This is a genomic window from Dactylosporangium sp. McL0621 (assembly GCF_049995355.1).
Lineage (GTDB): Bacteria > Actinomycetota > Actinomycetes > Mycobacteriales > Micromonosporaceae > Dactylosporangium.
In genome coordinates this window covers 9,765,388-9,994,616 of sequence record NZ_CP188259.1, presented here as the reverse complement: position 1 = coordinate 9,994,616, position 229,229 = coordinate 9,765,388, and the positions used below count along the sequence as shown (strand labels likewise).

The 229,229-nt window shown below is 71.9% G+C and carries 202 protein-coding genes, 1 tRNA gene, 1 pseudogene and 2 riboswitches (2 of these 206 only partly in view); of the genes and pseudogenes, 120 read left to right on the top strand and 84 right to left on the bottom strand.

Going from position 1 to position 229,229, the window contains the following annotated elements:
- The 4 genes from ACPPVO_RS47330 to ACPPVO_RS47315 all read right to left on the bottom strand — a co-directional run.
- On the bottom strand, nt 1-1,917 hold the 5' portion of the coding sequence (locus ACPPVO_RS47330) for a GPP34 family phosphoprotein (protein WP_426505457.1). Its footprint begins 114 nt before the window's first position; only the first 1,917 of its 2,031 coding nucleotides appear in the window; it begins with the start codon at nt 1,915-1,917; its stop codon lies beyond the left edge, outside the window.
- 342 nt (nt 1,918-2,259) lie between these two features.
- A complete protein-coding gene (locus ACPPVO_RS47325; protein WP_426505455.1) occupies nt 2,260-3,117 on the bottom strand; it encodes a haloalkane dehalogenase in 858 nt (285 codons plus the stop codon).
- 11 nt (nt 3,118-3,128) lie between these two features.
- Nucleotides 3,129-3,536, bottom strand: a complete 408-nt coding sequence (locus tag ACPPVO_RS47320; RefSeq protein WP_426505453.1) for a pyridoxamine 5'-phosphate oxidase family protein — start codon at nt 3,534-3,536, stop codon at nt 3,129-3,131.
- Nucleotides 3,533-4,228 carry an NAD(P)-dependent oxidoreductase gene (locus ACPPVO_RS47315; RefSeq protein ID WP_426505451.1) on the bottom strand — a complete coding sequence of 232 codons (696 nt, stop codon included), beginning with the start codon at nt 4,226-4,228 and terminating at the stop codon, nt 3,533-3,535. Before ACPPVO_RS47315 ends, ACPPVO_RS47320 begins: the two co-directional genes overlap by 4 nt.
- On the opposite strand from ACPPVO_RS47315, the gene ACPPVO_RS47310 reads away from it, so the two are divergent.
- Entirely contained in the window at nt 4,154-4,879 is a 726-nt protein-coding gene (locus ACPPVO_RS47310; protein WP_426505450.1) for a TetR family transcriptional regulator, read from the top strand. The two genes, ACPPVO_RS47315 and ACPPVO_RS47310, sit on opposite strands and share 75 nt — an antisense overlap.
- Nucleotides 4,880-5,395: 516 nt before the next feature.
- On the opposite strand, the gene ACPPVO_RS47305 is transcribed toward ACPPVO_RS47310, so the two are convergent.
- Both ACPPVO_RS47305 and ACPPVO_RS47300 read right to left on the bottom strand, forming a co-directional pair.
- Nucleotides 5,396-6,079 carry a class I SAM-dependent methyltransferase gene (locus ACPPVO_RS47305; RefSeq protein ID WP_426505449.1) on the bottom strand — a complete coding sequence of 228 codons (684 nt, stop codon included), beginning with the start codon at nt 6,077-6,079 and terminating at the stop codon, nt 5,396-5,398.
- 61 nt (nt 6,080-6,140) lie between these two features.
- Nucleotides 6,141-6,641: a hypothetical protein gene (locus tag ACPPVO_RS47300; RefSeq protein WP_426505448.1), complete on the bottom strand. Its 501-nt coding sequence runs from the start codon at nt 6,639-6,641 to the stop codon at nt 6,141-6,143.
- A gap of 186 nt (nt 6,642-6,827) precedes the next feature.
- Between ACPPVO_RS47300 and ACPPVO_RS47295 the strand changes: the two genes are divergently transcribed.
- The 5 genes from ACPPVO_RS47295 (at nt 6,828) to ACPPVO_RS47275 (ending at nt 9,949) form a co-directional block, all read left to right on the top strand.
- Complete coding sequence (locus ACPPVO_RS47295; protein ID WP_426505447.1) at nt 6,828-8,111, top strand: histidine kinase; 1,284 nt, start codon at nt 6,828-6,830, stop codon at nt 8,109-8,111.
- On the top strand, nt 8,099-8,755 hold the full coding sequence (locus tag ACPPVO_RS47290) for a response regulator (RefSeq protein ID WP_426505446.1): 657 nt from the start codon (nt 8,099-8,101) through the stop codon (nt 8,753-8,755). Before ACPPVO_RS47295 ends, ACPPVO_RS47290 begins: the two co-directional genes overlap by 13 nt.
- 401 nt (nt 8,756-9,156) lie before the next feature.
- Nucleotides 9,157-9,294: a hypothetical protein gene (locus ACPPVO_RS47285; protein WP_426505445.1), complete on the top strand. Its 138-nt coding sequence runs from the start codon at nt 9,157-9,159 to the stop codon at nt 9,292-9,294.
- A gap of 36 nt (nt 9,295-9,330) precedes the next feature.
- Entirely contained in the window at nt 9,331-9,576 is a 246-nt protein-coding gene (locus tag ACPPVO_RS47280) for a hypothetical protein (protein ID WP_426505444.1), read from the top strand.
- Nucleotides 9,569-9,949, top strand: a complete 381-nt coding sequence (locus ACPPVO_RS47275) for a DUF2267 domain-containing protein (protein WP_426505442.1) — start codon at nt 9,569-9,571, stop codon at nt 9,947-9,949. The genes ACPPVO_RS47280 and ACPPVO_RS47275 overlap by 8 nt, the downstream gene beginning before the upstream one ends.
- Before the next feature lie 521 nt (nt 9,950-10,470).
- On the opposite strand, the gene ACPPVO_RS47270 is transcribed toward ACPPVO_RS47275, so the two are convergent.
- The 3 genes from ACPPVO_RS47270 to ACPPVO_RS47260 form a co-directional block, all read right to left on the bottom strand.
- The gene (locus ACPPVO_RS47270) at nt 10,471-10,653 is read right to left on the bottom strand and encodes a universal stress protein (RefSeq protein WP_426505440.1); all 183 of its coding nucleotides are present in this window, start codon (nt 10,651-10,653) and stop codon (nt 10,471-10,473) included.
- 180 nt (nt 10,654-10,833) lie between these two features.
- Complete coding sequence (locus ACPPVO_RS47265; protein WP_426505438.1) at nt 10,834-11,232, bottom strand: hypothetical protein; 399 nt, start codon at nt 11,230-11,232, stop codon at nt 10,834-10,836.
- Nucleotides 11,225-15,529 carry a fibronectin type III domain-containing protein gene (locus ACPPVO_RS47260; protein WP_426505436.1) on the bottom strand — a complete coding sequence of 1,435 codons (4,305 nt, stop codon included), beginning with the start codon at nt 15,527-15,529 and terminating at the stop codon, nt 11,225-11,227. The genes ACPPVO_RS47265 and ACPPVO_RS47260 overlap by 8 nt, the downstream gene beginning before the upstream one ends.
- Nucleotides 15,530-16,534: 1,005 nt before the next feature.
- On the opposite strand from ACPPVO_RS47260, the gene ACPPVO_RS47255 reads away from it, so the two are divergent.
- Both ACPPVO_RS47255 and ACPPVO_RS47250 read left to right on the top strand, forming a co-directional pair.
- A complete protein-coding gene (locus tag ACPPVO_RS47255) occupies nt 16,535-17,872 on the top strand; it encodes a hypothetical protein (protein WP_426505435.1) in 1,338 nt (445 codons plus the stop codon).
- A 113-nt stretch (nt 17,873-17,985) separates the two neighbouring features.
- Complete coding sequence (locus ACPPVO_RS47250; protein ID WP_426505433.1) at nt 17,986-18,996, top strand: NAD-dependent epimerase/dehydratase family protein; 1,011 nt, start codon at nt 17,986-17,988, stop codon at nt 18,994-18,996.
- A 19-nt stretch (nt 18,997-19,015) separates the two neighbouring features.
- Here ACPPVO_RS47250 and ACPPVO_RS47245 read toward each other — a convergent pair whose 3' ends face one another.
- Nucleotides 19,016-20,275, bottom strand: coding sequence for a hypothetical protein (locus tag ACPPVO_RS47245; protein WP_426505432.1), 1,260 nt, complete (start codon nt 20,273-20,275; stop codon nt 19,016-19,018).
- Nucleotides 20,276-20,396: 121 nt separating this feature from the next.
- Nucleotides 20,397-20,630: a hypothetical protein gene (locus tag ACPPVO_RS47240; RefSeq protein WP_426505430.1), complete on the bottom strand. Its 234-nt coding sequence runs from the start codon at nt 20,628-20,630 to the stop codon at nt 20,397-20,399.
- A gap of 306 nt (nt 20,631-20,936) precedes the next feature.
- On the opposite strand from ACPPVO_RS47240, the gene ACPPVO_RS47235 reads away from it, so the two are divergent.
- From ACPPVO_RS47235 to ACPPVO_RS47185, 11 genes are all read left to right on the top strand, one after another.
- The gene (locus tag ACPPVO_RS47235) at nt 20,937-21,179 is read left to right on the top strand and encodes a DUF6284 family protein (RefSeq protein WP_426505429.1); all 243 of its coding nucleotides are present in this window, start codon (nt 20,937-20,939) and stop codon (nt 21,177-21,179) included.
- A 10-nt stretch (nt 21,180-21,189) separates the two neighbouring features.
- On the top strand, nt 21,190-21,558 hold the full coding sequence (locus tag ACPPVO_RS47230; protein ID WP_426505427.1) for an RRQRL motif-containing zinc-binding protein: 369 nt from the start codon (nt 21,190-21,192) through the stop codon (nt 21,556-21,558).
- On the top strand, nt 21,558-22,244 hold the full coding sequence (locus ACPPVO_RS47225; protein ID WP_426505426.1) for a DUF4097 family beta strand repeat-containing protein: 687 nt from the start codon (nt 21,558-21,560) through the stop codon (nt 22,242-22,244). The genes ACPPVO_RS47230 and ACPPVO_RS47225 overlap by 1 nt, the downstream gene beginning before the upstream one ends.
- A 15-nt stretch (nt 22,245-22,259) precedes the next feature.
- Nucleotides 22,260-23,090, top strand: coding sequence for an ABC transporter permease (locus ACPPVO_RS47220; protein WP_426505424.1), 831 nt, complete (start codon nt 22,260-22,262; stop codon nt 23,088-23,090).
- 90 nt (nt 23,091-23,180) lie between these two features.
- A complete protein-coding gene (locus ACPPVO_RS47215) occupies nt 23,181-25,340 on the top strand; it encodes a cell division protein FtsK (RefSeq protein WP_426505423.1) in 2,160 nt (719 codons plus the stop codon).
- Nucleotides 25,341-25,476: 136 nt separating this feature from the next.
- Nucleotides 25,477-25,773 carry a hypothetical protein gene (locus ACPPVO_RS47210; RefSeq protein WP_426505421.1) on the top strand — a complete coding sequence of 99 codons (297 nt, stop codon included), beginning with the start codon at nt 25,477-25,479 and terminating at the stop codon, nt 25,771-25,773.
- On the top strand, nt 25,770-26,075 hold the full coding sequence (locus ACPPVO_RS47205; RefSeq protein ID WP_426505419.1) for a hypothetical protein: 306 nt from the start codon (nt 25,770-25,772) through the stop codon (nt 26,073-26,075). Before ACPPVO_RS47210 ends, ACPPVO_RS47205 begins: the two co-directional genes overlap by 4 nt.
- A 167-nt stretch (nt 26,076-26,242) precedes the next feature.
- Nucleotides 26,243-27,130, top strand: a complete 888-nt coding sequence (locus tag ACPPVO_RS47200) for a bifunctional DNA primase/polymerase (RefSeq protein ID WP_426514821.1) — start codon at nt 26,243-26,245, stop codon at nt 27,128-27,130.
- On the top strand, nt 27,127-28,431 hold the full coding sequence (locus tag ACPPVO_RS47195; protein ID WP_426505418.1) for a DUF3631 domain-containing protein: 1,305 nt from the start codon (nt 27,127-27,129) through the stop codon (nt 28,429-28,431). Before ACPPVO_RS47200 ends, ACPPVO_RS47195 begins: the two co-directional genes overlap by 4 nt.
- 80 nt (nt 28,432-28,511) lie before the next feature.
- Nucleotides 28,512-28,757: a helix-turn-helix domain-containing protein gene (locus ACPPVO_RS47190; protein ID WP_426505416.1), complete on the top strand. Its 246-nt coding sequence runs from the start codon at nt 28,512-28,514 to the stop codon at nt 28,755-28,757.
- Nucleotides 28,757-29,923: a site-specific integrase gene (locus tag ACPPVO_RS47185; protein WP_426505414.1), complete on the top strand. Its 1,167-nt coding sequence runs from the start codon at nt 28,757-28,759 to the stop codon at nt 29,921-29,923. The genes ACPPVO_RS47190 and ACPPVO_RS47185 overlap by 1 nt, the downstream gene beginning before the upstream one ends.
- Before the next feature lie 48 nt (nt 29,924-29,971).
- On the opposite strand, the gene ACPPVO_RS47180 is transcribed toward ACPPVO_RS47185, so the two are convergent.
- A complete protein-coding gene (locus ACPPVO_RS47180) occupies nt 29,972-30,634 on the bottom strand; it encodes a DUF4145 domain-containing protein (RefSeq protein WP_426505412.1) in 663 nt (220 codons plus the stop codon).
- Between the two features lie 312 nt (nt 30,635-30,946).
- Nucleotides 30,947-31,597, bottom strand: coding sequence for an HNH endonuclease signature motif containing protein (locus tag ACPPVO_RS47175; protein ID WP_426505410.1), 651 nt, complete (start codon nt 31,595-31,597; stop codon nt 30,947-30,949).
- Nucleotides 31,598-32,314: 717 nt separating this feature from the next.
- Between ACPPVO_RS47175 and ACPPVO_RS47170 the strand changes: the two genes are divergently transcribed.
- The 4 genes from ACPPVO_RS47170 to ACPPVO_RS47155 all read left to right on the top strand — a co-directional run bounded on the left by ACPPVO_RS47170 (nt 32,315) and on the right by ACPPVO_RS47155 (nt 40,457).
- Nucleotides 32,315-33,955 carry a pentapeptide repeat-containing protein gene (locus ACPPVO_RS47170; RefSeq protein WP_426505409.1) on the top strand — a complete coding sequence of 547 codons (1,641 nt, stop codon included), beginning with the start codon at nt 32,315-32,317 and terminating at the stop codon, nt 33,953-33,955.
- A 306-nt stretch (nt 33,956-34,261) separates the two neighbouring features.
- Nucleotides 34,262-36,112: an N-6 DNA methylase gene (locus ACPPVO_RS47165; protein ID WP_426505407.1), complete on the top strand. Its 1,851-nt coding sequence runs from the start codon at nt 34,262-34,264 to the stop codon at nt 36,110-36,112.
- Entirely contained in the window at nt 36,109-37,320 is a 1,212-nt protein-coding gene (locus ACPPVO_RS47160; RefSeq protein ID WP_426505406.1) for a restriction endonuclease subunit S, read from the top strand. Before ACPPVO_RS47165 ends, ACPPVO_RS47160 begins: the two co-directional genes overlap by 4 nt.
- A complete protein-coding gene (locus ACPPVO_RS47155; RefSeq protein ID WP_426505404.1) occupies nt 37,317-40,457 on the top strand; it encodes a type I restriction endonuclease subunit R in 3,141 nt (1,046 codons plus the stop codon). Before ACPPVO_RS47160 ends, ACPPVO_RS47155 begins: the two co-directional genes overlap by 4 nt.
- Before the next feature lie 386 nt (nt 40,458-40,843).
- On the opposite strand, the gene ACPPVO_RS47150 is transcribed toward ACPPVO_RS47155, so the two are convergent.
- Complete coding sequence (locus tag ACPPVO_RS47150; RefSeq protein WP_426505403.1) at nt 40,844-42,088, bottom strand: XRE family transcriptional regulator; 1,245 nt, start codon at nt 42,086-42,088, stop codon at nt 40,844-40,846.
- Nucleotides 42,089-42,320: 232 nt separating this feature from the next.
- Here ACPPVO_RS47150 and ACPPVO_RS47145 point away from each other — a divergent pair, with 232 nt between their 5' ends.
- The 13 genes from ACPPVO_RS47145 (at nt 42,321) to ACPPVO_RS47085 (ending at nt 54,376) form a co-directional block, all read left to right on the top strand.
- Nucleotides 42,321-43,178, top strand: coding sequence for a hypothetical protein (locus tag ACPPVO_RS47145; RefSeq protein ID WP_426505401.1), 858 nt, complete (start codon nt 42,321-42,323; stop codon nt 43,176-43,178).
- A gap of 100 nt (nt 43,179-43,278) precedes the next feature.
- Complete coding sequence (gene ssb, locus ACPPVO_RS47140) at nt 43,279-43,731, top strand: single-stranded DNA-binding protein (RefSeq protein WP_426505400.1); 453 nt, start codon at nt 43,279-43,281, stop codon at nt 43,729-43,731.
- A gap of 11 nt (nt 43,732-43,742) precedes the next feature.
- On the top strand, nt 43,743-44,615 hold the full coding sequence (locus ACPPVO_RS47135) for an FtsK/SpoIIIE domain-containing protein (protein WP_426505398.1): 873 nt from the start codon (nt 43,743-43,745) through the stop codon (nt 44,613-44,615).
- 29 nt (nt 44,616-44,644) lie between these two features.
- A complete protein-coding gene (locus ACPPVO_RS47130; protein ID WP_426505397.1) occupies nt 44,645-45,109 on the top strand; it encodes a hypothetical protein in 465 nt (154 codons plus the stop codon).
- A gap of 160 nt (nt 45,110-45,269) precedes the next feature.
- On the top strand, nt 45,270-46,151 hold the full coding sequence (locus ACPPVO_RS47125) for a DUF6197 family protein (protein ID WP_426505396.1): 882 nt from the start codon (nt 45,270-45,272) through the stop codon (nt 46,149-46,151).
- Nucleotides 46,148-46,831, top strand: coding sequence for a hypothetical protein (locus ACPPVO_RS47120; protein WP_426505394.1), 684 nt, complete (start codon nt 46,148-46,150; stop codon nt 46,829-46,831). Before ACPPVO_RS47125 ends, ACPPVO_RS47120 begins: the two co-directional genes overlap by 4 nt.
- The gene (locus ACPPVO_RS47115; RefSeq protein WP_426505393.1) at nt 46,828-47,205 is read left to right on the top strand and encodes a hypothetical protein; all 378 of its coding nucleotides are present in this window, start codon (nt 46,828-46,830) and stop codon (nt 47,203-47,205) included. The genes ACPPVO_RS47120 and ACPPVO_RS47115 overlap by 4 nt, the downstream gene beginning before the upstream one ends.
- Before the next feature lie 352 nt (nt 47,206-47,557).
- Nucleotides 47,558-48,595, top strand: a complete 1,038-nt coding sequence (locus tag ACPPVO_RS47110; RefSeq protein WP_426505391.1) for a hypothetical protein — start codon at nt 47,558-47,560, stop codon at nt 48,593-48,595.
- A 103-nt stretch (nt 48,596-48,698) separates the two neighbouring features.
- Complete coding sequence (locus ACPPVO_RS47105) at nt 48,699-49,049, top strand: hypothetical protein (RefSeq protein WP_426505390.1); 351 nt, start codon at nt 48,699-48,701, stop codon at nt 49,047-49,049.
- On the top strand, nt 49,043-50,746 hold the full coding sequence (locus ACPPVO_RS47100) for a DNA cytosine methyltransferase (protein ID WP_426505388.1): 1,704 nt from the start codon (nt 49,043-49,045) through the stop codon (nt 50,744-50,746). The genes ACPPVO_RS47105 and ACPPVO_RS47100 overlap by 7 nt, the downstream gene beginning before the upstream one ends.
- A gap of 8 nt (nt 50,747-50,754) precedes the next feature.
- On the top strand, nt 50,755-52,416 hold the full coding sequence (locus tag ACPPVO_RS47095; protein ID WP_426505386.1) for a replication initiator: 1,662 nt from the start codon (nt 50,755-50,757) through the stop codon (nt 52,414-52,416).
- Nucleotides 52,417-52,520: 104 nt separating this feature from the next.
- On the top strand, nt 52,521-52,832 hold the full coding sequence (locus ACPPVO_RS47090) for a helix-turn-helix domain-containing protein (protein ID WP_426505385.1): 312 nt from the start codon (nt 52,521-52,523) through the stop codon (nt 52,830-52,832).
- Nucleotides 52,833-52,843: 11 nt separating this feature from the next.
- On the top strand, nt 52,844-54,376 hold the full coding sequence (locus tag ACPPVO_RS47085) for a LacI family DNA-binding transcriptional regulator (protein WP_426505383.1): 1,533 nt from the start codon (nt 52,844-52,846) through the stop codon (nt 54,374-54,376).
- A gap of 110 nt (nt 54,377-54,486) precedes the next feature.
- On the opposite strand, the gene ACPPVO_RS47080 is transcribed toward ACPPVO_RS47085, so the two are convergent.
- Nucleotides 54,487-54,560, bottom strand: a tRNA-Pro gene (locus tag ACPPVO_RS47080).
- 102 nt (nt 54,561-54,662) lie between these two features.
- Here ACPPVO_RS47080 and ACPPVO_RS47075 point away from each other — a divergent pair.
- The 4 genes from ACPPVO_RS47075 (at nt 54,663) to ACPPVO_RS47060 (ending at nt 56,603) form a co-directional block, all read left to right on the top strand.
- Nucleotides 54,663-55,058 (top strand): VOC family protein, encoded by a 396-nt coding sequence (locus ACPPVO_RS47075; protein WP_426505381.1) that lies wholly within the window; start codon nt 54,663-54,665, stop codon nt 55,056-55,058.
- Between the two features lie 65 nt (nt 55,059-55,123).
- Complete coding sequence (locus tag ACPPVO_RS47070; protein WP_426505379.1) at nt 55,124-55,414, top strand: hypothetical protein; 291 nt, start codon at nt 55,124-55,126, stop codon at nt 55,412-55,414.
- Entirely contained in the window at nt 55,411-56,199 is a 789-nt protein-coding gene (locus ACPPVO_RS47065) for a hypothetical protein (protein WP_426505377.1), read from the top strand. The genes ACPPVO_RS47070 and ACPPVO_RS47065 overlap by 4 nt, the downstream gene beginning before the upstream one ends.
- A 44-nt stretch (nt 56,200-56,243) precedes the next feature.
- On the top strand, nt 56,244-56,603 hold the full coding sequence (locus ACPPVO_RS47060; protein WP_426505375.1) for a hypothetical protein: 360 nt from the start codon (nt 56,244-56,246) through the stop codon (nt 56,601-56,603).
- On the opposite strand, the gene ACPPVO_RS47055 is transcribed toward ACPPVO_RS47060, so the two are convergent.
- A complete protein-coding gene (locus tag ACPPVO_RS47055; RefSeq protein ID WP_426505373.1) occupies nt 56,524-56,928 on the bottom strand; it encodes a diguanylate cyclase in 405 nt (134 codons plus the stop codon). The genes ACPPVO_RS47060 and ACPPVO_RS47055 overlap by 80 nt on opposite strands.
- A gap of 268 nt (nt 56,929-57,196) precedes the next feature.
- On the opposite strand from ACPPVO_RS47055, the gene ACPPVO_RS47050 reads away from it, so the two are divergent.
- Both ACPPVO_RS47050 and ACPPVO_RS47045 read left to right on the top strand, forming a co-directional pair.
- Nucleotides 57,197-59,104: a diguanylate cyclase domain-containing protein gene (locus ACPPVO_RS47050; protein ID WP_426505371.1), complete on the top strand. Its 1,908-nt coding sequence runs from the start codon at nt 57,197-57,199 to the stop codon at nt 59,102-59,104.
- 213 nt (nt 59,105-59,317) lie between these two features.
- Complete coding sequence (locus ACPPVO_RS47045) at nt 59,318-61,969, top strand: discoidin domain-containing protein (RefSeq protein ID WP_426505369.1); 2,652 nt, start codon at nt 59,318-59,320, stop codon at nt 61,967-61,969.
- 55 nt (nt 61,970-62,024) lie between these two features.
- Here ACPPVO_RS47045 and ACPPVO_RS47040 read toward each other — a convergent pair whose 3' ends face one another.
- The 4 genes from ACPPVO_RS47040 to ACPPVO_RS47025 all read right to left on the bottom strand — a co-directional run bounded on the left by ACPPVO_RS47040 (nt 62,025) and on the right by ACPPVO_RS47025 (nt 65,196).
- On the bottom strand, nt 62,025-62,660 hold the full coding sequence (locus ACPPVO_RS47040) for an acVLRF1 family peptidyl-tRNA hydrolase (protein ID WP_426505367.1): 636 nt from the start codon (nt 62,658-62,660) through the stop codon (nt 62,025-62,027).
- A gap of 10 nt (nt 62,661-62,670) precedes the next feature.
- Nucleotides 62,671-63,402, bottom strand: a complete 732-nt coding sequence (locus ACPPVO_RS47035; protein ID WP_426505365.1) for a hypothetical protein — start codon at nt 63,400-63,402, stop codon at nt 62,671-62,673.
- A 7-nt stretch (nt 63,403-63,409) separates the two neighbouring features.
- Nucleotides 63,410-63,844, bottom strand: coding sequence for a hypothetical protein (locus ACPPVO_RS47030; RefSeq protein ID WP_426505363.1), 435 nt, complete (start codon nt 63,842-63,844; stop codon nt 63,410-63,412).
- Nucleotides 63,845-64,014: 170 nt separating this feature from the next.
- Complete coding sequence (locus tag ACPPVO_RS47025; protein ID WP_426514947.1) at nt 64,015-65,196, bottom strand: hypothetical protein; 1,182 nt, start codon at nt 65,194-65,196, stop codon at nt 64,015-64,017.
- On the opposite strand from ACPPVO_RS47025, the gene ACPPVO_RS47020 reads away from it, so the two are divergent.
- On the top strand, nt 65,077-66,444 hold the full coding sequence (locus ACPPVO_RS47020; RefSeq protein ID WP_426514820.1) for a diguanylate cyclase domain-containing protein: 1,368 nt from the start codon (nt 65,077-65,079) through the stop codon (nt 66,442-66,444). The two genes, ACPPVO_RS47025 and ACPPVO_RS47020, sit on opposite strands and share 120 nt — an antisense overlap.
- Here the strand turns inward: ACPPVO_RS47020 and ACPPVO_RS47015 are convergent.
- From ACPPVO_RS47015 to ACPPVO_RS47005, 3 genes are all read right to left on the bottom strand, one after another.
- Complete coding sequence (locus tag ACPPVO_RS47015; protein WP_426514819.1) at nt 66,327-66,650, bottom strand: PadR family transcriptional regulator; 324 nt, start codon at nt 66,648-66,650, stop codon at nt 66,327-66,329. The genes ACPPVO_RS47020 and ACPPVO_RS47015 overlap by 118 nt on opposite strands.
- A 94-nt stretch (nt 66,651-66,744) precedes the next feature.
- A complete protein-coding gene (locus ACPPVO_RS47010) occupies nt 66,745-67,218 on the bottom strand; it encodes a Rieske (2Fe-2S) protein (RefSeq protein WP_426505361.1) in 474 nt (157 codons plus the stop codon).
- A gap of 101 nt (nt 67,219-67,319) precedes the next feature.
- Nucleotides 67,320-68,327 (bottom strand): LacI family DNA-binding transcriptional regulator, encoded by a 1,008-nt coding sequence (locus ACPPVO_RS47005; RefSeq protein WP_426505359.1) that lies wholly within the window; start codon nt 68,325-68,327, stop codon nt 67,320-67,322.
- 107 nt (nt 68,328-68,434) lie between these two features.
- Between ACPPVO_RS47005 and ACPPVO_RS47000 the strand changes: the two genes are divergently transcribed.
- The 6 genes from ACPPVO_RS47000 to ACPPVO_RS46975 all read left to right on the top strand — a co-directional run bounded on the left by ACPPVO_RS47000 (nt 68,435) and on the right by ACPPVO_RS46975 (nt 76,671).
- Complete coding sequence (locus ACPPVO_RS47000) at nt 68,435-69,787, top strand: extracellular solute-binding protein (protein ID WP_426505358.1); 1,353 nt, start codon at nt 68,435-68,437, stop codon at nt 69,785-69,787.
- Complete coding sequence (locus ACPPVO_RS46995) at nt 69,784-70,644, top strand: carbohydrate ABC transporter permease (protein WP_426505356.1); 861 nt, start codon at nt 69,784-69,786, stop codon at nt 70,642-70,644. Before ACPPVO_RS47000 ends, ACPPVO_RS46995 begins: the two co-directional genes overlap by 4 nt.
- On the top strand, nt 70,641-71,447 hold the full coding sequence (locus tag ACPPVO_RS46990) for a carbohydrate ABC transporter permease (protein WP_426505354.1): 807 nt from the start codon (nt 70,641-70,643) through the stop codon (nt 71,445-71,447). Before ACPPVO_RS46995 ends, ACPPVO_RS46990 begins: the two co-directional genes overlap by 4 nt.
- 7 nt (nt 71,448-71,454) lie before the next feature.
- On the top strand, nt 71,455-75,270 hold the full coding sequence (locus tag ACPPVO_RS46985) for a glycoside hydrolase family 38 C-terminal domain-containing protein (protein WP_426505353.1): 3,816 nt from the start codon (nt 71,455-71,457) through the stop codon (nt 75,268-75,270).
- Complete coding sequence (locus tag ACPPVO_RS46980) at nt 75,267-75,809, top strand: DUF7158 domain-containing protein (protein ID WP_426505351.1); 543 nt, start codon at nt 75,267-75,269, stop codon at nt 75,807-75,809. The genes ACPPVO_RS46985 and ACPPVO_RS46980 overlap by 4 nt, the downstream gene beginning before the upstream one ends.
- 73 nt (nt 75,810-75,882) lie before the next feature.
- Nucleotides 75,883-76,671, top strand: a complete 789-nt coding sequence (locus ACPPVO_RS46975) for a polysaccharide deacetylase family protein (RefSeq protein ID WP_426505349.1) — start codon at nt 75,883-75,885, stop codon at nt 76,669-76,671.
- On the opposite strand, the gene ACPPVO_RS46970 is transcribed toward ACPPVO_RS46975, so the two are convergent.
- The 8 genes from ACPPVO_RS46970 to mmsA form a co-directional block, all read right to left on the bottom strand.
- On the bottom strand, nt 76,659-77,858 hold the full coding sequence (locus ACPPVO_RS46970) for a sensor histidine kinase (protein ID WP_426505347.1): 1,200 nt from the start codon (nt 77,856-77,858) through the stop codon (nt 76,659-76,661). The genes ACPPVO_RS46975 and ACPPVO_RS46970 overlap by 13 nt on opposite strands.
- Nucleotides 77,855-78,478, bottom strand: coding sequence for a LuxR C-terminal-related transcriptional regulator (locus ACPPVO_RS46965; RefSeq protein ID WP_426505345.1), 624 nt, complete (start codon nt 78,476-78,478; stop codon nt 77,855-77,857). Before ACPPVO_RS46965 ends, ACPPVO_RS46970 begins: the two co-directional genes overlap by 4 nt.
- Nucleotides 78,479-78,549: 71 nt before the next feature.
- Nucleotides 78,550-79,929: a hypothetical protein gene (locus tag ACPPVO_RS46960; protein ID WP_426505343.1), complete on the bottom strand. Its 1,380-nt coding sequence runs from the start codon at nt 79,927-79,929 to the stop codon at nt 78,550-78,552.
- Nucleotides 79,926-80,411, bottom strand: coding sequence for a SigE family RNA polymerase sigma factor (locus ACPPVO_RS46955; RefSeq protein ID WP_426505342.1), 486 nt, complete (start codon nt 80,409-80,411; stop codon nt 79,926-79,928). Before ACPPVO_RS46955 ends, ACPPVO_RS46960 begins: the two co-directional genes overlap by 4 nt.
- A 67-nt stretch (nt 80,412-80,478) precedes the next feature.
- Nucleotides 80,479-81,654 (bottom strand): ROK family transcriptional regulator, encoded by a 1,176-nt coding sequence (locus ACPPVO_RS46950; protein WP_426505340.1) that lies wholly within the window; start codon nt 81,652-81,654, stop codon nt 80,479-80,481.
- Nucleotides 81,655-81,726: 72 nt separating this feature from the next.
- Nucleotides 81,727-82,839, bottom strand: coding sequence for a substrate-binding domain-containing protein (locus tag ACPPVO_RS46945; protein WP_426505339.1), 1,113 nt, complete (start codon nt 82,837-82,839; stop codon nt 81,727-81,729).
- A 72-nt stretch (nt 82,840-82,911) separates the two neighbouring features.
- Complete coding sequence (mmsB, locus tag ACPPVO_RS46940) at nt 82,912-84,210, bottom strand: multiple monosaccharide ABC transporter permease (protein WP_426505337.1); 1,299 nt, start codon at nt 84,208-84,210, stop codon at nt 82,912-82,914.
- The gene (mmsA, locus tag ACPPVO_RS46935; RefSeq protein ID WP_426505335.1) at nt 84,207-85,754 is read right to left on the bottom strand and encodes a multiple monosaccharide ABC transporter ATP-binding protein; all 1,548 of its coding nucleotides are present in this window, start codon (nt 85,752-85,754) and stop codon (nt 84,207-84,209) included. The genes mmsB and mmsA overlap by 4 nt, the downstream gene beginning before the upstream one ends.
- A gap of 294 nt (nt 85,755-86,048) precedes the next feature.
- On the opposite strand from mmsA, the gene ACPPVO_RS46930 reads away from it, so the two are divergent.
- The gene (locus ACPPVO_RS46930) at nt 86,049-87,284 is read left to right on the top strand and encodes an ROK family transcriptional regulator (RefSeq protein ID WP_426505333.1); all 1,236 of its coding nucleotides are present in this window, start codon (nt 86,049-86,051) and stop codon (nt 87,282-87,284) included.
- A gap of 52 nt (nt 87,285-87,336) precedes the next feature.
- On the opposite strand, the gene ACPPVO_RS46925 is transcribed toward ACPPVO_RS46930, so the two are convergent.
- A complete protein-coding gene (locus ACPPVO_RS46925; protein ID WP_426505331.1) occupies nt 87,337-88,080 on the bottom strand; it encodes an IclR family transcriptional regulator in 744 nt (247 codons plus the stop codon).
- Between the two features lie 29 nt (nt 88,081-88,109).
- Between ACPPVO_RS46925 and eda the strand changes: the two genes are divergently transcribed.
- Both eda and ACPPVO_RS46915 read left to right on the top strand, forming a co-directional pair.
- Nucleotides 88,110-88,757 carry a bifunctional 4-hydroxy-2-oxoglutarate aldolase/2-dehydro-3-deoxy-phosphogluconate aldolase gene (gene eda / locus ACPPVO_RS46920; protein WP_426505330.1) on the top strand — a complete coding sequence of 216 codons (648 nt, stop codon included), beginning with the start codon at nt 88,110-88,112 and terminating at the stop codon, nt 88,755-88,757.
- Entirely contained in the window at nt 88,754-89,848 is a 1,095-nt protein-coding gene (locus ACPPVO_RS46915; protein WP_426505328.1) for a sugar kinase, read from the top strand. Before eda ends, ACPPVO_RS46915 begins: the two co-directional genes overlap by 4 nt.
- On the opposite strand, the gene ACPPVO_RS46910 is transcribed toward ACPPVO_RS46915, so the two are convergent.
- Nucleotides 89,845-90,681 (bottom strand): LLM class flavin-dependent oxidoreductase, encoded by an 837-nt coding sequence (locus tag ACPPVO_RS46910; protein ID WP_426505326.1) that lies wholly within the window; start codon nt 90,679-90,681, stop codon nt 89,845-89,847. The two genes, ACPPVO_RS46915 and ACPPVO_RS46910, sit on opposite strands and share 4 nt — an antisense overlap.
- Nucleotides 90,682-90,871: 190 nt before the next feature.
- Between ACPPVO_RS46910 and ACPPVO_RS46905 the strand changes: the two genes are divergently transcribed.
- The 3 genes from ACPPVO_RS46905 (at nt 90,872) to ACPPVO_RS46895 (ending at nt 95,818) form a co-directional block, all read left to right on the top strand.
- A complete protein-coding gene (locus ACPPVO_RS46905) occupies nt 90,872-92,041 on the top strand; it encodes an AbfB domain-containing protein (protein WP_426505325.1) in 1,170 nt (389 codons plus the stop codon).
- Nucleotides 92,042-92,074: 33 nt separating this feature from the next.
- Nucleotides 92,075-92,169: riboswitch (glycine riboswitch) on the top strand.
- A riboswitch (glycine riboswitch) is annotated at nt 92,170-92,264 on the top strand.
- 22 nt (nt 92,265-92,286) lie between these two features.
- The gene (locus tag ACPPVO_RS46900) at nt 92,287-93,627 is read left to right on the top strand and encodes an L-serine ammonia-lyase (RefSeq protein WP_426505323.1); all 1,341 of its coding nucleotides are present in this window, start codon (nt 92,287-92,289) and stop codon (nt 93,625-93,627) included.
- Nucleotides 93,628-93,643: 16 nt separating this feature from the next.
- On the top strand, nt 93,644-95,818 hold the full coding sequence (locus ACPPVO_RS46895) for an MMPL family transporter (protein ID WP_426505321.1): 2,175 nt from the start codon (nt 93,644-93,646) through the stop codon (nt 95,816-95,818).
- 104 nt (nt 95,819-95,922) lie between these two features.
- Here the strand turns inward: ACPPVO_RS46895 and ACPPVO_RS46890 are convergent, their stop codons facing one another.
- Both ACPPVO_RS46890 and ACPPVO_RS46885 read right to left on the bottom strand, forming a co-directional pair.
- Nucleotides 95,923-96,792 (bottom strand): type 1 glutamine amidotransferase, encoded by an 870-nt coding sequence (locus tag ACPPVO_RS46890; protein ID WP_426505320.1) that lies wholly within the window; start codon nt 96,790-96,792, stop codon nt 95,923-95,925.
- A gap of 101 nt (nt 96,793-96,893) precedes the next feature.
- Nucleotides 96,894-97,550, bottom strand: coding sequence for a TetR/AcrR family transcriptional regulator (locus ACPPVO_RS46885; RefSeq protein ID WP_426505318.1), 657 nt, complete (start codon nt 97,548-97,550; stop codon nt 96,894-96,896).
- Nucleotides 97,551-97,656: 106 nt separating this feature from the next.
- On the opposite strand from ACPPVO_RS46885, the gene ACPPVO_RS46880 reads away from it, so the two are divergent.
- Both ACPPVO_RS46880 and ACPPVO_RS46875 read left to right on the top strand, forming a co-directional pair.
- The gene (locus tag ACPPVO_RS46880) at nt 97,657-98,241 is read left to right on the top strand and encodes a class I SAM-dependent methyltransferase (RefSeq protein ID WP_426505316.1); all 585 of its coding nucleotides are present in this window, start codon (nt 97,657-97,659) and stop codon (nt 98,239-98,241) included.
- On the top strand, nt 98,225-98,722 hold the full coding sequence (locus ACPPVO_RS46875) for a DinB family protein (protein ID WP_426505314.1): 498 nt from the start codon (nt 98,225-98,227) through the stop codon (nt 98,720-98,722). Before ACPPVO_RS46880 ends, ACPPVO_RS46875 begins: the two co-directional genes overlap by 17 nt.
- A gap of 160 nt (nt 98,723-98,882) precedes the next feature.
- Here ACPPVO_RS46875 and ACPPVO_RS46870 read toward each other — a convergent pair whose 3' ends face one another.
- The 4 genes from ACPPVO_RS46870 to ACPPVO_RS46855 form a co-directional block, all read right to left on the bottom strand.
- Nucleotides 98,883-99,635: an SDR family NAD(P)-dependent oxidoreductase gene (locus tag ACPPVO_RS46870; RefSeq protein WP_426505312.1), complete on the bottom strand. Its 753-nt coding sequence runs from the start codon at nt 99,633-99,635 to the stop codon at nt 98,883-98,885.
- 29 nt (nt 99,636-99,664) lie between these two features.
- Nucleotides 99,665-101,014: a condensation domain-containing protein gene (locus ACPPVO_RS46865; RefSeq protein WP_426505310.1), complete on the bottom strand. Its 1,350-nt coding sequence runs from the start codon at nt 101,012-101,014 to the stop codon at nt 99,665-99,667.
- A 326-nt stretch (nt 101,015-101,340) separates the two neighbouring features.
- On the bottom strand, nt 101,341-101,547 hold the full coding sequence (locus tag ACPPVO_RS46860; protein WP_426514818.1) for a DUF397 domain-containing protein: 207 nt from the start codon (nt 101,545-101,547) through the stop codon (nt 101,341-101,343).
- Between the two features lie 44 nt (nt 101,548-101,591).
- On the bottom strand, nt 101,592-102,482 hold the full coding sequence (locus ACPPVO_RS46855) for a helix-turn-helix domain-containing protein (RefSeq protein ID WP_360373773.1): 891 nt from the start codon (nt 102,480-102,482) through the stop codon (nt 101,592-101,594).
- 157 nt (nt 102,483-102,639) lie between these two features.
- Here ACPPVO_RS46855 and ACPPVO_RS46850 point away from each other — a divergent pair, with 157 nt between their 5' ends.
- The 3 genes from ACPPVO_RS46850 to ACPPVO_RS46840 are packed head-to-tail and all read left to right on the top strand — an operon-like array spanning nt 102,640 to nt 105,492.
- Entirely contained in the window at nt 102,640-103,278 is a 639-nt protein-coding gene (locus ACPPVO_RS46850) for a GOLPH3/VPS74 family protein (protein WP_360373776.1), read from the top strand.
- A 34-nt stretch (nt 103,279-103,312) separates the two neighbouring features.
- Nucleotides 103,313-104,839 (top strand): APC family permease, encoded by a 1,527-nt coding sequence (locus ACPPVO_RS46845; protein ID WP_426505308.1) that lies wholly within the window; start codon nt 103,313-103,315, stop codon nt 104,837-104,839.
- A gap of 38 nt (nt 104,840-104,877) precedes the next feature.
- Nucleotides 104,878-105,492, top strand: a complete 615-nt coding sequence (locus tag ACPPVO_RS46840) for a GNAT family N-acetyltransferase (protein WP_426505306.1) — start codon at nt 104,878-104,880, stop codon at nt 105,490-105,492.
- Between the two features lies 1 nt (nt 105,493).
- Here ACPPVO_RS46840 and ACPPVO_RS46835 read toward each other — a convergent pair whose 3' ends face one another.
- Entirely contained in the window at nt 105,494-106,042 is a 549-nt protein-coding gene (locus tag ACPPVO_RS46835) for a hypothetical protein (RefSeq protein ID WP_360373785.1), read from the bottom strand.
- A gap of 161 nt (nt 106,043-106,203) precedes the next feature.
- Here ACPPVO_RS46835 and ACPPVO_RS46830 point away from each other — a divergent pair, with 161 nt between their 5' ends.
- From ACPPVO_RS46830 to ACPPVO_RS46820, 3 genes are all read left to right on the top strand, one after another.
- Nucleotides 106,204-107,343 (top strand): type III PLP-dependent enzyme, encoded by a 1,140-nt coding sequence (locus ACPPVO_RS46830; RefSeq protein ID WP_426505304.1) that lies wholly within the window; start codon nt 106,204-106,206, stop codon nt 107,341-107,343.
- A 48-nt stretch (nt 107,344-107,391) separates the two neighbouring features.
- On the top strand, nt 107,392-109,797 hold the full coding sequence (locus ACPPVO_RS46825) for a penicillin acylase family protein (RefSeq protein WP_426505302.1): 2,406 nt from the start codon (nt 107,392-107,394) through the stop codon (nt 109,795-109,797).
- Nucleotides 109,798-110,070: 273 nt separating this feature from the next.
- Nucleotides 110,071-111,513: an EAL domain-containing protein gene (locus ACPPVO_RS46820; RefSeq protein ID WP_426505300.1), complete on the top strand. Its 1,443-nt coding sequence runs from the start codon at nt 110,071-110,073 to the stop codon at nt 111,511-111,513.
- 36 nt (nt 111,514-111,549) lie between these two features.
- Here the strand turns inward: ACPPVO_RS46820 and otsB are convergent, their stop codons facing one another.
- Nucleotides 111,550-112,377, bottom strand: a complete 828-nt coding sequence (gene otsB / locus ACPPVO_RS46815; RefSeq protein WP_426505298.1) for a trehalose-phosphatase — start codon at nt 112,375-112,377, stop codon at nt 111,550-111,552.
- Nucleotides 112,378-112,431: 54 nt separating this feature from the next.
- Between otsB and ACPPVO_RS46810 the strand changes: the two genes are divergently transcribed.
- Entirely contained in the window at nt 112,432-113,064 is a 633-nt protein-coding gene (locus tag ACPPVO_RS46810; RefSeq protein WP_426505296.1) for an SAM-dependent methyltransferase, read from the top strand.
- Here ACPPVO_RS46810 and ACPPVO_RS46805 read toward each other — a convergent pair.
- On the bottom strand, nt 113,036-113,914 hold the full coding sequence (locus ACPPVO_RS46805) for a diacylglycerol/lipid kinase family protein (protein WP_426505295.1): 879 nt from the start codon (nt 113,912-113,914) through the stop codon (nt 113,036-113,038). The two genes, ACPPVO_RS46810 and ACPPVO_RS46805, sit on opposite strands and share 29 nt — an antisense overlap.
- Nucleotides 113,915-113,979: 65 nt before the next feature.
- Here ACPPVO_RS46805 and ACPPVO_RS46800 point away from each other — a divergent pair, with 65 nt between their 5' ends.
- Both ACPPVO_RS46800 and ACPPVO_RS46795 read left to right on the top strand, forming a co-directional pair.
- Nucleotides 113,980-114,789, top strand: coding sequence for an SAM-dependent methyltransferase (locus tag ACPPVO_RS46800; protein WP_426505293.1), 810 nt, complete (start codon nt 113,980-113,982; stop codon nt 114,787-114,789).
- A 121-nt stretch (nt 114,790-114,910) separates the two neighbouring features.
- Nucleotides 114,911-116,896 (top strand): GmrSD restriction endonuclease domain-containing protein, encoded by a 1,986-nt coding sequence (locus tag ACPPVO_RS46795; protein WP_426505291.1) that lies wholly within the window; start codon nt 114,911-114,913, stop codon nt 116,894-116,896.
- Between the two features lie 74 nt (nt 116,897-116,970).
- Here the strand turns inward: ACPPVO_RS46795 and ACPPVO_RS46790 are convergent, their stop codons facing one another.
- Together ACPPVO_RS46790 and ACPPVO_RS46785 are read right to left on the bottom strand one after the other, a co-directional pair.
- Complete coding sequence (locus tag ACPPVO_RS46790; RefSeq protein ID WP_426505289.1) at nt 116,971-117,429, bottom strand: hypothetical protein; 459 nt, start codon at nt 117,427-117,429, stop codon at nt 116,971-116,973.
- Nucleotide 117,430: 1 nt separating this feature from the next.
- Nucleotides 117,431-118,345 carry a ParA family protein gene (locus ACPPVO_RS46785; protein WP_360373815.1) on the bottom strand — a complete coding sequence of 305 codons (915 nt, stop codon included), beginning with the start codon at nt 118,343-118,345 and terminating at the stop codon, nt 117,431-117,433.
- A gap of 449 nt (nt 118,346-118,794) precedes the next feature.
- On the opposite strand from ACPPVO_RS46785, the gene ACPPVO_RS46780 reads away from it, so the two are divergent.
- The gene (locus ACPPVO_RS46780; RefSeq protein ID WP_426505287.1) at nt 118,795-119,634 is read left to right on the top strand and encodes a siderophore-interacting protein; all 840 of its coding nucleotides are present in this window, start codon (nt 118,795-118,797) and stop codon (nt 119,632-119,634) included.
- On the opposite strand, the gene ACPPVO_RS46775 is transcribed toward ACPPVO_RS46780, so the two are convergent.
- Together ACPPVO_RS46775 and ACPPVO_RS46770 are read right to left on the bottom strand one after the other, a co-directional pair.
- Entirely contained in the window at nt 119,629-120,285 is a 657-nt protein-coding gene (locus ACPPVO_RS46775) for an SIMPL domain-containing protein (RefSeq protein WP_426505286.1), read from the bottom strand. The genes ACPPVO_RS46780 and ACPPVO_RS46775 overlap by 6 nt on opposite strands.
- Nucleotides 120,286-120,310: 25 nt before the next feature.
- Complete coding sequence (locus ACPPVO_RS46770) at nt 120,311-120,946, bottom strand: DUF1707 domain-containing protein (protein WP_426505284.1); 636 nt, start codon at nt 120,944-120,946, stop codon at nt 120,311-120,313.
- 307 nt (nt 120,947-121,253) lie between these two features.
- Here ACPPVO_RS46770 and ACPPVO_RS46765 point away from each other — a divergent pair, with 307 nt between their 5' ends.
- The gene (locus ACPPVO_RS46765) at nt 121,254-122,528 is read left to right on the top strand and encodes a hypothetical protein (protein ID WP_426505283.1); all 1,275 of its coding nucleotides are present in this window, start codon (nt 121,254-121,256) and stop codon (nt 122,526-122,528) included.
- Between the two features lie 406 nt (nt 122,529-122,934).
- Here the strand turns inward: ACPPVO_RS46765 and trxA are convergent, their stop codons facing one another.
- From trxA to ACPPVO_RS46720, 9 genes are all read right to left on the bottom strand, one after another.
- Nucleotides 122,935-123,255: a thioredoxin gene (trxA, locus tag ACPPVO_RS46760; protein ID WP_426505281.1), complete on the bottom strand. Its 321-nt coding sequence runs from the start codon at nt 123,253-123,255 to the stop codon at nt 122,935-122,937.
- Nucleotides 123,252-123,617 (bottom strand): MerR family transcriptional regulator, encoded by a 366-nt coding sequence (locus tag ACPPVO_RS46755; RefSeq protein ID WP_360373835.1) that lies wholly within the window; start codon nt 123,615-123,617, stop codon nt 123,252-123,254. Before ACPPVO_RS46755 ends, trxA begins: the two co-directional genes overlap by 4 nt.
- Nucleotides 123,618-123,764: 147 nt before the next feature.
- Nucleotides 123,765-124,178, bottom strand: coding sequence for an XRE family transcriptional regulator (locus ACPPVO_RS46750; protein ID WP_426505280.1), 414 nt, complete (start codon nt 124,176-124,178; stop codon nt 123,765-123,767).
- A gap of 90 nt (nt 124,179-124,268) precedes the next feature.
- Nucleotides 124,269-125,336, bottom strand: a complete 1,068-nt coding sequence (locus tag ACPPVO_RS46745; protein ID WP_426505278.1) for an MAB_1171c family putative transporter — start codon at nt 125,334-125,336, stop codon at nt 124,269-124,271.
- Nucleotides 125,323-125,817 (bottom strand): hypothetical protein, encoded by a 495-nt coding sequence (locus ACPPVO_RS46740; protein WP_360373843.1) that lies wholly within the window; start codon nt 125,815-125,817, stop codon nt 125,323-125,325. The genes ACPPVO_RS46745 and ACPPVO_RS46740 overlap by 14 nt, the downstream gene beginning before the upstream one ends.
- A 34-nt stretch (nt 125,818-125,851) precedes the next feature.
- Complete coding sequence (locus tag ACPPVO_RS46735) at nt 125,852-126,493, bottom strand: hypothetical protein (RefSeq protein WP_426505276.1); 642 nt, start codon at nt 126,491-126,493, stop codon at nt 125,852-125,854.
- A 79-nt stretch (nt 126,494-126,572) separates the two neighbouring features.
- Complete coding sequence (locus ACPPVO_RS46730) at nt 126,573-128,108, bottom strand: FAD-dependent monooxygenase (RefSeq protein ID WP_426505274.1); 1,536 nt, start codon at nt 128,106-128,108, stop codon at nt 126,573-126,575.
- 80 nt (nt 128,109-128,188) lie between these two features.
- On the bottom strand, nt 128,189-130,975 hold the full coding sequence (locus ACPPVO_RS46725; RefSeq protein ID WP_426505273.1) for a helix-turn-helix transcriptional regulator: 2,787 nt from the start codon (nt 130,973-130,975) through the stop codon (nt 128,189-128,191).
- The gene (locus ACPPVO_RS46720; protein WP_426505272.1) at nt 130,972-132,966 is read right to left on the bottom strand and encodes an anthranilate synthase family protein; all 1,995 of its coding nucleotides are present in this window, start codon (nt 132,964-132,966) and stop codon (nt 130,972-130,974) included. Before ACPPVO_RS46720 ends, ACPPVO_RS46725 begins: the two co-directional genes overlap by 4 nt.
- 89 nt (nt 132,967-133,055) lie before the next feature.
- Here ACPPVO_RS46720 and ACPPVO_RS46715 point away from each other — a divergent pair, with 89 nt between their 5' ends.
- The 6 genes from ACPPVO_RS46715 to ACPPVO_RS46690 all read left to right on the top strand — a co-directional run bounded on the left by ACPPVO_RS46715 (nt 133,056) and on the right by ACPPVO_RS46690 (nt 138,815).
- Nucleotides 133,056-133,850 carry a 2-amino-3,7-dideoxy-D-threo-hept-6-ulosonate synthase gene (locus ACPPVO_RS46715; protein ID WP_426505270.1) on the top strand — a complete coding sequence of 265 codons (795 nt, stop codon included), beginning with the start codon at nt 133,056-133,058 and terminating at the stop codon, nt 133,848-133,850.
- Nucleotides 133,847-134,947, top strand: a complete 1,101-nt coding sequence (locus ACPPVO_RS46710; RefSeq protein WP_426505268.1) for a 3-dehydroquinate synthase II family protein — start codon at nt 133,847-133,849, stop codon at nt 134,945-134,947. Before ACPPVO_RS46715 ends, ACPPVO_RS46710 begins: the two co-directional genes overlap by 4 nt.
- A gap of 5 nt (nt 134,948-134,952) precedes the next feature.
- Nucleotides 134,953-135,693: an amidohydrolase family protein gene (locus ACPPVO_RS46705; protein ID WP_426514817.1), complete on the top strand. Its 741-nt coding sequence runs from the start codon at nt 134,953-134,955 to the stop codon at nt 135,691-135,693.
- On the top strand, nt 135,690-136,943 hold the full coding sequence (locus ACPPVO_RS46700) for a phenylacetate--CoA ligase family protein (protein ID WP_426505266.1): 1,254 nt from the start codon (nt 135,690-135,692) through the stop codon (nt 136,941-136,943). The genes ACPPVO_RS46705 and ACPPVO_RS46700 overlap by 4 nt, the downstream gene beginning before the upstream one ends.
- Nucleotides 136,944-137,142: 199 nt before the next feature.
- Nucleotides 137,143-138,201: an FAD-dependent oxidoreductase gene (locus tag ACPPVO_RS46695; RefSeq protein ID WP_426505264.1), complete on the top strand. Its 1,059-nt coding sequence runs from the start codon at nt 137,143-137,145 to the stop codon at nt 138,199-138,201.
- The gene (locus ACPPVO_RS46690) at nt 138,198-138,815 is read left to right on the top strand and encodes an isochorismatase family protein (RefSeq protein WP_426505263.1); all 618 of its coding nucleotides are present in this window, start codon (nt 138,198-138,200) and stop codon (nt 138,813-138,815) included. The genes ACPPVO_RS46695 and ACPPVO_RS46690 overlap by 4 nt, the downstream gene beginning before the upstream one ends.
- A 396-nt stretch (nt 138,816-139,211) precedes the next feature.
- Here the strand turns inward: ACPPVO_RS46690 and ACPPVO_RS46685 are convergent, their stop codons facing one another.
- Genes ACPPVO_RS46685 through ACPPVO_RS46670 form a run of 4 tightly spaced genes read right to left on the bottom strand, consistent with a single transcriptional unit; the run spans nt 139,212 to nt 141,915 of the window.
- Nucleotides 139,212-139,985, bottom strand: a complete 774-nt coding sequence (locus ACPPVO_RS46685) for a LuxR C-terminal-related transcriptional regulator (protein ID WP_426505261.1) — start codon at nt 139,983-139,985, stop codon at nt 139,212-139,214.
- Between the two features lie 43 nt (nt 139,986-140,028).
- Nucleotides 140,029-140,724, bottom strand: a complete 696-nt coding sequence (locus ACPPVO_RS46680) for a Crp/Fnr family transcriptional regulator (RefSeq protein ID WP_426505259.1) — start codon at nt 140,722-140,724, stop codon at nt 140,029-140,031.
- Nucleotides 140,725-140,728: 4 nt separating this feature from the next.
- Nucleotides 140,729-141,388 (bottom strand): class F sortase, encoded by a 660-nt coding sequence (locus tag ACPPVO_RS46675; protein ID WP_426505257.1) that lies wholly within the window; start codon nt 141,386-141,388, stop codon nt 140,729-140,731.
- A gap of 2 nt (nt 141,389-141,390) precedes the next feature.
- Entirely contained in the window at nt 141,391-141,915 is a 525-nt protein-coding gene (locus ACPPVO_RS46670) for a hypothetical protein (RefSeq protein WP_426505256.1), read from the bottom strand.
- Between the two features lie 238 nt (nt 141,916-142,153).
- Here ACPPVO_RS46670 and ACPPVO_RS46665 point away from each other — a divergent pair, with 238 nt between their 5' ends.
- Together ACPPVO_RS46665 and ACPPVO_RS46660 are read left to right on the top strand one after the other, a co-directional pair.
- Nucleotides 142,154-145,798: a choice-of-anchor D domain-containing protein gene (locus ACPPVO_RS46665; protein ID WP_426505254.1), complete on the top strand. Its 3,645-nt coding sequence runs from the start codon at nt 142,154-142,156 to the stop codon at nt 145,796-145,798.
- A 41-nt stretch (nt 145,799-145,839) separates the two neighbouring features.
- Entirely contained in the window at nt 145,840-147,009 is a 1,170-nt protein-coding gene (locus ACPPVO_RS46660; RefSeq protein WP_426505252.1) for a PQQ-dependent sugar dehydrogenase, read from the top strand.
- 130 nt (nt 147,010-147,139) lie between these two features.
- On the opposite strand, the gene ACPPVO_RS46655 is transcribed toward ACPPVO_RS46660, so the two are convergent.
- Complete coding sequence (locus tag ACPPVO_RS46655) at nt 147,140-147,964, bottom strand: MBL fold metallo-hydrolase (protein WP_426505251.1); 825 nt, start codon at nt 147,962-147,964, stop codon at nt 147,140-147,142.
- An 83-nt stretch (nt 147,965-148,047) separates the two neighbouring features.
- Between ACPPVO_RS46655 and ACPPVO_RS46650 the strand changes: the two genes are divergently transcribed.
- Both ACPPVO_RS46650 and ACPPVO_RS46645 read left to right on the top strand, forming a co-directional pair.
- The gene (locus ACPPVO_RS46650; RefSeq protein WP_426505249.1) at nt 148,048-148,983 is read left to right on the top strand and encodes a cation diffusion facilitator family transporter; all 936 of its coding nucleotides are present in this window, start codon (nt 148,048-148,050) and stop codon (nt 148,981-148,983) included.
- Between the two features lie 24 nt (nt 148,984-149,007).
- Complete coding sequence (locus tag ACPPVO_RS46645; protein WP_426505247.1) at nt 149,008-150,189, top strand: hypothetical protein; 1,182 nt, start codon at nt 149,008-149,010, stop codon at nt 150,187-150,189.
- A gap of 7 nt (nt 150,190-150,196) precedes the next feature.
- Here ACPPVO_RS46645 and ACPPVO_RS46640 read toward each other — a convergent pair whose 3' ends face one another.
- The 3 genes from ACPPVO_RS46640 to ACPPVO_RS46630 are packed head-to-tail and all read right to left on the bottom strand — an operon-like array spanning nt 150,197 to nt 153,436.
- On the bottom strand, nt 150,197-151,165 hold the full coding sequence (locus ACPPVO_RS46640; RefSeq protein WP_426505245.1) for a carbohydrate ABC transporter permease: 969 nt from the start codon (nt 151,163-151,165) through the stop codon (nt 150,197-150,199).
- Nucleotides 151,166-151,172: 7 nt separating this feature from the next.
- Nucleotides 151,173-152,177, bottom strand: coding sequence for a carbohydrate ABC transporter permease (locus ACPPVO_RS46635; protein WP_426505243.1), 1,005 nt, complete (start codon nt 152,175-152,177; stop codon nt 151,173-151,175).
- Complete coding sequence (locus tag ACPPVO_RS46630; RefSeq protein ID WP_426505242.1) at nt 152,174-153,436, bottom strand: ABC transporter substrate-binding protein; 1,263 nt, start codon at nt 153,434-153,436, stop codon at nt 152,174-152,176. Before ACPPVO_RS46630 ends, ACPPVO_RS46635 begins: the two co-directional genes overlap by 4 nt.
- A gap of 185 nt (nt 153,437-153,621) precedes the next feature.
- Between ACPPVO_RS46630 and ACPPVO_RS46625 the strand changes: the two genes are divergently transcribed.
- Entirely contained in the window at nt 153,622-154,086 is a 465-nt protein-coding gene (locus ACPPVO_RS46625; RefSeq protein ID WP_426505240.1) for an STAS domain-containing protein, read from the top strand.
- 49 nt (nt 154,087-154,135) lie between these two features.
- On the opposite strand, the gene ACPPVO_RS46620 is transcribed toward ACPPVO_RS46625, so the two are convergent.
- A complete protein-coding gene (locus tag ACPPVO_RS46620) occupies nt 154,136-154,564 on the bottom strand; it encodes a DUF2716 domain-containing protein (protein ID WP_426505238.1) in 429 nt (142 codons plus the stop codon).
- Between the two features lie 31 nt (nt 154,565-154,595).
- Between ACPPVO_RS46620 and ACPPVO_RS46615 the strand changes: the two genes are divergently transcribed.
- The 4 genes from ACPPVO_RS46615 to ACPPVO_RS46600 all read left to right on the top strand — a co-directional run bounded on the left by ACPPVO_RS46615 (nt 154,596) and on the right by ACPPVO_RS46600 (nt 158,715).
- Nucleotides 154,596-155,021: a hypothetical protein gene (locus ACPPVO_RS46615; protein WP_426505236.1), complete on the top strand. Its 426-nt coding sequence runs from the start codon at nt 154,596-154,598 to the stop codon at nt 155,019-155,021.
- Nucleotides 155,022-155,092: 71 nt separating this feature from the next.
- The gene (locus ACPPVO_RS46610) at nt 155,093-155,824 is read left to right on the top strand and encodes an ABC transporter ATP-binding protein (RefSeq protein WP_360373918.1); all 732 of its coding nucleotides are present in this window, start codon (nt 155,093-155,095) and stop codon (nt 155,822-155,824) included.
- 2 nt (nt 155,825-155,826) lie between these two features.
- Nucleotides 155,827-158,106: an FtsX-like permease family protein gene (locus ACPPVO_RS46605; RefSeq protein WP_426505234.1), complete on the top strand. Its 2,280-nt coding sequence runs from the start codon at nt 155,827-155,829 to the stop codon at nt 158,104-158,106.
- A 219-nt stretch (nt 158,107-158,325) separates the two neighbouring features.
- A complete protein-coding gene (locus ACPPVO_RS46600; protein WP_426514816.1) occupies nt 158,326-158,715 on the top strand; it encodes an EAL domain-containing protein in 390 nt (129 codons plus the stop codon).
- On the opposite strand, the gene ACPPVO_RS46595 is transcribed toward ACPPVO_RS46600, so the two are convergent.
- The gene (locus tag ACPPVO_RS46595; protein WP_426505232.1) at nt 158,712-159,797 is read right to left on the bottom strand and encodes a cellulose binding domain-containing protein; all 1,086 of its coding nucleotides are present in this window, start codon (nt 159,795-159,797) and stop codon (nt 158,712-158,714) included. The genes ACPPVO_RS46600 and ACPPVO_RS46595 overlap by 4 nt on opposite strands.
- Before the next feature lie 167 nt (nt 159,798-159,964).
- On the opposite strand from ACPPVO_RS46595, the gene ACPPVO_RS46590 reads away from it, so the two are divergent.
- Nucleotides 159,965-160,771, top strand: a complete 807-nt coding sequence (locus ACPPVO_RS46590; protein WP_426505230.1) for a hypothetical protein — start codon at nt 159,965-159,967, stop codon at nt 160,769-160,771.
- Here ACPPVO_RS46590 and ACPPVO_RS46585 read toward each other — a convergent pair whose 3' ends face one another.
- Nucleotides 160,772-161,452, bottom strand: coding sequence for an esterase/lipase family protein (locus ACPPVO_RS46585; RefSeq protein WP_426505228.1), 681 nt, complete (start codon nt 161,450-161,452; stop codon nt 160,772-160,774).
- Nucleotides 161,453-161,519: 67 nt separating this feature from the next.
- On the opposite strand from ACPPVO_RS46585, the gene ACPPVO_RS46580 reads away from it, so the two are divergent.
- Both ACPPVO_RS46580 and ACPPVO_RS46575 read left to right on the top strand, forming a co-directional pair.
- Nucleotides 161,520-162,482, top strand: coding sequence for a helix-turn-helix transcriptional regulator (locus ACPPVO_RS46580; protein ID WP_426505226.1), 963 nt, complete (start codon nt 161,520-161,522; stop codon nt 162,480-162,482).
- The gene (locus ACPPVO_RS46575) at nt 162,479-162,658 is read left to right on the top strand and encodes a VOC family protein (RefSeq protein WP_426505224.1); all 180 of its coding nucleotides are present in this window, start codon (nt 162,479-162,481) and stop codon (nt 162,656-162,658) included. The genes ACPPVO_RS46580 and ACPPVO_RS46575 overlap by 4 nt, the downstream gene beginning before the upstream one ends.
- Here the strand turns inward: ACPPVO_RS46575 and ACPPVO_RS46570 are convergent.
- The 4 genes from ACPPVO_RS46570 to ACPPVO_RS46555 all read right to left on the bottom strand — a co-directional run bounded on the left by ACPPVO_RS46570 (nt 162,631) and on the right by ACPPVO_RS46555 (nt 165,845).
- On the bottom strand, nt 162,631-163,320 hold the full coding sequence (locus tag ACPPVO_RS46570) for a phosphotransferase (RefSeq protein ID WP_426505222.1): 690 nt from the start codon (nt 163,318-163,320) through the stop codon (nt 162,631-162,633). The two genes, ACPPVO_RS46575 and ACPPVO_RS46570, sit on opposite strands and share 28 nt — an antisense overlap.
- A gap of 202 nt (nt 163,321-163,522) precedes the next feature.
- Nucleotides 163,523-164,401, bottom strand: a complete 879-nt coding sequence (locus ACPPVO_RS46565) for an SCO6745 family protein (protein WP_426505221.1) — start codon at nt 164,399-164,401, stop codon at nt 163,523-163,525.
- Nucleotides 164,402-164,454: 53 nt separating this feature from the next.
- Nucleotides 164,455-165,039 carry a hypothetical protein gene (locus ACPPVO_RS46560; RefSeq protein WP_426505219.1) on the bottom strand — a complete coding sequence of 195 codons (585 nt, stop codon included), beginning with the start codon at nt 165,037-165,039 and terminating at the stop codon, nt 164,455-164,457.
- A gap of 53 nt (nt 165,040-165,092) precedes the next feature.
- A complete protein-coding gene (locus ACPPVO_RS46555) occupies nt 165,093-165,845 on the bottom strand; it encodes an ROK family protein (RefSeq protein WP_426505217.1) in 753 nt (250 codons plus the stop codon).
- 239 nt (nt 165,846-166,084) lie between these two features.
- On the opposite strand from ACPPVO_RS46555, the gene ACPPVO_RS46550 reads away from it, so the two are divergent.
- Nucleotides 166,085-167,182 carry an RICIN domain-containing protein gene (locus ACPPVO_RS46550; RefSeq protein ID WP_426505215.1) on the top strand — a complete coding sequence of 366 codons (1,098 nt, stop codon included), beginning with the start codon at nt 166,085-166,087 and terminating at the stop codon, nt 167,180-167,182.
- 3 nt (nt 167,183-167,185) lie between these two features.
- On the opposite strand, the gene ACPPVO_RS46545 is transcribed toward ACPPVO_RS46550, so the two are convergent.
- The gene (locus ACPPVO_RS46545) at nt 167,186-167,839 is read right to left on the bottom strand and encodes a TetR/AcrR family transcriptional regulator (protein ID WP_426505214.1); all 654 of its coding nucleotides are present in this window, start codon (nt 167,837-167,839) and stop codon (nt 167,186-167,188) included.
- Between the two features lie 46 nt (nt 167,840-167,885).
- Between ACPPVO_RS46545 and ACPPVO_RS46540 the strand changes: the two genes are divergently transcribed.
- A complete protein-coding gene (locus ACPPVO_RS46540; RefSeq protein ID WP_426505212.1) occupies nt 167,886-168,644 on the top strand; it encodes an alpha/beta fold hydrolase in 759 nt (252 codons plus the stop codon).
- Nucleotides 168,645-168,648: 4 nt separating this feature from the next.
- Here the strand turns inward: ACPPVO_RS46540 and ACPPVO_RS46535 are convergent, their stop codons facing one another.
- Nucleotides 168,649-171,009, bottom strand: a complete 2,361-nt coding sequence (locus tag ACPPVO_RS46535; RefSeq protein WP_426505211.1) for an RICIN domain-containing protein — start codon at nt 171,007-171,009, stop codon at nt 168,649-168,651.
- A 74-nt stretch (nt 171,010-171,083) separates the two neighbouring features.
- Here ACPPVO_RS46535 and ACPPVO_RS46530 point away from each other — a divergent pair, with 74 nt between their 5' ends.
- Nucleotides 171,084-171,911: an ROK family protein gene (locus tag ACPPVO_RS46530; RefSeq protein WP_426505210.1), complete on the top strand. Its 828-nt coding sequence runs from the start codon at nt 171,084-171,086 to the stop codon at nt 171,909-171,911.
- Between the two features lie 11 nt (nt 171,912-171,922).
- On the opposite strand, the gene ACPPVO_RS46525 is transcribed toward ACPPVO_RS46530, so the two are convergent.
- The gene (locus ACPPVO_RS46525) at nt 171,923-172,237 is read right to left on the bottom strand and encodes a helix-turn-helix domain-containing protein (RefSeq protein ID WP_426505208.1); all 315 of its coding nucleotides are present in this window, start codon (nt 172,235-172,237) and stop codon (nt 171,923-171,925) included.
- Entirely contained in the window at nt 172,234-172,629 is a 396-nt protein-coding gene (locus ACPPVO_RS46520; RefSeq protein WP_426505206.1) for a type II toxin-antitoxin system RelE/ParE family toxin, read from the bottom strand. Before ACPPVO_RS46520 ends, ACPPVO_RS46525 begins: the two co-directional genes overlap by 4 nt.
- 138 nt (nt 172,630-172,767) lie before the next feature.
- On the opposite strand from ACPPVO_RS46520, the gene ACPPVO_RS46515 reads away from it, so the two are divergent.
- From ACPPVO_RS46515 to ACPPVO_RS46505, 3 genes and pseudogenes are all read left to right on the top strand, one after another.
- Nucleotides 172,768-174,795, top strand: coding sequence for a cytochrome P450 (locus ACPPVO_RS46515; RefSeq protein WP_426505204.1), 2,028 nt, complete (start codon nt 172,768-172,770; stop codon nt 174,793-174,795).
- A 4-nt stretch (nt 174,796-174,799) separates the two neighbouring features.
- Nucleotides 174,800-175,365: pseudogene (locus ACPPVO_RS46510) on the top strand (hypothetical protein); the annotation flags it as partial.
- Nucleotides 175,366-175,419: 54 nt separating this feature from the next.
- Nucleotides 175,420-175,713, top strand: a complete 294-nt coding sequence (locus tag ACPPVO_RS46505; RefSeq protein WP_426514815.1) for a glycosyltransferase — start codon at nt 175,420-175,422, stop codon at nt 175,711-175,713.
- Here the strand turns inward: ACPPVO_RS46505 and ACPPVO_RS46500 are convergent.
- The gene (locus ACPPVO_RS46500; protein ID WP_426505202.1) at nt 175,685-176,848 is read right to left on the bottom strand and encodes an IS110 family transposase; all 1,164 of its coding nucleotides are present in this window, start codon (nt 176,846-176,848) and stop codon (nt 175,685-175,687) included. The genes ACPPVO_RS46505 and ACPPVO_RS46500 overlap by 29 nt on opposite strands.
- A gap of 315 nt (nt 176,849-177,163) precedes the next feature.
- On the opposite strand from ACPPVO_RS46500, the gene ACPPVO_RS46495 reads away from it, so the two are divergent.
- From ACPPVO_RS46495 to fxsT (ACPPVO_RS46460), 8 genes are all read left to right on the top strand, one after another.
- Nucleotides 177,164-177,292: a hypothetical protein gene (locus ACPPVO_RS46495; protein ID WP_426505201.1), complete on the top strand. Its 129-nt coding sequence runs from the start codon at nt 177,164-177,166 to the stop codon at nt 177,290-177,292.
- Nucleotides 177,293-177,348: 56 nt separating this feature from the next.
- Nucleotides 177,349-178,089, top strand: a complete 741-nt coding sequence (locus ACPPVO_RS46490) for an ABC transporter ATP-binding protein (protein WP_426505199.1) — start codon at nt 177,349-177,351, stop codon at nt 178,087-178,089.
- A gap of 1 nt (nt 178,090) precedes the next feature.
- Nucleotides 178,091-180,505, top strand: a complete 2,415-nt coding sequence (locus tag ACPPVO_RS46485; RefSeq protein ID WP_426505197.1) for an FtsX-like permease family protein — start codon at nt 178,091-178,093, stop codon at nt 180,503-180,505.
- A gap of 10 nt (nt 180,506-180,515) precedes the next feature.
- On the top strand, nt 180,516-181,610 hold the full coding sequence (locus ACPPVO_RS46480) for a sensor histidine kinase (protein WP_426505196.1): 1,095 nt from the start codon (nt 180,516-180,518) through the stop codon (nt 181,608-181,610).
- Nucleotides 181,607-182,272: a response regulator gene (locus tag ACPPVO_RS46475; protein WP_426505195.1), complete on the top strand. Its 666-nt coding sequence runs from the start codon at nt 181,607-181,609 to the stop codon at nt 182,270-182,272. Before ACPPVO_RS46480 ends, ACPPVO_RS46475 begins: the two co-directional genes overlap by 4 nt.
- A 175-nt stretch (nt 182,273-182,447) precedes the next feature.
- On the top strand, nt 182,448-186,008 hold the full coding sequence (locus ACPPVO_RS46470) for a choice-of-anchor D domain-containing protein (protein ID WP_426505193.1): 3,561 nt from the start codon (nt 182,448-182,450) through the stop codon (nt 186,006-186,008).
- Nucleotides 186,009-186,464: 456 nt separating this feature from the next.
- Nucleotides 186,465-187,667: an ROK family protein gene (locus ACPPVO_RS46465; RefSeq protein ID WP_426505192.1), complete on the top strand. Its 1,203-nt coding sequence runs from the start codon at nt 186,465-186,467 to the stop codon at nt 187,665-187,667.
- 577 nt (nt 187,668-188,244) lie between these two features.
- The gene (gene fxsT / locus ACPPVO_RS46460) at nt 188,245-192,192 is read left to right on the top strand and encodes an FxSxx-COOH system tetratricopeptide repeat protein (RefSeq protein WP_426505190.1); all 3,948 of its coding nucleotides are present in this window, start codon (nt 188,245-188,247) and stop codon (nt 192,190-192,192) included.
- 29 nt (nt 192,193-192,221) lie between these two features.
- Here the strand turns inward: fxsT (ACPPVO_RS46460) and ACPPVO_RS46455 are convergent, their stop codons facing one another.
- From ACPPVO_RS46455 to ACPPVO_RS46445, 3 genes are all read right to left on the bottom strand, one after another.
- Nucleotides 192,222-192,419: a hypothetical protein gene (locus ACPPVO_RS46455; protein WP_426505189.1), complete on the bottom strand. Its 198-nt coding sequence runs from the start codon at nt 192,417-192,419 to the stop codon at nt 192,222-192,224.
- Between the two features lie 96 nt (nt 192,420-192,515).
- A complete protein-coding gene (locus ACPPVO_RS46450; protein WP_426505188.1) occupies nt 192,516-194,267 on the bottom strand; it encodes an HEXXH motif domain-containing protein in 1,752 nt (583 codons plus the stop codon).
- Nucleotides 194,264-195,379, bottom strand: a complete 1,116-nt coding sequence (locus tag ACPPVO_RS46445) for an FxsB family cyclophane-forming radical SAM/SPASM peptide maturase (protein ID WP_426505186.1) — start codon at nt 195,377-195,379, stop codon at nt 194,264-194,266. Before ACPPVO_RS46445 ends, ACPPVO_RS46450 begins: the two co-directional genes overlap by 4 nt.
- Nucleotides 195,380-195,539: 160 nt before the next feature.
- Between ACPPVO_RS46445 and ACPPVO_RS46440 the strand changes: the two genes are divergently transcribed.
- The 7 genes from ACPPVO_RS46440 (at nt 195,540) to fxsT (ACPPVO_RS46410) (ending at nt 205,981) form a co-directional block, all read left to right on the top strand.
- Nucleotides 195,540-197,207 (top strand): RyR domain-containing protein, encoded by a 1,668-nt coding sequence (locus tag ACPPVO_RS46440; RefSeq protein WP_426505185.1) that lies wholly within the window; start codon nt 195,540-195,542, stop codon nt 197,205-197,207.
- 22 nt (nt 197,208-197,229) lie between these two features.
- Nucleotides 197,230-197,721: a hypothetical protein gene (locus tag ACPPVO_RS46435; protein ID WP_426505184.1), complete on the top strand. Its 492-nt coding sequence runs from the start codon at nt 197,230-197,232 to the stop codon at nt 197,719-197,721.
- Nucleotides 197,722-197,848: 127 nt separating this feature from the next.
- Nucleotides 197,849-198,022, top strand: a complete 174-nt coding sequence (locus tag ACPPVO_RS46430; RefSeq protein ID WP_426505182.1) for a hypothetical protein — start codon at nt 197,849-197,851, stop codon at nt 198,020-198,022.
- Nucleotides 198,023-198,056: 34 nt separating this feature from the next.
- Nucleotides 198,057-200,219: an FxsB family cyclophane-forming radical SAM/SPASM peptide maturase gene (locus ACPPVO_RS46425; RefSeq protein ID WP_426505180.1), complete on the top strand. Its 2,163-nt coding sequence runs from the start codon at nt 198,057-198,059 to the stop codon at nt 200,217-200,219.
- Nucleotides 200,220-200,436: 217 nt separating this feature from the next.
- Complete coding sequence (locus tag ACPPVO_RS46420; protein WP_426505179.1) at nt 200,437-200,994, top strand: TIR-like protein FxsC; 558 nt, start codon at nt 200,437-200,439, stop codon at nt 200,992-200,994.
- Nucleotides 200,991-202,124, top strand: a complete 1,134-nt coding sequence (locus tag ACPPVO_RS46415; protein WP_426505178.1) for a TIR-like protein FxsC — start codon at nt 200,991-200,993, stop codon at nt 202,122-202,124. The genes ACPPVO_RS46420 and ACPPVO_RS46415 overlap by 4 nt, the downstream gene beginning before the upstream one ends.
- Nucleotides 202,121-205,981, top strand: a complete 3,861-nt coding sequence (gene fxsT, locus ACPPVO_RS46410) for an FxSxx-COOH system tetratricopeptide repeat protein (RefSeq protein ID WP_426505177.1) — start codon at nt 202,121-202,123, stop codon at nt 205,979-205,981. Before ACPPVO_RS46415 ends, fxsT (ACPPVO_RS46410) begins: the two co-directional genes overlap by 4 nt.
- Before the next feature lie 11 nt (nt 205,982-205,992).
- On the opposite strand, the gene ACPPVO_RS46405 is transcribed toward fxsT (ACPPVO_RS46410), so the two are convergent.
- The 6 genes from ACPPVO_RS46405 to ACPPVO_RS46380 all read right to left on the bottom strand — a co-directional run bounded on the left by ACPPVO_RS46405 (nt 205,993) and on the right by ACPPVO_RS46380 (nt 211,845).
- A complete protein-coding gene (locus ACPPVO_RS46405; protein ID WP_426505176.1) occupies nt 205,993-206,961 on the bottom strand; it encodes an alpha/beta fold hydrolase in 969 nt (322 codons plus the stop codon).
- A gap of 138 nt (nt 206,962-207,099) precedes the next feature.
- Complete coding sequence (locus tag ACPPVO_RS46400) at nt 207,100-207,702, bottom strand: hypothetical protein (RefSeq protein ID WP_426505175.1); 603 nt, start codon at nt 207,700-207,702, stop codon at nt 207,100-207,102.
- A 2-nt stretch (nt 207,703-207,704) separates the two neighbouring features.
- Complete coding sequence (locus ACPPVO_RS46395) at nt 207,705-208,475, bottom strand: carbohydrate ABC transporter permease (protein WP_360374337.1); 771 nt, start codon at nt 208,473-208,475, stop codon at nt 207,705-207,707.
- A 74-nt stretch (nt 208,476-208,549) separates the two neighbouring features.
- Complete coding sequence (locus ACPPVO_RS46390) at nt 208,550-209,518, bottom strand: carbohydrate ABC transporter permease (protein ID WP_426505173.1); 969 nt, start codon at nt 209,516-209,518, stop codon at nt 208,550-208,552.
- Nucleotides 209,519-209,531: 13 nt separating this feature from the next.
- A complete protein-coding gene (locus ACPPVO_RS46385; RefSeq protein ID WP_426505171.1) occupies nt 209,532-210,827 on the bottom strand; it encodes an ABC transporter substrate-binding protein in 1,296 nt (431 codons plus the stop codon).
- 37 nt (nt 210,828-210,864) lie between these two features.
- Nucleotides 210,865-211,845: a LacI family DNA-binding transcriptional regulator gene (locus tag ACPPVO_RS46380; protein ID WP_426505170.1), complete on the bottom strand. Its 981-nt coding sequence runs from the start codon at nt 211,843-211,845 to the stop codon at nt 210,865-210,867.
- A gap of 253 nt (nt 211,846-212,098) precedes the next feature.
- Here ACPPVO_RS46380 and ACPPVO_RS46375 point away from each other — a divergent pair, with 253 nt between their 5' ends.
- From ACPPVO_RS46375 to ACPPVO_RS46315, 13 genes are all read left to right on the top strand, one after another.
- Complete coding sequence (locus tag ACPPVO_RS46375; protein WP_426505168.1) at nt 212,099-213,361, top strand: Gfo/Idh/MocA family protein; 1,263 nt, start codon at nt 212,099-212,101, stop codon at nt 213,359-213,361.
- Nucleotides 213,354-214,766 (top strand): glucuronate isomerase, encoded by a 1,413-nt coding sequence (uxaC, locus tag ACPPVO_RS46370; protein WP_426505166.1) that lies wholly within the window; start codon nt 213,354-213,356, stop codon nt 214,764-214,766. The genes ACPPVO_RS46375 and uxaC overlap by 8 nt, the downstream gene beginning before the upstream one ends.
- Nucleotides 214,763-216,061, top strand: a complete 1,299-nt coding sequence (locus ACPPVO_RS46365; RefSeq protein WP_426505164.1) for an enolase C-terminal domain-like protein — start codon at nt 214,763-214,765, stop codon at nt 216,059-216,061. The genes uxaC and ACPPVO_RS46365 overlap by 4 nt, the downstream gene beginning before the upstream one ends.
- Nucleotides 216,049-217,356 (top strand): mannitol dehydrogenase family protein, encoded by a 1,308-nt coding sequence (locus ACPPVO_RS46360; protein WP_426505162.1) that lies wholly within the window; start codon nt 216,049-216,051, stop codon nt 217,354-217,356. Before ACPPVO_RS46365 ends, ACPPVO_RS46360 begins: the two co-directional genes overlap by 13 nt.
- 85 nt (nt 217,357-217,441) lie before the next feature.
- A complete protein-coding gene (locus ACPPVO_RS46355; RefSeq protein WP_426505161.1) occupies nt 217,442-218,443 on the top strand; it encodes a Gfo/Idh/MocA family protein in 1,002 nt (333 codons plus the stop codon).
- Nucleotides 218,440-218,796 carry a cupin domain-containing protein gene (locus ACPPVO_RS46350; protein ID WP_360374025.1) on the top strand — a complete coding sequence of 119 codons (357 nt, stop codon included), beginning with the start codon at nt 218,440-218,442 and terminating at the stop codon, nt 218,794-218,796. Before ACPPVO_RS46355 ends, ACPPVO_RS46350 begins: the two co-directional genes overlap by 4 nt.
- A 154-nt stretch (nt 218,797-218,950) precedes the next feature.
- Nucleotides 218,951-220,333, top strand: coding sequence for a pectate lyase (locus tag ACPPVO_RS46345; protein WP_426505159.1), 1,383 nt, complete (start codon nt 218,951-218,953; stop codon nt 220,331-220,333).
- A 54-nt stretch (nt 220,334-220,387) separates the two neighbouring features.
- Complete coding sequence (locus tag ACPPVO_RS46340) at nt 220,388-220,561, top strand: hypothetical protein (RefSeq protein WP_426505157.1); 174 nt, start codon at nt 220,388-220,390, stop codon at nt 220,559-220,561.
- A 40-nt stretch (nt 220,562-220,601) separates the two neighbouring features.
- Nucleotides 220,602-223,109, top strand: a complete 2,508-nt coding sequence (locus ACPPVO_RS46335; RefSeq protein WP_426505156.1) for an RNA repair domain-containing protein — start codon at nt 220,602-220,604, stop codon at nt 223,107-223,109.
- A gap of 309 nt (nt 223,110-223,418) precedes the next feature.
- A complete protein-coding gene (locus ACPPVO_RS46330) occupies nt 223,419-223,988 on the top strand; it encodes a PadR family transcriptional regulator (RefSeq protein ID WP_426505155.1) in 570 nt (189 codons plus the stop codon).
- Complete coding sequence (locus ACPPVO_RS46325) at nt 223,975-224,694, top strand: ABC transporter ATP-binding protein (RefSeq protein ID WP_426505154.1); 720 nt, start codon at nt 223,975-223,977, stop codon at nt 224,692-224,694. Before ACPPVO_RS46330 ends, ACPPVO_RS46325 begins: the two co-directional genes overlap by 14 nt.
- Nucleotides 224,691-227,354, top strand: a complete 2,664-nt coding sequence (locus tag ACPPVO_RS46320) for an FtsX-like permease family protein (RefSeq protein WP_426505152.1) — start codon at nt 224,691-224,693, stop codon at nt 227,352-227,354. The genes ACPPVO_RS46325 and ACPPVO_RS46320 overlap by 4 nt, the downstream gene beginning before the upstream one ends.
- Before the next feature lie 261 nt (nt 227,355-227,615).
- A protein-coding gene (locus tag ACPPVO_RS46315) for a polysaccharide deacetylase family protein (protein WP_426505150.1) crosses the window boundary here: on the top strand, nt 227,616-229,229 show its 5' portion. 372 nt of this gene lie beyond the right edge of the window; only the first 1,614 of its 1,986 coding nucleotides appear in the window; its start codon is at nt 227,616-227,618; its stop codon lies beyond the right edge, outside the window.

Genomic DNA, 229,229 nt, shown 5'->3' with positions numbered 1-229,229 from the left:
GGCCGGGCCGGCGAGCTCGGTCGCCCACAGCAGGTTGGCCAGCGCGGCGGCCCGGCTATCGAGATCGCGGTCCATCGCGCGCCGGATCTCGGCCCGACTCTGCCGTGCGGTGTCCGGTGTGTCGAGCAGGCGCGAGGCTTCGAGTCGGCGCTTGACCGTGTCCAGCACGTCGGGCCCCAGTGACTGCAACCACTGGTACGCGGGGCGCTGTGGCGACGCGGTGAGCCGGCTGAGGACGCTGTCAAGGAAACGGTCGCCGGTCGGCGCCGGGTCAAGGACGACCACGTCTCCGTCGTCCTCGACTCGGAGCTGGCCACGCAATCGCAGTTCGGCCAGCGCGGCGGCGGCCAGTCCGGCGCCCACCGCGTCGGACGGCACCCGGTAGCCACCCGATCGATCGACGGCGAAGATGTGAAGCTCGTCCGGGAGCAGCAGCGACTTCGTCGACGGCTCGTAGCCGGGCAACACGCGGAACACCACTCCGGCGTCGAGCGCGTACAGCCCAGGGCGCGACCAGGCGGCTACATGCGTCTCGGGAACGCCGCGGGCCAGCAGGAGTTTCCGCAGCGAGCCGACCCGGCCGGCATCGCGGACCGCCGCCTCGACGGCCTCCCACAGCTCGACGACCTCGTCGTCGTGCAAGAGTCGCAGCGGCTCACCCCAGCGATGCTGCCACCGGGCCCCGACGTGGACGAGCTCCGTGGCCGCGGCGACGAAGACGAACTCGGTCAGGTGGTTGTCGCCCAGTGCGGTCTGCAGCTCGCCGGCCCGGCCCTCGCCGAGCAGGTCGAGCACGCTGCCGAGCCCGTGTCGCAGCACGCACGGTAGGCGGCGGGCGGCGGCGTAGAGCGCCGCCGCATCCATCGCGGCCACCGAACGGGCCACCCGCTCGGCCTGCTCGTCGAAGTCGCTCGACCGCAGTGGTTCGGCCGGCCAGGGCACGAGCGCGGCGGCGGGGCGGCGATCGACGGCTGGGCCGCGGTCGGCGTGGCCCAGCAGGGCAATCGCGGCGAGGCGCTCCTGAAGCGGCGGATGCAAGTCGAACTTGGCGAGCCAGCCGGGCAGGTCCGGCTCGCCCGGCGGAGGCGCGGACCGCTCGTCGAGGAGGGCGGCGAAGTAGTCCAGTACCCCGCGCGGGGTGGCGCCGTCGGTGCGCGCCAGCCGCGCGTAGCCGGCGAGGGCGCGTTCCCACGCGGCCGAGGCGCGGATCGTGTCGCGCAGGGCGTCGCCGACGGCCGCCCGCCCCGCGGCACGGACCGCGACGGCGTCGGCCTCGAGCTCCATCTGGCGCCGCACGGCGAGGGAGGCAACGAGGTAGAGGCGGGCGTAGCCGGAGAACAGGACGCCGGGCAACGTCGACTTCCCAACGGCGCCGATGGTGCGCAGGACGACCTGCATCCCACGGTAGGAGCCGGCACCGAAATGGGTGTGCTCGTTGGCGTAGTGGCCGAGCTCGTGGGCGAGCACGGCGCGCAGCCCGTCGACGGTGAGCGCCCACAGCAGCGGCACGCCGAGGTACAACTGCCGCCGCCCGGGCCGTAGTCCGAGAAGCCGACCCTCCTCCCATACATAGGCGTTCGCCACGGCGACGAGCCGGATCTCCTCCGGCGGTCGAGTGCCAGCCAGCTCCGCCAGTTCCCGCACCTGCGCCCACAACTGCGGCGCCTCGTGCTCGTCAACGGCGCGGCCGCCCAGGGGCGGCTCCGGCCGAGCCCGCAGGATCCGCCACCCCGGTACGACGAGGCCGAGGGCGGTCGCCACCGCCAGGGTCCCCAGCTCGTGCGCCGGGCCGTGGCCGGAGAAGGCGAGCCACAGCCACCCGCCAAGCCAGGCGAGGACGGCGACCAGGCCGAACCCGAGAACGTAGAACCCAGCGAGTAACAACACCGGCAGCATCGACCGTCCCATGCGCCCCATGTCGTGAGGGTGACACCAACGCGCCAGCCCGCGGCCGGGCGTGTGTCCGGCGGCTCCGTGGCGGGATTACTGACAACGATCAGATGCACTGATCTGCCGCTGGACTCGCGCGGCGCCGGCACCGTGGTCGTCACAGCGAGCGACGCTCCGGGCGACGCCGACGCTTCCTGTCTTGCCGACGTAAGTGGCTGAGGTTGGCCATCTATTCTTCTGGCGGTTCAAACGGTCACGGCGACTCACGCGGAGGGCCACCGGCGCGGGTGCGCTACCTGGCGGAAGATTTGCCGTCTTGCCCATCGCCACGGCGGTGATGCGGTCCTCTGTTCCGCGGCCTTGCGGCGGCTACAGGAGGCTGTGGCGATCTGCCCAGCCGCGTACCGCCGCCGCGATCGCCTCCGGATGGTCTTCGGGCGCGTGGTGCCCGGCGAAGCCGAGGTGTTCGGTCTCGAGTCCGGCGATGTTCTTCGCGCACCAGTCGACCAGCTGCGGTCCCATCATCGCTCCCGGGCCTTGCTGGAAGGCGAGCAGCAGCTTCGGCACGTCCGGGCTGGTGGCCAGCCAGGTGTCGTACCGCTCGATGCGGGCGACAATGTCGGCGGGTTCGCCGCCGAGGGGCATGGATCGCGCCCATTGCAGCAGCGGCCGGCGGCTGTCCGGCGTCGGGTACGGCTCCAGGTACACCTTGAGATCCTCGGTGGGGAGGCCGCGCACGACGCTGGAGGGCAGCATTTGGGTGAGGAATGCGTTGTCGTCGAGGATCAGGGCCTCACCGACGCCGGATGTCTTGATCGACCGGAACAGGGCGCGGCCGCCCTCGGGGAATTCCTCCCAGGCCATGGGTTTCACGATGGTCTCCAGGAATGCGAGGCCGCGCACCCGTCCGGGGTGCCGCGCCGCCCAGTCGAACGCGAGCGCACCACCCCAGTCGTGGCCCACAAGCACGATGTCGTCCAGGTTGAGCGCGTCGAACCAGGCGTCCAGGTATCGGGCGTGGTCGTCGAAGGTGTACGCGAGGTCGGGTTTGCCGGATTCCCCCATGCCGATGAGGTCCGGCGCGAGCCGCCGGCCGGAGCCGACAGCCGGCAGGATATCCCGCCACAGGTACGAGGAGGTCGGGTTGCCGTGCAGGAACACCATTGGGAGGCCGGTGCCGAGTTCGCGGTGGAACATCCTGGAATTGAGAACGGCGGTGGTTGGCATGGCGCGACCTTTCAGAGGTTGAGGCTGAGGATGCGGTCGACCGCGATCTCGATCACGACGCGGTCGGGTGGGGCCGGCGGCGGCGATTGGTACCGGCCGAGGTAGGCGCGCACGCCGTCGCCGACCCGTGCCGGGTCGTCCGAGACGGTGGCGGTGCCTTCGAGCGTGATCCAGCGCAGGCCCGCGACCTGGCACAGCGCTACGCGGCCAGCGCCGGAGTGTGCCACGTTGCGGACCTTGCGGCTGGACGCGACCGTCAGCACGCGGGCCAGGCCGGCGTCCGGATCCCAGGTGAACCGAACGGCCGTGACGTGCGGCGAGCCGTCCGGTCGCAGCGTCGTCAGCGTGCCCAGATGCGAGCCGGCGAGGAACGCCGCGGCCCGCGCCGACGGCGCGGCCGCCGTCCGATCCGGCGTCACTTCTTCTTCGCCACGGCTTCGCGCCAGATCAGACCCACGATGCTCGGCCTGACCTCGGTGGTGATGACGGCCATCGCCCGCTGAACGAACCGGTCGTCGCTCAGCTGCGCCACCATGCTCGCGGCCAGATCGATCCGGGCCGTGAACAACCCGTCCGCGACATCTTTCCGCAGCTGATACCCGGTGACTGCCGGGTGGTCGAAGAGTCCGGACGGCCGGGCGATCGTCCAGTCCAGGTCGCTGTCGCGCACCAGTGCTTCCATGCGGCGCATGTCATCGTGCGCGGTACGGCCCATCCGGCGGTTGACCAGCGGATCCATGACATTGTTGAAGAAGAACTCGCCGCTCGGCCGCCAGGTTGGGTCCATCACGCTGGAACTGACGGTGATCAGCCGCTTCACCCCGTGCCGATGCATCGCCGCCAGGATGTTCGCGTTGCCCTGGGAGTACACCGTGATCGGCTTGCGGGAAGGCGTGGTGCCCAGACTGGACAGCACCGCGTCGTTGCCGGCGACCGCCCGGGCGACGGAGTCGGGATCGGTCACGTCGGCGGTCACCACGGTCAGACCGGCCCGCGGTGCGATCGCGCCGGGACGGCGGGTGACCGCGGTGACCTCATGTCCAGCGGCCAGGGCCTGCTCGGTGAGTTGGTGACCGGTCGGGCCGGTAGCGCCGAAGATGACGGTACGCATGTCGTGCTCCCTTGCTGTGGGGTTGTCGGCGTTGACCATGCCGCCACAGCCGGGCAGTATTCAACCGTGCTGAATAAAACCCGGGGTCGCCCGCGCGGCCACCCCGACACCAAAGCCCAGATCGCCGAGGCCGCTCGCGTGCTGTTCACCCAGCACGGCTACAAAGCCACCACCGTCCGCGCGGTAGCCGCCGCGGCCGGCGTCGACCAAGCGCTGATCAGTTACCACTTCGGGTCCAAACAGGGCCTGTTCGGCCAATCGCTGAACCTGCTCTGCCTCGAACCCAACGCCCTCGACCGAGCCCTGCACGGCGACCACGCCGGCCTCGCCGACCGGCTCCTGACCGCCGTAACGACCCTGTGGGACGCCACCACACCCGCCGAGAACCGCCTCGCCCTGCAAGACGACGACACCATGCGAGCCCTGCGCGACTACCTGCAGAGTGAGCTGGTCGTCCGCATTGCTGAATTTCTCGGCGGTCCCGGCGCCACCGAACGCGCCACCGCCGCCGTCGGCGTCATCGGCGGCCTCATCTTCACCCGCTACCTCAATCCGATCCGCCCGATCGCCACGCTGCCCGCAACCGAGATACAACGCATCTTCGGACCGGCACTACGCGCTGCCCTACACACCCGCGCGAGGCACCGCTGACGTCCCCGGCCGGGTTACTCCCGGGCTCGAGTTCGACAAGGTGAGGCATGCCGCTGTAGTTACCTCCTCGCCGGTCCGCACACGCTCCCAGTTCAGGTCAAGCTCTGGACGGCAGGCCGTTCTTCGTTGTGGGCTTCACATCTGGCTGCGCTCCCTACAGCACGTTCGCCGCCGAGATGCCACCGTACGATGATCCGCTTTGAGGGCACCTCGAGACCGAACATGGGATGTGTGCCGCGATCGGCGCGTCTTGATCTGCCCAATCCGAATCGGTCCACAGCGGATGGACAATCCATGCGATTACGAAGTAGTCGGGCCGTCGGGTCGATGCTGATCAAGGCGCTTCCCCAACGAGCAGGCCGCACTCAAGTGCGTCTACCTGGCCTTGATGAGTCTCGACCCGACCGGCACCGCTGGACGCCTTTCAGATCACCTTCGAGGGCCTGCTCATCCCAGCCACCAACTAACCGTTCAACAACCAAGATCAGCCGTTGACTGGACAGACCCCTCCGAGGCTCAGACCGCCGCGGCCGCCGCGCCGCAGGGCCGGAACCGGGCCAGGTACGCCAGGCTCGGCCCGCGCCGCTCGGCGAGGTGCAGCGCCTGCCCGTCGGCCAGCCGGTGCAGCCGCCCGAACGGGATCCAATGCCGGTCGAAGAATTCGCCGACCACCAGCCGCCCGCCCGGCTTCAGCACCCGCGCCGCCGCGCTGAGCACCCGGGCTGGCTCCGGTATCTCCCCGAGCGCGGTCACCAGGTAGACGGCGTCAAAAACGCCGTCGTCGAAGGGCAGCTCCCGCGCGTCCGAGCAGTGCGGCACGATCGCTGCCGCCGCGTTCCCTCCCGCCGCGGTCCTACCCGCTTGCACCTCCTCCTTCGCCCGGCGCATCACGTGGTCGAGCATCTCCTGCTGCACGTCCACGATGTGCAGGCGCCCGTCCGGACCGAGTTGCGGCGCGACGTGCAGCGCCTGCAGACCGGTGCCCGGACCGAGTTCCAGCATCCGTTCACCCGTCCGCGGACGGAGCACCGCGTCCAGATCGGACAGGCCCAGGAAGGGCAGCTCCAGATCCAACAGGCGACGCTGTGAATACGGATACGGTGCGCGGTCGCTGAACCACCATGCACCCGCAACGACGGCGGCGGCTCCGGTGGTGGCGGCGAGGACGGTCTTGCGCGAGGGACGGCTGATGAGCGGCATCGGTCTTCTCTGCTCGGTGACGCGCGACAGGGCGCGGACGGAACGGATACGCGGCGGCCGGTCAGCCGCGCGGGAACGGGGTGCGCAGGACGCGCGCGGTGAGCACGGCGCAGACCAGCGCGATCGGGATCTCGGCGAAGACCGCCATGACGATCGCAAAGGCCAGGTCCGGGCCGGGCGCCGCCGAGGTGACGTCGAACCAGCCGTCCACGAGCAGCAGCACCGCGGTGCCGACCGCCGTCAGCACGCACCGGTTGTCCCGCCGCAGCAGGAACCGGCCGGTGGCGAACAGCGCCAGCGCCTCGCAGCCGTCCAGGCCGACCCAGGCGAGCGACCAGTGCGCGTCCCGCGCGCTGGCCGGCAGGGTGACCGAGAGGTAGTACACCCACGGGATCATCGCGAGCCCGGCCAGCACGAAGGCGGCACCCAGCGCGCTCGGCCGGCGTCCGCCGGGGCGGTCGGCGCGGGCGTCCGGACGCCCGCGCCCCGGCCGGGGCCCGGGCTCGGACCCGATCCGGCCGAGGACGGGGTCGCGGTCGAGGCGGTCCGTGACGGCGAGCATGGCGGTCGTCCCCTCTCCGCCCGGCGTCGGCGTCTGGTGGTGCGCCGGGCACGATCACCAGCCTGGCCGCCGCGGCCCGGCGAATCAGTAGTGTGGCTTTCCGTTCCGGGCGTGGTGCCAGGTACAGGCCGAAGCGGGCGCCAACGCCATGGAACGCCGGTCACGTGGTCGAATACCGTGGAGACCATGGACACCGTCCTGGCGCCGATCGGCCGCTTCCTGCTGGCGCCCTGGCGCGGGCGGGCGTGGCGCGACCTGTGGTTCGTGATCCTCTCCTCGGCGCTGAGCCTGCTGCCGCTGGGTCTGATCGGGCTGCCGTGGGCCTTCTTTGCCCCCATCCACCTGCCGTCGATCCTCGCCTGCGCCTTCCTCCCGCTGCTGGCGGCGGTGCTGCTGGGCCCGCAGCTCACGACGCTGCGCCGGGCCGCGTACTACAAGATCCGGGGCGCCCAGATCCCCCGGGCCCCGCACACGGCCCGGGACGCGGCGTCCGCGGACGCGCCGTTCCTCCCGCGGATGCGTGCGCGGCTGCGCCACCCGCGCACCTGGCGGCAGGCCTGCTACCACCTGATCGCGGGACCGGCGGCCAACCTGGTCGGCGTGATCGCGGGCACCATGTGGGTCGGCGGGCTCATCTGCTTCGGCTGGCTGAGCGCGGCGATCGCCTTCGGCCCGAACTGGAAGTGGCTGTCCATGGCGACGTCCCTGGCGCTTTGGACGGCGCTCGTGTGCCTGGTAGTGGTCTACCTCACGCCCTGGCTGGTCATGGCCTCGGTGCGCTGGGATCTGAAGTTCGCCACCGACCTGCTCGGCCCCAGCCGGGCGGAGCGGCTGGCCCGCCGGGTGACCGACCTGACCGAGAGCCGGGCCGCGGTGGTGGACGCCGCCGACGCCGAGCGCCGCCGGATCGAGCGCGACCTGCACGACGGCGCCCAGCAGCGGCTGGTGTCCCTGGCGATGAACCTGGGCCTGGCCCGGGCGACCCTGAAGGACCTGCCCGAGGACGCCCGGACCGCACTGGCCGAGGCGCACGAGGAGGCCAAGGAGGCCCTGGGCGAGCTGCGCAACCTCGTCCGCGGCCTGCACCCGGTGGTCCTCGAGGACCGCGGCCTGGACGCGGCGCTCTCCGGCATCGCGGCCCGCTCACCGGTGCCAGTGCGGTTGGCGGTGGACGTGCCCCGGCGGGTCCCGCCGACGGTCGAGGCGGTGGCGTACTTCATGGTCTCGGAGGCCCTGGCCAACGTGGCCAAGCACGCCCAGGCGTCCGCGGCCCGGGTGGACGTGTGGCTGGACGGCGCCCTGCTGCGGCTGTCCGTCGCGGACGACGGGATCGGCGGCGCCGACGCCGCCCGCGGCTCCGGGCTGACCGGCCTGGCGCAGCGCGCGGCCTCGGTGGACGGCAGGTTCGAGATAGTCAGCCCGGTCGGCGGGCCGACCACGATAAGGGTGGAGCTTCCGTGCGAACTGTGATCGCCGAGGACTCGGTGCTGCTGCGCGCCGGGCTGACCAAGCTGCTGGAGACGACCGGCTTCGAGGTGGCCGCCGCGGTGGACGACGCCGCCGGGCTGCTGGCCGCGGTGGAGCGGCACCGCCCGGAACTGGTGATCGCGGACGTGCGGATGCCGCCGACCTTCACCGACGAGGGGATCCGCGCCGCCCTGGTGGTGCGGCGGCAGTGGCCCGAGGTGGCGATCATGGTGCTGTCCCAGTACGTCGAGGAGCGCTACGCCGCCGACCTGCTCTCCACGAGCACCACCGGCGTCGGCTACCTGCTCAAGGACCGGATCGCGGACGTGGACATCTTCCTGGAGTCGCTGCGCCGGGTGGCCGCGGGCGGCACCGCGCTGGACCCCGAGGTGGTGGCGCAGCTGCTGGTGCGGCGGCAGAACACCCCGCTGGACCGGCTCACCGGGCGGGAGCGGGAGGTGCTCGGGCTGATGGCCGAGGGGCGGTCCAACGCAGGGATCGCGGAGAAGCTCGTGGTCAGCGAGAGCGCCGTGGCCAAGCACATCAACAGCATCTTCACCAAGCTCGACCTGCCCGCCTCGGAGGGCGATCACCGGCGGGTCCTGGCCGTGCTGCGATTCCTGGAGAGCGCGTCGCCGACCGTGTGAAGCGTGAGGCGCCCGGCCCCCGCGCCGCGGCGCGGGGCCAGAACCGCAGGTGGATCCCCCGCCTGCGGTTTTCTCGTTTCTCCGGCGCGCTGTGGGGATTCGCATGCCTCGCGGCGCCTCGTGGTGCGGTGGTGGAACCACGGATGAGGCCAGGTCGATGACAGTGGCCAGATATAGCCAGTCCTTGCAGCCTCCCCTGCCCGAGCCGGCATGCCCAGGGTCGAAGGTCACCGGTCGAGGCATCCGGCGCGCGACCGTACGGTCCGCGGCTCCGACGTGAGCGACCGGTTCGCGGCTCTCACCCGTACCGGACGAAGCACCTGCCTGTTCGCCGATTCACCGAACAGGTCCGGTGGCCCTTGTTACGTTCGAGCTGCCGGTCCGGAGAAGGGTGTGCAACCGTGTCCCATCATCTCGATACTCCGCTCGCGCGACAGAACGGCCGGCTCTACATCGACGACCTCTACGTCTTCCACGGTGACGGCGGCACCGTCTTCGTCATGGACGTCAATTCGACGATCATCGGCGCCGACGTATAACCGGGCCGGCACCCTGAGGCGCGATACGAGTTCAAGGTGCACGTCGACGACGCCGACGTCGAGGCGCTGACCATCCGCGTCGGGGCCGTGGACGAGCCGGACTCCAGCGGCGGGCAGACCGTCACCGTCCACGCCCTGACCGGCGACGAGGCCCGCGACGACGCCGCGACCGGCACGCTGCTGGCCCGCGGCCGCTCCGGCGAGGAGGTCGGCGGCGGCAGCGTCCGCCTCTGGACCGGCCATCAGCATTGCAGCGAGAGCGAGAGGGACGATAATGGATGAGCGGGCACTCGCCGCGGTCGTGGCGGACCAGGCCGGTCTGGCCAAGGAAGAGGCCGCGGACCTGATCCGCGGCACGCTGGAGGAATTGGGCAAACAGCTCAGCGGCGGCGACGTCCGCGAGCTCGCGATCAACCTTCCGGAGGATCTGGCCGGCAACCTCCCCCGGCGGCACGACGGCGGGGCGCATCCGGTGCCGCTGGACGACTTCGTCCGCGAGCTGGGCCGGCGCACGGGCCTCAAGGAAGAGGAGGTCACACGCGGTGTCCGAGCGGTGCTGACCACGCTCAGCCAGACGACCGACGGCGCGCACCTGCGGCACGCGCTGTCCCAGCTGCCCGCCGAGTACCGTGAGCTGACCACGACGGCGGCCTAAACAGCGTCACGTCCAGGTCACCCCGCCGCCGCTCAGGTCCACACGAGCCGCTGCACGGCGACGTCGATGAAGTCCCCGACGATCCGTCTGTCGTCCTCGGCCCTGGTCGCGAGCGCGACGGGGCGGGGCTCGATCCCTTTGTGCCGTGGTGACGGGTGGTCCGTCGGGGCCGGGAGGCCCCGACATCGGGCGTCTACCGTTTCGTCGAGTCTTCCGACACGACGTGCGAACCTACTCCGGCGGGCATATAGATCCCCCTGGCCAAGGGCGAACGCTTCCCCCGCACCGCCGCTGCAACGGCTCGGTGGTCTGGGAACTGGTGAGGTTCGCCTGACCGGGGCGGTTCGGGGTCCGCGCGACGGTCGGGTCGGTCGCGGCGGCCGGCCTCTGTCTCGGTCGGCTGGTGCCCCGCAAGTCGGCTCCTGTCCCGGCGCCGACTAGCCCCGGCGCCGCGAACCGTCCTCGACGAGCTGATCCTGTCGCCGTGGCATACCGATGCGGACTGGCGCTCTTCTCAATTTTCATAGTCGTTGCGCGCGGACCACGACCACCGGACAGTCGGCCTTGTGGACCAGGCTGCTGGGAGTACTGCCGAGCAACAATTCGCTGATTCTGCGATGGCCGTGCGTGCCGACCACGATGCCCAGACCGTGCCGCTCCCAGGCGAGCCGGATCAGGCCGACCAGTGCCGCGGAGTCCTGCAATGCCCGCTCGGCGGCAACGAACCGTCGAACCCGATGATGACCGGCGCGGCATTCGTCACGTTTCCTACGAAGCGGGCGTGGGGGCGGCCCACACCCACCAGGCCTCTCTACCCAGCCGGTCGGCACTGCGACCCCCTTTATCGGCGCAAGAAGTGAGGCGGGGGCCGGAAGGCGGCGGGGCTACGAGCCGTGGCCGGCGTGGCCGTCGTGGGCGGTCGCGCTCACCGTGCACGCGGCGTCCGGGGGGTTGGCGCGCACGACGATCAGGGCGCGGCCCGTCGCCGTGGCGCCGGGTGCGACCCGGTTGACCAGGCCGACGCCGGAGCCGAGCGGGCTGCCGGCCGCGGCCACCGTGAGCTCCACCTTGTAGGCGTGCTCCACGCGGTCGCCGTTGACGACCGTGTAGGTGACGTTGGCCGAGCCCGCGTTCTGCAGGTCGCAGGAGGCGACGCGGGCGGTCACGCGCTGCGGGCCGACCGGAGTGCTGGCCGGCGTCAGTACCACCGCGAGCACCCCGACCGCCACGAGGACCGGGATCTCGGCCAACAGCGGGGTCAGACGGGCCGGAAGCCTAGGCATGCTTGAACACCACCGTCGCCATCAGCCAGACCGTCGACGCGCCCGTGGTCGCGCTGGCCGCCGGGGTGCCGCCGGTGCCGACCACGGTGTCCTCGACGAGCATGTCCATGTTGCCGTTCGGGGACAGGTTCACCCGCGTCGTGTAGCCCGGGTCCCCGGTCAGCGTACGGCCGAAGCCCGAGTCGGCGTAGAACCCGATCGCCAGCTCGCCGTCGCCGGTGACGGCCGGGGTGGCGGCCGACTTCACCACCTGCTGGCTGGTGGTGGTTCCGGTGGCGGTCGCCTGCTGGTCGACGGCGCCGGCGCCGGCGGCGGTCGACAGGCCGGAGTACTCGGCCACCGCGATCCCGACGTCGGCCGACGCGCTGACCTTCGCCGTGATGGTGGGCTTGGTGCCACCGGTCGCCACCACGGCGGTCCACACGCTGACCTGCGTGTGATCGGACGCGGTGAACGAGGTGACCTTCGTGAAGACGTCACCGGCGCTGTCGGTGACCGTGCTGACCGTCGCCGACCCGGAACTCCACACGCCGACCTGGACGACCAGTCGGTTGTTGGTCGTCGCGTTGGCCGGCAGGGTGGCGGCCAGGCTGGTCTTGCCGGCGCCCTGGGCCGACACCTGCTGGACGAAGGCCGGCGCGGTCACGTTCGTCGGGGTCACCGGGGTGGAGGCGGCGGAGTCGGGTGAGGTACCGACCGCGTTCGTCGCCGACACCTTGAAGGTGTACGCGGTGCCGTTGGTCAGCCCGGTCACGGCCGCCGTCGGGGCCGTCACCGTCACCGGGGTCTGCGCGGTGCTGCCGATGTAGGGCGTCACCGTGTAGGACGTGATGGCGCTGCCCCCGTTGGCCGGTGCCGACCAGCTCACGGTCGCCGAAGCGTTGCCGGCGGTTGCGGTCACCCCGCTCGGCGCGGCCGGGGCGGTCGGCGGTCCGGCCGTGCCCGGCTTGAACACGACCGTGCCGAGCAGCCAGGTCGTGCTCGCCCCGGCGCCGACCGCCGCGTTGGGCTTGGCGCCGGCCGCGACGACCTGGTCCTCGGTGAGCAGGTCCATGTTGCCGTTGGGGGAGACGTTGCCGCGCACGGTCCAGCCGCTGCCGGCGGTGAGCGGATGGTTGAAGCCCGAGTCCCCGTAGAAGCCGATCGCCAGCTCGTTGCCGGTCGCGGTGGCCGCGGTCGCGCCTGACTGTACCGTCGCGGCACCCGACGTGGTGCCCGAGTTGGTCGCCGCGACATCGACCACGCTGGCATCGGCCACAGTGGACAGTCCGCTGTACTCCATCGCGACGACGCCGACATCGGCGGTGCCGGACGCGCGGGCGGTGATGGCCGGCGCCTGCCCACCCCCGTCGGTGATCGGCGCGGTCCAGACGCTCAGCTCGGTGTTGTCGGCGGCCTTCCAGTGCGCCACTTCGGTGAAGGGGTCTCCGGCCGAGTCGGTCACCCCGCTGGTCGTCGCGCCGGTGCTGCTCCACGTGCCGACCTGGACGACGAGCCGGTTGCCCGGGCCGAGGTTCGACGGCAGGGTGACCGACTGCGTGCCCGCCGTGCCCTGGGCGCCGGTCTGCTGCACGAACGTCGGGGAGCTCACCGTGCCCGGCGTCACCGCGTTGGACGCGGCCGAGGCGGGCGACGTCCCGATCGCGTTCGTCGCCGTCACCTTGAAGGTGTACGCGGTGCCGTTGGTCAGCCCGGTCACGGTCGCGCTCGTGGCCGGCGGGTTGCCGGTCACCGTCATCGGGCTCTGCGCGGTGGTGCCGACGTATGGCGTGACGGTGTATCCGGTGACCGGACTGCCGCTGTTCGGGGGCGCGGTCCACCGTACCGTCGCGAAGCCGTCGCCGGCCGTGGCGCTCACCCCGGTCGGCGCCGCGGGCGCGGTCGCCGCCTGGGACACCTGCACCATCGAGGCGACCGACGGCACGCCCTTGTCGTTGACGATGAACAGCATGTAGTAGCCGGGCGGCGCGAGCGCCGAACTGGCCGGCGCCTGCACCGACAGCGTGGAGCCGTTGGCGGTGAAGCTCAGCGGCACGAAGTGCTGGTTCATGTCCATCTGGTGGGTGTCGGCGCCCAGCGAGACGAGGTTCACCGAGCGGATGCTGGCCGCGTCGGGGGTCGACACCGTGATGTTGCCGCCGTAGGACGCGCCCGCCGACGCCGAGGTGATCGTCGGCCGCGTTCCGCTGGACAGGTACGGCGGGGAGTAGTACTGCGCCGAGTACTGTGCCGCGCCACTCTGCCCGAACGGGTGACCGCCGCCCGCGACGAGCACCCGGCCGTCCGGCATGAGCAGGGCCGTCGAGTGGTAGTTGCGGGCCGCCGACATCGAGGCGCCGGTCGTCCACGCCTGCGTGGCCGGGTCCCAGATCTCGGTCGAGAGCACGCCCGTCGTGGTGATGCCCTGGTTGGTGTCGGTGTTGCCGCCGACGGCGAGCACCTTGCCGTCGGCCAGCATCGTCAGCGTGTGGTACACGCGGGCCGAGCTCATCGGCGCCGCCGCCGTCCAGGCCGGGCCGGCCGAGGTGAGGTCGATGGTGGCGGCCGTGTTGAACGCCGGTCCCGCCGCGTTGACGTCGGCGCCGCCGCCGGTGTAGAGCACCTTGCCCGGCCGGTACATCACCGAGGATCCATTGTGGACGCCGCTGGCCCCGCCGGTCTGGGTCCAGGTCTGCGCGTTGACGTCGAGCAGGAACGAGTTGTCCTCGTCCGGCCCGATCGCGAAGATCTTCCCGCTGGGCAGCAGGTAGGAGAACGGGTACTCGGTCTCGTGGATCTGCGGGGTGGACACGTTGGACAGCAGGGTCCAGGTGTTGGTCGACGGGTCGTACACCTCGGGCGTGTCGGCCCAGTGGGCCGACGTGGTGTCGTTGCCGCTGAGCGCCACGTACCGGCCGTCGGCCAGCTCGGTCACCGTCGGGTACCAGCGCGGGAAATGCATGTCGGCGACGCGCGACCAGGTGTTGGTGGCCGGGTCGAAGATGTTCGTGTCGGCCAGGCCGAGCTGGCCGGTGGTCAGGCCGCCGTAGCCGCCGACGACGAGCAGCCGGCCGTCGGGCAGGGAGGCCCCGCCGTCGCAGAAGACGCTCGTCGGCGCGTTGACGGTGGTGAACGAGGTCGGCGTCGACGGGTTCCAGATGACCGACGGCTGCGGCTGCTGCCAGCCGTCCCAGGCGACCACGTTGCCGTTGTAGAGCAGCGTGTTGGACAGCGCGACGATCGGCCAGGACTGCAGGCTCGACCAGGAGCCGCCGGGGGAGGAGCCGGGGGTGACCGCGTTGGAGGCCGCCGAGGCGGGCCCGGTGCCGACCGCGTTGGTGGCGGTGACCGTGAACGTGTAGGCGGTGCCGTTGGTGAGGCCGGACACCGTCGCCGTCGTCGCCGGCGGGTTGCCGGTGACGGTCGCGGTGGCCTGCGCCGTCGTTCCCACGTACGGCGTGACGGCGTAGCCGGTGATCGGGCTGCCGCCGTTGGCGGGCGCGTTCCAGGTGACCGTGGCAACGCCGTCGCCCGCCGTGGCGGTCACCCCGCCGGGCGCCGCCGGCGCGGTGGGCGCGCTGCCGGAGCGCAGCACGAGCGCCGCCATCAGCCAGGTGGTGTTGGCGCCGGTGCCGACCGTCGCCGAGACGGTCGAGCCGACCGACACCACCTTGTCCTCGGCCAGCAGCTCCATGTCGCTGGTCGGTGACAGGTTGGCCCGCGGGGAGAACCCGCTGCCGGCGGTCAGGGAGGCGCCGAAGCCCGAGTCGGCGTAGAACCCGAGCGCCAGCTCACCGTCGGCGCCCGCGGCGCCCGTGGTCCCCGAGCTGACGCTGCCCGCACTCGAGGTGGTACCGGCGGCGTGGGCCTGCTGGTCCAGCACCGTCGCATCGGTGACGGTGGACAGTCCCGAGTACTCCAACGCCAGTACCCCCACGTCGGCCGACGACGTGGGCTTGGCCGTGATGGTGGGCCTCGTGCCGCCGGTCGCCACGACGGCGGTCCACACGCTCATCTCCGTGTGGTCGGCCCCGGTGTAGCTGAGCAGCTTGATGAACGTGTCGCCGGCGTCGTCGGTGACCGTGCTGGTCGTGGCGCTCTTCGAGTTCCACACCCCGACCTCGACGATGAGGCGGTTGCCGGCGACCGTGTTGGACGGCAGCGTGACGGCGCGGGTGCTACCGAGCCCGTGCGCCGTCGCCTGCTGGACGAAGCTGGGCGTGGCGGCGGCGTAGCTGGACGTGCCGGCCGTCACGCCGGCGACGGTCACCCCCACGCATACCGCGCCAATCGCCAGCTTCCGGGACAACGACCGCATGCCTGCTCCTCATCCGACGAGGGCGAGCCCCCACACGCTGTGAGGACGGTGCAGTGTCCCCACACTGTGATTCACGCCGGACCGGTGAGCAATATTCACGACAGTGCCAGGTCCCGGTTTTACACGTTCGGCTGACCGACGCTCCTCCTCGCGTCGGGTCAGATGCCCGCGGCGGCCGGGCGGCCGGTGCCTCGGCCCGTCGGCGAGTGGCTGAGCTGCCAGGTCGCTTCCGGCAGGAGTGGCCGAAGACCGCGGCCGGGTATCGGACCGTCGTGCCTCCCCGCTTCGCGGTCGCCATGCTGCTCGCACTCAAGATCACCACCGTGGAAAGCTCGCTCCCGGGCAGGCAAACACGATCCCGGGAAGCCGTAGGCAGCCTGACGACCCGTCGGCGCGACGCGTCGAATCCGATCGTATCTGGGCGTTTGCGGGTGATTTTCGGGGGAGGATTCAAACACCCATAGATGACTATGAGGCACGGACCGGCGTTGCGGCTGGTCAGGGCCTCATCTACGTAGCGGGGACAGGATTTGAACCCGCGACCTGTGGATTGCGGGTTGGATGGTGTTGATCAAGGCGCTCGTCCAGGACCGTGGTTCGTGGTGGAGGCGTCAAAACGTGGGGTTTATGGGGGGCGTCCGTGAAGGTCATCCACAAACACTAATGGCTTGAGCCCATTTCTGCAGCTCAAGCCATTTTCCGTGTCGGGACAGCGGGATTCGAACCCACGACCCCTTGACCCCCAGGCATCGATCATGGGCAAATGATTAGGCTGGCTTGCTGTCCCGCCACGCAAGCACAGTCCCTCGTCGTCCGTGGACGTCCGCCACGAGGCGCCACGATTGTCACTCAGTTCGACTCTCAGTCTGAGTGCAGCAGATGGACGGCTCGGGCAGCTACGTGTTGCTGCTAACCCTGCAGACAACCAGGAGATCGCATCTTGTAGCCAGCTGCTCCACTCGATTGCCCGTACGTCTATTGTGCTATCGGCGCTTGGTCGAAAAAATGTCGAGCGACATCGGTCTCAGAGATTGGGTGATTGTGGCCATAAGCGCGGAAACTGATCACATTTCGCTCCCGGAGCTACTGGACGCTATCGTGGAGCGCGCAAAGAACGCAGGCTTAGACCCGAAGGTCGAGCCGGACAATTTTGGAACTAAATACCCAGTTCTTAGGCTTAGCTTGAAGTTTGGCAAAGATAGACGTGACGCGTACTTTGTCGAGGAGGCGTTAGGGGATCTTGCGTCCTACAAGTTTGAGAATTGGTCAGTGCTTCCGAGTATGCGTTCGCTCCTTAACGTCAATGAGCGAAGCATCGTGGTCTTCGTTCGCGGCCCCGGACCGGACTTCTTCCTTTGGCCCAAATCCTTCCCGCCAAGCGAATTCGTTCCCGCAGGCATGAGGTTTTCGACGCCTGCTGGTAGCACCGTTACGCTCCATACTGGCCACGCAACCGCCGCGTTATCGTGTCTCTTCTTTCACGTCGGCTTCAAAAATAGAGTGTTTCCGGCGATCCCCAAGGCTGCGGTCATAATGGTCTCCAGCATCCCCGAAGCGGTGGATCTGACGGGCTCAGGTGCTGTCGAGTTGGTTGAATCAATCACTCGTTCAATCTTTTTCGAAGTCGACCTGCGTTCGAAAGTAATGCTTAGTCTCGAACCGTGGCCAGCCCCTCAATCCGAGCACAAGCAGAACGAGTTGCTGGCGGTCGTGGTTGGATATCCGGCAGTCACGTATCCAAAGGAACCGATGGAACTCTATCGCTATGCGCGATCGGCGCAGCGGATGCCACTGCTGCAGTTTCTCGCCTTCTATCAAGTGATCGAATTCTTCTTTCCGTCCTACGTTAATGCCGAGCGAATTAGGCGGGCCAGGATTGCGCTGCTTGACCCGCGCTTCGACGTGCACAACAATGTATCACTTGGTCGAATTCTGGAGGGCCTGAGGACGGATTTTAAGTCGACCGGGACTGAAAGGGAGCAGATCAGGCTCGCAATCCGGCATTGCATGGACGACGGCAAGATTAAGGAGTTTCTTGATAGTAATCCTGAAACTGCGGCCTTCCTGGCCCTCGACGGCAAACGGGCTAAAGCTGAGGGGGTGTCCGCGTCGCCAGTTAAGACTGAGAATCGGAATTACCCATTAACTGATCAGGTGGCCGATCGAATCTATGACATCCGGTGCCGGGTGGTTCACAGTAAAGAGGACGGTGGTGCTGCGGGTTTCAAGGACTTGTTGCTCCCATACAGTCCGGAAGCGTATCGATTGGATAATGACATAAAGCTGATAATGGTTGTAGCTCAGGCTGCACTCATAGCAAGCGCAAATCGCGCTTCTTGGTAGGGCAGACCGTTACCCCCAGGTATCGATCATGGGTAAACGACCAGGCGACCGGACTGTCCGGCGGTGAAGGTACGGTTTCTAGTCCGTGGACGTCCGTCAGGCAAGATGGGCTTATGCGACTCCTGATCCTCGGTGGCTCAAGGTTCGTCGGCCGGGCTGCTGCTGCGGCTGCGCTTGCGGCCCGATGGGACGTGACGACATTCAACCGTGGACGCTCGGGGCCGGATCTTCCTGGCGTGCATGCGATCCGGGGCGACCGGGGTGTGCGGGCCGAACTGGCCCGGCTTGCGGAATCGGGACCGTGGGACGCCGTTGTTGACACCTCGGGCTACGTACCGCGGGACACGCTTGCGGTTGCGCGCGCTCTGGAGCCGGTCGTTGGCCGGTATGTCTTCGTCTCAACGACGAGCGTGTACCAGGATTGGCCCGTCAAGCCGCTCACCGAAGAGTCGCCGTTGCTCGTGTGCCCCCCGGACGCAGGCCCCGATTTCGGCGTGGACGTCGAGGATGGCCCTACGCGGTACGGCTACCAGAAGTCCGGGTGCGAGTCTGCTGTCCGTGAAGCCTTTGGCGATGCGCGGGCGACCATCCTGCGGCCCGGCGTAATCCTCGGACCGGGCGAATACGTGGGTCGTCTGCCGTGGTGGCTGCGTCGGGTTGCGGCCGGCGGCACCGTCGTCGCGCCGGGGACTCCTGACCGGGCTATCCAAGTGATCGACGTCCGCGACGTTGCGGCCTTCATGGTGCATGTGGTCCAGGGCGGCGTGAGCGGTGCCTACAACGTCACGGCCCCGGTTGGAACTGAGACGTTCGGCGAGCTGCTCGCGGCGTGCGCCAACGTAACCGGTTCGTCGGCCGCTTTCTCGTGGGTTCCTGACGAGTTCCTGCTCCGCCATGGTGTGCGTCAGTGGTCGGAGCTGCCGCTCTGGCGGACGTACGAGGGGACCTGGCGCGTCGACACGACACGCGCGCAGGGGGCGGCCCTGAAGTGCCGACCGCTGCTCCGGACGGTCGCTGACACGTGGGATTGGATGACCCTTGCGGAAGGGGCCCCGATCGACGAGCGGGCGACCGAAATCGGGCTCCCTGCAGACAAGGAGCGCGAGATCCTGGCGTCTGTCTGAGTGTCAGCGTCGCCGACGTCTACTGCAGCGGTTGCGCCGAGTTGCTGGTCTGCCACTCCGCGACTTCGCTAGCCAATCGCTGCGCTTCTGGATCGCGTGACGCCCGGAGGAGCTTGTGTGCTTTGGCCATGCGGCCCGACAGCGAGACGTTGCGCTTTTCGGCCGGCAGTCCGAAGACGTCGGCGAGCGCGGACCGTGCGCCGTCCAGGTCGTTCATGTGCAGGCGGGCGGTCGCAACGTCGATGGCCGTGCCGTTGATCTGCGAGTACGGGCGTCGTGCCGCTGGCAGCCGGTGGTAGTGCTCGAGTGCCTGAAGCGCGTACCGCTCGGCCTCTTCGCCCCGGGCGAGGTCGAGCCAGGACGCGGCAGCGCATGCGGCGGCGCGCGCGTCGCCGAACGCGAACTCCCCGCCGATCTCTTCGCTGAGCTCGTCAGAGTGTGACTCCGACGCCGCCCGGTCGTCCTCGGCGGCGGCAAGCACCTCCCGAACGGAGTGGGCGTCCTCGGTCAGCGCGAACGAGCGCGATGCGATGTACCGCAGCCTCAGGCGCGGCTGTCCGGCCGGGGCGATCCGCAGCCCCTGCTCGAAGTACGCGAGAGCCATGTCCGGCTCGCTCGCCCAGTTCGCCAACGTTGCGTTGAGTCCGAGCGCCCATGCCTGCAACGACGCGTGTCCGGCCAACTCGGCGTACTTGTGGGCGGCACGGGCGAGCGCCGCCGATGTGTCCCAGTGACCCAGGTCGAACGCCGTTGAGGCCATCAGTGCACCCGTCTGACCCACGACGAGGTACAGATCAGCGAGGTCGCTGACGCGGCGCGTCTGCCGGGCAAGGTTCCGCGCGTCCTCGCGGATCCTCCGTGCGGCAGTGAACACGTCGAGCGCCTTGGTATTGCCGGCACGTGCGATGGCGGTTGCCTCGGCACGCAACGAGTCGACCGACTCGCGGTCAGAGCGCGGCCCGTTGAGGAGCGGGTCATCAGCGGCGTCGGCAACCGCGGCGCTCATGACCTCCTCGACGCTCCCGCTTCCGCCACCCCCTCGACCCGCCTCAATGCGGTTCTTCGCTTCGGTGAAGCGCTGGCGTGTGGCGTCGTTGGCGCGGTCCAGCATCGTTGTCAGCAGGTCCTGCGCCATCGGCACAGGCGAGCACGTCGGTCGACTATGCCAGTAGGACACCGTACGGACGGCGACGCCGAGACGCTCGGCGAACTGCTCGTTGGTCAGGCCGGTCGCAGCTTGAAGCGCGCAGGCCAGTTCGCCAGTCCAGCGACGTTCCACGGCCAACCACCCTTCGGAGTTCGGCGGCGTTGCACTGCGTTGCATGCTGTTGCACCGTCATTGCATTTTACGGACTCCATCGAGCGTTGATGCTCAATGCATGACCAAGTACGCACCGGTTCTAGCCAGCCCGTTTGGGGCCGGGAGGCGCCGGGGGAATGCCGTTCTCGCGGGCAACCTTCCGGATGTACGCACCCGTGAACGGGGACAGCCGTTCGACTTCCGTCGGTCCGACCCCGGCCCGTAGCGCTGCCAGGACGGCGCTGATCGCCTCTTGTCTCGCCTCTTCGTGGGCGTGCTCGGTGCGTTCATAGCGCTTGGTCGCAGCCACCAGGTCATCTCGCACATCGCTCATGAAAACAGAGTAGCGCAACCCGCTTGCGCATTAGAAGCGAGTAGCGCTACTGTGTTGCGCAACAGAGAATCGCTTCTCTGGATAGGCCGGAAGAGCCCGGGAACGGCGGCACGCACAGTTGCCGAACGCTCGGATCTCCGTGTCCGCGAGTCCTTTGACAACTCCACAGCGACAGGAAAACCAGCGCGTGCCGCCGTGAGCGGAAATCCTGCGACGACCCCGGTAGGTCCCGGTGAGCGGGCGAGCAAGACCAGTGGGCCGCGCTGCATTCGTTTCCCCGTAAGCACTTCAACTTCAGGAGCAACCGTGATCAACGAACACGGTCCGATGTGCGAGCCGAGTTCCGAGGACCTGGCCGCGATTGAGGACGAGATGCCGCTGATCGAGGCGGAGATCGACTTGGTGGACGTGCAGATCAGGATCATGCAGGCACACGGGCCGGTGGACGACGTGATGGTGGCGCGCCTGCGGCGCTCGCGTGACGCGGTGGTCGCCGAGACGCTGCGCTGGTACGCCCGCCGCTTCAACCTGACGCACCGCGCGGCGTGAGGTGCGGACCGTGAGCCGCATTCGCGCTCGGTACCACGACCCGGACGGTGTCCGGTACGGCATCCCCACCTTTTGGTGGCGAGGCGCCCCGGACGGCTACGCCACCGTTCGCCAGCTCCGCGCATGCGGGTTGCGGCCGGGCGGTCAGCCGGTCGCCGCGCAGATCCTGTGGCGTGGTGTGGGCGGGGAGCGGGTGGCGTATCTGTACCGCCTCGACTTGGCGAAGCCCAAGCGCACCGCGAGCCCCGCGCAGCGCCGCGCGGTCGGGTGTGCGTTGCTGGCTCGCCGTACCTGCTCGACGTGCCGCGAAGTGCGGCCGTACTTCATTCCGCGCTCGCTCGGTGAGTGCCTGGATTGCGCCCAAGGAGGCCACCCCTGATGAAGTCCCGTACCTACACCGCGACCGCCCTCGGCGGTCTGATGCTCGACCTTCGAGTGTCGTTCGGAGCGGTCCGGGTGGTCGTGGAGGACTGCGACCACGCCGAGGTCACGCTCACCGGCCCCGACGCCGACGTCATCGACCACACCCGGTTCGCCGAGGCGTACTCGCGGCTCACGGTGCACGTGCCAGACCCCCCAGCGCTCCACCTTGGCGGCACCGTCCACATGAGTGGCGGCAACGTCGGGATGGTCGCTGGCGTGGTCTACGGCGGCATGGTGATGTACGGCAACGGCGGCCAGGCCGCGGGCATGGTCGTCGGTGGCGTCGGTTCGGCCGGCATCACGGTCGATGTCCGGTTGCCGCTGCACAGTTCGCTGTCGGCCAAGACGGTGGCCGCCTCGGTGGTCGTCTCGGGCGCACTGGTGACCGCCTCGGTGGACACGACTTCGGGCGCGATCGCGCTGGACACGGTCGGCGGCCCGGAGCTGGAGAGCGTCTCGGGCGACATCTCGGTGGCGAACCTGGCCGGTATCGGCTTCATCGAAACCGTCTCCGGCGACATCGACGCGCACGCCGAGCGGCCCTGCGACCTCAACGCCCGATCCGTCTCCGGCGACATCCGCACGACCGGCCCGATCCGCCTCGCCGCGCACACCGTCTCCGGCCGCGTCCGCACCTACTGACAAGGAGCCCACCTGATGCCCACCGCGACCGCCCCGAGCGCGTACCCGCCGCCGATCGAGGCCCTGATGCCGCAGGCCCGCGCACTCGCCGAGCGCCTCGGCGAGACCCCCTCCCGCAACACCCTCATGAAGGAGTTCCGTATCGGCGCCCCCAAGGCCCGCACGGTCCTGGATGCCCTGGCCGCCGAGGCGACCACCGTTCCGCCGGCCGAGCCGGAGCCGCCCGCCCCGCGCCCGCTGCACCTCGTGCCGGACCTGGAGCCCGATGCCGAGCCCACCGAGCCCACCGCCCCGGTCGAGCCGCCCGCGCCCGCCGAGGCGCCTGAGGCGGAGCCGCTGGCCACGGGTGACGGACACCCGGGCGTAAACATCACCGCTGAGCCGGAGCGCATCCCGCACGTCCCGGCGCCGCGCACGGCACGCAAGCCGCGTTCGTGGCCGGTCGCGCTGCTGGCCCTGCCCGCGTTCGTGGCCATCTGGTCCGGGTGGGTCGGCCTCGGTGAACTGACCGGGTTCGGCGTGGTCCACCCGCTGCCGGGCATCCTCGACGCGTTCAGCCTGAACACCGCGATCACGCTGCCGATCGGCGTGGAGACCTACGCCGCGTACGCCCTGGCGGTGTGGCTGACCGGCACGGCACCGGTCGCGGCCCGGTCGTTCGCCCGCTGGTCCGCGATCGGGTCGCTCATCTTCGGTGGCCTCGGCCAGGTCGCGTATCACCTGCTGACCGCCGCCGGGATCACGCACGCCCCTTGGTGGATCACCACCGCGGTTGCCTGCCTGCCCGTCGCCGTGCTCGGCATGGGCGCCGCCCTGGCCCACCTCATCCACGCCAACCACGAGTAGCGCCGCCCGGTGCGCGGCCCACACAGGCCTAGGAACCTCGGCCGCGCACCGGTCCCCATCCCTCCAGCAGGAAGTCAGGAGACCTCCAGCATGACGACCAACGAGCCGGACCGGGACCACCCGAACGGATTCGACTGGAACACGTACGAGAACGAGGTAGCCGACGTCGCCGACGTGGTCGACCTCGGCGCGGCACGCGCTCGCCGCGACGGCGGCGCGGCGGGGCACTTCGATGTGCCGCTCGATGACGAGCCGCAGCCGGGCGGGGTACTGGTCGACGCGCCGCCGGCCGATCGCAGGGGCCGCCGCCCGATCATCCCCACCCGCCTGGTGGGCTGGCAGAACTTCAAAGCCACCCTGCGGGACATCGCCGAGGACGTGTTGCACCGCACCGGATACCACGCCGTCCGTGCCCCCTGGTACGGCGCGCAGGCCGCGTTCTGGGCCAGCGTGGGCGTGTTCAAGCTGCTCGGGCGTCAGCTGCGCTGGTGGTGGGTGTCGGAGCAGTACGGGCTACGGCAGCGGGCGGCCGACGAGAACGACCCGCAGACCTGGTACAAGCTGCACCGCGAGGTCAAGGCCACCCGCACGTGGCGCGGCATCGTCCTCGGCGCCGAGCTGCTCGCGGCGGGCGTCGGCGGGCCGATCGCCTACGCCATGGCCCCGTGGTGGGTCGTCGGCCTGGCCGCCGCTGGCGCGGTGTGTGGCCTGGCCCGCTTCGGCCGCCCGGAGGACAAGCCGATCCTGCGGCCTGCGGTGGTCGCCGGGCGGTACCGGCGGGTCAACCCCGACATCATCCTGCGCGCGTATTACGCCGCTGGCCTCGGCCACCCGGACAAGCCCAACCAGCAGGTGACGTTCGGGTCCACGATGTCGCGCGACGCCACTGGGTCCGGCTCGCAGGTGCTCATCGACCTGCCGTATGGCAAGACGTGGGAGGACGTGCTCAAGGCCAAGGGCGCCATCGCCTCGGGTCTGGACGTGTCCGTGAATCAGGTGTTCCTTACCCGTGACCCGTCCTCGCACCGGCGGCACGTGCTGTTCGTCGCTGACCGCGATCCGCTTGCCATCCCGGCCGGCAAGACGCCGCTGCTGGACGGCAAGGTCCGTGACATCTGGACCGATGCACCGTTCGGGCTGGATGAGCGGGGCCGGAAGGTCACCGTGCAGATGATGTGGAACAGCGTCCTGGTCGGTGCGCAGCCGCGGAAGGGCAAGACGTTCGCCACGCGGCTGCTCGCGCTCTACGCGGCGCTGGACCCGTACGTGCGGATCATCGTCGTGGACGGCAAGATGTCGCCGGACTGGGACAAGTTCCGGCTGGTCGCGCACCGGATGGTGTTCGGGCCGGTGCCCAACAGCCGCGACGATGACCCGGTGGAGCACCTGCTGGAGGTGCTGCGCGAGGTCAAGGCGCACATCTTGGAGGTCAACGACTTCCTGTCCACGCTGTCCACTGTGGAGTGCCCCGAGGGGAAGATCACCCGGGAGTTGTCGCGGAAGTACCCGCAGCTGGCCGTGTGGCTGCTGGTGATGGAGGAGTTCCAGGTCTACTACGAGCTGGACAGCCAGGAGCAGAACAAGGAGATCGCGGCCCTGCTGTCCTACATCATGGCCGTGGGTCCCTCGGCCGGTGTCGTGCTGCTGTCCAGCTCGCAGAAGCCCTCCGGGATCGGCGCCGGGGACGTCGGGCGGCTGTTCAACCGCTACCGCGACAACCACGCCGTGCGCTTCGCCCTCAAGTGCGGCAACCGCCTCGTCTCCGAGGCGATCCTCGGCGGGGAGGCGTACAGCGAAGGGTTCGACGCGTCGGCGTTGCCCAACGGCCCGCAGTACCGAGGCGTCGGCTACCTCTACGGCGCCGCCGACGACACCCCGACCGTGCGCACGTACCTCGCCGACCACGGCGACGCCGAGAAGATCCTGACCGCCGCACGGAAGCACCGCGAGACGGCGGGAACGCTGTCCGGCGCGGCGATCGGCGAGACCATCACCCGGGACATGCGCGACACCCTTGCCGACGTCCGAGGCGTGTTCCTGGGCGGGGAGAAGGGGCTGCACTGGCCGGTGATCGCGGCCCGGCTCGCCGAGCAGTTGCCGGAGCACTACGCCGACATCACCGCCGACGCGATCTCGGCGCAGCTCCGCGATCGTGTACCGAGCGTGAACGTCAAGGTCCGTGGTGAGGTCCTGCGCGGCGCGCGGCTCGCCGACATCGACGGTGCGATCGACCGCCGCAAGAGCGCCTGAACGGTAGCGGCGGCCCTGCTACCGGTAGCGCCGCCGCTACCCCAACCGCTACCGCCCTGGCCAGCCGCTACCCACGCAGGTAGCGGGTAGCGCCAGCGGCCCCTCACGTCCAAAAACAGCCCGTGGAGGCACTTCCATGCCCACGTACGCCGCTACCGCTACCGGTCACCCGGCCGCCGCTGGACTCCTCTTCCTGCTCGTGGTCGGCGTTACGGTCGGTTACGCGCTGGCCTGCTGGCTCTGGCCGTTCGTCCCGTGCCGCCGCTGCAAGGGCGACGGCAAGCGCCGCGCCCTCTTCGGCGGCCGAGCGTTCGGCATCTGCCGCCGCTGCGACGGCACCGGCCGCCAACTCCGCCCCGGCCGCCGCGCCCTCAACTACCTGCGCACCATCAAGGCCAACGACCGCAGCAACCGCACCGGCGGCACCCGATGAGCGCCCTCAACCACCGCCGCATCGGCACCATCCGCCGCCGCGCCGAGCACCCCGAGTGGTGCGCGCAGGGCCACCGCTGCGGCCTCGGCGAGCACCGCGCCGACCCGCTCACCATCGCGGTTCCCGGCCTCGGCCGCGCCACCCTCACCCGCGTCCAGGTCGACGGACGGGAGCACGCCGAAGTGCGCCTGACCGTCGCCCTGGCCGACGACGACCTGACCGCCCGCGTGCAACTGGCCGGCGTCGTGCGAGACCTGCAGACCGTCATCGGCCGCGCGGCCAACGTGCACCGGGCGGCGTGATGACGCCCGCGTGCGACTTCTACCTCGCCGCCCTGCAACGGCACTGCGGCGTCACCGACGGCGTGCGCCACTTCCTGCCCGGCCTGCGCTGCCCGGTCCACACCCCGGCCGCGCTGGCCGGGCGGCCGGAAGCCCCTGGAACGTCGATCCGTTCGGGAGTATCCACAATGGAACATCGTCCTGACTCTCAAGCGTTGCTGCGCAACGCGATCCGATACGCCGAGCACGGTTGGCCCGTGTTCCTGCTCGGCCGTACCAAGCGCCCCCTGGCCAACTGCGACGCCTGCAAGGACGCGGGCGCCGAGCACGACCCGGCCGCCTGCGGCTGCCTGACCTGTCACGGGTTCTACGCTGCGACCACCGACGCCGAGCGGCTCACCGCGATGTGCGCGGCCAATCCGCGCGGCATGCTCGCCATCCGCACCGGTGCGCCGTCCGGCGTCGTCGTGGTCGACATCGACCCGGCGCACGGCGGCCGGATCGATTCCGCCCTGATGCCACAGACGGCCTGTGTGGCCACGGGGAGCGGCGGCTGGCACCTGTACTACCTCCACCCCGGAACGGCTGTCCTGTGCAGTCAGGGCCGCCTCGGTGCGGGCGTGGACGTGCGTGCCGATGGCGGGTATGTCGTGGCGCCGCCGTCCGTGCACCCGCGCACCGGCCGCCCGTACCGGTGGGTCGGTGGCCGGGCGCTGGTTGAGATGCCCCCCGCACTGGTGGAGGCATGCCGGCCGAACGAGGCGCCCGCCGCGACCCCGCCGACCGGCCCGACACTGCTGCGCAGCGCGGGGGGCATCTCATCGCCTCAGGCGCTGCTCAAATCGCACCTTGACGCGGTGGCCAACGCCCCGGAAGGCAAGCGCCGCACGACGCTGTACGGCGCCGCGCGGGGCGTGGCACGCATGGTCGCCGCCGGTGCCATCGACCAGGCCGACGCGCTCGCCGCGCTCGCCGACGCCGGGCGCACGGCCGGACAGACACCCCGGGAGATCCGCAACGCCATCACTGGCGGGTTCAGAGCGGAATCCGTTGCTACGGAAGGGATCGCAGCATGAACGCGACCACCGAAACGCCGGACGGCGCCGCAATCCTCGACCGGCTGCACGCCACCATCACCCGCTACGTCGTGCTCCCCTCGGCCGAAGCCGTTGACGCCGTAGTGCTGTGGATCGCCGCCACGCACGCCATGGCCGCCTGGGCGCACGCGCCCCGGCTGGTCATCCGCGCCCCGGAAAAGCGCTGCGGCAAGTCCCGGCTCCTCGACGTGGTCGAGGGGATGTGCTGCAACCCGCTCATCACCGTGAACGCCTCACCGGCCGCCGTCTACCGGGCGATCGGCACCGACGAGCCGCCAACCCTGCTCGTCGACGAGGCCGACACCATCTTCGGCGGCAAGAACGCCGAAGCGAACGAGGACCTGCGCGGGCTGCTCAACGCCGGACACCAGCGCAACCGGCCCGCCATCCGCTGGGACAACAACACCCACCGGCTGGAAAAGATCCCCACGTTCGCCATGGCCGCGCTCGCCGGGATCGGCGCCATGCCCGACACCATCGAGGACCGCGCCGTTGTCGTGCGCATGCGGCGCCGAATGGCGGGGGAGACGGTCGCACCGTACCGACACCGCCGCGACGGCCCGGTGCTGCGCAAGGTCGCCGTCGAGCTGTCGACGTGGCTGCGCGGTCACCTCGCCGAGCTCGAGCTCGCCGAGCCGGTCATGCCCCTCGAAGACCGGGCCGCCGACACGTGGGAGCCGCTCATCGCGGTAGCCGACCTCGCCGGTGGCGTTTGGCCGGCACGAGGCCGCACCGCCGCGACCGTCCTCACCGCCGAGGCCGAAGACAGCGGACAGGTCTCGACCCGCATCCGGCTCCTGACCGACATCCGCGCGGCGTTCGTCACCCTCGGCTCTCCCGCCGCCGCGACCACATCCGACCTGCTCACCGCCCTCAACGACGACCCCGAAGGGCCATGGCAGGGGTTCGGGCCGACCGGCCTGACCGGCAAGCGCCTCGGCGACCTGCTCCGCGAATTCGGCATCAGCTCCGAGACGATCCGCTTCCCGGTCGGACAGGCCAAGGGCTACGTCCGGGACGCGTTCACCGACGCCTGGCAGCGCTACTGCCCCGCACCTTCCCGGGGGTCATCCGTACCATCCGTACCAACGTCGTTTTCCCAGGTCAACCCTGGTACGGATTACCTCCCTGGTACGGATCAATCCGTACCACCGCATGTCCCTGGTACGGATCAATCCGTACCAGCACACCAATCCGTACCAACCCTGAGCAGCCAAAACGAGCTTGGTACGGATGGTACGGATACCCCGGGGCGACGTCGACGCGGCGGTGTCGCATGAGCGCCTCTCGACGTCGCGCGACCGGCGCGGCAACCCCCTCAGAGCCCCTCACCGCGATCGGCGCTAAGGAACACATCGACATGGATAAGATCTTGCCTCTCCGTGCCGTACAGCGGGCCGCAAGCGGCGTATTGCCGCCCAAGGCTCTGTATCGAATCGCTGAGGCGATGGAACTGCTCAGCCTGAGCCGCACGGTCATCTATGAGCAGATCCGCGCCGGGCGGCTTCGCACCGTTACGCAAGGGCGTACGCGTCTTGTGCCGAGCGGCGCGATCGCCGACTACGTGGCGCTGCTGGAGCGCGAGAGCCTCGGGAGGGCGGCCTGATGACGAAGCGGCGAAGCCGTGGCGACGGTTCCCTGTACTGGGACGAGACCCGACAGCGGTACATCGCGGCGGTGACCATCGGCTACACCCCGGCCGGGAAGCGCATCGTGCGTAAGGGCAGCGGCAAGACCAAGACCGAGGCGCGGCAGAAGCTCAAGGAGGTGATGCGGGACCACGAAGACGGCCTGGCGGTGGCGCCCCACGGCTTCACGGTCGCCGAGGCGATGCGAGACTTCCTGGCCTTCGGCCTGGCCGCCGTCGATCCCAGCACCAAGGCCAACTACACCATCCTCGCTGAGCGGCACATCATCAGCGCACTGGGAGCGCGGAAGCTGCGCGAGCTGAGCGCGCAGGACGTCGACCACTGGCTTGCCGACAAGGCGACAATGCTCAGCACGCGGACGCTGCGCCTGCTGCACTCGCTGCTGAACCGCGCGGTCAACCGCGCCATGGCCCGCGACAAGGTCAAGCGGAACGTCGTCGCGTTGTGCGGCATCCCGAAGGGCCAGGCTGAGGGACGTCCGTCGAAGTCCCTTACCCTGGACCAGGCCAAGGCGGTCCTGTCGGCCGCCGAGGACACCGCGCTCTATGCGTACGTCGTGGTGTCGCTGCTGACCGGCGCTCGCACCGAGGAACTTCGCGAGATCACCTGGAGCCACGTCGACCTCGACGGCCAGGCCGACGCGAAGCCGCCCGTACCGCCGTCCATCCGGGTGTGGCACTCGGTGCGGGCCGGAGGCGACACGAAGACGAAGAAGTCGCGCCGCACGCTGGCGCTGCCCGAGCGCTGTGTCGACGCCCTACGGCGCCACAAGGTCCGGCAGGGTCAGCAGCGGGAAAAGGCCGGCAAAGACTGGCACGCGACCGGCCTGGTCTTCACCTCGGCGGTCGGCACCGCGCTCGACGCGGCGAACGTCCGCCGAGCGTTCCGGGCGGTCGTTGATCTCGCCGGTCTGGCCGCGAAGGAGTGGACACCGCGCGAGCTGCGGCACAGCTTCGTGTCGCTGCTGTCGGACAGCGGGGTCGCCATCGAGGACATCGCCGACCTGTGCGGCCACTCCGGCACCACCGTCACGGAGACGGTCTACCGCCACCAACTTCGGCCGGTGCTACTCAACGGAGCGGTTGCAATGGACCGGATCTTCGCCGAGATCGAACAGTCGTAGCGTAGGGAGTGCGTCCTCGGGGCTGTCGCTGACAGCCCCGGGGACGTGCTACGGAGTAGTCGAGGTCGCCTGCTGCTTTGCAGCTCGGACCGCGCGCACCCGCGCGACGCGAGCCGGTGACTGGTAGACCTCCGAGAGAACCTCACCCATCAGGACCAAAGCCATTTCCGATTCCTCGGCCGATACCGGATCAACGAAATCGCCGTGCGCCATGTCGTTGCCGAGGTGCCTGATCTCGTGGGCAACCTCTTTGATGTGAGTCCGGATGATCCCGGCACTGTGCATCTGGTCAATCTTGCTGACGAGATTACCGCTGGTGTACCCCTGGTCCTTGGCTGTTGCTTCAAGGACCGACCTGGTCAAAGCAATGGCAGCCCGATACGCGCCGATGCTGTTGCACTCGTGGGCCTCGGACGCGGCGGACGCGAGATGTTGCGGAACGTCGTCGAACGAACGGGGGGTGCCCGCTGTCGGTAGCCAGGAAACTGACGCTGCTTCGTGTCCCTCGATGAACTGGTGGGCACCGACTCGATGCGGGCTATGAGGGCTGACGACTAGCGCGAGCGAGATCTGCTGGCAGTTGTCGCATCGGTAGACCGCGAGAACCGTGAACTCGTCGCTGCGACCGCGCTTGGTATAAGTGGTCGAGCTGTCCTTCTCCGGCGTCATGTGCGCTCGGGTCCGACACCACCCACACAGCGCGATCGCCATCCCGGTCCACCCCTTCGGCGGCCATAGTCACTCAGATAGTCACTCGAGATGCAATAAAGGGCACATCCGTCAATGGAATGTGCCCTTTGACCTGCGTCGGGACAGCGGGATTCGAACCCACGACCCCTTGACCCCCAGGACCGTCAGACGGTTTCCATGGTCTGCAGCCGACAAGATATGGCCTGTTCAGGGCATTGGTGTGCGTTGGCTCGCGCTGGGGCGGCAGGGTCCGCGTTGCAAGATCGTCTCCCGGGATTCTCCCGGCGCCGGGCCGTCGTTGGTGCAGTGCGGGTGTCATGCCTCGCGCGAGGGCTAGGCATCAAGCGGTTCGGCGGCGATCAATTGCTCGACCAGAGTGACGCCGGGTTCAGTCAGCACGTAGACTTCGACCAGCGGAAAGCCGCCCGGGAGAACGACTCCTATTTCAGTCGCAGGAAGTTTGATAATACATCCGTCAAGGACCAGTCTCGACATCAGGAATTCAAGCCCTGCGGGCAGGGTGACGTAAAGAGGAATTCCGGTCTCGGCAAACCATCGCCACACGTATCGAGTCTCGTCCGCCTCAGCTTCTGGACCCTGCTGGGCGATCTTCTCCGCCCAGGCTGCGGCTCCGCCGTTCTGCTCGGCAAGTCGGAACGCCTTAAGGCTGACGCGATGCCTAGTAGCGAAGAACTCCAAGAGCCTGCGCTCGTATTCGCCATAACGCGCGTTGACGATTCCGAGATTGGCCTTGTACTGCTTCATCATTTTTCGGTCGATTTCACCTCTATCGAAACGTGTGTGGCAGTTTGCACACAAAGCTATGAGATTTTCGTACCTGTGCTCGCGTACCTCGGCCCAAGGAACGATGTGCGCGATCTCGATCGGATGCTGGCGGCAGAACGGGATCGCGCAGCGCAAACCCGTCTCCATCTTCACTTCCCGCTCAAGTTCGGCTGGGATACGCGGGCGACCATCCGGCATCTTGAGACTGTATCCGGGGGGCACGGTGCCCTATTTGAACCGGCGGTCTCTTTGTCCCGAATTAAGTCCAAGGTCGTCGCGGACCTGCGGACTCGTCTGTACGCCCTGGTCGTAGCTATGGTGACCGTTGGTCTGCAGTGGTGTATGGCGGCCGGCCGCCGAGCGTCTGCCCCCGAGCTGCCCCCAAGCGAACTCCGGGTCCAGGGCCGGAGGTCCTGGCCGCCGAAGGCGGAACCCTGGCCTTATGTACAGGTGTTGCTGAGAGGTCGTTCTTCCCGTCGCGCGGGCTTTGCCCTACCGTGCCGCGCCTGCCCGGTCACGGTGGAGCGCCCCGCTGGACGAACGACCGTGACCGGGCAGGCGCGGTGTGGTTGCCTTCGGCGCGTGACGGGAAGGGCGGCCGTAGGTCGGGTCGACCTCTTCCCAGAGCGTCGGGTCCAGGTGCCGGAGGCCCTGGCCGCCGGAGGCTGTCGCCCGGGTGCAGGGCCGGAGGCCTTGCCCGCCGGAGGCAGGCAGCGCAACAGGGCGTGGAGGTGGCAGGGAGCGGAGCGACCGGTGGCTGACGGGAGCAGCGGTCGCGCGCCCGGCGGACCAGAGTCTGGATCGGTGAGGTCTGTTCGGTTCCGGCGAGAACACGTCGAGGGTGAACGATCGGCTGACCTCGATCGGCGTAACGGGTGGCCGATTCCGTGGACACGGTTGGTCACAATGACGGTCGTGCGTTCCCCGAAGCGTTGGTGGATTGAGCGGCGCGCCGCGGCGTCTGCGGAGAAGCCGGTGGTGGCGGACGATGTGCCGTTGCGGCCGATGCCGTTCTGGCCGGTGATGACCGTTGTGGTGCTGGTCGTGCTCGCGGGCGGCGGTTTGGCGATGTGGCTGCTCGGGGTCTGGGCGCCGCTACCGAAGTCCGTGGCGAATCCGGAGTCGTTGCGGCTCGATCGCATCAAGACCGGCTTGACGGTGGCGGCTGGCTTGGCTGCGGGGGCGACGTTGCTGATGACGTTGCGTCGGCAGACGTTGAGCGAGCGGGCGCAGCGGGAGGCGGAGAAGGCGCAGCGGTTCGCGGAGGCGGCGCAGCGGTTCGCTGAGGCCGACGCGTTGGAGCAGCGGACGACCGCGTTGTACGTGGCAGCGGCGGACCAGCTGGCCAGCGACAAGGCCGCGGTCCGGCTTGCCGGCTTGTATGCGCTGGAACGGCTTGGCCAGGACGATCCGAAGCTGCGGCAGACGGTAGTGGATGTGTGGTGCGCCTACCTGCGGATGCCGTTCGAGCCCCCGGCCGATGTGCTGCGCCGCAACGTGGAAGGTTCTCCGGCGTATCGCGCGGCGGACGTCGAGGTTGCGGACCGTGCTGAGGATGCGCAGCGTCGCCAGGAATTGGAGGTTCGTCGTACCGCGCAACGGTTGCTGACCACGCACCTCGCGATTGGCGTGGATCCTCAAGCGTTGAATGGCCGGTACTGGTTGGGCGGTGACGATGCCCGCCTGGATGTCGATCTGACTGGCGCTGTCCTCGTCAACTTGTTCTTGGATGGCTGCGCTCTCAACAACGTGAACCTCGCCGAAGCGCAGTTCCACGGCTTCGCCGACCTGGGAGGGGCGCAGTTCCACGGCGTCGCCGACCTGGGCAGGGCGCAGTTCCACGGCTTCGCCAACCTGAACGAGGCTCAGTTCCACGGCGACGCCAATCTGGACGGGGCGCAGTTCCACGGCGTCGCCAGCCTGGACGGGGCGCAGTTCCACGGCATCTCCTACCTCAGCGGGGCGCAGTTCCACGACGTCGCCAGCCTGGACGAGGCGCAGTTCCACGGCATCTCCTACCTCAGCGGGGCGCAGTTCCACGACGGCGTCCACCTGCACGGGGCGCAGTTCCACGGCGGCGTCCACCTGCGCAGGGCGCAGTTCCACGGCGTCGCCAATCTGGACGGGGCTCAGTTCCACGGCGTCGCCAATCTGGACGGGGCGCAGTTCCACGGCGACGCCAATCTGGGCGGGGCGCAGTTCCACCGCGGCGCCAATCTGGTCGGGGCGCAGTTCCACCGCGGCGCCAATCTGGGCGGGGCGCAGTTCCACGGCGACGTCGACCTGGTCGGGGCGCAGTTCCACGACGGCGTCGACCTGGACGGGGCGGAGTTCCACGGCGTCGCCAACCTGGCCGGGGCGAAGTTCCACCGCGTCGCTCACCTGGGCGGGGCATGGGCGACGCCCAAGGTGAGGCTGCCTGTGGGTTGGGAGCTTGCGAACCGTCCGGCATCAGCTGAAGGGCTGTATCTCGTGGTGGAAGCGTCCGGGCCGGCGGAGCCTGCCGGCGACCAGAACGAGCCGGATACGGGCCCGCCGGAAGAAAACGAAACGTAGTTCCATCTCGAATGCCCGACGCTCACCGGATTGGCGAGCGTCGGGCATCGTCGTGTGCGGCCGGGGTGCGCGCGTCCGCCCGGGGCCGTCGCGCCGTGAGCGAAGCGGCAAGGCGCGGCGAGTCCCGGGCGGACGCGCAGCGGCCGTAGGCCGCCTTGAAGACGTATGGAAAGTTTGCGCCCGGTCCGGGTGAGGCGCGGTTCGTACAGGTGTTCGATACGTTGCGCTGGTGGTGGAACGCTGGTGGAACGGCCGGTACGGTCGGCTGGCGGGCCGCGACGTCCGGTTGAGGGTGGCGGCCGACCGGTGGATGGCGGACATCGCCGAGGGCGGCGGGAGGGCCGGACGGCACGCACGGGCTTACGCTGGGCGTCCCGCATATGTCGTCGAGTGATCCTCGTAAGGAGCGTTGTGAGCGCCCTCGGTAGTTTCATCTGGTCGATCGCTGACCAGCTTCGGGGCCCTTACCGCCCCAACCAGTACGGCAATGTGATCCTCCCGCTCACAATCCTGCGACGCCTCGACTGCATCCTTGAGCCCGACCGGGAGACGGTGCGCGCGCTGGCGGCGAAGTACGACACCCCCAGCCGGCTCAAGATCGAGGTCAAGAAGGCGACCGGTAGGCCGTTCTACAACACCTCGAACTACTCCTTCGCCAACCTGCTGGCTGACGCCGATGGGCTGGCGGACAACCTGGCCGACTACATCGACCGGTTCTCGCCCGATGTCGACGTGTTCCAGTACTTCGACTTCAAGAAGGAGATCCTCGCCCTGGAGAAGGCGGAGCTGCTGCGCGAGGTCATCACGTCCTTCAAAACCGTCGACCTGCATCCGGACGTTGTCTCCAACTCCGACATGGGCGATGCGTTCGAGTACATCATCCGTAAGTTCAACGAGGCCGCGAACGAGACGTCTGGTGACCACTACACCCCGCGGGACGCGATCCGGCTGCTGGTCGACCTTCTCTTCGCCGAGAAGGACGCCGACCTGACCGAGGCCGGCATCGTCCGCACGCTGTACGACCCCACCGCGGGCACTGGCGGCATGCTCGCCCTGGCCGAGGAGCACCTGCTCGCGCAGAACCCCGACGCGAAGCTGAGCCTGTACGGGCAGGAGTACAACCCGCAGTCGTACGCGATCTGCAAGTCCGACCTGCTGGCCAAGGGCCACGACGCGACCAACATCGCCTTCGGCAACACGCTCACCGACGACGCGTTCAAGGGCCGCCAGTTCGACTTCTGCATGTCCAACCCGCCTTACGGTGTCGACTGGAAGCAGTACGCCAAGGCCGTCACCGCCGAACGCGACTCCGCTGGCCCCTACGGCCGGTTCGCCCCCGGCCTCCCGTCGACCTCGGACGGGCAGATGCTCTTCCTGCTCCACCTGGCCCACAAGATGCGCGCCCCCGAGGACGGCGGCGGCCGGGTCGGCATCGTCATGAACGGCTCGCCGCTCTTCAACGGCGCCGCCGAGTCCGGCCCCTCCAACATCCGCAAATGGCTGCTGGAGAACGACCTGGTCGATGCCATCGTTGCGCTACCGACCAACATGTTCTTCAACACCAGCATTGCCACCTACATCTGGATCCTCGACAACACCAAGCACCCCGAACGCAAGGGCCTAGTCCAGCTCATCGACGGCACGTTGTTCTGGACCAAGATGCGCAAGAACCTCGGCGCCAAGGGCCGCGAGATCAGCGACGCTGATCGCGCCAAGGTGGTGAAGTTGTACTCCGACTTCACCGATGCCGACCCGGACTACTCCAAAGTTCTGCGAAACGACGAGTTTGGCTACTGGACCATCACCGTCGAGCGCCCCCTCCTTGGCGAGTCCGGCAACCCTGTAGTCGACCGCAAGGGCAAACCCAAACCGGACCCGGTGAAGCGTGACACTGAGAACGTCCCGTTCACCTTCGGCGGCTCGACCGCCGGTGTGGCCGGCAAGGTCGAGGTCGTTCAGGCGTACTTCGAGGCCGAGCTGAAGCCGCACGTCCCCAACGCCTGGATTGACTGGGCCAAAGTCAAAATTGGCTACGAAATCCCCTTCACCCGTCACTTCTACAAGTACGTCCCACCCCGCCCTCTCGCCGAGATCGACGCCGACCTGGAGAAGCAGGTCGCGAAGATCCTCGACCTACTGCGGGAGGTCGAGAAGTGAGCACGACCGCCTTGTCCAAGCCGTGGACGATCACTCGTCTCGGCTGGCTGTTTCAGCCGATCTCCGATCGCGGCCACGAAGAGGCGATGGTCCTCAGCGTCTACCGCGATCACGGCGTGATCCCGAAGGACAGCCGCACCGACAACTTCAACCGCACGCCCGAGAATCTGAGCAATTACCAGCTCGTGCAGCCCGGCGACCTCGTCGTGAACAGGATGAAGGCATGGCAGGGCTCACTCGGAATCTCCGAGCACCAGGGCATCGTCAGCCCCGACTACGAGGTACTTCGGCCGACTGCTCCCGAGTACGATCGCCGCTTCCTCCACAGTCTGCTCCGCTCGCGCGCCCTGATCGACCAGTACGCCCTCCGGTCCACGGGCATCCGCCCGTCCCAGTGGCGCCTGTACTGGGACGAGATGAAGACGATCGAAATCTCCCTCCCCGCAGCCAAGCAGCAGCGCGCCATCGCTGACTACCTCGACCGCGAGACGGCCCGTATCGACACGCTCATCGAGGAGCAGCAGCGCCTGATCGAGATGCTTCGCGAGCGTCGTCAGGCTGTCATCGATGAGTCGTTCTCGACTCTTGGTGACCCTAGCGTCCAACTGCGCCGATACATCAAGTTCTTGACGAGCGGTTCCCGTGGTTGGGGGGACTACTACGCGGACCAAGGGGAGCGGTTCCTCCGGATCGGTAACTTGCCGCGAGCCAACCTCGAAATCCGTGGTGACATCCAGTTCGTGGACCTTCCGGCCGACGTGACAGAGGGCTCGCGGACGATGCTCCAGGAAGGCGATTTGCTCTTCTCGATTACCGCATATCTAGGATCCGTAGCCGTGATCAAGGGCGATTGGGTGGGCGCGTATGTCAGTCAGCACGTCGCACTTTGCCGCTTGGAACGTGATCGGGTGGACCCGAGGTTCATCGGCTGGTTCATGCTCACCACGACAGGCCAGGACCAGCTCAACGAAGGCGCAGCGGGCGGCACAAAGATGCAGTTGGCGCTCGACGACATCAGGGGGCTTCGGGTGCCGACTGCTTCCATTGAGCAGCAGCGCCGCATTGCCGCACACCTGGACAGGCAGACCGCCAAGATCGATGCGCTGGTCGCCGAGACTGAGCGGTTCATCGAGTACGCCCGCGAGCGCCGGGTGGCGCTGATTACGGCTGCGGTGACGGGGCAGATCGACTTACGGGAGATGGCGTGACGGCCGATCACAACGAGGTCGTCTTCGAGTCCGAGATCTGTTCGTACTTGGAGGACAACGACTGGCTGTACTCGGCGGACGACGTCGGCTACGACCGGGAGCGGGCGCTCTTCCCCGAGGATCTGTTCACCTGGCTGAAAGGGACCCAGGCGGCGGCGTACGTGAAGGCGTTGAAGGCGGCGGGGTCGGAGGCAAAGTTCCTCGACGTGCTGACCACGGCGCTCGATAAGCCTCTTGAACATGGTGGCGGGACGCTGAACATCCTGCGCAACGGGGTGCAGTACATCGGTGGCGGCCGGTTGAAGATGGCGCAGTTCCGGCCCGAGACCAGCCTGAACGCGACCACCAACGAGCAGTACGCGGCGATGCGGGTGCGGGTGATGCGGCAGGTGCACTTCTCCACCGCTGACCAGCGCAGCATTGACCTGGTCTTCTTCGTCAACGGGCTCCCGGTCGCCACGGTTGAGCTGAAGACCGACTTCACCCAGTCTCTCGATGAGGCGATCAACCAGTACCGCAAGCACCGGCATCCGTTGACCAACGGGCGGCCTGAGCCGCTGTTGTCGTTCGGGCATCGAGCGCTGGTCCATTTTGCGGTCTCCAACGACCTGGCCGCGATGACCACCAAGCTGGAGGGCGAGAAGACCCACTTCCTGCCGTTCAACATGGGACACGAGCGTGGCGCAGGGAATCCGCCGGGTGAGGGCGGGCGGTCGGCGACGGCGTACCTGTGGGAGCGGGTCTGGGAGAAAGACGCCTGGCTCAACATCATCGGCCGGCTGATGATCGTGGAGACCAAGGAGGAGTGGGATGTCGCCACCGGCACGCCGGTTCGGCGTACGAGCATGCTCTTCCCGCGGTTCCACCAGTGGGAGGCCGTGACGAACGTCGAGGCCGCAGTGCGCGAGGAGGGGGTGGGGCATCGCTACCTGATCGAGCACTCGGCAGGGTCGGGGAAGACGAACACCATCGCCTGGACCGCGCACCGGCTGGCGCGGCTGCACGTGAACGACGAGAAGGTCTTCGACTCGGTGATCGTGGTCGTGGACCGCACCGTACTCGACGGGCAGCTTCAGGACGCGATCCGGCAGATCGACGGGTCGGGGAAGATTGTGGCCACGATCAGCCCGGAGGACGTGCGCAAGGCGGGGGCGAAGTCGAAATCCGGGCTGCTGGCGACCGCGTTGAAGAACGGGGAGCTGATCATCGCGGTGACGGTGCAGACTTTCCCGTTCGCCCTCGACGAGATCCGGGCCGACGAAGGTCTGAAGGGGCGGCGGTTCGCGGTGATCGCCGACGAGGCGCACTCGTCGCAGTCCGGGCAGATCTCCTCCAAGCTCAAAGCTGTGCTGACCGCGGAGGAGGTCAAGGAGATCGAGGAGGGCGGCGAGGTCGACGTCGAGGCGATCCTGGCCTCGGAGATGACCGAGCGGGCCGAGTCGGAGAACATCTCCTACTTCGCGTTCACGGCGACGCCGAAGAACAAGACCCTGGAGCTCTTCGGCCGCAAGGGTCCTGACGGGAAGCCGGTCGAGTTCCACCTCTACTCGATGCGGCAGGCGATCGAGGAGGGCTACATCCTCGACGTGCTCAGGGGCTACCAGTCCTACGACACCGCGCTGAAGATTGCCGGCCGGGCTGAGAGCGGCGACGGCGACGAGGTTGTTGAGGAGGCCGCGGCGCGTAAGGGGCTGATGCGGTGGGTGAAGCTGCACCCGACCAACATCAGCCAGAAAGTGCAGATCATCGTCGAGCACTTCCACGCCAACGTCGCCCACCTGCTGGAGGGCAAGGCGAAGGCGATGGTCGTGACCGACTCGCGCAAGGCCGCGGTGAAGTACAAGAAGGCGATCGACGCCTACATCGCCAAGCGGGCCGCCAATGACGCCTCGTACAACTACCGCACCCTGGTCGCCTTCTCCGGCTCGGTGACGATGACCGAGGACGAGGAGTGGGCTTCGGACTGGGGCCCGCAGCCAAGCAAGGACGACGAGTTCACCGAGGCCAACCTGAACCCCGGCTCGGGCTCCGACCTCGCCGCCGCCTTCAAGGGCGCGACGTACAAGATCATGCTGGTCGCTAACAAGTACCAGACAGGATTCGACCAGCCACTGCTCTCGGCCATGTACGTCGACAAGAAGCTCTCCGGGGTCACCGCCGTGCAGACGCTGTCCCGGCTCAACCGCACCCACCGCACCGCGGGCGGGGAGCAGAAGCGCAAAACGTTCGTCATCGACTTCGTGAACAAGCCTGAGGACATCCGGGCTGCGTTTGAGCCGTACTTCACCAATGCCACCCTGGAGACCGAGACCGACCCGTACGTCGTCGTCCATCTCGCCACCAAGCTCGCCCAAACCGGGATCTACACGCCAGAGCAGGTGCGCGAGGTCGCCGAACTGTGGGTCACCCGCAAAGGCAACAACGCGCTCTCGGCCGCGATCGGCCCGGCCAAGAACGATTTCGCCCGCCGCTACGCGGCGGCGATCGAGGCCGACGACAAGCTCACCCTCAACACCCTCGACCTGTTCCGCAAGGACGTCTCCACCTACGTCCGGCTCTACGACTTCATGAGCCAGATCGTCGACTACGGCGACCCGTACATGGAGATGCTGTCGATCTTCCTGCGGCTCCTGGAGAAGGTCATCGCCGACACATCCTGGGCCGCGGAGGTCGACCTTTCCGACGTGGTCCTGGTCGGGGTCAAGCACACCAAGGGGACCGCAGTTGACATCTCGCTGACCGGTGACGGCGAGCTCAAGGGCATCGGCGCCGCAGGCACCGGCACCCGGAAGGAACCGAAGTACGTCGCACTACAGATCGTCATCGACAAGATGAACGACCTCTTCGGCGCCGAGTCGTTCTCCGCGTCTCAGGTCCGTGAGTTCGTCCAGGGACTGGTGCAGCGGCTGCTCACCGACCCGGACCTGGTCAACCAGGCCAAGGTGAACTCCAAGAAGCAGTTCATGGAATCGCAGGACTTCCAAGCGGCGGTCACCGAGGCCGTCGTCGACAACCAGGAGGCCCACAACACCATGGCCGACTACTTCTTCAGTGACGGACCTGGCATCAGCGCCGTCATCATGGCGCTCGCGGACGCCTTCTACGAGGCAGCGATCGATCAGCGGACAGACGTGTGAGCAGGCCGGCCCCGGGAGGGGACCGCGCGGTAGAGGCTGACAGCTGGAGCAGCCCCGCACGAGGCCGGGCCATCACGCCGACCGTCAAGCGGTCCTTGACACCCAAAGGGCACCGACGCCGCGGCCGTTGGTCCTCAACGTATCCTTGGAGCGTGTCGGTCGATCTGAACGCGGAGTGGTGGACAACGTCGGACGTTGCCGCCTACCTTGGCATCAAGATCGCCACGGTGACGAATTACCGTAAACGTGATCAAATGCCAGCGCCGGATATGACTGTGGGACGTACACACATGTGGCGTCCCGGTCGGATCGTGGAGTGGCACGGCTCGCGCCCGCGTCCTGGCGTTGGGGGTCGCCCTGTCCCCCCCAGACAAGCACCTGAGACCTCAGACGCTGAGCGTCCGTAGCTGGTTGAGGTACTGCTCCACCGCAGCCTCTTGTGGATAGCGGTTTTGGAGTGTTTCCGCGAGGTTGCGAGACACCATCACAAGGGACGGCAAGGACTTCCGATCACCATGAAGTGCGTCTTGGCCGTGTCTGAGCGCACCTTCGAGATCACCAGCGCGCGCCGCAACGACGCCCAGCGTGATCCTCGCCTCTGCGATCCGCATAGGTTTGCGTTCCGATCCGTCTAGATCGCTTGAAGAATGGATCACCTCGCTCGCGTAGATCTCAGCGCGGCTGTCTTCGCCTACCACGCGGTAGCAATCCATGGCATAGAAGTCGAATTTCGACGGGTCCACCACAAAATGGTTATCGAGGTTCTCCGGATAGGGGAGACCTTCAAGCAGTCGGCGGCCGTGGTCCAGCGCAAGCTCAACCTGACGCCGGTCCCCCATACGCGCCCACGCCTTTGCCCGCTGGGCGGCTAGCTGGACGGCCGCGCTGTGGTGTGGCGCAATCGCTTCGCCGATTTCCGCAGCGGCGACAACTCCACGGTAATCCCCCTGTGTAAGCGCGAACCAGGCACGCATCTCCTGCGCCCACGCCATCACGCCGGCGTCGCCCGACTCCTCGCCGAGCGAGAATGCGGCCTTGCGCGTGGCCTCGGCCTCAGGCCGCTTGCCCAGGTCGTATTCAAGGCAGCCAACTAGCAACGCCACGGTGCCGCCCAGCGAGAGCACTTCACGGTGCTGAGCCAGCGAAAGTCGGCGGTCGAGCATCGTAGTGATGCGACGGAGCCATGCCTGACCCTCAAGGTGAAGCTGCCCTGCCGACATGTACGGGTACTCACTGCAGAGCCTGTCCGCGGTGATGCGAAGTGCATCGAGAGTGCCCGGTGACACGTCGGACGTGCGCAGGCGAGAGACGAGCTCAAGGGTGTCAAGGCCGGTTTCGGCCAATAGCACCGCCTCCGCGTCGCGGTGCCGCGGATGTGGAAAGAATGCCGCGGTGACGGTTCCAAAGGTCTTTGCAATAAGAGGCTTGTAGAAGTCGTCTGGCTCGGCATCCCCCGCCTCCCAGCGCTTCCAGTTGCGCAAGAGGCTGCCGTTCGCCGGAAGCTCCGCACTGGCGTGCGCGCGCAGCGCTTCGATGGCCTGCGCTTGTGACCATGCGCGGGCAACTCGTTCGTTGCGGATGCGGCGAGCCCATAGAGGGCGTTCGTCATCTCGTGCAGCGTCCTGCCCCATGCTGCCAGTATCCGCGAGTTTGCCCTTGGTGGCGATGGGGACAAGGACCTGTCCCCGGAGTGACATCTGTCATTCGTCTACCTCGCTCAGGACTGTAGTGAGAAGCAAAAGTTCCTACCGTCCCGAGATCACCCAGCTTCGATGAACCCGGCCGCCGGGTCCAGTCGCTGGGTTGTCGAGTACCAACTGAGTTGGTATTCTGCCCTTGGCGGCCAACAGAAGGAGTCGTGTCATGGGTCTACGTCAGCTGTTCGGTGCTCGTCCGGTGATGGCGATGGCGGTGGTGGAGCCGCAGGTGTCGGCGTCGTACGCCCAGCGTGCGCGGATGACGGTGATGGTGTCGTCGCCGCTGGCGGTGGCGCTGTCGTGCGCGGCGATGGCAGCGGCTCATGTGGGTCTGCCCGGGCTACTGCTGGGAGTGCCGCTCGGGATCGTGGTGGGCCTGGTGGCCGGGGTGACGGTGCTGGTGTGGCCGGTGCTGCGGGCGCTGTGGTGGTGGTCGGTGGAGCTGCTGACGCTCGCCGGTCTGCTGTGGGTCTGGGTGGAGCTGTCGCAGGTGCTGGCGTGGTGGGGCGCGTTTTCGGTGCTGGCGCTGACGGCGGTGGGTCTGGCGCTGGTCGAGCGGGTGCGTCGCACGGCGGTCGCGCTGGGCTGGTGTGTGGTGGACCGCCACCGGCTGCGGTTGAGCTTCGTCCGGATCGTGCGCGGGTCGAGTCACGGCGGTGTGCCGGTGCTGCCGCTGATGTTGTGGGCGCGGCCGACGCCGGCGGGGGAGCGGGTGTGGGTGCTGCTGCGTCCTGGTCTGGCGATGTCGGACCTGGAGGGCAAGACCGACAAGTTGGCGGTGGCGTGCTGGGCCTCGGAGGTGCGGGTGGCCCGGGCCTCGGCCCGTTCGGCGGCGTTCCTGCGCGTCGACGTCGCTCGCCGTGACCCGCTGACCCAGAAGGTCCGCTCGCCGCTCGCGGACCGGTTCGCGGGCAAGCGACAGCCCGCCGCGCCGCCCGAGTCCGGTCTGGACGGGCTGGCCCTGGACCTGGCCGACGTGGAACTGCCGCCGGTCGAGCTGAAGCCGCGGGGCGGGCGCCGCTGACCGCTTCTGTCGCGCCCGGCCCTGCGGGTCCGGGTGCGGTGGTGGCCGCCAGCGAGGCGACCTGGGTTCGTTCGGAACCAAACGAATCAAGGAGTGTGTGATGTCGGGAGACACGACGGTGACGGTGGTCGGGAACCTGACCGACGATCCGGAGCTGCGGTACCTGCCGGACGGCAAGGCGATGGCCCGGTTCTCGGTGGCCTCCACGCCGCGCCGGTTCGACCAGGGCAAGGGCGCCTACGTGGACGGCAACACGCTGTTCATGCGGTGCACGGCGTTCGGGCCGATCGCCGAGCACATCGCCGAGTCCCTGTCGAAGGGCGCCCGGGTGGTGGTGGTCGGTCGGCTGGAGCAGTCGCAGTGGCAGACCGAGGGCGGCGAGAAGCGCTCGGCGATCGGGCTGCTGATCGAGGAGGTCGGCCCGTCGTTGCGGTGGGCGACGGCGAAGGTGCAGAAGCTGGCGCGGTCGGGCGGGGACGGGTTCGTGCCGGACAACGTGCCGGACGATCCGTGGTCGTCGGCGTCGCCGGCCTCGACGCTGCGCGCGGCGTGAGGTAGGCGGCGATGGCACTGCGCACGGTCGGGCGGCGGCGCAGCCGCGGCGGACTGCTCCCGGAACGCGACTTGTCGATCTTCGACCCGATGGTGCTGGGAATCAACGAGTTCGGTGCGGCCGTGCGGGTGCTGCTGATCTACCGCAACATCCTGATCGGCGGCGAGCCGGGCGGCGGTAAGTCGTCGCTGCTGAACTTGATCGTCGCGTACGCGGCGGTGTGCTTGGACTGCACGCTGGTGCTGCTGGACGGCAAGCAGGTGGAGCTGGGGCAGTGGGAGGCGTGCGCGCAGGCGTTCGTCGGCCCGGACATCGACGGGGCGTTGCAGGTGCTGCAGCGGCTGCAGATCGTGATGGACAACCGGTACCGGTGGCTGCGCTGGCACCTGCGCCGGAAGATCAAGCCGGGCGACAGTTTTAGGCCGATCGTCCTAGCAATCGATGAGATCGCCTACTACTCGGCGACGGTGCTGGACAAGGCCAAGCGCGAGATGTTCTCGGCGCTGCTGCGCGACCTGGTGGCCCGGGGCCGGGCGATCGGGATCATCGTCGCGGCGGCCACCCAGCGGCCGTCGTCGGACATCATCCCCACCTCGCTGCGGGACCTGTTCGCGTGGCGGGCGAGCTTCCGCACGACCAACGACAGCAGCTCGGACATCGTGCTCGGTCACGGCTGGGCGAACCAGGGCTGGACCGCGAACGCGATCAGCCCGACGAACCAGGGCGCGGCGCTGCTCATCGCTGAGGGCGGCGTCCCGGGCCTGATCAAGGTGGCGTGGCTCGACGACGGCGAGTGCGCGGCGATCGCCGCGTACGCCGCGGAGCTGCGCGGACTGCTCGAGGAGGCCGGACCGCGGCCGAAGCTGACGGTCGTGGCCGCATGACCCCCAACATTCCGAACGGAGCACACGTGATGAGCAAGCGTCTTCCGGCACAGCGCCCGACCGCGGTCCGCTACGTGGCGTACCCGGACGTGGCCACCCCGCAGCAGGACCCGGTGCTGTTGGCGGCGGCGATCGCTGCCGCGCAGGCCGGGACGGTCCTGGACGCCGAGACGGCCGCCCGGGTGCAGCGTCGGGTGCGGCAGCTCGACGACCGTGAGGAGCGGCAGCGGCAGGACTACCTGCGCTGGCTGGAGCGCCGCGCGGAACTGGACCGGCAGGACCGCCGCACCCGCAGCCTGCTGCTGGGCGTCGGGGCCACGGTCGGCCTGGGCGTGCTCGGCGGCGCCGCATATGTCGTGTGGCTGGTCTCGCACGCGGCGGCCGCGCTGGCGCTCGCGCCGGTCCTCGGCGTCGTCGCCCTGGTCCTGCTGGCCGTGGCCGGCGTCCGCGTCGGGTCCCGGTGCGTCACGGTCATCTCGCATTGGCACGAGTGACCTGGGCCGCCACCGTGCGGGCCGTGCCGTAGTCGTACGGCCCGGGCGGTGGCCACCCAAGGCCAAGCCGACGACACCAGGACCACGCCCTGAGAAAGCGCCTGGTGCCGCCGGTCCCCAACAACCACACAGCCCTCCAAGCTGAAAGGAGGTGGCTGCGATGCAGCCTACCCAAAACACGCCCGAGAACCGGGCAGACCAGCCGTCCGACGCAGCGGTCGCGTACGCCCCGACCGAGTGCGAGCACTGCGGCGCATCGCTGTGGGTGCTGGCCGGTTCGAACCTGAACCCGGTCTGCCGCGACTGCATCGACTCCTTCGAGGCGTCGATGGACGCGGGTATCGATCGAGCAATCCGCCAGCGCACGGCTGACGAGGTGGCGCAGACGCTGCGTGACACGCGGCTGTACCTGCAGCGGCACGGCTGGAACCAGGGCGAGTACTACGACGCCACGGCCGGGCTGTTCACGCCTCCGGCGTGCCTGGTCGGCGCGGTCGGCATCGTCTGCTACGGCGGACCGGTCGACGCTCCGGCGCAGATGTTCGACGACCCGGGTTTCGGCTCGTTCGAGCAGGCGGTCGGGTTCCTGGACCTGTACCTGTTCCACCGGTTCGGCCTGAACGTGTACGGCTACAACGACGTGAAGGGCCGCACCTGCGACGACGTCCTCGCCATGCTGGAGCAGGCGGCGACGGCGGTGCGCACAGGGATGTTCCCGATGTGCTGCAACCGGTTCATGTCCTCCGACGACGACTCGATCACGGTCGGGTGCCTCGGCGAGTCCGAGCCGTACGTCGGGTTGTGGCACGACTGCCGCACCTGCGGTAGCGCGCTTGAGGTCGAATGCCACGACCCGGACGTGCGGGAACGGCTGGTGACGCGATACCGCCGTCAGGCCGAGACGGCCTGCCACGACGGCATGTCACACCAGCCCGGCGCGTCGGACCGTTGCACCGGCTGCGACATGTACTGCTACTGCACGGCTGAGTTCACCTGCGTCGCGCACGACGGCGGCGTGCCGGTGCTGGAAGGTGCTCGATGAGCAAGAACACCGTCAAGCCCGGCTTGACACCGCGTCGTGCCAAGCGTGCCAAGCGGACCGTCGAGAACGACCAGTTCGACGCGTTCGTGCGGCGCATCCTGCGCGCCTACGCCCGCCGGGTCGCCGCTGGCGACATCGAGGCACTGGCCATGCTCACCATGCTGTCGTCCGAAGTGGACAGTGTGCTGCGCCAGGCCGTGCGTGGGCTGCGTGCCAAGCCGTATTCCTACTCCTGGGACGAGATCGGGCAGCGCCTCGGCGTGAGCCGTCAAGCCGCGCAGATGCGGTTCGGCGCCAAGTCCGACCGTCCGACGCTCGACCGGCGCATCACCGAGGCCGGCATGGGCGTCACCGTGGCGACCCTCGTCGAGGTCTTCGCCGAACACTTTCCCGGCAGTCCGGTCCCGACGATGTGCCCGGCCTGCGGCTACGCCTACCCGCTGAACGCGGTCCACTGCCCGACCACTGCCACCGTCCGTCCGCTGCTGTTCAACCGGCGCGCGGAAGACAAGGCGGCGGTCTCGCGGCTGACCCCGGATCAGCTGGCCTTCCTGCACGACCCGAAGTCGGTTCTCGCGAACCGCAAGACGGTCAGGCAGAAGGCCCTCCCGGCGACCTGTCCTGACCGAACAGCTGCACCTGACCTGTTCGACCTGCTCGGAAAGGACACGACGCCATGATCACGAACCCTGAGCCGATCATCGGCTTCGTCCATTACTTGGGCGAGCAACTGCTTAACACCTACAACCACGCCGACTGGGCCACCAGGCATCTCGGCCGGAACCTCAGCGCAACCGAGGTGCTGGACGCCCTGCTCGACGACACCACGGAACTGCTCCGCCCGGTGTGGACGCGGATCGAACTGGTCATCGTGACCGGGACCCCGACCGATGCCCTGGCCGAGCTGTTCAAAGGCTTGACCGGCCTGTACGACGTGGTGCTGCACCTGTCGCACCGTCCGGACACAGCTGACGATGGGCGTCTGCTGCACCGTGTGCTGGCCGACGTGTTCGACGCCAGTGTCACCTGCCTCATCTGGGGTGATGGCCGATGACCGGTCAGAGCAGTCCCGGTGTGGTGTATCTGCTGCACTTCGACCGTCCGTTCGGTCACGCCCGGCATTACACGGGCTGGACTGTCGACCTGGTGGCCCGGCTTGCCGAGCATGCCAGCGGTCGCGGTGCCCGTCTCCTCGCGGTCGTTCATGCCGCTGGGATCGGCTGGCAGCTCGCCCGGACCTGGCACGGTACCCGCAGCGATGAGCGGTCGCTGAAGCGTCAAGGTGGCGCCTCTCGTCGTTGCCCGCTGTGCGGTGTCCGTCCCCGTGTTCCGGCGGGAGGTGGCCGCTGATGGCCCGGACGAACCCGACGGGTGAGCCTCGCCTCGGCGCGTTCGCGTCCTGGGCGGTGCTGACCGCGTCGTTCATCCTGTCCGCGTCGACCTGGATCGCGTTCGCGACCCTGGCCGGCTTCACCGACACGTTGACCGTGGACGGTATGACGCTGCGCCTGGCGTGGCTGATGCCGATCGTGGTCGACGGCTATGTCGTTGTGGCACTGGTGCTGTGGACCGCACCCGTCCCGGCGAAGGTGGCCGCGTTCGCGCGGAAGAACACCTACTTCGCGGTGGCCGTCGGTGTCACCGTCCAATCCGCGTACCACCTGCTGACCGTCTGGTCGCTGACCCATGTGGTCTGGCAGACGGTCCTTGCGGCGATCGGGGGCATGTTCCCGCCCGCCGTGTCGGGTCTGGCCGTGCACATGCGTGCCCTGCTCCGCCGGGAAGGCAGCATCGACGCCGCTGTCCGGCAGCCCAGTGCCGCGCACACCAGTCCTGTTCAGGTCTCGCCTGGACCGGCGCTGGAACCCGTGCACGTTCCCGCCCCGAAGCCGATACCTGTCCCTGTTCCTGCGATTCCGGCCGCTGTGGTGGCAGCACAACCCGCCGCCACCCCGGCTCCTTCTTTCCGACTGTCCACGTTGGACGACGTGCCCGCGGAGCCGGCTCCTGTTGCGGACCCGGCTCCGGCTGCTCCGGTACCGCCGACCCCGGCGGACCTGAAGGCCCGGATCGTGTCCAAGCCCGCCCCGGCTCCGACGGCTCCGGCTGCCGCGCCCGTCCGGGCTGCCCGCCCCTCCCGTCCCGAGCCCGTTGACCCGGCCCCGACGGCCGCGCAGTTGGCACCGCCCGCCACAGACTCTGTCGCCCGGCCTGGCGCTGCACAACTGACGCTGCCGATCGTGTCCGCGGATCTGCTGGCCCAGGCACGTGCGGTCGCGACGCAGTACCTGACGGAACACGGCACGCCGATCACCGCCGGTCAGCTCGCGGTCCGGCTGCGGATACCGACCGAGATCGCCGCTCAGGCCCTCACCGTGTTCGACGACACCGCTGCGCCGACGGCCCGGCCGGTCAACGGCCGCCGCGTCCCGGCTTCCCGGTAACGACGTCCCGACTCTGACGCGTCGTGCCCGAAGCTTCCCGCTTCGGGCACGGCCCAGCCCTGCCCTTTGCACCGAGTTTCGCTGCCTACGGAGGCACCTTTCCATGTCACAGATCACCATCACCCTGTCCGACGGCACGCCGAGCGTGACTGTCTTCGGTGAGCCGTTCGGGTCGCATCTCGCGGTCACGCCGGGGATGCACATGGACCGCACCACCGCCACGGCGATGCGCTACGACGGCGGCTACTGGGCGGTCACGCATGTGCCGACCGGTCGTGCTGTGGTCTTCGCCACCTCGCTCGACCTGGCCCGCACCGCAGCCGAGCGGCTCGCCGCGTCGGGCATCGACTGGGACCGCCCGCTGGCGGACCTGCAAGCCGACACGGCCGCCCGCGACGTCGTTGACGCGGTCCGCGCATCGGTCCTCGGCCTCTCGGCGGTGCCGCGATGCTGACCGTCGCCGACTACTTCTGCGGGGCCGGCGGCTCCTCCACCGGGATGGAGCAGGTTCCGGGCGTCCGGGTCGTCATGGCCGCCAACCACTGGCAGCTGGCCGTGGACACCCACAACGCCAACTTCCCGGACGCTGACCACGACCGGGAGGACATCACCCGCATCGACCCGCGCCGCCACCCCCGCACGGACATCGGCTGGTTCTCGCCGGAGTGCACGAACTGGTCGGTGGCCAAGGGCAAGCGCTGCGACTACGACGGCCGCCCGGTCCAGCTGGACCTCTTCGGCGAGGAGCAGGAGCCGCTGCCGGACGAGGCCGCGCAGCGGTCCCGGATGCTCATGCAGGACGTGCCCCGCTTCACCGAGGTCCACCGCTACCGGGCGGTGATCGTGGAGAACGTCACCGACGTGCTCAAGTGGGAGCACCTCGACACCTGGCTGCGCCGGATGGCCAACCTCGGCTACCGGCACCGCATCGTCGTGCTGAACAGCGCGTTCGCGACCGTCCTCGGCCCGGGTGCGCCGCAGCTGCGCGACCGGGTCTACTTCGTGTTCTGGCGGCAGGAGTACCGGGACCCGGACTTCGCCAAATGGACCCGGCCCCGGGCGTGGTGCCCGCGCTGCGGCGACGTGGCCGGCGTCTACACCGCCAAACCCGGCGGGCGGCGCCTCATGCGCTACGGCGCCCAGTACGTCTACCGCTGCCCGAACGTCGCGTGCCGGGGCCGGGCGGTCCAGCCTTACGCCCTGCCCGCCGCCGCCGCGATCGACTGGACCATCCCGGGCCAGCGCATCGGCGACCGGACGGTGCCGCTGCGGCCCAAGACGATGGCCCGCATCGACGCGGGCCTGCGCCGCTTCGCCCGGCCCATCACCGTCGAGGCGGCCGGGAACACCTTCGAACGCCGCCCCGGCGTGCGGACCTGGCCGGTCGACGCCCCACTGACCGTGCAGACCACCACGGCGACCAAAGCCGTGGCCTGCTCGCCGCTGCTGGTGCCCTGCGGCGGCGGACGCAACGAAACCGCCAGCACCACCGCCACGCCGATGCGAGCACGGACCACCCGCGAAATCGAGGGCCTGACCGTGCCACCGCTGCTGGTGCCGGTCGAGGGCCGGGACGGCAAGCAGGCCCGCCCGGCCGGCGTGCCGCTGCGGGCGCAGACCGCCCGCGCTCAGGACGCGCTCATCGTCCCGCTGCGCGGGCACAACGCCAGCAAGCCCGTCACCGCCGAACCGCTGGACACGGTCACGGCCAGCGGCAACCACCACGCGCTCGTCATGCGCAACATGACCGCACGCGGCGACCAGGGCCAGATGTCCACCCCAGTCAGTGAACCGCTGCGGGCGGTCCTCGCCGAGCAGCGGCAGTCCCTCATCCGGTGGGACCAGCTGCTGTACAGCTACGACACCGGCGACCTGCGCGAGCTCGACGTCCCCCTGCCGGTGCAGACCGCCGTGCAGGGCGACGCGGTCCTCGGCGAGGCCATCGCCGTGCAGGACTGCACATTCCGGATGCTCGGCGTCGACGAGATCCGCGCCGGGATGGCCTTCACACCCGGCTACATTTTGCTCGGCGGCTCCAAGCGGGCCAAGGTCCGCATGCTCGGCAACGCCGTCACCCCGCCCGCCGCCCGCGACCTCGTCGCCGCGGTCGTCGAAGCCATCACCGGCGACTCGATCGACCCGCAGGCCTGACGGTCCCGATGACAGCCCTCCCGATCACCGGCCAGCAGGCTCAGGAAACCATCCTGAGCCTGCTGGCCCGGTCGCGTGACGTGCGGCTGCAGGCCATCGGCCGTGCCGCCCGCCCCGACTTCGAAGACTGGCTGTCCCACGTCCGCCCGGCCGCCGCCTGCACCCGCCCGATCCGCCTGGCCGGGACCATGGACCGCATCGAGGCCGAAACCGGCCGCCTCCTCGCGCGTACCGACACCCGCGACCTGCCCGACGGCGTCATCTACAAGGCCTGCGGCAACCGCCGCGCCACCGTCTGCCCCGCCTGCTCCGAACGCTACAAGCGCGACGCCTACCAGCTCGTACGGACCGGACTCGTCGGCGGCAAAGGCGTGCCCGAGGACGTGGCCCGGCACCCGGCCGTGTTCCCCACCCTGACCGCCCCGAGTTTCGGCGAGGTCCACACCCGCCACGTCCAGCGGCACACCTGCGGCAACCGCCGCCGCTGCGACTGCCGCCCCGAACCCTGCCACGCCCGCCGCGAACTCGTCTTCTGCCCGCACGGCCGCCGCCTGGTCTGCTTCGCCCGCCACGAGGAAACCGACACGGCGCTCGGCGCACCGCTGTGCCTGGACTGCTACGACCACGACGCCCAAGCCGTGTGGAACGGCTTCGCCGGAGCGCTGTGGTCCCGGACCGCCAACGCCGTCCGCAAGTTCCTGCGCCGCCGGGCGGCCGAACGCGGCATCCCGTTCCTGGTCAAGGAACGCAACGGGCGACTGGTCCCCGTCGACCCGTTCCGGCTCTCCTTCGGCAAGGTCGCCGAGATGCAACGCCGCGGGGTGGTGCACTTCCACGCCATCATCCGCCTCGACGGCTGGGACCCGGACAACCCGGCCGTGATCCTGCCGCCCCCGGCCGGCCTCACCGCCGCCGACCTCGTCGACGCCGTCGGCCACGCCGCGGCCGTCACGAGCGTCCACACCCCGGCACACCCCGACCGGCCGGACGGCTGGCCGGTGCGCTGGGGTGAGCAGCTGCTCGTCAAAGTCATCACCACCGCCGCGGACGGCGAGGTCACCGACGGCATGGTCGCCGCCTACCTGGCCAAGTACGCCACCAAAGCGACCGAGGTCACCGGCCACACCTCCGGACGGCTCAACACCGCCACCATCGACCTGTACGCCGACCCGGACGGCGACCACACCGCCCGGCTGCTGGATGCCTGCTGGCGCCTCGGCCGCCCCGCCGCAGGCAACCGGCAGCCCTGGACGTGCCCCGGCTGCGACCGGCCCACCCTGCTGCCCGCCTGCCCGACGTGCCACCTCGAGCGCCCAGGAACCGGCGCGGAAGACGCCGAGGACGGCGGCACCCCGAACCCGTACGTCCGGCTGCGCCGCTGGGCCCACATGCTCGGCTTCGGCGGACACTTCCTCACCAAGAGCCGCCGCTACTCGGTCACCTTCAGCATGCTGCGGCAGCAACGCGTCGTCTTCCGCCGCACCGAAACCAGCGGCCCGCCCGCCGAAGGGCCGGACGAGACACCGACCGTCCTGGTCGTCAACTTCCTGGCCTTCGTCGGCGCCGGATGGCACACCACCGCCGACGCGATGCTCGCTAACACCTCCGCCGCACTCGCCCGTGAGCACCACGAGGCCGCCCTACAAGACCTGGCGGCACTGGCCGCATGAACGTCGATACGTCGTCAAGCCCGGCTTGACATCGAATGCGGGGATAGGAAGGACAGCACATGCAAGGTAGGGCAGGACTTCCGGGGCCGGAGGGCAGCGGTTCGGTGCCGCTGCTGTACACGGCGGAGGAGGCGGCGGCACTGCTGCGGTGCTCGGCGTGGTGGCTGAAGAAGGAAGCCCGCGAAGGTCGCGCACCACACACCTTGATCGGCGGCGCATATCGCTTCACGCGCCAGCATCTGGACGCAGTGATCGAGGCGCACGAGGGGAGAGGCTGCATGACGAGTTCGGTCCCGTCATCGGTGAACCCGGTACGTCGCCCGGTTCAGGTTTCGCCGGACGACACGGTGCCGCTGCTGCGCGCCCGGCCGCCCCGGCGAGCTCGCGGCAGCCGTCCGGCTTCGATGGCGGCGTGAGGGGAGCGGCAATGGGTTTCGCGGAAAAACGTTCCGGCGGTGGTGGCTACTACCGCGGGCGGTACAAGATCGCTGAGGGTCGGTACGGCACGGTTCAGGACGAGTACGGCGCGACGATCCGGTTCCGGACCAGCCGGGCGGCGACGCAGGCCGCGGACGCGAAGGAGGTCGAGGTCCGGGCCGGCCGACGTCCGGTCGTTGCCGATCCGGGGATGTTGTTCAGCGTGTACGTCAACCAGTGGTACGCCGAGCTGGATCTGGCCCCTTCGACGATGCAGACCTACCGCAGGCACATCGAAGGCCACATCCTGCCGGCGTTCGGGCACCTGACCATGGCGGAGATCGAGCGCGAGGGCAGGAGCCGGGTAGCCAGGTGGGAGAAGGAGGGCCGAGACGGGTACGCCTCGGCAACGGTGCAGGGGTGGCGCAAGGTGCTACATGTCATCCTGGCCGACGCGGCCGGCGAGGGGCACATTGAGGCGAACCCGGCTACCCGGCGCCGGGGCCGTGGCCGGGTGGCCGGTCGTTCGCAGCTGCGGGCACCGGAGAAGGCGATCACCTCAGCGCTTGGTGTCCTGCTGATCTCGGAGCGGATGGCGCTGCTGTCCGGCCGGGACGATGAGTTCGTGGCCGGGCTGACGATCGGGTTCGGCGGTCTGCGTTTCGGTGAGACGGTGGGTCTGGAGACGCAGTACGTGCGCCCGCGCGAGGTTCGGGTCGAGTGGCAGCTGTACGAGCTGGACCACGGGGAGCTGCTGCGCTGCCCGCCGAAGGACGATTCGTACCGGACGGTCAACGTGCCGCAGTGGTTGACGGACCTGCAGCTGCAGCATGTCCGGCGGGTCGAGCCGACGCCCTGTGCGTGTCACGGTTTCCGCTACGTGTTCAGCGGTCACCGTCCGCCCCGGAAAGGGGCCCGGCAGCAGGGGCCGCGAATGGCCGATGTGGGCCGCCGGGCCGGCGTGTCGGTCGGCACGGTGTGGGCGGTGGCGCATGACCGTCCCGCGGTTGCCGACGAGACCCGGGACCGGGTGCGCGCGGCGATGGCGGAGCTGGGCTATGTCGGTGGTCTGCCGGATGGTCCGGTCGCGCCGCACTGGCGCCGGAACGGGTTCGCGACGTGGCTGTTCCAGCCTGCCGTAACGGGCTGGTATCCGGGTAAGGCGCCGCAGCCGACGCGACCGGTGCCGGTGCTGGCCGACCCGTGGCCTGGCGTGCCGATCCGTGGTCGTAACGCTGCGGGCCGGGCCGACTGCTGCTGGGTGCCGATCGCGCCGGGGCTGACGCCGCACGGCTTGCGGCACTCGTACAAGACGCTCATGGTGGAACTGGGCACCCCGTCGCCGCTGATGGACCTGCACATGGGTCACGCCAAGACGACGGTGCAGCAGGCGTACGAGCACGTGACCGGCGGGATGGTCGAGCAGCTGCTCAGCAGGCTGACCGCAGTGTGGCGTGAAGCGCTCGCGTCCCGGCGGGCCATGCATCCACGCTCACCCGTCGCGGTGCTGGACCGGCTGCTGACCGAGGGGGAGGAGCGGTGACCGGGCTCACGGCAAGATCTTCTCCCCGATTTCTCCCGAACCGGGACGGCCATCGAGAAGGGCCGATCTCCCGTGTGCAGGAAACCGGCCCTGACCTGCGCTTTCGCCTGTCGGGACAGCGGGATTCGAACCCACGACCCCTTGACCCCCAGTCAAGTGCGCTACCAAGCTGCGCTATGTCCCGGTGCCGCCCTACGCGAGCAGCCGGTACAGCGTAGCGCACACCCCCCGCCCCCGCCCACGCAGTATCCCCCTCGCGCCGGGTGAACGCCGTTACGCTCGGCCGATGCGGCTTGAGCTGGTCACGATCGTGGTGGACGCGTACGACCCGGCCATCGAGTTCTTCGTCGGGGTGCTCGGGTTCGAGCTCGTCGAGGACTCGCCCTCGCTCACCAGTGTCGAGCGGCGGGCGAAGCGGTGGGTTGTCGTGCGGCCGCCCGGGGCGCAGACCGGCATTCTCCTCGCGCAGGCCGATGGGGAGCGTCAAGAGGCGGGGGTGGGGGAGCAGGCGGCCGGGCGGGTCGGGTTCTTTCTCCGGGTCGAGGACTTTGATGTGGCCTTCGCTCGGCTCGTTGAGCACGGAGTGGTGATCGAAGGGTCACCGCGCGTCGAGGAGTACGGGCGGATCGTGGTGTTCCGGGATATTGCCGGGAACCGGTGGGACCTGCTCGGACCCGCCTGAGAGGCCCACAAAAGCGGACAAAAGGCCGTCGAGAAACGGGGCGTGAAGGCTTAGCCTCCGACGCCGTGCTGGGTGTTGAGCTGTTTGAGTTGTGGCGGGTCGGGCGGCTTCGGCTGCCCGCGCTCGCCGGGGTGTACGCGCGGGCCGCCGATGAGCTGAGTGTTGTCCGTCATGACGATGCCGACTGGGCGTTGCTGCGGCGGCAGCTCGTCGGGGTGCTCGCCGATGCGGCCGGGCAGGTGAATGAGGCCGGCGTTGCCGTCTGTGTGGCCGTTGAGGAGTACGCGCGCGCCGATGACGGGGCTGCGGGCGAGTTTCGGCGGCTGCGGGGCGACAGTGGGGTGCTTCCCGGGTGACGTACGAGCTGATTATGCAGCACGCCGAGGATATGCGTGATCTTGCTGTTGCTGTTGCCGTCGGGGGGACCGGGAGCGATCCGTTCAAGCGTCGGGCGATTCAGAGGGAGTTTGCCGATCTTCCTGACGCGTTTCGGCCCATCGCCGACTTTCCCGAGGTGCCCCAGGCGAAGATCGACCAGGTCCAGAGTGTCCTTCGTGGACTGTCCACTGGGGATCGCGGCGAGCTCGCCGAGCCGAAGCTGAGCGAGCTGCAGTATGCGCTGCGGAACTGGACCGGGGATGCGGCCGAGCGGTTCCGGCACGGGTTCGTCGAGCCTTGGCCGGCGTTCGTGCGCAACCAGTACACCGTCGGGGTGGTGCTGCGGGCCGCGCTCGAGGCCGAGCAGGAGATCTGGGTCCGGGCGCGGCAGGACGCGGATCAGATTGCCGAGCAGGGGCTGGCGGCGGTCGGGGCGTGCGGGGACTGTACGCGTACCGAATGGACGGTCACCTTCACCGTTGTCGCGTCCGTGGCGGCGATCGCGGCGGTGCCCGTGGCCGGTGGGCTCGCGCTCGCCGCCGGGGGGATCGCCGGTCTGGCGCAGGTGGTTGCCGCTACCGGGCCGGCCGAGGCGCCGCAGACCACGTTCAGTGCCGATGACCCCGTGGAGGTCGCCGACCGGGTGCGGGAGGCGATCACGCAGTTGCGGGCGCACATCCACGACAAGCGGGACGAGGTGCGGCGGGCGCTGCGGGCGACCGGGCGGGTGCTGACGGATCGGCCGGAGTTGTTCGGGTGGTGATCACCGTGCGGGTGCGAGGGGTCAGAGCGACACTCCGGCCAGGAATGATAGAGCTCGATGGAGTCGGCGGCGCCGGGGATCTCGAGGCGCTCGCCCGGGCGCTCTGGGCGGCGCGCACCCGCGAAGTGCTGCGCCGCGCGGGGCTCACCAGGGAGCCGGCCCCGATCGGGCGACGCGCCGAGGAGTACGTGCGGCGGCGGGCCCAGATCGTCGCATGTGGACGCTCGCGGGACGGGAAGGTGTGCGTCCGGGCGACCGGGATGCGCGCGTGGAGCGTCACCGGCGACCTCACCCCGGCGCGGGTGCAGGAGGCCGCCGAGGCGCTCATCGCGGACCAGCAAGGGAAGGTGCGGGCGCTGAAGCGAGCGATCTGGCATCCAGTACCTTCGCCGCGCCCTCGGTGAAGACGGCGATCCGGCCCGGGCCGGCGTGCTTCGCGGCGTGCACGGCGGCGTCCGCGTCGTGCAGCAGCTGGTCGATCTCGGCGTGGTTGCGCCGGCACGCGATGCCCACGCCCGCGGTCGGGGTCAGCTCGACGCCGGCCACCCGCGCCGGGCGGTGGATCGCGGCCAGGGGCTGGTCGCCGGCGGCGTGGCCGTAGGTGTCGTTGACCTTCCGGAACCCGTCGAGGTCGATCAGCAGTACCGCGAGGGGGCTTCCGCGCCGCGCCCGGGCCATGCCGCGGGTGGCCGTCACCGCGACGAGCACCGCGAGCGTGTACGCGAGCACGTGCGGCCACGACCCGTAGAGCGCAGAACACCCCGAAGACGAGGAACAACCTGCACAGGCCGGTCACGTCCGCGGTATCGGCCGGCACGGCGCCAAACTGAGTAATGATCCACTTTTCCGGCATACTGGATCGCGCCTCGTACTGGGCGCTACCCTGTGCGCACCGCCCGCGATGGGTGGGCGATACCGCTCATCTCGGCACTCGGTTGGCCGAAGGTATGACGGCCGGAAGTCCGCCGGCCGGGGGCGAAGGCGGTGATGACAGGCGGTGAAGACCAGCCGGCTGCTCGCCGTGTACGCGCCGCTGTTCGCCGTTGCCGTGGGCTGGGGCCTGTTCCGGCTCGCCGGCTTCGAGGGCGGCCTCGTGCTGGGCTGGCTGCCGGGCGCGATCGGGCTCGCGATCGGCGGGATGTACCTGCTGGCCGCCGCCCGCACCCCCGGGCTCGAGCCGGCCGGGCGCCGGTTCTGGCGCCACCTCGCCGTCGCGGCGCTGCTCATCGCCCCGTCCACCGGCCCGTTCACCGAGGCGAGCCTGGGCGGGCGCAAGAGCGGCCCGCTGCTCTTCGCCGCCGTCGGGCTGCTCGGCGTCGCGCTGCTGCTCGTGCTCTGGGCCCTGCTGCGCCTGCCGACCCGGGTCCGCGGCCGCGGCGACTGGCTGCGGCTGGGGCTCGACGCCGCCACCGTGCTGGTGTGCTCGGCGACGTTCCTGTGGCAGTTCGTGCTGCGCCCCATCGCCGGCGCGCCGCTGCCGCGGGTGCTCGCCCTGCTCGTGCTGAGCGTGCTGTGCCTGCTCGCGGTGCTGGCCGTCGTCAAGCTCATCCTGGCCGGCGTGGCGGCCGTCGACGGGCGGGCGCTGCGGGCGCTCGCGCTCGTCGTGCTGATCGGTTCGGTGGGCTCCGCGCTGGTACCGCTGCTGGACAGCCCCCGTCTCGCCGGCGTGTCCGACCTCGTCACCATGTGCGAGGCCCTGATGGTCGCCGTCGCCGGCGTGCTGCAGGCGCGCCGGGCCGGGGCGGCCCCGGTGACCCCGTTGCGGCGGGGGCGGCCCTACTCCGTCCTGCCGTACCTCGCCGTCGCCGCCGTCAACCTCCTCCTCGTCGCCGTCACGGTCGCGGGCGGCGGCACCCTGCCGGTGCTCTTCGGCGCCGTCGTGGCCACCGCCGCCGTGGTCGCCCGGCAGCTGCTCGCCTTCGCCGACAACGACGGGCTGCTGCGTTCGCTGCGCGAGCACCAGCGGCTCCTGCGCGAGCAGGCGACGCACGACGCGCTCACCGGGCTGCCGAACCGGGCGCTGTTCAACGAGCACCTGGAGCACGCGGGCGCGGCCGTCCTGGTCGACCTCGACGACTTCAAGGCGGTAAACGACACGCTCGGCCACCCGGTCGGCGACGGGCTGCTCGTGGAGGTCGGCCGCCGCCTGCGCGCCGCGGTACGCCCGACCGATCTCGTGGCCCGCCTCGGCGGCGACGAGTTCGCGGTGCTGGTGGCCGACGGCCCCGCGGACGGCCTGGACGGCATCCCGGCGCGCATCCTCGCCGAGCTCGAGCGGCCCGTGCACACCCACGGGCACGTGCTCACGGTGACGGCCAGTGTCGGGGTCGCGGCCCGGGCCGAGGGCGAGGGCGCCCAGGACCTGCTCCGCCACGCCGACATCGCCATGTACGCGGCGAAGCGGCGGGGGAAGGGCACGCACGCGCGGTACACCCCGGATCTGAGCGGGCTGCTGATGACGCCCGAATCGCGCCTGGCCGATCTGCGGCGGGCGATCGCCGCGGCGCGCCCGCCGTTCACGCTCGAGGTGGGCCGGGCCGCGCTCGTCTCGCCCGGGTTCGCGGCGGAGCTGACCGGTCTGCTGGCCGAGGCCGGGCTGACGCCGGACGGGCTGACCCTCGCGCTGCCGGCGGCGCAGCTGGCCGACGACGGCGTGCTGCCGCGGGTGATGCGCGAGCTGCGGGCGGCCGGGGTCGGGCTCGCCCTGGACAACACCGGCACCGGAACGGTACGGCTCGATCTGCTGAGCGCGCTGCCGTTCAGCGCCGTGATCGTCGACCCGCCGACCGGTGTCGACGACGGCCGATCCCGGGCGTTCGCCGAGGCCGTGGCCCGGTTCGCGCGGGACACCGGGATCGATTACAGGGTTCGATCCGAGGGCTCACTCCTAGAGAGCGCTCTCTAGATTTTCAGTTCCGGAACCGTGGACCTCTTGACACCGGGGCTGCTACGGATAACTCTCGTCTTGGAGAGCGCTCTCCGAACCTCACCCCGGTTCCCGGGCCGCCCGTTCCCGGTCTGGTGAGCCTGACACCCCGACGGCCGGAGCACAAGTGCGACCACCGCACCCCCGCGGTGGACCGTCCGGCTGCCGCCATGCCCTGAAACAGGAGCAGCTATGCACACCGCCGCACCGCCAACGGCGAACCGCCGCCGCCGAAATCTGATCATCGCCGCCATCGCCACGCTCGTGGTGCTGGTGACGTACGTGATCACGACGACCCTGACGGCCTCGGCCGCCGACACCCTGATCTCGCAGGGCAAGCCGGCGCTGTCGTCCTCCGACGAGAACGCCGGCACCCCCGCGTCCGCCGCGTTCGACGGCAACACCACCGGCACCCGCTGGTCCAGCGCGTTCAGCGACCCGCAGTGGATTCGCGTCGACCTCGGCCAGACGGCCACGATTTCGCAGGTCAAGCTGTTCTGGGAGGCCGCCTACGCGACGGCCTACCAGATCCAGACGTCCAACGACGGCAACACGTGGACGAACGTCTACTCGACCACCACGAGCACCGGCGGCACGCAGACCCTGAGCGTCACCGGTAGCGGCCGCTACGTGCGGATGAACGGCACGGCCCGCGCCACCGGCTACGGCTACTCGCTGTACGAGTTCCAGGTGTTCGGCTCGTTCCCGACGAACCCGACCTCGGGCCCGTGCAACACCGCCACCAACGCGGCCCAGGGCAAGACGGCCACCGCCTCCAGCATCGAGAACGCCGGCACCCCGGCCTCCGCGGCCGTCGACGGCAACGGCGGCACCCGCTGGTCCAGCGCGGCGAGCGACCCGCAGTGGCTGAGCGTCGACCTCGGCTCCACCCAGTCGATCTGTCAGGTGACGATCAACTGGGAGGCCGCCTACGGCAAGGACTTCCAGATCCAGACGTCCGCCGACGGCAACACGTGGGCGACCATCAAGACGGTCACCGGCGGCACCGGCGGCAACCAGGTCCTCAGCGGCCTGAGCGGCTCCGGGCGCTACATCCGCCTGTACGGCACCGCGCGCGGCACCGGCTACGGCTACTCGGCGTGGGAGTTCATCGTGAACACCGGCGGCACCGGACCGACGACCTCGTCGCCCTCGCCGACCACCAGCCCGACGCCGACCCCGACCGGCCCGCAGCTGCCCGGCGGCGGCGACCTGGGTTCGAACGTCATCGTGTTCGACCCGAGCCAGTCCTCCGCCACCATCCAGGCGAAGCTGGACCAGGTCTTCACCCAGCAGGAGCAGAACCAGTTCGGCAACGAGCGCTACCAGTTCCTGTTCAAGCCGGGCTCCTACAGCGGCCTGAACGCCCAGATCGGCTTCTACACGTCGATCAACGGCCTCGGCCAGAACCCGCAGGACGTGCAGATCCACGGCGACATCACCGTCGACGCGGGCTGGATGCAGGGCAACGCGACCCAGAACTTCTGGCGCTCGGCCGAGAACCTGTCGATCTACCCGGTCTCCGGGGTCGACCGCTGGGCCGTCGCGCAGGCCGCGCCGTTCCGCCGCATCGACGTGCATGGCGGCATGACCCTCGCGTCGCCGAACTGCGGGTGGGCGTCCGGCGGGTACATCGCCGACTCGCGCATCAGCGGCAACATCAACCCCTGCTCGCAGCAGCAGTGGTTCACCCGCGACTCCACCATCGGCAGCTGGAACGGCTCCGTGTGGAACATGGTGTTCTCGGGCGTCCAGGGTGCTCCGGCGAACAGCTTCCCGAACCCGCCGTACACCACCCTGCCCACCTCGCCGGTGACGCAGGAGAAGCCGTACCTGTACGCCGACGCGTCGGGCTACAGGGTGTTCGTGCCGTCGCAGCGGACCAACAGCAGCGGTGCGACCTGGATCAACGGGCAGACCCCGGGCACGTCGCTGCCGCTGAGCCAGTTCTATGTGGCGAAGCCGGGCGTGACCGCGGCGACGCTGAACCAGGCGGTCGCGCAGGGTCTGAACCTGCTGTTCACCCCGGGCGTGTACCACCTGGGCTCGACCGTGAACATCAACCGCGCCGGCACCGTGGTGCTCGGCCTGGGCTACGCGACGATCGTGGCGGACAACGGCGCCCTGCCGATGGCCGTCGGTGACGTCGACGGGGTCAAGATCGCCAGCCTGCTGTTCGACGCGGGCCCGACGAACTCCCCGGCCCTGCTGCAGGTCGGCCCGAACGGTGCCGGCGGCAACCACGCGGGGGCGCCGAACCTGGTCTCGGACGTCTTCCTGCGGGTCGGCGGCGCCGGTGCGGCCAAGGTCACCAACGCGCTCGTGGTCAACAACAACAACACGATCATCGACCACATCTGGTCCTGGCGGGCCGACCACGGTGCCGGGGCGGGCTGGACGTCCAACCCGGCCGACACCGGGCTCATCGTCAACGGCCAGAACGTCACCGCGTACGGCCTGTTCGTGGAGCACTTCGAGAAGTACAACGTCATCTGGAACGGCAACGGCGGCAAGACGATCTTCTTCCAGAACGAGCTGCCCTACGACCCGCCGTCGGCCGCCGCCTGGTCCCACGACGGGATCACCGGCTACGCCGCCTACAAGGTCGCCAACACCGTCACCTCGCACGAGGCGTGGGGCATGGGCAGCTACTGCGTCTTCACCTCGGACGAGTCGATCGCGGCGTACCACAGCTACGAAACGCCGGTGAACGCCAACGTCAAGTTCCACAACATCCTGACCGTGTCGCTGGGCAAGGGCTCCATCACCCACGTCATCAACGACACCGGAGACGCGGCGCTGCCGAGCTCCGTCACCCCGCACAACGTCGTCAGTTTCCCCTGATCAGGTACCTGTAGTGGGCGGGCCGTCCGGCATCCAGCCGGGCGGCCCGCTCGTTTCACGGGACCAGGTGGATGCGCACCTTCCGCGCGGCGACCGCGGCCTCCTCCAGCACGGTCAGGCGCGGCTCGGCGACCTCGAGCAGATGCGGGTGGCGCAGCGCGGCGAGGGCGGCGAGGCGCCGGTCGGCGAGGATCGCGTCGACCATCCCGCGGTCGCCGCCGCAGACGAGCGCGGCGAGCGTGCCGGCCTCGGGCAGCAGCACCCGCTCGGCGATGTCCGCGGACTTGCCGGCGACCGCGTCGGACTGGTTGTCGCGGCGGCGGGCGTAGCGCTGCTGGGACCAGCCGCCGGCGGCGGTGCGCCCGTGCACGTGGAAGCGCTCCACCTTGGAGGCCGTGATGGCGGTACCGTCGACAACGCCCGCCGCCACGGCGCCCTTGCGGGCCAGGAGCAGCCCGATGCGGGGCGGCGCGGCAACCCCCCTGAGCAGCGCGTCGACGTCCTCGGCCGCGTCGAGGCCGGGCGGTGGGTGCAGGGTCGCCCGGTCGCCGTTGCTCGTCCCGGTCAGCACCAGGCCCGCCTCGTCGGCGCCCTGATGGCGCCCGTAGAAGCCGTCGAGCCAGCCGCGCAGGCGCTCCGGCGAGATCTCCACCCAACGACCGCCGCCCGCGGCCGGCTTGGCCGTCACCATGTCCCAGATCCTATTTCGTGCTGAACAGAACCCGTAACTCCAGGCCCTTCATCAGCCAGGACGCGCCGAAGCCGAGGATGGCCAGCGCCTCGCCGACCAGCAGCGCGTAGTCCTGGAGCCAGCCGCCGATCTCGGTGACCGCGATGAACACGACGGCCACGCCGATGACGGCCGCGCAGGTGAAGTGGAACCGGCGCCAGAACGCGGGCGAGCGCCGGCCCGGCAGCTCGGTGCGGTTGCCCTCGCGGATGCCGAAGTACAGGCTGATGATGCCGAGGCACACGATGAACACGGCGGCGCAGGTGTAGTGCACGACCGCGACCGGCATCTCGCCCATCCGCTCCTGCAGCGGGGTGAGGGCGATCGTCGAGTGCCGCGGCCGGTCGGTGCTGAACAGCGCGACCCCGAGCGCGGCGACCCCGGCGATGTTGCTGAGCAGGTTGTCGAGGTTGTGCTCGAACGCCTTGTACGTCACCAGGAACAGCCCGGTGACGCACAGGGCGCCGACGAACACGTCGCGCAGGCCCGTGTAGAAGTACTCGCTCAGCGACGCCCGGGGCCGGCCGCCCTCGAGCGCGAGGTCGCCGAGCACGAGCGCGACGGGCAGCGCGACGCCGATGAAGCCGATGACGGCCCGCATCAGCAGGAAGGAGCGCACGTACAGCACGCCGGCGTCCGGCGCCGCCAGCCGCTCGGGGCTCGGGCGCCGCGGGCCCTCGGTCTGCGGGTCGAGATAGCCCACGGCGACATCATGACATCGCCCGGGCGTAGTAGACGACCCCGGCGACGTGCTCGACGACCTCGCGCAGCGTCCACGTGTCCGGGTCCGGCCGCGCGTCAAGCACCGCCGGGTCGAGTCCCCGCAGGCCGGCGCGGTACATGAGGGCGAGGCGGGTCAGCCGGCTCGTCGCCTCCTCCAGGTCGGTCTCGGTGAACCGCGCGTAGTCGGCGTGCGTGGTGACGGTGCGCCCGTGCCAGTGGTCGGGGAGCGGGTCCAGCCCGTTGAGCCGGCACATGATCTCGGCCAGGTGGTCGACGAGGTGGTCGGTGACGCGGCGCAGCGACTTGTGCGGCGTCCAGGCGTTGCCGTCGAAGACGACGGGCCGGCCGTCCCAGCCCAGCCACCCCTGGGCCAGGCCCAGCACTTCCTCGACGGCGGCGTCGATCACGTTCTCGAGTTCCATGCGCGCGACGCTAACGGCGGGATCGTTCGGGCCCGGCCGAATGGTGCGGGAGCGGAGCGGGATCGTTCGGGCCCGGCCGAATGGTGCGGGAGCGGAGCGGCGGGCGCTCTTCGAGACGATCGCGGGGGATGCCGACGCGGCCCGGGGCGTCGAGGCCGGGGCGGTCGCGATCATGCGGGAATGTTCATGAACGGCGCGGATGTGCCGATCTCGGCAGCGTGGAGAGGGTGGCGACCTGGCGTCCGACCAGGCTGCTGGCCGCGGCCGTGTCCCTGGCCCTGCTCGCCGAGGCCTGGTTCGCCGTCGGGCTGCTGCACCGCACCCCGGAGCTCGTCAGCTGGGTCGCGGTGCCGCTCGCCGTCGGGTTCTCCGTCCCCGCCTGCCTGGGGGCCGCGGCCGCGCCCGGAATCGCCCCGGGCGGGGCCCGCTTCTGGCGGCACGTCGCCGTCGCCATGGCGTTCATCGGGCTCGGCGGCATCAGCAACGGCGTCGACATGCTCCGCCGGATCGTGCGGCCCCAGCACGTCGGGCCGCTGACCGCGGGCATCTACGTCGCCGGGCTCGCGGTGCTGCTGTGGGCGCTGCTGCGCATCCCCGGCGCCCGCCGCAGCCGCGGCGAGTGGCTGCGCTTCGGGCTGGACTCCGCGACGGTACTGGTGGCCGTCCTGGCGTTCGCCTGGCACTTCCTGCTCAGCGACTGGCAGCGGTGGTCCGGCGGCAACGCAACGGGCGCCCGGGCCGTGCTGGCGCTGCTCGCCTGCGCCGCCGTGTGCGTGTTCGCGTTGGTGAAGATCGCGTTCACCGGCACCGGGCCGCTCGACCGGCGGGCGCTGTACCTGCTGGCCTCGGCCGGCGGCGTCGGCGCGCTCGGCGGGGCCATCGCGCCGCTGCTGCAGTCGCGGCCGTACCTCAACGGCACCCCGGTCATCCTGCCCGTCACCTGCCTGGTGCTGTGCGTGGCCGCGGACCGGCAGCGCCGCGCGGCCCGGGTGACGCCCCCGACCCCGGCGCGGCGGGAGCGGCCCGGCTTCGTGTCGTACGCGGCCGTCTCCGCCACCTGCGTGCTCCTGCTCGCCGACGCCTGGATGCGCGGCGGCGACATCCTCGGCGTCGCCGTCGCCACCGTCGTGCTCGTGCTGCTGGTCGCGGCCCGCCAGGCGACGGCGCTGCGTGACAACGCCGGGCTCGTGCAGTCGCTGGCCTGGCAGGCCACCCACGACTCGCTCACCGGCCTGGCCAACCGGCGCCGGCTCACCCAGCACGTCGCCGACGCGCTGGGCCGCCACGAACGGGTCGCCGTCGCGCTCATCGACATCGACGACTTCAAGGCCATCAACGACGACCTCGGCCACGGGTGCCCAGCAGCTCGTCGCGGCGACAGCCGGGCGGGTACGCCCGCAGCAGGCGTGCGTACCGCCGCTCCAGCGAAGGTGAGGCCACTACGCCTCCGTGGGGCGGGTCGCGGCGCGCGGGTAGCGGCGGGGGAGCGCGGCCAGCGCCAGGGCGAGCAGCCCGCAGCCGGCGCCGGCCAGGAAGAACAGCGAGAACGTGGGCTGGCCGAACCACTCCCACAGCGGGTGCCACGACGGGTGTGGCATCTCCAGGTGGTGCTGGAGCATGAGCGGGAACGCGAACAGGGTCGGCACCCACCACAGGACCAGGCCGACCCCGAAGAACGTCTTCACCGAGCCGCGCGCCGGGTGCTCCTCGCCGTCGGTGCGCCGGCTCGCCCAGCCGAAGAGCAGGAACGCCGCCAGCCCGGCGAGCAGGCCGCCGGCGAGGCCGCAGGGCCAGACGGCGGCCGGGGTGGTGCGCCGGAAGTCGGCGGCGACGAAGGTGGTGTCCACTGTGGAGGCCGGGTACGCCTCCAGGTCGAGCACGAGCGTGCCGCGGCGGGCCACCAGGACCAGGCCCTGGTCCGGGCCCGAGGCGTCGTACACGGTCCAGCCGTCCGCCTCCAGATTGCCGCGCGCCGCCGCGATCGCGCGGTCCGGGTCCAACCCGGGGCCGCCGTCGGCGCCGACGCTCGCGGTCGCCTGCGCGTATTCGGCGCCGTCGCCGAACAGCAGCTCCCGCGCGTTGTGCCAGCCGAGCGGGGCGCCGTAGATGATGAACTTCGCGGCCGGGGACGGGGCCGGGTCCTGCCATTTCGCATCCGGTACCGCCTCCACCGCCATCGCCCGGGTCTGCGCGGCGGTGGGCAGGGGCTCGGCGGTCTCCCAGCCGGCGCGGACGGCGAACGCGGCGCCGAACAGCCCGGCGATCACGCTCGCGGCGAGCGCCCAGAACACGGCGGTCCGGCTGCGCGGGCGGCCCAGCCGGGCGCGCAGGCCGTGCCGGAGCAGGTTGGCCGCCTCGCGCGCGAGCGGCCGGGAGCGCCCGGGCGGGGCGGCGTCGAGGAGCGTGCCGAGCAGCTCCTCGCGCGGATAGTCGCGGGGATAGACGCGCAGGAGCCGGGTGTACCGCCGCCGCTGCGCCGTCATCACGCCGTCCTCGGCCGATGGGCCTGCCGCAGCCGGTGCTCGGCCGCGGTCGCGAGCTCGCGCAGCCGGGCCGTCTCGGCGGTCAGCGCGGTCAGGCCGGCGGAGGTGAGGCGGTAGTAGCGGCGGGCCCGGCCGTCCACGACCTCCTCGCGGTCCGGCTCGACGAGCCCCTCGGCCGTCAGCCGGTCGAGCGCGGTGTAGAGGGTGCCGGTGAGCAGGCCCACGCGGCCGCCGGAGAGCTCGGCGACCTCCTGGAGGATGCCGTACCCGTGCCGGGGCGTGCCCGCGAGCGCGGTCAGGATGAGGAAGGTCGGCTCCCGCATCGCCTTGGCGGCTTTCACGGCCGGAAGCATAAGTAAATGATCAAGCCATCGTCAACGGGGCGGCCGCTGCGGATACGGCCGCCCGTCGAACCGCTTACTCCAGGCGCATGATCTTCGTGCCGTCCACCTTGGACTTGATCTCCTTGAGCCCGGTGGGCGTGGGCCCGTCGATCTTCGATCCGTCGGCGATGTTGAACTTCGAGGCGTGCGCCGGGCAGACGGCCACGCCGTTCTGCGGCGCGGTCACCAGGACTCCCTTGTGCGGGCAGGCGGCGTCGAACAACTTGAAAGTTCCACTCACCGGCTGCACGATCAGCAGCCCGTTCTGCACGATGCCGCCCCCCACCGGCACCTGGCCGGTGTCGGCCACCGACCCGCCGGCGGCGGCCGACGGCCCGGCGGACGGTCCCGCGGCGGGGCCCGAGGACTGGGCCGGCGCGGGCGCCGGCGTCTGGGCGGTGGCGTCCTTACCGCCGCAGGCGGCCAGCAGGGTGGCGGCGCTCAGGCCGCCGAGGCCGGCCAGCAGGGCCCGTCGGTGCGCGCAGGGTTGCACACGGTCTTCGGTCATTGCCACGATGTCCCTTCGGTGTGCGGGCAGGGCACAGCCGCCACCGCTCTGTGGCGCGCTTTAGTTGAGGGCTTGGCAAGGATACATAGACATATGGAAGATTATCCAGCTCTTCCCGGCCCGCCCCGCGTCACGACCGTGGTCGGCAGCACCACCCGCCGGGGCGGCCCGTCCACCCCGGCGATGCGGTCGAAGAGCAGCTCGGCCGCCCGCGCCCCCAGGTCGGCCGCGTCGTAGGTGACGAGCGTGACCGGGGTCGGCAGCAGGTCGGCGAGCTCGAGGTCGTCGAAGGCGGCCACGCCCGTGCCGCCGCCGTGGGTCCGCGCCGCGTGCAGCACGCCCACCGCCATCCGGTTGTTGTCGGCGAAGACCGCGTCGGCCGGGTCCGGGCCGCGCAGCAGCGCCAGTGCGGTCGCGTGCGCCGCCTCGACCGTGTGCACACCGACGTGCACGAGCGCCGGGTCGGCGGCCAGCCCGGCGGACTTGAGCGCCTGCCGGTAGCCGGCCAGCCGCCGCGCGCCCGTGCCGATCGCGGGGTCGCCGCCGATGTAGGCGATGCGGCGGTACCCCAGCTCCAGCAGCCGCCGCACGGCCTCCCGCGCGCCGCCGTGGTTGTCCAGCACGACCGAGTCGGCCGCGACCCGCCCGGGCACGCGGTCGATGAACACGATCGGCGCCCACCCGGCCAGCTCGTCGTGCAGCGCCCGCTGGGAGTGCCCGGTCGGCACCACGAGGAGCCCGTCGACCCGCCGCCGCAGCACCAGGTCGCGCAGCAGCTCCCGCTCGGTGTCGAAGCTCTGCCGGGTGCTGCCCACGACGAGCATGTGCGAGTGCCGGCGGGCCACGTCCTCGGCGCCGCGGGTGATGCCCGACCAGAACGGGTTCGCCACGTCCTCGATGACCAGTGCCACCGTGTGGGTGTTCTGCCCGGGGCGCAGCGTGCGGGCCGACTCGTTGCGGCGGAACCCGAGCTCGGCGATGGCGCGCTCGACCGCCTCGCGGGTCTCCGCCCGGATGTACCGCTCGTGGTTGACCACCCGCGAGACCGTCGCGACGCTCACGCCGGCCTCGCGGGCCACGTCGTGCATCGTGGGGCGGCGCAAGGACATCGAGGGCTCCTCTATTGACCACGGCAGAGTATATGAGTACGTTTTCTGAAAACGTTCACATAGACGTTGATCTCTCTAACCAGGCCCGCCACCTGGGGAGGTGCCCCATGCGCAAAGACATCGCCGTAGTTGCCCTGGCCGCCCTGCTGCTCGGATCGGCCGCCGCGTGCGGCGAGGACAGCGGCGACGACGCCAAGACGATCACCGTCGCCTACCAGAAGTTCGGCGCCTTCATCCAGCTCGACGACCAGCTCCAGCGGGTCAAGGGCGAGTACGAGTCGGCCCATCCGGGCCACACCGTGAAGCTGCTGCCGATCGAGGCGTCGGAGAACGACTACTACACCAAGCTCTCGCTGATGAACCGGTCCCCGAAGACCGCGCCCGACGTGCTGTACGAGGACACGTTCCTCGTCAACACCGACATCGCGGCCGGGTTCCTGGCCCCGGTCGACGAGTACCTCGCCGCCTGGCCCGACTGGAGCCAGTACAGCGACGCCGCCAAGAACGCGGCCAAGGCCCTCGACGGCAAGACGTACGGCGTGCCGATGGGCACCGACACGCGGGCGCTCTACTACAACAAGGACCTGTTCCGGCAGGCCGGCCTGGCCGTGCCCTGGGAGCCGAAGACCTGGGACGACATCCTGGCCGCGGCGCGGACCGTCAAGCAGAGGCTGCCCGGCGTCACCCCGCTGAACGTGTACTCCGGCAAGGGCGCCGGCGAGGGCGCCACCATGCAGGGCTTCGAGATGCTGCTGTACGGAACGAAGCACACCCTCTACGACGAGGGGTCCAAGAAGTGGGTCGTCGGCAGCCCGGGCTTCAACGACTCGCTCGGCTTCATCAAGACGATCTTCTCCGAGAAGCTCGCGCCGGAGGCCCAGGACGCCCTCGACCCGAACTGGGGCACCCGGGTCTCCACCGAGCTGCTGCCGTCGAGCAGGCTCGCCATCGACCTCGACGGCTCCTGGCTGTCCAGCACGTGGCTGCCGACCGGGAGCAAGCCGTGGCCGCAGTGGAGCACGGTGCTCGGCGAGGCCGCGATGCCGACCCAGCACGGCGACGCGCCCGGCAGGACGAGCATGTCGGGCGGCTGGGTGCTGTCGGTGGGCGCGCACGCCAAGGACAAGAAGGCCTCATTCGACTTCGTCACGACCATGCTCAACAAGGACAACACGCTCGCCTACGACATCGCCGCCCAGCAGATCGCCGAGCGGGCGGACGTGGCGGGGGACCCGATGTACCTGCAGTCGAACCCGGCCCTGCAGTTCTTCACCGACCTGGTGAAGGTGACGCACTTCCGGCCCGCGTACCCGGACTACCCGCACGTCTCCGACGCCGTCCAGGTCGCGATGGAGTCGGTGATGACCGGGCAGGCGCCCCCCGAACAGGCCGCGAAGACGTTCGGCGACCAGGTGAAGGCGGCCGTCGGCGGGGACGACAAGGTGACGACGGCATCATGAGCCGTGCACTGGCGGCGCGGGCCGTGGCCCTCGCGCCCGCGCTGCTGCTGCTCGGCGTGTTCTTCGCGGGGCCGTTGCTCTGGAGCGTGTACAGCGCCTTCACCGACATCGCGCTCACCGGCACGTCGCAGGTCAACTTCGTCGGCGCCGACAACTTCGTCACCATGTGGCACGACAAGCAGTTCTGGAACTCCCTGGAGCTGACGCTCGTCTTCGTCGTCGGCTCCGCGGTGATCGGGCAGAACACCCTCGGGCTACTCATCGCGCTGCTGCTCAAGGGGGCCGGCAAGGTCACCCGGGCCGGGGTCTCCGGAGTCGTGGTGGCCGCGTGGACGGTGCCGGAGACGGTGGCCGCGTTCTGCTGGTACTCGTTCCTGCACCGCGAGGGCACCCTCAACGCCCTCACCGGGCCGCTCGGGCTGCACCAGAACTGGCTCTACACCGCCCCGATGCTCGCCGTCACCCTCGCCAACGTGTGGCGCGGCACGGCCTTCTCGATGCTGGTGTACCAGGCCGCGCTGAACGACGTCCCGCCCGAGCTGCACGAGGCCGCCGCCGTCGACGGGGCCTCGGTGTGGCAGCGGCTGCGCTACGTGACCCTGCCGCTGATCCGCCGCGCGATCGTGAGCAACCTGATGCTCATCACGCTGCAGACCCTGGCGTCCTTCGGGCTCATCTACGTGATGACCAAGGGCGGCCCCGGCGACCGCAGCCAGACGACGCCGATCTACATGTACCAGGAGTCGTTCCAGTTCTACAAGCTCGGCTACGGCACCGCGATGGCCCTGGTACTGCTGCTCATCGGCGCCGTCTTCTCGCTCATCTACGTGCGGGTCATCCGGCTGGAGGAGGCGTGAGGGCCGCGGCGCGGGCCGTGCTCGCGCTCGTCGCCGTGCTGTTCCTGCTGCCGTTCGTGTGGCTGGTGGTCGCCTCGGTCCAGCCCGGCGCCGCGCTGTCAGCCCACATCGACTGGCACTTCACCGCGCGCAACTTCGGCGACGTGCTCAACGCCGACACGGTGCTCCGGCCGATGCTCAACTCCCTGATCATCTCCGGCGGCACCGCGGCGCTCACCGTGGCCGCGGCGGTCCTGGCCGCGTACCCGCTCTCGCGCCACCGCAGCCGCACGGGCCGGGCGCTGATTTACACCATCCTGTTCTCCACCTGCCTGCCCATCACCGCCGTGATGGTCCCGGTGTACACGCTGTACAGCCGCTTCTCGCTCACCGACTCGGTCCCGGCGCTCATCCTCTTCATGGCCGCGTCGTCGCTGCCGTTCGGCATCTGGATGATGAAGAACTTCATGGACGGCGTGCCGGTCGAGCTCGAGGAGGCGGCCTGGACCGACGGCGCCGGCTGGGCCCAGTCGCTGCTGCGGATCGTGCTGCCGCTCATGGTCCCCGGCCTGACCGTCGTCTTCGTCTTCACGTTCGTGCTGCAATGGGGCAACTTCTTCGTCCCGTTCATCCTGCTGCAGGCGCCCGAGAGCCAGCCGGCGTCGGTCACCATCTACACGTTCTTCTCCACCTACGGGCAGGTCGCCTACGGCCAGCTGGCGGCGTTCGCGATCCTCTACACGGCGCCGGTCGTCCTGATGTACTCGGTGTTGTCGAGGGTCTTCGGCGGGGCGTTCAGCCTCACCGGCGCGGTGAAGGGTTAGGAACGGCATGCGCATCGAGTCCACCGAGCTGTTCATCGGCGACCGGCAGGTCGTGCGGGTGTTCGACGTCGAAGGGCCCGCCACCGTGCGCGGCGACGGGGTGTCCGGCGAGGGCACCGGCCCCGGCGAGATTCCGGTAAGCGTCGACGCGCCCCCAGGCACCGTCGTCCCCATCACCGTCGAGGCGGGCGGCGAGACCGGGCACGGCGAGCTCGTCGTGGCCGAGCCCGGCTGGACGGTGTGGATGGTCTCGCACTTCCACTACGACCCGGTGTGGTGGAACACCCAGGCCGCCTACACCGAGACCTGGGGCGCGCCCGGGCAGACCGGCACCGAGTTCCGCGGCGACTTCCAGCGCACCGGCTTCGAGCTCGTCCGGCTGCACCTGGAGACCGCGCGGCTGCACCCGGAGTACAAGTTCGTCCTCGCCGAGCTGGACTACCTCAAGCCCTACTGGGACACGTTCCCGCAGGACCGCGCGTACATCCGGCGGCTGCTCGCCGAGGGCCGGCTCGAGCTCGTCGGCGGCACCTACAACGAGCCGAACACCAACCTGACCCTCGCCGAGACCACGATCCGCAACTTCCGGTACGGCATCGGCTTCCAGCGCGACGTCGTCGGCGGCGACCCGCGCACCGCCTGGCAGCTCGACGCGTTCGGCCACGACCCGAACTTCCCGGGCCTGGCCGCCGCCGCGGGCCTGGACTCCTCCTCGTGGGCGCGCGGGCCGTTCCACCAGTGGGGCCCGATGCAGACCACGTTCACGCCGGGCGACCGCGGCTGGGGCGACCCGTCGAGCATGCAGTTCGACGCCGAGTTCGAGTGGCTGTCGCCGAACGGGCGGGGCGTGCTCACCCACTACATGCCCGCGCACTACTCGGCGGGCTGGCACATCGACGCCCAGCCGACCCTCGCGGCCGCCGAGGAGAACATCTACCGGCTGTTCCTGCTGCTGAAGAAGGTCGCCCGCACCCGCAACATCCTGCTGCCGGTCGGCACCGACTACAGCCCGCCCGCGAAGTGGGTCGTCGACATCCACCGCGACTGGAACGCCCGCTACACCTGGCCGCGGTTCGTGTGCGGGCTGCCGCGCGAGTTCTTCGCCGCGGTGCGGGCGCAGGCGACCGGGTTCTCGCCGCAGACCCGGGACATGAACCCGATCTACACCGGCAAGGACGTGTCGTTCATCGACACCAAGCAGGCCCAGCGGCACACCGAGGCCCTGCTGACCGACGCCGAGATGTTCGCGACCCTCGCCGCCCTCGACGGCGCGCCGTTCCCGCACGAGCGGACCGACATGGCCTGGCGGCAGCTCGTCTTCGGCGCGCACCACGACGGGATCACCGGTTCGGAGTCCGATCAGGTGTACCTCGACCTGCTCACCGGCTGGCGCCAGGCCCACGACCTCGCGGCCGGCGTGCTGGGCGAAGCCCTGGACGCGCTCGTCGCCCGGCTGCCGGCGGGCGCGCCGGACGGTACACCCCGGGTGGTCGTCTTCAACCCGTCGTCGTGGACCCGCACCGACGTCGTGCGCGTCGGCGGGCTCGAGCTGCTCGCCGAGGACGTCCCCGGCGTGGGGTACAAGACGTTCGCGCTGCCCGCCGCGGACGCGTGGTCGGTCCGGGACGGCACGACGATCGAGAACGAGTCCTTCCGCGTCACCGTCGACCCCGGCCGCGGCGGCACCGTCTCGTCCATCGTGGACCTCCGCGCCGGGCGCGAGCTGCTGGCCGCCGGCCGGCCCGGCAACGAGCTGCTCGTCTACGAGGAGTACCCGGCCCACCCGCAGGTCCATGAGGGCCCCTGGCACCTGCTGCCCAAGGGCCCGCCCGCGGCCGGCTCGGCCGATCGTCCGGCGCTCTCGGTGCTGGTCGAGGCGGGACCGCTGGGCGAGCGCGTCACGGTCACCGGGGTCGTCGGCCCGGCGCGGTACACCCAGATCCTGACCCTCTGGCGCGGCGTGCCCCGCCTCGACGTGCGCACCCGGCTCGACGACTTCGCCGGCGCCGACCAGCTCGTCCGGGTCCGCTGGCCCGCCGCGGTCGCCGGTGCCCTTCCGGTCAGCGAGGTCGGCAACGCGGTCGTCGGCCGCGGCTTCGGCCTCATCGACACCGACGCCGGCCCGGCCCCCTGGACCCTCGACAACCCGGCGCAGCACTGGTTCGCGCTGTCGTCGACGGCGAGGGTTCGCGTCGGTACCCACACCCGCGCGATCGGCGTCGCCGAGATCATCGGCGGCGGCCCGGCCGTGCGGGACCTCGCCCTGGCGCTCATCCGGCGCGGGGTCACGGCCACCTGCTCGACCGCCGGCGGCCCCCGCTACGGCTCCCTCGCCGTCGACTCGAACCTGCCCGACGTCCGCATCCGCATCGACGACGCCGCCGCGGCCCCCCGCACCTGGGTCCCGGCCGAGCGCCCCCTGGCCCAGGTGTGGACGCCCAACGCCGACCTCACCGGCCCGCGCGACCTGCCGGTGCTCGTCCTCGCCGCGGCCGAGGTCGCCGCCGTCTGCGCCGAGCTGGCGGCCACCGGCGAGATCACGGCCCCCGCGGCCGCCGCCGACCCCGACCCTTCGCTCGACGAGTACACCGTCGGCATCGTCAACCGCGGCCTGCCCGGCTTCGCCGTGGACCCCGGCGGCGCCCTGCACCTGTCGCTGGTCCGCTCCTGCACCGGCTGGCCGTCGGGCGTGTGGATCGACCCGCCGCGCCGGACCGCGCCCGACGGGTCGAACTTCCAGCAGCAGCACTGGACGCACGTCTTCGAGTACAGCATCGTGGCCGGCGCGGGGGACTGGCGGGCCGCGGGCCTGGTCGCCGCCGGGCACGCGGTGAACCATCCGCTGCACGCGCGCGTCGCGCCGCCCGGCCCGCCCGCGTCGGAGCGCCTCGTCACGGTGGAGCCGTCCACAGTGGTCCTGACCGCGTTGAAGCCGGCGGGCGACCCGCTGGCGTCGGGCCGCGAGCCGTCGCCGGTGTCGTCGGTCCTGGCGCGGTACTACGAGTCGGCGGGCGCCCCGGCCGACGTCCACATCGGACTCCCGGTGCCGGTGTCCGCCCGCCGGGCGGTGGACCTGCTCGAGCAGCCGGTGGACGACGGGTCCACACTGGATGGTGCCGGGATCGGGCAGGTGCTGCTGGACGTCGGCCGGACGCTGCCGGCGGCTCCCTCGGCGGTGGCCCCGGCCTTCGCGCGGTACTGGCTGCACAACACCGGGCCCGCGCCGCTGGGGAACATGCCCCTGTCGGTGCACCTCGAGCCGTCGGTGACCGACCGGACCTCGTTCACCGTCACGATCTCCTCCGACCTGGTCGCCTCGGGAGCGTCGGGCGAGGTGCTCCTCGCGGCGCCGGAGGGCTGGACGGTGACGCCGTCGTCGCTGCCGTACGACCTCCCGGCGGGCGGCCACGCGCGGTTCCCGGTCTCGGTCGCCCCACCCGCTGGTGTCTCGCCGGGCGTGTACCGGCTGCGGGCGTCGCTGCCCTCCGGCGTCTACGACGTGGCCCGGCTGCTGGTCGGGGCCGACGCCCCGGAGCCGATCAGCGGCGTGCTGTCGCCGCCCGCGCTGCACCTGCGCCGCGGCGACTCCGCCGTGATCCGGCTCGAGACGTCGGCGCCGGACGCCGAGGTGCACCTCATCGGCCCCTGGCACACGTGGGAGCTCGTCGCCGCCCCGGCGGTCCTGGGCGGCGGGTCCACGGTGGAGTTCCCCGTCACCGTGCCCGCGGAGCACCCGCCGGGCACCTGGTGGCTGCTGGCCCGGATCGCCGACGCGGGGGAGCTGTACTACACCGAGCCCATCACCGTGACGGTCGCGCCGTGATCGCGGCCTGGGTCGGGGACGAGCCGATCACGGTGGCCCAGGTCGAGGAGCGCCTCGCCGGCCTGTACTCGGGCTCCGCGGGCGCGCGGTTGCCGCACCCGGCCACCGCCGAGGGGCGCAACCTGCGCCGCTGGCTGGTCCAGCTCATGGCCGCGAATGCGGTCGTTTCGCAGGATTTCGCCGAACCGCCGCTGGTGGAGCCGCCTCCGGTCGAGCCGCCGGCGCTCGCCCGGGCCCTGCGCCTCGGCGGTGTCGCGGCCGCGGTGGTGGCCGCGCGCCCGGACGTGTACGCGTCGGTCACCGCGGGCGTGACGGTCGCCGACGCGGAGGTCCACGACTACTGGTCCCGCAACCGCGACCGCCATTCTTCGCCGTTCGCCGAGAGCCGCCCCGCGGTCGCCGCCCTGCTGCTGCACGAGGCCCGCGACCGGCACTTCACGCGCTGGCTCGACGAGCGCTGCGCGGCCCGGGTCCGGCTCATGCCGGGCTTCGAACACCCGGGGAACCCGGCCCAGCCCGACTACACCCACCACCACTGACTGCGGGAAACCCGCAGCCCGGGTGCGGGACGGTACCGAGGCCGGCGCCCGCGGTACACCCGAGACTTGGGCGGTGCGGTCACGTCTCCTGGCACTCGTCGCCGTGTCGTTGCTCGCGTCCGGGTGTGCGGCCCATGGCGGCGAAACCGCCCAGGGGCGGCCCGGTCCCTCGGCGACCACCTCGGGGTCGGGCGTGACCGGTGGGTCCGGGCTCAGCGCGGCGCAACTGGCCCGGATCCCGCACTTCCCGCCGGCGCCCCCGCCGAAGCCGGTCACCGTGCCGGCCGGGGCGTCCGCGGGCTGGTACAGCGCGATCCCGACCGACCAGCCGATCGCGTTCATCACCATGGACGACGGCTGGACCAAGGACCCGCGGGCGCTGCCCCTGCTGCAGGCCGCGCACGTGCCCGTCACGCTGTTCCTGGAGATCAACGCGATAAAGGCCGACCCCGGCTACTTCACCCGCCTCCAGCAGGCCGGCGCGGTCATCGAGGCGCACACGATCTCCCACCCCGAGCTCAAGGGCAAGTCGTACGACGTGCAGAAGCACGAGATCTGCGGCTCCGCGGACGAGCTCGGCCGCCTCTACGGGCGCCGCCCGCTGCTGTTCCGCCCGCCGTTCGGCGACAAGGACGCGACCACCCTGCGCGTCGTGCACGACTGCGGGATGAAGGCCGCGTTCTTCTGGAAGGAGACGACGGACAAGGGCATCGTGCGCTACCAGGCGGGCTCGAAGGTCAAGGCGGGCGACATCCTGCTCATGCACTTCCGGCCCGCGTTCGTCGACGACTTCCTCGCCGTGCTCCAGGCCATCTCGGCCGCCGGGCTCACGCCCGCCCTGCTCGAGGACTACGTGAACTGAGCGGGTAGGTCGAGGCATACGACGGTACCGCCGGACGGTCCCGCCCCCACGAACAGCTCGGCGCCGAGCAGCTCCGCGCGCTCGCGCATGCCGATCAGCCCGTGGCCGGCCGGGAAGCCGCCCGGGGGCGGGCCCGGGCCGTCGTCGCGCACGAGCACCCGCAGCCCCGGCCCGTGCGGCCCGGCCTCGACGTGGATGCGCCGCGGCCCGGCGTGGCGCACGGCGTTGGTCAGCGCCTCCTGGACGATTCGGTACACCGCGGTCTCCGCCGTCGCCGGCAGCCGCGGCAGCCCGTCGACCGCGACGTCGACCTCGAGGCCATGGCGGTCCCTGATGTGCCGGGCCAGGTCGTCGAGCGCCGCGGCCAGGCCGAGCGCGTCGAGGGCCAGGGGCCGCATCTGGGCGATGAGGCGGCGCAGCGACTGGATCTGCCGGCCGACGATCTCCCGGGCGTCGGCCAGGCCGCCGTTCGCGTCTTTCGCCACGTCGGCCGGTTCGCCCTTCGCGTCGGCCGGTTCGCCCTTCGCGTCGGCCGGTTCGCCCTTCGCGTCGGCCGGTTCGCCCTTCGCGTTGGCCGCCGCGCCTTTCGCGTCGGCCTGCCCGCCGTTCGTGTCGGCCGGCTTTTCGTTTGCACCCGCCGCCGCGGCGGCCGCCAGCAGGACCTGCACCGCGGCCAGCTCCTGCAGGGTGTCGTCGTGCAGCTCGCGGGCCCATCGGCGGCGCTCGGCCTCGGCCCCGTCGAGGCGGGACGCGGCCTCGCGCAGCCGGGCCCGGTGCCGCTCCAGGGCGGCCTCGCGCAGCGCCAGCCCCGCGGTCGCGAACAGCAGCGCGACCGGGAGGAGCAGCAGCAGTACCTCCGGCGCGGGCCGGTTGCTGCCCTGCCAGAGCGCGGCGACGGCGATGAGCGCGGCGATACCCGCGGCGGCGAGCAGCCGGGCCCGTACGGCGAAGCGGCGGGGGTCGGCGGCTGGGGCGACGGCGAGGGCGAGCAGGAACGCCGCGCCCGCGCCGGCCCCGGACCACAGCTCGGCGCTCGGGGCCAGGTCGCCGAGCTCGAGCAGGATCGCGGTGCCGAGCAGCGCCACGCCGACGGCCGCGAGCGCCTTGCGCAGCCCGCCGGTCACCGTCGTGCCGACCAGCGTTTTGCGCAGGCCGCGAGCAAGCGTTGTACGCCCGCCGCTGGTCACGGGAGCAGGCCCATTCGGCGCGCCGCGACGACCAGCTCCGCGCGGCTGGTCGTGCCGAGCCGGGCGCGCAGGTTGGCGCGGTGCGTCTCGACCGTACGCAGGCTTATCGCGAGCCGCGCGGCTGTCTCGGCGTTGGTGTGCCCGGCGGCCAGCAGCGCGAGCACGTCCCGCTCGCGCGGGCTGAGCGCGTCGGCCGGGGCCGGGCGGCTGCGGGCCAGGCGCGCGCCGAGCTCGGCGTCGACGTACACCGAACCGGCCATCACCGTCTCGACCGCCCGCAGCAACTCGTCGGCGGCGGCCTCCTTGAGCACATATCCGTGCACGCCCCCGGCGAACGCCTCCCGCGCGAACGACACGTCGTCGTGCATCGTCAGCACCACGATCCGCGGCGGCGGGTCGGCGGCCAGCAGCTCGGGCAGCACCGGCAGCGCGCTGTCCGGGCCGAAGCTGAGGTCGAGCACGATGAGGTCGGGCCGCAGGCGGTGGGCGACCGCGCGCAGCTCGGCGAGCCCGGCCGCCTCGCCCTCGACCCGGCAGCGAGCGTCGGCGGCGAGCAGCGCCCGCAGCCCGGCCCGCACGACGAGATGGTCATCGGCGAGCAGGATCCGCCACGTGGTCACGCCCTCGTTTCTACTCCCTCAGGCCCAGCCGCGGACGTACGGCTCCCGGGAGGCGTCGAGCGCGGCCACCGTCACTTATCCCAGTCGTCGATGAGCGGCTCCCCGACGATGAACCGCTCGACGCCGGCGGGCTCGGCGACCCCCGTCGTGACGAGCGTGGCGCCGGACGCGTCAAGCGCGGCGATGGACAGCGTCGCCGGCACCGGGGCGTCGACCACGCCGACGCCGTCGGTCAGCGTGACGAGGGCATCGCGGCCGCCGGTCACCTGCAACCGGGTCGCGCCGGGCGGGGCGACCACGAGGAGCCGGTCGGAGAGCTGCCCGCGGTCCTCGTGCGGCAGCCGTACCACCACCAGCCGATCGGACGCCGCCACCGCGGTCGTGACCCGGGCGGTGTTGCGCAGCTTCGCCGGCAGGGGCTCGCCGTGCACCTCCGAGACGTTGAGCAGGTCGCCGGTGCCGGTCGCCGCGCACACCTCGGCCGCGTCCCCGTAGAGCGTGCCGAGCACGACGACGGTCGGCCGCCGCTCGCCGGGCGGCGTACCGCCCCACAGCACCCGCCACGCACCCACCTCGAGGCCCGGCACGGTCGGGCACGAGGACAGCAGATCCCGGGCCGTACGGTCGTTCGCGGCCCCGCGCTCGGCCGGCGGCGCGGAGGTGGCCCGGGCGCGGGCGCCCAGGTTCCGGAAGGACTGCTGGCGCACCACCCCGTCGCAGATCACCTGCCACAGGTGGTTGGCGCCCGAGATCGGCTTCCATTGGGCCTCGAACGCCCACGAGTGCTCGAGGGTGCCGTCGGGCCGCACGGTGGTCGTGACGGCGGTCTTCGCCTCGCAGCCGGCCGGCACGAGCACCGTCGAGTTGTCGTCGTCGGGCGGCCCGAACTCCGTGAACGGGCTCAGGTCGCCGATCGTCCGCCCGTACCGGCCCGAGGCCAGGTCGGCCAGGGGTGCGTCGACGGGGGCCCACGCGCTGACGAACTCGGCCTGCTCGGCGTTGTAGAAGACCGCGCCGAAGAAGCGCCTCGCGCGGGGATCGGGCCGGTCGAGGGTATCGGCGACGAGCAGCACCTTGACGCGGTCCAGGGCCGGGTCGACGCGCCAGGTACCGCGGGCACCGTCCAGCGCCGTGCGCAGGCCCTCGGCCACGCCCGGCTCCACCCTCGAGCGGGTCGGCTCGGCGATGATCCCCCGGGTCCAGTCGTTGAGGCCGACCGACGGCTTGAAGTACGAGGGCGCCGGCGCCGGCGCCGGGGCCGGGCTGGTTGCCGTAAGCCCTTGGGTGCCGAGCAGCGCCGCGACCACCACGGCCCCGATCCCGGACGCGCCCCAGCGCCAGGTCCGGCGCCGGCTCCGGCGCAGCAGCCGGCCGTACGGGTCGGGGGCCGCGCGGACCCCGGCGACCGAGCGCGCCATCTCCTCGCGCAGCCGCTCCTGCAGGGTGCTCATCGCCCGCTCCTCAGGTCGCTCGACTCCAGCAGCTCGCGCAGCCGCGCCAGCCCGCGCGACGCCTGGCTCTTCACCGACCCGACCGAGCAGCCGAGCAGCTCGGCGGTCTCGGCCTCGGAGAGGTCCTCCCAGTACCGCAGCACGAGCACGGCCCGCATGCGCTGCGGCAGGCGGGCGAGCTCGGCCACGAGCGCCGACCGCTCCGCGAACGCGCCGCTGGAATCCGGCCGGGGATCGTCGGGCGGCTCGGCACTCAGCAGCTCCCGCCGCAGCCCCCGCCACCAGCTCGTGCGCTGATTGACCATGGCCCGCCGCAGGTACGGCAGCGGCTCGGCGATGCGCTCGAACCGCGGCATGATCTTCAGCAGGCACGTCTGCACGAGGTCCTCGGCCAGCGGCAGCGAACCCGTGAGCAGGTACGCGGTGTGCAGCAGCTCCGTGTACCGCAGCCGCACGAACTGCTCGAAGCCTTCATCCGGCACGCTGCCGCCTTCCGTCGGACGCCGTCACAGCATGCACGCCGCGGCGGCTCGAAAGGTTGAGCGCGGGCTAGGGCTTGGCGGCGTACAGCGGGTCGGACAGCAGGGACTCGAAGGCCAGCTCCGCCGCGCCCACCAGAGGGGCGTCGTCGCCGAGCTGGGGCGTGTGCAGGGCCACGTGGGCGCGGCACGCCGGCAACGCCATGGTGTGCAGGCGGTTGCGCACGTGGTCGGCGCCCGCGAGGTACAGCTCGCTCAGGGTTCCGCCGAAGACGACCACCGTCGGGTTGAAGATGTTCACCAGGTTGGCCACGCCGAAGCCCAGCCAGTCCGCGGCGTGGGCCACGGCGGCCTGGGCGTCCGGGTTGCCGTCCTGCGCCGCCTGTACCGCGGCCGCCACCGCCGCGCCCGGGGTCGGGACCGTGCGGCCCGCGAGGTGCAGCAGGGCTCGCTCGCCGATCTCGGTCTCCCAGCAGCCGCGGGAGCCGCAACCGCAGAGCCGGCCCTCGGGGTGTACGACCATGTGGCCGACCTCGCCGCCGTGGCCGCCGTAGCCGGTGATGCGCCGGCCGCCGGCGATGATGCCCGCGCTGATGCCCGCGTCGCCGTGCAGGTAGATGACGTTGTCGGCGCCCGTCGCGGCGCCGCGGGTGTGTTCGGCCAGGGCGGCCAGGTCCGCGGTGCCGCCCAGGAACGGGCCCGCCGACGGGCCCAGCCGGGGGTACAGGGCGCCGGCCAGTTCCGGTTCGATCGTCTCATCGGCCCAGCCCAGGTTGTGGCGCACGGAACCGGAGACGGCCAGGCCGGAGCCGACCAGCACGGCGTCGGCGGGTGCGGAGCGCTGCATGTCGGCGACCAGGGCGACCAGCGCGGCGATGGTCGGGGCCGGGTCGGGGCCGGGCGGGCGCTGGGCGGTGCGGCCGTCGAGGACCTTTCCGCCCAGGCCGACGCGCGCGGCGCGCAGGCGGTCGAGCTCGAGGCTCAGCGCGTACCCGTAGACGCGCGACGACCGCGGACGCACCACGATCGACGGGCGGCCGGCGCGGCCGGTCTCATGCGGTACACCCTCGTCGACAAGGCCCGCGGTGGCCAGATCGGCGGTGAGCGCGCCGATGGTGCTGCGGTTCAGGCCGAGCCGGCTGGTCAGCTCGGCGCGCGACGTTGCGCCGCGGACGTGGATGTAGCGGAGCAGGGCCCCCAGGTTCTGCCGGCGCACCGACTCCTGCGGACTGGTGGAGGAGGACACGCTGTAAGCCTCCTGGAACGAGCGTGGGTCCCCGGAACATCGCTCCGGGGACCCACGACGTCGTTGCCGGTGTTACTTGGTGAGCGGGGAGAGCTTCGGGTCGTTGGCGTAGGCCTCGGCCGCGTTCGCCTTGGTCACGATGACCGGCGGGAGCAGGTACGACGGGACGACCTTGACACCGTTGTTGTAGGACTTGGTGTCGTTGATGGTCGGCTCGCCGCCACCCTGGAGGGCCTTCACCATGTTGATGGTCTCGGCCACCAGCTTGCGGGTGTCCTTGTTGATCGTGGAGTACTGCTCGCCGGCCATGATGCTCTTGACCGACTCGACCTCGGAGTCCTGGCCGGTGACGACCGGAACCGGCTTACCGGCGGCCTTCACCGAGGTGATGATCGCGCGGGCCAGGGTGTCGTTCGGGGACAGGACGCCGTCCAGCGTCTTGCCGCCGCTCGCGTAGGTCGAGGTCATGATGGTGTCCATGCGCGACTGCGCACCCTCGGCCTTCCAGCCCTGGATGGCGGTCTGCTTGACGTCCTTCTGGCCCGAGCCGACGATGACGTCGCCCTTGTCGATGAGCGGCTTGAGCACGTCCATCGCGCCGTTGAAGAAGACACCGGCGTTGTTGTCGTCCGGCGAGCCGGAGAACAGCTCGATGGTCCACGGGCCGGTCGGCTTCTTGGCCTTCATGCCGTCCAGCAGGGCCTGGCCCTGCAGTTGGCCGACCTTGAAGTTGTCGAACGCGATGTAGTAGTCGAGGTCGTTCGTGCCGGTGATGAGCCGGTCGTAGGCGATGACGATCGCGCCGGAGTCCTTGGCCTGCTTGACCTGGGTGCCCAGCTGCGCGGCGTCGGTCGCGCCGATGACGATGACCTTCGCGCCCTTGGTGACCATGGACGAGATCTGCGACTGCTGGTCGGCGACCGTGGTCGACGCGCCGGCGTACTGCACGTCGGACTTGAAGCCCGCGTCCTTGAGGCCGTTGGTGAACAGGTCACCGGCGAGAACCCAGTTCTCCGAGGTCTTCGACGGCAGGGCGACGCCGATCAGCGCGTCCTTGGCGAAACCCTTGGTGGCGCCGGAGGCAGCGGTCGACGAGTCGCGGTCGCTGCTGCCGCACGCGGCGGTGCTCAGCGCAACCAGCGCGACAGCGCTGACGGCGAGGCTCCTGGTGAGGAACTTGCGCATGGCTTTGAAAGCCCTTTCTTTCGGGATGTTACTGGGGATGGGGGCGTCTGCCGCGGGTGTGCGGCGGGTGGGTCAGCCGCCGACCGGAGTCCTGATTGACTCCTGACCGGCTTGGTTGGGCGCGGCCGGCTCGGTGTTCTCCTGCCGGCGGAAGGGGCGCATGATCGATCCGATGATCGAGAAGCGACCCTGGCTCTTGTTGTAGACGTCGAGCGCGACGGCGAGCAGCAGGAACAGGCCGCGGATGATCTGCTCGCGGTCGGTGCCGATGCCCAGCAGCTGCAGGCCGTTCTTGAGCACGGCCATGACCAGACCACCGACGATGGAGCCGCTCACGGTGCCGATGCCGCCGGCGACCGCGGCGCCACCGATGAAGACGGCGGCGATCGCGTCGAGCTCCCAGCTGAGGCCGTCCTGCGGGCCGGAGGCGCCGGAGCGGGCCACGAAGATCATGCCGGCCAGCGCGGCCAGGATCGACATGTTCATGATGACGAAGAAGTTGACGCGGCGCAGCTTGACGCCGGAGAGCTCCGCGGCGCGGGCGTTGCCGCCGACCGCATAGATGTGCCGGCCGCCCGCGGTGTTGCGGGTGTAGAAGGAGTACGCGATGACCAGCGCGGCCAGGATGCAGCCCGAGATCGGGAAGCTCGTGCCGACGCGGCCGCCGGCGAAGCGCAGGGTGGCGAACACGATGATCGCGACCATGATGGCCATGCGCACGACCGACACCCACATCGGGCTCTGCTCGGCGTCCATCTGGCGGCGGGTCTTGCGCGTGGAGAACTCGCGCCACACCACGGCCAGGCAGGCGATGAGACCCAGGATCAGGGTGCTGTTGTTGTACCCCGTGTTGGGGCCCCACTCCGGCAGGTATCCGGCGCCGATCTTGGTGAACGCCTTCGAGACCGGGATCGTCTCGGCGTTGCCGATGAACTGGTTGCCGCCCCGGAATATCAGCATGCCGGCGAGCGTGACGATGAAGGCGGGCACGCCGATGTAGGCGACCCAGAAGCCCTGCCAGGCGCCGATCAGGGCGCCGACCGCGAGGCCGAGCAGGATGCCGACCCACCACGGCAGATTGTGGTCGCGCATGGTCTTGGCCACGATGATGCCGACGAACGCGGCGACCGAGCCGACCGAGAGGTCGATGTGGCCGGCGACGATCACCATGAGCATGCCGATGGACAGCACGGAGATGTACGCGTACTGCTGGGTCAGCGAGATCAGGTTGCCGGAGTTGAGGGTCAGCCCGTCGGTCCACCACTGGAACAGCAGAATGATCGCCACGAGGGTGAAGATCATCGTGAACTGGCGGGCGTTCGAGGTCGTGCCCCCGAACAGGTTCTTCTGGAGGTCCTTGAGTCGGCTCATCGCGTCGGCATCTTCTTCGTTGAGGTCATCTGCTTCATGAGGAGTTCCGGGTTGGCCTCGCTGCGGGGGACCTCGCCGGTGATGTTGCCTTCGAACACCGTGTAGATGCGGTCGCACAGACCGAGCAGCTCCGGCAGCTCCGAGGAGATGACGATGACGCCCTTACCCTCGTCGGCGAGCCGCTGGATGATGCCGTAGATCTCGTACTTCGCGCCGACGTCGATACCGCGCGTCGGCTCGTCGAGGATCAGCAGGTCGGGATCGGTGAACATCCACTTGGCCAGCACGACCTTCTGCTGGTTGCCGCCGGAGAGCTTGGTGACGCCCTCGTCGACCGAGGGGGCCTTGACCCGCAGGGCCTGGCGGTACGCCTCGGCCGCCTTGTACTCGGCGACCTCGTCGATGACGCCGCGGCGGGTGATCTTCGACAGCTTGGCGGCGACCGTCGAGGTCTTGATGTCGTCGAGGAGGTTGAGCCCGATGGACTTGCGGTCCTCGCTGACGTAGGCCAGGCCGTGGTTGATCGCCTCGGCCACCGACTTGAGCTGGATCTCCTGGCCGTCCTTGAAGATCTGCCCGGACTGGTAGACGCCGTAGGAGCGGCCGAAGAGGCTCATCGCCAGCTCGGTGCGCCCGGCGCCCATCAGGCCGGCGAAGCCGACGATCTCGCCGCGGCGGACCGTGAAGCTCGAGTTCTTGCAGACCAGCCGGTCGGCGGCGATCGGGTGCCGCACGGTCCAGTTGCGGACCTCGAAGAAGACCTCGCCGATCTTCGGGGTGTGCTCGGGGAAGCGGCTCTCCAGGTCGCGGCCGACCATGCCGCGCACGATCCGGTCCTCGTTGACGCCCTCGGCGCCGACGACGAGGGTCTCCACCGTCTTGCCGTCACGCAGGATCGTGATGGAGTCCGAGATCTCCTCGATCTCGTTGAGCTTGTGCGAGATCATGATCGAGGTGATGCCCTGCCGCTTGAAGCCGCGCAGCAGATCGAGCAGGTGCTTGGAGTCGTTCTCGTTGAGCGCGGCGGTCGGCTCGTCGAGAATGAGCAGCTTGACATCTTTGGCGAACGCCTTGGCGATCTCCACCAGCTGCTGCTTGCCGACGCCGATGTCCTTGATGAGGGTGTCGGGGTCGTCGCGCAGGCCGACCTGGGTCAGCAGCTCGTGGGCGCGGCGGTTGGCGCCCTTCCAGTCGTAGGACCCATTCCGGCGGGGCTCGTTGCCCAGGAACAGGTTCTCCGTGATGGACATGTGCGGCACCAGGGCAAGCTCCTGGTGGATGATCACAATGCCGGCCTTCTCGCTGGACCGGATGTCGCTGAAGCGACTCTCCGAGCCCTGGTAGAAGATCTGGCCGTCGTACGAGCCATAGGGGTAAACGCCGCTGAGCACCTTCATCAGCGTCGACTTTCCGGCGCCGTTCTCACCGCAGATCGCATGGATCTCGCCCTCACGGACCACCAGGTTGACGTCGCTGAGCGCCTTGACGCCCGGGAACTCCTTGGTGATGGACCGCATCTCGAGCAGGATCGGTGCGGTGCTCATGACGCGAGCCGCCTTGTCACCGACATCATGTTGCCTCCGAGGGGCATTGCCGCCAGCCAGGTTTGTTGTGACGACCAACTTATTCCAGTGTGGCGATCCTGCCCAGTCCCGCCGATCGTTTCTTGGTAACAATCCGGCAATGATCTAGCCCTCGGACCGCCATAGCAGCGACCCGGGAAGCGCTCTCACGTGTCCGGGGTGTTAGCTGCGCGTGTCGGACTCTAAATCCAATTGCTTTACTAAGTCAACGCCACGGGGCACCATGTAGGTAACGGTACGTAGGCAGGAGGCCGGGTGCGGCAAGTCGGGACAAATCTCCCCAAGGTCGGGCAGTACAACCGGGCGGTCGTGCTGGATCAGATCCAGCTGACCGACGGCACGAGCCGGGTGGAGATCGCGGAGCACACCGGCCTGACACCGCAGACGGTCTCCGGCATCGTGCGCCGGCTGATCGACGAGGGGATCGTGCGCGAGGACGGCGCGCGCTCCTCCAGCGGCGGCAAGCCACGCACCGTCCTGCGCATCAACGCCGACGCCGGGCGGGCCGTCGGGCTGCACTTCGACCCGATCGAGCTGGCCTGTGTCGTGGTCGACCTGCTGGGCCGGCCGCTCGTCACCGCACGCCGCCCGACCCCCGCCGACATGGACCCGGCCAAGGTCACGGCGGCGATGGCCGGCCTGGTCGGGGAGGTGCTGGCGGCCGCCGGGGTCGAGCGCGAGCGGGTGCTCGGCGTCGGGCTGGCCGCCCCCGGGCCGATCGACCAGTCGCTCGGCGAGGTCATCTCGCCGCCGCAGCTGTCGGACTGGACCCGCGTGCCGCTCAAGCAGATGGTCGCCGACGCCACCGGGCTGCCGGTCACGCTGGACAACGACGCGACCGCCGCGGCGATCGGCGAGCGCTGGGCGGGCGCCGGGCGCGGGGTCGCGAACTTCGCGTACTTCTTCCTCGGCACCGGTGTCGGCGGCGGCCTCGTGCTCGGCCACCAGGTCCATCGGGGCGGGTCCATGAACGCCGCCGAGTTCGGGCACACCTCGGTTACGGAGAGTGGCCCCGACTGCTACTGCGGCAACCGGGGGTGCCTCGAGAGCCTCATCAACCCGGCGGCGCTGGTCGCCGACGCCCGCCGACTTTTGGCCGCCGGCGGTGAGAGCGCTCTCACGAAGGCCTATCGGCGATCACCGTCCACTGTGGATCACGGGGCCCTGTGCCGGGCGGCCGCGGCCGGCGACGAGCTCGCCGCCGGGGTGATCGAGCGGGCCGCCGAGCGCCTCGCCGCGGTCGCGGTCAATGTGGTGAACATCGTCGACGTGGAGCTCATCATTCTCGGCGGGCACGGCATCCGCCACGTGGAGACGCAGTTCCGCGGCGCGGTGGTGCGGGCGCTGGGGGAGCGGGCCATCGCGCGGCGCATCCGCGACGTCGAGGTGGCCCTGTCCCCGCTGGGCGACGACGCGGCCGTGATCGGGGGCGCGGCCCTGGTGCTGCACTCGACGTACTCGCCGCAGGTTTCCGCCCTGCTTGCCGGTTAGGCCTCCCTGTCGATCATGCCGGCCTGCGCCGGCATGATCGGCAGGACGGGGCCTAAAGGAAGCGGCGCGCGCTGGCGGCCTTGGAAACCGCCTCCGCCAGCGCCTCCGCCACTTCATCCACTGTGGACGGTGAGACCCGCGTGCGGGGGATCGACAGGCTTATCGCGTCGGTCGCCGGCTCGCGCATCGGCACGACCCGCGCCACGCACACGATTCCCTCGGTGTTCTCCTCGCGGTCCACGGCGTAGCCGGCCGCCCGGATCGAGGCCAGCTCGGCGTGCAGCGCGGCCCGGTCCGTGATCGTGTGCGGGGTCAGGGCCGGCAGCGGGTCGGGCAGCAGTGCGTCGACCTCGGCGAGGGGGCGGCCCGCGAGCAGTACCTTGCCCAGCGCGGTCGCGTGCGCGGGAAGGCGACGGCCGATCGCGGAGTACAGCCGCAGCGGATGCACCGACTCCCGCTTGGCGACATAGGTGATGTCGCGGCCGTCGAGGCGGCCGAGGTGCGTGGTCTCGCCGAAGCGCGCGGCCAGGTCGTCGAGGATGCCGGCGAGCAGCCCCACCGTGTCGTCGGCGTCGAGGTAGGCCGCGCCGACCTGCAGCGCCCGCAGCCCGAGCCGGAAGCGGGTGTCGGACGCCTCGATCCAGCCGCGGGCGGCCATCGTGCGCAGGATGCCGTGCAGGCTGCTCTTCGGGATGTCGAGCAGCCGCGTGAGCTCCGACAGCGTCGACGGGCCCGCGGCGGCCAGCGCCTCCAGGATGTCCAGGGTCCGGTCCGCTGATTTGACGGGTGTGGTCACGCGGCCCCCCATGCACTATGGTCACGGATGTGACCGACGTTCAGCATACTGAACACCCCACCGTCGTAGAAGTCATTGCCGCCGGGAAGATCGTGCCGGTCGTCGTGCTCGAGGACGCCGCCGACGCCGCGAGCCTGGCCGACGCCCTCGTCGCCGGCGGCCTGGGCTGCGCCGAGGTGACGTTCCGGACCGCCGCCGCGGCCGACGCCATCCGGGCCATGAGCGACCGCCCCGGCATGCTCGTGGGCGCGGGCACCGTGCTCAACGTGGCGCAGGTCGACCGGGCCGTGGCGGCGGGCGCGAAGTTCGTCGTGAGCCCCGGCTTCAGCGCCGCCGTTGTGGCGCGCTGCCAGGAGCACGGCGTGCCGGTGTTCCCCGGCGTCGCCTCGCCGAGCGAGATCATGCAGGCCCTCGACGCGGGCCTGGACACCGTGAAGTTCTTCCCGGCCGAGCAGCTGGGTGGGGTACCGATGGTGAAGGCCCTCGCCGCTCCCTTCCGCTCCGTCAGGTTCATCCCCACGGGCGGCGTCAACACCGGCAACCTCGCCGACTACCTCGCCGTGAAGTCGGTGCTGGCCGTCGGCGGGACCTGGATGGTCGCGCCCGACCTGCTCGCCGCCCGCGACTGGGATGCCGTCACCAGCCGCACCCGAGACGCATTGGAGCAGACCCGATGATCACCGTGCGGCCGGCCGCGGAGTGCCGCTACGACCTCGTCTCGCTCGGCGAGGTCATGCTCCGCCTCGACCCGGGCGAGGGTCGCATCCGCACCGCGCGGCAGTTCCGGGCCTGGGAGGGCGGCGGCGAGTACAACGTGGCCCGCGGGCTGCGCCGCTGCTTCGGGCTGCGCACCGGGCTCGTCAGCGCGTTCGCGGACAACGACGTGGGCCGGCTGCTGGAGGACCTGATCCTGCAGGGCGGGGTGGACACGGCGTTCGTGAAGTGGGTGCCGTACGACGGGATCGGCCGCACCGTCCGCAACGGCCTGAACTTCACCGAGCGCGGGTTCGGGGTGCGCGGCGCCGTCGGCGTCTCCGACCGCGGGCTCACCGCGGCCGGCCAGCTGCGCCCGGGCGACGTGGACTGGGAGCACCTCTTCGGCGAGCTCGGCGTGCGCTGGCTGCACACCGGCGGCATCTACGCGGCCCTGTCCGAGACCACCCCGGACACGATCGAGGCGTGCCTGGCCGCGGCCCGCCGGCACGGCACCGTGATCTCGTACGACCTCAACTACCGGCCGAGCCTGTGGAAGGCGATCGGCGGCCAGGAGCGGGCCCGCGAGGTGAACCGCCGCCTGGCCGGCTTCGTCGACGTGATGATCGGCAACGAGGAGGACTTCACCGCCTGCCTCGGCCTCGAGGTGCCCGACACCGACATCGACGGCGGCGAGCTGGACTCGGCGAACTTCCGCACGATGATCGCGGCGGCGGTGGAGGCGTACCCGAACTTCCAGGTCGTCGCGACCACCCTGCGCGGCGTGCGCACCGCCACCGTGAACGACTGGGGCGCGATCGCCTTCGCCGACGGCGACTTCGCCGAGGCCACCCACCGCCCGGCCCTGGAGATCCTGGACCGGGTCGGCGGGGGCGACAGCTTCGCCTCGGGCCTCATCTACGGCCTGATGACGTTCGGCGACGTGAAGACCGCCGTCGAGTACGGCGCGGCCCACGGCGCCCTGGCCATGACCACCCCGGGCGACACCTCGATGGCGAGCCTGAAGGAGGTCGAGGCGCTGGTCGCCGGGGCCGGCGCCCGCGTGCAGCGCTAGAGCACGGTCCCGGCCAGCAGCTCGATCTGGGCCGGGTCGTCGCCGTAGCAGTACAGGACCAGCTCGTCGGCGCCGAAGTCGCGGTACGCGGCAACGGTGTCGGCGAGCTGTCCGGCGTCCGTGACCGGGTCGCCCCAGCCCGAACGGCCCGTGAACGCGTAGTACTCGGCCACCGCGCGCCGCGCCCGGGCGATCGACTCGGGCGAGCCCGCCGCGGCGTTGATCTGGCAGACCAGGCGCGGGCGGCCGGTGCGCCCGGCCTCGGCCCACTGGTCGTGCACGGTGCGCACGAGACCGCCGGCCCACTGCAGCGGGGCCGCGCACAGGAACCCGGCGCCGTAGCGGGCGACGCGGGCCAGGGCCGCGGGCGCGAAGCCGCCGATGAGCAGCGGCGGACCGCCGGGCGTGGCGGGGGCGGGGCCGACCGGCGTCTGCGGGTACGCCCGCCCGGCCCAGATGTGGTTCAGGTCGGCGAGCATCCGGTCCATGATCGGCCCGCGCCGGTCGATTGGCACGTCCGCGGCCGCGTGGTCGTCGTCGCGGCCGCCGATGCCGACGCCGAGCGTGAGGCGCCCGCCCGACATCAGGTCGAGCGTCGCGGCCTGCTTGGCCAGCAGCGCGGTGCCGCGCAGCGGGGCGAGCAGCACCTCGGTCTGCAGCCGGATTCGGGTGGTGGCGCCGGCCAGGGCGGCGAGGGCGACGAGCGGCTCGGGATTGTCGTAGGCGAGCCGGTCGAGCAGCGCCACGGTGGCGAAGCCGGCCGCCTCGGCGCGGCGGGCCCATTCGGGCAGCCGCGCGGGGTCGCTGATGGGCAGGCCAAGGCCAAGATCCATGATTCGGTACTCCCTGTAGGTGGGCAGCAAACAGTGCTGTCGCCACCCCCTCCCCGCGACTGCTGCGAGGTCCCGCCCCCATCTGCGACGTCCATCTCGGGGGCGGAATTCGGAGTTCCAACGCTGAGTGTACCCGACGAACAAAATTCAAATATTTACAACAATGAATCACCCACTTACCGTCCGATTCATGCGTCGTCTGCTCACCGCGCTCGCCGCGACGGCCGCCACCGTCGCGGCGCTCCTGGCCGTTCCGGCCGCCGCCCACGCCGAGTCGAACGGCGGGGTGCGCATCCTGCCCCTCGGCGACTCGATCACCGACGGCTTCAACGTGCCCGGCGGGTACCGCATCAACCTGTGGCGCGCCCTGGCCGCCGCCGGCCACCCGGCCGACTTCGTCGGCTCCCAGTTCAACGGCCCGGCCGACCTGCCCGACCACGACCACGAGGGCCACCCCGGCTGGCGCATCGACCAGGTCGACGCGAGCGCCGCCGCCTGGGTGTCCTCCACCGCGCCCCGCAGCGTGCTGGTCCACCTCGGCACCAACGACGTCATCCAGGGCTACGACCTCGGCAACGCCCCCGCGCGGCTGTCCGCGCTCATCGACCACGTGCGCGCGGCCGCGCCCGGCGCCGACGTGTTCGTCGCCTCGATCATCCCGCTGGCCGACGCCGGGCGGGAGGCGGCCGCGAACGCGTTCAACGCCACCATCCCCGGCATCGTGAACGCCAAGGGAACCAGGGTCCACTTCGTCGACATGCACGCCGCGCTGAACACCGGCGACCTCGCCGACGGGGTGCACCCGGCGCGCGCCGGCTACGACAAGATGGCCGCGCGCTGGGCCTCGGCCCTGGCCGCCGTGCCCGGCTCGGCCGGCGACGACGGGGCGCCCGCCACGCTGCCGTCCGGCTCCTACGTCTCGCTGCGGGCCACGACGGCGTGCTGCACGACGCGGTACGTGCGCCACATGAACGGCCTCGGCTACACCGAGGCGGTGTCGTCGGGCAGCGACCAGCTGCTCAAGCAGGACGCCACCTGGCGCGTGGTGCCCGGCCTGGCGGGCGGCTGCTACAGCCTCCAGTCCCGCAACTACCCGGCCTACTACCTGCGGCACCAGAACGGCCGCGCGAAGATCAGCGCCGATGACGGTACCGCCCTGATGCGCGCCGACGCGACGTGGTGCGCGCGCACGTCCCCGGGCGGGGTGCGGCTGGCGTCCTGGAACTTCCCGGGCTCCTACCTGCGCCACATCAACGCCGAGCTGTGGCTGGCCACCCCCGGCGGCGGCGCGGCCCAGGACAATGCCGGCAGCCTCGTCCCTGACATCACGTGGGCCGTTGCCGCGCCCTGGGCCCCGTAGTACGGTCGGCCCGACAACCGAATACGCGCCGCTCGACCCGCGACGGGAGAGCCCCCTTGTGACGCAAGGGGCGCCGAAGGAGCAACTCTCCCCGAGAATCTCTCAGGCCCATGTACCGCCGCGGGGAGGCAACTCTGAAAAGCCGGGACGTCGCGTCCCGCGCCCACGGTGCAAGCCGCCCCGGCGGTGAAGCTCTCAGGCATTCGATGACAGAGCGGGGAGGCCCGACCTCACTAGGAGCCTCCGTGACGCTCAGCGCGTTCGACCTGTACTCCATCGGCATCGGCCCGTCCTCGTCGCACACGGTCGGGCCGATGCGCGCCGCCCGCCGCTTCGCCGCCCGCCTGGCCGGCGACGGGCTCCTGCCGCGCACCGGCCGCGTCAAGGCCGAGCTCTTCGGCTCGCTCGGCGCGACCGGGCACGGCCACGGCTCGGCCAAGGCCGTCATGCTCGGCCTCGAGGGCGCCGACCCCGCCACCGTGGACACCGACGCCGAGGCGGGCCGCGCCGGCCGGATCGCCCTGCTGGGCGAGCACGACATCCCGTTCAGCGTCGACACCGACCTCGTGCTCCACCGCCGCCGCTCCCTGCCCGAGCACCCCAACGGCATGCGCTTCACCGCGTGGACCGAGGCCGGCGAGGAGCTGCTCACCCGCACGTACTTCTCCGTCGGCGGCGGCTTCGTGGTCGGACCGGACGGCGGCATCGCCGAGGCCGACGTCGCGGTGAAGTTCCCGTTCACGACCGGCGCCGAGCTGGTCGCCCACTGCGAGGGCCGCTCGATCTCCGACGTGATGCTGGCCAACGAGCTGTCCTGGCGCTCCGAGGCGGAGATCCGCGCCGAGCTGCTGCACATCTGGTCGGTCATGCAGGCGTGCGTGCACAGCGGCTGCACCCGCCCGGACGGCGTGCTGCCGGGCGGCCTGAAGGTGCGCCGCCGGGCGCCGCGCCTCTTTGCTAACTTAAGCGAAAAATCGGATATGTCCGATCCCCTGTACGTCATGGACTGGCTCAATCTCTACGCGCTCGCGGTCAACGAGGAGAACGCGTCCGGCGGCCGGGTCGTCACCGCCCCCACCAACGGCGCGGCCGGCATCATCCCCGCCGTCCTGCACTACTACACACGGTTCGTGCCCGGCGCCGACGACGACGGCGTGGTCCGGTTCCTGCTCGCCGCCGCGGCCGTCGGGATCATCATCAAGGGCAACGCGTCGATCTCCGGCGCCGAGGTCGGCTGCCAGGGCGAGGTCGGCTCGGCCTGCGCGATGGCCGCCGCCGGGCTGTGCGAGGCGCTCGGAGGCACGCCCGGCCAGGTCGAGAACGCCGCCGAGATCGGCCTCGAGCACAACCTCGGCCTGACCTGCGACCCGGTCGGCGGCCTGGTGCAGATCCCGTGCATCGAGCGCAACGCGATCGCGAGCGTCAAGGCGGTCAACGCGGCCCGGCTCGCGCTCAACGGCGACGGCGCGCACCACGTCACGCTGGACAAGGTCGTGCGGACCATGCGCGAGACCGGGCGGGACATGTCGGTGAAGTACAAGGAGACGGCCCGCGGCGGCCTGGCCGTCACCGTGATCGAGTGTTGATGAGAAGCTTGCGGGCATGGCGCTCGGCGTGGTGGCGAGGATCGGTCGGTTCTGCTTCCGGCACCGCTGGTCGGTGATCGGGGTCTGGCTGGTGGTGGTCGTGCTCGGCGGGCTCGCGTTCGGGCCGGTCTTCCGGGCGATCGCCGACCCCACCAACCCCAAGCACGTCGAGGCGATCGACGGGCTGGACGCCGTCGCGACCGGCAACGACTCCAGCGGCACGGTCATCGGCCTCGTCGACCACGTCGACCCGCAGGCCCCCGCGGTCCGCACCGCCGTCGACGCCGCGGCCGCCGACCTCGGCCGCTCGGCCGGCGTGACCACGGTGGCCACCCCGTTCTCCGTGCCCGCCGGACCGGCCGCCGCCTACGTGGCCGGCGACCGGCAGGCCCTGCTCATCGTCGTCACCCTCGCCAAGCTCGAGACCGGCGAGCGCGACGGCGTGCTGGCGACGCTGCGCACCCGGCTGCACCGGGTCGACGCCGATCTCGCGGCGGCCGGTGTACCGCAGGCCACGGTCGAGGTCGGCGGCAACCCGGCCCTCAACGCCGACGTGCGCGGCGCGCAGAAGGCGGACCTCGGCCGCGCCGAGCTGGTCTCGCTGCCGCTGACCCTGATCGTGCTCGTGTTCGTCTTCGGCGGCCTGGTCGCGGCCGGCCTGCCGGTGCTCGCCGCGGTGGTGTCCGTGGCCGCGGCCATGCCGCTGCTGTGGGCGTTCAGCCGGGTCACCGACCTCGACCAGAACGTCGTCACCGTGGTCACCCTGCTCGGCCTCGGCCTGTCGATCGACTACGGGCTGCTGCTCGTGGCCCGCTACCGGGAGGAGGTCGCGGCCGGCTTCGAGCCGCCGGAGGCGATCGGCCGCGCCTGGGCGACCGCCGGGCGCACCATCTTCTTCAGCGCGCTCACCGTCGCCGCGGCGCTGTCCGGCCTCATGATGTTCTCGGTCCACCAGCTCGGCGCCCTCGGCGCGGGCGGGGTGTCGATCGCGGTCGTGGCGATGCTCACCGCGCTGACCTTCACCGCCGCGCTCATCGGCGTGTGCCACAAGCGGATCCGGCCCCGGGCCCGCGCCCAGCGGACCGACGAGCGCGGGTTCTTCGCGAACCTGTCGCGGATCGTCCAGCGCCGGCCGGTGCTCATCGCGCTCGGCACCACCGTGGTGCTGCTGGCCGCCGGGTCGCCGCTGCTCGGGCTCACGCTCAAGCTGCCCCGGCTCGAGGGCGTGCCGCGCAGCATCGAGTCGGCCCGCGTCGCCGACGAGCTCGGCCAGCGCTTCGGCCGCGCCTACCGGCCCGTGGTGACCGTCGTCGCCCGTACCGACGCCGGGTCGCTCGACGCGTACGCCGCCCGGTGGGCGTCCGACCCGGCCGTCGCCGGCGTGCAGCCCGCCAAGCCAGCGGGCGAGGGCGTCGCGACGGTCGACCTCGCGCTGCGCGGCGGCTCCGAGGACGAGGCGGCCCAGGGGCTCGTGCACCGGCTGCGCGCCGACCGGCCGGCCGGGGTGCAGTCGTGGGTGGTCGGCGACGCCGCGATCCTCATCGACCTGGTCGGGTTGATCGTCGACGACCTGCCGGGCGCCGTGGCCGTCACCCTCGTGGCGATGGTGCTGCTGCTGTTCGCGATGACGGGGTCGCTCGTCGTACCCGTGAAGGCCGTGCTGGCCAACGTCGTGTCCCTCGGGGCCACCTTCGGCGTGATGGTCGCCGTGTTCCAGCACGGCTGGGGCTCCGGGGTCCTGCACACGCTCACCGTCGGCGGGCTCGACCCGTTCGTGGTGGTGATCGTGTTCGCCTTCGCGTTCGGGCTCTCCATGGACTACGAGGTCTTCCTGCTCGGGCGCATCAAGGAGTACGTCGAGCGCGGCGACGACACCGACACCGCCGTGCGCCGCGGCCTGCAGCACACCGGCCGGATCATCACCTCCGCCGCGCTGCTGATGGTCGTGGTCTTCGCCTGCTTCGCCGCGGCCGACCTCGGCCAGATCGAGCAGGTCGGGCTCGGCCTGCTCACCGCGGTCGTGATCGACGCGACGGTGGTGCGCTGCCTGCTGGTACCGGCGACGATGACACTGCTCGGGCGCTTCAACTGGTGGGCCCCCGGCCCGCTGCGGCGCCTGCACGAACGCATCGGCCTGCGTGAGCACGCGCTGCCGCCCGCCCGGGAGCTGGAGACCGTCTCCGTCAATTAGGGTGGTGCTCTTCGCCTTCGCGTACTACGCGATGTGGAGCGTGTGGACGGCGTTCACCCTGTACGCGAACGTGTCGGGCATCCGCACCCGGCAGCGCTCAGCCCCTAGGCGCGCAGCGCGGCGGCCACCGGGGGTGACAGGGTCGGGGCCACGTAGTAGCGCAGCCAGTTGTCCAGCAGGGTCCGCATGCGCGCGCGGATGTCGCGGTCGGCCCAGTCCAGGGACTCCAGGAACGCGGCGTAGTCGGCCTCCGACGGGCCCAGGTGGCCCTCGGCGATGAGCTGCTTGCGGCGCACCTGGGCCAGGGCGGCCGCGATGCCCGAGGTCATCTCCGGGTGGATCTGCAGGGTCCGGGCCGTCGCGCCGATGGCCAGGGCCTCGTTGCGGTACACGCCGTAGGCCAGCTCGGCGACGGGGCCGAACTCGCTCGAGGCGGGGACGTCGTAGACCGCGTCCACGTGCGAGGTGAAGACGTCGAAGGCGTCGGGCAGGCCGCGGAACAGCGGGTCGAGGCGGCCCGCGGGCGTCAGGGTCAGCGTCTCGATGCCGAAGCGGCGGCCCTGGTGGCCGGTCTTCGAGATCGCCCCGGCGACCTCGGCCTTGGCCTGGTGGGACCAGCAGATGTGCAGCTCCGGCACGCCCTTGCGCTGGGCCGCGGCCAGGAACTCCTTCACCCGCCGGATCCACGGCAGCTCCTCGTAGGAGGAGTGCCCGGAGCCGCCGCCGATGATGGCGTGGGCCTCGATCGTGTCGGGCAGCGCCTCGCCGTCGGCGACGTTCACGCAGTGGATCTGGTCGGCGTCCAGGCGGGTGACCTCGGCGATCCAGTCGCGGTACGGCGTGAGCCCCATCTCCCGTACCGGCGCCTGCTCCTGCGTGTTCAGGAAGAGCAGGCGGCACCGCTGGCGGACGTGCAGCGGGCGCCGGGCGCCGCCGACTCGGGCGGCGCGGTGGTCGATGGCTGGGGCCGTCATGGCTGGGCATCGCTCCCGGGAAGACGATCGGCTGGATCTGGCCGATTGTGGAGCATAGCGTGACGGCCGCGCGTCGGTTCTCACAAATATCCGATAACGGCTCACCCCCGGGCGAGGCCCGGCGCAGGGCCCGGCGTGGGGCCCGTCGTGGGGCCCGGCGCAGGGCCCGGCGCGAGGCCCGGCGCGAGGCCCGGCGCTCCGACCGCGCCGCCGATGCCCGGGGCGGCGAGGCGCTGGTACATCAGGGCCATACGCCGCGGCGCCTCGCGGAAGCCGCCGTCCACCCACCACACGAGCAGCCCCAGCGCCGCCCCGGTCGCGAACTCGACCACGGCGTCGACCGGCAGGTCGCTGCGCGCGGCCGCCATGTGCGGGGCCAGGTGCTCGCGCAGCAGCCCGGCGACGAGCTCGTGCAGCCGGCGCCGGAACGCGGGGCCGCCGCGGCGGCCGAAGAGCGCCGTGTAGACGGCCTGCTCGCGGTACGCGTGCTGGAACAGGGCCAGGACGGGCCGGCCGGGCTCGGGCGGCACCCCCGGCGCCATCGCCGCGAGATCGGCGCGCAACTGCGCCGCCATCTCCTCGAAGCCGGCCATCAGGAGCGCGTCCTTGTCGCGGAAGTGCGCGTAGAAGGTGGAGCGGCCCACGTCGGCGCGGTCGAGCACGTCCTGCACGGTCGTGCGCTCGTACCCCTGCTCGACGATCAGCTCCATGAGCGCCTCGCCCAGGATCCGCCGCGTCCGCCGCACCCGCCGGTCCATCGCGCGCCCCTTTCCGCACGGTTCCGCCGGTGTGTTCGGTACCGGACGCCCCCGAAGGCAGCGTAACCGAACATGGTGTTCGGAATCTTCGGCAGAGGGAGTCGTGATGGACCTGCATGAGCGGATGTTCGGGCTGGCCGGGCACGCGCGGGCGTACCACCGGATCACCGGGCCGTTCTTCGGCCGCATGTACGCGCGGATCGCCGCCGACGTCGCCGCGGCCGGGCTGCCCGAGGGTGCGCGGGTCCTCGACGCCGGCACCGGGCCGGGGCGGGTGCCGCTCGCCCTCGCGCGGGCCGTGCCCGGGCTGCGCATCGACGGCGTCGACCTGTCGCCGGAGATGGTCGCCGAGGCGCGCCGGGCCGCGGCCGCGGCGGGGGCCACGCGGGTGACGTTCACCGTCGCCGACGTGGCCGCGCTGCCGTTCATGGACGACACGTTCGACCTGATCGTGTCGTCCATGAGCCTGCACCACTGGGCCGACCCGGCGGCCGGCGTGCGCGAGCTGCGGCGGGTGCTGCGGCCGGGCGGCCGGATGTGGATCTACGACGCGCGGGTCGCGCTGCGGCGGGGCGAGGTGCCGGGGGTGCCGTCGCGCCGGGAGGCCGTGCGGACCGGACGGCTGCCGATCCGGCTCGTGGGGCGACTGGTCTATCAGGGGGTACCGTCAGGCCGTGGATCAATGCGATGAGTGCGGGTTCGCCTATGACAGCGTCGCGGCCGACGGGGTGCCCGGGCGCCTCGGCGGCCTCGCCGGCCGCTACGCCGCCGCGCTGGCCGGGGTCCCCGACGTCCGGCGCCGGCCCGCGCCGGACGTGTGGTCGGCGCTGGAGTACACCTGCCACCTCCGCGACGTGCTGCGCGTCCAGCGGGAGCGGCTCGACCTGGCCCTGCACGCCGACGCCCCCGAGTTCGCGCCGATGGGGCGCGACGAGCTCGCGGTGACGGCGGCGTACAACAGCCAGGACCCGGCCGCCGTGCTGGCCGCCCTCGCCGCCGCCGCCGACGTGCTCGCCACCGCGTTCGCGGCGCTGGGCCCGGCCGAGCTCGACCGCGTCGGCCTCTACCCGTGGCCGCAGCCGACCCCGCGCACCCTGCTGTGGCTGGGCCGGCACACCGTCCACGAGGGCGAGCACCACCTCATGGACATCCACCGGGCGGGCCCCCGCTAGGGGCTGTGTCGAAGTGGGGTCGGAGCGAGGCGAGGCTCAGGCGTCGGCTGGGGCCGCGCCGGGCGCGCCCCGATACCGGGGTTGTATCGGGGTGTGACCGCTACGGTTCCCGGCGGCGTCTGAGTCCGCCGCAGCCCGGCCATCCACTTCGATACAGCCCCTAGCTGGTGAACATGCCGGTCGCGTTGATCCATGTGCCGGTCAGGCCGCGGGCGGCCGGGGAGGCCAGGAACACGATGGTCTCGGCGATGTCGGCCAGCCGTGGCGAGCGGCGCAGCATGCGCAGGCCGTCGAGGCTCGCGTGGATGCCCTGCAGCGCGTTGTCGTCGATGCCCGCGTTGACGGTCTGCAGCTTCTCGATCGTCAGCGTCTCGAGGATGCCGGCGACCCAGATGCCCAGCACGCGCACGCCCTGGGGCCCCAGCTCCAGCGCGAGGTTGCGCACGAGCGTGTCGAGCGCCGCGTCGGCCGGGCCGGTGCTGCCCATCATCGGGCTGTTGTGCGCCGAGCCGCTGTCCAGCGCGAGGATGAGCCCCTCGCCCTGCCCGGCCATCCGGCGCGCGGCGGCCCGGGCCGTGACGAGGTTGGTCGCCAGGCCGTTGGTGACGGCCCGGGTGAGGTCCTCGACGCTCATGTCGATGATCGGGATGCCCTGCACGTCGCCGCGGGGGACCAGGTTCAGCGACACGTCGATGCGCCCGACGCTCGCCGCGTGGGCCTCGACCGCCGCCTCGTCGTAGGCGTCGAGCACCGCGGTCTCGGCCTTGCCGCCCTGCTCGCGGATGCGGGCGGCGAGCGCGTCGAGGGTCTCGGCGGTACGCCCGCACAGGTGGACGGTCGCGCCCGACCTCGCGAAGGCCTCCGCCACCGCCGTGCCGATGCCGCCCGCCGCTCCGTAAATGATGATGTTCATGCGGGTCTAACGCCGGGCCGCTCGCGAACTCATCGGTGCGCGGCGGAAATTTCTCCGAGGGCGAGCGCCTGGGTCACGACCAGGTCCTCGATGCCGTAGAGGAAGCTCGCCATGTCGGGCCGGGGGAGCACCGCGGCGTCGGCGGTCATCGCCAGCTCGAGGCTGCCCGGGGCGTCCTGCGCGTCGAGGGCGAAGGTCGTGTTGTGCCGCGGGGCGTGCTCGACGGGCCAGGTGAGGGTGGTGCGCTCGCGGGCGGCGGCCAGCGGCTCGTCGGCCGGCTTGCCGAAGCCGAGGATCGGCATGAGCCCGCGGGTGTCGTTGACGAAGCAGGAGTGGTCGCCGGCGGCCTGCAGCCCGGCGATGTCCCGGTCGAGGGCGAGCTTGTCGTAGTACGCGTGCCGCTGGGCCGACAGCGCGGCGCCGAACGTGCGCCGGACCAGGGCCGCGAAGTCCTCGGCCGGGCCCGGCAGCAGCAGGAGGCCCTCCTGGGCGATGGTGTTCACCGCGCCCGCCATGCCCGGCCGGAAGCGGTTGTTGACCACGACCTGGAACACGGCGTCGGGGGCGCCGCCGAGCCGGGCGGCCGCGGCCGCCGCCGCGGCGAGCAGCACCGCGCCGGGGTTGACGGCCAGCCCGGCCGCGACCCGGTCGAGCGCCAGCGCGAGGGCGGGGGAGTTGAGCACGGCGTTGGGGAACGCGGCTGCGGCGGGGCGCCCGGCCCGGGCCGGGAACTGGCTCGCCGGGCCGCGGGTGAGCTTGTCCAGCCAGGAGCGGCGGGCGGCGGCGTCGCGCCGGCGGCCCTTCTCCGACATCTGGAACGCCGCCTCCTCGAGGGGCTGCGTCCGCTCGTCGGCGTCCGGGGCCCGGCCGGCGGCGAGGGCGGCCGCGTCGGCGAGCAGGTTGCGCAGGCCCCAGCCGTCGGCGGCGGTGTGCGACAGCGACAGGATGAGGTACGCCGCGCGCCCGCCCGCGGTCACGACCCCGGCCCGCACCGGCAGCTCCCGCTCGGCGTCGAACGGCAGCGCCTGCAGCTCGTGGTAGAAGGCGTACGCGGTCGCGGTGACGTCGTCGGGCTCGCCGGCCCGCACGTGCAGCGGGATCGCCCCGCCGGCGTGCACGACCTGCTCGAGGGCGGCGTCGCGGCGCAGCGTGGTGCGCAGCGAGTCGTGCCGCAGCAGCAGCGCCCGGACGAGGTCGGCGAGCCCGGCCAGGGGCAGCGGCGGGTCCAGCGGCAGCCCGCCGCCGACGTTGTACCGCGCCGCGTCGTCGCCGAGCCGGCTCACGACGTCCCAGATCGCGCTCTGTCCCCAGGTGGCCGCGCCGGTGCCGGCCCGGCCGCCGGCGAAGGCGAGCTGCTCCTCCACGCCGTGCAGTCTCACGGATCTTATGGATGCTTGTCGACGCCCGCCGGGCCCTCATATACCGGCCGCCGACCTATGCGAGACGCACGATACCCGCCGGTTACACCCGTGAGCGACCGACTACGCGGGGTTGGTTAGAAATCGCAGATGCTGCGAAACGGCGTGCTGGGCATCCGCGGAGATGAGCAATAGCATCGTTGCATCGATTGCTGAGGACCGATGCATTACGCATCGGCCCCCCGCAACGCGCCGTCAGGCGTTCTCGGTTCGAAGAGGACACGGCAACGTGCCCTTGCACAACTCAGTGACGGTGTTCACAGCACCGGCACCGATTCAGCACGTCGTTAGTGGGCGGAATCGAAGCGACCAAGCTTCGCACCGTCCACGAACGACTCCCAATCCACGGGCGTAAATTGCAAAACGGGCCCCGTGGGATTCTTGCTGTCCCGAACGCCGATTTCTCGGCCGGCGACCGCGACTTCCACGCAATTGGCGCCGCCGTTGCCGTTGCTACGGCTGCTTTTGCGCCATTTGGCATCTTGAAAATTCATAGCCATGCATCGCACACCTCCTTTCCGGGCGGACTCCTCCGCCGTCAGAGGTCGTCGAGCAGGCCTTGGATCATGCCGGTCGACTCCTCCGGCGTGAGTGCTCTGGTGCTGAGGCGCTCGAACTCGACCCGATAACGCTTGACCTCTGCAGGCTGCTCCTCGTAGTAGTCCCCGGCAAGCCCTTCGAGGTACACGACATCCAGGTGGGCGACGTCAGGGAACTCCAGCAGTGCGACCGAACCGCCGAGGAACGCGTGTTCGCCCGCCGCGTACGGCAGGACCTGCAGGGTGACATTGGGCAGCGCGTTGGCCTCGATGAGGCGGCGCCACTGCGCGGCCATGACCTCCGGGCCGCCGATCATCCGGCGCACCACGGCCTCGTCCACGATCGCCCACAGGGTCAGCGGCGAGGGGCCCGAAAGCCGCCGCTGCCTGGTCTTTCGCAGCTCGACGCGGCGGTCGTTGGCGGCCTGCGGATCATGGCTGCGGCCGGTGCCGATGAGCGCGCGCATGTACTGCTCGCTCTGCAGCAGCCCGGGCAGCACGATGGGCTCCCAGACCTTCGCGGACGAGGCGTCGGCCTCCATGCCCACGAAGTTCCCCGGGCGCATGACGTCCTTGTAGTCGGTCCACCAGCCCCGCTGACGGGCCAGCCGGGCCAGGGTCATGAGGGCGTCGCGGTAGGCGCTGTCGGCCACGCCGTACAGCGTCAGCAGGTCGTTGACGTCCCGCGGGGTCACCGGCACCCGCGCGTTCTCGATGCGGGTGACCTTGGCCGAGTGCCACTCGAACTGGCGGGACACCGCCTCCTGGGTGAAGCCCGCCTCCTCCCGGCACTTCTTCAGCTCGGCGGCCAGGCGACGGCGGCGCAGCGTGGGCCCCTCGTCGGCAGCCACCGGTACCTCCTCGGGTGTTCTGGTGGTGTCCGTTTTCACGCTGGTGATCCTATGCAATTTTGCGTTCGTCCATACTCCGAGTCTAGTACTCGTTGCACTACGCGCAGTGCTTGGTACATGATGCTGGGGACGTCGAGGATGAACCTCTATTCATTCATGATCTCCTTTTGCCTAGTGCCGAGGAGCGTGATTTGCCGTGCTTGCCAACAGCTACTACCTCATTGCCCACGACGATCGGACCGGCCGTTCCCGGCTGCACCCAAGGGCGACCGGCCTCGGCCTCGCGGCGGGGCTGCTCGGCGAGCTGATGCTCTTCGGCCGGCTGCGCGCGATGACCGGCGACCTGTACGTCGTCAGCCACGAACCGCCGGGTGACTCGCTCTGCCATACCCTGCTCGACCTGCTCGTCGCCCAGCCGCAGCACAAGGAGATCCGCACCTGGCTGGCGTACCTCTCCCAGGACGCCGCCGACCAGGTCGGTGAACGGCTGCTGCGGGCGGGCGTGGTCGAGCCGGTGACCAAGCGGAAGCTGCTCGGCGCCCAGACCCTCTACATGCCGGTCAGCCCCGACCAGCGCAACGCCGCGGCGTGGGAGTCCATCCGCCTCGCCGAGGCGCTGGGCCGGCGCCGGTCGATGAACCTCTCCGACCGCGTACTCGTGGCATTGGTCGTGGCGACCGGTCTCACGCGGTACGTGTTCTTCAGCCCCCAGCAGCAGCGCGACTGCATGCAGGCGATGCCGGGGATCCTCAGTTCGCTCCCGGACGACCTCGTCCAGCTCGTGCAGTACACCGAGGCCGCGGTGGGCTCAGCCCTCGCCGCCGGCCGCCGGTGACGTCAGCCAGCCGGCTCAAGGAGAGACGAAGACTATGGCGCGTACGACCCTGACCGGGCCCGACATCGTCGCGCGCGGGCTGGCCAACAACCGGCTCGGCGTGCCGTCGGTGGTGTTCTTCGGCGTCGCCGGCGCCGCACCGCTGACGGTGATCCTCGGCTCGATCTCGACGATCTACGCCGTCGTCGGCAACACCGCCGTCCCCCTGGTGTACTTCGTGGCCGCCCTCATCCTGTCCCTGTTCACCGTCGGCTTCGTGGCCATGAGCCGGCACATCGTCAACTCCGGGGCCTTCTACAGCTACATCAGTCACGGGCTGGGCCGCATGATCGGGGTCGCGGCGGCGTTCATCGCCCTGCCCGCGTACGCCGCCATGCAGATCGGCCTGCTGGGCCTGTTCGGCGTCGTCGCCTCCAGCATCCTCGCGGCCAGCGGGGTGCAGGCGAGCTGGTTCGTCTGCTCGCTCGTGGGCTGGTTCCTCGTGGCGATCCTGGGCGTGCTCTGGGTCGACCTCAGCGGCAAGGTGCTCGCGGTGCTGCTCACCGTCGAGATCGCGATCGTGCTCATCTACGACTTCGTGATGCTGGCCCATCCGCACGGCGGCAAGGTCGACTTCGGCCCGCTCGACCCCCAGCAGCTGGCGACCCCCGAGGTGGTGGCGATGCTGGTGCTCGCGATCGCGGGCTTCGTCGGCTTCGAGGCCACCGTCGTGCTCTCCGAGGAGGCCAAGGACCCGAAGAAGACCATCGGGCGGGCCACCCACTGGGCCGTGTTCCTTCCCGGCGTGCTCTGCGGCGTCTCCGCGTTCGCGATGTCGACCAACGCCGGCGACATCGTGGGCGCCGCGCGGCAGGACACCACGAACCTGGTGTTCAACCTGGTGGCGCCGTACGTGCCGGAGGCGTTGGTCAACGCCGGCTACATCCTGTTCCTCACCAGCGTGTTCGCGGCCATGCTGGCCTTCCATACCTCCGTGACCCGCTACCAGTTCGCCCTCGGCCGCGAGCGCGTGCTCCCGCGGATCTACGGGTCCGCGCACCCCCGCACCGGCGCCCCGATCGCCGGTTCGCTCACCCAGAGCGTCCTCGCGCTGGGCGTCCTCATCGTGTACTTCGTGACGCACACCGATCCGCTCGTGCACCTGTTCGCGTGGATGACCGTCGCCGGCGGCCTCGGCGTGCTGATCCTCATGTGGGCCACGTCGGCCGCGGTGGTCGGCTTCTTCGTGCGCGACCGGCGCCGGGAGAACGTCTGGCGGGCCCGCCTCGCGCCGCTGCTCGCGTTCCTGCTGCTGACCTTCGTGCTGCTGGCCACCGTGATCGGCCTGGGCGATCTGCTGCAGGTGTCCGACGACTCGCCGTTCAACTGGCTGTTCTCCACCATCTACGCACTCTGCGCCCTCTTCGGCCTCGGCTGGGCCGCGATCATGCGCGGCTCGCGGCCGGACGCCTACGCCGGGATCGGCCGTGGCACCGAGGGTTTCGTGGCGGCGGAAAGCGTCTTCGGGCGGCCCACGAGGCCGCACCGGGTCACCGCCGATGTCGCGCATCACGCGGCCTGACCACTGTCCACTGTGGCTACTTGGAAGGGATGCTGCACATGACGCACGCCATTCAGGACGTGGTCGTCCGCGACATCGACCCGGTGAGCCCCGACGAGGTCACCGAGGTGCTCGTCGCGGCGATGAGCGACGGCGCGGTCGCGCGCTGGCTGATGCCCGATGACTCCCTGCGGCGCGAGTCCAGCCCCGAGTACTTCGCGATCTTCGCCGAGCACGCGCTGCGCCACGGCGAGGTGTACGCCAGCGTCGACCCGATCGACGGCAAGCTGTCGGGGGTCGCGCTGTGGTTCCCGCTGACCCGTGCGATCCCGCCGCCGGTCGACTACGACAGCCGGCTCAAGGAGGTCACGGGCCCGGCGTTCGACCGCATCTGCGAGCTCGACGCGGCCCTGGAGGCCGAGCACCCGCTCGGGCCGCACCACTACCTGGCGTTCATCGCGGTGCGGCCCGACCGGCAGAACCTCGGCATCGGCAGCGCGCTGCTGGCCCGGCACCACGCCCGGCTGGACCGCGCCGGCCTCCCCGCATACCTGGAGGCCAACGATCCCAGAAACCGTGAGTTGTACCTGCGGCACGGCTACGAGAGCCGTCCGCCGGTCCTGCTGCCGGACGGGCCGCCCGTGTGGCCGATGTGGAGGGAACCGCTGCTGTAGTTCAGGCGGCCGAGGGGAACTCGTAGAGCCAGTACTGCTGTTCGTCCATCTTCTGGGCCTTCACGTCGCCGGAAAGGCGGTGGAGCATCAGGCGCACGACGCGGGACATGTGACGAACCTCGTCGGTGCGCTGGCAGAAGTCGAGTGCGATGAGACCGTTCTGCGCCGCTGCGGTCAGGTACATCGCGGTGACCAGTTCGCCGAAGGCCGTGGCCGCCCGGGCGTCGCCCTGGGTGGCCACGTAGCCGCAGTACCAGATCCGCTGCTCGCGGTAGTGCTCCGGCCAGCGGTGCTCGAAGTAGGGCGGCGAGATGAGCGGGACCGCGTCGAGGTGGTTGGTGTAGATCGACATACCCCGCACCGTGTCGTCGTCGTCGAGACACAGGTACTTGTCGACCCTCGGGTCGTCCATCACGTCGTCGAACTCGTGGCGGTACATCAGGTGGCGCTGGACGGCCAGCGCGTTGAGCTCGGCGAATGCCTCCGAGTAGAGTTTCCAGGCCTCTTCTCGCAGCTCGCCCTGCACCAGATCGACAATCTTGACGTTCATGTCGAGCTTCTCCGATCGCCGTCGGCTGGGCACGTCGTTGGCCCCGTTACCTGGATTTCGATCAACATTTTTCGATCGATGGTGTATTGAGAGTAGTCCAAGAGTCACGTTGTGCAATATGGTGCTCTCAATCCGTCGCCATCTGCGATCCGGGAGGGTCCATGGACCGCCTCGACGCCTTCCCGCCCGCCCCTGAACTCGTGATCGACCTCGACCGGGTCGCCTCCGCCTACCGCGGGCTCGCCGCCGCGCTGCCGGGCGTGGCCGTGCACTATGCGATGAAGTGCAATCCGCACCCGGAGATCCTGGCGCTGCTGCACGCCCTCGGGAGCCGCTTCGAGATCGCCTCCGCGACCGAGCTCGACGCGCTCGTCGGCATCGGCGCCGACCCCGGGCTGGTGCTGTCGAGCAACCCGGTCAAGCCGCTGGCGCACGTCGCCCGCCAGCATGCGGCCGGCGTCTGGCGCTTCGCCTTCGACTCCGAGGACGAGCTGGACAAGCTCGCGGTCGCCGCGCCCGGGGCCGCCGTCGTGGTGCGCCTGGCCGCGCACCAGATCCGCAGCGGCGTGCCGAGCGAGGGCAAGTTCGGCGTCGACGTCGACCAGGCCGTGTCCCTCATGCTCGCCGCGCGCGAGCGCGGGCTGCGCCCGTACGGGGCGGCCTTCCACGTCGGCTCCCAGATGCTGCTGCCGCACGCGTGGCGGGCGCCCCTGCGGGCCGTGGGGTACGTGATGTACAAATTGGCTGCCGAAGATGTCTTCTTGCAAATGGTGAACCTCGGCGGCGGATTTCCCGCCCGGTACGCCGGAAAAACGCCGCCGCTGGGCGACTACGGCGCGACGATCGGCGCCGGCCTGGCCGAGCTGCCGTATCCCGTGGCGGCCGTCTGCGAGCCCGGGCGGGCGCTCGTGGCGGAGGCCGGGCGGCTGCGCACGACGGTGATCGGCACCGCGATCCGGGGCGGCCGGCGCTGGGCCCACCTCGACGTCGGCGCGTTCAACGGGCTCATGGAGAGCCTTGAAACCGGCAACCAGCTGCGGTTTCCCGTCTCCGACTCGCGGGGCAGCGCGCGGCGGGACCGGTTCCACCTCACCGGGCCGACGTGCGACAGCCAGGACACGATCATGTTCGACGTCGAGCTGTCCGCGGATCTGCGCGCCGGCGACCAGGTGTATCTCGGCGGTACCGGAGCATACACCACTGTCTATGCATCGAGATTCAACGGGTTCGATGCGCCCGAGATCCGTTGTGTGACTGGTGTGGCCATTGAAACCAGTGATGACGCTGCGTACTGTGGATGATGCGCTCAGTTTCCCTGTGATCTTTCCCGCCGTCTCCACGGAGGAAATGTGTCCGGAACCCGCCGGTTCGTCATCGCGCTCGCCGCCGCGGCTCTGTTATCCCCAGCCGTCGTCCTCGCCTCGGCCGGACCGGCCGCCGGGGCCGCCGATGCGGTCGCCGCCGGCGGGTATGCCGCCGTCATCAAGCGCACCTCCTACGGGGTGCCGCACATCACCGCCGCCACCCTCGGCTCCGTCGCCTTCGGGCAGGCGTGGGCCTATGCCGAGGACCGCTTCTGCGACCTCGCCGACCAGGTCGTCAAGGTGCGCAGCGAGCGCTCCCGCTACTTCGGCCCGGGCGAGGGCGACGCCAACCTCGCCACCGACTTCGCCTACGCCTCGCTCGGCGTCGTCGAGCGGGCCCAGGCCCAGGTGGCCACGCTCACCGCCGACGAGCGCGACATGGTCAACGGGTACGTGCGCGGGTACAACGCCTTCCTGGCCAGCAAGGGCGCCGCCCATGTGCCCGGCTGGTGCGCGGGGCAGCCGTGGGTCAGGCCCATCACCGCCGTGGACCTGCTCGCGTACGACCGCGACATCGCCCTGCTCGCCAGCGGCGGCGCGCTGCTGTTCCCGATCGCGGCGGCCACGCCGCCGTCGACCGCCGCGCTCGCCGTGTCCAAGCAGCAGGTGCGCGACGGGGTCGACCAGCTGACCGGGCAGAGCAAGTCGCTGTCCAGCAACGGCTGGGCGCTGGGCGCGGACAAGTCGCAGACCGGCAAGGGCATGCTCATCGGCAACCCGCACTTCCCGTGGGAGGGCGAGCTGCGCTTCTGGGAGTCGCAGCTGACGGTGTCGGGCAACGTCAACGTGTACGGCGCGAGCCTCGGGGGCCTGCCGGGCGTGCAGATCGGGTTCACCGACAAGGTCGCGTGGACGCACACGATCGCGGCCGGGGCGCGGTACACCTTCTACTCGGTGAACCTGGTGCCGGGGCAGCCGACGGCGTACACCGTGGACGGCGTCCCCGAGTCGATGACCGGCAAGTCCGTGACCGTCAAGGTGAAGCAGGCCGACGGCTCGCTGCAGAACGTGACGCGCACGATGTGGTCGACGCGCTACGGGCCGGTGCTGGACCTCTCCGCGATCGACCCGTCGCTGGGCTGGAACGAGTTCTCCGCGATCACCTACCGCGACGCGAACATCGACAACGACCGGCTCATCCGCACGTGGCTGAGCATGGCCCGGGCCACCGACGTGTCGGGCCTGCGCACCGCGATCGCCCAGAACCAGGGCATCCCGTGGGTCAACACGATCGCCACCGACTCGTCGGGCAACGCCTTCTACACCGACTCCTCGCCGACGCCGAACCTCTCGCCGGCCGCGATCGCCGAGTGGTCGGGCAACCCGCTCAACCTGCTCGACGGCAGCAACAGCGCCAACTCCTGGGTCGTCGCGCCGGGCGCCCGCTCGCCGGGCCTCGTGCCCTTCGCCCGGCAGCCCCAGCTGACCCGCCGCGACTACGTGCTGAACTCCAACGACAGCCACTGGGTGCCAAACGCCAACCAGTTCCTGACCGGCTTCACGCCGCTGCAGGGCCCGGAGGGCACGCCGCTGACCGTCCGCACGCGGCAGAACTTCAAGCTCGTCAACAGCCAGGCCAAGTTCGACCTCGCCGGCCTCGGCACCACCATCCTGTCCGGCGACTCCTACACGGCCTCGCAGGTGGCGGCCTACGCCGTGACCGCCTGCCAGGCCCGCGGCCACACGCCCGTGGTCGTGGACGGCACCGCGGTCGACGTCAGCGCGGGCTGCGCGGTGCTGGCCGCGTGGGACAAGCTGTTCGAGCTCTCCAGCCGCGGCGCCGTGCTCTGGCGCGAGACCGTCGGCGCCGTCGTGGCGGCCGACCCGGGCGCCCTCAACGAGGCCGGGCCGCTCTTCGGCGTCCCGTTCAACCCCGCGGACCCGACCCGCACCCCGCGCGGCGCGCCGGCCTCGCCCGACGGGCTGCTGGCCGGACTGGCCCGCGGCATGCAGCGGATGCGCGCGGTCGGGCTGGCGCTCAACGTGCCGATGTCGCAGGTGCAGTACACCATCAAGAACGGCCAGAAGATCCCCGTGCCGGGCTCCACGGAGAACGTCGGGATCGCGAACATGGCGCAGTACCAGCCGGCGCCGGGCTCGTCGCTGGAGCCGTTCATGGACCCGGGAACGTTCGTCCCGGGCAGCGACCTGACCAACAAGGGATACGTGGTCAACTACGGGACGAGCTTCCTGCTCACGCTGGCCTACACGAGCAGCGGCCCGTCGGCCAAGTGCATCCTGACCTTCGGCGAGTCCGGCGACCACACGTCGCCGCATTACACGGACCAGACGCAGCTGTACTCGCAGAAGCGCCTCCGTGACTGCTCGTACTCGACCACGGCCATCAACGCCGACACCCAGTCGGTCGAGGTGATCGCCGCAACGGCCTGACGAGCACCCCTCCCGCACGGCGGCCGGGCCCGGCTTCGGGCCCGGCCGCCGCGGCGTGATGGCGTTCGATGGCTCGGCGTGACCGCGGGCTGGTTGCGGACTTGATCACATGGCCCCCGGGGCTGACCTGCGTGGCTGGTTTGCCGGGAGGCAAGGGATTAGGGTGGGCGGGGAGCGGGGCACATGGCGGTGTCGAGCCGGGAGGTTGGCATGCAGGCCCAAGACCGGCCGAGCGTTCCTCCCGTCGCTACCGGAACCTCACCCTCCGTGTCCATGTCGGCACCCAAGTCGCTGCGACAGTCCTCGTTCCGGTCGCGGATGAGCCGCACGCTCGCGTCCCGCAACGTGCTGCGCGGCCGGGTCGGCCCCGTGCCGAGCCTCGGGCCCGAGGACGACACCGTGGAGGTCACCCCGCTGGGCATGCTGGAGACGCCGGCCATCACGCGCGCGTCCGTGCTGCAGCTGGCGGGCCTGCCGAGCGCGGTGCGGGGCGCGGCCGAGACCGACACCGGGCGCTCCGGGTGGACCATCGAGCGGGTGCTGGCCGAGCGGGCCGTGGAGCCGTTGTTCCAGCCCATCGTCGAGCTCGCGCGGCTGCGGCCGGTCGGGGTCGAGGCGCTCGCCCGCGGGCCCGTCGGCAGCGGCCTCTGGCGGGCCCGGGACCTCTTCGCCGCGGCCGTGGCCGCCGGGCGGCTCGCCGAGCTCGACACGCTCTGCGCGGAGCGGGCGCTCGAGACCGTGCGTGCCGCCGAGGCGCCGCCCGCGCTCGTGTTCGTCAACGCCGAGCCGGCCGTGGTCGACCATCCGCTGTCGCCGCGGCTGCGGGAGCTGATGAGCGACGCGCCGTTCCGGATGGTGCTCGAGTACACCGAGCGCGCGCTCTCCGCCCGCCCCGCCGCGCTCCTGCAGCTCGCCGCGGCCGTCCAGGCCCACGGTCACTGCCTCGCGCTCGACGACGTCGGGGCCGACCCGATGTCGCTCGCGTTCCTGCCGCTGCTCGAGCCCGAGGTCGTCAAGCTCGACCTGCAGCTCCTGCGCGCGCCGCACGCGGCCCGGACCGTCGATGTGGTGGCCGCGGTGAACGCGGTCGCCGAGCGGACCGGGGCGCTCATCGTGGCCGAGGGCATCGAGACCCCCGACGACCTCGCCAACGCCCGTGCGCTCGGCGCGCACTGGGGGCAGGGGCTCCTCTTCGGCGGACCCGCCCCGCTGGCCGGGCACGAGTCGACCGGGGCCCACGAGGCCTGCGGGGCTCAGGCGTTACGGGCGTCGCGGCCGGGGGTACACCTTCCCGCCGGAACGCCCTTCGAGGCGGCCGCCGCCCGGGGGAAGGCCCGTTCGGCCACGCCCGGGCTCTTCGGGGCCCATCTCGAGCACGTGCTGCGGCGAGCCGGGCACGAGGCCGTGGTGCTGGCCACGTGCACCGACGCGTTCACGGCGCGGTCGTGGCTGCCGTCGCTGACCGGGCTCGCCGCGCGGGCCGCGTTCGTGGGGATGGTCGCGCCGCTGCACCCGGCCGCCGTCGGGCCCGGGGTGCGGTTCGCGCAGCGGGCCGGGGCCGAGGTGGAGGAGTGCGCGCTGGTCGTCGTCGCGCCCCGGTACACCGCGGCGGTCTGCGGACGGGGCTCCCACGCGGCGATGGAGTTCGCGCACACGGAGGACACGGCGCTCGTCGCCGAGATGGCGCGGATCATCCTGCAGCAGCTGCCGCGCTGAGGTTCCCTGCTTCAGGCGTTCGCTCCGGCCGTCACGTCACTTGAGGCGCTCGTTCAGGCCCTCTACGAACTCGAGCACGCCCGGCGGCCCGTCGAGGATCAGGTCGGCGCGCTCGGCCAGGCGCTGCACCTCGTCGGAGCCGCTGCACACCTTCAGCCCGGGGACGCCCGCCTCGCGCAGCCGCTCGACCGCGTCGAAGGCGGCCAGGTCGCCGAGGTCGTCGCCGAAGTACGCCACCGCCCGCGCCCCGTGGCCCGTCACGATCGTCTCCAGCGCGTGGCCCTTGTCGATGCCCGGCGGGCGCAGCTCCAGCACCATCCGGCCCGGCTCCACGGTCAGCCCGTGCCGCGCGGCGACCTCCGCCAGGGGCTCGCGCAGGGCCGCGAACGCCTCCTGCGGCGCGGCCGCCCGGCGGGTGTGCACCGCCACCGACATCGCCTTGTCCTCGATCGACACCCCGTCGTAGCCGGCCGCGTCGAGCAGGCCCGGCAGCTCCGCACTCGCGGCGGCGACCCCGGCCGGGACCGGCTCCGAGACGACCGAGCGGGTGGCCCAGTCCCAGCGCTGCATGCCGTACACCCCGAAGATCGAGAAGTGTTCGAGCGCCGCCAGTTCGCCGAGATCACCGAGGCGCAGCACGTCGGCGACGGGCCGGCCGGTGATGATCGAGACCGAGCCGACCAGTTCGGCGAGGCGCCCGAGGGCGGCCACGACGCCCGTGTACGGCCGGGAGAGGCCCGGGTCGGCGACGATCGGCGAGAGCACGCCGTCGAAGTCGAACGCCATCGACGCCTCGTGCGGCCGGTCCAGGATCGCGGCGAGCCCGGCGGCGCCGGCCTCCGAATCGGGGGTCCTCAGCACCATGCTTGCAGGCTACCGGACTCGCCGGTCCGGACACGGCCGGGCCAAGATGCTGAGATGAAGAACTGGGTGGAGTGGCATGACGCGTACGACATGCCCGGATCGGCGCTCGCGGTGCGGCTCGAGATCGTCGTCGGGCACGTCGCCGACGCCGTGACGAGCCGGGCGCCGGGGGCCGTGCGGCTGGTCAGCATGTGCGCGGGGCAGGGCCGCGACGTGGCCGGGGCGCTCGACGGGCACCCGCGGCGCGGGGACGTGACCGGGCGGCTCGTCGAGCTCGACCCCGCCAACGCCGCCGTCGCGCGCCGCCTCGTCGCCGGTACGGCGCTGCAGGTGCTCGAGGGTGACGCTGGGCACAGCGGGGCGTACGAGGGGGCCGTCCCCGCCGACGTGGTGCTCGCCTGCGGCGTGTTCGGCAACGTCGCGGACGAGGACATCCGCGGGACGGTCGCGGCCCTGCCCGAGCTGTGCGCGGACGGCGCGCGGGTGGTCTGGACCCGGCACCGCCGGGCGCCCGACGTGACCGTCGACATCCGGCGGTGGTTCGCCGAGGCCGGGTTCCGCGAGCTCGCCTTCGACGCGCCGGACGGCCTGGAGATCGGGGTCGGGGTGCACGAGCTCGCCGTCCCGCCGCGGCCCTGGTCCGGCGGGCGGCGCCTGTTCACGTTCGTGCGGGTACCGCGATCGTGACGGCGGAGGGCACCGCCTCGGCCTCGAGCCGCTTGACCCTCTTCCGCGCGCCGCCGTCCAGCTCCAGCAGCACCGGCTCGGCGAACTCGGCGTACACCTTCCGGGCGTTGCCCATCCGCACGAACTGCGAGCGGTCCGTGCGGCCCGTCGCCATGGTGCCGATCGTGCGGGCCCACTGCAGCGCCCCGCGCGCGGTGGTCACGCCCACCTCGAGCCGGCCGTCGAACGGGCTCGCGTCGTCGAAGGCCTTGATGCCGCCCGAGATCGTGCCGATGTTGCCCATCAGCAGGCAGGTCGAGGGCCCCTCGAACCAGGGCTCGTCGTCGAGGTGGACGATCGTGTGCACCGGCTCGTCGCGCACGTGGCGCAGTGCGGTGCGCACGTAGGCCAGGCGGCCGGCCCGGCGCTTGAGGCCGCGGTCGGCGTCCTCGATCAGCGACGCGTCGAAGCCGGCCCCGGCCATCACCGCGAAGTGCTCGCCGTCGATCTTTCCGAGGTCGTACCGCCGCCGCTCGCCGTGCAGCCCGACGTCCACGGCCGCCTCGATGTCGCGGGGGATCTTCAGCGCCGAGGCGAAGAGGTTCGCGGTGCCGGCCGGGATGATGGCCACGGTGACGCCGGTGCCCGCCACGGTGTCCACGCAGCGCTGGACCATGCCGTCGCCGCCCCAGACGAAGAGCACGTCCGCGCCCTCCTTCAGGGCCTTGCGGACCTGCTTGGGGGCCTTCTTGCTCTTCGGTACCTCGTGCCAGCCGACCTTGCCGGCCCCCGCCCGGTCCAGGACGCGCCGCAGCTCGTCCAGGCCGCCGCCCAGCGTCTTCTTCCGGTGTGCCACCACCGCAACCTTCACGGCGCGACCGTACCCATCGACGGCGTTGACCAACCGTGCCGATCGCTCGCTACGATGGTGCACTGATGGACATCACGGAGCAGGGCCACGCGCGCATCGACACGACCGTTGCGCACCCGGCCCGGCGGTACAACTACTGGCTGGGCGGCAAGGACCACTTCGCCGCCGACCGGGCCTCCGGCGACGCGATCGCCGCCGCCATGCCCGGCGTCAAGCTCATGGCGGTGGAGAACCGCGCGTTCATGGGCCGGGCCGTGCGGTACCTCGCCGAGCAGGGCATCCGCCAGTTTCTCGACGTCGGCACGGGCATCCCCGCGCCGAACAACACGCACGAGATCGCCCAGGCCGTCGACCCGGCGAGCCGCGTGGTGTACGTCGACAACGACCCGATCGTGCTCACCCACGCCCGGGCCCTGCTGACCAGCGCCCCCGGCGGCGCGAACGCGTACATCGACGCCGACCTGCGCGAGCCGGACAAGATCCTGGAGCACCCGGACCTGGCCGCGACCCTGGACCTGAGCCGGCCCGTCGGCCTGCTGCTCGTCGCGGTCCTGCACTTCGTCCGCGAGGACGAACACCCGCAGGCGATCGTCGACCGGCTCACCGGCGCCCTGGCCCCCGGCAGCTACCTCGTGGCGTCCCACGCCACCTGGGAGTTCCTGCCCGAGGAGACCATCGCCGCGCTCACCGCCAACAACCCCGACGGGCGCTTCCAGCCCCGCTCGGGCGCGCGGTTCGCCGAGCTCCTGTCGGGCTTCGAGCTGGTCGAGCCGGGGATAACCTCGGTGGCGTACTGGCACGCCGACGACGTCGCGGGCCCGCGCCCGTCGGCGGAGGAGGTCGCCTGCCACGGCGCGGTGGCCCGCATCCGGTAGGGACCCGTATGTAGCTCCCGGAATACAACGTCTTTCGGCCCGACATCCGTGCCGGACCATTCCTGCCGGCCCGCGCGACCGGGCGGTACCGTGGCCGCCCCGCCGCGGGAAGGATCGCCCCATGCATATCGACCGGGCGACGTTGCATGTCAGCGAGCTGATGCGGCAGATCACGCGCACCGAGATCCGGCTGCCGGAGCTGCAGCGCAGCTACGTCTGGCGCCCGACGCAGGTCGCCAAGCTCGTCGACTCGCTCTACCGGGGTTTCCCGTTCGGCTCCCTGCTGTTCTGGCAGTCCGACGAGGCCCCGGTGACGCGGTCGCTGGCCGTGACGGGGCCCGGGGAGCAGCCCGTCCAGCCGCCGCTGTACCTCCTCGACGGGCAGCAGCGGCTGACCTCGCTGCACCGGGTCTTCCACGACCACCCCGAGGCCCAGATCGTCTTCCACGTCGAGAGGGAGCGCTTCCAGAACCAGAGCGCGGCAACGCAGGCCGACCCGCAGTGGATCAAGGTGTACACGCTGCTGCAGCGCGGCGAGTCGATCATCTCGATGACCCGCCGGTTGAAGGACGCCGGCTGCCCCCTCGACGAGGTGCAGATCGAGGACCGCCTGAGCGCGGTCCGGTCACTGGGGGAGCGGACCTTCCACGTGGAGACGCTGCGCGAGTGCGGCTACCAGGAGGTCTCCGAGATCTTCGTCCGGGTCAACAGCGCCGGCCGCCACCTCAGCCGCGCCGACCTGGCCATGTCCACCCTCTCGGCCAAGTGGCCGGGCGTGCTGGACAAGTTCCAGAAGGAGGCGGCGCACTGGCGCCGGGCGGGCTACGGCGACCTCGACGTGGAGTTCCTGTCCCGCGCCTTCGCCGGCGTGCTGTTCGGCGGCGGCATGTCGTCGTGGTCGGTGAACGACCTGAGCCGCGTCGGCGAGGACGAGCTCGCGCGGGCCTGGGGGACGGTGGAGCGCGGCCTGCGGCATCTGGTGCCGTTGCTGAAGGCGAACCTCGGGCTCGCCCGGTCCGGACCGCTGCCCTCGCTCGCGGCGCTGATCCCGCTGATCGTGCTGCTCGGCGAGCGGCCCGACGGACCCATGGCGGCCCAGACCGCCGACGCGCTGCTCTACTGGCTGCTGATCGCGACGGTCCGGGCCCGGTACTCGACCTCGTCGGACACCAACCTGACCCGGGACATCCAGGCCGCGCGCAAGCCCGACCCGGCCCGGGAGCTGCTGCGCAACCTCGGCGTGCTGCAGGCCGTGCCCGCCATCACCGCGGAGTCCCTGGCCGGCCGCTCGAAGGAGAGCCCGTACTTCTTCCTGAGCCTGCTCGTCGCCCAGCGCAACGGCGCCCGTGACTGGTGGTACGCGACCTCGATCATGCCGGGGGAGAGCGACGACTTCCAGCTGCAGTACCACCACGTCCACCCGGTCGCGACGCTCGACCGCTACGACAAGGGCGAGATCAACGACCTGGCCAACCTCGCCTTCATCTCCCGCAAGGCCAACCTGAAGATCAGCGACCGCTCGCCGGCCGACTACTTCCCCAGCGTGGAGGCGGCCACGCTGCGGGCCCACTTCATCCCGCTCGACGAGGACCTGCGCGCGGCCGCGGCGTTCCCCCGGTTCCTCGTGCAGCGCCGCCGGCTGCTGGCCGAGGCGATGACCGAGCTGCTCGCGTCGTTCCGCCCGGCCTGGCTCGACCGGACGCTGCCGAGCGGTCCGGCCGCGACGAGCGACGGCTACAAGCTGACGATGGTGCTGTACGGCAGCGCCTGGCTCCCCGGCCGCCTGCTGTTCCGCGCCTCCGGTGCGGGCGTGGAGTGGACGGGCACGACCGAGATGGAGGATTTCGCGGCCGCGATCGAGGCTGCCTGCACCGAGGGCCGCGACGGCGACGTGGAGATCAACGGCGAGTCCGTCCCCGTGCAGGTGCTCGAGGACGCGATCGAGGTACCGATCGGGCCGTTCCTCGTCTCGGGCACGGCGCAGGAGTGGACCGAGATCATCGAGCGGGAGCGGGCGTCCATGCGGTCGGTCGCCCACATGCCCGCCGTGGCGGAGAAGCCCTGGGCCGGCGAGCGGGTCGCGCTGCCGGCCGGTAGCACCGACTAGGGGCTGTATCGAAGTGGGGTCGGAGCGAGACGTCTGAGTCCGCCGCAGCCCGGCCATCCACTTCGATACAGCCCCTAACGGTCCCAGCTGCCCGAGAAGACGGACGCGGGGCGGTTGAGCAGGCCGGCCGTACCCGCGGCGATGTTCTTGCGCAGCTGGGCCTTCGACTTGGCGCCCTTCGACGTGACCGGCGGGCCGATGCGATCGGCGAGCTCGCGCATCAGCGGGAGGGACAGGTCCTTGTCGCGGCCGATGAGGTACCGCTCGACGGCGTCCTCCTCGGTGAGCGCCTTGATGTCGGCGATTATCGCGTCGAGGTCGGCGGCCGGCTTCGCGGGCTTTCCGCGGGCGGGGGCGGGCGACGTGGGCGCGGCCGTGGTGCCGCCGGTGTCGCGGAACTCGACGTGGGCGCGGCCGTCGGCCAGGGCTTCCAGCTGCTCCTCGGTCAGGGTGCCGAGGAGCCGGCCGATCTCATTGAGCGCGAGCGCGGCCAGCTTGGGGGAGTGGGCCACGTCCCTGGGGGATGGGGTCACGTCACAACCTCTCGAACATCTTGAGCAGCTCGTCGACGCAGTCCTGCACGTTGGCGCGCACCTCGGGCGGTACGCCACCCGCCATGACGGTCGGCACCCCGTGCCGGCCCGCCGCCGCATAGGCGCTGCTGCGGTCCCGGATGAGCGTGTCGAACACGGGCACGCCCAGCGCCCGCACCTCGTTGATGAACTGGGCCTGCACGTCGATCGGGCCGCCGCTGTGCCACTGCACCATCGTGAAGAGCACCGCCACGCGCGGCATCCGCATCGCGGGCGCCTCGGCCGGAGCGGCCTCGCGGTGCTTGTTGAACGCCTTGGTGAGGTCCAGCAGCCGCTGCCCCATGACCTGGATCGCCTCGGTCGACAGGAAGTCGGGCCGGGCGGGCATCAGGAGCATGTCGGCGGCGATCGTGGCCATCTTCGTGGTGAGCGAGAACGCGGGCGCGCAGTCGATGAGCACCACGTCGTACTTCGAGAACGCCGGATCGCTCAGGTCCTCGGCGAGCCGCCGGTGCAGCCCCACGAACTTCGCGGCCCGGATGTTGCCGCTGCCGTCCACGGCGCCGGGAATGAGACTCTCGGAGTTGATGATGTGCGGGTCCGACGGCACCAGGTCGAGCCAGCCGCCCTGCTTGCCGATGAGCGCGTTGCACCGCGGCGGGCTGAACACGAGCTCGGCGAGCACCTGAGCGCGCCCCTTGTCCGGCGCCCGGAACCACGCCCCGATGGTCTGCAGCTTGGACAGGAACAGCTGCGACTCGTCGACGGTGAAGAACGACTTCGTGAGGCTCGCCTGCGGGTCGAGGTCGACCATCAGCACCTTCAGGCCGCGCGCGGCGAGCCCGGCGCCCAGGTTGGCGGTGACGGTCGTCTTGCCCACGCCGCCCTTGTTGTTGACGACGGCCACGATCCTCACGCCCACCACCTCCGCGCTCGCACACCACGCAGGACGGTAGAGGACTTGCCGCGCCACCGGCACCGCCGTTCGACATGCGCGCTCGACCCGTGAAGCCGACCCATTCCGGCTGCGTCGCCCCGGCGCGCCCGGCTTCTTGAACGGCCCGCCCGGGTCCGGGTTACCGCGAACGCCGATAAGTCGGGCGCTGCGCGCCGCGGGCGCGGGAAGTCGGGCGCTGCGCGCCGCGGGCGCGGGAAGTCGGGCGCTGCGCGCCGCGGGCGCGGGAAGTCGGGCGCTGCGCGCCGCGGGCGCGGGAAGTCGGGCGCTGCGCGCCGCGGGCGCGGGAAGTCGGGCGCTGCGCGCCGCGACTTATCGGACTTATACCCCGTCCGGGGATTCGCCGGTTTCTGCTGTCCGACGTTTCAGGGACAAGCAGGTCGGCGCCGGGTGCGACTACGCTGATCATTGTGGACGCTGTTCTCGCCGGGCCCGCGCGGCCCGCACCCGTCACGCATACCGGCCGGGTCGTGCGCGCCGAGCGCGTGACCCCGAACCTGCACCGGGTCGTGCTCGGGGGTGACGGGCTGGCCCGGTTCGCCGCGGGCGAGCACACCGACCACTACGTCAAGCTCATGTTCCCGCGGGCTGGCGTCGACTACCCGCGGCCGTTCGACCCGGCCCAGGCCCGCGCGAGCATGCCGCGGGAACTCTGGCCGGTCACTCGGACGTACACCGTGCGCGCCTGGAACCCCGCCACCCGCGAGCTCACGCTCGATTTCGTGCTGCACGGCGACTCCGGGCTGGCCGCGCAGTGGGCGGTCAACGCGCGCCCCGGCGACGAGCTGCACTTCGGCGGGCCGGGCGGGGCCTACTCGCCCGACCCGGAGGCCGCCTGGCACCTGCTCGCCGGCGACGAGACCGCGCTGCCCGCCATCGCGGCCGCGCTGGCCCGGGTGCCGGCCCACGCGGCGTGCACGGCGCTCGTCGAGGTCGGCGACCCGGCGGACCGCCAGGACATCCCCGGCGTCACGTGGCTGGTGCGCGGCGCGGGGGCGGTCGGCTCGATGCTGGTGCCGGCCGTGCTGGCCCAGCCGTGGCCCGACGGCGCCGTGCACGCGTTCGTGCACGGCGAGGCGACATTCGTCAAAGAGCTGCGGCGGTACCTTCGCGTGGAGCGCGGCCTGCCCCGCGAGCGCATGTCCGTGTCGGGGTACTGGCGGCTCGGCCACGACGAGGACGGCTGGCAGGCCTCGAAGCGCGCCTGGAACGCCCAGATCGAGGCCGAGCAGGAGCCGGCGTTCTCATAGGACCGGCGCGGTGATCGTGAAGCGGGCCTCGACCTGGGCGGACACCCGCTGGCGTTCGGGATCGAGCTCCAGGTCGGCGTACCCGCCGCCGCTCGCCTTGCTCTTCAGGAACCCGCTGCCGTAGCCCTGCGCGAGCGGTCGCACCCCCTCGGTGCGTCCCAGGCCGGCGTCGGCCAGTTCGACGAGCTCGACGACCTCGGCGCCGAGCGCCTCGGCGTACTCACGGGCCCGGGCGATCGCGTCCTGCACCGCGTCGCGCCGCGCCTCCCGATGCACCGGGCTGTCCGGGCGCACCGACCAGACCGGCCCGCGGACCTGGGTCTGCTCCTGCCCGGCGACGGCGAGCATCATCTCGCCGAGCGCCGCGAAGTCGCGCACCCGGACCGTGGTGGAGACGCTGCCGTTGTACGCCGAGACGCGCTCTCCGCGCTTGCCGCCGCTCTCGGGGTACACGTGCAGGGCTCCGGTCTCCCGCTTTTCGACCGCCTCGCCGAAGCGCTCCAGAAGCTGCCGCAGCCCGTCGGCGCGTTCACGCAGCCGGGCGAGCGTCGTGTCCCGGTCCCGGTCGCGCGCCGACACCACCACCGTGAACTCGGCGAGTTCGGGGTCGACCTCGCGTACCGCCTCGCCTCGCACCGCAACCGTCGTCATGGCGCACAGCGTAGGAGCCCCAGGCTCAGGCCTCGGGGCTGTGGCCCTCCTCGAGGGAGCGTTTCCTGCGCCGCTTCCGTTCGACGCCGACGCCGCCCCAGAACGCGAACCCGGTCACCGTGATGCGCGGGGCGCCGTGGCGGCCGGGGCCGGACGCGTCCTGCCCGAAGCCGCCCATGAACCCGGCGCCGGTCACGTGGACCTCGGCGTCCTCCGGCACGATGACGTTGACGCCGCCCATGACGGCGAACGCGCGGATCTTCACCTCGCCGTGCAGGATGCGGGCCTCGCGCAGGTCGATGGTGCCGCCGCCCCAGAGCGAGAAGGACGTGAAGACCTTCGGCACCAGCCAGGGGCCGCGGCGGGTGAAGCCACTGAAAACGGCGACGGCGGTACCGGTGCTGGGCACCTCCCCGGGCCGGGGCGGAACGCCGTCCATCATCGGCATCGGCGTCGAGCCGGCCGTGGGAAGGTCACGGACGACGGGCTCCAGATCGGCGTACGTGCGGGCCGCGTACACCGCGTGCAGCCGCTCGTCGACCTCGTCCAGGTCGAGACGGCCCTCGGCGGCCGCGGTGCGCAGCACCTCCGCGATGCGCTCGCGGTCGGCGTCCGATGCGCGCAGTTGCCGGGGGTCCATCCGCTCGGGCAGGTCGGCCATGGCGAACAGCGTAGGCCGTACGCGCCTCGATTTGGGGGTCACGCGATCCACCGCTCGGCGGGGCCTGCTCCCGGGTCGGCCGTCACGCGGGTCGGCCGTACGGGTGACCGATTGTCCACTGTGGTCCCGACACGTCCCGAAAATTCGGGATAAAACGGTCGGCGCGCGTATCCTGCCCGAACACCCTCTTCGCAAACCGAAGACTTGCGCTAGGGGCTCGGTAGCGTTTTGGATGTGCTGGCGGACCGTGTGCCACCGTCCGTGAGCGGCGGCGTCAAAGCTTCCCGATCATATGGAGGATCCATTCATGACCCATGGCGGGGATCTGCTGACGCAGCGTGACGACGCCGCGGCGCGGCCCAACTTCACCCAGCAGGTTCGGGGCTACGACAAGCGCCAGGTCGACCAGTACCTCAACCAGCTCGACCGGCAGATCGCCAGCCTCACCACCGATCGCAAGCGCGCCGCCGGCCAGGCCCAGGACCTGACGAACCAGGTGCAGGACCTGACCGCGCAGCTCAAGCAGCTGCAGGCGGAGCTCAACGAGGTACGCCAGCGGCCGGCCCGCGTCGACCGCGCCTCCTTCCGCCACCTCGGCCCGATGGTCGACCAGATCCTCGCGCTCGCCGAGAAGCAGGCCGGCGTGATCATCGACAACACCGAGCAGAAGGCGGCCGAGCACCAGGGCAAGGCCGAGAAGGCGCTCGCCGAGGCCCAGGAGCGCGCCGAGAAGCTCATCGCCGAGGGCGAGGCCGCGCGCGAGCGCTCCGAGGCCGAGGCCAAGCGGGTCCACGAGCAGAGCGTCGAGCACATGGAGAAGACGCGGGCCGAGGCCGACGCCCTGGCCGAGGCCGCGCGCCAGCAGGTGCTCCAGGAGGTCAAGGCCGGCCGTGCCCAGGCCCAGCAGGAGCTGGCGCAGTGGAAGGCGGCCGCGCAGCGCGAGATCGAGGAGCTCAAGGGCGCCGTCGAGCGGGAGCTGACCGAGGCGCGCCAGAACACCGAGCGCGACCTGACCCAGCAGCGGCAGGCCTCGGACCAGAAGAACGCGGCGCTGCACGCGGACGCCCAGAAGTACGCCGCGGACCTGCGCAAGCGCTCCGACGAGGAGAACGCCCGGCACCAGCAGCAGCTTGCGGTGGTACAGCAGGACGTGCAGGCCCGCCAGAAGGCCCTCACGCAGCTGCAGGCCGAGCACGAGGCGACCCAGACGAAGCTGATCGAGGGCCGCCGCGAGTCGGCGGAGCTCGGCCGCGAGGTCAACACGCTGCAGCAGCGCCTCGCCGAGACCAAGCAGAGCCTCACCAGCGAGCTGACCCGCCTCGAGCATGCCCGCCAGGCCGCGGACTCGGCCGAGCGGCACGCCAAGGAGGTCCGCGCCCGCGTGCAGCGCGAGGCGAAGCGCGTGGCCGACCTGGCCGCGGCGGCGGTCATGGCCGCGGCGGCGGGCGGCGGGGACACGGGGGAGTACCCGAAGGTGCCCGCGCCGGTCCAGGTCCGCCAGGTGCCGGAGCAGCTGCCGACCCAGCCGGACAGCGCCTCGGGGCAGGACGCGCGGCGCGAGGAGTCTCCTGAACAGGCGTGAGCCTTGCTGCACTTCGTTGCGAAACGGCCGCCACGGACTTCCCGTGGCGGCCGTTTCGTCGTTGTGATGCGGATATGTCGGGCGCTGCGCGCCCCGCTGCGCTCGACATATCCGCATTTTTCGCCTGACCGGGTATAAGTCCGATAAGTCGCGGCGCGGAGCGCCCGACTTATCGTTTCGTAGCGCGTGACGTTGGGTTTCAGAGAACGTTCGGCTGGGCCGGGGCCGTTGAGGTCGGCGGCCATCTGTCGCCAGATCTTCCGGGCCGCAGACGGCGAGGTCGCTCGACGCTGATCTCGCCGAGCGCCCGCCTTGTCGGTTCGCGGCGCGCGAGCTCGGGATTCAGGGAACGTCGACACGGGACGGCGAGGTCGCTCGACGCTGCGGAACTCGCCGGGCGCCTGGCTCAGCGCAGCGCCGAGTCGATCTGCTCGCGCAGCTTGGCCTTCGGGCGCGCCCCCACGTGCTGGGACACGACCTCGCCGCCGCGGAAGACGGTCAGCGTCGGCATGGACAGCACGCCGTACGCGCGGGCGGTCAGCGGGTTGTCGTCGGCGTTGAGCTTCACCACGCGCGCGCGGCCCTCGAACTCCGTGGCGAGCTCGTCCAGCATGGGCGCGATGCGGTGGCACGGCGGGCACCACTCGGCCCAGAAGTCCACGAGCACCGGCACGTCGCTGGCCAGTACCTCGTGGGCGAACGTCTCGTCGGTGACCTCGGTCGTCATGCGGGCTCCTCCAGCGTTTGGGCCTGCGCCAGCTCGTGGGAGACGACGCTGCGTACCGCCTGCAGGCGCGCGATGCACCCGTCCAGGTCGGCGAGCTTGCGGCCCAGCACCTCGATCGAGCCCGGGCACTCGGCCCCCGAGGCGCGGCCCGAGCGCAGGCACTCCACGAAGGGGCGCGTGTCCTCGAGGTTGAAGCCGATCTCCAGCAGCGACCGGATCTCGCGTACCAGCCGCAGGTCGGACTCGTCGTACTCGCGGTAGCCGTTGGAAGTGCGCCGCGCGGCGATGAGGCCGTGCTGCTCGTAGTAGCGCAGGGCCCGCGTGCTCGTGCCGGCCCGCTCCGCCAACTCGCCGATCCGCATGCGATCCACGCTAAACGTTGACGCCCATGTCAACGCTAGTCCGAGTCAGGAGGATCTCGCGCGGCTGAGTGTCGCCCGAAGTGCGCCGGTTCAGGTCGTGAGGGGGTGTGGGTGGAGCGAAGCTCCCCACCCCGAGCGGGAGGTGAGCTAGTCCGCGTCTGGCAAGCCCTCGATGCGGCGGGCGTGCTCGATCATGCCGTGGATCGCCTCCAGGCTCGGGCCCGACAGCCCCGCGGCCCGCAGGGCGACCGAGCGCACCGCGCTGTCGCGCAGGACCGCCAGCAGGTCCAGCTGCTCCTCGATGCGCCGGACGGTGTCCGGGTCGTCGTCGAGGAAGTACGCGGCGTTGACCCCGAAGAACTCCGCGAGCGCCTCCAGGTGCCGCTTGGTGGGGTTGTCGCGGGCGCCTTTGCGCAGCTGCCACACGTATGTGTGCGAGATCATGACGCCGCGCTCGCGGATGGCGGCGGCCACCTCTTCGTAGGTGTACTCGCCGCGGCCGGCCGGGTGGACGGTGCGGAACAGGCGATCCAGCTTGGCCGCGAGTGTCGGTTCGCTCATCGCATCAACCCTTGACAATCCTGCCGGTCGGATGGAAATGTCCATCATAAGCTCAGATTTACAGGCGCCGTGCACCCCATCAACTCAAGTTTATGGGGCGTGCTTGGAGGCTGAGGGTGGATCGTTGTGGCCGGGCGGCCTGACCGGCGCCAAATCGGGGGTGGCCACAACGTTTCCGGCCCGCAGGAGCGCACGAGCCTGCTCCACCAGGCTCGTGTCCGCCTCCGGCGGCGCCTGCTGAGCCTGCCCCAGCTCCCACTGCGCGTCGCGGATCTCGATGATCCGGCGGTACAGGCGCAGGTCGACGCCGCGGATCGTGAGCCGGTCGGCGAGGGGGCTGGGGGGATCGCCGAGCACCACATGCGGTACCGCCGCCACCGAAGCGGCCCACAGGGGACGCAATCGCTGCAGAGCGAGATAGTGCGCGAGCCAGCGCCGCAGGCCGCCCAGCGCCGGCAGGGCCGCGCCCGCGGCGAAGAGCAGCAGCATCGCGGCCAGGATCACCCGCGACAGGCTCTCCGCGCCGGGGCCGTTCATCACGTCGCTGCCCAGGGCGTTGCTGACCTGGAACGCGACCCGGTTGAGGATGAACAGCAGCCCGACCAGGGCGCCCGCGGTCAGCAGCCGCAGGCCAACCCGCATCGGCCCGCGCTCGGCCCGCCCGGCGGCGGGGTGGAACAGCGCCAGGCAGCAGGCGAGGCCGACGAACAGGCCGAACTGGGTCAGCACGCCGTACGCGGTGACCGGTGGCGTCCCGGCGTGCTCGGCCACGAAGTCGCCGCGGGCGGGGCTGCGCGGAACCAGCAGGAAGAGCACCACCATTGTCACGCCGGCCGCGGCGAGCAGCGCGTAGGCCCAGCGGCGCAGCCGGGGGCGGTCGGCGACGGGCCCGGGCATGAGGCCGGTCAGGTGCACCATCGCGGCCGAGGCGGCGGCGGTGGCCAGATTTTTCAGCGGTACCGACACGTCGGCCACGTGCAGCAGCCGGTCCGTGGCGAACGAGATCTCCCGCCGGTTGAACGTGAACGACAGCGCGACGAGCAGGGCCACCAGCCGCATGGCCCGGCCGCGGGGCGGCTGCGGCGTCGCGAAGCGCCAGATGGTGAACGCCCAGAACGCGGCCAGGACCAGGAACTCGAGGGTGTCAGCGAAGGCCATGGCCCGGTCCCGGGATGAGCGCCTCCTGCAGGCCCTGCAGCAGCGGGTCGTCGGTGCGGGGCTCGGTGCCGCCGCGCAGCGCCCGGCCGCTGATCATCGTCGCGATCATCTCTGCGACCTGCTCCTGCGGCGCCGAGTAGGTGGAGCGCAGCAGCACCCGGGCGACGGTGGCCGGGTCCAGGTCGGGCAGCACGAGACCGGGCGCCTTGTGGTCGCAGAGGATGTGCCCGATCTCGTGCAGGATGATGTGCCGGCGGTGCAGCGGGTCGACGCCCGCCGCGTAGAAGACGTGGTCGGCCTGGTCGGTGGCCAGCCACAGCCCGCAGGGCGCCCCGGCCGGCGCGGGCTGTGGATGCAGGTGCAGGTCGCGGCCGCGGCGCGCGGCGACGTACGACAGGAACACGGACAGGTCGAACGGCTCCGGTAGCTCGATGTCCGCGATCAGCCGCCGGCACTCCCGCTCAAGCCGCCGCAGTCCCACGCCGCCAGACTAACCGGCGGCCGGCCCGACGCTCTCAGGCGGCTCGGCGCAGGTGCTCGGTGAGCTGCCCCGCCGCCCGTACCGCGGCCATCTGCCCGTTCCGGATGAGCATGAGGTCCTCCACGGCGCACGCGGGCGGGGTGTGCCCGAGCGCCGCGGCGAGGTGCGGGTTGGCCCGCGACCACTTCGACAGCGACTCGCACACCTCGGCCTCCAGCACCGTCGCGGGGAGCGGGCCGGCCGCGCTCACGGCGTCGAGCATGCGCTCGCGGTGCTGCCAGTACGACCAGACCTTGGCCTCGTCGAGCAGCTGCGCGACGGCGTCGGTGCGCCGGTAGTACAGGGCCAGCTGGATCGAGTCGGTGCGGCCGTCGCCGATGAACGCGTCGATGAGCGGGTGCCGGGCGTGCGCGCCGGCAACCTCGTAAAACGTGCTGCGGCTGCCGTTGGGCGCGGCCGCCTCGACGATGCTCTTCCAGGTCAGCGGGGCCCCGGGGGCGGCGGCGACGAGGCTCGCGACCGCGCGGAAGTACACGGTCTTGGTGCGCCAGTGGCTGCGCTTCGCCGACGGGTTCGCCGACAGGCGCTTGTGCCACCGGCTCACGACGGTGTCGCGGAGATCCTTGCCGAATTCCGGAGTGGCCGTCAGGTGTGGCGCCAGGGTCGTCATGCTCATCGGTCCTGTCCTGCCTGTCGGTGGTGGGCTGGGCGTCCTCCGAGCGTGGACGCCGGGGTGCTCCGCGGGCATCACGTATTCACGTGGTCTTGCCGCTGACCAGGTCCAGCACGGCATTCCAGTCGGCCGGCACGGTGTCGGCGCACCAGGCCACGTGCCGGTCGGGGCGGACCAGCGCGAGCGGCCTATCCCAGCCGGTGCGCACGCCCTCGTCGGCGATCGGCAGGTGCGTGACCGGGATGCCGCGCGCGTTGGCGGCGGCGGCGAGCGACCGCCCGGCCGCGTCCCCGGTGAGGTCGACGAGGGTGAGCTCCGGGCCGAACCGGTCGGCCAGCGCCTCGCCCGTGTCCAGGCGCAGGTCCGGGGCGCGGCCACCGGGGCGGACCGTGCCGAGCGCGCCGCTGTGCCACACCACGGCCGAGTTCGCGTGCCGGGCCGGCAGGGCACGGGCGTCGGGGCGGTTCGCCTCCTGCCGCAGTACCCCGGCGAGCAGCTCGGGGGCGGCCCCGGCGGCGCTGAGCCGGCCGAAGCGCCGCCGCGTCTCCAGCGACCGCGCCAGCAGCTCCCGGTCGAGCAGGGCGCTGGGCCGCCGCTCGGACTCGTAGCTGGCCAGCAGCCCCGGCCCGCCCCAGCCGTTGATCTCGGCGGCCAGCTTCCAGCCCAGGTCGACGGCGTCGGCGAGGCTGGTGTCGGCGAGCTCGCCGGCCGGGTGGAAACGGTGCGCGGCCTCGCCGGCCAGGAACACCGGCCCGCGCCGGTACGCCGCGGCGACGGCCAGGGCGTCGTCCCACTGGGCCACGCCGAGGATCTCCGGCACCTCCAGGCCGCTGCCGAGCCGCGCCCGCAGCATCGCGACCGGGTCGGTGGTGACCGGCTCGTCGGCCCCGACCGGCAGGTGGGCGACCCAGCTGTCGCCGTCGCCGCGGGACACGCTCGTCAGCCCGCCGACGACCACGACGACGGGCGTGCCGTGCTTGGCGGGCAGGCGGGGGTCGGTGCTGCGGAAGAACACCGAGCAGTGGCGGGCCGGGCTGCCGAGGCTTTCCATCGGTACCTCGAGACAGCGCCGCACCGTGCTCTGGGCGCCGTCGCAGCCCACGAGGTGCCGCGCCGCGATCGTGTGCCGCACGCCCGCGTGCACGTCCAGCACCGTGGCGACGGCGCCGCCCGGCTCGACGCGCAGCCCGGTGAAGGTCCAGCCCTCACGCAGGTCGATGAGCGGGTGCTCGCGCAGCTCGTCGCGCAGGCGCCGGGTCAGCTCGGCGGCCGGGACGCGGTGGTCCGGGCCGACGGCGCCGGGTTCGGCATCGTCGTAGGAGTCGCGGGAGTCGTGCGAGGAGACCAGCACCGGCTCGTCGTCGAGGCGGGTGCGCCACTCGACGTCCTCGAGCTCGGGCGGCCCCGCGTACCGGCGGACCAGCGCGGCGAGGCCGAGGCGGCGCAGCAGGCCCATGGCGTGGCCGGTGAGCCGGTCGACGCCGGCGTGCCGCGGCGGGGCGACGGCGCGCTCCACGACCAGGCAGGGCACGTTGTGGTGGGCGAGCTCGAGCGCGAGGACCGCGCCGGTGGGGCCCGCTCCGACCACGAGTACCTGTGTGCGCGTCGGCGTCGTCACCGGCGTTCCCCCATCGCTCGACCTCGGCGACGCCTTCGTCGCCACTGGTCATGCTCGGGTCCGGGGGGTGCCCCCGTACATCACGTGTTCAAGCGATCCCGGTGGACGAGGTTCGCCAGTTCGACGCGGCCGCGCAGGTCGAGCTTGGTGAAGATCTTGCGCAGGTGGCTGTCGACGGTGTGCCGGGACAGGTGCAGCACGCCGGCGACCTGGCGGTTGGTGAGCCCGAGCGCGACCTGCAGGGCGACGTTCTGCTCGGCCGGGGTCAGCTGGTGCAGCGGGGAGCCGGGGCGGAACACGGGCCGCTCGGTCGGGGCCTTGGGGCCGCCGAGGCTGAACTCGAGGCGGCGGCGGGCGCGTTCGGCGCGGCAGTCGGTGACGATGGCGATGGCCTCGGCGGCCCAGGCGCGGCCCTGCCGTTCGTCGGCGGTGTTGAGGGCGGCGTCCTCGAGGGCGCCGGCCAGGGCGAGGCGGCGCGGGGTACGCCGGAAGCGTTCCACGGCCCCGCGCAGCAGCCAGGGGTCGCCGGTGAGCACGCCCTCGGCGTGGTCGGCGGCGGCGGCGAGGGAGACGAGGCCGGGGTTGCGCCCGGCGAGGGCGCGGGCCGCGGCCACGACGGTGCGGGCGCGGGGCAGGTCGTCGGCGCGGACCGCGATGTGCACGAGCGCGGGGGCGGCGGTCGGGTCCTGGGCCAGCAGGACCGGCCGCTCGGGCAGCCCGTCGACGATGCCGGCCAGGGTGCCCAGCGCCGCGTCGGGCCCGGCCGTGGCCTCCTGCAGCACGCCCTCCGGCCAGAACATGTCCTCGGGCGCGCAGGTGATCCCGGCGGCCATGCGCCGGTGCATGTGCGTGAGGTGGGCCTGGGCCTGGGGTAGGTCGCCCTGCAGGACGGCGAGCCGGGTCAGCTGGCCCAGCAGCGGTACCGCGAGCGCGAAGGCGGTCAGGTTCAGCGCGACGGCGACGCCCGCCTCGGCCTCGGCGACGGCGTCGTCGAGGCGGCCGCGGGCGGTGAGCAGGCCGGCGTGGTAGTAGTGCCACAGCGGCGTGGACCAGGCGGTGCCGAGGCGCTCGGACTCGCGGCGGCCCCGGCGGTAGGTCTCCTCGGCCTCGTCGAAGCGGTCCAGCGCCGCCTGGGCGTCGCCGAGCCAGATCCGCGGGTGGCGGTGGGCGGCGTCGCCGCGGACCTTGTCGGCGATGCCGGTGGCGTGCTCGGCGTGGGCGTAGGCGTCGTCGAGGCGGCCCTGGGCCTGCGCGACGAGGCTGCGGCCGGTGAGGCCGAAGACGGAGGCGGCGTACTCCCCGGTGGCCATGCCCGCGTCGGTGGCGGCGGCGCCGTCCTCGTCGGCGCCGGGCAGGTCGTTGGTGTAGAAGCGGGCGTGGGCGCGGATGGCGTGCAGCTTGGCCCGCACCGACTCGGGCGCGCCGGCCACGGCCAGGCCCTGGTCGGCGTACTGCACCGCGGTGCTGTTGCGCCCGGCGTGCTTGAACGCCTCGGCGAGGCCGAACTTGAGCATGGCCTCGGTGCGCGGGTCGAGCCCGGCCCGCAGCGCCGTCTCGCCGAGATCCTGGGCCCGCTCCAGCCGCCCGGCCGAGGCGAGCAGCGTGACCGCGTCGGCGACCAGCGCCACCCGGCCGGGGTCGTGCTCGCCGACCGCGTCCAGGGCGTGCTCGATCAGGTCGGCGGCGGTGCTGGGCGCGGCCGGGGCGACCTCGAGGGCCGCCTCGTGCAGGATGGTGACGGCCTCGTGGCGGCCGGAGCGGCCGGTCTTGAGCAGGTGCTGGGCGACCTCGACCGGCGGGCGGCCCTCGGCCCGGGCGATGACGGCGGCCTGGCGGTGCAGCATGGTGGCGACGGCGCCGTTGAGGGTGCCGTACACCGCCAGCCGCACCAGGTCGTGTACGAACTCGAGCTCGCCGTTGTCGACCAGCACCCGCGCGGTGGTCGCCTCCTTGACCTGCTTGATCAGGGTCGCCGGGCGCACGTCGAGCAGGTCGGCGACGGCCTCGAGCCCGAACGGGCGGCCGAACACGGCGGCCGCCTGGAGCAGCTCCTGGGCGTCGCTGGACAGCCCGTGCAGCATCTGGTCGACGATCGTGATGAAGCTCGACGGCAGCTCCTCGCCGACGACGGTGCCGATGCCGTCGGCCACGACCAGCTGCCCGGTCAGGTGCAGCGTCCGGACCAGCTGCTCGACCTGCAGCGGGTTGCCGTCGCAGCCGCCGGCCAGGGCCAGCACGGTGTTGTCGACGTCGGCCCCGACGACCTGCGCGCACAGCCGGCGCACCGCCTCGTCGTCGAGGGTGCCGAGCATGAGCTGCTCGTGCCCGTCGCGCACGAGGCGCTCCATGAGCTGCTGCCCGGGGGTACCCGCCGGGGCCGGGCGGTGCGCGAAGATCCAGTGCACGGGGGAGGAGGCCAGGGCCGGGACGAGCTCGGCGACGGCCAGGGCGGACAGCTCGTCCATCCACTGGGCGTCGTCGATCGCGATCACCAGGGGCCGCTGGGCCGCGTAGTCCTCCAGCGCCGCGCCGAGGCGCTCCAGGGTGCGGTACTGCGCGTCGTCGTCCTCGCGCAGCCAGCCCAGCGCCGGCTCCGGCGGCCGGATCTGCTGCAGCGCCGAGGCGAGGGTGATGAGCGGGGCCGCGCGGTCGAGCTCGAACGCGGCCCGGGCCGCGACCGACACCCCGCGCCCCTCGGCGCAGTGGGTGGCCGTGCGCACGAGGTGGGACTTGCCGATGCCGGCCGAGCCGGTGACGATCGTGCACCCGCCGAAGCCCGCGGCGGCGCCGGACACGGCCTTTCGCAGGACGGCGAGCTCGCGATCGCGCCCGAATGTCCCCGCGGCCGGTGTCGTCAGCGAAATCACCCCAAGTTGTCGGACGTTTTTCCGGTGTACGGCTCGATTACCGTTGGTGGCCTGCGGTGATTCTCGCGGTCCGCGATGATCGACTTGAACAGCCTTTCGGGGGAGCCGGACGAACCCGGACGGCATCCTCCGTCGGCCCGATATCGCGCTGCTCCCGGCCCGGGCGGCGGGCCCGCCGGGATTTCGGGCGACCAAACCTCGCAAAATAGGCGCCGCAGAATCGCGGGGCCGTGCTCGGTCAGCACCGATTCGACATGGAACTGTATTGACCGCGCTCGTGCCCACCGCATTGCGTGCACCGCGCCGGTGCCTGCATCCCGCAATATCCCAATTCGCTCCGGCGAACCGTCACGCACCGTTGTCACGTGAATAGTATTCATTCGATGTCCCGGTGCGTCGGACACCGCCACGAAGGTGTTGTAGAACCCGACCCGCCCGAAGCCGGGGACCCGCCGGGGCTCGCCCTGGGCCGGCCGGGCGAGCCGCCGGATCGGCAGGCCGAGCTCGTCCGCGAGGACCTGGTGGCCCAGACAGACGGCCAGCGTCGGCGTCCGTTCGGCCAGCAGCCGCCGGGCGATCTCGTGCAGCCGGTCGATGCGCGGGTCGCTGCGGTCGCGCGGGTCGCCGGGGCCGGGGCCGAGCACGACCGCGTCGTAGCCGTCGCGCAGCCATTGCGTACCGCTCTTGAGCCGCACGTCGACGCGCAGCCCGAGCGCCTCGGTGAGCCGGGCCAGCATCGCGGTGAAGTCGTCCTCGTTGTCGATGATCAGCACCCGGCCGGACAGCGGGCGGAGCCGGACCGGACGGCCGAGCCAGAACGGGGACAGGCCGGTGTTGCGACGGCGCAGGGCGCGTTCGAGGGCGGGAAGCTTCGGCGGTACCGACGCCGCTTTTTCGCCTTTGAGGGCGCCCAGGAGCGCCGCCGCCTTGGCCCGGGTCTCCGCCGCCTCCGCCGCCGGGTCGCCGTGGCGCACCAGCGTCGCCCCGACGCCGATGGTCACGGACCCGTCCGGCCCGATCTCCGCGGTGCGGATGAGCAGCGCCGAGTCGAGCGAGCACGGGCCGAGCAGCGCGATCGCCCCGCCGTAGTAGCCGCGGCCGGTGCCCTCGCGCTCGGCGATCACCCGGCAGGCGGCGGCGAGCGGGCTGCCGGTCACCGTCGGGGCGGGCAGGGTCGCGCGGAGCACCTCGGCCGGTCCGAGCCGCGTGGGCCCGTCGATGATGTACTCGGTGTGCGCCAGCCGCGACATGGGCCGCAGCCAGGGCCCGCGCAGCCGGCCGCCGCCGTCGCAGACCCGGGCCATCGTCTTGAGCTCCTCGTCGGCGACCATGAACAGCTCCTCGGTCTCCTTGCGGTCGGCGAGGAACCGGCGCAGCCCGCGTGCGGTCGGGCCGCCGGGCGGGTAGCGGTAGGTGCCGCTGATCGGGTTCATGGCGGCGATTCCGCTGTCCAGGCGCGCCTGCGACTCGGGGGTGGCGCCGAGCAGGGTACGGCCGCGGCAGTGCAGCAGGAACGTCCAGTACGCCCCCCGCTCGGCCCGCAGCAGGTTCTGCAGCGCCCCCAGCGCGGTGGCGGGCGTGAAGTCCGGGATGCGGGCCCGGTAGGTGCGGCGGATCACGAAGTTGGAGCCGGTGCCGCCCCCGATGTCGTGCGCGACGACGTCCTCGACGATCCGCGCGTACTCCTCGTCGTCGAGGTCGAAGCGGCCCTCGCCCAGCGCCGGCGCGGGCGCGGCCAGGCCGAGGACCTCCTCGACCGGCAGCGAGCCGGACCACGTCACCGCGAAGGCCAGCAGCGGCGCCCCGTCGTCGACGCACGCCAGGCCGCGCTCGGCGATGGTGCGGTACGGCAGCGCCGCCACCACCTCGCCGGCCGGCTCCGCCGGGATCGAGTCGAGGGGCGCGCCGACGCGCAGCTCCACCCGCTCGTCGCGGCACACCAGGGCGTAGGCCTCGGCGCCGGCGATACGCTGCAACCACGGATGCGTCATGCCGCCACCGTCGCAGCGCGCCCGCGCGGCCGGCCACTACCCATTGAGGTAGTGGGGCGTGCACCGGCCCGCGCCTAGCTTCTGAAGGCGTGGCTCACAACTTCCCCCGCCGGGTCCGGCTGGACCGGTTGTACCGGAACGGATCCGGCGGTCTTCTCGTGGTACCGCTCGATCATCCCATCAGCGGCGCCCCCATTATCCACAGTGGACGGCCGGGGGGCCTGGACCGGCTCGTCGGCGACGTCGCCGACGGCGGGGCCGACGCCGTGGTCCTGCACAAGGGCGCGCTGCGGCACGTGGCGGCCCGCCGCTTCCGCTCACTCTCCCTCATCGTCCACCTCAGCGCCGGCACCGGCCTGTCCGCCGACCCCGACGCCAAGGTGCTCGTCTGCTCCGTCGAGGAGGCGCTGCGCCTGGGCGCCGACGCGGTCAGCGTGCACGTCAACGCCGGATCCGGTACCGAGCCGCGGCAGCTGGCCGACCTGGCCGCGGTCGCCGGTGACTGCGAGCGCTGGGGCGTGCCGCTGCTGGCCATGGTCTACGCCCGCGGCCCCGGCATCGCCGACGGCCGCGCCCCGCACCTGGTCGCGCACGCCGCCGCCATCGCCGCCGAGCTCGGCGCCGACCTGGTCAAGACCGCGATGCCGCGGGCCGTGGCCGACCTCGCCGCGCTCACCGCGGCCAGCCCGATCCCGGTGCTCGCGGCCGGCGGCGACGCCCACGACAGCGCCGCGGCCCTCAACCACCTCGCCGACGCGATGCGCGCGGGGGCGGGCGGGGTCGCCGCGGGCCGGCTCGTCTTCAACGCCCCCGAGCCGGCCGCGATGCTGCGCCGGCTCTCCGCCCTGGTCCACGACCGAACCTTCGCGAGGAGTACCCCATGAAGCAGTGCTGGCTCGACATCCGCGCCGCCGACGAGCTGAAGTCGGCCCTGTCCCAGGAGGCGATCCACCGGGGCTTCGACGCCATCGTCGCCGACGACCCGGCCGACCTCGCCGGCCTCCCGCCGACCGTGACCCGGGTGCTGCTGCCCGGCAAGGAGCTCCCGGACACCTTCGGGGACGCCGACCTCGTCATCGTCGACCCGGCCCAGCACGGCGAGCCCGGCCGGCTCACCGCCCGCCACCCCGGGATGCGCTTCGGCGCCTACGTCGAGGTCACCGACGCCGACTCGCTCGCCCTGGCCTGCGCGAGCGTGACCCGCGACCCGGTCACCGTGCTGCGCTTCGCCGACCCGACGAACATCCCGCTCGAGATCGTGCTGGCCGCGGCGGCCGACGCGCACGGGCTCATCGTCACCACCGTCGAGCGGGCCGCGGACGCGCCCGTGTTCCTCGGCGTGCTCGAGCACGGCCCGGACGGGGTGATGCTGGCCCCGAACGCGCCCGGCGAGGCGGGCCGGCTCAAGGACGCGGTCGAGCGCCGCTCCCCGGACCTGGAGCTCACCGAGCTGACCGTCACCGCGGTCACCCACGCCGGGATGGGGGAGCGGGCCTGCGTCGACACGTGCACCTACCTGGCCCGCGACGAGGGGATCCTGGTCGGCTCGCGGGCCAAGGCGCTGGTGCTGTGCGTGAGCGAGACCCACCCGCTGCCGTACATGCCGACGCGGCCGTTCCGCGTCAACGCCGGCGCGATCATGTCGTACACGCTGGCGGACGCCGAGCACACGCGGTACCTCAGCGAACTGCGCGCGGGCAGCACCGTCCTGGCCGTCGGGGTCGACGGGCGCACCCGCCCGGCGGTCGTCGGCCGGGTGAAGATCGAGACGCGGCCGCTGCTGTCGATCGACGCCGTCGCCGAGGGCGGCGAGGCGGTGAACGTCATCGTCCAGGACGACTGGCACGTGCGGATCCTCGGGCCGGGCGGCGCGGTGCTGAACTCGACCGCGCTGCGGCCCGGCGACCGGATCCTGGGGTACCTGCCACGCCGCGAGCGGCACGTCGGGTACCCCATCGACGAGCTCTGCTACGAGCAGTGATCGCGATGTTCGACTTCCACGCGCGCCTGACCCCCGGCCCCGGCGCCACCGAGGCCCTGCTGGGCGCGCTCGACGAGGCCGGGGTCGAGCGGGCGGCGGTCTGCGCCGGCGGGGTGGTCGGCCTCGACCGGCTCTCGGTGCAGATCGTCGACGGCGGGCGGAGCAAGGCGCTGGCCGACAACGAGGGGGTCCGCCGGGCGTGCGAGGCGTCCGGCGGGCGGCTGGTCCCGTTCTTCTTCGCCGACCCGTACCGCGACGCCGCCGACTACGAGGCGGCGGCGCCGCGGTTCCGGGGCCTGGAGATCTCCCCGGCCGTGCACGGCTTCCGGCTCGACGACCCGCGGGTCGAGGCGCTCGTGCGCGTCGCCGCACGGCACCGCCACCCGGTGTACGTCGTCTGCCTCGGCCGCGCCGGCACCCGCACCGAGGACCTCGTCGTCCTCGCCGCCCGCCACCCCGGCGTCACGTTCGTGTCCGGCCACTGCGGACACACCGGCCTCGACGCGGCGGGCCTGAACCTCGTCGCGCCGCTGCCCAACATCGCCGTCGAGCTCTCCGGCTGCTTCACCGCCGTCGCCCGCCTCGCGGTGCGCCGGCTGGGCGCGCACCGGGTGCTCTTCGGCACCGAGCACCCGCTGCAGCACCCGAGCGTCGAGGTCGCCAAGCTGCGCGCCCTCGGCCTGCCCCCGGACGAGCTCGCGCTGGTCTCGTCCGGCAACGCCGACCGCCTGCTGGGGTGCTCATGAGACTGCCTCAGATCGGCGACTGGTCCGACTTCGCCGGCCTCGCCCGGCTGCAACAGGAGCGGCTGCCCGCGGTGTACGCCGCCGCCGAGCGCTCGCCCTTCTACCGCAAGCGCGGCATCGCGCCCCTGCCCGACCAGCCGCTCACGACCAAACAGGACCTCCGCGACGCGTACCCGTTCGGCCTGCTCGCCTGCGACCGCGCGGACCTGGCCACCTACCACGAGTCGAGCGGCAGCAGCGGCGAGCCGACCGCCTCGTACTACACCGAGACCGACTGGCTCGACCTGGCCGAGCGCTTCGCCCGCAAATGGACGGGCCTCACGGCGGCCGACACGATGCTGGTCCGCACCCCGTACGCGCTGATGATCACCGGGCACCTCGCCCACGCGGCCGCCCGGCTGCGCGGCGCGACAGTGGTCCCGGCCGACAACCGCTCCCTGGCGACGCCGTACTCGCGCGTGGTACGCCTGCTGCACGACCTCGGCGTAACGATCACCTGGTCGCTGCCGACCGACACGCTGCTGTGGGCCGCGGCCGCGCGCATCGGCGGCTACCGTGACTTCCCGGACCTGCGCGCGCTCTTCGTCGGCGGCGAGCCGGTCGGCCCCGCGCGCAAGGCCCGCATCGCGCGCATCTGGGGGGCGCCGGTCGTGGAGGAGTACGGCGCCACCGAGACCGGCAGCCTGGCCGGCGAGTGCGAGCACGGCACCATGCACCTGTGGGCCGACCGGGCCGTCTTCGAGGTACAGGACCCGGACACGGGTCTGTTGCGGCCGGACGGGCGCGGCCGGCTGGTGGTGACGCCGCTGTTCCGGTCGGCGATGCCGCTGCTGCGGTACGCCATCGAGGACGAGGTCGAGGTGTCGTACCGCTCCTGCCCGTGCGGCTGGCACCTGCCCGTTGTGCGCCTGCTGGGCCGCTTCGCCCGGGGTGGCCTGACCCAGCTGGGGCTGGAGGAGCTGGTCTTCGCCCTGCCGGACGACTTCGGCGTCTGGTTCTGGCGGGCCCGGGTCGACGGCGGGCGCGTGCGCGTGGAGATCGAGGTCGCCGACCGCTGGCGCACGGCCGCGACGGCAACTTTGACGGCGGCGCTGCGTACGGCGTACCCGCACGTGGAGCCGCTGGTGGTACCGGTGCCGCCGGGCGGCCTGGTCCCGCATCGGCTCCTGACCGCGCAGGCGGAGGTGATGAAGCCGCGCGGTTTGTTCGGCGAGGGCGAGGACTGGGATCGAGCTCTGTTGTATTACTAGCTGCTGTACTTCTGGCTCGCTGCGCTCGCGGTGGGGGAGCTTCGGCTGAATTCCTGGCTCTCTGCGCTCGCGGTGGGGGAGCTTCGCTCCACCCACACCCCCTCAAAATCTGCGCCGGCTCGATCGGGCGACGGATGGGCGCACGCCATCCACGTTCTGCACCCCCTTCTCTTGCCCAACAGGGTTACAGGAGCGTCGCATGTCCGAGCCCCTCATCGTCGGCGCCGGGATCGGCGGCCTCACTGCGGCCGTCGCTCTCGCCGCGCACGGCCGTTCCTGCACCGTCGTCGAGCGGTCGCCGGCGCTGTCGGCCTCGGGCTACGGCATCCAGCTCCCGCCGAACGCGACCCGGGTCCTCGCTGGACTCGGGCTCGGACCGGCGTTGGAGGCGGTCTCGCTGCGCCTCGAAGCGCGCGAGATCCGGCGCTGGGCGGACGGGTCACTGCTCGGCTCGGCCGCACTCGACCGGTGGGACGCCCCATATCTGTCGTTACGCCGCGCGGCCTTGCTGCGCGTTTTGCATTCGCGCATCGCGGGTGTCCAGTTCGGCCGTTCGTTTGGGTCCGCCGATGAGCGTTTGGTCGTCGGTGCGGACGGTCTGCACTCGGCTGTCCGTGGCCGGCGTGCGTCTGACGGGTTCGGCCGTTCATTTGCGTCCGCCGATGGCCGTTTGGTCGTCGGCGCGGACGGTCTGCACTCGACCGTTCGTGGCCGGCTGGCGTCGGACGGGCTGGTCGACGTCGGGTACACCGCCTATCGGGCCGTGCTGCCGGTGCGCGATGCGCGTCCGGTGGTGAGCGTTTGGCTCGGCCCGGGTGCACATGTGGTCGCCTATCCGGTGCCGGACGGGCTCAACGTCGTCGCCGTCACTGATGGATTGCATTCGTTTGACGGCTGGGACGAACCGGTCCGCGCACTCGCGCGCGCTTGCATGCGCGGATTCGTGTTGTACACCCGCGCACCGCTGCCGGCCTGGCATCGCGACGGGGTCGTGGTCATTGGCGACGCGGCTCACCCTATGCCGCCGTTTCTCGCCCAGGGCGCGGCCCAGGCGATCGAGGACGCCGCCGCGTTGCCCGACTACCTGGATGATCTCGCCGGGTTCGAGGCCGCGCGGCGCCCGCGCGTTGAGCGTGTCGTCGCGGTGAGCGTGGCGGGCGGGCACGAGTACCACCTCGCCGATGGCGCGGAGCAGCGCCGGCGGGACAAGCAGATCGCGGCCGCCGAGCCGCCCGGACAGGATTGGTTGTACACATGATTCCCGACGCCATCGCCTACACGCTGCCCTCGCCCACGCGTCCGGGGCCGGCGCCCTGGAAGGTGGACCCGGCTCGCTGTGTGCTGCTCGTGCACGACATGCAGCGGTACTTCGCCGAACGCTTCGACCCCTCCGTGTCGCCCGGGCGGGAGCTGTTCGCGAACGTGGGTCGGTTGCGCGCGGCGTGCACAAAGCTGCAGATTCCTGTGCGGTACACCGCGCAGCCCGGACGCATGACCCGGGCCGAACGGGGGCTGCTGCACGACGTGTGGGGCGACGGCATGCACGACGACGAGGGCGGACTCGTGTTCGAGCCGGCGGCGGCCTCGGAGGTCGTGACGAAGTGGCGGTACAGCGCGTTCCATCGCACGCCGCTGCTCGGGATGCTGCGCGAGCTCGGCCGGGACCAGCTCGTGGTGTGCGGGGTCTACGCGCACCTGGGCTGTCTGCTCACGGCCTGCGACGCGTACGCGCACGACATCGAGCCCTTCCTGGTCGCCGACGCGATCGCGGACTTCACGGCCGCGGATCACGCGCTCGCGCTGGACTTCGCCTCGCGTAGCTGTGCCGTGACGCCTACGACGGAGGAGGTGCTCGGCTCGCTCGGCGACTGAGCGATGTGACGATTTTGCATGCCGACTTGTGCAGCACCGACGACCGCGCCGAACTCTGAAGGACGGCGGCCGAACTTCGAAGGAACGGCGGCCGGGCTCGAAAGGGACGGCCGGCGGCCGCGGCTGAAGCGGACGGGGGTCGGCGGCCGCGCTCGAGAAGGACGGCGGCCCGGTGGGCGCGCCCGAAGCGGACGGCGCGCCGGTGGCCGCGGTCGAGGCGGACGGGGGCTGGCGGCCGCGGTCGAGGACGGGGGCTGGCGGCCGCGGTCGAGGCGGGCGGGGGGCTGGCGGCCGCGCTCGAGACGGACGGCGGTCCGGCGGGCGCGCCCGAACCGGACGGGGGCCGGCGGCCGCGCCCGAAGCGGACGGCCGTCCGGCAAAGCCCTCAAAGCCGCCTCAGCGACGTGCCTTCGCCAGCGACGCCAGCTCGATGCGCGACGCGATGCCCAGCTTGTGGAAGATCCGGCGCAAGTGGTAGTTCACGGTGTGCCGGGAGCGGCCGATCCGCGTCGCGATCTGCTGGTTCGTGAGGGCGCGGCCGACCAGCACGGCGATCTGCCGCTCCTGCTCCGTCAGCGCCTCCCAGCCGGTCGTCGGCAGGGGCGGCGGGGTCGTCAGCAGGGTTGCGAGCTCCGCGCGCAGGGCGGCCGCGGCCGGGCGGCACAGCGACTCGGCCACCGCGGCGTGGACCAGGGCGTGGCTGAACATCAGGCGGTCGTCGACGCTGACCAGCAGGCCCGAGTCCAGGGCCTCGTCCAGGCCGGCCAGGAGGTGGGCGGTACCGCAGCGCATGAGGCGGGCCAGGTCCAGCACGCCGAAGCCCGGGCCGATCGCCGAGGCCACCTGAAGCATGCGCCGGGTCGGAGCGGACAACGCGGCCAGCCGGGCCGCCACCGTAGGTTGCGCCGGGGCGACCGGCCCGGCCGCGAGAGTGGGCTGCGTCGGGACGGGCAAGGCGACCGGCCCGGCCGCGCCAGTGGGCTGGGCCGGGACAGGCGAGGCGACCGGCCCGGCCGCGACCGTGGGCCCGGCCGGGACAGGCGAGGCGACCGGCCCGGCCGCGCCAGTGGGCTGCGTCGGGACGGGCAAGGCGACCGGCCGGGCCGCGGCCGTGTTCTGCGCGTTGATGCCGGCCGTGGTGGGGCGGGCCGGCGGGCGTGACGGGTGCATGCTGACCATGGTGGGGCGGCCCCGCGGGCGAGACCGGATACAACTATGGGGTTTCCGGTCCCAGTTCGGCGAGGGCGCGCATCCCGGCCGGATCGAGGATGGTCAGGCGGCGGTACCCGGTGCTGAGCAGCCCCCGCCCGCGCAGTTCCCGGATCGCGTTCTGCACCGTCGCCTGGGCGATCGCGATCATCGTGGCCAGCTCGGGCTGGCTCAGGGGGACGCCGATCTCGATCGCGCCGTTCGGGGCCGGGCGCCCGCACAGCTCGCCGATCTCGACGAGCAGGCGGGCCAGGCGTACGTGGGCCGGGTACACCGCGAAGTCCGTCCTTCGCCGGTTCGCCCAGGAGAGCTGGCCGGCGACCGCGGCCATGACGCGGGCGGCGGCCGGTGGGTGGCGGCGCAGGAAGTCCTCGAAGGCGGCGCGGCTGACCACGCCCGCGGTCACGCGGCCGCACGTGGTCACGGTCGCGTTGCGCGGCTGGCCGGTCAGGGCGCCGACCTCGCCGACCAGCTCGCCCGGCACGCGGATGCCCAGCAGCGTCTCGAAACCGTCGACCGAGGTCGTCACCTTCACGAAACCGCTGATCAGCAGCTCCACGTGGCCCTCGCGGTCGCCCTCGCGCAGCACCACCCGGCCCGGCGCGAACTGCCGCTGCGTGGACAGGCCCACGAGCTCCTTCGCGGTCGCCTCGGGCAGGCCGCCGAGAAAGGTGTTGGGGGACCAGGCCGCCGACGTCATGCGGTCATGATGACCGCTCCAGGCGGGCGTAGACGAGGATGTTCCCCCGGTATTCGTGCCGGACGTGGTCGAAGGTGCCCCCGCACGTCACGATCCGCAGCGCCGGATACCCGACCGGCCCGTAGACGGCATCGGTCGGAAAATCCGTCTTCGGTACCTCCACCACCCGCTCCACCACGAAGACCGCCACGCTGCCGTCGGCCCGGCGCACGCTCGCGGTGTCGCCCGGGCGCAGGTCGCGCAGCCGGTAGAACACGGCCGGCCCATCGTGCGCGGTGTCCACGTGCCCGAGCAGGACGGCCGGCCCGACCTCGCCGGGGGTGCGCAGGTTCCGGTACCAGCCGGCGGGCGCACCGGACTTGAGCGGCGGTACCTCGACGGTGCCGTCCGGGTTGAGCCCGAGCGACATGAGCGAGGTGTCGATCCCGATGGCGGGGATCGCGAGCCGGACGGGTACGGACGCCGCCATCCCGCGCGTCTCCACCACCGGCGCGGGCGCGGCCGAGCTGGCGATCGGGATCAGCTCCGAGACCGCCGGCGCGGGCGCGGCGGCCGGGCGCTCCGGCGGCGGGGGAGCGGGCGACGCCCCGATGACGAGCAGGGTGAGCCCCCCGACCGCGAACAGCCCGGTCAGCCCGTCGATCGCGAGGCGGCGGGGCAGCACGATCAGCGCCGCCCGGTGGCGGGGCGCATGCGGAAGACCACCAGCGCGGCCGCGGCCAGCAGCAGCACGATGCCCGCGCCGGCCAGGAGGGGGTTGCGCATCCCGAGGCCGTCGCCGCCGCCGGTGTGCGGGGCGCCGCTCGGGGTCGGGCCCGTCGTGGTTCCGTTGGCGCCGATGCCCGACGAGCCGTCGTTGCCGGTCGGGGTGGCCGCGGCCGCCGCCGAGCGTGAGGCGGCGGCGGAGCGGGACGCGGTGGCCGCGCGCTCCTGTTCCGCCGCGGCCGCGGCCGAGCGGGCGGCGGCCGCGGACCGGCTCACGGAGACGCTCGCCGAAACCCGAGCGGACACGCTGGCCGAGACGCTGGCCGAGACGGAGGCCCCGGGCGCGGCGTTGTCGCCCGTGCCGGAGCCCGTGAACTGGCAGTAGGCGAGCAGGGCGAGCAGCATGACGATGAGCGCCGCACCGCCCGCCGCGACCGCGGTGCGGTTGTCACGCAGGTTCGCGCGTCGTTGTCCCGGTTCGGTCATCGCTTGCGTCCCCTTCCCGGGAGAGACCGCGAAAGCCCTGGTCGGTCTGAGTGTTCTACCCAGGCGCCACAAGTCTGTAACGATCAATACCCCCAACGGGTGGCGCGAGCTGCGGTGGGCTTTTGCAAGCCATCAGTGCAAGTATTTCCAGGTTTGATTGGCATCTTGCGCGCAGATGTCGGGCGGGTTACCGTGCAACCCCGATCGACGCTCTTCGACACCCCTCTATGGAGCCGTCATGGCCGCACGCCGCCTGGCCGCCGCCCTCCTTCCTGCCCTCCTCGCGCTCGGCACCGCCGCCGTGCTCGCCCCGTCCGCCGCCGCGGACGTCACCACCGTCTCCGTCGACACCCTGCGCACCGGCTGGGACCAGAACGAGCCCGCCCTCGGCCCGTCCGCGGTCTCCGCCGCCGACTTCGGGCAGCTCTTCGCGGCCGACCTCAACGGGCAGGTCTACGCCCAGCCGATCGTCGCCGCGGGCACCCTGATCGCCGCGACCGAGAACAACTGGGTCTACGGGCTCAACCCGCAGACCGGCGCCGTCGTCTGGTCGCGCAGCGTCGGCCCCGCCTGGCCCGCGTCCGCGATCGGCTGCGGCGACCTGGTCCCGAACATCGGCGTCACGAGCACCCCGGTCTACGACCCGGCGACCCGCTCGGTTTTCTTCACCGCCAAGGTCAACGACGGTCCGGACGCCAACCACCCGCACTTCTACATGCACTCGATCGACCCGGCGACCGGTGCCGAGCGCTCCGGCTGGCCGGTGACGATCCAGGGCTCGCCGACCAACGACCCGGCCAACACCTTCAACCCGAAGACCGCGGCCCAGCGGCCGGGCCTGCTGCTGCTCGACGGCGTCGTCTACGCGGGCTTCGCGAGCCACTGCGACTACGGCCCGTACGTCGGGTACGTCGCCGGCGTCAAGACCACCACGCCGGCCATGTCGACGCTGTGGTCCACCGAGGCCGGCCGCTCGACCGGCATGGGCGGCATCTGGCAGTCCGGCGGCGGCCTGGTCTCCGACGGGCCCGGCCGGATCATCGTGGCCACGGGCAACGGTGTGTCGCCGGCACCCGGCCCCGGTACCAACCCACCCGGCACGCTCGCCGAATCGGTGATCCGCCTGCAGGTCGGCGCCGACGGCTCGCTGGCCGCCAAGGACTTCTTCAGCCCGGCCAACAACGGCAAGCTCGACCAGGACGACACCGACTTCGGCTCCGGCGGGCCGGCCGCCCTGCCCGCGTCGTTCGGCACCGCGGCCCACCCGCACCTGCTGGTGCAGACGGGCAAGGACGGCCGGGTGTACCTGCTCGACCGCGACAATCTCGGCGGGACCGCCCAGGGCCCCGGCGGCACCGACGCCTCGCTCGTCCCGCCGGCCGGGCCCTACAGCGGGGTCTGGGGCCACCCGGCGGTCTGGGGCGGCGACGGCGGCTACGTGTACCAGGTCGAGAACCAGGGCTTCCTGCGCGCCTTCAAGTACGGCGTGAACGGCGCCGGCCTGCCCACCCTGACCGCGGCCGCGACCAGTCCGTCGACGTTCGGGTACACCTCCGGCTCCCCGGTCGTCACCTCCAGCGGCACCACCTCGGGCTCGGCGACGGTCTGGGCCGTGTACAGCGACGGCTCCAGCGGCTCGGGCGGCCAGCTGCGCGCCTACGACGCCCTGCCCACCGGCGGCCAGCTGCACCTGCGGTACTCCGCCCCGATCGGCACGGCCACGAAGTTCGCCGTGCCCGCGGCCGACAACGGCCGCGTCTACGTCGGCAACCGCGACGGCCGCCTGTTCGGCTTCGGCCGGCCGACCACCGCCGCGCTGAGCGCCCCGCCGACCGACTTCGGCAGCGTCGCGGTCGGCAGCACCGCGAACGCGACGGTCACCGTCACCGCGACCCGGGCCGTGCGCATCACCGCGATCGCCGCCGCCGCGCCGTTCGGCGTCACCGCGCCCGCGCTGCCGGTCAGCCTCGCCACCGGGCAGACCCTCGCCGTGCCGGTGCGCTTCACGCCGGCCGCGGCCGGGGGCGCCGCGGGCAGCCTCACGTTCACCACCGACGCCGGCACGGTCGCGCTGGACCTGCACGGCACCGCCACGTTGCCCGGCCTCGGCGCCACCCCGGCGACGCTGTCGTTCGGCACGGTGCCGACGGGCGCCGCGAAGACCCTCGGCGTCAGCATCACCAACACCGGTACGAGCGCGGTCACCGTCACCGGCTCGACCGCGCCCGCGGCCCCGTTCAGCGCCACCGGCTTCCCGGCCAACGGCGCCACGATCGCGGCCGGCGCCTCCGTGTCGGTCTCGGTGAAGTACGCCCCCACCGCGCCCGGCAACCACACCGCCTCGCTGACCGTCACCAGCTCGGCCGGCCCGGTCACGGTCCCGCTCAGCGGCACGGCGGTCGCCGGGGCCGCCCACCTGAGCATCACGCCGAACCCGGTCGCATTCGGATCGGTCACCGTCGGTACCACCGCGACCCAGACCTTCGACATCGCCAACACCGGCAACATCACGCTGACCCTGACCAAGGCGGCCCCGCCGGTCGGCGCGTTCAACACCACCACGCCCGTCTCCGAGGGCCAGCAGCTCTCGCCCGGCGACGTCATCCACCAGACCGTCACCTTCACGCCGACCGCCCAGGGCGCCCAGTCCGCGGTGTACTCCATCACCGGCGACGACGGCCAGGGTGCGGTACCCGTCCAGCTCACCGGCACCGGCGTGCCCCCGTCCAGCACCACGAACCTGGCCGCCGGGCGCCCCGCGACCGCGCAGTCGACGCAGGGCGGCTACCCGGCCGGCAATGTCACCGACGCCGACGCGAACAGCTACTGGGAGAGCGCCAACAATGCCTTCCCGCAGTGGCTGCAGGTCGACCTCGGCGCGACGGCGTCGGTCGGCAAGGTGACGCTGCGCCTGCCCCCGCCGGCCGCGTGGGCCGCCCGCCGGCAGACGGTGACGGTGCTGTCCAGCGTGGACGGTGCACAGTGGAGCACGGCCGCGGCCGCCACGGACTATCTGTTCGACCCGGCCACGGGCAACACCGCGAGCGCCACGTTCCCGGCGGTCACCGCCCGCTACGTCCGGCTGAGCTTCACCGCCAACACCGGCTGGCCGGCCGGGCAGCTGTCGTCCTTCGAGGTGTACGGCACCGGCGGCGGCTCGGCCACCCTGGCCCTCAGCCCCACCTCGCTGCACTTCGAGGACACCGCCGTGAACACCAACAGCGACTGGCAGACCGTGACCGTCACCAACACCGGCACGGCCGCGGCGACCGTGCAGTCGGTCACCGCGTCGGGCGACTTCACCGTCACCACGACGTGCGGGTCCACGATCGCGCCGGGCGCCAACTGCACGGCCACGGTGACGTTCCACCCGGCCGCGGCCGGGAGCCGGACGGGGACGCTCAGCGTTCGCAGTACCGCAGCCAACGCCGAGGCCACCGCGGCCCTCAGCGGCACCGGCCTGGCCGCGACGGCGACGAACCTGGCCCTGCACCGGCCCGCCACCCAGTCGTCGAACACGCAGAACTACGCCGCCGGCAACGCCGTCGACGGCAGTGCGGACACCTACTGGGAGAGCACGAACAACGCGTTCCCGCAGTGGCTGCAGGTCGACCTCGGCGCGACCACCGCCGTGAGCCGCGTCGTGCTGCGGCTCCCGCCGGCCACGGCGTGGGCGGCGCGCACGGAGACGGTGACCGTCACCGACTTCACCACCGGCGCGGTGCTCGTCGCGAGCCGCGCGTGCGCGTTCGACCCGGCGACGGGCAACGCGGTCACCCTGACGTTCCCGGCGGCGGGGGTCCGCTACCTGCGCGTCACGGTCACGGGCAACACCGGCTGGCCGGCCGGGCAGCTGTCGGAGCTGGAGGTGTACGCCTCCTAAGGTGACGCCGCCTCATCCCGGCCGGACGCACGGTTTGCCCTGTGCGTCTAGCCGGGATCGCGTTGCTGACGGTGTTGCTGGCCGGTTGCTCGTCCCCGGCCTCGGCCGCGGGCCGCTCGCTGCCCCACATCAACCCCACGGACTTCCACCACGCCTCGGCCGACCCGTCCGGCGGCGCCGACGGCCTCGTGAGCGTCTCGACGATCGCCCGGCATCTGGACGTACCGTGGGGACTGGCCTTTCTGCCGGACGGCAACGCGCTGGTCACCGAGCGCCGGACCGGGCGCATCGTGCGGGTGACGCCGACCGGCGCCGTGTCGCTCGTCGCGCGGGTGCGCGAGTCGACGTCGGACAACGAGGGCGGCCTGCTGGGCCTGGCGGTCTCGCCGGCGTACCGCACCGACAAGACGGTGTTCATCTACTACACGACGGCGACCGACAACCGCATTGCCCGCCTGCACCTCGACGGCCGCGCCCGCCCGCGCCCGATCGTCACGGGCATCCCGAAAAGCGGCATGCACGACGGGGGCCGGCTGGCCTTCGGCCCGGACGGCTACCTGTACGCGACCACGGGCGAGGCCTCGCATACGGAGGCGGCGCAGAGCCTGGCCAGCCTGGGCGGCAAGATCCTGCGCATGACGCCGGACGGCAAGCCGCCGCCGGGCAACCCGTTCCCGCACTCCCTGATCTGGTCGTACGGCCACCGCAACCCGGAGGGCCTGGCCTGGGACGCGGCCGGCACCATGTACTCGGCGGAGATCGGCGAGGCGGTCTGGGACGAGCTGAACATCATCCGCCCGGGCGCCGACTACGGATGGCCGGCGGTCGAGGGGATCGGGAACAAGCGCGGCTACGTGGACCCGGTGGTGGCCTGGCACCCGGAGGTGGGCGTGAGCGCGGGCGTGGCCGTGACGGGCACGACGGCGATCGTGACGTGCCTGCGGGGCCAGCGCATTTATCTGGTACCGCTGGGGAAGACCCCGTCGCCGGCCCCGGTCCCGTCGTTGGGCACCGCGTCGGTGCAGTGGCGCACCGGCTCGGGCGTGGCCGGCAAGCCGGTCGAGGCCCTGACCGGGCGCTACGGCCGCCTGCGGACGGCGGTGACGGCCCCGGACGGCAGCGTGTGGGTGACGACGTCGAACCGCGACGGCCGCAACCCGACCGGCCCGGTCCCCGACGACGACCGGGTCCTGCGCCTCACCCTCTCCTGAGCCGGGGAGCCGTCAGCAGACCGGACGACCGCCGGCGGACGTCGACGTAGCGTCGTGCACCTCCGGGGGGCCGGCGGCGGCCACCTCCCCAGCGGCGATAGGCCGACTTTACGCACCCCAGCCGGTTAGTTCAACGCCCTTCCAAACCTCTTGCGGCGAGCTGCCGGGCCTGCCGTTCGTGCACGCCGGCCACCCACTCCCAGCCGTCCCGGGCCGACGGGCCGACCCGCGGGTCGCTCACCGCACCGCCGTCGCGCACGGCGTGCAGGTACGCCCGATCCTGGTCGATCCGTGCGCGGACCTGCCCGGCCCCGCCGGCGGACCCGTGGCCGGGGACGACGACGTCGGCGTCGCCCGCCGCGTCCTCGAGCAGCCGCAGCGCGGCGAGGTAGTCGGCGATCGGGTCGGCGGCGCCGCTCAGGTCGAGCATCGGCATCAGGACGTCGGAGAGCATGTCACCGGCGACGAGGACCGCGCGGTCCTCGATCAGCAGCGCCGCATGGCCCGAGGCGTGCGCCTGGTGCTCGACGATCCGGACCCGCGGGCCGTCCCAGGGCACGTGCGTCGCCCCGGCGGGCAGGCCGGTGATGACGCCGATCAGGTCCAGCGGCACCCGGTCGGCGATGTCGGGCGGGATCATCATGCGGACGCGGGCCTTCGCGCCCGCGTCCGACAGCCGCGCCCCGGCCGTGGCCGCGCAGCCGGCCGTGCCGTAGCGGGGCGCCGCGCCGAGGCTGTCGTGCCAGAGGAGGTGATCCCAGTGCGGGTGCGTCGAGAAGCCGGCCACGACGGCCTGCCCCGAGCCGGCCAGGTCGCTCGCGAGGCAGGCCATCTCGTGGTCCTGCACCCCGGCGTCGATGAGCAGCGCGCCGGCCGGGCCCCGCACGACGACGGCGTTGCTCTGGCAGAACTCGCTCTCGTGGATCAGTACGCCCTCCGCGACCGGCCTCAGCACCGGGGCTCCCTCCGCTGGTGATCTGCAACCGATCATCGACGGTACTACGGGCGCAGGCCGCTCCGGTGGGGGAGTCTGGAAGCGTGAGCGGACACGACCACGACCACGGGCACGGGGTGGGCCAGGACGCCGACCGGCGCTGGCTCGGCCTCGCCCTGGGGCTGATCGCGGCGTTCATGGCCGGCGAGGTCGTCGTCGGCCTGCTCGCGCACTCCCTCGCCCTGCTCTCGGACGCGGCCCACATGCTCACCGACGCCGGGGCCATCGCGCTCGCCCTCGTGGCCATGCGGCTGGCGGCGCGGCCGCCGAAAGGGGGGTACACCTTCGGGCTGAAGCGCGCGGAGATCCTCTCGGCGCAGGCGAACGGGCTCACCATGCTCATCCTCGCGGCCGTCCTCGCGATCGAGGCGGTGCGGCGGCTGGCCGACCCGGCGGACGTCGTCGGGCTGCCAGTGCTCGTGACCGCGGTCGCCGGCGTCGCCGTGAACCTGGTCGCGGCCTGGGCGCTGAGCCGCGCCAACCGGACCAGCCTCAACGTCCAGGGCGCGTTCCAGCACATCGTCAACGACCTGTTCGCGTTCGTCGCCACGGCGCTGGCCGGGCTCGTCATGGTCACCACCGGTTTCACCCGCGCCGACCCGATCGCCACGCTGCTCGTCGTCGCGCTCATGGTCCGCGCCGGGATCGGCCTGGTCCGCGCGTCCGGGCGGATCTTCCTGGAGGCGGCGCCGAGCGGCATCGACCCGCCCGTGCTCGGGGCCCGGCTGGCGGCGGTACCGCACGTCGTCGAGGTGCACGACCTGCACGTCTGGCAGATCACCTCGGGGGAGCCGGCGCTGTCCGCGCACGTCCTGGTGGCCCCGGGCCGCGACTGCCACGCGGCGCGGGCCGCGATCGAGGAGCTGCTGCGCCACGAGTACCGGCTCACGCACAGCACCCTGCAGGTCGACCACGCGCACGGCGGCCCGGCCGACGTGCACTGCGAGGACGCCCACGGCGTCGCGTACCGATCGGCGTAGCGGGGGATCGCTACCGTGAGGCGCATGCCCGACCCGATGCGCCCCTCGCTGATGACGAAGATGCGTGCCTCGCTGGCCAAGGAGCGCGACGCGATGGTGCTGGAGGCGCTGCGGGGCGCGGGCAAGGCCGCCTACGACGAGATGATGGAGGCCGACCGCGTCCGCGAGCAGCTCGCCGCCGGCGGCGAGACACTCTGGGACGCGCCGCCGGCGACGGGGAGCCTGCTGCTGGCGGCGTGGAACGCGTACATGCTGCAGACCCTCGGCGAGCAGTTCCTCGACGCCGACTACGCGGCCCGCCCCGGCACGGTCGGGTATGTCCCGGCGGTGACGTTCGACCAGGTGGCGGCCTGGCTCTCGGCGGTCGAGGGGTGGGTGTCGCGGGCGCGGCAGGCCCGGGTCAACCCCGACTACGACATCGCCGCCGAGCTCACCCTGCCGGCCGGGCTGCCGGACTGGGCCGAGGTCGAGCCGTGCCCGCCGGAGCACCTGGCCGCGCTGCTGGCGTCGGTGCCGCCGCTGCGCCAGCACATCGACGTGGCCGTCTACGGCCTGGAGCGCGCCGGCGTCCCCGCCGAGCACCGCGCCGGCGTCAACCGGCTCAAGCAGCTCAACGCCGAGGCCGCCGCGGCCGCCGACTACGCGGTGGCGCTGCGCACCGACCGGCACGACGCGAAGCTGCACGAGCTGATCGAGAACAACCTCAAGAACGCCCTCGAGCTGTGGTTCCACGTCGGCCAGCTGGCCGCGATGCCCAGCCTGATGGCCGGCTACCGGCCGCTGCACGCGGCGCCGCGCCCCGACGTGGCGACGCTGCCCGGCGGCGCCCACTTCGACCAGTGGTGCCTCACCGACCGCATCACGCTGCGCCGCTGGCGCAAGGACCCGCAGGCCCGGGCCGCGATCGCGCAGCTGTGGCGCGACGACCCCGACCCGGCCGCCACGGTGGCGCTGAAGGCCGAGATCGACGCCGCGGCGCGGGCCGGCGACGTGGTGACGTTCCGCACCGGCGACGGCAGCAGCTGCTACTACGAGTGCCCGTGGTCGGCGCTGTACGAGGTGCGCCGCCCGGTGCGCCTCGGCGGGCGCCAGCTGCGGGTGCTGCAGCAGTTCGCGCTGCAGGCGGCGGCCGGCCCCGGCGCGGGCGCCTTCCGCCGGGGCATCGTGGTCGGCCCGTTCGAGGCCACGAACGAGGTCGAGTACTAGCCGAGTACTAGCGTTCCTGCAGCGTGCCGGCCAGCAGGCCGCGCATGAAGAACCGGCCGAGCAGCACGTAGATGGCCAGGGTCGGCAGGCTCACCAGCAGCGCGCCCGCCATGGCCTGGCCGAACGGCACCGACTGGCCGCCGGCCACGTTGTTCAGCGCGATCGTCACCGGCCAGGAGTCGCGGCTGGTCATCATCGCGCCGAACATGAAGTCGTTCCACGACGACGTGAACTGCCAGATGATCGCGACGGCGAACGCGGGCTTCGCCAGGGGTACCGCCAGATCCACCCAGGTCCGCAGCACCCCCGCCCCGTCGAGGCGGGCCGACTCCAGCAGCGCGTCGGGCATCGACACGAAGTGGTTGCGGAAGATCAGGGTGGTGATCGGCAGCCCGTAGATGATGTGGATGAGCATCAGGCCGAGCAGGCCCCCGGTCGCGTCGCCGGAGCCGCGCAGCCCGACGTTCGTCATGGTCTGCGACACCGGGATGATCACGGCCTGGTACGGCACGAAGATCCCGAAGAGGATCAGCGGGAAGACCACGTTGGAGAGCGGGAAGCGGAACTTCGACAGCACGAACCCGTTCGCGCAGCCGAGCAGGGCCGAGATGAGCGAGGCCGGGATCGACAGCGCCAGGGAGTTGCGGAAACCCGAGGAGAGCTTCGGCAGTACCGCGGAGAAGTTGTCGAACGACAGGCTGGTCGGCAGCTCCCAGATCCGCGTCACCGACACGTCGGCCGGGTTCTTGAAGCTCGTCACGATGAGCACGTACACGGGCATGAGGAAGAACGCGGCCAGCGCCCACAGGATGACGTACCGCAGCGTCGTGCGCACCGGCCCCGGGCGCTGCCAGCGCGGGATCGACGACGGGTCGGGGGCCGGCGGGCCGCCCGGCGTCGGCAGCCGCGAGGGCCGGTGGGTCTGGGCCGAGTTCTGCGGCACGGAGGCGGTAGCGCGAACCATCGGTCGACTCATCTGCGGATCATCGCCGTTCCGTGCGCAGGCTGTACCAGACATACGGGCCGACCACGAGGGCCACCCCGAGGAGCAGGACCGTGGCGATGGTGGCGCCGCGGTCGTAGAACCCGCCGTCGAACGTGGTGAACCACATGTACAGCGACGGGGTGTCGATGCGCAGGTTGCCCTGGTCGAGCGCGTAGAGCAGGTCGAACGTCTTCAGCGAGATGTGGATCATGATGAGCATCGCGCTGAACGTGACCGGGCGCAGGGCCGGGCGTACGACGTACCAGAAGATCTGCGTCTCGCTGGCCCCGTCCATCCGGGCCGACTCGCGCAGGGTCTCGTTGACACCGCGCATGCCCGCCAGGAACAGCGCCATGACGTACCCGGACAACGCCCACCCGGCCGGCAGCGCGACCGCGGCGATCGCCCACACCGAGTCGGACTTGTGCCAGTCGCTGCGCAGGAACCCCAGGCCGACGTCGGCGAGCAGCTTGTTGATGCCGGCGGTGTCGTTGCCCGAGCCGTTGTCCAGCAGCCAGCGCCACACGATCGCGGTGGCGATGAACGAGATGGCCATCGGGAACAGGAACACGCCGCGCAGGAAGCCCTCGCCACGCACGCCCCGGTCCAGCAGCATCGCCATGAGGAAGCCGAGCAGCAGCGCGCCCGCCACGAACACGACGGTGAAGATGATCAGGTTGCGCATGTCGGCGCGGAAGCGCTCGTCCTTGAGCAGGTTGGCGTAGTTGTCCAGGCCGACGAAGTGGTACTTGGGGGAGAGCCCGCGCCAGTTCGTGAACGACACGCGCACGTTCCAGCCGAGGAACCCGTAGACGAAGACGCCGATGAGAATCAGCGACGGCATGACCAGCACGAGGCCGGGCAGCCAGCGGGGGCCGCGCTGCTTGTGCGGCCGGCGCTTGCGCGTCTCGAACGCGGGCCGTTCCGGCTCCGACGAGTGCCGGGCCCGGTGCTGCTGCTGTTGTAGTTGCTGGCTCGGCTCCTGCCGAACGGGCAGGTTCACTGCGTCTCCCGGAACTGCTGCTCGACGGTCCGAGCGAACTTGCCCTGGTCGCCGTCCTGGACGAACAGGCCCAGCGCCGAGTCGATCTCCGCGTTGTACGCGTTGTTCGCCACCACGCCGTGGGTCAGCGACCCGACGATGCGGACCTTCGGGTCGCGCCACTGTTGCAGCGCCCACCCCAGGTAGTCCTTGTAGAGGCCGGCGTCGGCGTCGGTCCGCGCCGGGATCGAGCCCTTGAGCGGGTTGAAGAGGTTCTGCCCGTCGGTCGAGCCGCACTCGATCAGCCACTTGCGCGAGAGGTCGGGCCGGCGCGCCCCGGTGGGCAGCGTGAACGTGTCGGACAGGAAGTCGTAGACCCCGTCGCTGCCCGGCGACGCCGCCGCGTTGTACCCGTCCTGCCAGTGCAGGCCCTTGGTCTGCTCCAGGTACGACGAGGACCAGTCGCCCATCACGGCGTACACCGCGGAGCCCGACACCACCCGGTCCAGCTGCGGCTGCCAGTCGCCGGCCGCGGACTTCACGTCGGAGACGGCCAGCACCTTCGCGTAGGTGGCCAGGGCGGCGCCCACGTCCGGCGACATCCAGCTCATCTGCCCGGCCCACAGCTGGTCGTACCGGTCCGCGCCGAGCTCGCCGAGCAGCACGGTCTCCAGCAGGTGCTTCTGCGTCCACTCCGGCCCGAGGGCGAGGGCCACCTTGCCCTTGGCCTTGATGACCTCGGCCTGCTGCAGGAACTCGGCCCAGGTCTTCGGCGGCCCGGAGAGGCCCAGCTCGCGCAGGGTCTTCGGGGTGTACCACATCAGGTTGGCCCGGTGGATGTTCACGGGCACCGCGTAGATCTTCCCGTCGATGGTCAGGTTGTTCACGAGCCCCTTCGGGAACACCTTCGTCCAGCCCTGCTGCTGGTACATGTCCGAGAGGTCCTGCACCTTGCCCGAGCGCACGTCGTCGAGCAGCTCGAGCCCGGCGTGGCGCTGGTAGGAGTCGGGCGGGTCGTTGGCCAGCAGCCGGCTGGCGAGGATCGCCTTGGCGTTGGAGCCGGCGCCGCCGGAGACGGCCGCGTTGACGAACCGCACGCCCGGATTGCCGCCCTCGAAGGACTTGGCCATCGCGGCCAGGCCCTCCTCCTCACCGGGTCCGGTCCACCATGAGTACACCTCGAGCTGGTCGTTGCTCGCGCCCCGCACCGCGAACATCGACAGGCCACAAATCAGCGAGACAACCAGAATCGCCAGGATCGCCAAGCGGCCCTTCCACACACCAACACCCCTCCTGCGAGCCCGATGAGGCCGCGGCGCGGCGACTCCAACGGCGGGGCGGCGCTCGCGTGCCGTCCAGGGACGCTATGCGTGTATGTAGCGGTTGGTGATGGAACCTTAGGGCGCTACCCAGCGTCGATCGGTTACTTACCGGCGCCGAACGGTGGACCTTTTATCACGGTGTAATGAAATTGTTGCAGCCGGTGTTGTCTGATGATTTCCGCAGGTCGATGGGCATGTTTGGGAGCGCTACCATAACGGATTTAAAAATCACCGGTTCACAGACTGGTATGCCATTCGTTACCGTGGCACTCGGTGCAACACTTACCGACACCTCGGAGGCGAGCGTGCCGCACGATGGTTCACCGGTCAGTCTTCTTCACGACCCCGCCAGCCCAGTCGCCATCCGCTTCCACGGCGAGATCGACGCGTCGTGGGCCGCCGAAGCCCAGCACAGCCTGGTCGAGGCCCTGCTGCACCACCGCCCCGACCCGATCGTGATCGACCTGCGCGGAGCGACCCGCCTCGACCCGCGCGTGCTCGGCGCCATCCTGGCCACCATCGACGCCGCCGACGACCTCGACGTGCCCGTGCAGGTTCTGCTGGGCGCGCTGGACCCGACGGGCGGCCTGCTCCCCGCCACCCCCTGAAGCCGCCGCGCGATATGCCGGGCGCCGCCGCCCCCGGCATATCGGATTTTTACGATTTTTGCGGAAGCCACGCCAGCATCGGCACCAGTACCCGCAGCAGCGGCTCGCCCCAGACCTGCAGGGTCTGCTCCCACGGGTGCCCCCGCGTGCCCAGCGCGAAGTCCTCGGTCCCGACGACGTAATGGTCGCCGTTGGGCACCACCAGCCACGGCGGCGCCGTGGTCACGCGGTGCGGCCAGAAGCGGTGCGACGCGTGCTCCCAGTTCAGCACCAGCAGCGGCGTGTCCGGCGGCAGCACCCGGACGAACGCCAGGTGCGCGAGGCTGTCCACCGCCCGCTCGGCCGCGTTGAACTCGGCCTGGACCTCCGCGGTGAAGAAGCCGCTGAGATCGAACGTCACCGACGGACGGGGGTCGTCGGGCACGCGCGCCCACAACTCGTCGTACGTATCGAACGCGAGGTCCTCCCACGGCGCCACGCGCAGCAGGATATCTGCTAACAATGTCGGCATGAATCGACTCGGGTGGGCGGCCTCCGCCACGGCGGCGGTAGTGCTGGTGTGTGGCGGCGGCCCGTTCGCCGTGGGCTTCCCCCAGCGTTCGTCGTTCCTGGCCGACCAGGAGCCGCAGGCCTGCTCGCTGTTCGCCCGCTCGTCGCCCTTCGGCGAGGTGTCCAGCTGCATCGACCTGGGCCGGCGCACCCCGCCGCTCAGCGGGGCCGGCCACGTGTTCCTCCTGCTGGAGACCGTGCAGGGTCCGACCGTCGTGCGCATCGACTACGAGGGCACCGGCAAGGAAACGTTCACGGCGACCGCCGTCGAGGTGCCGACCTACGAGGCCCCCGGCATCTCCCACGAGACCGGCGAACGGCTCAAGACAGGCATCGACTCCCGCGGCGGCCTGAGGACGGCGCCGTGGAAGGTGTACCCGGTGTAGGGCTGTCCCTACCGCGAGGACACCGGCCCGCGGGCGTGAACCGGGACCCCCGCACGCGGTGAGATTGGTCCATGACCGAAGACGTCGTGGCGCTCGAGGGCGTGCACAAGCGGTTCGGCACCGTGGTCGCGCTCGACTCGGTGACACTGGGGTTCGCCCGGGCAACGTTCACGGCCGTCATGGGGCCGTCCGGGTCGGGCAAGTCGACGCTGCTGCAGGCGGCCGCCGGGCTGGAACGGCCCACCGCCGGCACGGTACGCGTCGCCGGCACCGACCTGGCGACCCTGAACGAGACCGGGCTGACGCTGCTGCGCCGGGACCGGATCGGCTTCGTGTTCCAGGCCTTCAACCTGCTCTCCTCGCTGAGCGCCGAGCAGAACGTGGCCCTGCCGCTGCGCCTGGCCGGGCGCAAGCCGTCCCGCCGGGAGGTGCGGGCGGTGCTCGACGCCGTCGGGCTCGCCGACCGGGCCCGGCACCGGCCCGCCGAGCTCTCCGGCGGCCAGCAGCAGCGGGTCGCCATCGCCCGGGCCATCATCACCCGGCCCGACGTGCTCTTCGCCGACGAGCCGACCGGGGCCCTCGACTCGCGCACCGGGCGCGAGGTCCTCGGCCTGCTGCGGTCCATGGTGGACGGCCAGGGCCAGACGGTCGTCATGGTCACCCACGACCCGTTCGCGGCGGCCCACGCCGACCGCGTGGTCTTCCTGGCCGACGGGCGCGTGGCCGCCGAGATGGCGGCCCCGACCCCGCAGGCGGTCGCCGAGCGGATGACCGCCCTCGAGACCGACGGCGCGGGGGTGTGACGATGCTGGGGATCGCGCTGCAGACGGTACGGGCCCGCTGGGCCTCCTTCGCCGGCCTCTTCGTCGCGCTCGGGCTCGGCGTCGCGTTGCTGGCCACCACCGGCCTCACGCTCGCCTCCAGCGTCGGCGGGGCGCGCCGGCCGGTCTGGTACGACACCGCCGACGTCGTCGTCGCGGGCCAGAACAGCATCACGGTCGTCGTCGATGCCGGCACCGAGGACGAGGACACCAGCAGCACCTCCACCAACCGCTCCCGCGCACTGCCCGCGGACCTGGCCGCGCGGCTGCCCGGGGCGGTCGTCGACCGCTGGCTGCCCGGCAACGGCCACCCCTGGTCGGCCGCGGCGCTGCACGGCATCCCGGCCGATGCCGGGCCGCGCGCCGACGACGAGGTGGTGGCGACCGGCGGGCATCCGGGCGACCGCGTCACCATCGCCGGCCGCGAGTTCACGGTGGCCGGGACAGTCGGCGGGCCGACCGCGGTATACCTCACCGACCGGGCCGCCGAGCAGCTCAGCGGCGGCCGGATCGACGCGCTCGCGGTGCGGGGCCGGACCGCGGAGCAGGTGCGGGCCGCGGTCGGCGAGGGCCCGCGCGTGCTCACCGGCGACGCGCGCGCCGAGGCCGAGCCCAACCCCGACGGCGACCTGCTGGCCGTCGCCGCGTCGCTGCTGGGCACCACGGCGGGCGTGGCCGCGTTCGTCGCGGTGTTCGTGGTCGCGGGCACCTTCGCGTTCGCCGTGGCCCAGCGGCGGCGGGAGCTGGCCCTGCTGCGCGCCGCCGGGGCCACGCCGCGGCAGGTGCGCCGGCTCGTGCTCGGCGAGGCGCTGGTCGTCGGCGCGGTCGCCGGGCTGGCCGGCTGCGCCGCCGGGCTGCTCGCCGCGCCGCCGTTCGCGCACTTCATGGGCCGCAACGGCTTCGCGCCGGCCGGGTTCACCGCCGGGTTCGTATGGTGGCCGCTGCTGGCCGCGTTCGGCGCCGGGCTGCTCGTGGCGCTCACCGGGGCGATGGTCGCGGCCCGCCGGGCGGGGCGGGTCCGGCCGATCGAGGCGCTGCGCGAGGCCTCCGTCGAGCGGCGGGTCATGACCGCCGGGCGCTGGGTGTTCGGGCTGCTGTTCCTGGGCGGGACGGCCGCGATGCTCATCTGGGTCCCGGTCGACGGGCCGGAAGCGATCGCGCTGGTACTCCTGGATGCCCAGCTGGCCATCACCGGTGTCGCGCTCTTCGCCCCGCTGCTGGCCCCCGGCGCCGCCTGGCTGGCCGGCCGCCTGCTCCCCGGCGTGACGGCCGCCCTCGCGCGGGACGGGGCCCGCACGGCGGTGCGCCGGACCGCGTCGACCGTGGCCCCGATCCTCGTCACCGCCGGCATCGCCGCCACGACCCTGTCCGCCACCGCCACCATCTGGCAGGCCCAGGCCGACGCGGGCGCCGCCCGGCTCACCGCGACCGGCGTGCTCGTGAACCCGGTCCGGGTGCCGGACGGCGGGGTCCCCGTCGCGCGCTCGGTGGTGTACATCAACCAGGACGACTACGCCGAGCCGTTCGACGCGCTCTTCGCGGGCCCCGGCCTGGCCCGCGTCATGCGCGTGAGCGCCGAGCCGGCCGACGGCACCATGGTCGTCGGGCACGCCCTGGCCGCCTCGATGCGCTGGCGCACCGGCGACACCGCGGACTTCTGGCTCGACGACTCCACCCCGGTCCACCTGCGCGTCGCGGGCGTGCTGGACCCGTCCGTCGACCTCGACGACGCCGTGCTGCTGCCCTGGTCGCTCGGGCCCGGCCACGCCGACGCCGTCTACCTGTCCGGCCCGGCCGCGGACCCGGGCCGGCTCACGCCGGCCCAGTACTTCACCGGCCTCGAGGCCGAGCAGCGCCGCATGAACGACCTCGCCCTGCTCACGGTGCTCGGGATGGCGCTGCTGTACACCACCATCGCCATCGCGAACACCCTGGTCATGGCCACCGCGGACCGCTCCCGCGACCTCGCCGTGCTGCGGCTGGCCGGCACCACGCCCCGCCAGATCCTCGGCATGGTCGGCGTCGAGGCCCTGCTGGCCACGGCGGCCGGGCTGGCGCTGGCGTGGGCGCTGGCCGGTGGGGTGCTGCTGGCGATGGTGCCGCACCTGAGCGCCGGGGGAGCGAAGGTGGCGCTGGTCGTGCCGTGGACCCCGGTCCTCGGCGTGGCGGCCGTGTGCGGCGTCGTGGCGGTGATCGCGGCGGTGGCCCCGGCGGCGGTCGCGCTGCGGACCCCGGCCGCGCGGATGGCCGCCGTGCGCGAGTGAAACGCCCGAAAAGGTAACCCCGCGCCGTAACCGGCCGATTGGGCTCCCGGGATCGCCGAGGGGGTCGAGTGCTGCTGCGGGCATACGCCGGTCTGGTCGTGGTGCTGGGTGTCGTGTACTTCCTGACGCCCGACTCGCCCCTGCGCACCGTGCTCTGGGCGGCCATCGCCTTGTCCGCGGTGGTCGCCGTCGTCACCGGGATCGTCCTGCACCGAGTCGCTGCTGAGCGAGGACGCCGAGGTCGCCACGAGCCGGCTGGCCGAGCTCAAGGCGCTCGGGGTGCGGCTGGCCGTCGACGACTTCGGCACCGGGTACTCCTCGCTGTCGCGCCTGCACGCCTTCCCGATCGACATCCTGAAGATCCCGAAGCCGTTCGTCGACGGCGTGGCGCGCGGGCCCGAGCACTCGGCCCTGGCCCGCGGGATCCTCGACCTGGCCCAGGCGCTGGACCTGCAGGTCGTCGCCGAGGGCATCGAGGACGCCGCCCAGGCGTGCGAGCTGGCGCGGCTGGGCTGCCCGATCGGCCAGGGCTTCCTGTTCTCCCGCGCGGTGGCGGCCGAGGAGTTCGGGGAGCTGCTGGCCCGGGGCGCCTTCGCCCTCGCCTCCTAGCTCGCGCTGCAGGTGACGGCGGGGGTCCCGCCGGTGCCGGTGCCGATGAAGCCGTACGTGGCCGAGGCGTTCGGGGCCAGGGCGCCGTTCCAGGCCACGTTGGCCGCGGTGACCACGGCGCCCGACTGGGTGACTGTCGCGTTCCAGGCCTGGCTCACCGTCTCGCCCGCCGTGAACGTGAAGCGGGTCGTCCAGCCCTTGATCGCCGCGGTGCCGGCGTTGCGGACCGTGACCTCACCCTGGAAGCCGCCGGGCCACTGGTTCGTCACCTTGTAGGTGGCCGCGCAGCCTCCCGACGGTACCGAAGAGGCACTGGGGCTTGTGCTTTTCGAAGGTGACGGGCTCCTGGTGGTGGGCGACGGGCTCGTCGGGACGCCGCCGCTGAGGACCTGGGCCAGCGGCGGGTACCAGCGCGCGGCCATCTTCTGGTTGCCGCTGTCGTTCGGGTGCACGCCGTCGCCGGTGTCGGTGGCGGTGTTGAAGCCCGTCCACTGGTCCACGACCACGATCGGCGACGCCGCCGTGGTCTTGCCGGCCGCCCAGCCCGGGATCGCGGCGTTGAGCGCGACCACCCGCTGCGCGCACTCCGGGCACGTCGACGGGTTCATCGGGATGATCTGCGCGACGAGGACGCGCATCGACGGGTTGCTGGCGCGCATCTGGTCGACGAGCTTCGAGTACGCCGCGAGGATCGTGTCGGTGCTGCGGTTGCTCCACACGTCGTTGGTGCCGAAGTGCATGAGCACCACGTCGGGGTGGGTCGCGTCGAGCCACCCGACGAGCTGGTTCTGGTCGGCGACCGCGGTCACGAGCGCGCCGCCGTGGCCCTCGCCGTCACCGTCGTACGGCACCGAACAGCCCTGCGGGGCCTGGGTGCCGACGAAGTCGATGTTGGTGTACCCGCCGGCCTGCAGCTGCTGCCACAGCAGCGCCCGCCAGCAGCCCGGCGAGCCCGTGATCGAGTCGCCCAGCGGCATGATCCGCACCGGCGCGGCCGCGGCCGAGCCGGGCAGCGCCAGCGCGACCGAGGCGGCCAGCAGGGCCAGCACCGCCGATACCGTGGACACCAGACGCCAACGCATGATGCGCTCCCTCCGACCGGTTGCCGTTGGGGCGGATTGAAGCAAGCGCTTCGATGCAGCTCAATGCCGTGGGGCGGGCCGGGCCGGGGACCAGCGCGCGGGAGTGAACCTTCCACGGTCGGGCTGTGCCATCCTCATATCCGAATGCGTGAACACGGGGAGGAATCATGACGCAGCCGTACGAGCACTACGAGGTGTCACCGGCCGGCGAGGAGTACACCGGGCAGTACCCGCCGCAGCCCTACTCCGCCCCGCCCCAGCAGCCGTACCAGGCGCCGCCGCAGCCGTACTCCGCGCCGCCGCAGCAGCACTACCAGCCCGCCTACGCGCCCGCCCCGCCGCCCGTGCCGCCGCGGCGCAACAGCGGGCTCATCGCGCTCATCGCCAGCCTCGCCGTGCTCGCCGTCGTCGCCATCGCGGTCGTGGTGGTCGTCGTCGTGCGCAAGGACGACCCGGCGCCGCAGGGCCAGGGCCCGGCCGCGACCACCGCCGCCGCGCCGAGCGCGGGCCGGACCGACGCCCAGGTCGGGCCGGTCGACTCCTGCCTGGTCGGCAACTGGAAGCAGACACAGTACAGCGCCCTGTTCGACCTCAGCAGCGTGACCGTCGGCGGCAAGAAGATGGGCGAGACCAAGCTCAGCGGCGGCGGGCGCACGTGGAAGATCTCCGTCGACGGCAAGGGCACCGAGGACTGGTCCGGGGCCCGCTACACCGGCCGGACCGATGACGGCCACGACGTCGAGGCGACGTTCACCGGCAAGAACGAGTGGGACCTCAAGACCGCCAACCACGAGATCCTGTTCACCTCGACCGGCAGCACGGTGACCATCACCGTCGACGTGGACGGCAAGCAGGCGCTGAACAACACCGTGGAGCCGCACAACAACCCGCAGCCGTACGAGTGCGGCAAGAACTCCTGGACCGCGAAGTCGCTGACCGACCCGAACGCCAACACCGTGTACGACCGGGTCTGATCAGGCCTTCGCGAGGAGCGCGGCGAGCTCGGCCGGGCGGCTGAACATCGGCCAGTGCCCGGTCGGCAGCTCGAGCACGCGGTAGTCGCGCCGGTCGAGGCCCGCGAAGAACGGGTGCCCGGCCGCGATCATCTGCTCCACGTTCTCCCGCGTGAACGTGCTGATCACCAGGTCGGTCGGGGGCTGCTCGGGGCGGGCCAGGCGGAGCTTGGCGGCGACGGTGGCCTGCGGGTGCGGGGTGCTCTGCTTGTGGATCCACTCCGAGCGCCCCTCCAGACCGGCGAACAGCGCCGGGTCGTCGGCCGGGTCGAACGAGGGCGGCGGCACGTCGGCGCGCGGCGGCTCGCCCCCGCCGAAGTCGGCCTGCGCGGTGCCGTCCGGAACCGGGCCGCTGTCGACGTACACCACCCGCCGCACCCGGTCCCCGAGCCGCTCGACCGCACCGCGCACCGGGAAGCAGCCGTAGCTGTGCGCGACGAGCACGACCTCCGGCGCGTCGCCGGCCGCGGCGACCACGTCGTCGATGTGCGACTCGAGCGTCGCGTCCTCGCCGGCCCGCTCGGCCAGCCCGCCCAGCGTCACCGCGGTGACGTGATGGCCGGCCGCGCGCAGGGGCTCCGCGACCTCGTCCCACGCCCACGCGCCGAGCCACATCCCGGGAACCAACACGAAGTTCGTCATGCCTGCGACGGTACGATGGAATCAGGGCGAATCCGGTCCTGATTCAACGGCCTCGGAGGAGTGGCCCGTGTCACAGTCCACCGGGCGCGTGCTCGCGCTGCTGGAGGTGCTCCAGGCCCAGCCCGGCATCACCGGTCCGCAGCTGGCCGAGCGGCTCGGCATCGACGAGCGCACCGTGCGCCGCTACGCCGCCGCGCTGGCCGACCTCGGGCTGCCGGTGCGGGCCGAGCGCGGGCGGTACGGCGGCTACCGGCTCGCCCCGGGCTACCGCCTCCCGCCGCTGATGCTCGGCGACGACGAGGCCGTGGCCGTCGTCCTCGGCCTGCTCGCGGCCGAGCGGCTCGGCCTGGGCATCGGCACGGCCGCGCGCGCGTCGGCCCTGGCCAAGATCGAGCGGGTGCTGCCGGCCGTGCTGCGCGAGCGGGTGCAGGCGGTGCGCGAGACCCTGGGCTTCACCCAGCCGGCGCGGGCGGGCGGCCTGTTCGACGTACGCCATCTGCTTTCTCTCGGCGAGGCGGCCCGCGACCGCCGCCGCGTCACGCTCACCTACCGCTCCTGGCGGGGCGAGGACTCGGAGCGCGACTTCGACCCGTACGGCGTCGTCTTCCACGCCGGCCGCTGGTACGCGAGCGGCTTCGACCACCGCCGCGGCGAGCTGCGCACCCTGCGGCTGGACCGCATCGGCTCGGTGTCGGTGGGGGAGACGCGCTTCGAGGCGCCCGCCGCGTTCGACGCGGCCGGGCACGTGGTCGCGGGGCTGGCCGCGGTGCCGTACCGCCACGAGGTCGAGGTCCTGCTGCGCGCCACCCCCGACGAGGTGCGCCGCCGCGTGCCCGCCACGGTGGGCACGGTGACGCCGGCCGACTTCGGCGCCCGGCTCGCCTGCCGTGCCGAACACCTCGACGGCATGGCCCGCATGCTGGCCGGCCTGGGCTGGGACTTCACCGTCGTGTGCCCGGACGCCCTGCGCGACGAGGTCGCGAAACTCGGACGACGCCTGGTGGCCCTCGCCGATACCGTGCCCGGGTGACCTACATCAAGAGCGTCACCTTCGACTGCGCCGACGCCCTCGCCCAGGCCCGCTTCTGGGCCGCGGCCCTCGGCTCCGACGTGGACGAGGACTCGACCCCGGACCGCGCCTTCGTCGAGGCCGCGGGCTGGGGCGAGCCGTTCGGCGACTACGTCGAGGACTCGCCGCCGGACTGAAAGCCGGCCAGCTCCCGCACCGCCGTCTCCAGCGCCACATCCACGCCCTGCTCGATCATGAGCCGATAGGCCGGATCACCGGCGGCCGCGGTGCGCCGGATGCCGGCGGCCGAGGCGCTGACGCGTTGCCGGACCGTGTCGACGAACGGGCCGGGCGGCCCCTCCCACCCGTACGCGTCGAGGAACACCCGCAGCCGCCGAGGCCGGTCCGCAAAGGCGGTGAACCCTTCCGCCCGCACCACGTCACGGGCGTGGAGCGGCACCCAGGCGAACGCGGTGAACGCAAGGTCCCACTCCGGCGTGACGGGCGCGGCGAAGTCCCAGTCGAAGAAGCCCACGAGCCGCCCATCGGCCCACGCCGCGTTGTAGGGCGCGGCATCGTTGTGGCCGACGACCAGACCGGGCCGCCACGCCCCGCCCTCGCGCCAGACCGCTCCGGGCGGGGGCACGAAGCTCGCGACGGCGGCGTGGTAGCTCCGAAGCCAGCCGGCGACCTGGCGGAGCGCGTCATCACTGTGCACCCACGCCGGCCAGGGCCGGGCGACCCCGACCGTCTCGCCGGGCAGGTACGACAGCACTTCCCGGCCCTGCTCGTCGAAGCCCCACGCCCGCGGCGCCTGACCGAAGCCGGCTTTTTCCAGGTGCTGGAGCAGCGCGTGCACGGATGGCGTCCACCGCCCCGGAACGCGCCGGACGGTGTCACCGACACGGACCGCTCCACCCGTGTTCCCGCCAGGAAGGCGCTGCTCCTCGCTCACGGCTCAATCCTCGCCGATTACTGCGCTTTCAACGCAGACGGCGGCCGACTACGGCAACGAATTGCGTCCTTAGACGCTCCGAAACCGCCAAATTATTGCTTTTCCCCTAAAAATGCGGTCCGGCGGCGTTGAGTGCGGCGGCGATGGGCTCGAGGTCGGCGGCGAGCTGGTCGCGTTCGCTCGGGCTGAGGCAGGTGTACGCGGCGGCGGCGAACTCGTCGGTGATGGACTCGATGTGCTCCTTGGTCTTGCGGCCGACATCGCTGAGCAGGCCCGAGTCGTCGATGAGGCCGCGGTCGCGCATCCCGTCGACGACCGCGGTCAGCTGGGCCGTGGGCAGGTGGTGGATTCGGCCGAACTGTTCCGGGCGCATGCCTTCGGCGAGGGCGTGCAGGACGTGGGCCTCGGTCCCGCCGATGCCGGCGGCGACGAGGGCGGCGTTGTGCCCGTCCCCGCGGTGCTCGCGCAGCAGGGTGGCGGCGTGCCAGAGCCGGGCGACGGGCTCGTCGGGGATGGGCAGGGTGCGCAGGGCGGCGTAGAGGGCGCGTCCGTGGGTGGGGGCGCTGGTCGCCGCGGTGGTGGCCAGGTCGGCGGCGCGGGTGAGGGTGGTGGTGCCGGCGAGGTCGCCGAGGATCCGCCGGAGCGCCGCGGTGCAGCCTTGCCGGCGGGCGGTGAGTGCGGCTTCGGGGGTGGTGATGGTCCAGACGTGGGGGATGTGGCGGGCGACCTCGCCGGGTGCGAAGTTGTAGAAGACGGCGTCGACGACCTCGGCCGGGGCGTGGCCGAGGGGTGCGGCGCGGCCGGCGAAGTAGGCGTCCCAGGTGTTGCGCAGGCCGAGGGCGAGGAGGGCCTGGTCGGGTTCGTCGGCGAAGTACGCGACGAGGTGGACCGGCTCGATGAGCTGGTGCAGGCGGCGGGCGGTGTCACCGGTCACGGGAGCCAGGGACGGCATCCGGATCATCTCCTCGTGGTGGGGGTCGTTCATCCCCTGCTACGAACGGTCCTGCCCCGATCCGACACCTCCCCCCGAACTTCTTCTCAGTCGACCGGCAACACCGAGGGGTCGAGCTGCCACGCGCCGGCGGGGAGGAGGACGCACACCGGCCGCTCGTGCGGGGAAGTGGCCGACTCGTAGGCCGCGGCCACCTCCCGCGCGGCCCGGCCGTGTCGTGGCAGCAGCCGCATCACGATCCAGTAGGCCGGCCCGTCGCCACGCTCCGCGGCCTGCCGCAGCAACGCGAACGCCTCGGCGTCGTCGCCCTTCTGGTGCAACAGCCCGGCCAGGTTCACCGGCGCGTTCGGATCCCCTTCCGCGACCGCGGCCCGGAGGTGCTCCTCGGCGTCGTCCAGCACACCGTCGTCCCAGAGCGTGACGCCGAGCATGTTCCGCGCACCGGGTACATCGGCGGCCACCGCCTCGCCCAGCAGCCGCAAGGCCTCCGAATGGGACGCGGCGTCGGCACCCGAGTACTGAAGGAGCAGGAACTCGGCCAGCCGCGCCCGGGCCGGCCCGTGCCCGGCCGCCACCGCCGCACTCAGCAGCGCCAGCGCTTCGGCCTCGGCCGGTCCGCCCTCGTCGGCAAGTTCGTCGCCTCGCCGGAACCATTGCTCCGCGTCGTCCACCCGGACATGAAAGCACGCACCGACCGTCGACGGCTGCCGGTGCAAGGGCCAGGTCAGCCGCCGATCAGCTTCCAGGCGCGCGCCCCGCCGAGCACCCCCGCGGTGTTCGGCACGATGGTCACGTCGCCGCCCAGCCGGGCCACCGCCTCGGCGTCGATGAGCGCCGCGTTCCCGCCGCCGATGAAGAGGCGGTCCCAGCGGAAGACCGGCCGCAGCCCGTCCACCACCCGGCGCACGCGCCGCGACCAGCGGGCGTTGCCCAGCTCGCGGCGCTGGATCTCGCCGATGTACGTGTCGTAGGTCTTCTTGCGCCGGATCGGGCCGTGCGAGAGCTCCAGGTGCGGCGCGAGCGCCCCGTCGTCGAAGAGCGCGTTGCCCAGGCCCGTGCCGAGGGTGATGACCAGCTCCAGGCCGGTGCCGTCGACCAGGGCGGCGCCGTGTACCTCGGCGTCGTTGAGCACGAGCACCGGGCGGCCGAAGGCGCGGTTGAGCGCGGCCCGGGCGTCGTAGCCGGTCCAGGCCGCGTAGAGCTCCGGGTCGACCGGGGTGTGCGGGCCGGCCCGGTTGACGTAGTGCGGGGTGGCCACCACGCGGCCGTGGCGGATCATGCCGGGCAGGCCGACGGTGACCCGGTCCGCGTCCGGGAGCTGGGACTGGATGTCCAGCAGGGCGCGGATGAAGCGGTCGGGCGGGAACGGGTACGGCGTCGGGATCCGGATCGGGCCGCCGACCAGCGCGTCCGCGTCGTCGACGACGGCCGCCTTCAGGCCGCCGCCGCCACAGTCGATGGTCAGCGTGTTTCCCATCGGTGGATTGTGCGCCCAGCGGTGCATCGGCGCCGCTCGGACCCAACAAAAAGCAGCATTGATCACGCGGCCCGACCGCTCGGCGCAACCGGCGGATCACTCGTCGCGCCGAGTGGTGCCGCCGGCTCGACGCGGCCGCGAACATCGCTGACAATCAATGTGCCGGCAGCCCCCGAAGACCCCTGCACGCCGCCTCCGCCAGGGCGGCGTGCAGGCCATCTCCCCAGGGAGGAATCGGCATGCGACGAATCCTGACCACCATCGGCCTGGCCGCCGCCATGGTCGTGACCGCGCTGGGCGCCGCCGCGCCCGCGTACGCCGAGTCCAACGGCGGCGTGAAGATCATGCCGCTGGGCGACTCGATCACCGACGGCTACAACGTGCCCGGTGGCTACCGCATCAACCTCTGGCAGCGCCTCGCTGCCGGCGGGTACACCGTGGACTTCGTCGGCTCCGGTTTCAACGGGCCCGCGAACCTCGGCGACCACGACCACGAGGGCCACTCCGGCTGGCGCATCGACCAGCTCGACGCCAACATCGTCGGCTGGCTGCGCTCCTACGCCCCCCGCACCATCCTGCTGCACATCGGCACCAACGACATGAACCAGAACTACGACATCGCCAACGCCCCCGCGCGGCTGTCGGCGCTGATCGACAAGATCCGGGCCAACGACCCCCTCGTCGAGCTGTTCGTCGCCCAGATCACCCCGGAGAGCGACCCGACGCTGGAGGCGCGGGTGCAGGCGTACAACGCCGCCGTTCCCGGGGTGGTGGCCGGCAAGGGCTCGCGCACCCACCTCGTCGACATGCACTCGGCCATCACCACCGCCGACCTGGCCGACGGTGTCCACCCGAACGCGGGCGGCTACGACAAGATGGGGGCGCGGTGGTATTCCGCGCTGCAGTCGGTGCCCGCGAGCCTCCAGGGCGGCGGCGTACCTCCGGTCGGTACCGCGGCCGCAGTGGTGAACCCGCAGTCCGGGCGCTGCCTCGACGCCTCCGGGGGCGGCACCGCCAACGGCACCCAGCTCATCATCTGGGACTGCAACGGCGCCGCCAACCAGTCGTGGACGCGCACGGCGGCGGGAGAGCTGCGGCTGTACGGCAACAAGTGCCTCGACATCAACGCCAACGGCACCGCCAACGGCACCAAGGTGCAGCTCTGGGACTGCAACAACACGAACGCGCAGAAGTTCACGTTCAACACCGACGGCAGCGTCGTCGGCGTGGGCTCGGGCAAGTGCGTCGACGTGACGTCGAGCGGCACCGCGAACGGCACCAAGGTGCAGCTCTGGGACTGCAACGGCACCGGCGCCCAGAAGTGGGCCCGCCGCTAGCCCCTAGAGTCGCAGCAGGCCCGACAAGAGGCTGCGCACCGTCCGCTCGAACAGATCTGGGACGTCCTCCGGGGCCTGCAGCGCCCCGGAGGACGCCTCCGCGATCGCCGTGGCCAGATTCTTGTACCGCGAGAAGTCGACGGCCGCGAAGGAGAGCCCCTCCGGCTGCGGCCGCGCGAACAGCGACACGACGCCGGTGATCATCGCGACCGCCTCGAACTTCGCCGTCGTGGGGCGCCGCACGGGCGCCAGGACGCCGATGCAGTGGTCGAAGTACGCCAGGCCGTTGGGGCCGAAGCCCTTGGTCTGCTGTACCGCCTCCAGCAGCCACGCGTGTCGCTTGTAGACGGTCAGCTGCCGTTGGGCCAGCAGCACCAGCGCGTCGATCGGGTCGGCGGCCTCCGGGTAGGGGCGGAGGTCGCCGATCGCCGCGTCGGCCATCAGGTCGAGCAGGTCGTCGCGCGAGGAGAGGTACCGGTAGAGCGAGCCCGCCCCGGTGCCGAGCTTCGCGGCGACCGCGCGCATCGACACGGCCCCGAGCCCGTCGGCGTCGGCCAGCGCGATCGCGACCGCCACGATCTCCTCGCGGCTGTGCCCCGGCGTCGGGCCCCGGGTGCCCCGCGGCGGCCGCTGGAATATCGACTGGCTCTCCTCCACCCCACTACTGTAAACTGCAAACACCGTTCGCAGATATGGAGGGGTCATGGATCTGGTGGTGGTGCACGGCGGGGCTATCACGGCGAAGTACTACGAGCCGCTGGCCAAGCGCCTCAAGGGGCGGGTGGACGTCCACCTCTACAACCGGCGGGGCCGGGCCGGCGAGCCGCCCAAGCCGCCCGGGTACACGGTCGACGACGAGGTCGCCGACCTCGCGACGGTGCTGGAGCGCACCGGCGCGCGCAACGTGCTCGGCCACAGCTACGGCGGCCTCGTCGTCATGCGGGCCGCCCTGGAGCTCGACCTCGACTCGATCATCCTGTACGACGGCACCGTCAACGTGGACAGCGTGTTCCCGACGGCGTACATCCCGCAGATGCGCGCCTACGTCGACGCCGGGGACATCCCGCGGGCCATCGCGGTGATGAGCAGCGGCCTGCAGCTCAACGCGCTGCCGTTCGGGGTGCGGGTGGCGATCTCCCGGCTGTTCCTCAAGACGCCGGTCGGGCGGATGATGGGCGAACTGCTGCCGGGCACCATGCTGGAGACCGAGGAGATCATCGCGACCGACGGGCCGGCCGCGCAGTACGCGGGCGTCACCGCGCGGACGCTACTGGTCGCGGGGGCGAGGAGCGGCGCCTACTACCGGGCGATGAACGAGAAGCTGGCCGCGGTGATGCCGGACGCGCGCACGCTGGTCCTGCCGCGCTCGGCGCACAATGCGCCCTGCATCGCCCGCCCGAACTTCACGGACATGGTCGCGGGGTTCCTGACCCGGGCTCCCGCGAAGGAGCCCGGGCACTAGAGGGTCAGCGGGTCCAGCGCTGGTTGGCGCCCGCGTTGCAGGTCCAGAGCTCCACCAGGGTGCCGTTCGCGGTGCCCTGGCCGGTGACGTCGAGGCAGAGCCCGGACTGCACGCCCAGGATCGTGCCGTCGGAGCGGACGGTCCACTGCTGGTTCGCCCCGCCGTTGCAGTCCCAGATCGCCACCGGGGCCCCGGTCGTCGTCGCGTTGTTCAGCACGTCGAGGCACTTGTTCGAGTACACCCGCAGGCCGCCGTTGGAAAGTTGCGTCCACTGCTGGTTGGCGCCGCCGTTGCAGTCCCAGATCTCGACCTGGGTACCGTTGGTCTGCGACTGGTTGGGCACGTCGAGGCAGCGGCCGGACTGGGCCGAGATGAGCTGGCCGCTCACCGGCGGGGGAGGCCCGGCGACGGCGGTCACCGACAGGTTGTCGAACTGTGCGGTCTCGCCCTGGCTGGTGCCGATGCCGACCTGGCCGGTGCTCCACACCGAGTCGGTCAGGGTGGCCACCGTGGCGCCGTCGATCTGGGCGGTGAGGTTGGTGCCCGAGAACGTCAGGGCGACGTTGTGCCAGGTGCCGGTGCCGGGCGCGGCCACGGTACCGCTGCGCAGGGTCGTCATGGCGTTGTTGACGTCGTTGCGCAGCAGTGTCCAGGCGCCGGTGTTCGACAGGCGCAGGTAGTACGCGTTGAGGCCTGCGGGCCCGAACGCGTGCTGGGTGCCGGCCCGGCCGATCACCTCGACGTAGCCCGCCTGCTCCAGCAGCACGTCGGTCGACACCTTGTAGTTGCTCCAGCCCAGGTCGCCCAGCAGCGCGTACGGGTCGCTGAGGTCGTCCCAGGTGATCGGGGCCCGCGGCGACATCTGCCGCACGCACTTCGTCCCGCCGCACTGGGCGATCTCGAAGGCGCCCTGCATGTCCGCGAGATACTTCGCCTCGCGCCCGATCGTGTACCCGTTGAAGTCGTCGGTGTACGGCAGGGCCAGGCTTCCGGCGGCCGGGGACGTCGCGGTGCCCTTGCCCTGGCCGGTGGTGGTGCTGAGCGTGTACACCCGGCCGGGCTGCAGCGTCACCGTGAACGTGCCGCCGGACGGGGTCACGTCGGTGGTGTGCGCGAAGTAGTCGGCCTGGCTGGTGCTGCTCAGCAGCGACGACCACACGTGCACGGCCCCGGTCGACAGGCCGCCGGTGACGGTCGCGGTGAACGGCTGCGCGGCGGTGGCGTCCATCGTCTCGATGACGACGCTGTAGTTGCCGGTGTTCGGGTCGCGCATGGTGACGTACGAGCCGTTGGCCCGGTTGCCGCCGAGGTAGCCCGACGCCGAGTCGAGGTAGCGCCAGCCCGGGGCGGTGAACTGCGTGGTGTGGGCCATGACCCAGGTGTTCTTGCCGACCGAGTAGTTGCCGGACCACGGCTGGGCGGCCAGGGCCACGCCCATCGTCGGGAAGGGGATGTTCGGGGTGATCGCCGCGATGACCGGCCAGTTGATGTACGCGGTCATCTTCCCGTCGATGTACCCGCGGTTGATGCCGCGGGCCAGCGCGACGGCGCCGAGGTTGTAGTCGTCGGAGCCGTTCTCGCTCGCCCAGACCTTCTTGCCGCTGTTGATGGCGTTGGTACTGCTGGGGCAGTTGGTCTGGGCCCCGCGGTACCCGCAGACGTAGTGCGAGCCGAGCACGTCGACGGCGGCCGCGAACGCCGGGTCGCTCACCACGTCGTTGGCCGGGTTCCAGCTGGTGTCGTCGGCGACGACCTTGACGTTGCCGTACCCGTGGCCGTTGAGCGCGGTCTTCAGCCGCTCGTACCAGCCCTTGTCGTAGCCGCGCTCGTTCCAGCCGCCGATGTAGTCGAACGTCAGGCCGTGGCTGTTCTTCGCGCAGTCCAGGAAGCTGATGTAGTAGTTGATCATGTCGTCGGACCAGAAACTGCCGTTGCCGATCCAGCCCGGCGCGCCCCAGGCGAGGGCGTACAGCTTGATCTGCGGGTTCCGGGCCCGCGCCTGCTCGGCCAGCCACCACTCGTAGCCGCGGTTGCAGTTGAGGTCGCTCGCGGTGTGCTGGTGGCTGGGCTCGGCGCCGCTTGTCGAGTTGGTGTCGCCGCCGACCTCGACCTTCATCATCTGCATGGCGGCGCCGTAGCCGGGCTTGAACAGGTAGTCGAGGATCTGGGAGCGTTGGGGCTCCGGGTAGTCGTAGAGCAGGCGGCTGTTGCCGCCGCCCCCGGAGATGGCGCCGACGCCGTCGAACGTGCGCCCGGCGGCGGACCCGTTGATGGTGACGGTGGTGGCCGCGGCCGCGGGCCCGGTGCTGATCAGCTGGGCGGCGACGAGACAGAGCGCGGCGACCAGGGCAAGACGTGCCTTCATGTGCGGTCCTCCATGGCGGTGGGGTGAACCACGACCAGATTCCCACAAATATCGACACAGATCTACAATGAGTTGTGTCGATTTCGTTGGGTGTTTCTGCTGAGGCGAGGCCGGCCGCTTTGGACATCGGCGGCACCTGGACGCGCGTGCGGTACGGGGACGCGACCACCCGCTTCCCGACCGAGCCGGACTACGACCGCCAGCTGGCGGCCCTGATCGCGGCCGTGCCACCGGGCGCGCCCGCGATCGGCGTGTCCTTCGGCGGCCGCGTCACCCCGGCGGGCGAGGTCCGGGTGGCCCTGAACCTGCGCGGCTACGAGGGCCGCCCGCTCGCCGCCGACCTGTCCACCGCCCTGGGCGCGCCCGTCCGGATCGCGCACGACGCGACCTGCGGCCTGCTCGGCGAGTGCTACACCGGCGCGCTGCGAGGCCACGACCGCTGCGGCTACCTGACCCTGTCCACGGGCGTGGGCGCGGCCCTGCGCCTGGGCGGCGTCTGGCTGACGACGGAGGCGGGCCACCAGCTGGTGGCGGGCAACGACCACCCGTGCGACTGCGGCCAGACCGGCTGCCTGCAGACCCTGACCGGCGGCGGCGCCCTGCACCGCCGCCTGGGCCGCCCCTTGTCGGACGTCCACGACGAGCACTTCTGGCGCGCGTACGCCGAGAGCATGGCCCTGGGCGTGGCGAACTTCGCCCTGAGCGCGGGCCTGGAGGCGGTGGCCCTGGGCGGCGCGATCCCCTTGAGCCGCGCCGAGCTGTGGCCGTCGCTGCGCGGGGCGCTCGCCCGGATCCTGACCTACCAACGGGTCACGGTGCTCCCGGCCGAACTGGGCGAGACGGCCCCACTGACCGGCGCGGCCCTCCTGCCGTCACTGCCCCCGGACGCGATCCTGCACTGAGGGTGGCGCGCTCAGGCGATCTGGCGGAGGTCGTCGCCGTAGTCGAAGATGATCCGCATCCGCGCGCCGAGCGCCTGCGCGTAGCGGCTCAACGTGGCGACCTCGTTGACGTCGAGGTCGCCGTTCTCGATCTGGCTCACCCGGCCGGGTGTCACGCCCATGAGGTCCGCCACCTGGCGCTGGGTCAGGCCCAGGCGCTTACGCTCCTCGGCGAGGTGGAAGGCGCTGACCCACGCTTCGGTGCGCGCACGTTCCTCGGCGAGCGCGTCGGCGTCACCGTCGTCCAGCTCGGCGCGAATGTCCTGCCAGTCGTGGAACTCGGTCATGAGTCCTCCCTCCGCTTGCGCTCGAAGGCGAGCCAGGTTTCGTACGCGACTTCCGCCACCGGAATCGCGCCCTTGTACCACCCCGACCAGTCTCCGGCCTTGTTGCCGGCGACCAGCAACACCGCTTGCGACCACGGGTCGAAGACGAAGAGGATGCGAATCGCGACGTCGCGCCCGGACCTCGGCCGTAGCTCCTTCAGGTTGCCGATGGCCGACCCTTGCAGGGTGTCGACCAGCGGGCGTCCGAGTCCCGGGCCGCGCTCCGCCAGCATGTCGAGGGCGACGTTAACGGAGCGGTAGGTGTCCGGGTCCGTCTGCCGCAACGCGCGCAGCCACTGCCGAACCTCGACGGTGGTCTTGATCGTCCAGCGGCTCGCGGGATCCGGGGGCACGCATCAACTATAGCTCGAGCTAAACGGCACGGGTAACTTCGATTACCAGCTGTCGTGAACGCATCGGATTTTTCGCCTGCGAGGGCACGAGACGCTTTATTGCCGTACAAACCGGACGATCGCGACTATCGTCTTATCGTGCTCACGCTCAGTGACTCCGAACTGGCGCTCGACACCGCCCGCGGGCCGGTCGCGGCGCTCCTGACGCGGCCGTCCGCCGACGTCGACCGCAATGCGGCAGTCGTGCTGTGTGCCGGGGTGGTGGGGTCCAAGGAGGACTTCGTGCCCGTGCTGCCCGCGCTGGCCGAAGCCGGGTACCACGCCTACGCCTACGACTACCGCGGTCACTACGCCCAGGTCGACGGCGAGTCGCCCGAGGCGCACACCATCGCGCGGCACGCCGAGGACCTGGTCGCCGTGCTCGAGAGCGTCGGGCGCCCCGTGCACCTGGTGGGGCACTCCTACGGCGGGTTCGTCGCCCGCGCCGCCGCGCTCGCCCGGCCCGAGCTGCTGCTCTCCGTCACGCTCATCGGGGCCGGGCCCGGGATGGACGGGGCCAAGCACCGCCGGCTGCTGTCCGGGTTCGACGCGACGCTCGCGCTGCAGGGGGCCGGGGTCATGTGGCCCGTCGTGCGGCGGCTGGTGCCCGAGCGCGACACCGACCGCCGCGAGTTCTGGTCGCGGCGGCTGGCCGGGATGCGGCTGGCGTTCCTGCACGGGGCGCTGCGTCGCTCACCGCCGAGGCCGACCGCGGCGCCGACCTGCGGGCCACGCGGCTGCCGGTGCTGCTCATGCACGGGCACCGCGACCAGCGCCTCTGGTCCACCGGGGACTTCGCCGGCTACGCCGAGCGGCTCGGGGCCGAGCTCGAGATCGTCCCGGACGCCTCGCACAGCCCCAACCTGGAGCAGCCGGAGCGCACGGCCGGGGCGTTGCTGCGCTTCTTCGCCGGCGCCGAGCGCCGCCACGCCGAGCGGCTCTTCCTCGACCTGGTCCGGCCGCGGGCGCTCGCCGACCCGTACGCCCACTACCGCACCCTGCGCGACCGTACCCCCGTGCTGCGCATCGAGCTGCCCGGCAAGACCGCCGCCGTGGTGCTCGCCCGGCACGCCGACGTGGCCCGGCTGCTGCAGGAGCCCGTCTTCGCCAGCCCCGGCGAGGACCCGGCCCGGCTCACCCCGAACTGGCGCGACGTGCGGCTCGTCCGCTGCCTGTACCAGTCCTTCGGCTGGCGCGAGGGCGCCGTGCACAGCGAGCTGCGCGCCGCGCTGGCCCGCCGGCTCGCGCCGCGCCGAGGAGCTGCGCGAGCACACCGTCGCCACCGCCGAGGCCTGCCTGGACCGCCTGGGCGAGCGGTTCGCCGGCGGCGCGGTCGTCAACCTGGCCGAGGCCCTCGCCATCCCGTTCGCGTCGCTGGTCACCGGGCGGCTGCTCGACATCCCCGACGCCGACGCGCTGCGGCTGGGGGAGGCGGCCCGGGTCGCGTCGGCGGCGTTCGAGCCGTTCATGACGCCCCGGCAGCGCACCGAGATGGCCGGCGCCGGCGACGAGATCATCGACGCCCTCGAGGCCCTGGCGGCCGAGCGGGAGGCCGGGCTGCTGCCGGTGGTGCGGCGGCTGCGGCCCGACCTCGGCGAGCAGTACCTCGGCGACCTGGCCCTGCTGTTCGGGGCCGGCTACGACTCGCCCGCCAGCCTCGTCACCCTCGGGGCGCGGTTGCTGCTGTCGTACCCCGACGAGGCGGCCCTGCTCGGCGGCGGCGACGACGCCGCGGCCGAGCGGGCCGTCGAGGAGATCCTGCGCTACGAGCCGCCGGTGCAGGTCGTCGTCCGCATCGCCACCGCCGCGGCCCGCTTCGGCGACGTCGAGATCACGCCCGGCATGGCGGTGCTCGGGCTCGTCGGGGCGGCCAACCGCGACCCGGCGTACGTGCCCAACCCCGACCGCTTCGACGTGCTGCGCCGGCCCACGCGGGCGTCGCTGAGCTTCGGCGCCGGCCGGCACTTCTGCCCGGGCGCCGCGCTGGCCCGCCAGCACGCCCAGGTGCTCTTCCCCCGTCTACTGCGCCAGTACCCGACGCTGCGCATCGCCGGCCCCGTGCGCTACCGGGCGCCCCGCACCATGCTGCGCGGTATCGAGGATCTGCCCGTCACCGTTGGAGCGTAGGAACATGCGCGTCCTGTTCACCATGAACCCGGCCCCCGGGCACCTGTTCTCGATGGTCCCGGTCGCCTGGGCCCTGCACCTGCGCGGCGACCAGGTGCTCGTCGCGGTACCGCAGCCGCTGCACCAGCAGGTCCGACGGGCCGGCCTGACCGCGGCTGTCGTCGGCGGGGACGCCTCGTTCTTCGAGCTGTGGCCGTCCGGCCGCGACCTCGGCGGGAACGAGGAGCTCGACCTCGACGTGTTCGTCGCCCTCGCCGAGCGCACCCGCGACGACGTCGACGCCCTGGTGCGCGCCTGGCGGCCCGACCTCGTCGTCACCGAGCCCGTCAAGTACGCCGGCCCCCTCGCGGCCACGCGCGCCGGCAGCCCCCAGTGCTGCAGCACTGGGGGCTGCCCGTGCCCGCGCAGGTGCACCGGGCCGCGCTCGGCCGGGTCGCGGAGCGGCTGGCCCGGCTGCACGGCGGGGTCGCGGTCGACCCGCCGGCGCTGACGATCGACACGTGCCCGCCGAGCCTGGGCTCGGTGCCGGGCGGGACGCCGATGCGCTATGTGCCGTACAACGCCGCCTGCACCATCCCCGAATGGCTGCTGGAGGCCCCGGGCCGCCCGCGGGTGTGCGTGTCGATGGGCACCGTGCCGATCCCCGAGGGCGTCGACGGCCTCACCGCCGCCGTGCACGGCCTGGCCGGTCTCGACGTGGAGATCGTGGTCTCCGGCGCCGGCGTGCACAACCTCGCCGGCCTGCCCGACCGGGTACGCCGCATCGGCTGGATCCCGCACAACCAGGTGCTGCCCGGCTGCGCGCTCTTCGTGCACCACGGCGGGTCGGGCAGCTCGATGGCGGCCCTGACCGTCGGCCGCCCCCAGCTGCTCATGGCACCCCTCTGTGTCAAGAGAAGGCCAGGGCCGGTGTTCTAGAGTGGGCTCTAGCGGGTCCGGGAAGTGGCTTGTCCGAAGTGCTGGCTGTCGGGATTGAGCCGGCCGCGCTGGATTGCAGAGTCGCTCCCGTTTGCCCTCCCGGGCCCGTCCGGATCCGTTTGGCGTCGTTGACCATCTGTTGATAGACCACATTGGACAGTCGGCGTTTGAGGCTGCGCATGGCTTCCATCGGGCTCTTGCCCGCGGCGAGTTTGCGTCGATAGTAGGCACGGCCTTCGGTGTCGTTGCGGAGCTGGACGATGGCCATGATGTGCAGGACCCGGTTGATGCGCCGGTTCCCGGCCCGCGACAGCCGGTGACGCCGATGGTCACCGGAGGACGCGTCGATGGGTGCGGTGCCGTTCCAGGACGCGAAATGGTCCCGGCTGGCGAACCGGTCGACGTCGCCGACGTCACCGAGGAGCCGAGCCGCGCCGGACGGACCGATGCCGTTGAGCTGCTGCAGCGTGCTGCCGGTCGAGGCAACCAACTCGGTCAGCTGCGCGTTGGCGGCCTTGATCTTCTTGTCGATCACGGCGACCTCAGTGATCAGTTCCGAGGCCAGCTGCCGGCGGGTGCGACCGACGATGTCACGCGGCCGGACCGTGCTGAGCAGGGCACGGGCCTGCGGCGCGGACAGGAACTGCTTCGCCCCGCCGGGCACGAGCTCGAGCAGCAGCTGGTGCAGCCGGTTGAGTGTTTCGGTCCGAGCCCGCCCCAGCGCGTCACGGCGATCGACAAGCAGCTTCAACGCCACCGTGGTGTCATCGACCGTGACCTGCCGCAACCCGGCCGCGCGTAGGGCGGCGACCGCCACGCAGTGGGCGTCGGCGGGATCGGTCTTGCGGGACTGGTTGGTATCGAAGAGCCTGGCCCGCGCGGACAGTTTCGCGGGCACGTCCAGCACGGTCTCGCCGTCGGCGACCAAACGCTGAGCGATGTGCCGGCCGATGCCATTGCAGCCCTCGACCGCCCAGACCCGGTCTTTGTGCTGCCGGCCCAGCTTGAGCATCGCCTGGTAGCCGTCGCGGTCCGTGCCGAACCGGCCCTGCGCCAGGACCTTCTCCCGGCCGTTGATGATCTCGATGGTCGCGGACCGCTTGTGCGGGTCCATGCCGATGATGACGCGTGCCATGCCGTCCCTCTCGATCCGACGATCCAGGTGTCGGCGAGGAGGGCAGCGCTACGTCGAGCAGGGCAGACCCCTCTGGAGCCTCTCCGCGCCACGGCGACCGGCAGGACGCACGCCATGAGTGAGCCACACCAACCGCTGTGGGCAGCCGCGATGCGAGCGACCCCACCGGTCACCTCGACCAAGCCTGGCCGGGCTGCGGTCGTAGGTCTAGTCAATACGTAGCCGCAGATGTGCGACCAGTTCGCGATCGCCGAGCGCCTCACCGCGGCCGGCGCCGCCCGGGTCGTGCCGTTCCCCTAGCGCTGCGCGGAGGCCGTGCGCATCGAGGCCGCCAAGCTGCTGTCGGACGACGGCTACCACGTGCGGGCCGCGGAGCTGGCGGCCGAGATCGCCGCGATGCCGTCGCCGTCCGCCGTCGCCGAGACGATCGCGCGTACTGCTTAGGTAGTACGACCTCGCGCGGACGACGCGGGCCCGCGGCGCGCCTAGCGTCACCGATCGTGACGAGTAGCAGTGGTACCGCGGCCGTCCGGGCCGCCGATGTGGTGAAGGTGTACGGGCGCGGCGACACCGCCGTGCGGGCGCTCGACGGGGTCGGGGTCGAGTTCGCGGCCGGGGAGTTCACCGCCGTGATGGGGCCGTCCGGCTCCGGCAAGTCGACGCTCATGCACTGCCTCGCCGGGCTCGACGCCGTCGACGGCGGCTCGGTGCGCATCGGCGGCACCGAGATCACCGGGCTGTCCGACCGGGCGCTCAGCCGGCTGCGGCGCGAGCGGGTCGGGTTCGTGTTCCAGTCGTTCAACCTGCTGCCGACGCTCACCGCGGAGCAGAACATCACGCTGCCGCTCGACCTCGCGGGCCGCAAGCCCGACCCGGGCTGGCTGCGCGAGCTCGTGACCACGCTCGGCCTCGCCGACCGGCTCCGGCACCGGCCCGACGAGCTCTCCGGCGGCCAGCAGCAGCGGGTGGCGTGCGCGCGGGCGCTGCTGAGCCGGCCCGACGTCGTCTTCGCCGACGAGCCGACCGGCAACCTCGACTCGCGCACCGGGGCCGGGCTGCTGGAGTTCCTGCGCCGCAGCGTGCGGGAGCTGGGCCAGACGATCGTCATGGTGACCCACGACCCGGTCGCGGCCGGGCACGCCGACCGGGCGGTGCTGCTCGCCGACGGGCGGATCGTCGACGAGATCCACCGGCCCGACGCGGACTCGGTCCTCGCCGGGCTGCGCCGGCTGGGGGGCTGACGTGCTGCGCACCGCGATCGCCGGGCTGCGGGTCCGGCGCCTCGTACCCACCCTCGTCGCCGTGGTACTCGCGGTGGCCTTCGTCGCCGGGACGCTCATCTACCGCGACACGGCTCAGGCCGCGCTCTACGACGAGTACGCCCGCTCCGCCCGCGACGTGGGGGCCGCCGTCACCGCCCGCGGCGACGCCCGGCTGGAACCGTCCACTCTGGACCGTGCGCGGGCCGACGCCGGCGTGGCCGCGGCCGACGGGCGCCGGGCCGAGCGGCTGCCGCTGCTGGACCGGCGGGGCCGGCTCGTGACCGACCTCGGCGAGCCCGGCTACGGCGTCAACGCCGGCACCGTCGCGCGGCTGCGGCCGTACGACGTCCACAGTGGACGGCGGCCGGAGGTGGCCGGCGAGGCGGCGCTCGACGCGCGGACCGCCGGGCGCATCGGCGTCGCGGCCGGCGACGAGATCACCGTGATCGACGCGGGGGAGGGGCGGCAGCGGCTGCGCGTGGTCGGCCTCGTCGACGTCACCGGCTTCCGCGGCGGGCGCACCTCCACCGTGGTCGTCACCGACGCCGAGCTGACCCGGCTGACCGGCGCCACCGGCTACCGCGAGGTGGTCGCCGCGCTGCGGCCGGGCGCCGACGCGAACGCGGTGCGCGACCGGCTCGGTGCCGGTTCCGACGCGCGGGCGCGCACCGGCCGGCAGCTGCGCGACGACCTGGCCAAGGCCGCCTCCGGGCAGCTCGGCGGGCTGCTCGTGGGCCTGGGCCTGTTCGCGCTCGTGGCCGTGCTCGTCGCCGGCTTCGTCATCGTCAACACGTTCACCATCCTCATGGCCCAGCGGCTGCGCGAGACCGCGTTGCTGCGCTGCGTCGGGGCCGGGCGCGGGCAGGTGTTCCGGCTCGTGCTTGCCGAGGCGGCGCTCGTCGGCGTTGCCGGCGCGGTGCTCGGCACCGCGCTCGGCGTGCTCGTCGCGCTGACCCTGTCCCGGCTCTCCCCGCTGCTCGGGCTGCCGGCCGGCGGCGTGGTGCTGACCGCGCCGCCGCTGCTGGCCGGGACGGCCCTCGGCCTGCTGGTCACCGTCGGCGCCGCGGTCGCCCCGGCCCTGCGGGCGGCGCGGGTCCGGCCGATGGCGGCGCTGCGGGCCGCGGTGCCGGAGTCCGGAGCATTCCGGCGTACCACGCTGGTGCTGGCCGGGCTCGCCGCGCTGGGCGGCACCGCGCTCACCGCCGCCGGGCTGCGCGGCACCGGCGGGGTGCTCGGGGCCATGGTGCTGGTGATGCTCGGCGGCATCGGCAACTTCGCGGCCCTGCTGCTGCTCATGCCCCGCCTCGTCGGGCCGGTCGTGCGGGCGCTCGGGTGGCTGCCGGGGCGGCTGTTCGGGGTACCGGCGAAAATGGCGGCGGCCAACGCGGCCCGCCACCCGGGGCGGACCGCGGCCACGACGGCGACCCTGCTCATCGGCGTCGCGCTGATGGCCGGCGGCGGGACCGTCGCCGCCACCGCCAACCGGACCGCCGACGCCCAGCTGAACCGGGCGTTCCCGGTCGACTACCTGCTCACCCCGTCGGTACCGGGCGACCTGGTGCCGGCCGCGGTCGCGGGCGAGGTGCGCGCGGCCGGCTTCCCGGTCGTCGCGCCGGTGCGCCAGGGCCAGGCCGGCGACGTGCTGGTCGGCACCGTCGACCCGCAGGCGTACGCCCTCGCCGCGGGGCTCGGCCCGGGTACCGCCGTCGTGGCCGCCGCCGGCGAGGTCCACGCCACCGCCGGGGAGCGGCTCGACCTCGTCGCCGGGGACCGCCGGCTCACCGTGACCGTCGCCGCGGTCGCGCAGAGCTCCAGCCTCGTCGGCGACGTGGTGGTGTCGTACGCCGACTTCGCCGCGCTGTTCCCCGGCGTCCACGACGACGCGCTCGTGCTGGTCAAGGCCGCCCCCGGGCAGTCCGCGGCGGCCGCCCGGCAGCGCCTCGACGACACCCTCGCCGCCCACCCGCTGGTGCAGGTGGCGGACCTGGCCGAGGTCCGCGACGAGCGCAACGCCGAGATCCGCCAGATGGTCGCGATCATCGCCGCCCTGCTCGCCTTCGCGCTGGTCATCGCGGTCATCGGGATCGGCAACACGCTGTCGCTGTCGGTGCTGGAGCGGGCCCGGGAGTCGTGGCTGGTGCGGGCGCTGGGCCTGACCCGCGGGCAGCTGCGCGCCACGCTGCTGACCGAGGCGCTGCTCATGGCCCTGGCCGGGGCGCTCGGCGGGGTGGCGTTCGGGGCGCTGTACGGGTGGCTCACGGCGAAGGCGGCCTTCGGGGCGGTACAGCCGCTGCTGAGCGTGCCCGTGGGCCAGCTGGCCGGGTTCGTGGGCCTCGCGGCCGCCGCGGCCGTGCTCGCCGCGGTCCTGCCCGCCCGGCGCGCCGCCCGTGCCTAACCTAGGGGACGTGAGGGCGAGACTGTTCGACATCGGGGTCACGGCGTGCGTGCTGGCGCTGCTGTACCTTGAGCGCGATCTCGCCCGACCGCCCGCCGTCGCCGCGATCCTGGCCGCGATGGCGCTCGCGCTGCTGTTCCGGCGCGCCTACCCGGTGCCGGTGGCCGTGGTGGTCTGCGGGCTCGCCCTCGCGCAGCTGGCGGTGCGCCCGGCCGTGCGGATGGTCGACATCGCCGCGCTCATCGCGATGTACTCCGTGGTGAAGTACCAGCCAAGGCTGTTCTGGGGCGTCGTGGCCGGCGCGGGCGCGGGGGTCGGGGTCGTGCTGGCCGCCGCGACCGAGCGGCGCAACGGCGGCAACTTCTGGACGGTGTTCGCCGTGCTCGGCGCGATCACCGTCGCCGCCTGGGTGACCGCCTTCTCGGTGCGCACCCGCCGGCTCTACGTGGCCTCCCTCGAGGAGCGGACCGCGACCCTGGAGCGCGAGCGCGACCATCTCGCCCGGCTCACCGCCGCCGACGAGCGGGCCGCCATCGCGCGGGAGCTGCACGACGTCGTCGCCCACAGCCTGAGCGTCATGATCGTGCAGGCGGACGGCGCGGCGTACACCCTCGATCCCGCGGCGACGCAGGCGCGGCAGGCCCTCGACACCATCGCGGCCACCGGCCGGGACGCGCTCACCGACATGCGCCGGGTGCTGTCGGTGCTGCGCGGGCCCTCCGCGGACGATCGGCGCCGGGTGGGCCTCGCCGACGTGGCCGAGCTCGCGGCCGCCTCCGGGCTGCCGCTGCGCGTGCTCGGCGCGGCGGGGCCGCTCGGGGCGGCCGAGGAGCTGACCGCGTACCGGATCGTGCAGGAGTCGATGACGAACACGCTGCGGCACGCGGGCGCCGGGGCGACGCTGACGGTACGGCTGGAGCGCGCCGGCGGCCGGCTGACGATCACGGCCACCGACGACGGCCGCGGGCCCGCGCCGGCCGGCGAGCCCGGGCACGGGCTGGTGGGGATGCGGGAGCGGGTGGCCATGCACGGCGGGACGTTCGCGGCCGGGCCGCTCGACGAGGGCGGGTGGCAGGTGCGGGCCTCGATCCCGGTGTCCGGATGATCCGGCTCTTCGTCGTCGACGACCAGGACCTCGTCCGGGCCGGGTTCCGGATGATCCTGTCCGCCCAGCCCGACATGACCGTCGTGGGGGAGGCCGGCGACGGGGCGGAGGCGCTGCGGCTCCTGCGGGACACCTCGGCCGACGTGGTGGTCATGGACATCCGCATGCCGGTGATGGACGGGGTCGCCGCGACCGCCCGGCTCGCCGCCCGCCCGGACGCGCCCCGGGTACTGGTGCTTACCACCTTCGACACCGACGAGGACGCCTTCGCCGCGCTGCAGGCCGGGGCGAGCGGGTTCCTGCTCAAGAACGCGCCCCCGGCCGACCTGCTCGCCGCGATCCGGGTGGTCGCGGCCGGCGACGCCGTCGTGGCGCCCAGCGTGACCCGGCGCCTGCTGGACCGGTTCGTGGTGCCCGCCCCGGCGCCAGCCCGGGCCCCGGCCGGGACCGGCCGGCTCGACCTGCTCACCGACCGGGAGCGGCAGGTGCTGCTGCTGGTCGCGGAGGGGCTGTCGAACGCGGAGATCGGCGAACGGCTGCGCGTCGCCGAGACGACGGTCAAGACCCACGTCGGGCGGGTGCTGACCAAGCTGGGGCTGCGGGACCGGGTTCAGCTCGTGGTGCTCGCCTACGAGACCGGATTGGTGCGTCCATCGGTCTGAGTCTTGCGAAGATGAGTCTAGATATTGCGCGCTCGTGTCGCTGGCGTTACCGTCCCTCTTGCACCGACCAAACCGCCGACCGGTGCATCCCCCGTTCAGCGCACTGAGTAAAGGCCCCCGCCGCCGCCAACCGGGGGTCCGACCGTGCGCCCGCCCGTCGAAAGTTGGCACCCCCATGCGCATTCCCAGATTGAGGCCCAGGGCGCGGACCGCGGCCCTCGTCGCCGGCGCCGCCCTGGCCGCCGCCGGCGCGGCCGTCTACGTCGCGACCCCGGCCCTCGCGGCCGCGACCGGCGGCGTGGGCGCGACCCTGCCCTACGTCGAGGTACAGGCCGAGAACGCCTCGACCAACGGCACCGTCATCGGCCCCAGCGCGGCTTACAACACGCTGCCGGCGGAGGCCTCGTACCGCAAGGCCGTCACGCTGCAGGGCCAGGGCAAGTACGTCGAGTTCACCACCCCGGTGGCGACGAACTCGCTCGTGTTCCGCTACAGCATCCCGGACACCGCGGGCGGCTCGGTCTACACGGCGCCGCTGTCGCTGTACATCAACGGCACGCGCAGCACGAACTTCACGCTGACGAACGCGTACAGCTGGTACTACAGCAGCTACCCGTTCAGCAACCAGCCGGGCAGCAACCCGCACCACTTCTACGACGAGGTCAACCGGCTGTTCCCGACCACCTACCCGGCCGGGACGAAGTTCAAGCTGCAGGTCGACTCCGACTCGACCGCGTCGTCGTACACCGTCGACTTCGCCGACTTCGAGAACGTCGGCGCGGCGCTGGCCCAGCCGTCGGGCTCGGTCTCGATCACCAGCAAGGGAGCCGACCCGACCGGCGTGCAGGACTCGACCGCCGCGATGAACTCGGCGATCGCCTCGGCCGGGGCCGGCGGCACCGTGTGGATCCCCGAGGGCACGTTCAAGATCCTCGGCCACGTCGCGGTCAACAACATCACCATCAAGGGCGCCGGCATGTGGCGCTCGCGCACCACCGGTGACCGCATCGGCTTCTACGGCAACTACGCGCCGACGCCGAGCAGCAACGTGCACCTGTCGGACTTCGCCATCTTCGGCAACGTCCAGGAGCGCAACGACTCCGACCAGGTCAACGGCATCGGCGGGGCGATGAGCAACTCCACCGTCGACCGGGTCTGGATCGAGCACACCAAGGTCGGCGCCTGGATGGACGGGCCGTTCGACAATCTGGTGATGAGCGGGCTGCGGCTGCGCAACTTCACCGCCGACGGCGTGAACTTCCACAACGGCGTCACCAACTCGCGGGTCACCAACAGCGACGTGCGCAACGCCGGCGACGACGGCCTGGCCACCTGGGCCGAGCAGAACGCCGACGCGAACGACTCGTTCGACCACAACACGGTGCAGTACCCGATCCTGGCCAACGGCATCGCGATCTACGGCGGCCACGACAACTTCGTGACCGACAACCGGGTCGTCGACGCCGGCCTCACCCAGGGCGGCGGCATCCACGTCGCGCAGCGCTTCGCCTCCACGACGCTGGGCCGCACCGACGTGCTGCGCAACACGATCATCCGCTCCGGCAGCCTCGACCCGAACTGGCAGTTCGGCGTCGGCGCGCTGTGGTTCGACGCCCGCGACGGCGTGATGAACGGCCTGACCAACGTCGACAACATCCTGATCCAGCAGAGCCCGTTCGAGGCCATCCAGTTCGTCTCCGGCTCGAACATCTCCAACGTGAAGATCAACAACGCGACCATCCAGAACACCGGCACCTGGGCGATCCAGGAGCAGGTCGGCGGGGCCGCGACGATCAGCAACTCCACCGCCACCGGCGTGCAGGCCCCGGCCGCGATCTACAACTGCGGCGTCGGCTTCACGCTCACCGACGGCGGCGGCAACAGCGGCCTGTCCACCACCGCGTGCTCGAACCTGCAGAACCCGACCTTCCCGCCGTACCTGCCCGACAACGGCTCGAGCATCAACATCAGCCCGGCCGCGGTCGGCTTCGGCTCGTTCGTCACCGGCTCGACCAGCGCCGCCCAGGCGGTCACGGTCACCAACTCCGGCAGCGGCGCGGCCCCGGTCGGCACCATCGCGGTCAGCGGCGACTTCGCCCAGACCAACAACTGCGGCAGCAGCATCGCCGCCGGCGCGTCCTGCACCGTGAGCGTCACGTTCCACCCGACGGCGGCGGGCTCGCGCACCGGTACCCTCACCGTCACCGCCTCGGGCATCACCAACACCGTGCCCCTGTCCGGCACCGGTGTCGCCCCCGGCCCGATCGTGAACGCCAACCCGGGCAGCCTGAGCTTCGGCGGTACCGTCGTGGGCACCTCCGCGGCCACCCAGGCCGTCACCCTCAACAACTCGGGCACCACGGCGGCCACCGTCTCCGGCATCGCGACCTCCGGTGACTTCAGTCAGACCAACACCTGCGGCAGCAGCATCGCCGTGGGCGCGTCCTGCACCGTGACCGTCAAGTTCACCCCGACGGCCTCGGGCTCGCGCACCGGTTCGCTGACCGTCACCAGCAGCGCCAACAACAGCCCGACCGTGGTGGGCCTGACCGGCTCCGGCATCGGTACCGACACCAACATCGCGCTGAACAAGACCGTCACCGCCAGCAGCCAGGTCAACGGCACGCAGGCGCCGAGCACCGCCACCGACGGCAACGCGGCCACCTACTGGGAGAGCAACAACAACGCCTTCCCGCAGTGGGTGCAGGTCGACCTCGGCGCGACCAGCAGCATCGGCAAGGTCACGCTGAAGCTGCCGCCGGACACCGCGTGGGCCACGCGCACGCAGACGCTGTCGATCACCGGCAGCACCGACGGCACCAACTTCAGCACCCTGTCGGCCTCGGCCGGGCGCACCTTCAACCCGGCCTCGGGCAACACGGTCGCCGTCACGGTGCCGGCGACGAACGTCCGCTACGTGCGGGTGAACGTCACCGCCAACACCGGCTGGCCGGCCGCGCAGCTGTCGGAGCTCGAGGTGTACCCGAGCGGTGGCGGCACGCCCAACGCGCCCGTGCTCAGCGCATCGCCGGCCTCGCTGACGTACGCCTCGCAGGCGCTCAACACCACCAGCGCCGCGCAGTCGGTCACGATCACGAACACCGGCACCGCGGCGGCCTCGGTCTCCGGGGTCAGCGTCTCGGGTGACTTCGCCCAGACCAACAACTGCGGCTCGATCGCCGTCGGCGCCTCGTGCTCCGTCAGCGTGACCTTCCGCCCGACGGCCTCGGGCACCCGCAGCGGCACGCTCACGGTCACCAGCAACGCCAACAACAGCCCGACGACCGTCGCGCTGAGCGGCACCGGCGCCGGCGGCACCACGCCGACGGACCTGGCCGCGGGCAAGGCGACCGCCGAGTCCGGCCACAACGACGTGTACCCGTCGGGCAACGTCGTCGACAACAACCAGAGCACCTACTGGGAGAGCGCCAACAACGCCTTCCCGCAGTGGGTGCAGGTCGACCTCGGCTCGGCGCAGAGCGCGTCGCGGGTCGTGCTGCAGCTGCCGGCCGGGTGGGGCGCGCGCACCCAGCGCATCCAGCTCCAGGGCAGCACCAACGGCTCGTCGTTCACGGAGCTCAAGGCGGCGGCGGACTACAGCTTCACGCCGGGCGCCAACAACACCGTGACGATCACGTTCACGGCGAGCACGCAGCGGTACTTCCGCCTCACCTTCACGTCGAACACGGGCTGGCCGGCCGGGCAGCTCTCCACCTTCCAGGTGTGGAACGTCTGAGGCTTCTCCCTTCGGGCGGCGTCACCGGGGCCTGCGGGCTCCGGTGGCGCCGCCTCGCGTCATGAGGCTTACACGCGGCTCGCCCGCGGCTTCGGCGCCGTCCCCCGCGCGGCGTCCTCGCGCCGTCCCCCGCGCGGCGTCCTCGCGCCGTCCCCCGCGCGGCGTCCTCGCGCCGTCCCCCGCGCGGCGTCCTCGCGCCGTCCCCCGCGCGGCGTCCTCGCGCCGTCCCCCGCGCGGCGTCCTCGCGCCGTCCCCCGCGCGGCGTCCTCGCGCCGTCCCCCGCGCGGCGTCCTCGCGCCGTCCCCCGCGCGGCGTCCTCGCGCCGTCCCCCGCGCGGCGTCCTCGCGCTGCCCCCCGCGCGGCGTCCTCGCGCTGCCCCCGTGCGGCGTCCTCGCGGGGTACGGGGTTCGGTGAACCCTTGACATAACTATTGACGGCCCTGAAGGATTACGCGCCGTGGCGGCGCAGCAGACGCATCCCCGCGACCTGTGGCGGCGCTTGAGCGGCACCGCCCGCCGGGTCGCCGAAACGCTGCGCCTGTACGGCCCCCGCACCCGGGCCGAGCTGGTCACCCTGAGCGGCCTTTCCCGCCCCACCGTCTCGGCCGTGCTCACCGACCTCGGCGGCGCCGGGCTCGTCAGCGAGAAGGTCGGCGCCGCCGCCCGCCCCGTCGGCGGCCGCCCCGCCTCCGTGGTGCAGCTGACCCGCCGCGCCGGCATCGCCGTCGGCGCCGACATCGGCCGCCGCCACGTGCGCGTCGCGGTCGCCGACCTCGGCCACGCGGTCATCGCCGAGCGCGGCTCCCGCACCGACTTCGACATCGACGACCGCCCGGCCGACGCCCTCGAGCTAGCCGTCGGCCTGATCGACGCCGCACTCGGCGACATCGGAGCCACCCGCGACGACGTGGTCGGCGTCGGCCTCGGCGTGCCCGCACCGATCACCCGCGACTGGCGCATCGGCTCGCCGCCGATGCTGCCCGGCTGGGCCGACCTGCGCCCGGCCGACGAGCTCAACGCGCGGCTCGGACTGCCCGTGCGGGTGGACAACGACGCGAACCTGGCCGCCCTCGGCGAGTACGTCTGGGGCGCCGGCCGCGGCTGCACCGACCTCGTCTACGTCAAGCTCGCCACCGGCATCGGCGCGGGCATAGTGCTGGACGGCCGGCTGTACCGCGGCGCCGCCGGCACCGCCGGCGAGCTCGGCCACGTAACCCTGGACGCGCGCGGCGCGGTGTGCCGGTGCGGCAACCGCGGCTGCGTCGAGCTAGCCGTCGGCGGCCGCGCCCTGCTCGCCAACGCACGCCAGAGCCACCCGGAGCTGCACGACCTCGGCGGCCTCATCGCCTACGCGCATGCCGGCGACCCCGGCTGCCGCCGCCTCATCATCGACGCGGGCACGCAGCTGGGCTACGCCCTGGGCAACCTCGTCAACCTCATCAACCCGCAGCGGGTACTGCTCGGCGACGAACTGGGCGCCGCGACCGACCTGCTGCGCGCCCCGCTGCAGCGCGGCCTGGCCGAGACCGCCCTCGCCGCCGCGGCGGACGCGGTGGAGGTCGTGCAGAGCGCACTGACGCCGCGGGCGGCCGCCCTGGGCGCGGTGGCGCTGGCCCTGGGCATCGACACGGTGCCCTTCGCCACCGCCGACCAGGCCTAGCTGGCCTTCGACGGGGGCGGGCCGCGCGACGGCAAGGTGCCGCCGCGGTGGCCACCGACCCCGGCGTCGTGCACTTCACCGCGGACGGGGCCGCCTCGAGCGCGTGGCCGAGGCGAAGCGGAACACCGGCGACGGCGTCGGGGCCCTGCAGTTTGATCCGCGAACGCCTCGCCGGTCGGGACGATTGCGCTTCACTCCCGCCGGTATGTCAACCCGGCGTGCGTGTTCCGAGGCATGTTGATCTATATAATGAACGTCACGCGATCGGTTCGGGTCACGTTGCGGAGGTGGGGTACCACCGGCGCGGGCTGCGCCAGCGTCGAGCAGGATTTCGAGCAGCTGGACAGCGCCTTCCACCTACCGGGTTCCGGGTCCGGCTCCGGCGACATGCGCGAACAGGTGTCGGTGATGCTCGTCGTGATGAGCGCCGTCGATGCTCAGACCCAGGCGAACAGCGCCCGCCTCGGCGAGGTCATGTCCCGCCGCAGCGTGATCACCGGTCCGTCGTTCGAGGCGGCCGGCCGCCACCCGGCGAGTACCCCCCGCGTCCTATGCTCGAAGGACCGTAGGAGTCACGATGACCGCGACAGAAGAGACGACGGCGGCGTCCGGCCGGATCGTGACCTTCTATTCGTACAAGGGCGGTTGCGGCCGCACGATGACGCTGGCGAACGTGGCCTGGATCCTCGCCAGCAACGGCTACCGGGTGCTGGTCGTCGACTGGGACCTCGAGTCGCCCGGCCTGCACCGCTACTTCCACCCCTTCCTGCTCGACAAGGAGCTGCGCAACTCCACGGGCGTGATCGAGATGCTCACCGGATTCGTCACCGCCGCGCTGCAGCCCGACCGCCCCGGCGAGGAGGGCTGGATCGATGCGCAGGCCCAGGTGCTCGACCGCGCGGTATCGCTGGAGTGGCGGTTCGCGGGCAAGGGCGGCATCGATCTACTGCCCTCCGGACGGCAGGACCAGGCTTACGCCGCGGCGGTCGGTACCTTCGACTGGCCGAGGTTCTACCACCGGCTTCCGGGCGCGGCCTTCATCGACGCCATGGCGCGCAACATGCGCGAGCACTACGACTACGTGCTCGTCGACAGCCGGACCGGCCTGAGTGACGCGGCCGGCGTGTGCACGGTGCTGCTGCCCGACGTCGTGGTCAACTGCTTCACGCTGAGCATCCAGAGCGTCGACGGCGCCGTCGCGGTGAGCGAGTCGATCCGCAACCAGCGCCTCGGCCGCCCGCTGCGGTTCGTGCCGGCGCTGATGCGGGTGGAGGATGCGGAACAGGTCAAGCTCGAGATCGGCCGTGACCATGCGCGCCGGCGCTTCCAGCCGTTCCTGGAGCACCGTAACGCGGACGAGGCGAACCGGTACTGGGGCGACGTCGAGGTGCCGTACAAGCCGTTCTTCGCCTACGAGGAGATCCTCGCGACCTTCGCCGAGCGGCCGCGCCTGGAGACCTCGCTCCTGGCCGCCTACGAGCGCCTGGCCGGCGTGCTGACCGACGGCGCGGTGCGCGAGATGCCGGCCATCGACGAGCGCGAGCGGCGGCACTGGCTGGGCAGGTTCGAGCGGCCGCGGCCGAGCGGCACGTCCGGTGTGCTCATCAGCTACACCGCCGTGGACCGGATGTGGGCGGAGTGGATCCGGCAGCGGCTGCTCGACATCGACATGCGGGTGACCCTGCTGGACATCGACTCCGTCACCGGTCCGCACTTCGCGACCGAGGTGGAGCGGAGCCTCGCCGAGGCCGGGCGCACCCTGGTTCTGCTCTCCAAGGACTATGTCTCCTCGCCGCAGGCCGTGCCGCTGTGGCACCTGTTCGAGGGCCGGACGGCGGGCGGGTTGTCCCCGCTGGTGCCGATCCGCCTGGACAGCACCCGCATCGCACCGCCGTTCACCGAGCGCCTGCCCGTCGACCTGGCCGGCCTTCCGCGCGATCGCGCCCACGAGGCGGTGCTGGGCGCGGTCGGCGCGACCGCGGACGCGGTCGGCCGGTCCGCCGCGACCGACGTCGGCACCGGTCCCCGCTTTCCGGGCGCCCTGCCGGCGATCTGGAACCTGCCCCAGCGCAACGCGGCCTTCACCGGCCGCCGTGACACCCTCGACCGGCTGCGCGACCGGCTGTCGGCCAACATCACGGTGGTCGTGCCACGGGCCCTCTACGGCCTCGGCGGCGTGGGCAAGACGCAGGTGGCGATCGAGTACGCGTACCGCTTCGCCGCCGATTACGACCTCGTCTGGTGGATCTCCGCCGAGCAGGTCGCCCAGGTCCGCTCGGCGCTGGGCGAGCTCGCCAGGACGCTCAACCTGCAGGAGGCCGACTCCCTCGGCGAGAGCGTCCGGATGGTCCGCGAGGCGCTGCGCCAGGGTCGCCCCTCGCCGCGCTGGCTGCTGATCTTCGACAACGTCGGCGAGCCCGAGACGATCCGGGAGCTCCTGCCGCAGGGCTCCGGGCACGTCCTGCTCACCTCCCGCAACCAGGAGTGGGCGCAGGACGCGGAGGTCGTGGAGATCGACACGTTCACCCGGGCCGAGAGCGTCACGCTGCTGACCCGCCGGCTCCCCGGGCTGGCCGTCGAGGCCGCCGAGGCCGTCGCGAGCCGGCTCGGCGACCTGCCCCTGGCGATCGAGCAGGCCGCCGCCTGGCTGTCGGAGACGGGAATGCCGGTGGCTCGGTACCTCGAGCTGCTCGACACGCAACCGCTGCGCATCCTGGCCGAGAACCCGCCGGTCGGCTACGAGGGCACGACGACCGCCACCTTGCGGCTGTCGCTCGACCAGCTGCGCAGGCAGTCCCCGGCGGCAGCCAAGCTGCTGGAGATCTGTGCCTTCTTCGCGCCCGAGCCGATCCCGACCCGGCTGCTGTACACCCCCGCCTTCACCCAGCCGCTGCTCGAGTACGACCCGGCGCTGCACGACCCGATCCGCCAGGGCCGGCTCATCCGCCGGATAGGCCGATACGCGCTCGCCTCCGTCGACTCCGGTCACACGGTGATGCAGATCCACCGGCTCATGCAGGCCGTGATCCAGGGCAGCCTCACCGATGAGGAGCGCGAGGAGAACCGCCGCCACGTCCACCGGGTGCTGGCCACCGCCGAGCGCACCGACCCCGACGAGGTGGCGAGCTGGCCCGCGTACGCCCGTCTGCTGCCCCACGTCCGCGGCTCCCAGGCCCACCACTCACCGGACCCGGCCGTCCGCCTGTTCGTGGCGGACGTGGTGCGGTACCTGTGGGTCCGGGGGGACTTCTCCAGCAGCCAGGAGCTGGCCGAGGAGACGGTCGAGATCTGGCGCGGCGACCCGCGCATCGGCGAGGACCCGGTCACGCTGCTGCTCGACTTCCACCTCGGCAACGCGCTGCGCTCCCAGGCCGAGTACGACCGGGCCCTGGAGATCGACAACCGGGCCCTGGAGCTGCTCAAGCAGCAGGTCGAGGACCAGGATGACCCGTACATCGTCATGACCGCGGGCGGGGTCGCCGCGGACCTGCGGGCCCTGGGCCGCTACGACGAGGCGCGCGAGCTGGCCGAGGACACGTACTCCCGGGCCCAGCGCACCTTCGGCGACGAGCACGACAAGACCCTGCTGGCCGCGAACAACCTCGCGGTGTCGCTGCGGCTGGTCGGGGACTTCCGGGCTGCGGCCGCCTACGACGAGGACACGCTGGCCCGCCGCCGCAGCAACTTCGGCGACGAGCATCCCCACACGTTGCTCGCGGCCAACAACTACGCGCACGACCTGCGGGCCCTCGGCCGCTTTCTGGAGTCACGGCAACTGCTGGACGGCACCCTGCAGATCTACCGGAGGGTCCTGGGCGACTCGGCGCCGGCGACCCTGCGCGCGGCGAAGAACATGGCCGTGACCCTGCGCAAGCTCGGCGACATCCGCGCGGCGCAGCAGCTGACCACCGACACCCTGCAGCGGTACCGCGACCTGCACGGCGAGGGGCATCCGGACACCCTGTCGTGCCTGATGGACGCCGCGTTCGAGGAGTCGGCGCAGTTCCGCAACGAGGAGGCCGAGCGCGTCGCCCGGCAGGTACTGGCCGGCTACGAGGGCTTCTTCGACGAGCGCCACCCGGTCCGTCTCGCCGCGCTCAACAACGTGGCGATCCTCGCCCGGATCAACGGCCGGCTCGCCCATGCTCGCGCCTTGTCCGAGCAGGCCTGCGAACTCTTCGAGCAGGCGCTGGGCCCAATGCACCCCTACACGCTGCTGAGCCGGATCAATCTCGCAAACACCGTGTTCGATGCCGGGGACGTGAAGGGCGCCCGGGCCATCGATGAGGACGCATGGTTTGCGCTGACGCAGGTGCTCGGGTCCGACAACCCCGACACCCTGGCCGCGGCCTGGAATCTCGTGGTGACGCGCCGGGCGGACGGCGATCAGGCGAGCGCGGCCGAGCTTTTCGCGATCACGCTCGCGCGAAGCGAAGAGACGCTCGGCCTCGACCACCCCAACGTCGCGGTGCTGAGGCACGGGCGTGAGCGCCTCAACTGTGACATCTCGCCGCCGCCCACCTAGGCGACGGCGTGTGCGGTGGACGGAGGTCGCTACAGCGCGGAGCCGAAGGCCGAGATCGGCAGCCGGTCGTGCTCCTCCGGGTTGAACAGGCGCTTCATGACATTGTCGAGGGTCGTTGTCGCGGAGTCGCCGGACTCCGACAGCAGGGTCTGCAACCGCACCTCGGCAAGGTCCAGCAGACCGTCCTGGACGTTGTCCGGCGTGGCGATCTTGTCTGGTTGGGACATGCTTTCCACCTTGAGGGAGAGTCGGATTTTCCGGGCGCATACCTGGGCAACACTGCCGCGCCGTAATGGGAAGACCGTCTTGGAAGTATTACACAGTCAGCCCGTCGCGGTCGGCTCAGTGGCAAGTCGCCGGAGCAGATCGGTGACCGGCGCTGAGTGCCCGGCATCGAAGAACGTCAGCGTGGCCGCGCGCAGGAGTTCGGGGCGGCGCCGCAGCAGCCGGGTGGCCGGGTCGGCGCGCCCGGCGACGGTGCGGGCGACCGCGAGGCCGATCCAGGACTCGTCGTCGGCGGGGTCGGCATCGAGGCTGGTCAGGCAGTAGTGCTCGGCGCCCGCGGCGTCGCCGGACAGCAGCAGCGGCCCCGCCGGATGCGGCTCGGCGGTGGGCGGCGCGTCCGGATCGAGCCATCGACGCAGGTCTCCGAGGAGGCCCGGGGCGTCGACCGGGCCACGGGCCGTGCCGGCGCGGATCTCGCCGTGCTCGGCGATCGGGCCGGCCGCGGTGCCGTGGTCCATGAGGGCCGTGAGGCGTTCGATCTCGCCCGTGCTCGCGTGCGCGTTGAGCAGCAGCCAGCGCGTGGTCTGGGCGGTCATGTACCAGCGGGTGCGGGCGGCGATGCCGGACGCGACCGGCTCGTCCTGCCAGCCGTCCAGCGTGGCGCTCAGCGCCCGCGCGAACCGGTCTCCCGCCGGGGTCAGCTGACCGCTGCCGAGCAGCGCCGCGATGGCGGTGCGGTTCATCGCGCGCCAATAGGCGAACTGGGCGGCGGCCCGGCGCTGGTCGGCGCCCGGGTCGTGCCGGCGCCGCCGCCAGAAGTCGGTGACGCCGGCGTGCGCGTACACGCCCTGCAGCAGCGCGGGGGCCGGGCGCGGGTCGAGCCGCCACGGGGCGTGGAAGCCGGGCGCCGCGTCCGGCCCGGGGCGGTCGACCAGGTCGACCAGGTCGAGCAGGGCGCCGAGCTTGGCGTGCATGTACTCGTGGATGAGCAGCAGCGCCAGGTCGGCCGCGTCGTCGGGGATCGAGGCGGCGATCGCCCCGGCCGTGTGGCGCGACGCGGCGCTGATCAGCGTGCCGCCCTCGGGCGTGGCCAGGGGCACGATCGCGCGCAGGCTGTGCCGCAGGCCCTCGGCGTGGCCCGGATGGTCGCGCCGGATGAGCCGCCACGCGTCGGTCAGCAGCTTCTCCAGGTGCCGGGCGCGGGCCTCGGTCAGGTAGGGCAGCGGCCGCCAGTCGTAGCAGTGCCGGTACGGGTCGAGGTCCTCGATCGCCAGGTGCCAGCCGCCGTCGAGCACCACCGTCCGGCGCGGCCGCCAGCCGGGGCCGTCCAGCGCCACCTCGGTGCCGCCGGCGCCGGTGATGAGCACGCTGCTCGCGGTACCGACGACGCGGGCCGGTCCCGGTCCGAGCCCGGTGGCGCTGCCCAGCCCGGGAATGCCGGCGGCGCCGTCGACCGTCGGCACCGTCAGGCCGAACGAGAGCCCGGCCGCGATCGCCGCCGCGGCCGCGTAGGCGTTGAGGTGCCCGAGCAGCCCGGCGAGGTCGTCGCCGTCGTCGCCGTCGGCCAGCCGCTGCAGGCACAGCGTCGCCCACGCGTCCAGGTGCGGCAGGGCGAGCACCCCGGCGACGGCGGGCTCGGCCGCCTCCTCCGCCCGGGTGATGAGCTCGGCCGCCCCGGAGATGGGCGTCTCGTGCCGGGAGCCGCGCGCCGCTCGCAGCACCATGGCGATCAGGGCCTTGCGCTTGGCCAGCTGCCCGGCCGCGAGCACGGCCATCGCGCCGGCGTCGCCGTACCCGGCGGCGATGCCCGCGAACTGCTCGGGGCGCAGGCGCAGCCGCTGCGTCGTCACCGGCCCGCCGCGGCCTGCGCCAGGTCGGCGCGCACGCGGGCGCCGATGTGGTTGATGAGGGCCAGCAGGTCGGCGCAGTACACCGAGGGGTTGTCGAAGCCGTTCGTCTCGCGGTACCGGTGGGCGCGCAGGCCGCCGCCGCACACCTCGACCACGGGGCACGCCCGGCACTCGGCGGACAGCACGTAGGGCGCCGCGACGGCCAGGTGGTCCAGCACGTCGTCGAGGCTGTGCCCGGCCACGCCGAGCCCGGTGGCGGGGCCGCCGGCGACGGTGGTCTTGAGCGCGTCGGACTGCTCGTAGGCGCCGTCGGTCTCGATCGTCACGATGCCGGGCGCCTCGCCGCCGATGGTCTCGGTGCCGCTCGGGAGCCCGAACAGGCGGGCGATGATCGACTCGAAGGTCCGGATGCGGGTCGGCTCCGGCCGCCGCCCGTACCAGCGCTCGAAGACCTGGATGAGCCAGTCGCCGTAGGCCCGGGGCCGGTCGTGGTGCGGCGGCGGGGTGGTCCAGTTGCCGTGCGGCAGCAGCAGGTCGACCCGCGGCGGGCGGAAGGCGATCAGGGCGTCGAAGACCTCGCCGGGGTCGTTGTCGACGTCGATGGTGCACAGCAGCCCGCCGTACACCGGAGCATGCTCGGGGCGCATGAGCAGCTCGATGCCGGCGGCGACGCGGTCGAACGAGCCGCGGCCGTTGGCGTAGCGGCGGTGCCGGTCGGTCGCGGCCCGGCCGCCGTCGACGCTCACCCCGACGCGGACCCCGTACTCGTGGAACAGCTCCAGGAAGCGCCCGTCGAGCAGGATGCCGTTGGACTGCATGGCGAAGCGGACCGGCGGGAACGCCTCCCGGATGCGCCGCAGCGCCGCGGCGAGGCCCTCGTGGCCGGCCAGCAGCGGCTCGCCGCCGTGCAGGACCACCTCGAGCGCCTGCAGGTCGTGGGCCCGGGCGTGCTCGGCGATGCGGTGCGCGACGTGCTCGATGGTCGCCGGGCTCATCGTGGTCGGGCGGGTGCGCCAGCTCTGGTCGATGCTCTCGTACATGTAGCAGTAGTCGCAGCTCAGGTTGCATCGACTGTGAATCTTGAGGATCACCTGACGCGTCGGTTGGCCCACGTGGCCATTGTCCCACCGGAAAGTGATCACCTCCGGTACCTGTCCGTGACGCGACGATTACCGCACACTGGAGGTCCATCGATGGATGGCGGTCGAGGGGGAACGTGTGGCTGTACCGGAGTGGGGTGGCTCCCGCACCAGCGTGACGATCGTCCGAGCCGTGTTCGTGGTCATCGGGATCATCGCGTTCGTGCTCGGTCTGATCGGCATGCACGACTTCCGTGAGGCCCAGGGCGAGCACCCGCTCGACGTGTTCTATTTCGTGCTGCAGTTGTACGTCCTGGGCTCCGACCCGCTGCAGAACGGCGGCCCGTTTCCGTGGTCGCTCGAGGCGGCGCGCATCCTCGCCCCCGTGTTCACCCTGGCCACGGTCGTGGAGACCGGGCGGCTCCTGCTGGCCACCGAGGTGCGCCGGTTCCGCTCGCGCACCGCCCGCCGGCATGCCGTGGTCTGCGGTGACACCCCGTTCGCGCAGGCCCTCGCCCGCCAGCTGTTCAACAAGGGGGAGCGCGTCGTCCAGGTGCGCGCCACCCCGTTCGGGCCGCTCGAGCTGCGCCACCGGCGGATGCTCGGCGTGTCCGGCGACGCGCGGTCGGCGGCGGTACTGCGCGCGGCCGGGCTGCGTCGCGCGCGGTACCTCTACGTGTGCGGCGGCGACGATCAGATCAACCATGCCGTGGCGGTCGCGGCCGGCACGGAACTGCAGCTGCGCGACACCTCGCCGTGGATCTACGTGCAGGTACACCGGCAGTCGACCTGTCAGCTGCTGCAGGCGCGGCGCCTCGGTGCGGCCGGAACCAACCGCTTCCGGCTCGACTACTTCCACGTCGACGATGTCGCCGCGCGGCGGCTGTACCAGGACCACCCGCTGAGCCGCTCCGATCGGCCGGTGCGGCTGGCGATCGCCGGCGACGGCTCGTTCCCGCGCGTCCTGCTCGTGGAGACCGCCCGGCACTGGCGCGCGCTCGGCGGCGCCGGCGACGGCCTGCGCATCGACCTGATCGCCCGCGACGCACGCCGGATCAAGGCGGACCTGATCGCCCGCTTCCCGTTCCTCGAGCACGTCTGCCAGATCGAGGCCCACGACGAGACGGTCGACACGTGGGTGCCGCGGGCCGCCCGCCCGCGGCGCTACGACCGCATCTACCTGTGTCACCACGACGAGCAGGCGATGCTGGAGATGGCGCTGCAGAGCCCCGACCTGTGGCACGCCGTGACCGACAAGGTGTTCGTGGCGACGTACGAGAGCGCCGCCCTGGCGGACGCGTTCCACGGCGGGGAGCACAACGACCTTCTCGACGAGGTCGGCGGGCGGCTGCAGGTGTACCCCATCCTCACCCGCGCGTGTGACGCGCCCCTGATCACCGACGATCTCACCGAGCGCCTGGCCAAGCAGTTCCATCGGCGGTACCTCACCGTGAACGGAGGTCACGGAAGCCCCGCCAGCGGCGTCGAGTGGGACCAGCTCTCGGAGTCGATGCGCAACGCCAACCGGGCCCAGGTGCAGGGGATCGCAGCCAAGATGCAGGTCCTGCAGTGTGTCATCGCGGTGCGTAACGGCGAGGACGCGGTGATCACCGAGGACGAGATCGAGCGCCTGGCCGAGCTCGAGCACGAGCGCTGGTGCGAGGAGCGCGAACGCCACGGCTGGCGGCCCGGCCGGCGGGACGACGGCCGGCGCCGCCACCCCGATCTGGTGGGCTGGGCGCAGCTCGGCGAGGGCAGTCGCGAAAAGGCGCGCGACGCGGTTCGCTCGATGTCCGACATGCTGGCCGACGAGGGCTTTACTATCGTGCGGCTCAACGAGCCGATCGGGGTCGCAGCGTAGCGGCAACTGAAGGGGAGAAACCATGCGGATCGGGATCACCGGCCACACCAATCTCACCGACGGCGCCGCGCAAGTGATCTATATCGCGCTCGTACGGCAGCTGCGCGCATTCCATGAGTCCTGCCCCGACACCGAGATCATCGGCGTGACCTGCCTGGCCGATGGTGCCGATCAGCTCTTCGCCCGCGCGGTCCGCGAGATCGGCGGCTCCTACGAGGTCGTCCTGCCCGCGCCCGACTACCGCCGCGTGGCCGTGACACCCGCGCGCCGCCGCGCCTTCGATGCGCTCGTGGCCGGCGCGCGGGCGGTCCTGTCCACCGGTGAGTCCCGCTCCGGGGTGCGGGCCTACGTCGCCGCGAATCGGATCATGCTCGACCGGGTCGACCACCTGCTCGCGGTGTGGGACGGTCACGAGCGCGACGACCCGGGCGGCACCTCCGACGTGATCACCCTTGCGCGGGACCGTGACCTGCCGATGACCGTGGTCTGGCCCGCGGGCGCCGAGCGCGCCTGATCCCCGGCCGGTCCGGCCGAACGAAGACACCGCGTACCGGTGACATTACGGCGCGTCTTTCCTATGCTGATCGAAGGTTGTCTTCGCCCGGACAACCGATCACATGCGGCAACTGGGGGGAACACAAGTGCAGAGCGACGCGAACCCGGCGGAGCGAACCGGCGCTCCGATCGACGCCTTGCAAGCCACGCCGCTCGGTGAGATCCCGGTCGAGCTGGCCGACAACCTGATTCGCAGCCTGAACCGCCTGCCGGACGACATGGCCACCGTTGACGTCGCCCGATTCGGCTCCGCACTCTGAACCGGCCAGGGACGGCGGTGCGATCAGCCAGTATGTGCTGAAGGTCGCCGCTCGTTGCGACCTGGCGTGCGACTACTGCTACGTCTACGAGAGTGTCGACCAGAGCTGGCGGCACCGGCCGCACTTCATCGCGCCGTCGACCGTGGCCGCCGCGGCGGAGCGGATCGCCGAGCACGCGGAGCGGCACCGGCTGGCCCGGGTGCGCGTCATCCTGCACGGCGGGGAGCCGCTGCTGGCCGGGCCCGCCCGGCTGCGGGACATCGTCGAGCGGCTGCGGGCGGCGCTCGGCGACCGTCTCGAGCTCGGCCTGCAGACCAACGGCGTGCTGCTCACCGAGGATCTGTGCGACCTGTTCGTCGAGCAGGGCGTCCGGGTCGGCGTCTCGCTGGACGGCGACGCCGCCGCGCACGACCGGCACCGGCGCCGGGCCGACGGGCGGGGCAGCCACGCCGAGGTGCGCCGGGCCCTGGAGATGCTGCGCCGGCCGGAGTACCGCGCCGCCTACGCCGGCCTGCTGTGCACGGTGGACCTGGCCAACGACCCCGTCGCGGTGTACGACGCGCTCGTGCGCGAGCAGCCGCCCGCCGTGGACTTCCTCCTGCCGCACGCCAACTGGGATCGTCCGCCCTCGCGGCCGGGGGGCGGGGCGACGCCGTACGCACAGTGGCTGCTCGCGGTACACCGGCGCTGGGTCGAGACCGGGCGGCCGGTCGGGATCCGGCTGCTCGACTCGCTGCGCACAACGCTCGGCGGCGGGATGTCCGGCACCGAAGCGGTCGGGCTGAGCCCGGCCGCGCTCGTGGTCATCGAGAGCGACGGCTCGTTCGAGCAGGTCGACGCGCTGAAGACCGCGTTCGACGGGGCGCCCGCCACCGGGCGGTCGGTCTTCGCCGACACCGTCGACGACGTCGCCGGTCACCCGCTGATCGCGGTACGGCAGATCGGACTCGCCGGGCTCTGTGCCACCTGCCGGAGCTGCCCGGTCGTGCGGCACTGCGGCGGCGGCCACTTCGCCCACCGTTACGGCGACGGCCACTTCGACAACCCGTCGGCCTACTGCGCCGACCTCCAGGCACTGATCGGCGGGCTGCTGCCGCGCCCGCCCGGGCTCGACCCGGCTCTGCTGGACGACCTCGGCACCGGCTACGGCACGCCCGCCGCCGTGGTTCGCCTGGCCCTGGTCCACAGCTCGTTCGTCCGCGCCTACCTGGCCGCACTCGGACCGCGGGCCGAGCGCGACCCGCTCGCCGCACCGGCCTGGTCGCTCCTGCGCGCGGTGGACCGCGAGCACCCGGCGGCGGTTCGGGCCGTGCTCGCCCACCCGTTCGTGCGGACCTGGGCCGCGGACGCGAGCGGGTCCGGGCGCGGGCTGGCGCAACTCGCGGGCCTGGCCGCCGCGGCGGCGCTCCGGGCCGGCGTGACGGCGGAGCTGACCGTACCCGTGCACAAGGGCCTCGTGGTGCTGCCGTCGCTCGGGGTGGTCGCGGCCGAGCCGGGCGCGGCCGTGGCGCGGCTGCACATCGACCACGGCGCGGTGGCCGGCGATCCGGTCTGGCAGCGGCCCCATGAGGTGACCGCGGCCGGCCGGACGCTGGTCCTCGACGACGTCGACCCGTACCGCGACTGCTTCGGCGTGCCCGTGACCGGCCGGCTCACGGCGGCGGAGGCCCGCTCGTGGGCGGGGCGGCTCGACGACGCGCTGGGGTGGGCCGCGGAGCGGATCCCGCAGTATCTGCCCGGCCTGGAGGCGGCCCTGAGGGTGGTCGTGCCGCTGCGCCCCGACCCGGGCGGCGGGCTGCGCAGCGCGACCGCGCGCTCCGCGTTCGGCGCGGTCGCGGTGGCGCCGGCCCCCGACGCCCCGAGCCTGGCGACGCTGCTGGTGCACGAGGTGCAGCACGTCAAGCTCGGCGCGGTCATGGACGCCTGCGACCTGTTCGACCGCGCCGACCCGCGGCGCGTGGCCGTGCCCTGGCGCAAGGACCGGCGCCCGATCGAGGGCGCGCTGCACGGCTGCTACGCCTTCGCGGCCGTCGCCGACGTCTGGCGGCACCGATCCGGACCGGCGGCCCGGGAGCAGTTCGAGCGGTACCGCGGCTGGGTCGGGCGGACCGTCGAGCAGCTGCTCACGGGCGGCGGCCTCACCGCCGGCGGCGTGCGGTTCGTCGAGCGCCTGCGCGCCACGCTGGCCGGCTGGTGAGACGATGGGCGTTGGGGGCGGGACCAGGTCGGTCGGACGACACGCACGTCGATCCGGTGTCGCTGTACGCGCGGCTTGGTGCCGCTCGATATCGTTGTACCGGCAGCATGTCGTTGACGACCAGGAGTGGCGCGTGTCGGATGAGAGGCCAGAGCCGGCGCCGAACGCCCCCGTGTACTTTTTGAGCTACGCGCGCGCCAATCGCATAACCCCGCAGGTGCAGGCATTTCACCAACGGCTCTCCGAGCACATCCACGAGATGCTGGCCGTGCCCGCGGGCTGCCCGCCCGGCTTCATCGACCGCTCACTCGACGGCGGCGAGGTCTGGTCCGAGGAGCTCGCCTTCGCTCTCGGCCACTGCCAGGTCTTCGTGCCCCTGCTCTCGGCGCCCTATCTGAGCAGCGATTGGTGCGCCCGCGAGTGGAATGCCTTCGCCCGCCGCAAGGTAACGCCGCTCGTCGACGGGGCGGACCGGCGTACCTCGGTGATACCCGTCGTGTGGAACGTCCTGCGCCCCGGCGCCGAGCTGCCGGAGGCCGTGCGCCGGGTGCAGCGGTTCACCCCGGCCGGACCGCCGCCGGAGGTCACGTCGGCGTACAACGCCGAGGGCATGTACGGGCTGCCCCTCACCGGCGCGCAGGGCCGGGGCCTGTTCGAGGCGGCGGTGTGGAGGCTGGCCCAGCACATCGTCCGGGCCACCTACGAACGCTGGGTCGAGCCGGAGGTGCCCGGCGACCTGGAGTCGCTGAGCACCAAGTTCGGGGAGGCGTCGTGACGGTACCCGGGCGCGATGTGTACTTCTTTCTCAGCTATGCACGGTCCTCGCCGGTGTCGGACGAGGCGCCGAGCGACCCGGACTTCTGGGTGCGCAAGTTCTTCAACGACCTGTCCGCCGCGATCGATGCACACCCCGGTCGCCGGCCGGATCTGGGCCGCGGATTCTTCGACGGCTTGCTGCCGGCCGGAGCCGACGTGCGGCAGGCCCGTGACGCTGCGCTCGGGGCGGCGCCGGTGTTCGTGCCCTTGTACTCACCTCTGTATTTCCGCAATGACTGGGCGGTCGAGGAGCAGAAGTCCTTCGCGGCGGGGCGTGATGCCGCGGCGGTCCTGCGGCATACGGTGCCGGTGTTGTGGACGCCGCTGCCGCCGTGGGACTCGAGGCGGGAGATCGGCCAGGCCATCGCCGCCGTCGTGGACGCACCGGAGATGCGCGGTAAGACGGCGGCGTACGAGCAGAACGGCCTGCGGGTGATGAGCCGGCTGGATGCCTATGCCGCCGAGTACGCCGAGATCGTCGCGGTGCTCGCCGCGCGGATAGTGGCCGCGACACGGGTGGATCCGCTGCCGAGCGCCGTCACTCCGATCCGTCCGTCCGGCCCGGCCGAGCGCGGCGCCGGGACGCGGCTGGTGGTCAGCGTCCTGGCGCCGGGGGACGGGGTGGCCTGGCACCCTTATGCGGCAAGCGGTCACGCCCTGCCCATCGCCGGGTACGTGACGGAGGCCGCTGAGCGTCTGGGCGTGCCGGGCCGAGCCGCCGACCTCGCCGAGATCGATCAGCTTCAGCCCGAGCCGGTGCTCGTGCTGGTCGACGGCACGGCCGCCGGCCCGGCGGTGCAGGCCGGCCTCGTGAACCTGCCACCGTGGGCGGTGCCGGTCGTGGTGCCGGGAGCCGGCGGCGTGGCGCCGCAAGCCGAGACGGTCGATGCCGTCCGTGCGGCCGGTCGCCCCGGGCCGCCGCCGGTGCGGGAGCTCGTCGAGCTCGAGCGGGTCGTACCGGTGGCCGTGTTCCAGGCCCGCAACCAATACCTCAAGTGGCTGTCGCGGAACTGGCCGTCCAGCGAGCGCCGGCTGAGCCTGCGGGGTGACGCCGAGGATCGACGGGCGGGAACGGAAGAGGAGAGATGACGCAGCACGAGGGCCAGGTCATCACGTTCTATTCGTACAAGGGCGGGACCGGCCGGACGATGGCGCTGGCCAACGTCGCTTGGATCCTCGCCGCCAACGGTCATCGCGTGCTCGTTGCCGACTGGGATCTGGAGTCCCCGGGCCTGCACCGTTACTTCAGCCCGTTCCTCGACCCGCTGCAGGTGGCCACGACCGAGGGCGTGGTGAACCTGCTGGGCGAGTACACCTGGGCGCTCGGTGAGACCGCCCCCGACCGGCCCGCGGACTGGTACCGGGACTACGCCAGCGTGGAACGTTTCGCGTTCTCTCTCAACTGGCCGTTCCCGGACGGCGGGACGCTGGACATCATGCTGGCGGGACGGCACAACCTGGACTACGCGGCCCACGTCGCCGGCCTGGCCTGGGAGGCCTTCTTCGACCTGGGCGGGGCCCAGTTCCTCGACGCGCTGCGCGAGGACATGAAGGCCCGATACGACTACGTGCTGATCGACAGCCGTACCGGCCTGAGCGACGTGGCCGACATATGCACCCTGCACCTGCCCGATGTGCTGGTCGACTGCTTCACGCTGAGCTACCAGGGTGTCGACGGCGCGGCCGACGTGGCGAGAAGGGTCGGCAGCTACGAGGGCCCGCACGCACGGTCGCGTCGCGTCCTGCCGGTGCCGATGAGAGTCGACGACGGCGAGAAGACCAAGGTGGACGCGGGACGGGCGTTCGCCCGGCGGCGCTTCGCCGATCTCCCGAAGGGCATGTCCGACGAGGAGCGGCGTGCCTACTGGCTGACGGTCGAGGTTCCGTACCGAAAATTTTACGGCTACGAGGAGACGCTGGCGACGTTCGGTGACGAGCCCGGCGCCCGCAACACGCTGCTGTCCTCCTACGAGACGCTCACCGGCTACGTCACCGCCGGCGCGGTGACCACCCTGCCGCCGATGGACGACCTGCTGCGCGCGCAGACCATGGCGAAGTTCAACCGGAAGCCGGCGGTCGCCAACGACGTGATCGTGCTGCAGTACGCCGGCGAGGATCAGGCCTGGGCCGACTGGGTCCGCGGCGTGCTCGTCGCCACCGGTGTGCGGGTCTCGGACCCGGCCGAGGCGCCCAGTCCGCAGATCGCCTCGCGCCCCCTCGTACTCATCTCGCGCGACAATGCCCGGCCCGAACTGGGCGAGGCCGCCCTCGTCCTGTACCTCGACGAAACCCCGCAGCTGCCGGATGTTCCGTTCGAGAACTGGATCTCGATCGCCGGCTCGGCCCGGGCGGATGCCGTGCTGCGCCTGCTCCGGCTCATCGGGCTGGACCCGGCCGACGCTGCACTGGGCCGGACGACGGCCCTGCGCTACCCGGGTGAAGCGCCCCTGGCGTTCAACCCGCCCGGGCGCAACACCCGCTTCACCGGCCGGGGCCGCCTGCTGCGGCAGCTCCGGGCGCAGCTGCGGGGACGGAGCCGCGGGGCGGTCGCGCTGCACGGCCGGGGCGGCATCGGCAAGACCCAGCTGGCGATCGAGTACGCCCACCGGTTCCGCGGCGCGTACGACGTCGTCTGGTGGGTGGCCGCCTACCCGCCCCAGTTCATCGACGTCGAGTTCAGCGATCTGGGCCGCGAGGTCGGTCTGCCCAGCCCGCCGTCGGTGCCGGAGCGGGTACGCGCGGTCCGGCAATGGTTGCAGCGGGCCGAGCCGCACTCGGACGGCGCACCGCTGCGCTGGCTGCTGGTATTCGACAACGTCGACGAGTACAAGGACGTCGCGGACTATCTGCCGGCCGGGGACGGCGACGTGCTCATCACCACCCGGCGGCCCAACCTTGACGACGCGGTGGTGTCGTTCGAGGTCGGCGCGTTCGAGCCGGGCGAGAGCGTCGAGCACCTCATCGCCCGGGTGGGTGCCGAACGGATCACGAGTGCCGAGGCTCGAGAGGTCGCCCAGACGGTCGACCACATGCCGATCTACGTCGCGGCGGCCGGGGCGCTGCTCGCCGACGCCGACGTCGCGGCGGCGGCCTACCTTGCCGAGCTGGTCCGGGCCAACCCGGACGCGGGGCTGGCCGGAGTCTGGAACCCGTCCCTGGAGCGGCTTCGCGGGGAGTCACCCGGCGCCTTCCGCCTGCTGCAACTGGCCGCGGTGCTCGCACCGGAGATCTCGTTCGACCTCATCTACGGCGACCAGGTCGCCCGGATCATTGCCCGGCACGACGAGCAGGTGAAGGCCCAGCTGTCGGCTCGGGGCAGTGAGCGCAGTGTCGCCATCGGCCTCGTGCAGCGGCTGAACCGCCTGGCGCTGATCAAGCTCGACCAGCAGGGCCGGCAGATCCAGGTACACCAGTTGCTGCAGGCCGCATTGCGGGTCCGGATGACCGACGAGGAGTCGGCCGAGGTCCGCAGCGAGGCCCACGTGATTCTGGCCGGATCGCGGCCGCCCGGCGAGGTGGACGACCCCGACGTGCAAACCCGGCTGCGCGTGCTGTGGCCGCACCTGGACACCACTGACGCCATCGAGAGCGACAACCCCGAAATCCGGCAGCTGGTCATCGATCGGGTTCGCTACATCTGGGTGCTCGGCGGATATGACCAAGGCCTGAAGATGGCGCGGGAGGCCGATGCGGCGTGGACGGCGCAGCTGGAGGCGCTCCCGCCGCGCGATCCCCGGCGGGAGGAGCTGCAGGTGCAGCTGCTCCACTTGCGTTTCAACCAGGCCAACCTGCTGCGCAGCCTGGGCCGGTTCAGTGAGTCCCGTCTGCTCAGCGAGCAGACCCTCCACGAGCAGGAACGGCTCATCGGCGAGAACCACGCGCAGACCCTGTGGACCGCCATCGGTTACGGCGGGGACCTGCGTGCTCTCGGCCTGTACCGGGAGGCGCGGGAGCGGGATCTGAAGACGTACGACGCCTCGGTCGCGTACTTCGGGCCGACCGAGCGGCAACCGCTGATCAGCGCCGGCAACCTGGCGACCTCGCACCGTCTGATGGGCGAGTTCAGTCGTGCCCTCGAGCTCGACCGGAAAAACCATGAAATCTGGCTCCAGATGGTGGGGCCCGACCACACCCGCACGCTGCTGTCGGCCAATAACCTCGCCAGTGACCTGCGGGAGGCCGGCAACTACCTCGAATCCGTGGCGCAGCTGCGCACGGTGCTGACGGGCTACTGGGACATTCTCGGCGTGGATTCCCGCGAGGCGTTGACGGCCCAGATCAACCTGGCGGCGTCACTTCGCGGCACGGGCGAGCTCGTCGAGGCCGCTGAGCTGGTCGAGGAGGCCTGGAAGCGCCTGCGCGAGCGGTTCGGCGCGGATCATCCGAACACCGCCCTGGCCCGGCTGTCCCGCGCGGCCACGCTGATGATGCGCCAGTCCGGCGCCGGAATGTCGGGCGAGTTCCTGGACATCGAGGCCACCTTCGCGCAGCTGTTCGGCCTTGAGCACCCCTACATCCTGGTGAGCCGGGTGAACCGGGCGGTGGCGCTGTGGGACGAGGGGGAGCGCACGGCCGGCCGCGACCTCGCGGTCGAAACGGCCGCCGCGATGGGGGTCGCGCTCGGCGACCAGCACCCGTTCGTCCTGGCGGCACTCAACAACGCGGCCGTGTTCATCATCCAGGACGGCGACACGGACGCCGGCCGCGCCTTGCTCGCGGACGTGGTGGACCGGCTGAAAGGTACGCTCGGGGATGAACACCCCGACAGCCTGCGCAGCCGCGGAAACCTGGCGCTGTCCAGGGAGGGCCGCGGCGCGGGGGCCAGCATGGAGCGCGACCGTCTGACCGATGACCTGGCCGAGCGGGTCGGCGGGGCCCACCCGAGCGTCGTGGCGCTGCGTGGGGCACGGTACGTGCGCCGGATTCTCGACCCGCACCTGTACTGAACCGCCCGCGGTCAGCCGACGGTGATCGCCCGGGCGCCGCGGCTGAGCCCGGCCAGCACCTGCGGCAGCTCCTCCATGGCGTCGAAGTGGGCGGCGCCGCGCCGGAGCTTGAACTGCGCGCCCCGGATCGCGCCGGCCAGCCATTCGGCGTGGCCAACCGGGGCGAAGGTGTCGTGCTCGCCGTGCCAGATCTGCACCTGGGTCAGGTCGGTGTCGATCGAGTCCAGCTCGAACTTCCAGCTTCGGCCGAGGGCCAGCACGTCGTCGACCCATCCGAAGGGCCCGTTGCGCAGCGCCTCCCGGTAGGCGTCCACGATCGTGCGCCGCAGCCCGAACTGGCTCACGACCCGCCGGTCCATGTCCGTCATCTGACCCTGGAGGTGTTGCATGAGCAGGTGCGGGTTCTGCGCGGCGATTGCGGCGCGCCCACGGATCTCGGCCTCGATGGCGGCGGTGTCTGGTGCCTCCCGGCCGAAGCCGCGCACATTGTCGGCGTTCATGCCGGCGTACCAGTCCAGTTCGGGCTTGTCCGATGGGGCGAAGCTGACGAGGACGGCCACGCTGGTGATCCGGCTGCGCAGGTCGGGGTCGGCGGCGCAGGCGAGGGCGTGTGGTCCGCCTCCCGAGCGTCCGACGATGGCGAACGGAGGGAGATTGAGGTGATTGGCGATGGCTTCGACGTCGCGGGCGGCGTCGGCGACATCCCGGCCCTCGCGGCGCTCCGACTTGCCGTAGCCCGGCCGGTCGTAGCAAACGAGGCGCACGCCATGGCGATGAAGCGCGATGCCGCGAGGCCGCGGGCCGAGACGGCTACCGGGCATTCCGTGCATCAGCACGACCGGGAAGCCGTCGGGGGGGCCGACAACCTCGTAGGCGACTTTAAGGCCATCCCCGCGAGCCGCGAAGACAGTCTTGGGCTCCCCCTCTCGGGACACTCCAGCCGCCCTTCCAGATGCTTCCAGATCGCCGCTCCAGCGCATTGGACGTAATGAAGCGACTCGATGCGTCAGTGCGAGTGCTTCAGTCTTTTAGCTTAACGGCGAGCACGCAACCCTCGCTACGGTAACGGCGGACATGCGTCATCAAGCTGTTATCGGCGGAAGATCTCACCTGGTGGCTCACTCGAAAGCGTCACCAGCCGTTTCGGCGAATCTGACCAGCCGGTTGGTCACGGCGTGGGCGGCGTACAAGGCGTAGCCGACCAGCAGTGGCGCGGTCAGGGGTACGAACACCCCGAGCACGGCGGCGACGGCCGACACCCCGGCCACCGCCGCCGCCGCACTCGGTTGCCGCCACGCTGTGCGGCCGGCCCAGCGCAGGGCCTCGCGCCACCCGGACGGGGACGTGTCCCGGCCCAGGCGCACGAGGCTCAGCATGCCGATCGCGAGCAGCACGGCGGCCGCGACGCCGGTGCCGGCCAGCGCGGGTGACCCGCCCGGGACCCGGCCGGCGGCAACGGCGCCGACGTTGAAGACCAGCAGGAGGGCGGCCGCCGCGGCGGCGGTGGTGGCCAGGGCACCGCGCAGCAGCGAGGCGCGGAACAGCCGCCACATTGCGCGGAGGTCCACCTTCTCGCCCACCGCGATCGCGTGGATCGCCGACGAACCGGTGCGCAGCGCGGCGCCCGCCGTGAGCAGCGGTACCGATGCGATGGTCACCGCGATGCCGACCAGCGCCACGTCCGCGGCGGCGGTCACCGTCTCCTGCCAGTCGCGTTTCATGGTCAGCCCTTCAGGCCGGAGGTGTTGATGCCCTCGACGAGCATCCGCTGGAAGGCCAGGAAGAACAGGAACACCGGCACGAGGGAGAGCACCGACATCGCGAACATCGGGCCGACCGAGACCTGGCCCGAGGAGTCGATGAAGGAGCGCAGCGCGACGGGCACCGTGTTCTTCGTGGTCTCCGAGACGTACACCAGCTGGCGGAAGAAGTCGTTCCACGTCCAGATGAACGAGAAGATCGCGGTGGTCACCAGGGCCGGGCGCGACAGCGGCAGGATCACGCTGCGGAACACGCCGAACGGTGAGCAGCCGTCGATCTTCGCGGCCTCGTCCAGCTCGCGGGGGATGCCGCGCATGAACTGGACCATGAGGAAGACGAAGAACGCCTCGGTCGCCAGGAAGTGGGGCACGACCAGCGGCAGGTACGGGAACTCGCCGCCGACCAGGCCCAGCTGCTTGAACAGGATGAACTGCGGCACGATGAGCACATGGCCGGGCAGCAGCAGGGTCCCGATCATGATGGCGAACCACACCCGGCGGCCGCGGAAGCGCAGGCGCGCGAAGGCGTACGCGGCGAGCAGGCAACTCGCCGCGTTGCCGACCACCACGAGCAGGGCGACAAGCGTGCTGTTGAGGAAGAACCGGCCGAACGTGACCGAGGCGCTCTTGAAGTGCGTCCAGCCGTCCGGGTAGTTGCCGGGCGTCCAGCTGTCCGGCCAGATGGAGACGTTGTTGAGGATCTCCTCCTGGCTCTTGAACGAGCTGCCGACCATCCACGCGAGCGGGTACAGGATGATCGTCAGGATCGCCAGGATGACGATCAGCCGCAGGCCCTGCTTGGCCACCTTCACCGGTCGTCCCCTCCGTCGGAGTAGTGCACCCAGAAGCGGCCGGTGCTGAACAGCAGGACCGTCAGCAGGCCGATCGCGGCGAGGAACACCCAGGCCAGGGCCGAGGCGTAGCCCATCTCGTAGTCCGTGAAGCCCTTGATGTACAGGTACAGCGTGTACATCAGGGTGGAGTCGACCGGGCCGCCGGTGCCGCCGGAGATGACGAACGCCGAGGTGAAGCCCTGGAAGCCGTGGATGGTCTCCAGCACCAGGTTGAAGAAGATGACCGGCGACATCATGGGCATCGTCACCGACCAGAACTTCCGCCAGGCCCCCGCGCCGTCGACCGACGCGGCCTCGTACAGCTCGACGGGCACCTGCTTGAGGCCGGCCAGGAAGATGACCATCGGCGCGCCGAACTGCCAGACCGCCAGCAGGATCAGCGTGCCCAGTGCCCAGTCGGGGTCGTTGACCCAGCCCTCGCCGCCGATGCCGAACAGTCCCAGCAGGCGGTTGAACGAGCCTTCGCGGTTGAACATCGAGTACCACACGAAGCCCAGCGCCACGCTGCCGCCGAGCAGCGACGGCAGGTAGAACAGGCCGCGGAAGAACCCGACGCCGCGCATCTCGCGGTTGAGCAGCAGGGCCACGCCGAACGCGGCCGCGAGCTTGAGCGGGACCGCGATGACGCCGAACAGCACCGTCACCGTGACCGCGTGCCAGAAGGCCGGGTCCTCGGTGAACATCCGCCGGTAGTTCTCGAAGCCGATGAAGTGCAGCTCCGAGAAGTCCGAGAGGATGTCGTAGTCGGTGAAGCTCAGCAGCAGCGAGCCCAGCATCGGCAGGAGCGTGAACGCCCCGAAGCCGAGCAGCCAGGGGGAGAGGAAGACGTAGCCGGCCCGGCCCTCGCGGCGGACCCCCCGCCCGGCCCCCTGAGGGGACCGGGCGGAGTGTCGCGCTGGCCGTTCCGTGGTGGTGAGCGCCACTGGAAGGGATTCCCTACTTGGAGATGGCCGCTTTGGAGGCATTGATGAACGCCTCGGCGGCCTGTGCGGAGGACGCCTTGCCGGCCTGTACCGACTCCGCGGCCTTGATGAGCTCGGAGCGAACGGTGCTGTGGCCCTTGAGCGGCACCTGCGGCGAGGGGCCGAAGGTCTTGCCGAGCTGGGTCTCCACGTCGATCGAGGTCTTCATCGCCTTGTCGGTGACGCTGCTCTCGACCGAGGCGCGCACGTCGAGGTTGGAGGGCAGTCCGCGGTCGGTGCCGAGGACCTTGCCGGCGTCGGGGTCGTTGGCCAGGAAGTTGATGACGTCGACGGCCACGTCCTTCTTGGGGCTGCCGCGGTACACCGAGAAGTACAGCGCGGCGCGGGCCCACTGGGCCTTCGGGTCGCCGGGGTACGGCATGACGCCCAGCTCGTCCTTGGTGTTCTTCTGCAGCTCCGGCAGCTGGTTGACCCACACCCACGAGGTGAGCGCCTTACCGGTGACCACGAGCTGCTTGGTGATGTCCGTGGCGTTGCCCTCGCGGATCACGTCCGGCGTGGGGGTCGCGCCCTTCTCCCGGGCGCCCTTCCACAGGTCGAACCAGGCGGTCACGTCCTGCGCGGTGAAGCCGAGCTCCTTGCCCTTGTACAGGTCCTTGCCCTGCTGGCGCAGCCAGATCCAGAACGCCTTGTAGTCCGCGCTCGGGTCCTGCGTGCCGGCCGTCTTGGTCGCCGCCCCGGCCGCCTGGGCCCAGGTGATGAACTGGTCCCACGACATGCCGGTGGTGGGCAGCGGCTGGTTGGCCGCCTGGAGCTTGGTCTTGTTGTACACCAGGCCCTGCGTGTTCTCGCCGAAGGCGACGCCGGCGAGCTTGCCGTCCACCTCGCCGTACTTCCAGAGGCTCTCGGGGAACTTCGACGTGTCGAGCTTGCCGGACTTCTGGTACGAGCTCAGGTCCAGCGTCACGTTCCGGGCCGCGTACTCGGTCAGGTAGTTGTCGTCGATCTGGAAGATGTCGGGCGCGGCGTTGCCGGCCGTCAGCGTGGCCAGCTTGTCGAAGTAGCCCTGGTTGGCCTGCCACGTCGTCTTGAACGTGACGTTGGGGTGCTTCGCCGTGTAGAGCTTCAGCGCGTCCTCGGTGAGCTTGGCGCGGGCGTCACCGCCCCACCAGAAGAAGGTCAGCTCGACCGGCTCGGTGGACGTCGCCGAGGGCGATGACCCGGCGTCGTCACCGCAGGCGGCGAGGGGCGCGAGCAGAACGGCCGCGGCGGCTACGGCAAGCAGCCGGCGGCGGGGGGTTCCGGACATGGAAGTTTCACTCCTAGGCATTGGCCGCGAGTGGGGTTCAGACCGGAGCGCGGCCGGTCGAATCGCGGATGACCAGTTGGGTCTGGAGCGTGACGAGTGCGGTCGAACGATGTTCTTCGTCGTGGTGCAACAGCATGTCCACGGCCGCCCGGCCGGCGGCCGCGGTTGGGGTCGCCACGGTGGTCAGTTTCGGGCGCACCAGCCGGCTGAGCATGATGTCGTCTATGCCGACGACGCTGAGTTCCTCCGGCACCTTCACGTTGCGGTCGTGCAGGGCCTCGAGCAGGCCGATCGCCATGAGGTCGTTGTAGACCAGCACGGCGGTGGCCCCGGTTGCCAGCACCGCCTCGCAGGCGGCCGAGCCGGCCGCCTCCGTGGGCTGGAACGGGCCGAGGACCGTGAGCGTGGCCCCCGCGGCCTTGGCCGCGGCGGTTGCGGAGCGGCGGATCTCCCGGTTGGTCCACGAGCCGCGCGGCCCGCCCAGCAGGGCGAGGTCGCGGTGCCCGAGGCCCACCAGGTGTTCGATCGCGGTCCGGGCGCCGTTGGCGACGTCCATCACGACCGCGGGAAGCCCCTCGACGGGCCGGTTGACCACGACCAGGGGTACCTCCTTGCGGAGCTTCTCGATCAGGTCGTTGCTCATGCGCGGGCTGCACAGCAGCACGCCGTCGACCTGCTTGGCGAGGGCGTGGACGAGTTGCTCCTCGACCACGGGGTCCTCGTTGGTGTCGGCGACGAAGAGGTGGTAGTCGCGCTGGCGCGACTGGGACTCGGCGGCCTTGATGAGCGGTGGGAAGAACGGGTTCGCGATGTCCGCGACGATCAGGCCGATGTTGTGCGTGCGGCCGGTGATCAGGGCGCGGGCGGCGCGGTTGGGCCGGTAGCCGAGGCTCTCCGCGGTGGACAGCACGCGGCTGCGCGTGTCGGGGTTGACCAGGTGCGGCGCCGAGAACGTGCGGGACACGGTGGAGACATGGACGCCGGAGGCGCGGGCGACATCTCGGATCGTGGCAGGCACGTGGTTGTCCTCTCAGCGGGCCGGTCGCGGCAACCCGGCCGTCCGGCCGGGATCTGTCTCGGGCCGGCCGGGGTGTGGGCCGGTCCCGGGGTCAGGTGACCTGGGTCACCGCATCGGGTGCTGCCAATTATGCAAACGTTTGCTCCCGTGTCAACGCCCTGGGATTCGGTGGGCCCGGCGGTATTGACCCGACCAGCGGGTCTTGCGCATAGTTTGCTGCAAACCTTTGCAACCCTTTGCCGTAGGGGGTTCCTTGAACACGCGCAACGCGCCGAGAACGCGCTATGCGATCGTCGGTACCGGGTCGCGCGCGGCCATGTTCGTCCGGGCGCTCACCGCCGAGCATCGCGACACCTGCGAGCTCGTCGCGCTGGCCGACCCGAACCCGGTCCGCATCGCCTGGCACAACGACCGGCTCCCCGCGCCCGTGCCCGCCTACCCGGCGAGCGAGTTCGCCACGATGATCGAGCGTGAGCGGGTCGACGTGGTCATCGTGTGCACCGTGGACCGCTACCACGACGAGTACATCGTCGCGGCACTGGAGGCCGGGTGCGACGTGCTCACCGAGAAGCCGATGACCATCGACGCGCGGCGCTGCGCGCGGATCCTCGACGCCGTGGACCGCACCGGCCACCAGGTGCGGGTCACCTTCAACTACCGCTACAACCCGCTGCACGAGGCGGTGAAACGCATCATCGCCGCGGGCGAGATCGGCGAGGTCGGGTCGGTGCACTTCGAGTGGCTGCTCGACGTGCGCCACGGCGCGGACTACTTCCGGCGCTGGCACCGCGACAAGGCCGACTCCGGCGGTCTGCTCGTGCACAAGGCCGGGCACCACTTCGACCTGGTCAACTGGTGGCTCGACGACGACCCGGCCTCGGTGTACGCCGACGGGCGGCTCTTCTTCTACGGCGGCGACGGGGCCGGCCACGGCGCCGGGAAGTTCGCGATCGACATGAGCGATCCCGACCTCACCGCGCTCTACGGCGACGCCGCCGTGCAGGCCGACGGCTACCGCCGCGACCAGGATGTCTTCGCGCCGGGCGTGACGATCGAGGACGATCTCGCGGTGCTGGTGCGCTACGCTCGCGGGGCGACCCTCACGTATCACCTGACGGCCTACGCGCCCTGGGAGGGGTACCGTATCGCCTTCAACGGCAGCCGCGGGCGGCTCGAGCTCGACGTGATCGAGACCGACCACGTCTCGGTCGAGGCCGCCGACTCGCTCAAGGGCCACCGCGAGCCCGGCACCAAGAGCCTGCGGCTGCGCCCGTTCTTCGGCCCGCCCGTGGAGGTGCCGGTCGAGGGTTACGCCCGCGCGGGCCACGGCGGCGCCGACGTGCGCATGCTCGCGCAGCTGCTCGACCCGGCGGCCCCCGCCGACCCGCTCGGCCGCTCCGCCGACGCGGCCGCCGGCGCCCGTGCCCTCCTCATCGGGCTCGCCGCCAATGAGTCCATCACCACCGGTCGGCCCGTCCGACCCGCAGAGCTCGAGGCTGGTATCACCCATGCATGACGACCAGTTGCTGCCCGCCGAGCCGGGGGTCCGCGCCATCGCGCGCGAGCTCTACCGGCACGCCAAGGACCTGCCGCTGATCAGCCCGCACGGCCACGTCGACCCGGCGATCCTCGCCGACGACAAGCCGTTCCCGGACCCGGCCCGGCTCATCGTGGTGCCGGACCACTACATCACGCGGATGCTGGCCAGCCAGGGCATCGCCCCCGCCGCCCTGGGCGTGCCGGCGCTGGACGGCACCCCGGTGGAGACCGACGGGCGCACCATCTGGCGGCTGCTCGCCGCCAACTGGCACCTGTTCCGGGGCACCCCGTCGCGGCTGTGGACCGAAGGCGTACTCGCCGAGGTCTTCGGGGTCGAGACGCCGCTGAACGCGCGGACCGCGGACGACGTCTACGACGCCGTCGCCGGGCGCCTGGCCGACCCCGAGTTCCGGCCCCGCGCGCTGTTCGAGCGCTTCAACCTCGAGGTGCTGGCCACCACCGAGTCGCCGCTGTCCGACCTCGGCGCCCACGCCAAGCTCGCCGCCGACGGCTGGGGCGGCCCGGGCGGGCGGGTCATCACCACGTTCCGCCCGGACGACATGGTCGACCTGGACTGGCCCGGCTGGACCGAGCGCGTCGAGCGGCTCGGCGCGGGCACGTACGCGGAGTTCCTCGACCGCCTGCGCGAGCGCCGCCAGGCCTTCATCGCCGCCGGCGCCACCTCCAGCGACCACGGCCACCCCACCGCGGCCACGCTCGCCCTGCCCCGCGACGAGGCCGCCGCCCTGTTCGACCGGGCCCTGCGCGGGGCCCCGCAGGACGGCGACGCGGAGCGCTTCCGCGCCCACATGCTCGTCGAGTTCGCCCGCATGTCGGTCGAGGACGGCCTGGTCATGCAGCTGCACCCGGGCGCCGTGCGCAACCACAACGCCGCCCTCTACGCCCGGCACGGCCGCGACGTCGGCGGCGACATTCCCGGCCCGACCGAGTACGTGCAGGCGCTGCGGCCGCTGCTGGACGAGCTGGGCAACGACCCGCGGTTCCGCATCGTGCTCTACACCCTGGACGAGACCGCGTTCACCCGCGAGCTCGCCCCGCTCGCCGGCGGCTACCCGGCGGTGTTCCTCGGTGCGCCGTGGTGGTTCCTGGACAGCCCCGAGGGCCTGCGACGGTACCGCGAGGCCGTCACCGAGTCCGCGGGCTTCCACAACACCGCCGGCTTCGTCGACGACACCCGCGCGTTCTGCTCCATCCCCGTGCGGCACGACGTCGCCCGCCGCGTCGACGCCGGCTTCCTGGCCCGGCTCGTCGCCGAGCACCGCCTTCCGCTCGACGAGGCCGCCGAGACCATCGCCGACCTCGCCTACCACCTGCCCAAGCGCGTCTACCAGCGCACCGTCCACACTGGAGAGTCGGCGTGACCGAGATCACCGGCCTGACCGTGCACGACGTACGGTTCCCGACCGCGGCCGCCGGCGACGGCTCCGACGCCATCAACCGCGGCGACTACTCGGCCACCTACGTCGTGCTGGAGACCGCATCCCCGCAGACCGCCACCGAACGCGGCTTCGGCCTCACGTTCACCAACGGCCGCGGCAACGAGATCACCTGTGCCGCGGTGGAGGCCCTCGGGCACCACGTCGTCGGGCACACCGTCGAGGAGCTGTGCACTGCGGAGGGCGCCCGCACGCTCACCGCCGACGTGCAGGTGCGCTGGCTCGGCCCCGAGAAGGGCGTCGTGGCCATGGCGGCCGGGGCGATCCTCAACGCCGTGTGGGACCTGCGGGCGCGCCTCGAACGGAAGCCGCTGTGGCGGCTGCTGGCCGAGATGCCCACCGCCGACCTCGTCGCCGCGGTGGACTTCCACCACATCACCGACGCGCTCACCCCGGCCGAGGCGGCCGCGATCCTCGACGCCGGGCTCGACGGGTACGACGACCGCCTGGCCCACGTGACCGAGCACGGCTTCCCGGCGTACACCACCTCCGTGGGCTGGCTGGGGTACGACGACGAGAAGGTCCGCGCGCTCACCCGGGCCGCCGTCAAGGACGGCTGGAACGCGGTGAAGATGAAGGTCGGCGGGCCCATCGACGACGACGTGCGCCGGGCCGGCATCATCCGCGCCGAGATCGGCCCCGGCGCGCTGCTCATGATGGACGCCAACCAGGTCTGGGACGTTGACGAGGCGATCGCCAACATGGAGCGGCTCGTCGCCTTCGACCCGTACTGGATCGAGGAGCCCACGCACGCCGACGACGTGCTCGGCCACGCCGCGGTCCAGCGGGCCCTCGGCGCGCGGTGCAAGGTCGCCACCGGCGAGGTCGCGGCCAACCGGGTCATCTTCAAGCAGCTGCTGCAGGCCGGCGCGATAGGCATCATGCAGGTCGACGCGTGCCGGGTCGCCGGCGTCGGCGAGGTGCTCGCCGAGCTGCTCATGGCGGCCAAGTTCGGGGTCACCGTGTGCCCGCACGCGGGCGGGGTCGGGCTGTGCGAGTACGTGCAGCACCTGTCCTTCTTCGACTACCTGCGCGTCGGCCGGTCGCTGGAGGGGCGGATGGTGGAGTACGTCGACCACCTGCACGAGCACTTCACCGACCCGGTCCGGGTGGTCGGGGGCCGTTACCGGCTGCCCGAGCGCCCCGGCTACAGCGTCGAGATGCGCCCCGAGTCCGTGGCGGAGTTCGCTTTCCCGGAGGGGCCGGTATGGAGCGCCTGAGCCGGGCCACCGCCAGCGGTGCCCTCACGCCCACCGGCACCGGCATCGTGCACCTCGGGCTGGGCGCGTTCCACCGCGCCCACCAGGCCGTCTTCACCGAGGACGCGATCGTCAAGGGCGGCGGCGACTGGGGCATCGCCGCCGTCGCGCCGCGCTCGCGGGCCGTGCTCGACCCGCTGCTGGAGCAGGACCTGCTCTACAGCGTGCTGACCGTGGACGGCGAGCGGGTCAGCCCGCGGGTGCTCGGGGTACACACGCAGGGTCTGCACGCCGCCAGCCAGCCGGAGGCGGTCGAGCGCCTGCTGGCCGACCCGGCCGTGCGGGTCGTCACGCTGACGGTGACCGAGAAGGCCTACCGCGCCGACGCGCCGGTCATGCGGCTGCTGCTGTCCGGGCTGCGCGCCCGCGCCGCCACCCAGGCCCCGATCGCGCTGGTCAGCTGCGACAACCTCCCCTCCAACGGGCGCCGGCTGCGGGAACTGGTCACCGCCGAGCTCGGCACCGCGGACTTCGTGAGCTTCCCGAGCACGATGGTGGACCGCATCGTCCCGGCCAGTACCGACGCCACCTACGCGACCGCGCGGAACGTCCTGGGCCTGGAGGACCGGGCCACGGTGGCCGCGGAGCCGTTCAGCCAGTGGGTCATCGAGGACGACTTCCCCGGCGGCCGGCCCGCGTGGGACCTCGCCGGGGCCATCCTGACCGACGACGTGGCCCCGTGGGAGGGGCTGAAACTGCGGATGCTCCTCGGCGCGCACTCGGCGCTGGCGTACCTGGGCGCGCTCGCCGGGGCGCCCACCATCGACCGGGCGCTCGAGCTGCCCGGCATGCGGGCGGCCATGGAGCGCTTCATCCGCACCGACATCGCGCCCACGCTGAGCCCGCCCGAGGGCCTGTCCCTGCAGCGGTACGGCGAGAGCGTCCTCGAGCGCTTCGCGAACCCGGCCCTGCGCCACCGCACCCTCCAGGTCGCGATGGACGGCTCGCAGAAGCTCCCGCAGCGGCTGCTCGGCACCATCGCGGACCGGCGGGCGGCGGGCAGCGTCCCGGTGTACGCCACCCTGGTCCTCGCCGCCTGGATGCGCTTCGTGCGCGGCGCCGCCGACGACGGCACCCCGCTGCCGCTGGACGACCCGCTGGCCGACCGGCTGCGGGCCACCCCGTCGCTGCTGGAGCTCGACGCGGTGTTCCCGCCCGGGTTCGCCGACGACGCCGAGCTGCGCGCGCAGCTGGACTCGTGGAGCCGCGAGCTGGACCGGCACGGGGTGCTCGGCACGCTGGAGGCTCTGCGGTGAGCGGTCCGAAGCGGAGCGGAGGGGCCGCTCACGAGGGGCACAGGGTGGAGGGCGCGTCGGCACCGGAGCCTGCGGAGGTGACGGCGTGACCGCGACCGTCGCGCTGATCGGGGCGGCGGGGCACGGGTCGTGGCACCTGCGGGCGATCGACGCGCTCGGCGAGCGGGTCCGGCTCGTCGCCACCTGCGACGTGCAGGCCGGCTTCGACTACACCGACCACCGGCGGATGCTCGCCGATCGCAAGCCCGAGGTCGTGATCGTCTGCACCCCGCCGCACACGCACCTGCCGATCGCCCTCGACGTCCTCGACGCCGGGGCCGACCTGCTGCTGGAGAAGCCGCCGGTGCTGTCCCTCGCGGACCACCGGCGGCTCGCCGAGGCGGCCCGCGGCCGGGTGCTGCAGATCGGCTTCCAGGCCCTCGGCTCGCCGACGCTGCCGATGCTGGCCGACCGGGTCGGCGCGGTGCGCTCGGCGGCGGTCGCCGGGGCCTGGTGGCGGCCGGACACCTACTGGACCCGCACGTCGTGGGCGGGCCGGCGCGGGCGCGACGGCGCGCTCGTGAACCCCTTCGCGCACGCGCTGATGCAGGCCCTCGCCATCACGGGAATCCGTCCACCGTGGACGCTCAGCCTGGATCGGTACCGCACCCGCGCCGCCGTCGAGGTCGAGGACACGGCCACGCTGCGCCTCACCGTGCCCGACGGCCGCTCGGTGTTCGTGGCCGTCACGCTGTGCTCGGGCGAGTTCGTGCCCGGCGACATCAGCGTCGTCGGGGACGACGGCACGGCCGAGGTCGGCTACGCCCAGGACCGGCTCGACGGCGAGGTGCTGCCGGGCCGGATCGGGCTGCTGGAGAACCTGCTGGACCACCGCGAGCACGACGCGCCGCTGCTGGTGCCGCTGGAGCGGACCGAGCCGTTCACGGCGCTGGCCGAGGCGATCCTGGCCGCCGACGAGCCCGTGCTGCTCGCCCCCGCCCGCCTCGCCCGGCGCGACGACGGCCTGGAGATCCCGGGCGCCGCCGCCCTGATCCGGCGCGCCGCCACCGAGCGCGCCCACTTCCGTGAGATCGGAGCCTTCCAATGAGGAAACTTTCACTGGCCGACCTGCCCGACGGCGGTACCCCGGCCACGCTCGCCGCCATCGGTCAGGGCTGGGGACCGGTCCAGCGCGGCGGGATCAGCCGCTACGACGACCCCGGGCACCGCACCCACCCCGAGTCCGACGTGCACGTGCACGACGTCCCGGAGATCTTCACCATCGTGCAGGGCGCCGGCGTGCTCGAGCTCAACGGCGCCGCGGACACCCGGTTCGCCGCCGGGGACATCCTCATCATCGAGCCCGGCGAGAACCACCACCTGGTCAGCGACGGGGACGTACCCCTCGTCTTCACCTGGATGCACCTCTCACCGGTTGACGCGGGATCGACGACGGTCTAGCTTGGCGGTGAGGAAACCGCTTTCCTAAGGCGGTTTCCTCCCGCCCCCGCATGCGGCAGACCCGCCCAGTCTCGGCCGCACACCCCCATGCGACTCGTCTCCCTGACCCGGAGGAAGCATGGAAACCCGCCCCAGGCGGCGCAGATGGCCCATCGTGGCCGCCGGCGCCGTCGCCTTCACGGCCTCGGCCGCGATCTTCTCGCAGATCGCGTTCGCGGCGACCCTCTTCAGCGACAACTTCGAGGACGGCGACACGAGCGGCTGGTCGAAGTCCGGCGGCACGTGGGCCGTCGTCTCCGACGGCTCCAAGGCGCTGCAGCAGAGCAACTCGGGCAGCGAGAACGCCCGCGAGTTCGCCGGTGACACCGGCTGGACGAACTACACCGTCAGCGCCCGCGTGAAGCCGACCTCGCTCGCCAGCAACGGCCACGCCGCGCTGCTGGCCCGGTCCTCGAGCTCCACGACCTTCTACCGGCTCGCGCTGCTGCCCGGCAGCGTCCAGCTGCAGGCGGTCAACAGCGGCTCGGTCACCGTGCTCGGGTCGGTCTCGCGCACGGTGAGCACCGGCACCTGGTACACCCTGTCGCTGACCGTCTCCGGCAGCAGCATCTCGGGCTCGGTCGACGGCTCCCCGGTCGGCTCCGGCTCGAGCTCGGTGGCCTCGAAGGGGCGCATCGGCGTGCAGACCGTCTACGCGGCGGCCTCGTTCGACGACGTGACGGTGAGCGACGCGGCCGGTCCCGGCCCGACGCTCACCAGCACGCCCTCAACCGGCCCGACGTCGACCAGGTCCCCGTCGCCGACTCCGACCGCGACCAAGTCGCCGACGCCCACCCCGACGGGTGGCGGCGGCGGGAGCACCCCGACCGGCTCGTGGCCGAGCTCCACCGGCTCCGTCTCGGTCAGCGGCACGGTCTCCGTCAGCGGGACGCTCGACGGCGGCATGAAGCGGTACTGCTGCATCGGCGACGGCAGCCAGAGCGAGAGCCAGGACCCGATGTTCGAGCTCGCCGACGGCGCGACGCTCAAGAACGTCATCATCGGCTCCCCGGCCGGCGACGGCGTGCACTGCCTCGGCCGCTGCACCATCCAGAACGTGTGGTGGGAGGACGTGGGCGAGGACGCCGCGACCTTCCTGGGCACCAGCGGTGGCGACTCGTACGTCATCGGCGGCGGCGCCAAGTCGGCCTCCGACAAGGTGTTCCAGCACAACGGCAACGGCACCGTGCACATCAGCAACTTCTACGCCAGCGACATCGGCAAGCTGTACCGCGGCTGCGGCAACTGCACCAACCACTACGAGCGCCACGTGACCGTCGACAACGTGCTGCTGAACAAGGCGAAGTACGTGGTGGGCATCAACACCAACTGGGGCGACACCGCCACGCTGACCCGGGTCGTGGTGCAGGGCTCCTCGAGCATCCACGTCTGCGCCGAGTACCAGGGCGTGGCGAAGGGCAGCGAGCCGAAGTATCTCGGCGACGGGATGGGCGACGGCCACTGCAACTTCAGCTCGTCGGACATCACCTACAAGTAACCGGGGGCGACCGCGGCGCCCGGCTCCGGGCGCCGCGGTCTACCATCGATGGTCATGACGCCGACCCCCACGCTCGATCCGAACGACCCGGCGGTGCAGGCCGGCGAGCTGTTCGGGCGGCTGCTGATACCGTGCTGCTGCTTCATGGTGATCGTCTGCCTCGTCGCCGTGCTCGTGATCCTGCTGCGGCGGCGCAAGGACCGGCGGGAGCGCCAGCAGTACCGTTAATCGTTCGCGGCCGTATCATCGCGCGGCCTAGGCTCGAGGCATGAGACCCGTGCAGGACGTCGTCTCACGGATCCGGTACGACGCCGGTCTCGACGCGGCGCGCTTCTCGGTTGGCTACGAGGAGCGCGGGGCCGGAATCCGGGAGACGCCGCTGCTCGCGTTCGTCGGTGGCGGGGACGTGCCGTGGCACCGGGTGCGGTACGTCAAGGCCGGCGCGGTCGTCGTCTGGGACCGCCAGGCGCGCGTCGACCTCGTGTTCGGCTCCGGCGCCGCCGACCTGGCCGCGCTGACGGCGGCCGTTGTGGAGCAGGGGCCGGCTTCCGCCGCGCGGACGATCTCGGCGTTCGACGCCGCGGCCTGCCTGCGCTTCGATCCCGTGGCCGCGCAGTGGGTTCCGGCCGGGCCGGCCGCGCCCGTGCACGCCGACGCGATCCAGGTGGCCACGTTCAATGTGCTGTCGGACGCGTACGACCGGGAACTGACCTACCCGGAGCGCCGCGTGCCCGCCTGCGTCGACCTGCTCGAGGGGCTCGGCGCCGACGTCGTCGGGCTGCACGAGGTCACGCACGAGCTCTGGGCGGCACTGCTCGCGGCGCCGTGGGTGCGCGCGGGCTACTGCGTCTCGGCCGGGCCCGACGCCGAGATCGGCTACGGGACCACGCTCATCGCCCGGTGGCCGCTCACGCTGGAGGTCCATCGGCTCTCGGCGTACAAGCGGCTCGTCCTCGGCCACACCGTGCTCAACGGCCGCACCGTCGGGTTCGTCGCCGCCCACCTGACCAGCGACCACACCGAGGGCGCCGAGCAGCGGCGCGGGCACCAGCTGCGGGTCATCGCCGAACGCCTGGACCGCGGCGACCTCGACGCCGCCGTCGTGCTCACCGACCTCAACGCGGGCGACGACGCGGCCCCGGCCGTGCCCGGCTACGCCGACGCCTGGCGCGCGGTACACCCGCACGACGCCGGTTTCACGTTCGACCCCGCGGTGAACCCGCTCGCCGCGGTCGCCTCCCGCACCGGGCGCGCCGGCCGCCTCGACCGCATCCTCGTGCGCGGCGACCTCGCGCCGGTGGTCGCCGAGCGCTTCGGTGACCGCCCGTTCGCGCAGGACGACGGCGTTGCGCGGTACGTCTCCGACCACTTCGGCGTCACCGCGCTGCTGCAGCCGGCCCGGCCGACGCTCGCCGCCGCGCCGGTGCACACCTCGGCGCTGGTCGTCCGCCCGCCGGAGTCCGTCTGGGCGCCGATCCAGGCCGTGCGGGCGGTGCACGACCCGGCGTACCGCCGCTGGATGCCCCACATCAACCTCGTCTACGGCTTCGTGCCCGAGTCCGACTTCGCCGAGGCCGCCACGCTTGTCGCCGACGCCGTGGCGGGCACCGGGCCGATCCGCGTACGCCTCGCCACGGTGCGCCGCTTCGAGCACCGCGGCTCCACGACCGTCTGGGTCGAGCCGTCGCCGACCGAGGCCCTGCGCCGCCTGCAGAGCGCCCTGGCCGCGCGGTTCCCCGGGTGTGCCGCGGACGGGTACACGCCGCACCTGACCATCGCGAAGCTGACGGGCCCGGCGACCGAGTCCACGTTCGCCGCCCTGCGCCGCGAGTGGAAGCCGATCGAGTTCACCGTGACCGCCGTGGACCTCATCAGCCGCCACGGCGACGAGCCCTTCGCCGTGCGCCGCACCGTGCCGCTGACGACGGGCCACGACGCGGCGCGCCTGCTCGTCGAGGACGCGTGCGCGGCGGTGCGCCCGGGCTCGCGCGTGCACGTCGTCGGCTCGGTCCGCCTCGGCGTCGCCACCGAGGACACCGACCTGGACCTGGTGTGGGTGTCGCCGCCCGCGCCCGGCGACCCGCTCGCGGCCCTGGCCGCGGTCCTCCCGGGCGCGCGGGTGGCCGGCGCGGTCGTGCCGGTGGTCCGCGCGGTCGTGGCCGGCGTGAGCGTCGACGTCCAGCACGTGCCCGCGGTCGCCGACACCCTGCTGGACGACGCCGGGCGCCGGGCACTGCTCGCGATCCGGGACGCCGACGCGCTCGTGGAGGGCCTGGACGTCGCGCTCTTCCGCTCGCTGCTGACGCGGGTCCGCCGCTGGGCCCGCGAACGCGAGCTGGACGGCGCCGCGTGGGGGCTGGTGGGCGGCTTCAGCTGGGCTGTGCTCGTGTCCGAGGCGATGCGGCACAACGTCACGGACCTCGACGCGTTCCTGCGCCACTGCGCAAGCCATCCACGGCGGCCGCGGTCGGGGGATCGGCACGCGTACTGGCCGGTGTACTCGCCTACGCCGCCGGGGGTGAACACCACGCGGACGATGACCCGGTCCACGGCGGCGCTGGTTTCGGCGGCGTTCGGCGGCGGGGGGTTGCCGGAGCCTTGGGGGCACTCGCGGCTGGTGACGTTGCCGGCTGCCGACGATCTGGATGGGCGGGTGCTCGGGGTGATTCTGGCGCTCGAGGATGCGGGGGCTTCCGTTCGGCCGTATCCGCGGCGGCGGCAGCTCGGTGTCGACGGGGGGTCGGCTTCGGCCGTCGCGGCGGTGCTTTCGTTGTAGTTCGTTATGTCGGGCGCTGGCGCGCCGCGACATAACGGATTTTTCGCCTGACGGGGTTTATGTCGGCTTACCTGGACTTTGGGGCTGCCAAACGACGCTCGGCCGATGGTGGCGGGAGCTTGCGCTCCCGCAACGTGTAAGCGTGGTCCCTGCTCGTTGTTGCGTGCGGTTATTCCTCTTGGCCGTGGTTTGCCGGCGGGTTCGTGCGGGTCGTCATTCGGTGGTCCCGGATTTGTGCGCCATCTGAAGTGGGGCGGCTGACAAGTCGGGGCTTTACAGGTGCATACCGCGTATACATACTCCGTATGTATGTCGATCAGGCACGGGCTGCTCGCCCTCCTCGCTCGGGGGCCTATGCACGGGTACCAGCTGCGCAGCACGTTCGAGGAGTCGACCGGGGGGACCTGGCCGCTCAACATCGGGCAGGTCTACACGACCCTCGCACGGCTCGAGCGGGACGAGCTCGTGCGGCCGCTCGCCGAGAGTGACGGGCAGCGGCCGTACGAGCTCACCGCGCCCGGGCTCGCCGCCGTGCGCGAATGGTTCGCCACGCCGGTGCAGGCCAAGGATCGGCCCCGGGACGAGCTCGCGGTCAAGCTGGCGCTCGCGATCACTACGCCCGGCGTCGACGTTGCGCGGGTCGTGCAGGCGCAGCGCACAGCGACCATGCGGGCCATGCAGGAGTACACGCGGCTCAAGCGCGGGGCCGAGCGGCCCGGGGACCTGCCGTGGCGGCTGGTGCTGGACGCCATGGTGTTCCAGGCCGAGGCCGAGCTGCGCTGGCTCGATCACTGTGAGGCGAGCCTGGTGCGTCAGGTCCGCAGTGTGCCGGTGGCGGCGGAACCGGTACAACCGGAGGCCGTTGATGAGCGTGCTTGAGCTCTTCGACGTGTGCCGGACGCACGGGCACGGGGAGACGGCCGTCCACGCGCTCCGCGGGGTCTCGCTCGCCGTCGCCGCGGGGGAGCTCGTCGCCGTCATGGGGCCGTCCGGGTCGGGCAAGTCCACGCTGCTGAACCTGGCCGGCGGGCTCGACCGGCCCGATGCCGGCGGGGTCGCGGTCGAGGGGCGGCGGCTGGAGGGGCTGCGGCGGCGGGAGCTGGCGGCGCTGCGGCGGCGCTCCATCGGGTACGTCTTCCAGGATCTCAACCTCCTGCCCGCCCTGACCGCGGCGGAGAACGTGGCGCTGCCATTGGAACTGGACGGGACCGCGGTCCGGCGGGCCCGGCGCACGGCCCTCGCCGCGCTCGCCGACGTGGAGGTCGCCGAGTGCGCGGGGCGGTTCCCGGACGAGCTGTCCGGCGGGCAGCAGCAGCGGGTCGCGATCGCGCGGGCCCTCGTGGGCCGGCGGCGGCTCATCCTCGCCGACGAGCCGACCGGCGCGCTGGACTCGCTGACCGGCGAGGCGGTACTGCGGCTCCTGCGCGCCAAGGTGGACGACGGCGCGGCCGGCGTGCTCGTGACCCACGAGGCGCGGCACGCGGCCTGGGCCGACCGCGTGGTGTTCCTGCGCGACGGGCGGATCGTGGACGCGTCCGGGCCGCTGGCCCAGGCGGAGGAGCTGCTGAACGGTACGGCGCCGTGATCGCGCTGCGGATCGCGCGGCGGGAGGCGGCGCGGGCCAAGGGGCGCACCGCGCTCATCGCCGGGCTCATCATGCTGCCGGTGCTGGCGCTGGCGTTCGTCGCGGTCACGCTCGACCAGTTCACGCTCACCCCGGCCGAGCTCGTCGACCGCGACCTCGGGCGGTTCGACGCCACCGTCCGGTGGACGTTCGACGGGCCGATCCGCCAGGACCGCGCGGGCCGCTCCGTCCTGCCCCTGACCGACGGCGCCCGCTATGTGCGCGACGCCCCGGCCGCCGACGTCGAGCGCGTGCTGCGGGGCGCCCTGCCGCCGGGCACGACCCTGGTGCACGCCGAGGAGGACCACCGGGTCGCGGTGACCACGGCGGGCGGCCGCGCGAGCCTGCCGGTGCTCCAGCTCGACCTGGCCGACCCGCGCTACGCCGGGCACCTCGCGCTCCGCCGCGGCCGCGCGCCCGGGTCCGGCGCCGAGGCCGCCCTCGACGCCGCCGCGATGCGCCGCCTGGGCACCCGGCTCGGCGGCACGTTCACGCTGCCCGACGACGATCGCACGTTCACGGTGGTCGGCGAGGTCGAGCGCCCGGCCGACCTGAGCGGGGCGATCGTGCTGCCCCCGGGCACGCTGCCGCCGACCGAGGGCACCTGGTACGTCGACAGCCCGGCCCCGCTGGAGTGGGACCAGGTCCGCACGCTCAACGAGCACGGCATCACCGCCTACTCCCGCCCGGTGCTGCTCGGCAACGGCGGCGACCGCGACGGCATGCTCGTCACCCCGCCGACACCGGGCGTGGTCGACAACCCGGTCGAGGTGGGCGTGCTCGTGCTCGGCCTGGCGGTGCTCGAGGTGGCGCTGCTGGCCGGGCCCGCGTTCGCCGTCGGCGCCCGCCGCCGGCGCCGCGAGCTCGGCCTCGTCGCCGCGAGCGGCGGCACCCCGGGGTACCTGCGCCGCATCGTGCTCGCCGACGGCCTGGTGCTCGGGGCGTTCGCGGCCGTCGCCGGGACCGCGCTCGGCGTCGCCGCCGCCCTGGCCGCGCGGCCGCTGCTGGCGCAGTACGTGATGCACGCCCGCCCCGGGGCCGTCCGTGTCCCGCCGGGGCAGCTGCTCGGCGTCGCGGCGCTGGCCGTGTTCATCGGCGTCGCCGCCGCGCTCGCGCCCGCGATCACGGCGGCCCGCACCGATGTGCTCGCCGCGCTCACCGGCCGCCGCTCCCGCGCCCGCACCGGGCGCCGCCTCGCCGCCGCGGGTTTGGCCGGCCTGGCCGCCGGCGCCGCGATCGCCGCGTGGGGCATCGCCGGCGCCGACGCCCGGCCGGTGCTCGCCGGGCTCGTCGTCGCCGAGCTCGGGCTGGTGCTGTCCACGCCCGCCGTCCTCGGCGCGCTGGCCCGGCTCGGCGGCGGGCTGCCCCTCTCCGTGCGGATCGCGGTGCGCGACGCGGCCCGCAACCGCGCGTCGGCCGCGCCCGCGGTCTCGGCCGTCATGGCCGCCGTCATCGGCAGCACCGCCGTCGCCACCTACCAGGCCGGCGTCGAGGCGCGGCTGGACGCCATGACCAGCACGACGTTCCCGGCCGGGTACGCCACCGTCGTGCAGTGGCCGCCCGGCGAGGACGGGCGCCCGGAGGTGCTGCCGGCCGGCCGGCTCCGCGACGCCGTCGCCCCGCTGCCGGTCCGGGAGGTGACGGAGGTGCGATCGGTGACGTGCCCCGCCGGCGGTCCGCGCGCGTGCGACCTGCAGCCCGTCCGGCCCCCGGAGAACCGCTGCCCGTACCGGCCCGGCGCCCTGAGCCCGGCACAGGAGCGCGCCGCGGCCGCCGACCCGCGCTGCGACGAGCTCGGCCACCAGGTCCGGGGCGACGCCTACGCGGTGCACATCGTCGACGACGGCGCCGCCCTCGGCCCCATCGGCGGCCTGAGCGGCGCCGACCTCGAGCGGGCCCGCGAGGTCCTGCGCGCCGGCGGCGTCGTCGTGGGCGACCCGCTGCGGGTGTACCGCGGGCAGGTCCACCTCGTCGACCCGCGCCGCGACGAGCCGCTCGTCGTGCCGGGGTACTACGCGCCGACCGCCCGCTCGACCGAGTTCTACGCCATCTCGCCCGAGGCGGTGCGCCGGGCCGGCCTGGACAGCGCCGTCGTCGGCATCGTCGCCGCCACCACCCGGGCGCCGACCACCGCCGAGTCCGACGCGTTCGAGGAGCGCCTGGCCCACCTCGGGCACGGCTACCAGGGCGACATCATCGGCCCGCGCAACTCGGGCGTGACCCTGATCGTGCTGCTGCTCGCGATCGCCGCCGCCGTCATCACGCTCGGCGCGGCCGGCATCGCCACCGGACTGTCCGCCGTGGACAGCCGGCCCGACCACGCGACGCTCGGCGCCGTCGGGGCCTCCCCGGGCGTGCGGCGGCGCCTGGCCCTGAGCCGCGCGGGCCTCATCGCCGGGCTCGGCTCGCTGCTCGGCGGCGCGGGCGGCCTCGGCGCGGGCGCGGCGGTGCTGGCGGCGCTGAACGGCGGGAGCGTGCTGCACTGGCCGTCGGAGCCGCCGATACCGTTCACGCCGCCGTGGCCGAGCCTGGCGGTCACGCTCGTGGTGGTACCGCTGATCGCGATGGCCGCGGGCGGCCTGCTGACCCGCGCGCGGCTGCCGGTCGAGCGGCGGCTGTAGCGGCGGCTACGGCACCTCGACCACGAGCCGCGCGGCGCGGCGCCATCACGTTCGGGTGATATGCGATGTCACCCTCGGCGCGTCGGGATTAATCCGAACGTGCACGAAATCGAGGGCTAAATTGCGAACGGGCGCAGGTCAGGACCGCGCCCCCCTCGAACTGTCGTGATGGGGCCCTCACGTTGCGTTGACGCGACCTGCAGGCGATTGGTCTGATACCCCGTCCGAAGTTGCTCACGGTGACGATTGGGGTACCGACACGTGCGGCTGTCCAGACTACTCATCGGCACGGTCCTCGCGGCCGTCGTCTCCTCGCTGCTGCCCGGCGTCACGGCGTTCGCGGTCGGGGCCAATCTCATCGGCAACCCCTCGGCGGAAACCGCCTCCGGCTCCGGCCCGGCGAGCTGGACCTTCGACAAGTGGGGCACCAACCAGGCCACGTCGAGCTGGAAGGCCGGCGGCAAGGACGGCCAGAAGAGCCTCGCCATCACCATGACGTCGCGCACGTCCGGCGACGCCAAGTGGATGTCGGCACCGGTCACGGTCAAGCCGGGCACCAAGTACGTGGTCTCGGACTGGTACATCGGCGACGTGCTGACCACGCTCGAGATCCTCTACACCAACGCCGCCGGCAAGCAGACGTTCGTGTGGCTCGCCGACGCGCCCGTCTCGGCCGCGTGGAAGCAGCTGTCGGTCGAGTTCACGACGCCCGCCGACGCGGTGAAGGCGTCCGTGTACCACGTGCTGGACAGGAAGGGCAGCCTGCAGACCGACCTGTACTTCCTCGCCGAGTCCGGCGCGGCCGACCCGACGCCGACGCCGGCCTCGGTTCAGCTGACCGCGCCCGCCGACGGCGCCACCGTCACCGGCACCCAGCAGGTCGCCGCCACCGCCAGCAGCGACGTACTCGGCGTCAAGTTCGCCGTCGACGGCACCGACCTGGGCGCCGAGGACACCACCGCGCCGTTCACCGCCAGCTGGGACACGACGAAGGCGGCCAACGGCGCGCACACCGTCACCGCCACGGCGCGGACGGCCTCCAGCGGTACCGCCGCGACGTCGAAGGTCACCGTGACCGTCAACAACACGAAGACCACGCCGCCGCCGACGACGCCGGGGAACCTCATCGCCAACCCGTCGGTCGAGACCGCGAACGGCACCGCGCCCTCGGGCTGGAGCAGCTCCACCTGGGGCACGAACACCACCGCGTTCAGCTACCTCAGCACCGGGCACACCGGCAGCCGCAGCGTGAAGACGCAGATCACGAAGTACACCAGCGGCGACTCGAAGTGGAGCCCGGCCGCGGTCACCGTCACGCCCGGCAAGACGTACCAGTACTCCAACTGGTACCAGTCCAACGCCGACAGCGAGGTCGACGTCGAGGTCACCATGGCCGACGGCTCGGAGCAGTACGCGTACCTCGCGGCCGCCCCGGCCTCCGCGGCGTGGGCGAAGGTCAGCGCGCAGTACACCGTCCCCGCGGGCGCCACCAAGATCACCGTGTTCCAGGTGCTCGCGAAGGTCGGCTGGGTCACCGCGGACGACTTCAGCCTCGGCGAGTACACCCCGGCGCAGCTCAACCGGGCGCTGATCAGCCTCACGTTCGACGACGGCTGGAAGTCGCAGTACACCGCCGGCGTGCCGCTGCTGGACAAGTACCAGACGCCGTCGACGTTCTACCTGCTCACGAGCACCATCACGTACCCGGACTACATGACCCAGGCCGAGATGGGCGACCTCGTCAACCACCGGGCCGAGATCGCGTCGCACACCGTCACCCACCCGCACCTGCCGACGCTGACCGCCGCCCAGGTCGACAGCGAGCTCAAGGACAGCCAGGCGAGCCTGCGGTCCTGGTACGGCGCCGGGGTGGCG

Coding starts and splice junctions, on each gene's coding strand:
- ACPPVO_RS46745 (WP_426505278.1), bottom strand. CDS start 125,336: ATGGCCTTCGCTGACACCCTCGAGTTCCTGGTCCTGGCCGCGTTCTGG.
- ACPPVO_RS47310 (WP_426505450.1), top strand. CDS start 4,154: ATGTCCAGCGGCCAGGGCCTGCTCGGTGAGTTGGTGACCGGTCGGGCC.
- ACPPVO_RS46800 (WP_426505293.1), top strand. CDS start 113,980: ATGGACATCACGGAGCAGGGCCACGCGCGCATCGACACGACCGTTGCG.
- ssb (WP_426505400.1), top strand. CDS start 43,279: ATGTCGGGAGACACGACGGTGACGGTGGTCGGGAACCTGACCGACGAT.
- ACPPVO_RS46665 (WP_426505254.1), top strand. CDS start 142,154: ATGGCCGCACGCCGCCTGGCCGCCGCCCTCCTTCCTGCCCTCCTCGCG.
- ACPPVO_RS46385 (WP_426505171.1), bottom strand. CDS start 210,827: ATGTCCGGAACCCCCCGCCGCCGGCTGCTTGCCGTAGCCGCCGCGGCC.
- ACPPVO_RS46435 (WP_426505184.1), top strand. CDS start 197,230: ATGCGGATCGGGATCACCGGCCACACCAATCTCACCGACGGCGCCGCG.
- ACPPVO_RS46895 (WP_426505321.1), top strand. CDS start 93,644: ATGGCGCTCGGCGTGGTGGCGAGGATCGGTCGGTTCTGCTTCCGGCAC.
- ACPPVO_RS47240 (WP_426505430.1), bottom strand. CDS start 20,630: ATGAGCGATGTGCGAGATGACCTGGTGGCTGCGACCAAGCGCTATGAA.
- ACPPVO_RS46705 (WP_426514817.1), top strand. CDS start 134,953: ATGTTCGACTTCCACGCGCGCCTGACCCCCGGCCCCGGCGCCACCGAG.
- ACPPVO_RS46775 (WP_426505286.1), bottom strand. CDS start 120,285: ATGACGACGGTTGCGGTGCGAGGCGAGGCGGTACGCGAGGTCGACCCC.
- ACPPVO_RS47205 (WP_426505419.1), top strand. CDS start 25,770: ATGAGCGCCCTCAACCACCGCCGCATCGGCACCATCCGCCGCCGCGCC.
- ACPPVO_RS47195 (WP_426505418.1), top strand. CDS start 27,127: ATGAACGCGACCACCGAAACGCCGGACGGCGCCGCAATCCTCGACCGG.
- ACPPVO_RS46330 (WP_426505155.1), top strand. CDS start 223,419: ATGTCGATCAGGCACGGGCTGCTCGCCCTCCTCGCTCGGGGGCCTATG.
- ACPPVO_RS47085 (WP_426505383.1), top strand. CDS start 52,844: ATGGGTTTCGCGGAAAAACGTTCCGGCGGTGGTGGCTACTACCGCGGG.
- ACPPVO_RS46820 (WP_426505300.1), top strand. CDS start 110,071: ATGTCGGCACCCAAGTCGCTGCGACAGTCCTCGTTCCGGTCGCGGATG.
- ACPPVO_RS46555 (WP_426505217.1), bottom strand. CDS start 165,845: ATGGGAAACACGCTGACCATCGACTGTGGCGGCGGCGGCCTGAAGGCG.
- ACPPVO_RS46550 (WP_426505215.1), top strand. CDS start 166,085: ATGCGACGAATCCTGACCACCATCGGCCTGGCCGCCGCCATGGTCGTG.
- ACPPVO_RS47220 (WP_426505424.1), top strand. CDS start 22,260: ATGCCCACCGCGACCGCCCCGAGCGCGTACCCGCCGCCGATCGAGGCC.
- ACPPVO_RS47200 (WP_426514821.1), top strand. CDS start 26,243: ATGGAACATCGTCCTGACTCTCAAGCGTTGCTGCGCAACGCGATCCGA.
- ACPPVO_RS47255 (WP_426505435.1), top strand. CDS start 16,535: ATGTCGAGCGACATCGGTCTCAGAGATTGGGTGATTGTGGCCATAAGC.
- ACPPVO_RS46755 (WP_360373835.1), bottom strand. CDS start 123,617: ATGCGGATCGGCGAGTTGGCGGAGCGGGCCGGCACGAGCACGCGGGCC.
- ACPPVO_RS46860 (WP_426514818.1), bottom strand. CDS start 101,547: ATGAATTTTCAAGATGCCAAATGGCGCAAAAGCAGCCGTAGCAACGGC.
- ACPPVO_RS47040 (WP_426505367.1), bottom strand. CDS start 62,660: ATGGTGACGGCCAAGCCGGCCGCGGGCGGCGGTCGTTGGGTGGAGATC.
- ACPPVO_RS47315 (WP_426505451.1), bottom strand. CDS start 4,228: ATGCGTACCGTCATCTTCGGCGCTACCGGCCCGACCGGTCACCAACTC.
- ACPPVO_RS46455 (WP_426505189.1), bottom strand. CDS start 192,419: ATGTCCCAACCAGACAAGATCGCCACGCCGGACAACGTCCAGGACGGT.
- ACPPVO_RS47185 (WP_426505414.1), top strand. CDS start 28,757: ATGACGAAGCGGCGAAGCCGTGGCGACGGTTCCCTGTACTGGGACGAG.
- ACPPVO_RS46610 (WP_360373918.1), top strand. CDS start 155,093: ATGACCGAAGACGTCGTGGCGCTCGAGGGCGTGCACAAGCGGTTCGGC.
- ACPPVO_RS47145 (WP_426505401.1), top strand. CDS start 42,321: ATGGGTCTACGTCAGCTGTTCGGTGCTCGTCCGGTGATGGCGATGGCG.
- ACPPVO_RS47075 (WP_426505381.1), top strand. CDS start 54,663: ATGCGGCTTGAGCTGGTCACGATCGTGGTGGACGCGTACGACCCGGCC.
- ACPPVO_RS46700 (WP_426505266.1), top strand. CDS start 135,690: ATGAGACTGCCTCAGATCGGCGACTGGTCCGACTTCGCCGGCCTCGCC.
- ACPPVO_RS47100 (WP_426505388.1), top strand. CDS start 49,043: ATGCTGACCGTCGCCGACTACTTCTGCGGGGCCGGCGGCTCCTCCACC.
- ACPPVO_RS47010 (WP_426505361.1), bottom strand. CDS start 67,218: ATGACCGAAGACCGTGTGCAACCCTGCGCGCACCGACGGGCCCTGCTG.
- ACPPVO_RS47225 (WP_426505426.1), top strand. CDS start 21,558: ATGAAGTCCCGTACCTACACCGCGACCGCCCTCGGCGGTCTGATGCTC.
- ACPPVO_RS46960 (WP_426505343.1), bottom strand. CDS start 79,929: ATGAGCACCCTGCAGGAGCGGCTGCGCGAGGAGATGGCGCGCTCGGTC.
- ACPPVO_RS46470 (WP_426505193.1), top strand. CDS start 182,448: ATGCGCATTCCCAGATTGAGGCCCAGGGCGCGGACCGCGGCCCTCGTC.
- ACPPVO_RS46985 (WP_426505353.1), top strand. CDS start 71,455: ATGCGCATCGAGTCCACCGAGCTGTTCATCGGCGACCGGCAGGTCGTG.
- ACPPVO_RS46395 (WP_360374337.1), bottom strand. CDS start 208,475: ATGGTCGGCAGCTCGTTCAAGAGCCAGGAGGAGATCCTCAACAACGTC.
- ACPPVO_RS47180 (WP_426505412.1), bottom strand. CDS start 30,634: ATGGCGATCGCGCTGTGTGGGTGGTGTCGGACCCGAGCGCACATGACG.
- ACPPVO_RS46405 (WP_426505176.1), bottom strand. CDS start 206,961: ATGCGCTGGAGCGGCGATCTGGAAGCATCTGGAAGGGCGGCTGGAGTG.
- ACPPVO_RS46810 (WP_426505296.1), top strand. CDS start 112,432: ATGAAGAACTGGGTGGAGTGGCATGACGCGTACGACATGCCCGGATCG.
- ACPPVO_RS46400 (WP_426505175.1), bottom strand. CDS start 207,702: ATGAAACGCGACTGGCAGGAGACGGTGACCGCCGCCGCGGACGTGGCG.
- ACPPVO_RS46720 (WP_426505272.1), bottom strand. CDS start 132,966: ATGACGCATCCGTGGTTGCAGCGTATCGCCGGCGCCGAGGCCTACGCC.
- ACPPVO_RS46565 (WP_426505221.1), bottom strand. CDS start 164,401: ATGAACGACCCCCACCACGAGGAGATGATCCGGATGCCGTCCCTGGCT.
- ACPPVO_RS47105 (WP_426505390.1), top strand. CDS start 48,699: ATGTCACAGATCACCATCACCCTGTCCGACGGCACGCCGAGCGTGACT.
- ACPPVO_RS47000 (WP_426505358.1), top strand. CDS start 68,435: ATGCGCAAAGACATCGCCGTAGTTGCCCTGGCCGCCCTGCTGCTCGGA.
- ACPPVO_RS46475 (WP_426505195.1), top strand. CDS start 181,607: ATGATCCGGCTCTTCGTCGTCGACGACCAGGACCTCGTCCGGGCCGGG.
- ACPPVO_RS46360 (WP_426505162.1), top strand. CDS start 216,049: ATGGAGCGCCTGAGCCGGGCCACCGCCAGCGGTGCCCTCACGCCCACC.
- ACPPVO_RS46680 (WP_426505259.1), bottom strand. CDS start 140,724: ATGACGTCGGCGGCCTGGTCCCCCAACACCTTTCTCGGCGGCCTGCCC.
- ACPPVO_RS46590 (WP_426505230.1), top strand. CDS start 159,965: ATGACGCAGCCGTACGAGCACTACGAGGTGTCACCGGCCGGCGAGGAG.
- ACPPVO_RS47275 (WP_426505442.1), top strand. CDS start 9,569: ATGGATGAGCGGGCACTCGCCGCGGTCGTGGCGGACCAGGCCGGTCTG.
- ACPPVO_RS46710 (WP_426505268.1), top strand. CDS start 133,847: ATGAAGCAGTGCTGGCTCGACATCCGCGCCGCCGACGAGCTGAAGTCG.
- ACPPVO_RS46735 (WP_426505276.1), bottom strand. CDS start 126,493: ATGAGCATGACGACCCTGGCGCCACACCTGACGGCCACTCCGGAATTC.
- ACPPVO_RS46335 (WP_426505156.1), top strand. CDS start 220,602: ATGAGACCCGTGCAGGACGTCGTCTCACGGATCCGGTACGACGCCGGT.
- ACPPVO_RS47060 (WP_426505375.1), top strand. CDS start 56,244: ATGATAGAGCTCGATGGAGTCGGCGGCGCCGGGGATCTCGAGGCGCTC.
- ACPPVO_RS46645 (WP_426505247.1), top strand. CDS start 149,008: ATGCCCGACCCGATGCGCCCCTCGCTGATGACGAAGATGCGTGCCTCG.
- ACPPVO_RS46845 (WP_426505308.1), top strand. CDS start 103,313: ATGGCGCGTACGACCCTGACCGGGCCCGACATCGTCGCGCGCGGGCTG.
- mmsB (WP_426505337.1), bottom strand. CDS start 84,210: ATGAGCCGACTCAAGGACCTCCAGAAGAACCTGTTCGGGGGCACGACC.
- ACPPVO_RS47125 (WP_426505396.1), top strand. CDS start 45,270: ATGCAGCCTACCCAAAACACGCCCGAGAACCGGGCAGACCAGCCGTCC.
- ACPPVO_RS46880 (WP_426505316.1), top strand. CDS start 97,657: ATGGACCTGCATGAGCGGATGTTCGGGCTGGCCGGGCACGCGCGGGCG.
- ACPPVO_RS46685 (WP_426505261.1), bottom strand. CDS start 139,985: ATGCACCCGTCACGCCCGCCGGCCCGCCCCACCACGGCCGGCATCAAC.
- ACPPVO_RS47325 (WP_426505455.1), bottom strand. CDS start 3,117: ATGCCAACCACCGCCGTTCTCAATTCCAGGATGTTCCACCGCGAACTC.
- ACPPVO_RS47005 (WP_426505359.1), bottom strand. CDS start 68,327: ATGTCCTTGCGCCGCCCCACGATGCACGACGTGGCCCGCGAGGCCGGC.
- ACPPVO_RS46325 (WP_426505154.1), top strand. CDS start 223,975: ATGAGCGTGCTTGAGCTCTTCGACGTGTGCCGGACGCACGGGCACGGG.
- ACPPVO_RS46690 (WP_426505263.1), top strand. CDS start 138,198: ATGATTCCCGACGCCATCGCCTACACGCTGCCCTCGCCCACGCGTCCG.
- ACPPVO_RS46340 (WP_426505157.1), top strand. CDS start 220,388: ATGACGCCGACCCCCACGCTCGATCCGAACGACCCGGCGGTGCAGGCC.
- ACPPVO_RS47015 (WP_426514819.1), bottom strand. CDS start 66,650: ATGCGGGAGCCGACCTTCCTCATCCTGACCGCGCTCGCGGGCACGCCC.
- ACPPVO_RS46615 (WP_426505236.1), top strand. CDS start 154,596: ATGAATCGACTCGGGTGGGCGGCCTCCGCCACGGCGGCGGTAGTGCTG.
- ACPPVO_RS46770 (WP_426505284.1), bottom strand. CDS start 120,946: ATGGCCGACCTGCCCGAGCGGATGGACCCCCGGCAACTGCGCGCATCG.
- otsB (WP_426505298.1), bottom strand. CDS start 112,377: ATGGTGCTGAGGACCCCCGATTCGGAGGCCGGCGCCGCCGGGCTCGCC.
- ACPPVO_RS47130 (WP_426505397.1), top strand. CDS start 44,645: ATGAGCAAGCGTCTTCCGGCACAGCGCCCGACCGCGGTCCGCTACGTG.
- ACPPVO_RS47045 (WP_426505369.1), top strand. CDS start 59,318: ATGCACACCGCCGCACCGCCAACGGCGAACCGCCGCCGCCGAAATCTG.
- ACPPVO_RS46350 (WP_360374025.1), top strand. CDS start 218,440: ATGAGGAAACTTTCACTGGCCGACCTGCCCGACGGCGGTACCCCGGCC.
- ACPPVO_RS46750 (WP_426505280.1), bottom strand. CDS start 124,178: ATGAGCGAACCGACACTCGCGGCCAAGCTGGATCGCCTGTTCCGCACC.
- ACPPVO_RS46585 (WP_426505228.1), bottom strand. CDS start 161,452: ATGACGAACTTCGTGTTGGTTCCCGGGATGTGGCTCGGCGCGTGGGCG.
- ACPPVO_RS46695 (WP_426505264.1), top strand. CDS start 137,143: ATGTCCGAGCCCCTCATCGTCGGCGCCGGGATCGGCGGCCTCACTGCG.
- ACPPVO_RS47260 (WP_426505436.1), bottom strand. CDS start 15,529: ATGCGGTCGTTGTCCCGGAAGCTGGCGATTGGCGCGGTATGCGTGGGG.
- ACPPVO_RS46500 (WP_426505202.1), bottom strand. CDS start 176,848: ATGGCACGCGTCATCATCGGCATGGACCCGCACAAGCGGTCCGCGACC.
- ACPPVO_RS46625 (WP_426505240.1), top strand. CDS start 153,622: ATGAAATTGTTGCAGCCGGTGTTGTCTGATGATTTCCGCAGGTCGATG.
- ACPPVO_RS46795 (WP_426505291.1), top strand. CDS start 114,911: ATGCATATCGACCGGGCGACGTTGCATGTCAGCGAGCTGATGCGGCAG.
- ACPPVO_RS47190 (WP_426505416.1), top strand. CDS start 28,512: ATGGATAAGATCTTGCCTCTCCGTGCCGTACAGCGGGCCGCAAGCGGC.
- ACPPVO_RS46910 (WP_426505326.1), bottom strand. CDS start 90,681: ATGGATCTTGGCCTTGGCCTGCCCATCAGCGACCCCGCGCGGCTGCCC.
- ACPPVO_RS47095 (WP_426505386.1), top strand. CDS start 50,755: ATGACAGCCCTCCCGATCACCGGCCAGCAGGCTCAGGAAACCATCCTG.
- ACPPVO_RS46535 (WP_426505211.1), bottom strand. CDS start 171,009: ATGAAGGCACGTCTTGCCCTGGTCGCCGCGCTCTGTCTCGTCGCCGCC.
- ACPPVO_RS47210 (WP_426505421.1), top strand. CDS start 25,477: ATGCCCACGTACGCCGCTACCGCTACCGGTCACCCGGCCGCCGCTGGA.
- ACPPVO_RS46540 (WP_426505212.1), top strand. CDS start 167,886: ATGGATCTGGTGGTGGTGCACGGCGGGGCTATCACGGCGAAGTACTAC.
- ACPPVO_RS46505 (WP_426514815.1), top strand. CDS start 175,420: ATGGGCACCGTGCCGATCCCCGAGGGCGTCGACGGCCTCACCGCCGCC.
- ACPPVO_RS47120 (WP_426505394.1), top strand. CDS start 46,148: ATGAGCAAGAACACCGTCAAGCCCGGCTTGACACCGCGTCGTGCCAAG.
- ACPPVO_RS46840 (WP_426505306.1), top strand. CDS start 104,878: ATGACGCACGCCATTCAGGACGTGGTCGTCCGCGACATCGACCCGGTG.
- mmsA (WP_426505335.1), bottom strand. CDS start 85,754: ATGAGCACCGCACCGATCCTGCTCGAGATGCGGTCCATCACCAAGGAG.
- trxA (WP_426505281.1), bottom strand. CDS start 123,255: ATGACGACCGAGGTCACCGACGAGACGTTCGCCCACGAGGTACTGGCC.
- ACPPVO_RS47250 (WP_426505433.1), top strand. CDS start 17,986: ATGCGACTCCTGATCCTCGGTGGCTCAAGGTTCGTCGGCCGGGCTGCT.
- ACPPVO_RS46995 (WP_426505356.1), top strand. CDS start 69,784: ATGAGCCGTGCACTGGCGGCGCGGGCCGTGGCCCTCGCGCCCGCGCTG.
- ACPPVO_RS47305 (WP_426505449.1), bottom strand. CDS start 6,079: ATGCCGCTCATCAGCCGTCCCTCGCGCAAGACCGTCCTCGCCGCCACC.
- ACPPVO_RS46525 (WP_426505208.1), bottom strand. CDS start 172,237: ATGACCGAGTTCCACGACTGGCAGGACATTCGCGCCGAGCTGGACGAC.
- ACPPVO_RS46885 (WP_426505318.1), bottom strand. CDS start 97,550: ATGGACCGGCGGGTGCGGCGGACGCGGCGGATCCTGGGCGAGGCGCTC.
- ACPPVO_RS46945 (WP_426505339.1), bottom strand. CDS start 82,839: ATGCGCAAGTTCCTCACCAGGAGCCTCGCCGTCAGCGCTGTCGCGCTG.
- ACPPVO_RS47135 (WP_426505398.1), top strand. CDS start 43,743: ATGGCACTGCGCACGGTCGGGCGGCGGCGCAGCCGCGGCGGACTGCTC.
- ACPPVO_RS47030 (WP_426505363.1), bottom strand. CDS start 63,844: ATGGAACTCGAGAACGTGATCGACGCCGCCGTCGAGGAAGTGCTGGGC.
- uxaC (WP_426505166.1), top strand. CDS start 213,354: ATGCATGACGACCAGTTGCTGCCCGCCGAGCCGGGGGTCCGCGCCATC.
- ACPPVO_RS47300 (WP_426505448.1), bottom strand. CDS start 6,641: ATGCTCGCCGTCACGGACCGCCTCGACCGCGACCCCGTCCTCGGCCGG.
- ACPPVO_RS46605 (WP_426505234.1), top strand. CDS start 155,827: ATGCTGGGGATCGCGCTGCAGACGGTACGGGCCCGCTGGGCCTCCTTC.
- ACPPVO_RS46670 (WP_426505256.1), bottom strand. CDS start 141,915: ATGACCGAACCGGGACAACGACGCGCGAACCTGCGTGACAACCGCACC.
- ACPPVO_RS47215 (WP_426505423.1), top strand. CDS start 23,181: ATGACGACCAACGAGCCGGACCGGGACCACCCGAACGGATTCGACTGG.
- ACPPVO_RS46830 (WP_426505304.1), top strand. CDS start 106,204: ATGGACCGCCTCGACGCCTTCCCGCCCGCCCCTGAACTCGTGATCGAC.
- ACPPVO_RS46765 (WP_426505283.1), top strand. CDS start 121,254: ATGACCCATGGCGGGGATCTGCTGACGCAGCGTGACGACGCCGCGGCG.
- ACPPVO_RS46640 (WP_426505245.1), bottom strand. CDS start 151,165: ATGAGTCGACCGATGGTTCGCGCTACCGCCTCCGTGCCGCAGAACTCG.
- ACPPVO_RS47150 (WP_426505403.1), bottom strand. CDS start 42,088: ATGGGGCAGGACGCTGCACGAGATGACGAACGCCCTCTATGGGCTCGC.
- ACPPVO_RS46890 (WP_426505320.1), bottom strand. CDS start 96,792: ATGACGGCCCCAGCCATCGACCACCGCGCCGCCCGAGTCGGCGGCGCC.
- fxsT (WP_426505190.1), top strand. CDS start 188,245: ATGACCGCGACAGAAGAGACGACGGCGGCGTCCGGCCGGATCGTGACC.
- ACPPVO_RS46915 (WP_426505328.1), top strand. CDS start 88,754: ATGATCACCGTGCGGCCGGCCGCGGAGTGCCGCTACGACCTCGTCTCG.
- ACPPVO_RS47115 (WP_426505393.1), top strand. CDS start 46,828: ATGATCACGAACCCTGAGCCGATCATCGGCTTCGTCCATTACTTGGGC.
- ACPPVO_RS46595 (WP_426505232.1), bottom strand. CDS start 159,797: ATGCGTTGGCGTCTGGTGTCCACGGTATCGGCGGTGCTGGCCCTGCTG.
- ACPPVO_RS47295 (WP_426505447.1), top strand. CDS start 6,828: ATGGACACCGTCCTGGCGCCGATCGGCCGCTTCCTGCTGGCGCCCTGG.
- ACPPVO_RS46835 (WP_360373785.1), bottom strand. CDS start 106,042: ATGAACGTCAAGATTGTCGATCTGGTGCAGGGCGAGCTGCGAGAAGAG.
- fxsT (WP_426505177.1), top strand. CDS start 202,121: ATGACGCAGCACGAGGGCCAGGTCATCACGTTCTATTCGTACAAGGGC.
- ACPPVO_RS47175 (WP_426505410.1), bottom strand. CDS start 31,597: ATGCCGGATGGTCGCCCGCGTATCCCAGCCGAACTTGAGCGGGAAGTG.
- ACPPVO_RS46905 (WP_426505325.1), top strand. CDS start 90,872: ATGCGTCGTCTGCTCACCGCGCTCGCCGCGACGGCCGCCACCGTCGCG.
- ACPPVO_RS47265 (WP_426505438.1), bottom strand. CDS start 11,232: ATGCCTAGGCTTCCGGCCCGTCTGACCCCGCTGTTGGCCGAGATCCCG.
- ACPPVO_RS46870 (WP_426505312.1), bottom strand. CDS start 99,635: ATGAACATCATCATTTACGGAGCGGCGGGCGGCATCGGCACGGCGGTG.